The sequence below is a fragment of the Colwellia sp. MB3u-45 genome (genome assembly GCF_014077005.1).
Lineage (GTDB): Bacteria > Pseudomonadota > Gammaproteobacteria > Enterobacterales > Alteromonadaceae > Cognaticolwellia.
The window spans coordinates 519,043-700,690 of the sequence record NZ_JACGVC010000044.1 but is presented as its reverse complement, the minus strand read 5'-3'; the positions used below and the strand labels follow the sequence as shown (position 1 = coordinate 700,690).

Annotated in this window: 136 protein-coding genes and 9 tRNA genes (1 of these 145 cut by a window edge); 67 read left to right on the top strand and 78 right to left on the bottom strand. The window is 38.8% G+C overall.

All coding sequences use genetic code 11. The features are described from left to right. Window positions 1-101: 101 nt before the first annotated feature. On the bottom strand, window positions 102-308 hold the full coding sequence (locus tag H4J41_RS17815; RefSeq protein ID WP_182136340.1) for an Arm DNA-binding domain-containing protein: 207 nt from the start codon (window positions 306-308) through the stop codon (window positions 102-104). A 136-nt stretch (window positions 309-444) separates the two neighbouring features. Between H4J41_RS17815 and sbcB the strand changes: the two genes are divergently transcribed. The 3 genes from sbcB (at window position 445) to H4J41_RS08255 (ending at window position 4,058) form a co-directional block, all read left to right on the top strand. Beyond that, window positions 445-1,902, top strand: a complete 1,458-nt coding sequence (sbcB, locus tag H4J41_RS08265; protein ID WP_182136339.1) for an exodeoxyribonuclease I — start codon at window positions 445-447, stop codon at window positions 1,900-1,902. Between the two features lie 419 nt (window positions 1,903-2,321). Further along, window positions 2,322-3,182, top strand: a complete 861-nt coding sequence (locus H4J41_RS08260; protein WP_182136338.1) for an NAD(P)-dependent oxidoreductase — start codon at window positions 2,322-2,324, stop codon at window positions 3,180-3,182. 393 nt (window positions 3,183-3,575) lie between these two features. Next, window positions 3,576-4,058 (top strand): glutathione peroxidase, encoded by a 483-nt coding sequence (locus H4J41_RS08255; RefSeq protein WP_182136337.1) that lies wholly within the window; start codon window positions 3,576-3,578, stop codon window positions 4,056-4,058. A gap of 1,005 nt (window positions 4,059-5,063) precedes the next feature. Here H4J41_RS08255 and uvrB read toward each other — a convergent pair. Together uvrB and H4J41_RS08245 are read right to left on the bottom strand one after the other, a co-directional pair. Continuing rightward, the gene (uvrB, locus tag H4J41_RS08250; RefSeq protein WP_182136336.1) at window positions 5,064-7,064 is read right to left on the bottom strand and encodes an excinuclease ABC subunit UvrB; all 2,001 of its coding nucleotides are present in this window, start codon (window positions 7,062-7,064) and stop codon (window positions 5,064-5,066) included. Further along, complete coding sequence (locus tag H4J41_RS08245) at window positions 7,064-8,437, bottom strand: MATE family efflux transporter (protein WP_182136335.1); 1,374 nt, start codon at window positions 8,435-8,437, stop codon at window positions 7,064-7,066. The genes uvrB and H4J41_RS08245 overlap by 1 nt, the downstream gene beginning before the upstream one ends. 555 nt (window positions 8,438-8,992) lie before the next feature. On the opposite strand from H4J41_RS08245, the gene H4J41_RS08240 reads away from it, so the two are divergent. The 3 genes from H4J41_RS08240 to H4J41_RS08230 all read left to right on the top strand — a co-directional run bounded on the left by H4J41_RS08240 (window position 8,993) and on the right by H4J41_RS08230 (window position 9,356). Next, window positions 8,993-9,068, top strand: a tRNA-Asn gene (locus tag H4J41_RS08240). A 67-nt stretch (window positions 9,069-9,135) separates the two neighbouring features. Continuing rightward, window positions 9,136-9,211 (top strand) — tRNA-Asn (locus H4J41_RS08235). Between the two features lie 69 nt (window positions 9,212-9,280). After that, window positions 9,281-9,356: transfer RNA gene (locus H4J41_RS08230), tRNA-Asn, on the top strand. Between the two features lie 1,501 nt (window positions 9,357-10,857). Here the strand turns inward: H4J41_RS08230 and H4J41_RS08225 are convergent. From H4J41_RS08225 to H4J41_RS08205, 5 genes are all read right to left on the bottom strand, one after another. Further along, window positions 10,858-12,507: a M28 family metallopeptidase gene (locus H4J41_RS08225; RefSeq protein ID WP_259364579.1), complete on the bottom strand. Its 1,650-nt coding sequence runs from the start codon at window positions 12,505-12,507 to the stop codon at window positions 10,858-10,860. 353 nt (window positions 12,508-12,860) lie between these two features. Further along, on the bottom strand, window positions 12,861-13,763 hold the full coding sequence (locus tag H4J41_RS08220) for an FAD:protein FMN transferase (RefSeq protein ID WP_259364580.1): 903 nt from the start codon (window positions 13,761-13,763) through the stop codon (window positions 12,861-12,863). 77 nt (window positions 13,764-13,840) lie between these two features. After that, window positions 13,841-15,217 (bottom strand): DUF3570 domain-containing protein, encoded by a 1,377-nt coding sequence (locus tag H4J41_RS08215; RefSeq protein ID WP_182136334.1) that lies wholly within the window; start codon window positions 15,215-15,217, stop codon window positions 13,841-13,843. Continuing rightward, complete coding sequence (locus H4J41_RS08210) at window positions 15,208-15,477, bottom strand: DUF4266 domain-containing protein (RefSeq protein ID WP_182136333.1); 270 nt, start codon at window positions 15,475-15,477, stop codon at window positions 15,208-15,210. The genes H4J41_RS08215 and H4J41_RS08210 overlap by 10 nt, the downstream gene beginning before the upstream one ends. Window positions 15,478-15,488: 11 nt before the next feature. After that, window positions 15,489-15,977, bottom strand: coding sequence for a TlpA disulfide reductase family protein (locus H4J41_RS08205; RefSeq protein WP_182136332.1), 489 nt, complete (start codon window positions 15,975-15,977; stop codon window positions 15,489-15,491). A gap of 169 nt (window positions 15,978-16,146) precedes the next feature. On the opposite strand from H4J41_RS08205, the gene H4J41_RS08200 reads away from it, so the two are divergent. Continuing rightward, window positions 16,147-16,767 carry a LysE family translocator gene (locus H4J41_RS08200; protein ID WP_182136331.1) on the top strand — a complete coding sequence of 207 codons (621 nt, stop codon included), beginning with the start codon at window positions 16,147-16,149 and terminating at the stop codon, window positions 16,765-16,767. A gap of 397 nt (window positions 16,768-17,164) precedes the next feature. On the opposite strand, the gene H4J41_RS08195 is transcribed toward H4J41_RS08200, so the two are convergent. Next, complete coding sequence (locus H4J41_RS08195) at window positions 17,165-17,764, bottom strand: hypothetical protein (protein WP_182136330.1); 600 nt, start codon at window positions 17,762-17,764, stop codon at window positions 17,165-17,167. 703 nt (window positions 17,765-18,467) lie between these two features. On the opposite strand from H4J41_RS08195, the gene ccoN reads away from it, so the two are divergent. The 10 genes from ccoN to uspE all read left to right on the top strand — a co-directional run bounded on the left by ccoN (window position 18,468) and on the right by uspE (window position 27,627). Then, a complete protein-coding gene (ccoN, locus tag H4J41_RS08190; RefSeq protein WP_182136329.1) occupies window positions 18,468-19,889 on the top strand; it encodes a cytochrome-c oxidase, cbb3-type subunit I in 1,422 nt (473 codons plus the stop codon). Window positions 19,890-19,899: 10 nt separating this feature from the next. Beyond that, window positions 19,900-20,544: a cytochrome-c oxidase, cbb3-type subunit II gene (gene ccoO, locus H4J41_RS08185; RefSeq protein ID WP_182136328.1), complete on the top strand. Its 645-nt coding sequence runs from the start codon at window positions 19,900-19,902 to the stop codon at window positions 20,542-20,544. Beyond that, the gene (locus H4J41_RS08180) at window positions 20,541-20,747 is read left to right on the top strand and encodes a cbb3-type cytochrome c oxidase subunit 3 (RefSeq protein WP_220461033.1); all 207 of its coding nucleotides are present in this window, start codon (window positions 20,541-20,543) and stop codon (window positions 20,745-20,747) included. The genes ccoO and H4J41_RS08180 overlap by 4 nt, the downstream gene beginning before the upstream one ends. Next, window positions 20,740-21,723, top strand: coding sequence for a cytochrome-c oxidase, cbb3-type subunit III (ccoP, locus tag H4J41_RS08175; protein WP_182136327.1), 984 nt, complete (start codon window positions 20,740-20,742; stop codon window positions 21,721-21,723). Before H4J41_RS08180 ends, ccoP begins: the two co-directional genes overlap by 8 nt. A gap of 176 nt (window positions 21,724-21,899) precedes the next feature. Then, complete coding sequence (locus H4J41_RS08170) at window positions 21,900-22,400, top strand: FixH family protein (protein WP_182136326.1); 501 nt, start codon at window positions 21,900-21,902, stop codon at window positions 22,398-22,400. A 13-nt stretch (window positions 22,401-22,413) separates the two neighbouring features. Next, the gene (locus H4J41_RS08165) at window positions 22,414-24,813 is read left to right on the top strand and encodes a heavy metal translocating P-type ATPase (protein WP_182136325.1); all 2,400 of its coding nucleotides are present in this window, start codon (window positions 22,414-22,416) and stop codon (window positions 24,811-24,813) included. Further along, complete coding sequence (gene ccoS / locus H4J41_RS08160) at window positions 24,810-25,055, top strand: cbb3-type cytochrome oxidase assembly protein CcoS (protein ID WP_182136324.1); 246 nt, start codon at window positions 24,810-24,812, stop codon at window positions 25,053-25,055. The genes H4J41_RS08165 and ccoS overlap by 4 nt, the downstream gene beginning before the upstream one ends. A 3-nt stretch (window positions 25,056-25,058) precedes the next feature. Next, window positions 25,059-25,721 carry a sulfite exporter TauE/SafE family protein gene (locus tag H4J41_RS08155; protein WP_182136323.1) on the top strand — a complete coding sequence of 221 codons (663 nt, stop codon included), beginning with the start codon at window positions 25,059-25,061 and terminating at the stop codon, window positions 25,719-25,721. 80 nt (window positions 25,722-25,801) lie between these two features. Next, the gene (gene fnr / locus H4J41_RS08150) at window positions 25,802-26,521 is read left to right on the top strand and encodes a fumarate/nitrate reduction transcriptional regulator Fnr (RefSeq protein WP_182136322.1); all 720 of its coding nucleotides are present in this window, start codon (window positions 25,802-25,804) and stop codon (window positions 26,519-26,521) included. A gap of 173 nt (window positions 26,522-26,694) precedes the next feature. Continuing rightward, entirely contained in the window at window positions 26,695-27,627 is a 933-nt protein-coding gene (gene uspE / locus H4J41_RS08145; protein ID WP_182136321.1) for a universal stress protein UspE, read from the top strand. A gap of 349 nt (window positions 27,628-27,976) precedes the next feature. Here uspE and H4J41_RS08140 read toward each other — a convergent pair whose 3' ends face one another. The 4 genes from H4J41_RS08140 to H4J41_RS08125 all read right to left on the bottom strand — a co-directional run bounded on the left by H4J41_RS08140 (window position 27,977) and on the right by H4J41_RS08125 (window position 32,365). Continuing rightward, a complete protein-coding gene (locus H4J41_RS08140) occupies window positions 27,977-28,834 on the bottom strand; it encodes a glucosaminidase domain-containing protein (protein ID WP_259364581.1) in 858 nt (285 codons plus the stop codon). Between the two features lie 57 nt (window positions 28,835-28,891). Beyond that, on the bottom strand, window positions 28,892-29,680 hold the full coding sequence (locus H4J41_RS08135; RefSeq protein ID WP_182136320.1) for a hypothetical protein: 789 nt from the start codon (window positions 29,678-29,680) through the stop codon (window positions 28,892-28,894). Window positions 29,681-29,915: 235 nt separating this feature from the next. Continuing rightward, window positions 29,916-30,464, bottom strand: coding sequence for a DUF1415 domain-containing protein (locus H4J41_RS08130; protein WP_182136319.1), 549 nt, complete (start codon window positions 30,462-30,464; stop codon window positions 29,916-29,918). Between the two features lie 113 nt (window positions 30,465-30,577). Next, complete coding sequence (locus tag H4J41_RS08125) at window positions 30,578-32,365, bottom strand: ABC transporter ATP-binding protein/permease (RefSeq protein ID WP_182136318.1); 1,788 nt, start codon at window positions 32,363-32,365, stop codon at window positions 30,578-30,580. A 184-nt stretch (window positions 32,366-32,549) separates the two neighbouring features. Here H4J41_RS08125 and H4J41_RS08120 point away from each other — a divergent pair, with 184 nt between their 5' ends. Then, a complete protein-coding gene (locus tag H4J41_RS08120; protein ID WP_182136317.1) occupies window positions 32,550-33,068 on the top strand; it encodes a DUF2937 family protein in 519 nt (172 codons plus the stop codon). Between the two features lie 108 nt (window positions 33,069-33,176). On the opposite strand, the gene H4J41_RS08115 is transcribed toward H4J41_RS08120, so the two are convergent. The 10 genes from H4J41_RS08115 to thrS all read right to left on the bottom strand — a co-directional run bounded on the left by H4J41_RS08115 (window position 33,177) and on the right by thrS (window position 44,190). Then, on the bottom strand, window positions 33,177-33,470 hold the full coding sequence (locus tag H4J41_RS08115; RefSeq protein WP_182136316.1) for an integration host factor subunit alpha: 294 nt from the start codon (window positions 33,468-33,470) through the stop codon (window positions 33,177-33,179). Window positions 33,471-33,473: 3 nt separating this feature from the next. After that, window positions 33,474-35,885: a phenylalanine--tRNA ligase subunit beta gene (pheT, locus tag H4J41_RS08110; RefSeq protein ID WP_182136315.1), complete on the bottom strand. Its 2,412-nt coding sequence runs from the start codon at window positions 35,883-35,885 to the stop codon at window positions 33,474-33,476. Window positions 35,886-35,897: 12 nt separating this feature from the next. After that, window positions 35,898-36,878 carry a phenylalanine--tRNA ligase subunit alpha gene (gene pheS, locus H4J41_RS08105; protein ID WP_182136314.1) on the bottom strand — a complete coding sequence of 327 codons (981 nt, stop codon included), beginning with the start codon at window positions 36,876-36,878 and terminating at the stop codon, window positions 35,898-35,900. A 314-nt stretch (window positions 36,879-37,192) separates the two neighbouring features. Then, window positions 37,193-38,485 (bottom strand): ammonium transporter, encoded by a 1,293-nt coding sequence (locus H4J41_RS08100; RefSeq protein ID WP_182136313.1) that lies wholly within the window; start codon window positions 38,483-38,485, stop codon window positions 37,193-37,195. Window positions 38,486-38,563: 78 nt separating this feature from the next. After that, on the bottom strand, window positions 38,564-38,902 hold the full coding sequence (glnK, locus tag H4J41_RS08095) for a P-II family nitrogen regulator (RefSeq protein WP_182136312.1): 339 nt from the start codon (window positions 38,900-38,902) through the stop codon (window positions 38,564-38,566). Between the two features lie 506 nt (window positions 38,903-39,408). Beyond that, window positions 39,409-40,512 (bottom strand): phosphoribosylaminoimidazolesuccinocarboxamide synthase, encoded by a 1,104-nt coding sequence (locus H4J41_RS08090; RefSeq protein WP_182136311.1) that lies wholly within the window; start codon window positions 40,510-40,512, stop codon window positions 39,409-39,411. A gap of 377 nt (window positions 40,513-40,889) precedes the next feature. Then, window positions 40,890-41,246 carry a 50S ribosomal protein L20 gene (gene rplT / locus H4J41_RS08085; protein WP_182130971.1) on the bottom strand — a complete coding sequence of 119 codons (357 nt, stop codon included), beginning with the start codon at window positions 41,244-41,246 and terminating at the stop codon, window positions 40,890-40,892. A gap of 15 nt (window positions 41,247-41,261) precedes the next feature. After that, window positions 41,262-41,456, bottom strand: coding sequence for a 50S ribosomal protein L35 (rpmI, locus tag H4J41_RS08080; RefSeq protein ID WP_146878580.1), 195 nt, complete (start codon window positions 41,454-41,456; stop codon window positions 41,262-41,264). A gap of 179 nt (window positions 41,457-41,635) precedes the next feature. Further along, window positions 41,636-42,190 carry a translation initiation factor IF-3 gene (gene infC / locus H4J41_RS08075; protein ID WP_182136310.1) on the bottom strand — a complete coding sequence of 185 codons (555 nt, stop codon included), beginning with the start codon at window positions 42,188-42,190 and terminating at the stop codon, window positions 41,636-41,638. An 89-nt stretch (window positions 42,191-42,279) separates the two neighbouring features. Further along, on the bottom strand, window positions 42,280-44,190 hold the full coding sequence (gene thrS, locus H4J41_RS08070; RefSeq protein ID WP_182136309.1) for a threonine--tRNA ligase: 1,911 nt from the start codon (window positions 44,188-44,190) through the stop codon (window positions 42,280-42,282). A gap of 529 nt (window positions 44,191-44,719) precedes the next feature. On the opposite strand from thrS, the gene H4J41_RS08065 reads away from it, so the two are divergent. Both H4J41_RS08065 and H4J41_RS08060 read left to right on the top strand, forming a co-directional pair. Next, a complete protein-coding gene (locus H4J41_RS08065; protein ID WP_182136308.1) occupies window positions 44,720-46,651 on the top strand; it encodes a bifunctional diguanylate cyclase/phosphodiesterase in 1,932 nt (643 codons plus the stop codon). A 70-nt stretch (window positions 46,652-46,721) separates the two neighbouring features. Then, window positions 46,722-47,426 (top strand): START domain-containing protein, encoded by a 705-nt coding sequence (locus H4J41_RS08060; protein ID WP_182136307.1) that lies wholly within the window; start codon window positions 46,722-46,724, stop codon window positions 47,424-47,426. A 151-nt stretch (window positions 47,427-47,577) separates the two neighbouring features. Here H4J41_RS08060 and H4J41_RS08055 read toward each other — a convergent pair whose 3' ends face one another. Next, window positions 47,578-49,224, bottom strand: a complete 1,647-nt coding sequence (locus tag H4J41_RS08055; RefSeq protein ID WP_182136306.1) for an NAD(P)/FAD-dependent oxidoreductase — start codon at window positions 49,222-49,224, stop codon at window positions 47,578-47,580. A gap of 183 nt (window positions 49,225-49,407) precedes the next feature. Here H4J41_RS08055 and fdxA point away from each other — a divergent pair, with 183 nt between their 5' ends. Next, window positions 49,408-49,731: a ferredoxin FdxA gene (gene fdxA, locus H4J41_RS08050; protein WP_182136305.1), complete on the top strand. Its 324-nt coding sequence runs from the start codon at window positions 49,408-49,410 to the stop codon at window positions 49,729-49,731. A gap of 200 nt (window positions 49,732-49,931) precedes the next feature. Continuing rightward, on the top strand, window positions 49,932-50,138 hold the full coding sequence (locus tag H4J41_RS08045; RefSeq protein ID WP_182136304.1) for a CPXCG motif-containing cysteine-rich protein: 207 nt from the start codon (window positions 49,932-49,934) through the stop codon (window positions 50,136-50,138). Window positions 50,139-50,353: 215 nt separating this feature from the next. Here H4J41_RS08045 and H4J41_RS08040 read toward each other — a convergent pair whose 3' ends face one another. Next, window positions 50,354-50,977 (bottom strand): riboflavin synthase subunit alpha, encoded by a 624-nt coding sequence (locus H4J41_RS08040; RefSeq protein ID WP_182136303.1) that lies wholly within the window; start codon window positions 50,975-50,977, stop codon window positions 50,354-50,356. A 107-nt stretch (window positions 50,978-51,084) separates the two neighbouring features. Here H4J41_RS08040 and H4J41_RS08035 point away from each other — a divergent pair, with 107 nt between their 5' ends. The 5 genes from H4J41_RS08035 to H4J41_RS08015 all read left to right on the top strand — a co-directional run bounded on the left by H4J41_RS08035 (window position 51,085) and on the right by H4J41_RS08015 (window position 58,337). Beyond that, window positions 51,085-52,419, top strand: coding sequence for an MATE family efflux transporter (locus tag H4J41_RS08035; RefSeq protein WP_259364582.1), 1,335 nt, complete (start codon window positions 51,085-51,087; stop codon window positions 52,417-52,419). A 223-nt stretch (window positions 52,420-52,642) separates the two neighbouring features. Next, window positions 52,643-52,719: transfer RNA gene (locus H4J41_RS08030), tRNA-Val, on the top strand. 1,024 nt (window positions 52,720-53,743) lie between these two features. After that, a complete protein-coding gene (locus H4J41_RS08025; RefSeq protein WP_182136301.1) occupies window positions 53,744-55,618 on the top strand; it encodes an IgGFc-binding protein in 1,875 nt (624 codons plus the stop codon). A 49-nt stretch (window positions 55,619-55,667) separates the two neighbouring features. Next, the gene (locus H4J41_RS08020) at window positions 55,668-56,369 is read left to right on the top strand and encodes a PEP-CTERM sorting domain-containing protein (protein WP_182136300.1); all 702 of its coding nucleotides are present in this window, start codon (window positions 55,668-55,670) and stop codon (window positions 56,367-56,369) included. 729 nt (window positions 56,370-57,098) lie between these two features. Then, window positions 57,099-58,337: a leucine-rich repeat-containing protein kinase family protein gene (locus H4J41_RS08015; protein ID WP_182136299.1), complete on the top strand. Its 1,239-nt coding sequence runs from the start codon at window positions 57,099-57,101 to the stop codon at window positions 58,335-58,337. A 207-nt stretch (window positions 58,338-58,544) separates the two neighbouring features. Here the strand turns inward: H4J41_RS08015 and H4J41_RS08010 are convergent, their stop codons facing one another. After that, window positions 58,545-60,443, bottom strand: coding sequence for a methyl-accepting chemotaxis protein (locus H4J41_RS08010; protein WP_220461034.1), 1,899 nt, complete (start codon window positions 60,441-60,443; stop codon window positions 58,545-58,547). A 723-nt stretch (window positions 60,444-61,166) separates the two neighbouring features. Here H4J41_RS08010 and H4J41_RS08005 point away from each other — a divergent pair. Then, window positions 61,167-61,643, top strand: a complete 477-nt coding sequence (locus H4J41_RS08005) for a DUF2947 family protein (protein WP_182136298.1) — start codon at window positions 61,167-61,169, stop codon at window positions 61,641-61,643. 307 nt (window positions 61,644-61,950) lie between these two features. On the opposite strand, the gene H4J41_RS08000 is transcribed toward H4J41_RS08005, so the two are convergent. The 3 genes from H4J41_RS08000 to H4J41_RS07990 form a co-directional block, all read right to left on the bottom strand. Next, window positions 61,951-62,994: an AI-2E family transporter gene (locus H4J41_RS08000; RefSeq protein ID WP_182136297.1), complete on the bottom strand. Its 1,044-nt coding sequence runs from the start codon at window positions 62,992-62,994 to the stop codon at window positions 61,951-61,953. A gap of 111 nt (window positions 62,995-63,105) precedes the next feature. Further along, window positions 63,106-65,694, bottom strand: a complete 2,589-nt coding sequence (locus tag H4J41_RS07995; protein ID WP_259364583.1) for an ABC transporter permease — start codon at window positions 65,692-65,694, stop codon at window positions 63,106-63,108. Window positions 65,695-65,696: 2 nt separating this feature from the next. Then, the gene (locus tag H4J41_RS07990) at window positions 65,697-66,494 is read right to left on the bottom strand and encodes an ABC transporter ATP-binding protein (protein WP_182136296.1); all 798 of its coding nucleotides are present in this window, start codon (window positions 66,492-66,494) and stop codon (window positions 65,697-65,699) included. Here H4J41_RS07990 and H4J41_RS07985 point away from each other — a divergent pair. Together H4J41_RS07985 and H4J41_RS07980 are read left to right on the top strand one after the other, a co-directional pair. Continuing rightward, window positions 66,493-67,167, top strand: a complete 675-nt coding sequence (locus H4J41_RS07985) for an arylesterase (RefSeq protein ID WP_182136295.1) — start codon at window positions 66,493-66,495, stop codon at window positions 67,165-67,167. The genes H4J41_RS07990 and H4J41_RS07985 overlap by 2 nt on opposite strands. Window positions 67,168-67,173: 6 nt before the next feature. Then, on the top strand, window positions 67,174-68,754 hold the full coding sequence (locus H4J41_RS07980; protein ID WP_182136294.1) for a cation:proton antiporter family protein: 1,581 nt from the start codon (window positions 67,174-67,176) through the stop codon (window positions 68,752-68,754). A 729-nt stretch (window positions 68,755-69,483) separates the two neighbouring features. On the opposite strand, the gene H4J41_RS07975 is transcribed toward H4J41_RS07980, so the two are convergent. From H4J41_RS07975 to H4J41_RS07955, 5 genes are all read right to left on the bottom strand, one after another. After that, window positions 69,484-69,559, bottom strand: a tRNA-Glu gene (locus H4J41_RS07975). Window positions 69,560-69,651: 92 nt separating this feature from the next. After that, window positions 69,652-69,727, bottom strand: a tRNA-Glu gene (locus tag H4J41_RS07970). Between the two features lie 138 nt (window positions 69,728-69,865). Then, window positions 69,866-69,941: transfer RNA gene (locus H4J41_RS07965), tRNA-Glu, on the bottom strand. Between the two features lie 146 nt (window positions 69,942-70,087). Then, window positions 70,088-70,163 (bottom strand) — tRNA-Glu (locus H4J41_RS07960). Between the two features lie 130 nt (window positions 70,164-70,293). Further along, window positions 70,294-70,369 (bottom strand) — tRNA-Ala (locus H4J41_RS07955). A gap of 398 nt (window positions 70,370-70,767) precedes the next feature. On the opposite strand from H4J41_RS07955, the gene yvcK reads away from it, so the two are divergent. Beyond that, on the top strand, window positions 70,768-71,697 hold the full coding sequence (gene yvcK, locus H4J41_RS07950; protein ID WP_182136293.1) for a uridine diphosphate-N-acetylglucosamine-binding protein YvcK: 930 nt from the start codon (window positions 70,768-70,770) through the stop codon (window positions 71,695-71,697). 136 nt (window positions 71,698-71,833) lie between these two features. Here yvcK and dcd read toward each other — a convergent pair whose 3' ends face one another. Next, entirely contained in the window at window positions 71,834-72,427 is a 594-nt protein-coding gene (dcd, locus tag H4J41_RS07945; protein WP_182136292.1) for a dCTP deaminase, read from the bottom strand. 139 nt (window positions 72,428-72,566) lie between these two features. Continuing rightward, window positions 72,567-73,658 carry an iron-sulfur cluster carrier protein ApbC gene (gene apbC, locus H4J41_RS07940; protein WP_182136291.1) on the bottom strand — a complete coding sequence of 364 codons (1,092 nt, stop codon included), beginning with the start codon at window positions 73,656-73,658 and terminating at the stop codon, window positions 72,567-72,569. A 120-nt stretch (window positions 73,659-73,778) separates the two neighbouring features. On the opposite strand from apbC, the gene metG reads away from it, so the two are divergent. The 5 genes from metG (at window position 73,779) to H4J41_RS07915 (ending at window position 80,536) form a co-directional block, all read left to right on the top strand. After that, window positions 73,779-75,899, top strand: coding sequence for a methionine--tRNA ligase (metG, locus tag H4J41_RS07935; RefSeq protein WP_182136290.1), 2,121 nt, complete (start codon window positions 73,779-73,781; stop codon window positions 75,897-75,899). A 235-nt stretch (window positions 75,900-76,134) separates the two neighbouring features. Further along, window positions 76,135-78,258, top strand: a complete 2,124-nt coding sequence (locus H4J41_RS07930) for a cation:dicarboxylate symporter family transporter (RefSeq protein ID WP_182136289.1) — start codon at window positions 76,135-76,137, stop codon at window positions 78,256-78,258. Between the two features lie 58 nt (window positions 78,259-78,316). Next, complete coding sequence (gene rcsF, locus H4J41_RS07925) at window positions 78,317-78,745, top strand: Rcs stress response system protein RcsF (protein WP_182136288.1); 429 nt, start codon at window positions 78,317-78,319, stop codon at window positions 78,743-78,745. Continuing rightward, window positions 78,742-79,479 (top strand): tRNA (N6-threonylcarbamoyladenosine(37)-N6)-methyltransferase TrmO, encoded by a 738-nt coding sequence (gene tsaA, locus H4J41_RS07920; RefSeq protein WP_182136287.1) that lies wholly within the window; start codon window positions 78,742-78,744, stop codon window positions 79,477-79,479. Before rcsF ends, tsaA begins: the two co-directional genes overlap by 4 nt. Before the next feature lie 148 nt (window positions 79,480-79,627). Next, window positions 79,628-80,536 (top strand): DMT family transporter, encoded by a 909-nt coding sequence (locus tag H4J41_RS07915; protein ID WP_259364584.1) that lies wholly within the window; start codon window positions 79,628-79,630, stop codon window positions 80,534-80,536. Window positions 80,537-80,600: 64 nt separating this feature from the next. On the opposite strand, the gene H4J41_RS07910 is transcribed toward H4J41_RS07915, so the two are convergent. Then, window positions 80,601-81,905, bottom strand: a complete 1,305-nt coding sequence (locus tag H4J41_RS07910) for an amidohydrolase family protein (protein WP_182136286.1) — start codon at window positions 81,903-81,905, stop codon at window positions 80,601-80,603. Window positions 81,906-82,269: 364 nt separating this feature from the next. Continuing rightward, window positions 82,270-82,764, bottom strand: a complete 495-nt coding sequence (locus H4J41_RS07905; RefSeq protein ID WP_182136285.1) for a peptidylprolyl isomerase — start codon at window positions 82,762-82,764, stop codon at window positions 82,270-82,272. Between the two features lie 763 nt (window positions 82,765-83,527). Between H4J41_RS07905 and H4J41_RS07900 the strand changes: the two genes are divergently transcribed. Both H4J41_RS07900 and H4J41_RS07895 read left to right on the top strand, forming a co-directional pair. Next, window positions 83,528-84,490: a sensor domain-containing diguanylate cyclase gene (locus H4J41_RS07900; RefSeq protein ID WP_182136284.1), complete on the top strand. Its 963-nt coding sequence runs from the start codon at window positions 83,528-83,530 to the stop codon at window positions 84,488-84,490. A gap of 420 nt (window positions 84,491-84,910) precedes the next feature. Then, entirely contained in the window at window positions 84,911-85,675 is a 765-nt protein-coding gene (locus H4J41_RS07895) for an MBL fold metallo-hydrolase (RefSeq protein ID WP_182136283.1), read from the top strand. 13 nt (window positions 85,676-85,688) lie between these two features. On the opposite strand, the gene H4J41_RS07890 is transcribed toward H4J41_RS07895, so the two are convergent. The 5 genes from H4J41_RS07890 to sbcD all read right to left on the bottom strand — a co-directional run bounded on the left by H4J41_RS07890 (window position 85,689) and on the right by sbcD (window position 94,430). After that, the gene (locus tag H4J41_RS07890; RefSeq protein ID WP_182136282.1) at window positions 85,689-85,856 is read right to left on the bottom strand and encodes a hypothetical protein; all 168 of its coding nucleotides are present in this window, start codon (window positions 85,854-85,856) and stop codon (window positions 85,689-85,691) included. Between the two features lie 463 nt (window positions 85,857-86,319). Next, window positions 86,320-87,330, bottom strand: coding sequence for an alpha/beta hydrolase (locus H4J41_RS07885; RefSeq protein WP_259364585.1), 1,011 nt, complete (start codon window positions 87,328-87,330; stop codon window positions 86,320-86,322). A gap of 174 nt (window positions 87,331-87,504) precedes the next feature. Continuing rightward, window positions 87,505-88,971 carry an NAD(P)/FAD-dependent oxidoreductase gene (locus H4J41_RS07880; RefSeq protein ID WP_182136280.1) on the bottom strand — a complete coding sequence of 489 codons (1,467 nt, stop codon included), beginning with the start codon at window positions 88,969-88,971 and terminating at the stop codon, window positions 87,505-87,507. A gap of 87 nt (window positions 88,972-89,058) precedes the next feature. Next, window positions 89,059-93,030 (bottom strand): AAA family ATPase, encoded by a 3,972-nt coding sequence (locus H4J41_RS07875; protein WP_182136279.1) that lies wholly within the window; start codon window positions 93,028-93,030, stop codon window positions 89,059-89,061. Then, window positions 93,030-94,430, bottom strand: a complete 1,401-nt coding sequence (gene sbcD, locus H4J41_RS07870) for an exonuclease subunit SbcD (protein WP_182136278.1) — start codon at window positions 94,428-94,430, stop codon at window positions 93,030-93,032. The genes H4J41_RS07875 and sbcD overlap by 1 nt, the downstream gene beginning before the upstream one ends. Window positions 94,431-94,644: 214 nt before the next feature. Between sbcD and H4J41_RS07865 the strand changes: the two genes are divergently transcribed. Beyond that, window positions 94,645-95,013, top strand: a complete 369-nt coding sequence (locus H4J41_RS07865; RefSeq protein ID WP_182136277.1) for a VOC family protein — start codon at window positions 94,645-94,647, stop codon at window positions 95,011-95,013. A 52-nt stretch (window positions 95,014-95,065) separates the two neighbouring features. Here the strand turns inward: H4J41_RS07865 and H4J41_RS07860 are convergent, their stop codons facing one another. Beyond that, the gene (locus H4J41_RS07860; RefSeq protein ID WP_182136276.1) at window positions 95,066-96,664 is read right to left on the bottom strand and encodes an FGGY-family carbohydrate kinase; all 1,599 of its coding nucleotides are present in this window, start codon (window positions 96,662-96,664) and stop codon (window positions 95,066-95,068) included. A gap of 375 nt (window positions 96,665-97,039) precedes the next feature. Here H4J41_RS07860 and H4J41_RS07855 point away from each other — a divergent pair, with 375 nt between their 5' ends. Beyond that, complete coding sequence (locus H4J41_RS07855; RefSeq protein ID WP_259364586.1) at window positions 97,040-97,477, top strand: hypothetical protein; 438 nt, start codon at window positions 97,040-97,042, stop codon at window positions 97,475-97,477. Beyond that, window positions 97,474-97,668 (top strand): helix-turn-helix transcriptional regulator, encoded by a 195-nt coding sequence (locus H4J41_RS07850; RefSeq protein ID WP_182136275.1) that lies wholly within the window; start codon window positions 97,474-97,476, stop codon window positions 97,666-97,668. Before H4J41_RS07855 ends, H4J41_RS07850 begins: the two co-directional genes overlap by 4 nt. A 209-nt stretch (window positions 97,669-97,877) precedes the next feature. Here the strand turns inward: H4J41_RS07850 and H4J41_RS07845 are convergent, their stop codons facing one another. Further along, entirely contained in the window at window positions 97,878-98,441 is a 564-nt protein-coding gene (locus tag H4J41_RS07845) for a DUF2780 domain-containing protein (protein ID WP_182136274.1), read from the bottom strand. Window positions 98,442-98,729: 288 nt separating this feature from the next. Here H4J41_RS07845 and H4J41_RS07840 point away from each other — a divergent pair, with 288 nt between their 5' ends. After that, a complete protein-coding gene (locus tag H4J41_RS07840; protein WP_182136273.1) occupies window positions 98,730-99,275 on the top strand; it encodes a VF530 family DNA-binding protein in 546 nt (181 codons plus the stop codon). Window positions 99,276-99,402: 127 nt separating this feature from the next. On the opposite strand, the gene H4J41_RS07835 is transcribed toward H4J41_RS07840, so the two are convergent. Both H4J41_RS07835 and H4J41_RS07830 read right to left on the bottom strand, forming a co-directional pair. After that, the gene (locus tag H4J41_RS07835) at window positions 99,403-101,397 is read right to left on the bottom strand and encodes a methyl-accepting chemotaxis protein (protein WP_259364587.1); all 1,995 of its coding nucleotides are present in this window, start codon (window positions 101,395-101,397) and stop codon (window positions 99,403-99,405) included. Between the two features lie 621 nt (window positions 101,398-102,018). Then, the gene (locus H4J41_RS07830; protein ID WP_182136271.1) at window positions 102,019-103,539 is read right to left on the bottom strand and encodes an MFS transporter; all 1,521 of its coding nucleotides are present in this window, start codon (window positions 103,537-103,539) and stop codon (window positions 102,019-102,021) included. 626 nt (window positions 103,540-104,165) lie between these two features. On the opposite strand from H4J41_RS07830, the gene H4J41_RS07825 reads away from it, so the two are divergent. The 3 genes from H4J41_RS07825 (at window position 104,166) to H4J41_RS07815 (ending at window position 108,888) form a co-directional block, all read left to right on the top strand. Then, the gene (locus H4J41_RS07825) at window positions 104,166-105,446 is read left to right on the top strand and encodes a GGDEF domain-containing protein (protein ID WP_182136270.1); all 1,281 of its coding nucleotides are present in this window, start codon (window positions 104,166-104,168) and stop codon (window positions 105,444-105,446) included. 115 nt (window positions 105,447-105,561) lie between these two features. Continuing rightward, a complete protein-coding gene (locus H4J41_RS07820; RefSeq protein ID WP_182136350.1) occupies window positions 105,562-106,332 on the top strand; it encodes an ABC transporter substrate-binding protein in 771 nt (256 codons plus the stop codon). Window positions 106,333-106,608: 276 nt separating this feature from the next. After that, window positions 106,609-108,888, top strand: a complete 2,280-nt coding sequence (locus H4J41_RS07815) for an FdhF/YdeP family oxidoreductase (RefSeq protein WP_182136269.1) — start codon at window positions 106,609-106,611, stop codon at window positions 108,886-108,888. A 247-nt stretch (window positions 108,889-109,135) separates the two neighbouring features. On the opposite strand, the gene H4J41_RS07810 is transcribed toward H4J41_RS07815, so the two are convergent. From H4J41_RS07810 to H4J41_RS07800, 3 genes are all read right to left on the bottom strand, one after another. Next, a complete protein-coding gene (locus H4J41_RS07810; RefSeq protein WP_182136268.1) occupies window positions 109,136-109,963 on the bottom strand; it encodes an SDR family oxidoreductase in 828 nt (275 codons plus the stop codon). 62 nt (window positions 109,964-110,025) lie between these two features. Further along, window positions 110,026-110,508, bottom strand: a complete 483-nt coding sequence (locus H4J41_RS07805; RefSeq protein WP_182136267.1) for an RDD family protein — start codon at window positions 110,506-110,508, stop codon at window positions 110,026-110,028. 279 nt (window positions 110,509-110,787) lie between these two features. Beyond that, a complete protein-coding gene (locus H4J41_RS07800) occupies window positions 110,788-111,612 on the bottom strand; it encodes a hypothetical protein (RefSeq protein ID WP_182136266.1) in 825 nt (274 codons plus the stop codon). A gap of 402 nt (window positions 111,613-112,014) precedes the next feature. Here H4J41_RS07800 and H4J41_RS07795 point away from each other — a divergent pair, with 402 nt between their 5' ends. Continuing rightward, a complete protein-coding gene (locus tag H4J41_RS07795; RefSeq protein ID WP_182136265.1) occupies window positions 112,015-113,028 on the top strand; it encodes a hypothetical protein in 1,014 nt (337 codons plus the stop codon). Between the two features lie 119 nt (window positions 113,029-113,147). After that, a complete protein-coding gene (locus tag H4J41_RS07790) occupies window positions 113,148-113,810 on the top strand; it encodes a peptidylprolyl isomerase (RefSeq protein WP_182136264.1) in 663 nt (220 codons plus the stop codon). A gap of 208 nt (window positions 113,811-114,018) precedes the next feature. On the opposite strand, the gene H4J41_RS07785 is transcribed toward H4J41_RS07790, so the two are convergent. Then, window positions 114,019-114,276 carry a DUF2999 family protein gene (locus H4J41_RS07785; RefSeq protein ID WP_182136263.1) on the bottom strand — a complete coding sequence of 86 codons (258 nt, stop codon included), beginning with the start codon at window positions 114,274-114,276 and terminating at the stop codon, window positions 114,019-114,021. Between the two features lie 171 nt (window positions 114,277-114,447). Beyond that, a complete protein-coding gene (locus tag H4J41_RS07780) occupies window positions 114,448-115,647 on the bottom strand; it encodes a DEAD/DEAH box helicase (RefSeq protein WP_182136262.1) in 1,200 nt (399 codons plus the stop codon). 304 nt (window positions 115,648-115,951) lie between these two features. Between H4J41_RS07780 and H4J41_RS07775 the strand changes: the two genes are divergently transcribed. Then, window positions 115,952-116,284 carry a GIY-YIG nuclease family protein gene (locus tag H4J41_RS07775; RefSeq protein WP_182136261.1) on the top strand — a complete coding sequence of 111 codons (333 nt, stop codon included), beginning with the start codon at window positions 115,952-115,954 and terminating at the stop codon, window positions 116,282-116,284. Between the two features lie 196 nt (window positions 116,285-116,480). On the opposite strand, the gene H4J41_RS07770 is transcribed toward H4J41_RS07775, so the two are convergent. Together H4J41_RS07770 and H4J41_RS07765 are read right to left on the bottom strand one after the other, a co-directional pair. Next, window positions 116,481-116,633, bottom strand: a complete 153-nt coding sequence (locus H4J41_RS07770) for a hypothetical protein (protein WP_182136260.1) — start codon at window positions 116,631-116,633, stop codon at window positions 116,481-116,483. 193 nt (window positions 116,634-116,826) lie between these two features. Further along, window positions 116,827-117,726 (bottom strand): hydrogen peroxide-inducible genes activator, encoded by a 900-nt coding sequence (locus H4J41_RS07765; protein ID WP_182136259.1) that lies wholly within the window; start codon window positions 117,724-117,726, stop codon window positions 116,827-116,829. A 298-nt stretch (window positions 117,727-118,024) separates the two neighbouring features. Here H4J41_RS07765 and katG point away from each other — a divergent pair, with 298 nt between their 5' ends. Next, a complete protein-coding gene (katG, locus tag H4J41_RS07760; RefSeq protein WP_182136258.1) occupies window positions 118,025-120,247 on the top strand; it encodes a catalase/peroxidase HPI in 2,223 nt (740 codons plus the stop codon). Window positions 120,248-120,347: 100 nt separating this feature from the next. Here the strand turns inward: katG and H4J41_RS07755 are convergent, their stop codons facing one another. Next, entirely contained in the window at window positions 120,348-121,169 is an 822-nt protein-coding gene (locus tag H4J41_RS07755) for a zinc-dependent peptidase (protein WP_182136257.1), read from the bottom strand. Window positions 121,170-121,738: 569 nt separating this feature from the next. On the opposite strand from H4J41_RS07755, the gene H4J41_RS07750 reads away from it, so the two are divergent. From H4J41_RS07750 to H4J41_RS07740, 3 genes are all read left to right on the top strand, one after another. After that, window positions 121,739-123,019, top strand: coding sequence for a diguanylate cyclase (locus H4J41_RS07750; RefSeq protein WP_182136256.1), 1,281 nt, complete (start codon window positions 121,739-121,741; stop codon window positions 123,017-123,019). A gap of 817 nt (window positions 123,020-123,836) precedes the next feature. After that, window positions 123,837-124,610, top strand: a complete 774-nt coding sequence (locus H4J41_RS07745; protein ID WP_182136255.1) for an MHYT domain-containing protein — start codon at window positions 123,837-123,839, stop codon at window positions 124,608-124,610. After that, window positions 124,607-126,712, top strand: coding sequence for an EAL domain-containing protein (locus H4J41_RS07740; RefSeq protein ID WP_182136254.1), 2,106 nt, complete (start codon window positions 124,607-124,609; stop codon window positions 126,710-126,712). The genes H4J41_RS07745 and H4J41_RS07740 overlap by 4 nt, the downstream gene beginning before the upstream one ends. Window positions 126,713-127,033: 321 nt before the next feature. Here the strand turns inward: H4J41_RS07740 and H4J41_RS07735 are convergent, their stop codons facing one another. Next, window positions 127,034-129,220 (bottom strand): OsmC domain/YcaO domain-containing protein, encoded by a 2,187-nt coding sequence (locus H4J41_RS07735; RefSeq protein WP_182136253.1) that lies wholly within the window; start codon window positions 129,218-129,220, stop codon window positions 127,034-127,036. 434 nt (window positions 129,221-129,654) lie between these two features. Here H4J41_RS07735 and H4J41_RS07730 point away from each other — a divergent pair, with 434 nt between their 5' ends. Next, a complete protein-coding gene (locus H4J41_RS07730; RefSeq protein WP_182136252.1) occupies window positions 129,655-130,287 on the top strand; it encodes a TetR family transcriptional regulator C-terminal domain-containing protein in 633 nt (210 codons plus the stop codon). A gap of 43 nt (window positions 130,288-130,330) precedes the next feature. Continuing rightward, window positions 130,331-131,317, top strand: coding sequence for an MDR family oxidoreductase (locus H4J41_RS07725; RefSeq protein ID WP_182136251.1), 987 nt, complete (start codon window positions 130,331-130,333; stop codon window positions 131,315-131,317). 235 nt (window positions 131,318-131,552) lie between these two features. Here the strand turns inward: H4J41_RS07725 and H4J41_RS07720 are convergent, their stop codons facing one another. The 4 genes from H4J41_RS07720 to H4J41_RS07705 all read right to left on the bottom strand — a co-directional run bounded on the left by H4J41_RS07720 (window position 131,553) and on the right by H4J41_RS07705 (window position 137,496). After that, window positions 131,553-132,026, bottom strand: coding sequence for a hypothetical protein (locus H4J41_RS07720; RefSeq protein ID WP_182136250.1), 474 nt, complete (start codon window positions 132,024-132,026; stop codon window positions 131,553-131,555). A 45-nt stretch (window positions 132,027-132,071) separates the two neighbouring features. Beyond that, window positions 132,072-132,755: a 2OG-Fe(II) oxygenase gene (locus H4J41_RS07715; protein ID WP_182136249.1), complete on the bottom strand. Its 684-nt coding sequence runs from the start codon at window positions 132,753-132,755 to the stop codon at window positions 132,072-132,074. Between the two features lie 390 nt (window positions 132,756-133,145). After that, a complete protein-coding gene (locus H4J41_RS07710) occupies window positions 133,146-134,750 on the bottom strand; it encodes an ABC-F family ATPase (protein ID WP_182136248.1) in 1,605 nt (534 codons plus the stop codon). Window positions 134,751-135,396: 646 nt separating this feature from the next. Beyond that, window positions 135,397-137,496, bottom strand: coding sequence for a TonB-dependent siderophore receptor (locus tag H4J41_RS07705; protein ID WP_182138117.1), 2,100 nt, complete (start codon window positions 137,494-137,496; stop codon window positions 135,397-135,399). 227 nt (window positions 137,497-137,723) lie between these two features. On the opposite strand from H4J41_RS07705, the gene H4J41_RS07700 reads away from it, so the two are divergent. The 3 genes from H4J41_RS07700 (at window position 137,724) to H4J41_RS07690 (ending at window position 140,747) form a co-directional block, all read left to right on the top strand. Then, on the top strand, window positions 137,724-138,926 hold the full coding sequence (locus H4J41_RS07700) for a PepSY domain-containing protein (RefSeq protein ID WP_182138116.1): 1,203 nt from the start codon (window positions 137,724-137,726) through the stop codon (window positions 138,924-138,926). Beyond that, entirely contained in the window at window positions 138,926-139,396 is a 471-nt protein-coding gene (locus H4J41_RS07695) for a hypothetical protein (RefSeq protein WP_182138115.1), read from the top strand. The genes H4J41_RS07700 and H4J41_RS07695 overlap by 1 nt, the downstream gene beginning before the upstream one ends. 400 nt (window positions 139,397-139,796) lie before the next feature. After that, window positions 139,797-140,747, top strand: a complete 951-nt coding sequence (locus H4J41_RS07690) for a DnaJ C-terminal domain-containing protein (RefSeq protein ID WP_182138114.1) — start codon at window positions 139,797-139,799, stop codon at window positions 140,745-140,747. Window positions 140,748-141,231: 484 nt separating this feature from the next. Here the strand turns inward: H4J41_RS07690 and H4J41_RS07685 are convergent, their stop codons facing one another. From H4J41_RS07685 to H4J41_RS07665, 5 genes are all read right to left on the bottom strand, one after another. Beyond that, window positions 141,232-142,476, bottom strand: coding sequence for an EAL domain-containing protein (locus tag H4J41_RS07685; RefSeq protein ID WP_310649832.1), 1,245 nt, complete (start codon window positions 142,474-142,476; stop codon window positions 141,232-141,234). A gap of 756 nt (window positions 142,477-143,232) precedes the next feature. Further along, entirely contained in the window at window positions 143,233-143,703 is a 471-nt protein-coding gene (locus tag H4J41_RS07680; protein WP_182138113.1) for a polymer-forming cytoskeletal protein, read from the bottom strand. After that, entirely contained in the window at window positions 143,693-144,802 is a 1,110-nt protein-coding gene (locus tag H4J41_RS07675) for a M23 family metallopeptidase (protein WP_182138112.1), read from the bottom strand. Before H4J41_RS07675 ends, H4J41_RS07680 begins: the two co-directional genes overlap by 11 nt. 797 nt (window positions 144,803-145,599) lie before the next feature. Beyond that, complete coding sequence (locus H4J41_RS07670; RefSeq protein WP_182138111.1) at window positions 145,600-148,272, bottom strand: bifunctional diguanylate cyclase/phosphodiesterase; 2,673 nt, start codon at window positions 148,270-148,272, stop codon at window positions 145,600-145,602. Between the two features lie 464 nt (window positions 148,273-148,736). After that, entirely contained in the window at window positions 148,737-149,501 is a 765-nt protein-coding gene (locus H4J41_RS07665) for a Crp/Fnr family transcriptional regulator (protein ID WP_182138110.1), read from the bottom strand. 368 nt (window positions 149,502-149,869) lie between these two features. Here H4J41_RS07665 and dnaK point away from each other — a divergent pair, with 368 nt between their 5' ends. The 8 genes from dnaK to H4J41_RS07625 all read left to right on the top strand — a co-directional run bounded on the left by dnaK (window position 149,870) and on the right by H4J41_RS07625 (window position 161,907). Next, window positions 149,870-151,762 carry a molecular chaperone DnaK gene (gene dnaK, locus H4J41_RS07660; RefSeq protein ID WP_182138109.1) on the top strand — a complete coding sequence of 631 codons (1,893 nt, stop codon included), beginning with the start codon at window positions 149,870-149,872 and terminating at the stop codon, window positions 151,760-151,762. Window positions 151,763-152,237: 475 nt separating this feature from the next. After that, window positions 152,238-153,626, top strand: a complete 1,389-nt coding sequence (locus H4J41_RS07655) for an ATP-binding cassette domain-containing protein (protein WP_259364449.1) — start codon at window positions 152,238-152,240, stop codon at window positions 153,624-153,626. Between the two features lie 614 nt (window positions 153,627-154,240). Then, a complete protein-coding gene (gene betI / locus H4J41_RS07650) occupies window positions 154,241-154,846 on the top strand; it encodes a transcriptional regulator BetI (protein WP_182138108.1) in 606 nt (201 codons plus the stop codon). Beyond that, window positions 154,837-156,300 (top strand): betaine-aldehyde dehydrogenase, encoded by a 1,464-nt coding sequence (betB, locus tag H4J41_RS07645; protein WP_182138107.1) that lies wholly within the window; start codon window positions 154,837-154,839, stop codon window positions 156,298-156,300. Before betI ends, betB begins: the two co-directional genes overlap by 10 nt. A gap of 80 nt (window positions 156,301-156,380) precedes the next feature. Continuing rightward, window positions 156,381-158,066, top strand: a complete 1,686-nt coding sequence (gene betA, locus H4J41_RS07640; RefSeq protein ID WP_182138106.1) for a choline dehydrogenase — start codon at window positions 156,381-156,383, stop codon at window positions 158,064-158,066. 185 nt (window positions 158,067-158,251) lie between these two features. Then, a complete protein-coding gene (locus H4J41_RS07635; protein WP_182138105.1) occupies window positions 158,252-159,469 on the top strand; it encodes a BCCT family transporter in 1,218 nt (405 codons plus the stop codon). A 19-nt stretch (window positions 159,470-159,488) separates the two neighbouring features. Further along, entirely contained in the window at window positions 159,489-160,193 is a 705-nt protein-coding gene (locus H4J41_RS07630; RefSeq protein ID WP_182138125.1) for a TorF family putative porin, read from the top strand. Between the two features lie 388 nt (window positions 160,194-160,581). Then, on the top strand, window positions 160,582-161,907 hold the full coding sequence (locus tag H4J41_RS07625; RefSeq protein WP_182138104.1) for an aspartate aminotransferase family protein: 1,326 nt from the start codon (window positions 160,582-160,584) through the stop codon (window positions 161,905-161,907). An 89-nt stretch (window positions 161,908-161,996) separates the two neighbouring features. Here H4J41_RS07625 and H4J41_RS07620 read toward each other — a convergent pair whose 3' ends face one another. Together H4J41_RS07620 and H4J41_RS07615 are read right to left on the bottom strand one after the other, a co-directional pair. Further along, window positions 161,997-162,866: an MYG1 family protein gene (locus H4J41_RS07620; protein ID WP_182138103.1), complete on the bottom strand. Its 870-nt coding sequence runs from the start codon at window positions 162,864-162,866 to the stop codon at window positions 161,997-161,999. Window positions 162,867-163,101: 235 nt separating this feature from the next. After that, the gene (locus H4J41_RS07615; RefSeq protein WP_182138102.1) at window positions 163,102-163,884 is read right to left on the bottom strand and encodes a phytanoyl-CoA dioxygenase family protein; all 783 of its coding nucleotides are present in this window, start codon (window positions 163,882-163,884) and stop codon (window positions 163,102-163,104) included. A gap of 432 nt (window positions 163,885-164,316) precedes the next feature. On the opposite strand from H4J41_RS07615, the gene H4J41_RS07610 reads away from it, so the two are divergent. Beyond that, entirely contained in the window at window positions 164,317-165,600 is a 1,284-nt protein-coding gene (locus H4J41_RS07610; protein ID WP_182138101.1) for a lytic murein transglycosylase, read from the top strand. A 141-nt stretch (window positions 165,601-165,741) separates the two neighbouring features. On the opposite strand, the gene H4J41_RS07605 is transcribed toward H4J41_RS07610, so the two are convergent. The 11 genes from H4J41_RS07605 to H4J41_RS07535 all read right to left on the bottom strand — a co-directional run bounded on the left by H4J41_RS07605 (window position 165,742) and on the right by H4J41_RS07535 (window position 180,797). After that, entirely contained in the window at window positions 165,742-167,079 is a 1,338-nt protein-coding gene (locus H4J41_RS07605; protein WP_182138100.1) for an OprO/OprP family phosphate-selective porin, read from the bottom strand. Continuing rightward, complete coding sequence (locus H4J41_RS07600) at window positions 167,079-169,178, bottom strand: ATP-binding protein (protein WP_182138099.1); 2,100 nt, start codon at window positions 169,176-169,178, stop codon at window positions 167,079-167,081. Before H4J41_RS07600 ends, H4J41_RS07605 begins: the two co-directional genes overlap by 1 nt. 15 nt (window positions 169,179-169,193) lie before the next feature. Then, window positions 169,194-170,003: a phosphate/phosphite/phosphonate ABC transporter substrate-binding protein gene (locus H4J41_RS07595; protein ID WP_182138098.1), complete on the bottom strand. Its 810-nt coding sequence runs from the start codon at window positions 170,001-170,003 to the stop codon at window positions 169,194-169,196. 63 nt (window positions 170,004-170,066) lie between these two features. Beyond that, window positions 170,067-171,173, bottom strand: coding sequence for a sensor histidine kinase KdpD (locus H4J41_RS07590; RefSeq protein ID WP_182138097.1), 1,107 nt, complete (start codon window positions 171,171-171,173; stop codon window positions 170,067-170,069). A gap of 5 nt (window positions 171,174-171,178) precedes the next feature. Beyond that, a complete protein-coding gene (locus tag H4J41_RS07585; protein ID WP_182138096.1) occupies window positions 171,179-171,778 on the bottom strand; it encodes a response regulator in 600 nt (199 codons plus the stop codon). Between the two features lie 274 nt (window positions 171,779-172,052). Beyond that, complete coding sequence (locus H4J41_RS07580; protein ID WP_182138095.1) at window positions 172,053-172,946, bottom strand: HD-GYP domain-containing protein; 894 nt, start codon at window positions 172,944-172,946, stop codon at window positions 172,053-172,055. A 37-nt stretch (window positions 172,947-172,983) separates the two neighbouring features. Next, window positions 172,984-173,355, bottom strand: a complete 372-nt coding sequence (locus H4J41_RS07575) for a response regulator transcription factor (protein ID WP_182138094.1) — start codon at window positions 173,353-173,355, stop codon at window positions 172,984-172,986. Window positions 173,356-173,373: 18 nt separating this feature from the next. Continuing rightward, window positions 173,374-176,856: a PAS domain S-box protein gene (locus H4J41_RS17485; RefSeq protein ID WP_220460857.1), complete on the bottom strand. Its 3,483-nt coding sequence runs from the start codon at window positions 176,854-176,856 to the stop codon at window positions 173,374-173,376. A gap of 73 nt (window positions 176,857-176,929) precedes the next feature. Beyond that, window positions 176,930-177,559 carry a hypothetical protein gene (locus H4J41_RS07545; RefSeq protein ID WP_182138093.1) on the bottom strand — a complete coding sequence of 210 codons (630 nt, stop codon included), beginning with the start codon at window positions 177,557-177,559 and terminating at the stop codon, window positions 176,930-176,932. A 973-nt stretch (window positions 177,560-178,532) separates the two neighbouring features. Continuing rightward, entirely contained in the window at window positions 178,533-179,660 is a 1,128-nt protein-coding gene (locus H4J41_RS07540; protein ID WP_182138092.1) for an aminotransferase class V-fold PLP-dependent enzyme, read from the bottom strand. A gap of 600 nt (window positions 179,661-180,260) precedes the next feature. Beyond that, window positions 180,261-180,797 carry a hypothetical protein gene (locus H4J41_RS07535; RefSeq protein ID WP_182138091.1) on the bottom strand — a complete coding sequence of 179 codons (537 nt, stop codon included), beginning with the start codon at window positions 180,795-180,797 and terminating at the stop codon, window positions 180,261-180,263. Between the two features lie 382 nt (window positions 180,798-181,179). On the opposite strand from H4J41_RS07535, the gene H4J41_RS07530 reads away from it, so the two are divergent. Next, a protein-coding gene (locus H4J41_RS07530) for a TrmH family RNA methyltransferase (protein ID WP_182138090.1) crosses the window boundary here: on the top strand, window positions 181,180-181,648 show its 5' portion. It continues 71 nt past the right edge of the window; the window shows 469 of its 540 coding nt (coding positions 1-469); it begins with the start codon at window positions 181,180-181,182; its stop codon lies beyond the right edge, outside the window.

The following is a 181,648-nucleotide window of genomic DNA, read 5'->3' as shown; positions in this document are numbered from 1 at the left end:
CTTTATCCTTATTTTTATTTTTATTTTTATTTTTATTTTTTATGTTGCCATACAAGCTTAGGGTTTTTCCCATCAAATAATAATCCCTTTAATTCTGACACTCATTTTCTGGCATCACGCAAAGACACATTAGGGTAATGCCCTAATGTCAAACGGTCAGCTTTATTGTTATAACTAAATCTGAATTGCCAAGCAATTTTGCCTTTTGCAGACACTCTTATACTGATAGAGTCTCGATCAGTAACCTCGAAAGGTTTATCATGGCTCTTATTGTGATATTTCTTTAATATAGGATGTGATAGCTTCATCCACTATCTACACAAGGGTTAGTTTTCTGTAGGTAACCGTGCAGACAAAAACAATGAATAAGCATAAATAACTTAGCTCGCAATAAAACAAAAAAAGTTAATTTCAGGCCAATAAAAACGGGACAAAAACATACCAATGCCAACTAATCAAAACACCCATACACAGCCCACTATTCTTTGGCACGATTATGAGACTTGGGGGATATCACCAAAATTTGACAAACCCTCTCAGTTTGCCGGTATTCGCACAGATCTAGATTTAAATATTATTGGTGAGCCTGAAATGTTTTATTGCTCGCCACCCGCTGATTATCTGCCGCACCCTGAAGCTTGTTTAGTTACGGGTATTACCCCACAAAAGGCTTTGCGAGAAGGCTTAAGTGAGGCTGAATTTGCTGAGCGTATTCACGGACTATTTTCCCAAGCTAACACTTGTGTCGCGGGCTACAACAGTATTCGCTTTGATGACGAGGTAACTCGCTACTTATTCTATCGCAACTTTTACGACCCTTACGCGCGTGAGTGGCAAAATGGTAATAGCCGCTGGGACATTATAGATATGGTACGCGCTTGCTATGCCTTGCGCCCTGAAGGTATTGAATGGCCCACCGTTGAACGCGACGGCGAACAAGTGGTTAGTTTTCGTTTAGAGTTGCTAACAAAAGCGAATGGTATTGACCATGAAGCGGCGCATGATGCGATGAGTGACGTATATGCCACTATCGCTATGGCAAAGCTGATTAAAGAAAAGCAGCCAAAGTTATATGACTTTATCTTTAATTTGAAGAACAAAAAGCAAGTGGCTGAGCTAATTGATGTTTACCACATGACCCCCATTGTTCATACCTCAAGTAAAGTCTCTTCTTTACATGGTTGCACTAGCTGGTTTGCGCCGATTTGTTATCACCCTATTAATAAAAATGCCGTAATAGCGGTAGATTTAGCGCTTGACCCATCGCCGTTATTTGCACTGTCGAGTGCAGAAATAAAAGCACGTTTATATACCCGTTATGATGAATTAGCAGAAGATGAATTGCCGATCCCGGTTAAGTTGATTCACTTAAATAAGTGCCCTATTGTCGCGCCAGCAAAAACCTTGTTACCTGAAAATGCCGAACGCTTAAATATTCCTCGCGAGCTTTGTTTAGAGCATCTAAAAAGTCTTAAGCAACATACTGAACTTAGAGATAAATTAACCGATGTTTTTGCCAGTAATGACTTCGCTGATGAACCGGTAGAAGCTGAATTTGCCTTATATGGCGGAAAATTTTTCTCGCATGGCGACAAAGCGCAAATGGATATATTGCACCAACTAGCGCCAGAGCAATTGGGCACGCACCCTTTTCAGTTTCAAGATGAGCGATTAAACACCCTGTTGTTTAGTTATCGGGCGCGTAACTTCCCTTATACCCTAGACGACGGCGAGCAACAAAAGTGGCAGGCGCATTGTCAAGACCGTCTTCAGTATGGCACTAAAGGTTTGTTGAGCGCTGATGAGTATATGATGAAGTTGGAAAACTTGGCCTTTGAACATGAAAACAACACCGAAAAAATGCAGTTATTAAAAGCCTTGTTTGAATATATCAACAAATAATATTGCTTGAATTGATTATACCGGTTTTATTTATTATCTGGCCTAATTTATCTCTAGCAAAAACAGCCAAATTCAAGGCGTTTAGTTTAATAACGCCTTGTGCTGATGGTTAGCTAAATAGCGCTCTAGTGTTAGTGCTAGTGGCTTATTGAAACTAGGTACACCATCAGAAAATGAGTGAGTTTGGTATGACTTAATGAAAATAATTCAATGGTTATACCCGCGCTACTTTTTATCCTTTACTGGCATTCATGACTTAAATTGCAAATAACTCTTTAAATACAACAGCTTAATTTCGCTGACATTTAATCGGTTAAAGCCCAGTAAAATTTTGCTCCATACAACAACTATCGGCTAAAGCTAAGCACTTTATATCTGCTATAAACGTTAACAAATTTAATTTTAATAGGTTGAACAATATGAAAAAAGTTTCTTTTATTGGTTTAGGTGTTATGGGTTTTCCTATGGCGGGCCATTTGCAAAAAGCGGGTTATGAGGTAACCGTTTACAATCGCACGACAACAAAAGCTCAACACTGGGTAGAGCAATATGGCGGAGCCATGGCTAGCACACCAGCAAAAGCGGTGAAAGACAGCGATATTGTTTTTGTTTGTGTCGGTAATGATGATGACCTACGCCAAGTGGTTTTAGGGCCAGAGGGCGTATTTTCAGGCATGAAAACTCAGGCGATTCTTGTTGACCATACCACAGCGTCGGCCACGGTTGCTCGCGAACTCGCTGAACAAGCTACTAAGCTTAATCTAGGGTTTTTAGACGCGCCCGTATCAGGTGGTGAGGCTGGCGCTGTTAATGGCCAATTATCAATTATGGTGGGCGGCGAGCAAAACACATACGCCGCAGCTGAAAGTGCGATGCAATGCTATGCCAAATTTAGTAAATTACTTGGGCCTGTCGGTAGCGGCCAATTGGCAAAAATGATGAATCAAATTTGTATCGCGGGTGTGATACAAGGTTTAGCTGAAGCTTTGCATTTTGGTCAAAACGCAGGGCTAGATTGCGAGCAGGTTGTTGAAGTGATCAGTCAAGGCGCTGCTGGGTCTTGGCAAATGGATAACCGCCATAAAAGCATGTTAAAAGGCGAATATGATTTTGGTTTTGCGGTTGACTGGATGAGAAAAGATCTCGATATTGCCCTGACTGAGGCAAAAAATAATGGCTCTACCCTGCCATTAACCGCACTAGTAGATCAATTTTATGCCGACGTACAAAAAAGTGGTGGTAAACGCTGGGACACTTCAAGTTTATTGACCCGACTGTAATAACTGATCAAGCGATATTTTAACGCTAGGCGAAATTTCATAGGTATTTTTACCCGTGATTTTCGTCTTTTTTAACTGTTTTATAAGAATAATACTCCCCCGCCCCAAGGGGGTCGCTTAGGCGAGATTTGCTACAAAAATAAGGGGTTCTTTAGATAGTTAGGTTATCTTCCTTTTACACCGCAAGCGCTGCGGAATAAAACCCAACTAAGATTTAAATTTTATCAGCTATTTAATGCCCGCTTGAATAAACGCTAAATATCAGCCGCTTGCTAGCTATTATTATCCGCTAAATATACTTGCCTACTCGATGGAAGTGCTGACGCGTGAATCTTGTTAATTTCACGCATATACCTTATTCTGTTTTTACATTGATCCGACCAGTTGAGTATTATGACTAACGCTATTTACACCTTTGGTGCCAACAATTATAAAAATGAAGCCGTTGATTTTACTAAATATCAAGGTAAAACCCTGTTGATCGTTAACACGGCTAGTGCTTGTGGTTTTACGCCACAATATGCAGGTTTAGAAACACTATATCAAGAATACAAAGACAAAGGCTTTGAAGTACTGGCTTTTCCTTGTAACCAATTTGGCAAGCAGGAAAAAGCTGAGAACAGTGAAATTAAAAAGTTTTGTGATCTTAACTTTAAGATTTCATTCGACCTATTCAGTAAAATAGAGGTTAATGGCGATAACGCTCACCCGTTATATAAGCACCTAAAAAATGCAGCGCCAGGGCTCTTAGGCAGTAAAAGCATCAAATGGAACTTCACAAAATTCTTGGTTAATAATCAAGGTAAAGTGATAAAACGTTATAGCCCAACCACTAAGCCCGCCGATATTGCCAGTGATATCGCAGCAATACTTTAATCAGTTGTAGTCACCCAGAAAGACAGAGCCTAAGCCTGATAATCAAGCGTTAGGCAATTCTTTAATTTTTTAATTTTTTGTAGGTCGGACTTTAGTCTGACAACCGTTATGTAGGCAATTAATCTGGTGGGTTAACAAACACTGGCAGCTAGTATGATTTTTTCACTCGAAATTTATACCAAACACAGTTAAATTTTATTTAACCTGATGGACTAAAGTCCACCCTACATCGAACCTAAATCGAAGCTACGTTGGGCTTCCATTAAAGCTTCATAGATCCTGCGAATGATAATCTAGCGTTGGGCAATTTTTTGTAGGTCGGACTTTAGTCTGACAACTGTTAAACAGGCAATTAACCTGATGGGTTAACAAACACTGGCAGCTAGTATGATTTTTTCACTCAGAATTTATACCAGAAACAGTTAAATTTCATTTAACCTGATGGACTAAAGTCCAGCCTAAATCTAGCTTACATTGAAGCTACATAAGTTCTGCGGATGACAATCTAGCGTTGGGATGTTTTTTGTAGGTCGGACTTTAGTCTGACAACTGTTAAACAGGTAATTAACCTGATAGTTAACAAACACTGGCAGCTAGTATGATTTTTTCACTCAAAATTTATACCAGAAACAGTTAAATTTCATTTAACCTGATGGACTAAAGTCCACCCTACATTGAGCTTATATTTAAGATACATAGGCTCTGCGGATGACAATCTAGCGTTGGTAATTTTTTTGTAGGTCGGACTTTAGTCTGACAACCGTTAAGCTGGCAATTAACCTGATGGGTTAACAAACATCTGCAGCAGTTGTTTTTTCACTTAGAATTTAGTCCAACCTACATCGAAAACGCACCGAAACCACATCGAATATACATCTAGCTTACGTTGAAGCTAGATAGGCTCTGCGGATGATAATCTGGCGGGCTAAAACCCGCCATACACTTCAATCTCTACAATATTTATTGGCCACTAGAAATTAACTGGATAAATAAATTTTTAACGTGCTAAGTCGCCAACTGTAGATCGCGTAATTTGGCAATTTTATCTCGTACCGACGCGGCCAATTCAAACTCTAAGTTTTGGGCATGATTAAACATGGTTGTTTCTAATTCTTTTACTTTTGCATCAATTTGTTTGGTGGTGAAGGTTTCATATTCTGAAGCTGGCTCAGCGGCTTTTAATGCTGCTGCGGCGCGAGTCTTGCCACCATCGAGGTCCATTACATCAGAAATATTACGTCTAACGCCACGCGGGGTTATGTTGTTATCAAGATTATATTGGTGCTGTTTAACGCGACGTCGATCGGTTTCATCAATCGCTTTACGCATTGAGCCGGTAATGCGTCCAGCATATAGAATTGCTCGACCATTAATATTACGTGCCGCTCGTCCAATCGTTTGAATAAGTGAACGTTCTGAGCGCAAAAATCCTTCTTTATCGGCATCGAGAATCGCCACTAGAGAAACTTCTGGCATATCTAAACCTTCACGCAGTAAGTTAATACCTACGAGCACATCAAACTTTCCTAAACGAAAATCTCGGATAATTTCTACTCGTTCAACCGTATCAACATCAGAGTGTAAGTAACGCGCTTTAACTTGGTGTTCGTCTAAATAATCGGTGAGGTCTTCCGCCATGCGTTTGGTTAATGTCGTGGCTAAAACTCTTTCATCAATTTTTACCCGTTTGCGAATTTCAGATAGGAGATCATCAACTTGCGTGTCAACGGGGCGAACTTCTATGATGGGATCAAGCAGTCCGGTGGGCCTAACAACTTGTTCAGCAATTTCACCTGCTGACTTTTCAAGTTCATAGTGACTTGGCGTTGCAGAAACGTAAATAGTTTGCGGCGACAGGGCTTCAAATTCTTCAAACTTCATTGGGCGATTATCAAGCGCCGAAGGTAATCTAAAGCCATATTCTACTAGGTTTTCTTTGCGTGAACGGTCACCTTTGTACATAGCGCCAATTTGCGGCACGGTAACGTGTGACTCGTCAATGATCAACAAGCCATCGCTAGGCAAGTAATCAAATAATGTTGGCGGTGCCTCTCCTGGTCCTCGGCCCGATAAATAGCGCGAGTAGTTTTCTATGCCGGAGCAATAACCCAGCTCGGTCATCATCTCAATATCAAATTGAGTACGTTGCACTATGCGCTGCTCTTCAATAAGTTTATTGTTTTCTTTAAGTTGAGTCGCTCTGTCTTTTAATTCAATTTTTATTTTTTCAACCGCAGCCACTATTTTTTCACGTGGTGTCGCGTAATGGGTTTTAGGATAAATAGTGACGCGAGCAACGGTGCGATCAACAGCGCCGGTGAGTGGATCAAATATGCTAATGCGCTCAATTTCTTCATCAAATAATTCAATACGTAAGGCCATGCGGTCTGATTCAGCAGGGAAAACATCAATAACATCACCGCGCACACGATAAGTGGCGCGCTGAAATGCCATGTCATTTCGTGCATATTGCAATTCAGCTAAGCGCCTTAAAATGTCACGCTGATTAATAATGTCGCCGACGCTGATATGCAACATCATTTTCAAGTAGGACTCGGGATCGCCCAAACCATAAATTGCCGAGACAGAGGCGATAATAATGACGTCTTTTCGCTCTAACAGTGATTTGGTTGCCGATAAGCGCATTTGCTCAATATGTTCATTGATCGAGGCGTCTTTTTCGATAAAAGTATCAGTGGTTGGCACATAGGCTTCTGGTTGATAGTAGTCATAATAAGAAACAAAATATTCTACGGCGTTATCAGGGAAAAAATCTTTCATTTCACCGTATAATTGTGCCGCCAAGGTTTTATTTGGCGCTAGCATCATGGTGGGACGATTCAGCTTTTCGATAACATTGGCGATGGTATAGGTTTTACCTGAGCCGGTTACCCCTAATAATGTTTGATGTGCTAAACCTGATTCAATACCATCAAGCAATTTTGCAATGGCCGTAGGTTGATCGCCGCTGGGAGTATAATCTGAATGTATTTTTAACGCTTTCATTAAGTAATAACCTCTACCGTGACCCGATCTTTTTCACATTGTTTGTTAAACAAACCATAAGAAATAGCCGCCATCACTACATTTCCAAGTAAAGCTCCGATAAAAAAGCCTTCTATACCAAACCACAAACTACCCATATAAGCTAACGGCACATAACAAATAAATAAACGAATAACACTTAACACCAGCGCCACCATAGGCTTATGCAGTGCGTTAAATGATGAGTTGGTTAAAATAATAACGCCTTGAAAGCCATAACCTAAAGGTAAAATCCAAATGAAAAGTTTAATAATATCGGCAACCGCTTGCTCTTTAGAGAACACGTCGGCAATAAACGGCGCGGCTAACACGAGCACAACATAAACAAGCACCTGAAAGCCTAAAACAAATTTGATTGACGTTTTGTAACCGTCTTCAACACGCTTCATGTTGCCAGCACCCAAGTTTTGGCTGATAAAGGGCGGTAATGTCATCGACAGCGCTAACACCACTAAACAGGCAATAGATTCAATTCTTGACCCCACCCCAAAAGCAGCTACGGCTGATGCGCCATAGTTAGCTACAATCGCGGTTAACACGGCCGAGGCAGCTGGTGTTAACATATTTGCACCCGCGGCAGGTAAGCCAATATGTAAAATATCACGTGCCGAATAAATAAAGTCTTTAATGGCCATTAGATGGCGGTGAATTAAATCGCGTTTAATCGCTAAAATATATAAAACATAGCCTAAACCAAATAGCCAAGATATTAAGGTAGCAATGGCTGCACCTTCGATACCCATGGCGGGTACGGGACCAAAACCAAAAATAAAAATAGGATCTAATACGGCATTGATTAAGCCGGCGCTACCCATAATGATACTGGGTGTTTTGGTATCGCCATCAGCACGCAAAATAGCGTTACCTATCATAGGGCCAATTAAACAAATACAACCTAAAAACCAGAGATCCATATATTGATGAATTAAGGGGAGCAGTGCTTCGCTAGCCCCTAAAAGTAAAAAGGTTTCGTCAATAAGCAAATAACCGATCACGGCCAGCATACCAACAATGATTGCTGATAAATATAATGCGCTGGTTGCGAGGTTTTTTGCCGTCGCTTTGTCACCTTTACCCAGCGCTTTTGCAATAACGGCTGAGGTACCTATACCTAAACCTATAGTGAGACTGATCACGGTAAAGGTAATAGGAAAAGTAAAACTAATTGCGGCTAAAGGCTCTGTGCCCAATAGCCCGACAAAAAAGGTATCAACTAAGTTAAAGGTCATCAATAAAATCAGGCCATAGATCATCGGCACTGTCATTGTTTTTAACGTTGGACCTACGGGGTCTTTAAGTAGATTTATTTGGTGAATAGTTTTAGTCTTAATCATTAATTTTTAAACGTAAGTGATGAACCGAATACACCTGCCATTGTAAAAGATCGTGATCGGTCTCGCTACGTATATATTTTATTAGTGATAATAATGAGACAACTTAAAGAAAAAACAATATAGCTGAAATAAAATAGACTATGCAGCTCTGCGCCAAAAACACCATAAATGTATAAAACATCACTCTTGAACAAAAAACACACGAACATGAGCGAAAACACGACAATATCACACTAACTACTTGTTATTAATTAATATTTAAACTTAGTCACAAAAATCTCCATTTGACTACAAGCCGCATTCTACCGTTTGCCTTACGTAAACGTACACTTTAACCCACATAGTTATCCACAGATAAAGTGGATAACTCTATTTTTAGTTGTTATTTTTAGTGCTGAGCATTTATTCATCATAAAATGCAGGAATGTTATCAACAACGCCTGCAATTTGAGCAAACGAGCAATAAAATGATTTTTTTCGAACTTTTGTGTTGACAGTATGACATGCGGCCTTTAATATTCGGCCCCGTTAGCCAGTAGCGGCTTTCAAAACAATTCCTCAATAGCTCAGTTGGTAGAGCAACGGACTGTTAATCCGTTTGTCCTTGGTTCAAGTCCAAGTTGAGGAGCCAAATTAAGAAGTGGTGGTTTTTATTTTAATATAAAAACGGCTATATTAGAAAATAGTAGAAGAACAATTCCTCAATAGCTCAGTTGGTAGAGCAACGGACTGTTAATCCGTTTGTCCTTGGTTCAAGTCCAAGTTGAGGAGCCACATTAAGATGTAATGGCGAGTAGTGATATTGCTAGCGGTTATATTAGCAAGTATAGTATAAAGAACAATTCCTCAATAGCTCAGTTGGTAGAGCAACGGACTGTTAATCCGTTTGTCCTTGGTTCAAGTCCAAGTTGAGGAGCCACATTAAAGAACCTGCTTTTTTAAGCAGGTTTTTTTTCGTCTTGAATTTGATGAACGAATATCCCTCAAAAAATCACTTGGTAGAACAACAGCCCCGCTTTTGTAATTAATAAGCATTTGTCATTTCTTTGTAGGTCGGACTTTAGTCCGTCAACCGTTAAGCGTGCTCTTAACCTGATGGATTAATAGGAATTCATAGCAGGGTATTATTTTTCGCTCGGCATTCGTGCTCAAAACAGTTAAATTTCATTTAACTTGATGGACTAAAGTCCAACCTACATTAACCCCATGTAAAGTTTACCGGTGTTCATGTAGCGCTAGGCAAGTGTTTTATGATTTTTTTTTGTAGGTCGGACTTTAGTCCGACAACCGTTAAGCGAGTGATTAATGCTATAGGCCAAAAAACATCAGCAGCCGGTATTGTTTTTCTTAATTAGTCTTAATACCAAAAGCAGTTAAATTTCATTTAACCTGATGGACTGAAGTCCATCCTACATTAACCCCATGTAAAGTTTACGGCTGTTCATGTAGCACTGGGCAATTTTTTGTAATTTTTTTGTAGGTCGGACTTTAGTCCGACAACCGTTAAACGAGTGGTTAATGCTATAGGCCAAAAAACATCGGCAGCAGGTATTGTTTTTCTTAATTAGTCTTAATACCAAAAGCCGTTAAATTTCATTTAACTTGATGGACTAAAGTCCATCCTACATTAACCCCATGTAAAGTTTACCGGTGTTCATGTAGCACTGGGCAATTTTTTGTAATTTTTTTGTAGGTCGGACTTTAGTCCGTCAACCGTTAAGCGAGTGATTAATGCTGTAGGCCAAAAAACATCAGCAGCCGGTATTATTTTTCTTAATGAGTCTTAATACCAAAAGCAGTTAAATTTCATTTAACCTGATGGACTGAAGTCCATCCTACATTAACCCCATGTAAAGTTTACCGGTGTTCATGTAGCACTGGGCAATTTTTGGTAATTTTTTTGTAGGTCGGACTTTAGTCCGACAACCGTTAAGCGAGTGATTAATGCTATAGGCCAAAAAACATCAGCAGCCGTATTATTTTTCTTAATGAGTCTTAATACCAAAAGCAGTTAAATTTCATTTAACCTGATGGACTGAAGTCCATCCTACATAGAGAATACGGGTGACGATCTAGATTTAGGCCATTTTTTTGTAGGTCGGACTTTAGTCCGTCAACCGTTAAACGTGCAATTAACCTGATGAGTTAATTGCACTTATAGCAGGATATTATTTTTTCGCTCGGCATTCTTAACAAACACAGTTAAATTTCATTTAACTTGATGGACTAAAGTCCACCCTACATTAACCCAGATAAAGTTTACGCGTGTTTATCTGGCGCTTAGCGCTGCGTAATTTTTTTGTGATTGTTTTTTTGATTTATATTTAGAAGATTTATTTCAAGAGGGTTTATATAAATTAGCCTATAAAAAAGGGCTAGATTTTCATCTAGCCCTGTATGGATATTTTAAGCTTAATAACTTATTTCATCATGGCATCGCGAGCGACTTTAAACTCACTGCCTTCACGCCAATTTGGCCAGTCTTTTGTGTTGCTTAACATATAGCCTGTTTCAAAGAAGACTTGCAGCTCTGCAATCATGCCCTGCCAGCCCCAATTTTCATTGTATTCGTCACAGGTTTGGTGATAACACTTAGCGACTAAAGCAGACACTTGCTCACCAATGGCTTTTTGTTCGGCATTAAGCCAAGTAGAGCCACCACCAGCACTTAGTGCCGGTACGCCTTTCTTTGCCAAACTAAAGTGGTCTGAACGATAATAGTAGCCACGTTCAGGGGTTTGCTCAGGGGTTAGGATACGGCCTTGGCTTTTAGCCGCTTTTGCTAAATAATCTTCAAGTGCCGACTTACCAAAACCGACGACAGTTAAGTCAGTTTTCAAGCCTGAAATGTCTAAACTGTCCATGTTGATCAAACCTACGACTTTATTTAATGGCATGGTTGGGTGGTTGGCAAAATAACGTGAGCCTAAACGCCCTTGCTCTTCAGCTGTTGCCGCCATAAAGGTTACTGAGCGTTCAGGGGCTTTGTCTAACGCTTTATAGGCTTTAGCAATATGCATTAAACCTGCGGTACCTGTTGCATTGTCATGTGCTCCATTAAAGTAAAGGGTTTTACCGTCAATAACGGTAGAGCCTAGGTGATCCCAATGTCCCATATAGATCACATGTTCATCAGGGCTAGTGCGACCTGGAATTGTCGCGATAACATTATTAGACACTGAAGCTGTAATAGTATTGTTAACTTTGATGTTAGCCTTTAGTTTAAGTGGCACAGCTTGAAATTCATTCGACAATGCTTGGGCTTTTAAGCTATTAAAATCTAAACCAGCTTTGGCCATTAACTCGTGTGCTTTGTCTGTGCTGATCCACATTTCAACATCAACAACGGCTTCATTCACTTCTTTGGCTGGTAGATGGTATTGCGCGCCAGTCCAGCTGCTTTCGATCACATTCCAACCGTAACTAGCAGGCTTGGTTTCATGCACTATAATTGCGCCAGCAGCGCCTTGACGGGCCGCTTCTTCATATTTATAAGTCCAGCGCCCGTAATAGGTCATGGTATTGCCATCAAACAGTGCGGGGTCTTGTGAGGCATAACCTGGATCGTTAACTAAAACCACAACCGTCTTTCCTTTGACATCAATATTTTTATAATCATTCCATTGATACTCAGGTGCGTTGATGCCGTAACCAACGAAAACTAACTCAGAGTTTTCAAGGCTAATTTGTTCACGTGTTTGACGTGAGCTAGCCACATAGTTTTTAGGAAAATCAAAGGCTATATCAGCAATGGTTAGTGTGCCAACGGGCTCACTCACTATACTATTCATCGGTACAGCTTGAAGGTAACTGTCACCATTACCAGGCGTTAAACCTAGCTTTTTGAATCTCGAAATCAACATATCGGTGGTTAATATTTCACCTTCAGTTGAGGGCTCACGGCCTGCGAATTTATCTGAAGATAATGTTTTTACATCAGCTTTTATCGCGTTAATATCAAACGATTGATACGCTGCAATGAAATTATCCTGAGCACAAGCACTCATCGACAGTAATAAGGCGCCAGCACCTAGCAGTATTTGCTGACGTTTTTCACGAATATAACTCAACTTAATTCTCCTAAAGTTTATTCACCACAGTTTAAAAGTCATAAAATTAATGGTGAATTTAAATCACCTATCAGACTAACGGTATTCCTCACAAAACGCTAGAAATACCCAATCAATACAAAGCACTTGTTGCCTTAGTCATTAAAAATACAACTACAGACTTCAGTTACTCAGCGATTATTTTAGTTGTGGTTATTTACCAAGCCAAGGTTTTAATGTGCTGTGAATGCGGCTTAAACGCCGCTATTTTAAACACGGCTATAGGAAGGTTAACTTGATATGTTATTGGCTTGATAAAGACAGTGGCAAGGAGCAATAAATTTATGCATTATAGGTACTAACTAATAGGGACCTTAACGAATAGCCCAAAATTTAATTTCTTGCTCGGTCAAAAAATCTTCTGCCTGCGGCCCCTGCATTAAGGCTAATGTGGCTAATATTCCGGCTTGAATACATTGTGGTGCAACTACCGTAATAGAGCGTGGCGCTTGTACAACTGGCCAACCGGTTTTTGCATTTAAAATATGGCTATAACGAACGTTATCTTTGAATAAAAAGCGCTTTGCGTCACCGCTAGTGGCTAATGCGCCTTTTAACAGACTCACCACCATAGGCTTGCGTTCAATAAAACCTGGGTGCTCAATGCCTACTTGCCATGGCACATTGGTTTTACGTGGTTTATTAGCAGCTAAATCTCCGCCTAAATTAACCAGTAGCGGCAATTGAGTAAATTCGTTGGCAATGATCATCGCTCTGTCTACTGCGTATTCCTTACCAATTCCGCCAAAGTCGATTTCCATATTATCTGGCATTATGATTTGCTGTTCATCAAAAAATATTTTATGCCAACCCATGTTTTCTAAGCTTTTTTGTACATCGCTATCATGAGGAATATTGTCGCTACCATCAAATTGCCAAACTTGCCGTAATACCCCAGATGTTATGTCAAAAACACCATCGCTGAGTTGATAACAAGTATCAGCAAAGTTTAATAACAAATAGGTTTCTTGATCTATAGCTAGCGCCTGACCGCCACTATTGTTTATAGCGGAACAAACACTGGTGGCTTGATAACGTGAATATTTATCTTCAATGCGCCATACTTCATCAGCAATAAGCTTACCTAAGGTCAATGCTAGTTTGTGATCCTTGCTAGCCACTAGTACTTCACAAGGACTGGCCATGGCATCAAAACGCAAACAATGACCGTCATCAGTTGCTGTTATTTCAACTTGTCTAACCGGCTTTTTCTTCAAGTGTTCTCCAATTTTCACCACTATTTTATATTTTCAACGCGTCCCTGCGTATTTAAGCGAAATTAAGTGAAGCGAAATTAAAATGAATAGCTAACTTGGGCGATAATCGCGTCTACACTTTCATATAAGTCAACGTCTGCTAGCGCACCCGGTGCTTGAAAGCCTGGATTTTTAGGCTCTTGTCGATAATACTCTAACCTAAAAGACAAGTCATTACCGTCGCTAAGCTTCATACCGTACTTCACCCCTAAGGTGTATGCGCTCATTTCTCCAATCCGATAATCTGCACTCGCAAATTCTGGAATAGCATTCGATTGTGCTAAAAATGGTTGGTAAAAGTCAGCAGCACTTTGTTGATAAAATCTAAAGTGAGGCTCGATATAACTATTACGGGACAGTGGTATTCTCAACCTTGAATCAATAGTATGAGAGTCTATTGCCCAGTCATCCCACATATAACGATAAGAGATATCAATAACGTTTTGTTCAAAGTGATATTTAGTTTGTGCAAATATACTTTGCTTAACGCGACTGTCAGGACGGTTTTCATAAAGGTAGTCTTGCGCAATGCCTTCGCTATTGACCAAACTTAACATTTTAAAAGGGTCGTTTAAATAACCATCAACTTTTGAGTAAGAGTAATTAAACTGCGTGATCATGCGACGATTGATAACTTGTGTGAAACCAAACATGATATCTGCCGTAGTTTTGTCGTCACTGTCTGTTCTGCGCGTAGCATTAAAAGCCGCTTTACCCGCGCTATTTACTGTCTCATCTTCACCCTCTTCGTCGTTGCCATATTCGTCGTCATCATCGTCATAAGCCGATGGCATTGATGCGAAAGCCAATGGAATACCACCTTCTGGTTCAAATGTGTCTTGAAAGTAACTTAACCCTACTGAAAATGTTGAGTTTTTATTGTTAAAGTCATACGCAAGGTTGCCATTAACCCCTAGTGATAAATAATCATATTCTTTTGAAATATGAACACCGGCACTACCGGTATAGTTTTCTGCTAACGGCTGAGTCCATTGGGCATTTAGCTGTACACGAGTATCTTTAAATGTGTCGTCTAACGGGATTTTACCCGCTTGCGTTTGATAACTTCCCTTGCCTGAAGGTCGGGTAAATGTTTGCACATTCGGCTGTGCCGCTGCGCCAGTAGCCGAGGCACCTGTGAGTGAATCTATGGTTAACTTTAGGTTCAACACTTCTTCATTTTCAAAAGTTTTTTGAGCGCTTATAACCGCTTCGGCGGCTGAAACGCGATCGCTTTCACTGTAATATAAAAATGCACTCTCAAAATCCCAAGAAGATTCTTGCTGTGCTTTTGCCGGCGTAGTGGTGTCGTCTGCTGCATTGGCAATAACAGGTAATGTGCCTAATAACGCCGAGGTAGCAATAGTCAATGCTGCCTTAATGTTTATTGGCGCCTTTTTGTGAGTTAATTGCATCCGCAACCTCCGCCACCAAAACCTTTACCACCACTTGACGCTTCTTTGCTGAAATAGATATGATCATCAAGTGCAGAATCTATCGCTGAAGAGGTTAGCGCCATCTCTTCTTTCGCTAATAAATCACGTTCCCATGGCTGTACGCCTAATGATGAACAGCCACTTGCTAAAATGATTGCCGCTGACAATAACGAACACTTAATTATTTGCGAAGGTAAATCCGCATTAAAATAATTTTTTTTGACTTCAAATATTTTCATAAATCTACTCTCTATTTAACGGCTAATAACGCCATTAATTGCGTTTCATAAAGCTTTACTTTTTTAGTAAAAAACCCTGTGTGTGCCTGCTGCACGTTACCCTGTTTGTCAATTAATAAGCTACTTGGCATGCCTTGAATATTAAATTGTTGCGCGATGTCACCTTCTGGATCATAGATAACTAAGAAGTTTGCCGGGTTTTCTAGCAAAAATTCTGTTGCTAATGTTTTATCGGCATCAAGATTGACAGTAATGATGACAAAGCCTTGATCACGATATTCTTGCTGCATGTCGTTCATCCAAGGAAATGACTTACGACATGGCCCGCACCAAGAAGCCCAGAAATCAAGATAAACGACTTGTCCTCGGTGTTCGGCTAAGGTTTGCTGCAACTTAGTTTCGGGTATCGACATCGCTTGAGTATTTTTAACCAACAACAAGGAGAGTAATAACGCCAATACAGTAAAGGTGTTAATTAATTTTGGTAAAATTTTTGGCATAAACAGTAAAATTCATTAGTCTAGTTTTAGTGCCTTAACCTTATTTGATTTTTCTTAAGAAATCCTTAAGGTTTAATAAAAACATTGGATATAAATTTTCTCTAATGAGCCAAGTTACGTTATTATCGCTGACATATTTACTTATCCTTTTTTACTGGAAATTTTCACCTTGATTGATATCACCCTGCTCAGTTTATTTATCCCAACATTTTTTATTGTTAGCTTAACACCAGGTATGTGTATGACATTAGCCATGAGCTTAGGGATTACCATCGGGGTGAGAAAAACATTATGGATGATGTATGGGGAGTTATTAGGTGTTGCTACCGTAGCTGTTGCCTCTGTATTAGGTGTTGCCACGATAATGACTAAGTTCCCAGAACTATTTCAAGCGTTTAAAATAATTGGGGCATTATATTTATTATATGTTGGTATTAATATGTGCCGAGCTAAAGGCAAACTTTTGACCAATTCAAATCAACACCAACAAGTCATTAAAAAGCGCAGCTTATTTCAACAAGGATTTTTTACTGCCATAGCCAATCCAAAAGGTTGGGCATTTATGATTTCGCTATTACCCCCTTTTATTAGCCAAACCCTGCCATTGGCACCACAATTGAGCATTTTAGTGGCGGTAATATTAATATCAGAATTTGTTTGTATGACCCTATACGCCACTGGTGGAAAAACTATTGGTAAGCTATTAACCCAAAGAAACAATGTACAACTGCTTAATAGAATATCAGGCAGTTTAATGATATTAGTGGCTATTTGGCTAGCAATTAGCTGATATAATACCAATCTCACTAATTATCTGATCATTTTTACTGGTTAAAACAACCAACTACTGCGTTATTTATTTAATAATTAGAACAACTAGTTATTAAATAAATGCCTTATATTTGGCCATTTTCCCTGCGTATAAAGTAGACCACCTAATTAATGAAATTGGTATAAGTTAAACGAAGCTTTTGCACTTAACACTTTTGCACTTAACAATGGTACAAGGCTTATGATTCTGGTATGAATGCACTGGCAAATGTTTAAAGTGGATGACTAGCTAATGATGATTTTTAGTGCCATAGACTAATTTTATTACGTTATTGCCAGCGGTGATTTGTTCCTGTAACAAAATATTCGTACAACAAAATCAGCCACTGAATAAAGCTCAGATGATTGTAGAGCTTTTAGCTTCGATAACTCGCCACAGTTAACATTTTTGTATAAGTTTTTTCTTCAACTGTGGTGAAGGTTAACCATATGCGCCATGTCATTTCCTCGGCGGAACAACTGCCGACGAGTACCTCGGCTTGAAATACTTGTTTACTCGCTGTTTCACTCTCAATTGTACTCTCAAATTCACTCTCAAATTCACTCTCTATCTTTAACTGAGTTATATTGATTTGATCTGGTTTTACATTATCTAACTTTTTGTTATTCATTCTATTGTTTGGAAAATCCTCTTCAATAAACAAAGGTATTTTCCCCATATACATGTTAACACCTTCAAGATAACCACTAACGCTGGTTAGTGCTGGTGTACCTTGATAATTCAGCACCATATTAAATGCCTGCTCAGCAACTATTCTATCAACAGTAAATAGGACTTGAACTTGCCCTCCAGCTAAGTCGAATTGACATTGGCTTTGCTGAGCAATGCACTGTGCAGTGCGCAAGTTCTGAACATCCAATGTTGGGTTAACCTTATCTTGGGGACTACAAGCGGTTAATAGAATGGCTGACAATGTTAATAAAATGTCTTGCGCTAATTTTTTGGAAATATTCATGACATGCTATAAAAGAAAGATATTTGTCGCTCATGATACACAAACCTTGGTGATATTTATCACTTTTTTATTGGCTTTTATTTAATGCGTTATACCAGGTTTTCAACAAAAAGCGCAGAGTTAGCTTTTGCTATGATCTTACACAAGATTACCCTCGTAATGCTTAGTAATTAAAGTCAGGTCACGGCAAAATAACAACATGGACTGACCTGTTATTAAAGTACCTTGGTATTAAAGTGCCTTGGTGATTTTTTTAGTTTTAAACAGAAAATGTTCAGCGAGATACTCCCTAAATTTAACACAGTATCTAGTGTTAAATAGTTTAAAAAGCGTATCATGTAGTTAGCTCGATAATGTTTGCCAACGTATTTGCCAAATATTATTGAGTTGCCATCATTTATCTTTAATTTAATCGTGCAAATATTAACCATAGCTTGATTCACTTTTTCCGCTAAATTAGCCCATTTTAAATGGTCTTCTTTTTCTAATAAAAAAACGAGTAAAAAAATTAATCAGCACTTGCTTATTAACTTATTGAACAATATTGCAGCAACAGAATTTTTTTGTTGATTTAAATCAAGATTTACGGTTGATTTATGGCATAGGCGAAAGGTAAAATTACGTAGCTTCTCAGCATTTTTCATGAAAAAGTTTATTTTTTACAGAAAATTGCAAAATTTAACTTAGTAACGGAACAATAAAAATGACAACAACGCTTGAACATCCGGCATATAACTTCAATGTGGTGCGTCAATTCACCGTAATGACAGTTATTTGGGGGATCTTTGGTACTGCATTAGGTGTACTTATTGCCGCGCAATTAATTTGGCCGGCACTAAATTTTGAAACACCTTGGCTAACCTATTCTCGTCTTCGTCCACTGCATACCAATGTGGTAATTTTTGCTTTTGGCACCAGTGCACTCTTCGCTACTTCATATTATGTTGTTCAGCGCACCTGTAAATCAGTTTTGTTTGGTGGCAAATTAGTCGCCTTTACCTTTTGGGGCTGGCAAGCGGTTATCGTGCTTGCCATTATCACTTTACCTATGGGTTACACTTCAAGTAAGGAGTATGCCGAATTAGAATGGCCGATTGACATTTTAATTGCTGTGGTTTGGATTAGTTACGCCATTGTGTTTTTTGGCACCTTAGTCAAACGTAATACATCTCACATCTATGTTGCAAACTGGTTTTTTGGTGGTTTCATTCTCACTGTAGCCGTTTTACACATCGGAAATAGCATGGTTATTCCGGTGTCGATGTTTAAGTCCTACTCAATATATTCTGGCGCTATCGATGCCATGATGCAGTGGTGGTATGGACACAATGCCGTAGGCTTCTTACTGACGGCTGGTTTCTTGGGTATGATGTATTACTTCGTACCGAAACAAGCTGAACGTCCAGTTTATTCTTACCGTTTATCAATTGTTCATTTTTGGGCATTAATTTCATTGTACATTTGGGCCGGTCCTCATCACTTACATTACACTGCACTACCTGATTGGGCTCAGTCAGTAGGTATGGTGATGTCAATCGTATTATTCTTACCTTCTTGGGGTGGTATGATTAACGGTATTATGACGCTTTCTGGTGCGTGGCATAAACTTCGCTACGACCCAATTTTGCGCTTCTTAATTGTTTCATTATCCTTTTACGGTATGTCTACCTTTGAAGGCCCTATGATGGCGATTAAATCGGTGAATGCATTATCTCATTACACAGATTGGACTATAGGTCATGTACATTCAGGTGCTTTAGGCTGGGTTGCTATGGTGACAATTGGTGCTATGTATCACTTAATTCCTGTGTTATTTAATCAAGGTCGTATGTACAGCACTAGGTTGATTAACGTGCATTTCTGGTTACACACATCAGGTATCGTTTTGTACATAGTCGCTATGTGGATCTCGGGTGTCATGCAAGGGTTAATGTGGAGAGCTGTTAATACTGATGGAACATTAACTTACAGCTTTGTTGAAAGTTTAGTTGCCTCTAAACCCTTCTACTTTATGCGTTTTGTTGGTGGTGTATTGGTTGTTATTGGTTTCTTATTGATGGCTTATAACATGTACAAAACAGTCTATGCTAAAGACAATAGTCTTAAGCCACTTGAAATAAGCTAAGGAGCCGACAATGAAAAATAAACATGAAAAGTTTGAAAAAAATGTTGGTCTGTTTGCTATCTTTACTATTCTTGCAATCAGCATTGGTGGTTTAGTTGAAATTACACCTTTGTTCTTTCAAAAAGCCACCACCACACCGGTTGATAACCTAAGACCTTATACCGCTTTAGAGATGGAAGGTCGTGACATTTATATTCGCGAAGGTTGCAATGTTTGTCACAGCCAAATGATCCGCCCTTTTCGTGCTGAAACAGAGCGTTACGGTCACTACTCTGTTGCTGGTGAAGGTGTATGGGAACATCCATTTTTATGGGGTTCTAAACGAACAGGCCCTGATTTAGCCCGTGTTGGTGGTCGTTACAGCGACGATTGGCATCTTGCGCATTTACTTGACCCTCGTTCAGTTGTACCTGAGTCAAATATGCCTTCGTTTAAATGGTTAGCTGAGACTAAGCTTGACGGCGAATTAACGGAGAAGAAATTATCAACATTTAATTTCTTAACCCGTAATCGTAGCCATAAAGACGAGCAAGGTAATGCTATTCCGCTTTACTCTGAAACTGAGCTGGCTAATGCAAAAAATGCAGTTGCAGGTAAAACAGAGATGACAGCATTAATTGCATATTTACAATCTCTAGGTCATGCGCTGAAATGATAACTATAGACTACGGCACGCTTAGAGGGCTAGTTGCCCTATTAATATTGGCATTATTTATTGTCATTGTGGTTTGGTCGTATTCAAAAAAACGCAAATCAGCGTTTGATGAAGCGGCAAATTCAATTTTTGAAGAAGATACTGAAACTGAATTAAAGCACTCTGACAAAAATAACAAACAGGAGACTAATAACAATGTCTAGCTTCTGGAGTATTTGGATTACCGTTCTTACCTTGGGTACATTAGTGGGTTGTTATCTACTATTGAACTATTGCTTAAAGAACTTTGCAGGTGTTGAAGAAGGTGAGCCTACGGGTCATGTCTTTGACGGTATTGAAGAATTGAACAACCCATTACCGAAATGGTGGAGTACTTTCTTCTTATTAACCATTATCTGGGGTTTTGGCTATTTACTGCTTTATCCAGGTTTAGGTAACTTTCAAGGCCTATTAGGTTGGAAGAGTTCTAACCAAGGCATTTTAAATTTATCAGAATCTAAAGCAAGTATTGCTAATGCGAAAGCAGCGGGCATGTTAGTACAGTACGACCGAGAAGTTGCTGCTGCCGGTGAAAAATATGGCCCTATTTTTGATGCCTATGCAGAGCGTAAAATTATTGACTTAGCAACCGCTAATGATGATGAAGCAACCTCTGCACGTAAAGTCGGACAACGCTTGTATTTACAAAACTGTTCTCAGTGTCATGGTTCTGATGCACGTGGTGCTACTGGTTTTCCTAATCTAGCTGATAAAGATTGGTTATACGGTGGTTCACCTGAAATGATCAAAGCGACTCTTATCCATGGTCGTAAGGCAAATGGCATGATAGCTTGGAGTGCAGCATTAGGCGGCGAACAAGGTGTTAAAGAAGTTACCGCCTATGTCTTGAGTTTAAGTGGTCGTGAAGTTGACACCAAAGCAGCAGAAGCGGGTAAAGTTAAATTTGCCATGTGTGCAGCTTGTCACGGTAGCGAAGGCAAAGGTAGTGATGCAATGGGTATTGCATTGGGTGCGCCTAACTTAACAGATAATATTTGGTTATATGGTGGTTCGCCACGTGCCGTTGAAATGTCAATTGCTAATGGTCGTGCTGGCGTAATGCCGGCTTGGGATAAAATCCTAGGTGAACAAAAAATTCACGTCATCAGCGCTTATATTTATAGTTTATCGCACGAATAAAAATTAAAGTAATCATTAAATACAAAGCCTTGGAACTGTAATGTACTAAGGCTTTTTTATTTAAAAAAAGAGTAAAGTTCACTAGATTAGCGCTTTTTAATAGTTAACACTTTTTAATAGTTAGCACTTAAGAATAGTCGTATAATACTCATTCTCTCAGCAAAGAAGAAATTTTCATGAAAACATCTTGGTACCGAGAACCTTGGGCATGGTTTGTATTTATATTGCCTTTTACCGTGGTAGTTGCCGGCATTGCCACCTTCATTATTGCCAATACTAATCCTGACACTTTGGTCGTTGGAGATTATTATAAAAAAGGTAAAGCGATTAACCTTGAATTGGGTAAAATTAAACAAGCGCAAAAGCTTGGGATGAGCTTTGGTTTAAAACTGGTTGACGATCAGCTTATTATTCGCCCAACGGGTATTGAAAAAGAATTTCCCTTACTTAATGTCAATTTTTATCACCCAACCCTAGCGGATAGAGATTTTTCTTTAGTATTAACACCTGATGGCAACGGTAACTTTACCCATATTTTTGAAGCTGATAAAAATGTGGCTGGTAAATGGCAGGTAACCATCACTCCGTTTGAAAATCACTGGAAAATTCAAGCTGTGATCACCCTACCTCAATCCGATTTTATTGCGATAGCACCGGACACAGCCCAAGCAAATTAATGAGCCAAGCTTAATGAACCTAGACTGTTTTCATTGCGGTGAGCCCGTACCCAATGGCATTAATTTAACCACGAGTATTGAAAATATTAATCAACCTATGTGCTGCATAGGTTGCCAAGCGGTAGCACAAACGATTGTCGACAACAATTTAACTGACTATTACCGTTTTCGCAGTGCGCCAGCACAAAAAGGCGAAGTATTAATACCTGAACAACTGCAACGCAATAAAATTCTGGATGATGAAAGCTTACAAAACGAGTTTGCTTATTATCATGATGGTTTTAAAGAAACTATATTAACCATTGAAGGTATAAGTTGTTCAGCATGTGCTTGGTTAATAGAAATGCAAATCAGAAAACTCGCTGGCGTTAATAACATTAATGTTAACGCCACGACACAAAGAGCAACAGTCCAGTGGCAAGAAAACCAAGTAAAACTCAGTGAAATACTGAGTTTAATTGATAAAATTGGCTATCATGCTCTCCCCTTTAAAGCCAGTACAGCTGAAAAGGCCAATAAAAAACAAGCAAAAAACTTTATTAAACGCTTAGGTATTTCAGGCATTTTAATGATGCAAGTCATGATGATCGCATTTGGCTTATACTTTGGTGCTTTTGCCGATATGGCTGAGTACAACGTACAGTATTTGCGCTGGGCCAGTCTTTTCTTAACCCTACCCATTGTTAGCTATGGCGCTTTTCCGTTTTATAAAAGTGCTTTTTTTGCCTTGAAAGCGCGACAACTTTCAATGGATGTACCTGTTTCTATTGCGATTAGCCTGGCTTTTCTTGCTAGCGTTTGGGCTACATTTACCCAGCAAGGTGAAGTGTATTTCGAGTCTGTTTCCATGTTTACCTTTTTATTACTGATTGGTAAATTTCTAGAGTTTAGGGCCCGCAGCCGCGCTGCTGACATCTCGGCAAATTTATTAAAATTAATGCCGATGACCGCCACTAAAATTGAACAGGGTATTGAACGCTTTATCTCAGCAACACATTTAAAAGCCGATGATATTATTTTAATAAAGCCCGGTGAAACCATACCCGCAGATTGCGAAATAATAACCGGCACTAGCCAAATCAATGAAGCCATGCTCTCTGGTGAGCAACTACCGTTGCATAAAACAACGCTAGATAATCTTTATGCCGGTACCATAAATGGTGATGGTAATTTAACAGCAAAAGTTAGCCACAGTAACCAAGAATCATTTTTAAGCCAATTAATTCGCTTAAGTGAAAGTGCCCAAAGTCATAAACCTAAATTGGCGCAATTGTCCGATAAAATAGCCCAATATTTTGTTGCTCTTATCCTAGTTGTTGCCATTGCTACCGCAATATATTGGTCTCAACATCAACCAGCAGAAGCGTTTTGGATCACCTTATCTGTTTTAGTGGTAACTTGTCCCTGTGCTCTGTCATTAGCAACACCTACGGCATTAACTTGTGCAACCACTCGCCTTAACCGTGAAGGGATCATGATTAAATCAGCACATGTGCTAGAAACTATGCCTGAAATTGAGGTGATGGCTTTTGATAAAACCGGCACCTTAACGACGGGTGAATTTACCATTACAGAAGTCAAAACTTATGGCGCATTTGCAGATAAAAACACTCCAGATGGGCAACAACAAGTGTTGGCTATTGCGGCGGCGTTAGAGGCACACTCTGCTCACCCCCTAGCAAAAGCCTTTAGCCAGTTTCGTGATTTTAGCCAAACAGCAACTCAAGTGGTGGTTGCGCCAGGTGCTGGTATTTCTGGTGAGGTTAATAATCAGCATTACAGAATTGGTAAAAACTCATGGCTGCTCAGTAATAATGACAACAGTGCGCACAGTGCGCAGTGCGTATTAATGCAAGATGATAACTTAGTTGCTGAATTTTATTTACATGATGGTCTGCGTGAAGATGCCAAGGCATTAATTAATTTTTTACATCATGAAAACATTAAAACTGTCATGTTATCGGGTGATCATCAACAAGGCTGTGATAAATTACAAGCAAAGCTGCACCTTAATAGCGTACAAGCAGATTTGTCTGCACAAGACAAAGTCAACGCGATTAAACTACAGCAAGCCTCGCATGCTGTAGCTATGATAGGTGATGGCGTAAACGATACCCCAGTATTGGGCGCGGCGCATTTGTCCATTGCCATGGGCAGTGGCACTGATATTGCTAAAAGTGGTGCGGATGTGATATTACTGAACAATAAACTCAAAGGTGTGCAAACACTGCGACAGGTATCGTTAAATACTGCGCGAATTATAAAGCAAAATTACCTTTGGGCTTTTAGTTATAATGCCATTGTATTGCCATTAGCGGTTATGGGCTATATAGCGCCATATATGGCAGTCATTGGCATGTCGGCCAGTTCAATACTAGTGGTAAGTAATTCTTTAAGGTTATTAAAAAAATGAGTGTGATATACGTATTAATTCCCATTGCTATTTTACTTACCGCTATTGGTATTTATCTCTTTTTTTGGGCGGTAAAAACTGAGCAATTTGATGATTTAGAAAAGCAAGGCATGAGTATTTTATTTGAAGATGATCATGATAAAAAAAGCATTCATCAAAGCAATAATGCTACGCCAATAACACCACAGATAGACAAAACAAATACCTCACAAGAGCAAGCAGACGCACAGGTCAAAAAATAGTTTATGAGCCTTGATTTTTTCTCCGCATTTATCATCGGATTATTAGGCTCCGGCCATTGTATAGTGATGTGTGGTGGTATTAGCACCATGCTGACGACGGCGATTTCTGATACCTCTCGGCATAAAAAATACGCCATTATATTGGCCTATAACTTTGGTCGTATCGCCTCTTATAGTCTTATTGGCGCTCTTGTCGCATTCACCAGCTCAATGGCGACCAAAAATATCGGATTACCTGTTTCGTTGTTAAAAACTATTGCGGGTGTTTTTCTTATCTTATTAGGTTTGTATTTAGGCCAGTGGTTTATGTGGTTAAGCCGCGTCGAACATTTAGGTAAAAATATTTGGCGTTACATAGCACCACAGACTAAAAAATTTATTCCCATTAAAAACGTACAAAGTGCTTTCGCTTTAGGCGCACTATGGGGCTGGTTACCTTGTGGCTTGGTATATTCTACACTAACTTGGGCATTGGCTAGTGCCGATGCCCTTGATGGTGCCTTGATCATGTTTTTCTTTGGACTAGGCACCTTGCCTGCCTTACTTTCAGTATCACTAGGCACCATAAGTATTAAATCATTATTGAGTCATACACTATTTAGAAAGATAGCAGCCAGCTTAGTGATTTCATACGGCATCTATACTATACTTATTTTATATATATAAAGTGCCTGATATGGACATTATATATATAAAAAATCATGGAAAAATTCATGCGTACATCATGAAAAATTTTAAAGGATATTATGAGTTATAAATCATGCACTATTCATCAACATATTCACTGCCAAAACTGTAGTCTTAGTGAATTATGCTTACCCTTTTCTCTCAATGATAAAGAGTTAGAAACGTTAGATAATATTATCGACCGTAAGCTGCCGATCCATAAAGGTGAGCAAATATTTAACGACGGTCAACCCATGCATGCGCTTTACGCCATACGTTCGGGCACATTTAAAACCTACACCATTAGTAAACACGGTGAAGAACAAATTACTGGTTTTCATTTAGCGGGTGATTTGCTTGGCTTTGATGCTATTGCCAATGCTCAACATCCAAGTTTCGCTAAAGCGCTAGAAACCTCAATGGTTTGTGAGATCCCTTACAATACGCTCGATAATTTATCGAACAGCATGCCAAAATTAAAAAAACAAATTTTACGTATGATGAGTACTGAGATCCGTGAAGATCAAGAAATGCTAACATTACTTAATCGTAAAAATGCCGAGCAACGACTAGCAACATTTATCAGTACCTTAAGTATTCGTTACCATGCCCGTGGTTTATCTCCATCTGAGTTTCGTTTATCTATGACCCGCAGTGATATTGGTAACTATATTGGTTTAACGGTTGAAACCATCAGCCGTTTGCTTAACCGCTTTCATAAAAATGGTTTAATTGCCGTTGATGGTAAACTCATTACTATTTTAAGTTTCGACAAATTAAACGCATGCGCCGCACTTTAATGTCACGCTAACACCTGCTTTTCTACATTGCCTTATTAAGGTATTTCACGCTATGCTTAGCGTGAAATATTATTTATCACCGATAGCATAATAATTTGATTTAAGACAACTATTATTGCCTCAAAGTAGACTATTGTTATAACACTAGTAGACAATTGATAAAGGAATTAGCCATGGAAAAGTATCAAAAAATACTCGCGATTGTTGACCCAACAACAGAAGAGCAGAAAGCGGTAAATCGAGCGATAGAATTAGCGCGTAAAACAGGCGCTAGCATTACCGCATTTTTGACCATCTATGATTTTTCTTATGAAATGACCACCATGCTGTCAAGTGATGAGCGTGAAGCCATGCGCCAATCAGTTATTAATGATCGCACTCAATGGCTAGAGTCTTTACTCGCTGATCTTGATTTAAGCGGAATTTCTATCGATTGTCGGGTTATATGGCATAACCGTCCCTTTGAGCAAATTATTGCTCAAGTACTCGATAATGGTTATGACATTGTCATTAAAGGGACTCATCAACACGACAAATTCAAATCTGTCATATTTACGCCTACCGATTGGCATATTCTGCGCAAATGTCCTTGCCCTGTTTTACTCGTGAAAGAGCATTTGTGGCCTGATAACGGTAATATTCTTGCGGCGTTAAACATTGGTAGTGAAGAGGAAGAACATAAAGCACTTAATAACAAAATCACTGCAGAAGCTAAACAGCTGACCCAAGTCATGAAAGCTAATTTACACCTAGTTAACTCATTCCCGGGGACGCCAGTAAATATCGCCATAGAAATCCCAGAGTTTAATGCCAGTGATTATAATCGCTCGATGTTAAAACATCATCAAAAAGCGATGTTAGCACATGCAACTGCCTTTAATATTGCGCCAGAAAACACCCATATTAAAGAGGGTTTACCAGAAGATATCATTCAAAGCATAGCCGCTGAATTAGATGCAGAATTAGTCATTCTTGGTACTATTGGCCGTACCGGTTTATCGGCAGCGCTAATTGGTAACACCGCAGAGCATGTTATTGATAGGCTAAATTGTGATGTATTAGCATTAAAACCCGATGGTTACATTTCACCACTTGATGTAGATTAATATCAGCTAACATCACTAGCATAAAGTTGAATTGGGTCATTAAACGCCTAGTTCAACTTTTCTTGTTTAATAACTTAAACTAGATTATGCGCTGAAGTTTTAACAGCTTTTAGCCAAAAGTATATGACGATAATGTCCTTAAGGTAAATAATGTAAAACGGTTACCTGTGATAGCATAATAATAAGGCTATTATTAAGTTAGAGGTGATTACTTTTGCTGATAAAAAACTGAGGAAGTACTACTTTTTCAAAGCAATTCAAGCGAAAATTTTTTAACCGACATGATATTTGAATTTATTTATAAATCTATTTTTATACCTAAATTAGGAATAGCACATTTACATAGCGCTTATTTATTATATAGCGCGAAGTAATGTCGATTATGGCGGATCATATCAGTTAATTCCAACACATAATCTATGCCACGTTCAGAATAACGCATTAATCCTGTTGCAAGAATTTCTGGCGCTAGCGGTTGGTTTTGATCGCGTAATTGGCCTCTAATCGATCTAAATACCGTATAGGCACCGTTAGTATTAATATTATGCAAATAACGTGCGACACCTAAACTAATAGAGCTATAAGCGGCGACTTCATGCTTAGCGCCGGTATTACGGCTACCTGGCACCATGCCGCAACCTTCCCTATAACACCACACACCAAAAAAGTTTAAGCCTATTCGAGCAAAACGAGAGGTTCCCCAAGCAGATTCATTGGCCGCTTGCACTAAAACAAGGGCTAATGGAATAATGTCAATTTTAAGCTGTAATTCATATAATTGTCTTAACAGAGAAAACTTTTCACTGACTTTATATTTTTTGCTCAAACTGCTTACTAACGTGTGTTCTTCCGCACTAAAGGGCTGTTCTAAGCTTAATTGCGCAATTAAGCGCGCCACTTCAGCACGCAAGATCAGTATTTTTTTATTTTCAGCCTGTACTGCGGGTTTAATAAAAGCAAAAAAACGACGTTTCTTCTCTTTTACATCACGAATTTTAGCAAAGTCGGGTAAAGTGACCGTGTGTAACGGTTGCTCAACTATTTTAATGACCTTCTTAACCGCTTTCGTTTTCGGTATTACCGACACTGGCTCTTCAGTCGGCATACTTTCAGGCAAAGGTAAGAAGGTAAAAGGTGCGATTAAACCCATACTTAGCAAAACTAAAAAAATAAAACCTAAGAGATTTTGCTTATTAAATATCGTCAAGCTAATAGCTCCTCATACAATTATCTTTAGTCTCATTTACTAAAAACATACGGTAAATCAGGCCGAAAAGGTGTCATTTATGGTCTTGGTTTGATCAGCGGCTATTTCCATCTGTAAACCAAATATTTCTCGGTATAAAATTCCCTTTACGTTATAAAACAACGGCACTATGTAAGCTAAACAAAATAAGAAAAATGCGATAGCGATAAAGCTAAATTCAGATTCACCGGACATTACAACAGGTAAAGCGGATATCAGTACAGCCAAAGCCAGTATCAGATAAATAGCGAAAATTTTGAACCATTGAAAACGCGTAGCTTGAATGCTTATTGAAATGGCTTTTATAGGTGACATTTTTTTTTCTACCACCAAAGGCAATGCGAGTGACAAGGCTACCGCCAAAAATATGCCAGGCAAGTAAAATAATGTTAAACCTATGGTAACCAAAGTTGAGGTTAATAAGGCACTAACAGCAACCCAGCTGCCTCGCTTTAAAAAGCCAAAAACCAATTTTGGTCTGGTTTTTAAGCCAACTGAATGGAAAATACCCATCATTTCAACACCAACGATAAAAGGATAAACCACTAAAGTAACGATAATATTAAGTAAAGTCGCTGATCTTTGATCTTGAATGGCCACTTCAATGCCACCCAACTGGCTGCTCACTAACAATGAAACCAACATGCCAATCATCAAACAGGTAAACAGTCCCAAATTAATCGCCATGCGCGATTTTAAGGTTATTTGCCAGCCTTCTTTCAATATAGTCGCTACATCAAGGCTATATTCACCTTTTACAGCTTCTTCGACACTACCACCAACGTTTTCAACCGGAAGTTTTTCCACAAAAATATTACCTAATGAGTAAGCGTATCAGTGACGCTTGTCTTAATTGCTACCAGTATATCGTAATTCACCACTGCCTGTGAATAAGCAGAGAAAAGTTATTAACATTCAGCCTATCCAGTTTACCAAGGTTATAGGGTAAACCCGTTAACTTGACGGCATAAATACCAACTTACCGGCGATATTGATGCCTTGAAACTGACTTGCTGATAACAGTGTTTAACCTTATAAAAGGCTAAGCATTGTTTTTGATATTCATCAACAAGGTTTTAAAATAGTGAGCGCCTTTCTTCTTGGCTAAAGCGATATTATTATCTGGAATGCTCTCAGGGTTTTTATAGACACTAAGCACTTTTTCCATGCTGTGTTCACGAATTAAATGTAAGGTGGGATAGGGAGAACGATTGGTGAAATTGCCCGCATCGTCATAATCAGCGTCAGCAAAGCAATATTCAGGGTGAAAGGTAGCCACTTGGAATATGCCTTCAAAACTATGATCAACAATAATGTCATTGGCATAATCAACCAAGTCTAAAAAGCGATTAAAGTCTCTAAAACCTTGATTATAGATTAATAAACTCGTTTCTATTTCAGGATTGTCATGCAAGTAGTGACATTGCGATAAAAATTCAACTAGCGCTGACTTTAGCTGTTCTTTATCGCTAGTAAAATAATGAATAGTTTGATTAACAAACTCTTTTTTTGCGAATGGACAAAAATTGAGCCCAATAATTACTTGCTCTAGCCATTGTTTGGTTTGGTCAACTTCATCTCTTGTGCTCATAACAACTTACTCAATATTCTACTTATTTACATATGGGTGTTGGCTTACTGGTATTGGCTACTGGTATTGACTTACTAACCTGCTATTACTGGTGCTCAGCAACCGCTAGGTTATTAGCTGTTATCACTTTGTTGCAGTTGCCACATTTTGTGGTAATGGCCTTTTTTAACCAATAAACCTTGATGTGTACCCTGCTCAACAATCTCACCTTGTTGCATAACAATAATATTATCCGCGTCCACTATCGTGGATAGTCGATGGGCGATCACCAAACTAGTTCTATGTTCGGCAACTTCTTTAATGGCGCTGAGTATTGCTTGTTCTGATTGACTATCAAGTGAGGAAGTTGCTTCGTCAAACACCAAAATACGAGGGTTTTTCAAGATAGTACGGGCAATAGCAACACGTTGTTTTTCACCACCTGAGAGTTTTAAGCCGCGCTCTCCTACCATAGATTTTGCGCCATCGGGTAATCTGCTAACAAAGTCAGATAAATGCGCCAGCTTAAAAGCCTTATGAACCATTTCTTCATTAGCTTCAGGTGCACCATAATTAACATTGGCAAAAAGTGTATCGTTAAATAACACGGTATCTTGTGGCACAATACCAATATTTTTTCTCAGCGAGTGCTGAGTTACTTGACGTATATTTTGCCCATCAATGGTTATTTTGCCACTGTCACAATCGTAAAACCTAAACAGTAACTTAACTAAGGTAGATTTTCCTGAGCCACTTTCACCAACGACCGCCACTTTTTGTCCTGACTTGATAGTAAATGATATATTTTTGATGATGGGTCGCTTTATATCATAGGCAAACGATACATCTGTAAATTTAATTTCTGCATCAGATAGGGCCAAAGTGTCCGCATCGTCATTGTCTTCTACTTTCGGTTTCTTTAGCATCAGGTCAAACATATGCTCAATGTTGGCCAATGAGCCTCTAATTTCACGATAAACAAAGCCTAAAAAATTCAACGGGATAAAAAGTTGCATCATGAAAGCGTTGATCAGCACAAAATCACCTAAAGTCATTTTTCCATAAGTAACTTCGTATGCTGCTAATGCCAACATAGCGGTCATCGAAAAAGATATAATAAGGGCTTGGCCACCGTTTAAGGCAAATAAAGATAAGCGATTCTTCATTTTCGCCTGCTCCCAAGTCGCTAATTGGCTGTCATATGCTTTTGCTTCAAAATCTTCATTGGTAAAGTATTTTACCGTTTCATAATTAAGTAAACTGTCGATAGCACGGGTGTTACTTGATGAGTCTGCCTTGTTGGCTTCGCGTATAAAACGTGTGCGCCAATCTGTCGCATAAACAGAATACACCACATAGAACACAATAGAAGATAGGGTAATTAGCGCAAACCAAATGCCATAATTGAAGAACAAAATACCCACCACCATGATAATTTCAATTAAGGTCGGGATAATATTAAAAACCATAAAGCGCATTAAAAAATTAATACCTGAGGTACCACGGTCAATATCACGCGATAATCCACCGGTTTGGCGATTTAAATGAAAGTCTAAATCTAACTTATGTAGGTGCTGAAAAACTTTTAAGCCAATTCTGCGGATCGCCCGCTCAGTTACTCGGCCAAATAAAGTATCGCGAATTTCTGCAAATATAACCGTAGTTAGTCTGACCAATCCATAAGCACCCACTAGCGCAAAGGGGACTAAATAAACCCGATTTTCTTCTTGGTTATCTAAAATATCAACAATATCTTTAAGAATAAAAGGCAAATAAACACTGGCAACTTTTGTTAGCACTAAGCAGGCTAAGGCTAAAAAGATACGTGCTTTAAATTCAAATAAATAAGGTAGTAAAAGTTTAACAACACGCCAATTAAAGGTGGTGACTTCATGATCGGGTTGATGAGAGGATCTGCGCATAATCGCTAGTAATTTCCAATTGAATTTCAGCCAAAAGCAACTGTTTTGATGGTCAGTATATTAACATCGATTCTGTACGAATATCTGAAAAACCTGACGTTTGAATTAACATTTTATTGCCGATGAACTTTGTCAGTAGTTGTGCTAACGTGAGGCTATTCTACTAACAGGGTAACTAGCCATTATGTTTGCCTTAATTAACAATGTTATTGATCGTTGTTTTTTCACGCTTACTTTTATATTAGGCGTGCAACTGCCTGAGTTTATGCAGCAATATCAACAGCGACTCGCTGGCCAATTAGCTGAAGCTAGCGCGCAATTAAACCAATTTGAAAACATCGCTCAGCAACACTTTGATGGCAGTTTAATCACCATGATCACACGTTACAAAGACAATACTGAAGCGTCTATTATCAGCACAGGTGAGCTCATTGAGCGGTTGTCAGTTCGTGTTGAATATCTAGCAAGTCATTTAACGCAAATTACCCAAGCAGATTATCTCCAGAGCGTTTATCAGTTCATCTGGCATTTAGATCAAGAAATTGCTCGTGGTACTGCTGAGCATTTTTCCATGGCTATTCCACTTGAGTTAAATGCTATTGCTACCGGTGCAACGCTGGCGATTGGTGCATTATTATTGAAAGAATTAATGCTACTCACTATTAAACGTACTTTTAAAACCAAGAAAAATACGCTTATTTAAAGCCCTATTTAAAAGAATTGCTATTTTTTTCACAATAAAAAAGGTTGCCAAAGCAACCTTTTTTATACAACATTTTATACGATACTAATGCAAAGCTGACTTGCTAACTTATTCGCCGTTACCGTTTTCAACACGACTTTTAAGTTTTTGACCTGGGCGGAACGTCACCACTTTACGTGCTAAAATTGGAATATCTTCACCCGTTTTAGGGTTACGTCCAGGACGTTCACTTTTCACTCTAAGGTCAAAGTTCCCAAAACCAGACAATTTCACTTGTTCGCCTGCTTCTAGTGTTTCACGAACTTCTTCGAAAAACACTTCAACCATATCTTTTGCGTCGCGCTTACTCAGCCCAACTTTTTCAAATAAATGTTCTGCTACTTCTGCTTTTGTTAGCGCCATTATTCAATCCCTCAGAGATGCATTTAGTTCAATTTTCAAGGTGTCAACCACACGGTTAACCACGTCAGTGATATCCTTTTCTTCTAAGGTTTTATTATTGTCTTGCAATATCATTGCTATTGCTAAGCTCTTAAAACCAGAGTCAATACCATTACCTCGGTATACATCGAACAAGTTTAGATCAACTAAATAATTTCCGCCAACCTTTTCAATAAGTTGTAGTACTTTATTTGCACTAACTTGCTCTTCAATCACTACAGAAATATCGCGCCTATTGGCCGGAAAGCGAGATATGTCGCGCGATTGCGGTATATTCTGTGTACAAATTTCAGACAATAAAAGTTCAAAAACTAATGTCCGACCGTTAAGGCCTAATTTCCTTTCTAATTCAGGATGTAAGGCTCCAACATGTCCAACCAGCACACCATCTTTGTGAATAGCGGCAGTTTGTCCTGGGTGTAAAGCGTCTACTTCAGCCTTTGAAAACACAAATGCACTTTCGTTGCTTGTTAAGCCCAGTAACGCTTCAACGTCAGATTTAATATCGTAAAAATCTGTTGCTGCTTTTTCAATATCCCAATGTTCTTCGCTGCGTTGACCGCTCAGCACACCGGCGATCATATTCTCTTGGCGCACACCATTTTCAACACTTTCATCAGGAATAAAACGTAAACCTGTTTCAAATAAACGCACACGGTGTTGTTGACGATTTTGGTTATAGACAACTGATTGCAATAATCCTGTCCATAAACTCACCCGCATTTCTGACATTTCAGATGAAATAGGATGTGGTAAGGTCATGGTGGCCTGACTAGGATGAAGCTGCGCTTGTACCTTTGGATCAACAAAACTATAAGTAATCGCTTCTTGGTAACCACGGTTAACTAAAACATGACGTAATTTGCTTAAAGCTAACTTAGCTTCTTTTTGCTCGCGCATTGCTAAGGTGGCTTTTGGCGAAACATTAGGAATATTGTTGTAACCAAAAATGCGGGCTACTTCTTCAATTAGGTCAACTTCAATGCTGATATCAAAACGATATGCGGGTACAACAACCGTCCAAACTTTATCTTGCTCTGTACCCTTTTCTGCGACAGTAAAGCCTAGGCGCGTTAATATTTCGCTAACCTTGGTATCATCAATGTGATGACCAATACGACTATCAAGTTTTGTCCGACGAAGTATTACTGTTCGCTCGGCAGGAATATGTTCTTGTGATGCCGCTTCAACGATTGGACCTGCTTCACCACCAACAATATCAAGTAAAAGCTTGGTCGCACGTTCCATAGCATCGCGCTGTAGTTCAGGGTCAATACCACGTTCATAACGATGTGACGCGTCAGTATGTAAACCATATTGACGGGCTTTACCTAAAATAGCTAAAGGGGCAAAGAAGGCACTTTCTAGAAAAATGTCTGTTGATTCACTCGTAACACCTGAAGCTAAACCACCAAAAATACCCGCCATAGCGAGTGCTTTTTCTTGATCTGCAATGACGAGTGTTTGTGGTGATAGGCTAACTTCATTACCATCTAACAGGGTTAACTTCTCGCCGTCATTGGCGTAACGTACGTTTATACCACCCTCGATTGCTGATAAGTCAAAAGCATGCATCGGATGGCCTTGCTCTAGTAAGACGTAGTTAGTTACGTCAACCACAGGGTCAATTGCACGTGTGCCACAACGACGAAGTTTTTCCACCATCCATAAAGGCGTTTGGGCCTTAATGTTAATATTTTTAATGACTCGCCCTAAATAGCGCGGACAAGCTTTTTCAGCTGACAAGGTAATTGCAACGGTATCGTCAATGGTTGACTTAACGGCTGTAATGTTTGGCTCAGTAACGCTTAAGCTATTTAATACGCCTACTTCGCGTGCAAGACCTTTTAAGCCAAGACAATCACCACGGTTCGCGGTTAAGTCAACATCTATGGTTACATCATTAAGATCAAGGTATTCGCGCACGCACATACCGATCGGTGCATCACTTGCTAGCTCCATGATGCCGTCAGCACTGTCAGATAAACCTATTTCTGACTCACTACACAGCATACCGTTTGATGCTACGCCACGCAGTTTGGCTTTTTTAATTTTAAAGTTACCCGGTAAAACAGCACCAACGGTGGCAACAGCAACTTTTAAGCCTAAACGACAGTTTTTAGCACCACAAACAATATCAGCGAGCTCGCCATCATTGTAATCAGGTCCTAAATTAATTTTTGTTACTTGCAGTTTATCAGCATCAGGATGCGGGCCACATTCAACCACTTCACCAATCAACACGCCATTAAACTCACCGGCAACAGGCTCGACGGCGTCAACTTCAAGGCCAGCCATGGTAATTTGATGTGCTAATTCATCTGAAGATATAGCAGGATTTACCCACTCACGTAACCAAGATTCACTAAATTTCATTATATGGCTTTCCTACTTGAACTGTTTTAAGAAGCGAAGATCATTTTCAAAGAATGAACGTAAGTCATTTACGCCGTAACGTAACATGGTTAAACGTTCAACCCCCATACCAAAGGCAAAACCGGTATAAACTTCAGGATCAATGCCAACACTGCGCAGTACATTTGGATGCACCATGCCACAGCCTAATACTTCTAGCCATTTGCCATTTTTACCCATGATATCTACTTCTGCAGAAGGCTCAGTAAAGGGAAAATATGACGGGCGGAAGCGAATTTCTACTTCTTCTTCAAAAAAGTGATGTAAAAAGTCATGTAAAACACCTTTTAAATGCGTAAAACTGACATCTTTATCAACCATTAGCCCTTCTACTTGATGAAACATAGGTGTATGGGTTTGGTCATAATCATTACGATAAACTTTACCGGGTGAGATAATTCGCAATGGCGGTTGTTCTTTTTCCATGGTGCGAATTTGCACGCCAGAGGTTTGAGTACGCAAGACTAACTTAGGGTTAAAGTAGAAAGTATCGTGGTCTTGGCGAGCAGGATGATGCTCAGGGATATTTAAGGCATCAAAGTTATGAAAGTCGTCTTCAACCTCAGGTCCTTGCTTTACTGAAAAGCCTAAATCACCAAAAAAACTCTCAATACGTTCGATTGTGCGAGTAACTGGGTGTAAACCGCCTAACTCATCACCACGACCTGGCAAGGTTACGTCAATAGATTCCGCAGCAAGTTGTTGCTTAATAACTTGGGCACGTAGTAATTCACCACGTTCAGTTAACAACTTTTGGACTTGCTGTTTAGCGATGTTAATCACTTGACCCGCTTTGGGCTTCTCTTCTTTTGACAACTTACTTAGGCCTTTCATTTGTTCAGTGAACAAACCTTTCTTTCCTAAGAAGTTAACGCGAACTTGGTCAAGTTCTGCAGGGTCAGTCGCCGCAGCAATGGCTTGTTCTGCCTGCAATATAATATCGTCTAAATTCATGAGTTCCTCTAAAGCGTGTTTAAAGCGCCGATAGTTTTTTAGTATAAAAATATAGGGCATTAACATCGGCCTAATATTGGCCTTTAGCTAGACTTTTTCGATTAATAAAATGATGGATAATTTTACACAAAAAATCGTCGATAAAGTAGGGTAAATCTACGTTTTTCAAGAAAAAAAGTGCTATTTAACTTTTACTTTTATAAAAGTAACTGATTTTAACCATAATGGCGTTTGGAATTAAAGATAAACTCGGTGGGGATATTAGGAAAAGGCTTGTTACAGCCTTTTCCTATGAGAGATTAAATAATGAGTGCTTAAAGGTTATAACCCACTTCGTCATGTTCAGTTATATCTAACCCGGTGATTTCTTGCTCTTTCGACACACGTAATCCCTTGGTCATTAACGCCACTAGTTTAAATAATAGGTAAGAGACAATCGCGGTATAAATAATAGTCGCACCAATACCAATTAGCTGTACGGTTACCTGTCCTATCATGGTACTAATACCTTCAGCGTAACCAAAACCACTAAAGGCTCCTAGCTCAGTTGAGGCAAAAATACCCGCAAGTAACGTACCTAAAATACCGCCAATACCATGCACAGGAAACACATCTAAAGAGTCATCAATTTTCAGTTTATGTTTAATGTAAACCGTAGAATAAAAGCAAACAATACCCGCTGAAACACCAATAATTAATGCACCGCCTGGTCCAACAAAACCTGATGCGGGTGTAATCGTACCTAAGCCTGCAACCATACCGGTTACGGCGCCCAGTACACTGGCTTTACCAAACTTTTTCCACTCGATAGCCGCCCAAGTAAGCGCCCCAGCTGAAGCAGATAAATGCGTGACTAACATGGCCATTGCTGCATCACCATTCGCCGCTAGCGCACTACCACCATTAAAACCAAACCAACCAACCCACAACATACCGGCGCCTGTCACTGTCATTGTTAGGTTATGCGGCAACATCGGCGTTTTTGGAAAACCGTGACGAGGCCCTAACACTAACGCGGCCACAAGTGCGGCAACACCAGCAGTAATATGAACAACAATACCACCGGCAAAATCGTAAACGCCCATTTGTGCAAGCCAGCCACCACCCCAAACCCAATGAGTAACCGGTGCATAAACCACTAACAACCATAACCCTGAAAACAGCAATACCGCAGAAAACTTCATTCTTTCAGCGTAAGCACCAATAATTAGCGCTGGTGTGATCACTGCAAAGGTCATTTGAAACAGCATAAATAGGCTTTCAGGAATATCCCCGGCAAGGGTTTCTTTGGTCATGCCAACCATCAGCACTTTACTAAAGTCGCCAATCCATGCATTACCTTCGCCAAAGGCTAAACTGTAACCGACAATAAACCATAAAATGGATGAAACGCCAGCAATGGCAAAACATTGCATCAAAATTGACAGAATATTTTTTCGACGCACTAGGCCGCCATAAAACAAAGCTAGGCCCGGTAAGGTCATCAATAATACCAGTGCTGTGGCTGTTAATATCCACGCGGTATTGGCACCATTAAGGCTTGCTTCTTGAGCAAAACTTGGTAGAGAAAAAGTTAAAGCGAAAAGTGTGATAATTATTTTATTCATTTTTACATCCACTATTTAAATCTTTTTAGGCTTTATACTGAACAGCCAATTTTATTTTTATTGCTCGATAAAGCTTGATTAAATAGCGTCATCATCTACTTCACCGGTACGAATACGGGTGATGTTCTCAATATTGGTGACAAATATTTTGCCGTCTCCTATTTTTCCCGTTTGAGCAGAGCTAACAATAGTGTCAACAACCCGTTCAACAAAGTCATCCTTAACCGCAATTTCAAATTTTATTTTAGGGAGGAAATCGACTGAATATTCTGCGCCACGATAAAGTTCGGTATGGCCTTTTTGACGGCCAAAACCCTTCACTTCTGTAACGGTCATGCCGTCGATACCAATTTCACTTAACGCTTCACGGACATCATCCATTTTGAAGGGTTTAATAATTGCTGTTACTAATTTCATTCGCTCACCTTTAGTGCATTCACGGTCAATTTGAGTTTGAATCTTATTATTTCAACAATACTAAGCACCATTTGTACCCAAAATAAAAAACACTTTAAATACATAAGATTAGACTATATAAGCAAGGTAATTAAAATTAAAGCGCACCAGAACAGTGCAATAAAGAAAGATAAAGGAGCAATTTTGGTGCAAGCGCTTATCTTTGCATCAAAAACGAACAATTAAATATAGGTGGCGATTAAATGTGATTTAAAGACGAACGCTTTCACCTTGACATTGGCAAAGGCAAAGGCAAAGGCGAAAAATATAACTACTAATTATCGCTATTTTGCACATCAATGTGCAGATGCCATGAAGCTATGCTTTTAAAAAAAGTTAAGTGATTAGCCTAATACCGGAGCTATTACCAAGATGGCTAGGAACAGTAATGTGATCGCAGCATACCGCTCGTCCTGAGCATAAAAAAGCCCCGCTATTGCGAGGCTATGTAAAGCTAAAGCTAAACGTTAATCAATTAGTTGATATTCATTACGTAAAATATCGATAATTTCTTGTTTAGGATTGGTCGATAACACTATTTTTTTATTGGTTATTTTTTCAGCAATCGCGATATAGGTTGCTGAAACTGCCATTAATACCTCTGCGGGTAACTCATTGTCACGGGCAAGTGCTTCACGTTCAGTCATGCGGTCTTTGTTTAGAAGAATATCAGGGTCTGGGAAGTGCTTAAGTAATAATTGACGAAAGCCCTCTTTAGAGTTTTCCACAATTTTACCGGCGCGATACTGCTCGCCGTCCCAAATACGTGATGAATCAGGTGTGCCTACTTCATCCATATAAATAAGCTTGTCATGGCCGTTACGGTCTTTAACATAGCCAAACTCAAATTTGGTATCGACAAAGATTTGATCAAGTTTTGCTAATGCATCTGAAATAACATCAAAACCTTCGGTTAATAACTTTTCATACAGAGCGATATCACCTACTGACTTAAAGTTAAAGTCGGCGAAATTATCTTCAATATTTTGTCGAGTTACATTGACATCATCTACTGCAGGCACACCAGGTATGCCTTGTAAAACACCTTTAGTTGATGGTGTTTGTAGCAATTGCGGCAACTTACTGTCTTTTTCAAGGCCGTCGGTTAGTTCTATACCACAGAATTCACGCTCACCTTTAGCATACGAACGCCACATTGAACCGGTAATATATTGTCGACATATGGCTTCAATCATTACAGGTTTAGCTTTTTGCACAATCCAAACAAACGGGTGCGGTATGTCAAGAATGTGGCTATCAGCTAAGCCTTGTTCTTTAAATAACTTAAACCAATGATTAGAAATGGCATTTAATGCTGCGCCTTTACCAGGAACACCTTTCATACCACCTTCGCCGCGCCAAATACAATCAAAGGCTGAGATACGATCACTGATCACCATAATCGCTAATGGGGTATCTTGTGCCACATCATAATTTTTTTCTTGAATTAAGCGACGACTATCGATTTCAGTTAACCAATAAACAGAACGAACTTTACCGCTATGAACAGCAACATCAGTGCGAATAGGTAAATCATTATTTACCGCTAAAATTTGATCAGCAAGACTCATAATAAGACCTTTACTTCCTATAATTGAACATGAACTTTTAATTAAACAAACTGATACCAATTTCATTAATTAGGTGGCTACTTTATACGCAGGGAAAATGACCAAATATAAGGCATTTATTTTAATAACTAGTTGTTCTAATTATTAAATAAATAACACAGTAGTTGGTTGTTTTAACCAGTAAAAATGATCAGATAATTAGTGAGATTGATATTATACCCATTAGGCTAGTTTATTGCTCAGTTTGATATTGTAATCAACTTGCTTAATTAACGATTCAACTTTCTTAACTTTCTTGACTTTTTAGTCAATTTTTTAAAGATTAAAAAAAGAAAAGGACGCCTAGGGCGTCCTTTTCTCAAAGCTAATATCTCAAACTATGCTAAAGAAGCTTGCGCTTTTTCAACTAAGAATGTGAAAGCTGCTTTGTCGTATACTGCAATGTCAGCTAGGATCTTACGATCGATTTCAATAGAAGCCTTTTTAAGACCATTAATGAAACGGCTGTAAGATAAACCATTTTGACGAGCTGCTGCGTTAATACGAGCAATCCAAAGTTGACGGAATTGACGCTTACGTTGACGACGGTCACGGTATGCGTATTGACCAGCTTTAGTTACAGCTTGGTAAGCAACACGATAAACGCGACTACGAGCACCGTAGTAACCTTTAGCTTGCTTTAGAACCTTCTTGTGACGTGCACGCGCTTGTACACCACGTTTTACTCTTGCCATTTTCTATCTCTCCTATTAACCGTGACGTAAAAGTTTTTTAACTGACTTAATGTCAGCTGCCGAAATCATGCATTTCGCACGAAGATGACGTTTAACTTTAGTACGGCGTTTAGTCAAAATATGACGAAGACCGGCTTGTTTAAATTTATAGCCTGTGGCTGTCTGTTTAAAGCGCTTTGCAGCACCTTTATTGGTTTTCATTTTAGGCATGTTAATAACTCCGCATTGTTATGCCAAATATAAAGTAAACTAGGCGAGAACTCATCAGTGCTTAGCGGTTAAGCTAAGATGTCGAACTCTACTTGTAGGCCTTGTTTACCAGCTTAAAGATAATAGCGGTGAGCTCAATATTTCGAAAAACATTGAGCTACTTGCAAACCGGGTATTATCTATTTTTTAGGGGCTAGAACCATCACCATTTGACGCCCTTCCGCTCTACGAGGGAAAAACTCAACTACGGTCAATTCTTCTAAATCGTTTTTAACACGAGTTAAAATTTCAAGACCAAGCTCTTGGTGGGCCATTTCACGGCCACGGAAACGTAATGTTACCTTGACCTTGTCGCCGCCTTCTAAAAAGCGTTTCAGGTTGCGTAGCTTTACCTGATAATCGCCTTCATCTGTACCAGGTCGGAATTTAATTTCCTTAACCTGTATTTGTTTCTGGTTTTTACGTTGCTCTTTCTGCTCTTTAGCCTTCTCATAGATAAACTTACCGTAATCCATAACTCGACAAACAGGAGGTTTTGCTGTTGGGCTGATTTCTACAAGATCTACACCTGCGTCATCCGCTTGGTCCATAGCTTCATCGAATGAAACTATGCCACCTGGTTCGCCGTCATATTTAATTAAACGAACTTCATTGCCTAGAATACCTGTGATTAACTCATTTAAACGATGAGCCGGCTCTTTTTGCCCGCCACGTTGTCCACCTTTAATAGCCATGTTCCTCCAAAGAACGTTGTTACCAAGTAAGCGCTAGTATTAGCTTACTTGGATAAAATAATAATATACGTGTTCATTTTACAAAGTGTTTACCGACGAGTTTTCACTTCATCAGATAATTTAGCAATAAAGTCGTCAACCGACATTGTTCCTAAATCTTCACCACTTCGCGTTCGTACTGCAATTTCGCCAGTTTCCATTTCTTTATCACCGACGACTAACAAATACGGAACACGCTTTAAAGTATGCTCGCGGATTTTAAAGCCTATCTTCTCATTTCTCAAGTCTAGTTTTACTCTAAATCCACTTTCTTTTAGTTTTTTTACAACTTTTTCACAATATTCGTCTTGTTTACCCGTAATATTCATCACAGTTGCATGAATTGGAGATAACCACGTTGGAAATTTCCCCGTGAACTCTTCAATTAAAATTCCGATAAAACGTTCAAGTGAACCTAAAATAGCTCGGTGAATCATGACAGGAATATATCTTTCGTTGTCTTCACCAACATAAGTTGCGCCTAAACGCTCTGGTAAAGCAAAATCGAGTTGCACTGTACCACATTGCCAAGCACGACCTAAACAGTCCATTAAAGTAAATTCAATCTTAGGACCATAAAATGCTCCTTCACCCGGTAAATACTCAAATTTGATGTTGCTGTCGGTTAATGCTTGCGCAAGACCGGCTTCAGCTTTATCCCAAATTTCATCACTACCGATACGATTTTCTGGACGAGTAGACAATTTAACAACGACATCTTCAAAACCAAATGAACCATATACGTCGTAAACCATTTCAATACATTTTTTCACTTCAGCTTGAACTTGCGATTCCATACAAAAAATATGGGCGTCATCTTGCGTAAAGCCACGAACACGCATTAAGCCATGTAAAGAACCTGATGGCTCATTACGATGACAACAGCCAAACTCAGCAATACGTAAGGGTAAATCGCGGTAAGACTTTAAACCTTGATTGAATATCTGTACATGACCCGGACAATTCATTGGTTTTATCGCGTATTCACGCTTTTCAGATTCAGTGGTGAACATGCCATCAGCATATTTATCCCAATGACCTGATTTTTCCCAGAGGCTTCTGTCCATCATCATTGGCGCTTTAACTTCGTCGTAATCATATTCATGTAATTTTTCACGAATAAATTTTTCTAACTCAGTATAAATTGTCCAACCATCGTTATGCCAGAACACCATACCTGGCGCTTCTTCTTGCCAATGGAATAAATCTAATGTTTTACCAATTTTACGGTGATCGCGCTTTTCAGCTTCTGCTAAACGAACGATATAGGCTTTTAATTGTTTTTTGTCCGCCCATGCTGTGCCGTAAATACGTTGCAACATTTTGTTGTCTGAATTGCCACGCCAATAAGCGCCAGCTACTTTCATCAGCTTAAACTGATGGCAATGACGCATACTAGGTACGTGAGGGCCACGACACATATCAATGTATTCTTGATGGTAATATAAAGCAGGCGTATCTGTTTTCTCGATGTTTTCATCAAGAATTTGTAATTTGTAAGTTTCACCACGTTCAGTAAACGCATCGTAAGCGTCTTGCCACGTGCCTGTTTTCTTAACAACTTCATATCCCGTACGAGCAAGTTCTGTCATACGTTTTTCAATTTTGGCTAAGTCGTCTTCACTAATTGATTCTTCAAGGTCAATATCGTAATAAAAGCCATTCTCAATCGTTGGGCCAATCGCCATTTTCACATTTGGATATAGCTGCTTAATAGCATGGCCTAATAAATGCGCACACGAGTGACGAATGATCTCAAGACCTTCCGCATCTTTACTGGTGATAAGTTGTAACGCTGCATCTTCTTTAATTAATTCACAAGCATCGACTAACTCACCATTAATGCGACCAGCGATGGTGGCTTTTGCTAAACCAGGACCGATATCTAAGGCAACAGCCATAACAGAGACAGCTTGTTCAAAAGTGCGTTGACTACCATCGGGAAGCGTAATAACAGGCATGTATTTTCCTTTGTTCAGTGGTGGCACATACGAAGTGTCACTTGAATTAAATTATTTTGGCAATTAAATTAATTGGTTAATATTGTCTTTTTAGCCATTAACGTTTGAGTATTTCGCTACTTAAGTGTTAACAACTCGCAATAAAATTTCGCCGTAGGGTAACCGAAAATAAATTTTAAGTACAGCGTTGACGCTATCATTGGGCATAAAAAGTAAATTTATGTTACTCAGTTTTATTATTAATATGTTATTTATATTGTATGCATTAGTTACACTAGTTAGTATAACGTTTCCTATTAGGCCCCACGCTACCCATCCATAATATTATAGTTGAAAGCCCGTAACGGCTTGATAAAATAAACAAGTGTGGATATGATGGCGACCCAATTAAGTTACTCGTATGTATAAACATGTTGATTACATGTAAAAAAACAAAAGTAAAATGTAACCTAATGTTAATATTAGTCAGTAGTATTGTAGAAGCAATATGACTAATTGTAGCGGCTTCCTGATGACGGAATATTAAAGTATGAATAAATCTACCGCTAAATATTGGCAAACAACCACGCTCTTGACTATATTATTTTTCACTATTGTTTATATATTTTTTGTGTCAATTTTATCTCAAAAAGTAGCGTCTTTTCATCACAGCCAACCTGATATTGCTTATGAATTACCTCAACAACAATTAACTGATGTTGGTGGCTATTTACGTCACATTTTACTGATTGATAACTTAGCTAGAGATAATGAGCAGAAGCTGGTTATTAAAGTAGTAAAAAAGAATGATAACTGGTTAGTAACACCATTAAATTTCATTTTATTTAACATTGCATTAGCCGTGTTTTATCCTTCCCTAGCGCTACTTGTGATTGGTTTTATCGCTGGCTTTTTAATTTTGAATTATCAAAAAAGTAAATTAAAAGATATTTGTGCTATTACTGATGGCATAGCACATACCTTTGGTGAAAAGCATTCATACAAACCAGAATATTCTGTATTAGCTAATCTAAACTATGCGTTAGAAGATATAGCACGATATGCAAAGCAATATAAAACAGATACTGAGCAAGGTGCCTTTTGTGACGCATTAACAAAGTTAACTAATCGCCACACTTTCCTGCAACATATTGAAGAGCAGTTAACACAGAGTAAAGAAATAAAAAGTGGGCTATTATTTATTGACCTTGATGGCTTCAAACAAGTTAATGACTCGTTTGGCCATTCATTCGGTGATGAAGTACTGATCCAAGTTGCTGAGCGACTAAACTCACTTGTTCGCAGTAATAAACTAAATTTCAGCCAATCAATTAACTGTATCGAAAAAAACTTAGCTAGACTTGGTGGTGATGAGTTTACTATTTTTCTTTTTGATATAGAAAATTCAGAGTGTGCCATTAATATTGCAAAATTTGTCTTATCAGAACTAGAACGTGAATTCACTTTAGGTAATAAAACGATTAAAATTAGTGCTAGCATAGGTATTGCTATGTACCCTGAGAGTGCCAGCAAACCTAATACATTAGTACAATTAGCTGATGTGGCAATGTATCGTGCTAAAAAAGATGGACGTGGCGTTTATAGAATTTACTCTCCTGAAATGGGTAGCCAATTAAGGCGCTATCATTATTTATTGGAAGAGATGAGACAAGCCTTATCTAACCACAGCTTCTTTTTAACCTTCCAACCTATTATTCATGTTGAAGGTTGTGTCATCAGTTATTTTGAAGCACTTGTTCGATGGCAGCACCCAGTGGAAGGTGTTATTTCACCGACAGAGTTTATACCGATCGCAGAAGAGTCTAATCAAATATTGCCACTAGGTGATTGGATATTAAATGAAGCCTGTCGTCAGATGTTTGCTTGGTATAACGCCGGCATGAAAAAAACCAAAATTTCTGTTAATGTTTCTGTTATTCAACTTAAGCATCGTCCAATTTATCAGTGGGTTATGGATACACTGGTAAAAACCGGACTACCACCTTCGTCATTAATGCTTGAAATTACCGAGTCTTGCTTCCTTGATATATCAGATGAAATTATCACAGAATTAGAGCAACTTCGCCAAGAAGGTGTTTTTATTGCTATTGATGATTTTGGTACAGGTTTTAGCTCATTAGCAATATTGGCAACATTACCTGTCGATATTTTGAAAATTGATAAAATGTTTATTAATGAAGCCACTAGTAGTATTAAGTATAAGAAAATACTAAAATCAATCATCGACATGGCCTATCAACTTGATTTAAAAGTAGTCGCTGAAGGGATAGAGAATAGTATACAGCTAGAATTATTAAAGTCTTTAGGGGTTAAATACATCCAAGGATTTTTAATTAGTCATCCTGAAAATTCAACGATTGTTGGCAATAAAGTATTAAATCAAGGCATGAATCATCTTGCGCACAACGGTGCCGGTGTATGGCAACCCAATCAATCAAAAATAATTAAACCGATGAACTAGTGTTTTCTTAATTACGTTATTGCACAAACACAGTTTATACCAGCAATACGTTATGATAGGGAATAGTTAGTTGCCTCAAGCTTTTAATCTCAGCGTTATATTTTTCTCAGTTACTTATTTAAGGCGCTTAAGTTACTGTCTGCTAATTTCCCTGCTGCTGTTAAACAATAATGTTCAAGCAAATGATTTATCGTCATGGAACATTTGGAAGCAAAATAGTGAATTAAGTGTTTTTTATCGTGCTAGTCAATATCACGATGTCATTGAAATTAAGGCACAGGCTAAGGTTAATTCAAGTTTAGCGGGCTTTATCTATTTTATTGAAGATTTTAAGCAGGTTCCACATTGGCTAGACAATGTAGAGTCCGCTAAATGCATTAGCCAAAGTTCAAGAAACGAAAGTGTATTTATTACTCGATTTAAAGGCTTATGGCCAATTTCAGCACGTGAAATAGTGGCCAACTCTCGTTATTGGCAAAACGAGGATCTATCGATTGAGATTGCGGTTAAAGACGCTAGTAATGCCATAGAAAAAAACCAAGATGTGATACGTATGCACGTACTTAGCGCCCATTGGACAATAGTGCCAATGTCCGCTGACCGCATAGCAATAACTTACCAGTTTATGGTTGACCCTAAAGGTAATATTCCACTCTGGTTAACCAAACCCATGACACTTAATGGCATTTGGACCACACTACACAATATTCAAAGCCAATTACCTCAAAGTAAGTGGCAACAACAAGTTAACGATGATATTCAAGAAATGCAGTAATCGTAAAGCGCTTGTGAACTCAGTACAACTCAAACGCTAGCATGACCTATAAGCCGAGACTTTAGCCTTAACTAAATGCCTAACTAAGGCTTAACTAACTCATCAAGCTAGGTTATTCACTTTGATGAGTTAAGCAATCGCAGTTAACATTTTATTGATAATGCTTCAGCATCGAAAGCGCCATGGCTTCAGCGACTTTAATACCATCAATACCCGCAGACAAAATACCACCCGCATAACCTGCACCTTCACCCGCCGGATATAACCCTTTGGTATTTAAACTCTCATAGCTGTCTTTATCACGAGTGATACTAATCGGCGACGAAGTCCGTGTTTCAACAGCGGTTAATGTTGCATCAGCCATCGAGAAACCTTTAATTTTTCGTTCAAATGCCGGTAATGCTTCACGAATAGCCTCGATAGCGTAGTCCGGTAAAATTTCACTTAAATCGCAGAATTTAACACCAGGCTTATAAGATGGCGCTACCACACCATGCTCGCCACTTTTTCGTCCAGCAAGAAAATCACCCACTAGCTGTACAGGGGCATCATAGTTTTCGCCACCCAGTTTAAAGGCCGCTTCTTCTAAGCGACGCTGAAACTCAATACCCGCAAGTACGTTATCCTTGCTACCATTTTCGTCATAATCTTCTGGTGTAATACCGACGACAATAGCACTATTAGCATTACGTTCATGGCGTGAATATTGGCTCATGCCATTGGTGACTAAACGCCCTGGTTCTGACGCAGCGGCAACTACTGTGCCACCAGGGCACATACAAAAACTATAAACTGAACGGCCATTCTTACAATGATGAACAAGTTTGTAATCAGCCGCACCTAAAATAGGGTTGCCGGCATTTTCGCCAAAACGAGCATCGTCAATAACTGATTGTTCATGCTCAATTCTAAAGCCAACAGAAAAGGGTTTAGCTTTTATAAAGACACCTTTTTCATGCAACATAGTAAAAGTATCACGTGCGCTATGGCCAATAGCCAAAGCAATGTGTTTAGTGTTTATTACTTCGCCTGTCGATAAAGTTAAACCGGTCACTTGCCTATTGTCGTTGTCATCTTGCGTTTCGGCAAAATGAATATCGTCTACACGTTGTTCAAAACGTACTTCGCCGCCCAGACGGTGAATTTCCGCCCGCATTTGTTCTACCATGGTGACCAATTTAAAGGTACCTATATGTGGCTTACTCACGTATAGAATTTCACTTGGCGCGCCGGCATCAACAAACTCATGTAATACTTTGCGACTATAATGCTTTGGGTCTTTAACTTGGCTCCAGAGTTTGCCGTCAGAAAATGTACCCGCACCACCTTCACCAAATTGCACATTGGACTCAGTATTAAGAATTTTTTTCCGCCAAAAGCCAAAAGTGTCTTTAGTACGCTGGCGTACTTCTTTACCGCGCTCTAAAATAATGGGTTTAAAGCCCATCTGTGCTAAGAGTAAGCCCGCGAATAAACCACAAGGTCCCATACCAATAACCACTGGCCGCTCGGTTAAATTTTCGGGTGCTTGACCAACAAACTTATAACTTGTATCAGGGCTAACTTTAATGTTTTGATCATTGATATTCTCAGCGATAAGCTGTTCATTTTTTGTTGTTTCTACATCTAAGGTATACATCAAAATGATCTTACTCTTTTTACGTGCATCGTAACCACGTTTAAAGATTGAAAAACTGGTAAGCTGCTCAGCGGTGATTTTTAATGTTGCAAGAATAACTTGCTCTAATTCTTCCGGTTGATGATTTAGTGGTAATTTGACGTTAGTTAAACGCAACATATCGTGTATCCAAAGCGAGACTAGGGTAAAAATTGGCGCTATTTTACCTGATAGTACTAGCGATACCAAATACAAAGCTAAAACAATAATTGAATTTGTTTATAAGCTAGGTATGATCTGGCCTTTCATAGTAGTAATGCTAGTCGATTTGATAGCTCAATAAGATAAAATAAGCGGAATAAAATGGCGTTTGTAGTTACTGATAATTGTATTCAATGTAAATACACTGATTGTGTTGCAGTTTGTCCTGTTGATGCCTTTCATCAAGGACCCAATTTTTTAGTTATTAATCCTGACTCATGTATTGATTGCGACTTGTGCCCTGTTGAATGTCCTGTTGGCGCGATTTATCAAGAAAATGATGTGCCAGAAGATCAAAAAGACTTTATTGAATTAAACGCTGAACTGGCAAAAATATGGCCAGTGATCACCGAAATTATTCCTGCTCCTGTTGATGCAGAGCAATGGGATGGTGTACCCAATAAAATTAATCATCTAATCACTTAAGTTGATTAATTTCGCGCATAACATTGCCAACAGTTTTACCACGCGCTTTACCTTCACTAACTAAGGGCTTTACCCAAACAGTGTTTCGCCCTGCGGTGGCAAGTGTTTTGGGCGATATTTAGCCTGAATAACTCGCGCTTTAGCTAAAAATGTTCATACTAAAACGTACAATCCTTCAAGCTTCAAATCTAGGAGCCGTCATGCCCCATAAGATTAAAGAACAACGTATTGAATGCCCACATTGCGGCCATCCTATACATTTGGCCTTAGACACTAGTGCAGGTGATCAAGATTATTATGATGAATGCCCCGCTTGTTGCATGGAAATGCACTTGAATTTACATATTGACGAGTATCATCAAAAAATTCTATTAGGAGTGGGTAGTGATAATGAACAGTTTTTTTAAACCTTAGTTTTGTTAAACCTTAGTTTTTTAAGATAATAGTGAGTTAAACTCACTATTATCCTGTTAAATAAATACCTAACAAGCAAGTGATATTACTAGGTACTGACCCGCCAACCGTTAACTGCACTTTAGGTGCCTACTAGCAAGAGGTGCGTACTAGCCAGAGGTGAGTACTAACAAGTCACATGCGCATAGAACAAATGCTTGCGTTAAAACTAATTCCTACTTAGTTTCATACGTTCAATTGTTTCAACAATCGTCATAGTTTGTTGATCAAGTTCAATATTCACTTTATCGCCAATCACCGCATTCTGTAAATTGGTACGCGCTAAAGTTTCGGGTATCAGATAGACTGAAAATAACTCTCCTACTTCAGCGCCTAGCGTTAAACTAATACCATTAATACTGATAAAACCTTTGGAAAATATATACTTTTGATATTCAGGCGCTAAGGTAAAACTTAACGTGCAGTTGTCCTGACTATCGATACGATTAGCTAAAACAGCTTGCGTATGAACATGGCCACTGAGCATATGACCACCGATTTCATCGCCAATTTTTAACGAACGCTCAACATTAACTTGTGTACCCAGTTTAATATCAGCAAGGTTAGACACCCGTAACGTTTCATCAATAACATCAAAACTTATAAAGCTACTATCATCACTTAAATGGCCAAACTCAACAGCGGTCAAACAAACACCATTTATCGCCACACTCGCACCAATTTCAAGATTAGCTATCAGCGGGGTCTCTAACGCAACTTTTAATCTTATCGCATTATTTTTACGCATTATCGCAATTACTTCAGCTTGTGATTGCACTATACCGGTAAACATATATCATCCAACAAATATTCTACTTTTTGCTATCTTAGCAAGAATAACCTAATGATATAATCGCTTTGATGAACATAAATCGTTTTTTTTCCAATAGTAAAAATTTAATGAAATTGGCCTATCCCATTTTAATCGCCCAATTGATCCAAAATTTAATGGGTTTTGCCGATACTGTCATGGCGGGTCGTGTTAGTGCCACTGATATGGCCGCCGTTGCCGTAGCTAGCAGTGTCTGGTTGCCCTTAATTTTAGCCATATCAGGTCTTGTGATGGCACTGGCCAGTATTGTTTCGCAATTATCGGGGGCCAAACAGTTTGACCAAGTGGCAAAAGCCAGTTATCAAACCGCTTGGATAGCGGTTTTTTTCGCAATAATCATCATTATTCTGTACTACATTGCCACCCCGATGTTAATCGACTCTATTTCGATGGAGCCTAAACTTAAACATCTAATGTTTGACTATTTAGGTTACATTGTTTGGGGCGGCCCAGGCTATTGTCTGTATTTGGTTTTACGTAATTATTCAGAAGGTTTGTCTTTTACTCGCCCGACCATGATCATCAGCATATTAGGCTTGTTGATTAATATACCCGCCAACTATATTTTTATTTATGGTGAGTTTGGTATGCCTGCACTCGGTGGTGCGGGTTGTGGTATTGCCACAGCTATTGTTTACTGGGTGATGTTTCTTGGCATGCTTGGCTATGCTTATTTTTCAAAACATCTAAAACACGCGCCATTGTTTAGCAAATTCTATTGGCCACAATGGTCAGAAATTAAAATCATATTAGCTTTAGGCACACCTATAGCATTTTCATTACTTTTTGAAGTAAGCTTATTTGCCGCCGTAGCCATAATACTTATACCCTTTGGCGCTAATGTTGTTGCCAGCCACCAAATTGCCATTAACTTTTCTGGTTTGGTTTTTATGGTGCCATTAAGTTTAGCGATGGCAGTGACGATAAAAGTGGGTTTTGAAGTGGGCAATAAAAACTTTGAAAAAGCCAAGGAACTCTGCCGGTATTCGGTTATTTTAGGACTGGTTATTGCGGTAGTAACCGCAGCCATTACCTTATTGTTCAGCACACAAATTGCCACTATCTACACCACAGATACCGAAGTACTTGAACTTGCCGCTGGCTTAATGTTTTTAGCGGCTTTATTTCAGTTTTCTGATGCCATACAAGTTATTTCAGCGGGTGCACTTCGTGGCTATAAAGACACACAGTCGATTTTGTATATCACCTTCTTTTCCTACTGGGTTGTCGGTTTGTCTTTTGGTTCAATACTGGGCTTAACCGATTGGGTAGCACCAGCATCAGGTCCTTATGGATTTTGGATAGGCTTTATTTCTGGCTTAACAGTAGCAGCCGTTTTATTAGCTTGGCGCTTAAAAATAGTGCAAAAGCGCTTTGAGCAACACGCAGCCTTGGAAAGTTAATCGAGTGTTTTTAGCTTGGTACTCTAACGTCTTGCTTTTAGACTATTTAAAATAGCCTGTAACTTTTATTGAGCTATTTGTTGCTTAAATAAGCAGGCACAATGCCCAGTGCTGAATTAAACAGCAATCGCATCATATTTTAGATAAAATTGCTTGCACTTGCTAAAACAGATCGCTAACATAGCGCCTCGTTGAGTCACTCAACAATTTACTTAGAAGTAACGCTCGCTTAGCTCAGTTGGTTAGAGTACTTGCATGACATGCAAGGTGTCACTGGTTCGAGTCCAGTAGCGAGCACCAAATTATAGAAAAAGGGATAACAGAAATGTTATCCCTTTTTTGTTCCATAAACAAAATGTTATCTGATTGCTAGCGCGCTAACACTTATTGATTTTCTCTTCATAACTAAAGAAATTTCTATCTCAGAAACTACAACTTTTTAAAGTAATAATCTTCTCTCATGCACCGCAAAGCAGTCTTTTTTTCTAAAGCGAAATTATATAACCTAAAGATCACTTAGACGCTAATTTTTCTTTTAATTAAATTTTTCTATTGAGCAAATTAAATACCGCGACAGTCAATTTTTCAATCATATAGCAGAGATGAATTTTATATTTCTAGGGCGTAAAGGGGTACAAAGTGAGATAGCATTTTAGTGCTTAATTTAAACTCTTATTTGTTATTTTTTATAAGTAAGATTTAAAATTTTTTAGTGAGTAATTTTTCTTGGTGTTTCACCATCTTTATTTAACAAAACAAGCGAAAATTTTTCCTGATTTTTTTGACTAATTACCCACTAGCGACAATTTAATATACTTAGCTTCAATAACCTCATATTTTCTTAATATATTGCTAATTATACTTTGACTACTACCATTAACACTAAGGTATATGCTAGTTTCATGAATATTCCTGTTATTTAACCGTATCAATAGTGTCGAAAAAATTTACACAAATATGTTCTTTAACACTTTAAAAAATCTAACAATTTGATTACTAGATATTATTATTAGCGGCATAATTAATGCTTATTTTATGTACAGATTGATTTGTTAGACAACGTGTTATTTTGTTTAACAAATTCAACTGTATTATTAAGTTTGTAAAATCATACCCATTTCATTAATTAGGCGATCTATTTTATACTTAGGAAAAGTGGCCAACTATAGGTATTTATTTTAAAACTAGCTGCTCTAGTGAATCAAATAAATGCCGAAATAGTTGGTTATTATAACTCGGTGAATGATCACAGAGTGGGGGTTGTTGTTAGGTAGTAGGTAGTAGGTAGTAGGTAGTAAATTTAAATCATATAAAGGACTTACTTATGAATCATATTAAAACCTTTGGCCATACATTAATTATATCAGTTAAGACATTACTGCTGATTTTTTTAACAATATCGACCTTCAATGCTAATGCTCAATTAGACAATCAAGGTAAAGATTTTGTTATGGCTTTTTTGCCACAACTAGGATCACCACCAATAATTGAATTACACCTAACCGGTGATGTCGCTACTGATGTTACCGTAGTATATCCAATGAACACACCTACGTTTATTCAAACTGTTTCGATAATACCTGGCACTGTAACCATTTTATCTTTGCCAACACAAGCAGCGACAAGTTGGACGGTTAATGCGGTAACATCAAACTTGATAAGGGCAACTGCGGATGAGGAGTTTGTTGTTTATCAAGTAAATAGAGCCTCAGCAACGTCTGATGCCGGTTTGGCATTACCCGTTGACACCATGAATGTAGAGTATTTGGTTTCAGATTATAATGCGCTATTTTCTGGTCTGTTTACTGTTTATGCTGCCTTTGATAATACTGAAGTGACTATCACACCCACTAACAATATGTCTGGTCATCTGGCCGGAGTGCCATTTGTTATAAATCTAAATCGTGGTGAAGGCTATCATGGACAGTCTTTAACATCAGGTACTGCCGGCAGTTTAACCGGAACTAGAGTTGTTGCCGATAGACCAGTAGGGTTAATTAATGGTAATACCTGTACTAATATTCCACTTGGGACCGGTGCATGTGATCATGTATTTGAAATTGCACAGCCTTTGGTTAGTTGGGGCTTAACAGCATCTGCTGCTGGACTTCCTAATCGACTTGGAGGAACCATTTATCGCATCCTTGCTTCAGAAAATAATACCAGCATGACGATAAATGGTGTGCCCACTACTGTTATCAATGCAGGTGAGTTCTTTGAAACAGCAGCTATTACGGGGAATCAGTTTTTTGCTGCAGATAAGCCTATTTTTGTTACTCAATTTATGACAGGGCAAAATGCGCCAGGGGCAACCTCGGGTGATCCAGCAATGACCAATATTATACCATCAGAACAATATCAAAATAATTATACCTTCTCCACTGTTGGAGCTGCGCAATTTGCAGAGAATTTTTTAACTATTATTGCTGATAATACTGATGTTGGTTTTTTGACTTTAGATGGCGTGCCAGTTCCTGCTGGGGATTATTCACCTATACCAGGGGGGACATTATCAGCCGCGGTTTTGGCTTTAAGTCAAGGTACACATAACACTGCATCGGTAAACCCTCATGGTGTCACCGTCGAAGGATATAACAACTTTGACTCTTATATCTATCCTGGTGGTGCATTATTTCAGTTTATCAATCAAATAGGAGATGCATTCCTTCCTGTTTGCTCGCTTGATATCAACAACAATGCAGGAACGGGTTCAGTTACCGATAACAAACCAACAGAGGATGTCAATGGAAATGGTATTCTTGACCCCGGAGAAGATTCCAATGGCAATAATGTTATTGATAATGATACCGGTGTTTTCTTTGTTGAAATGATTAATGGTGTTAATGCCATCTCAAGCATTGATCCCTTTATCCCAGGTGATGGGCAAGTCAATTTCACCATAGATTTAATTGATCCAGGGCAGTCAGGTAGTGCAACAATTACTGGAACTGATGGCGCTGGCAATACCTGTAGCGTAAATTTTGAAGTCACTATAGGTGGACCTTTGATTTGTGATACTGATGCCGATGGAGATATTGACCGTTTAGATTTAAGGGCAATTAGTATTGCCCGTGGTCAAGTTGCCTTACCCAATGATCCAAGAGATGCAAACTTAGATGGCATGATAACGCCATCAGACACCAAGGTCTGTATTCCTCTTTGTACTTTGGCTCGATGTGCGATTAATTCTATTCCGTAATTCACAATAAATTTAAAAATAAATTATATTAAATTAAAGGAAGAAATTTATGAGAAAAATATTATTAATAGCTAGTTTGCTATTTTCAGTAAATGTTTGTGCTACACCTATCAGCACATTATTTAATGGTGGTTCTATTGTTGTAGGCGATAAGTTGTTTGACCAATGGGAATTAATACAAGACATTTCATCTAATCCATTTTTGGTCAACACTGATGACATAGATGTCACCAGTTTAGCTGATGGTGGACTAAATCCTGGTTCAGGACTACATTTTGAAATTTTAAATGATGCCTTTACTCTTGAAGGGAATGACTCTTATACTTTCTTAGATTTTATGTTTAGCTTTAGAGTCTCAGTACTTGACCCGATATTTAAGATCAAAGATAACTCGTTATATTTAACGGATTCAGCATTAATTAATCCTACCTCGCTGACAAGTATATTTATTGAAGAAAAAATTTATTCAGACCCTAATAGAGGTAATGAAATAGGTACAAAAAATGTAGAAAGAAGTGATATATTTGGTCAACAAAATGAGAAATTATTTGATTCAGCAAATTTTTCCCCAACTAATGAAATTTGGGTAACAAAAAACATTCTACTTGAAGCGATAGACTTTGGTGAGTTTGCCTCATTGCAAAGCTTTGAACAGCGCTTTTCGCAAGTGTCTGTTGTTCCTGAGCCCAGCACATTAATACTGTTTTCTCTTGCTTTAGTGTCGCTTACTTTAAGACGAAAAAGTAAATAATGAGTATACCACTGAGCCATTAAGGATTAAAAAGTTAAACATAAAAAGGATCTTAATCATATATTAAGGTCCTTTTTTATTAATTAATAACCTATCGCTATCTGTCAGCTTTTATAGTTGATGTAAGTTAATCTAAAGTGGTATCAGCAAAAAATTTAACTCATGATTTTTCTAAATCGCCTATGTCATGTTCGCTAGCGCGCAGTGAACTATCATCATTAAGCCCCCTTTCCTATAGCTATCTCAAAAACTGTAAGCTTAATATTATCTGACTTTTTAAACTGGGCTTTATCTTCTAGTCATTTTTAATAACAAATGACTCTACATCTATTTTTAAGCTTAGGTTTACAAATACGTCTAGTGCTTTAAATGCTAATCGCTGCGTTACAATCATCTGATTTTATTTGCTTTATAGCCGCTATGATACTTCCCATTGATATTGATAAAGAGAAGGGTTTCCTTTAAAATCATCCATTATATGTAATTCTAGGTTCACCTAGAATTAATGAAAACAGGGACTAGGTTGTGGTAAATACCTGTGTACAAGATACAAGGTGTCACTGGCTTAACTCTGGTAACAAAAAACATCTTAGGTTGATTACCCCTCGATAAACCTGAAAAGCCTTTAAATATGCTTCTCGGGTTTTTTTATATCTTAGCGATGTCATATCACTTTGTGGCATCCTAAATTTTCATTTACTAAAAATAACACTAACAATGGATTAATAAATGCATACGCTATCTCAGTTAAAATCTGGCAAACTCAGGGGTATTAAGCGTTTAAAGTTATCTGAAAACTTAAGCTCATTCCCATTAGAAATTCTGTCCTTAGCAGATAGCTTAGAAATTCTAGATTTATCTGACAATCAATTAACGTCGCTACCCAAGGCGTTAATTAAGCTAACAAAACTTCAAATAATTTTTGCTTCAAACAATCGCTTCCAAGTATTACCTGAAGTGCTTGGGCGCTGTGAAAACCTAGAAATGGTTGGCTTTAAATCAAATCAAATTGAACAGGTGCCTGCTAACTCCTTACCGGAGAATTTACGTTGGTTAATCTTGACCGACAACTGCCTTCAAACTTTGCCTGACGCTTTGGGCGAACGGCCAAAACTACAAAAATTGGCGTTAGCAGGCAATAGGTTAACCAAACTACCGTTAACACTAGCGCAGTCAAATAACCTTGAGTTAGTGCGTATATCAGCGAACAATTTAACTGAATGTCCCGAGCAATTGCTGAGATTACCTAAACTTGCATGGCTTGCCTTTGCCGGCAATCCTTTTAGCCTTGCTAACCTCAATATTGCCTCAGTTCCATCACTGCCCTCAACAAGTTTCACCTTACAAAAGGTACTGGGACAAGGGGCTTCAGGCGTTATTTCCAGTGCAACTTGGACTGATAGTCCATCAGCATTTCCAGATAATGTTGCGGTGAAAGTTTTTAAAGGCAAAGTAACCAGTGATGGCTACCCAGAAGACGAGTTACAGGCATGTTTAAAAGTCGGCGATCATCAAAACCTTGTCCGTTCTTTAGCACAAGTTAATGAGGAAGACTATTTAGCCTTAATCATGAACTTAATACCGGCTAATTTTAAAAATCTGGGTTTACCGCCAAGCTTTAAAAGCTGTACCCGTGATACTTTTCCAGCAGGCTTTACCTTAAGTGTTAGTCAAATTGATAAAATAGTGTTGCAAATGGAAGACGTGTTTGAACATTTACATGCAAATCGAGTATGTCATGGTGATTTATACGCGCATAATACCTTGTTTGATGAAAACGCTAATATTATTTTTGGCGACTTTGGCGCTGCGACTATGTACCACATGCTCACTGGCGAGCAGCAAGCATTAATCCAGCAAATTGAACGTCGTGCACTTTCTTGTTTGATTGAAGATTTATTAAGTATTTGTCATAAACAAGAGCAAAACAGCCCACAATTTAAAATTATCCAGCAGAAAGTTCATTAATACGGCTTTAAATGTAACAAACGATAAAGCTCAACAAGATGCAAGAATCAATATATTTAGGGCCCTGTAACAGAATCTGTTAAAGGGCCAACGATGCCCATAAGAAATGTTAAAACGGCCTTGAATCGATTTAAAATTGAATTCGAAGACCGTTTGAAAGATGTTATTTAAACCTGGCAGTTACACAAAATGTGTTACAGGGTCCAATTAAATTTTAAATCGACTTATTATACCGGTTAACTGTTGATTAATTTCATCAACACTATTGATCTCATTAACCACTTGCTTACCATTTTTATCTAACTCACCAACAATTTCGTTAATGGCTGTCATGTTTTTACTGACTTCATGTGTAACGCTACTTTGCTCTTCAGCAGCAGTGGCAACTTGGGTACTTAAATTATTAATCTCCGACACAGTATTTGTCATTTCATTCAAGCTTATTGACACTTCACTCGTACCCGTCGCTGCTATTTGACAACGGTCTTTCGTCACAATCATTGATTCAACAACCGTTTGATTACCTTGTAATAAGCTGGCAAGTGCACTTTCAATTTCGTCAGTACTTGCCTTTGTACGGCTCGCAAGATTACGTACTTCATCTGCAACCACGGCAAAACCACGACCTTGTTCACCAGCGCGAGCGGCTTCAATAGCGGCATTAAGTGCCAATAAGTTAGTTTGATCAGCAATGCCGCCAATAACACTCAAAATGGAATTAATTCCATCGGTTTTCTTACTCATCTCACTAACACTTTCTACCGAGTTATCAATGTCTAAAACCAACTCAGAAATAGTATCTTGAGCTTGGTTTACCGTTTTCATAGACTCACGACCAGCGTTGTTGGCGTTCTCAGTAAGTAAAGCAACATTAGCAATATCACTTGCCATAGCGCCTGCTGTGGCATTCATTTCTTCAATCGCCGTTACAACTTGCTCTGTTTCTTGAATATGGCCATTTAATATATTTGTATTATGCTTTGATTGGTCTTTCAACTTATAGAGGTTGCCATTTAAGGCGGTGGTTGCATCTTTTATTTCTATCATCATCGACTGTAAGCTCTCGATAAAACGGTTAACCCCATCAGAAATTTGACCTAAATCATCACTTGAGTTTACCTTGAGACGCTGTGTTAAATCGCCATTACCTTGAGAGAGTGCTGTGATTGTTTCTTTTAATACCAGTATAGGACGGTAAATAATTTGCAATACAATGAAAACCAACACAACACTTATTATTGTTGCAACAAGCGTACTGATAATAGCGCTTTTTTTCGCATCAAACAGACTGGCATATGCAGTTTCTTTATCTAGACTCAGCGTATAATACCAATTTTTATCAGCCACTTGAATTCGGTGCGAAAAAAGTAATTTATCCACCCCAGCTAATTGATAAGTTTGTCTGCTGCTTTTCTGGCTAACAGTGCTTAACGCCACCTCTTTAAACCAAGGGTAATTTGTGGCTAGCTTTTTGGTTTCTACCGCTTTATTCGTCGAGGCTAAAACGGTTGTATCATGATTCAAAATTAATGCTACAGCCCCGGGGATTTTCGAAGAGTCTTCAACCAACTCATTCAAAAAATCTAATTTCATATCAACAGAAATCATGCCATTTTTTATGCGATGAACGATGCTGACCCAATAGTCTATTGAATCAAAATAAGGTTCACTTGTTGCTGTACCTGAATTTTTTCGAGCTAGTTTGTAATAAGACTCAGTTCTAACATCACCTGCGAATATATTCTCAGGCCAAATTTCGCTAGCTTGATTCCAATAACCAACACCGCTTTCAAATCCAATAGCCGAACTATTAAGATTCATGGCAAAAGCTATGGTGTTGGTTAATTTAATAAAGTCTTCTTTGCTGCCTTCTTCTCGTTGATCATCATATAATTTTGCAATCCTAGCCAAACCTAATACTTTTTCATTCAATTTGCTTTCAATAAGCATAGATTGTTGTCTCACAAACTCACTGTTTTGTTTAATAATGATAGCGGTCAGTGCTTTTTCTTCTTTAACATAGGAAAAGTAACTTGTTAAAGATACAGACAAGCCAACTAATATTGTGATCGTAATAAGTAGCAGGTTTTTGAATCCAAGTTGCATAATGATGTTCTCTCTTTGTAAATATTTAAAGTTTTAAATTTCTATGGGTTAGCCTTACTAAATGCATACTGGTAAGGTGTTTTTAATCAGGACTTAGTCTCTGGTGAGGACTTTCGTTATATAAATACTTCGCTTTTAACCTCTTTATGTATTAGCTTTTAAAGCTTAATAATGGCTAGCATGCATTCACTTATGCCAATATCAGGAAAGTCCTGATAAGCTCCTGTAGCTACAGGATTCTTAAAACTATAAAAATTTCTACTTCTTTTAAGACTGATACTTTTTTATTTCAGTCAACGCTAAGTTTAATGCGATACGCCCTATCGATCTTTGTTAATTTTTTTGAACGACCATAAAAAAACAGGTGATTTAATAGAAAAAACTTATACTTAAGTATACGAAGAGTTCAGGTTTTTTTATTTTGAGTGGAATTTAAGAAGCCAAGCGCGGCATTTTGCAACAACGGGTACTTAAGGTCAAACTTATGCTGAAAAGAAACTTATATTGTTAAATAAACAGCCATGATAAATTTAGGCGTACTGGGGAGTGCAGCTAAAACGTTAATAGACAAATGGCCAATGTGAACTAATACAAAGCCAGCGAATTGCTCTAATCAGTAACTTTAACTGTATTTTTTCATTTTATAACCTGCAATTTTAAGCAAATTAATGAGATACTAGCGGTACTTGTTATACCAAAATTAAAGTTACAAATATAACCTTTATGAATTACACCTCAATTGACGAATTAAAAAACGCTTGGATCTTTAAGCATAAAAGCTTACCTATTAGCGATAGCGACAAAACAAAAATTAAACCTATGATCAGTACTCGTGCCAAAGTACTTTGGGATGGCGCTATCAGTAAACAAGTTGATCACCCAGACTTTTTTAAAAAAGGTGACTGGCCAGAAAATTCTGCATCTTGGCTTGATAACGGTAAATGGGAAAATATTTGGGATAGTGAAGCATGTTTATTACCCGAGATCATTTTAGCGCACCTAAAATGGGATAATAATACCGTGGTTTATTATTGTAGTTCGCGAGATAACGTTATTGAAACCACTTGGGCAGTATTTCAGCGTTGCTGGAAGAATTTTCTGTTTATGGATGACGGAGCAATCTTAATTGGTAAAAAGCGCAATGAAACGGTGCAATTTCTTTCAACCGGTTATTTTAAGGTTGGTCAAAAACCCAGTTAATTTAAACATGGGCACTTGGCCCCTTCAATGCTATAGCCACTTGCTAAAGCATTGCCGATAACTTGGGGCTGTGATTGTTATCTTGTTGATTTTTAATATTCGCCATCAATTGTGAGCTGTTTTGTATGGCTGTTATTAATTGACTAATAATGGACTAATAATTAGCTACAGAGCTATTTAAGAATCATATGGTAAGCTAAAACTCCTATAATTTTAGAACGTTATGAGCCAATAAGTTAGGATTTAACGTTAAGCTTTTAAAGTGCTATGGATTAGAAAAGGTAGCTTATCGCCACCTTTTGCTTGATTAAGTCTCTTCCAACTCTTCTTCACCCGATAATAACACCGCAAACCAACTACCTTCTGCAGAGTTTTCTAAGGCTATCTTAATGATCATGGTCAAAGGCACTGACAACAACATGCCCACTGTGCCTAGCAACCAGCCCCAAAATATTAATGAAATAAATACCACTAGGGTTGATAGCCCAAGGCCACGGCCCAAATAACGCGGTTCAACCACATTGCCCATTACTGTGTTTATGGTTAAATAGCCTAAGCCAATAAAACCTGCTGCCGCTGGCCCTAATTGCAGAACAGCTAACGACATTGCCGGTACGGCGGCGATAATGGAGCCAATATTGGGAATATAGTTCAATAAAAAGGCCAATACTCCCCACAGTAAGAAAAAGTCTAAACCAAACACCCACAGCATTGATGAAACACAAATGCCGGTGGCAATACTCACCAAGGTTTTAATGGCAATATAATTATTTACTGAGGATAAAAATCGGTCAATTTGCTTTAAGCGAGCTTGCGGATCGTCAAGCGCTAAATGTAATTTACGCGGTACAGATGACGCTTCAAACAACATAAAAATAACCGTAATTATGATTAAAAATAAATTAGCCATAACGCTGCCCAAACCACTGAGCATGTTAGCGGCTAAACCCATCGCTGCTGCGGGGTCAAAGTATTCAATCAGTAATTCTGACGATATTTTAATATTGTAGTCATCAAGTTGTTGGGTTAACCATACAAACTGTTCTTGAAGTTGCGCGCGATAAACCGGAATAAGTTGTGACAACTCATTTAACGAGTTACCCACAAGCCCCGCCAGTGAAAGCGCAATAGAAACAAAGATACCAATAACAAAGATAACCGCTATCGGTTTCGGAATTTTATAGCGCGCCGCCATCACCACTAATGGGTTACAAATAATGGCAATAAACGCTGATAATAAAAATGGTACTAATAATGTCGCCGCGGTTTTTATCCCCGCTAGCACAACAAATAATGCCGCGGTAACCAATAAAAATTTCACCGCGCCTTCGGACTTGCCTTGTAAAACCATTTTTTAAACCCAGTTGGTTATCTAATGTAGTATAAGCTCTTAAAACTATACGCGATTTCATAGCATACCCGCTAGTGTTAAAAGCGATATAGTTTTTATAAAGCGAGAAAGTTACATGGTTCGTCGGATTAAGGTAACGCTCGACAATTTAAGTAAACGCCAACAACTGAGCATACCAATTAAGCCGACAAAGAATGCGCCCGCGCCAATCCCCACTAACCAATACTGAAAGTGAAAACTGCCTGACATATTAAAGACTTGGCTTTGCAAAATATAAACGGCTATTTCCATACCAACACTTGCCATGAGTCCAGCAATAGCGCCTAGTGCTACGAACTCATATAACACGCTATTACGCAGTAAGCTGCCTTTAGCGCCCAAGGTTCTCAATATCGCTAGTTCACGCTCTCTTTCTTCCATGCTGGCTTGTACTTGCGCTATTAACACTAAGCTACCGGCAAGTACCACTAAAATTAAGATCAGCTGAATCGCCACCGTCACTTGCTCAATAATACCATTGAGCTGCGCCATAATGGCAGCAAAGTCCATTACCGTAATCGTGGGAAAGTTGGCCAAAAAGCGATAAACCAAGTCTCGGTTATCATCTGATATTGACCAAGCGGAAATTGATGTCGTCGGAAATTGCTCAAGTACACTTTGGTTAAAAACCATAATGAAGTTTAACTGCCGACTTTGCCAATTTACTTGACGAATGCTAGTCACAGGCACGGTAAACTCATCCGAGCCGAGTGTGAAGGTTAGCTCATCACCTAATTTAACCGCCAAACGTTCTGCTATGTTGCTTTCAATGGACACTTGAGGTGTTTCGTCGCCAACTGGCCACCACTGCCCAGCAATAATTTCATTTTCATCAGGTAACTCAGTACGCCAGGTTAAACCCAGTTCACGGCCCATACCTTGCCGAGTTTTTTGCTGCTTGGTTTTCTTAGCTTGTTGTTTTTCAGTGCCATCAATTTTTTCAGCGTTTTGCACTTGACTGTCATCATCTTTATCATCTTTATCGACGGTCTTTACACCGTTTATCGCTGATAAACGACCACGGTAAACATGATAGAAACCTTGATTGGCAATATTATTTTCTTCAACAAAGCTTTTTAAAGGCTGAATTTGATCTTGAGTGATATTGATCAGGTAATGATTGGGCGTATCATCAGGAAACTGTTGCTCCCATTCTGATAATATTGAGCTTTTCATTACTGTAATCAATAACAACAGCATTATAGCGATAGTAAAACTGACCAGTTGCACGCTGTTTTCACTAGCTCGGCGTTTTAAGTTCGCTAAGGCCAAATGCCAAGACTTTCCCGCTTTAGTACCGACACTGCGGCCTGCGCTCATTAAGCCACGGCCAAACAACAACAAGATAAAGGAGACAACCACACCGCCGAATAACAACGCAGCGCTCATCACTAAGTCTTGACTGAAAATAAACAGTAATAAAAATAACGCCAATAAAGGCGGTAACTGATGCCAGCCAAAGCGCGCGACTTTTTCTTGGCTAAAACCACGAATAACATTTAAGGGTGAGCTTTTTACTAAGGTCATAATCGGATGAATAGCAAAAGCAATGGCACATAATAAACCAGTAAATATCGCCGTTAAAAACGGCACAAAAGTCAGCGGTGCATCAGCTAATGATAAATAACTCGCAATGGCATTAGCACCCAGTAGCAGCAAACCATAACCCACCACTAATCCTGCTGCGATACTTAAACAACTCAATAAGGTCCAATGCAGACAATAAAGTTTTCTCACATGCGAAATTGACGCACCTAGGGCTTTAAATATTGACACGTTAGGCTGATGACGTTGACCATAACGACGACTGGCCACCGCCACCGCAACAGCCGCTAATACAATGCCTAACATACTTGCTAGCGAAAGAAACTTCTCTGCGGTGTCTAATATTCTTGATAAACGATTTTGTGCGGCTTTTGCATCATACCAACGTTGTGATTCATTGATTTGTGGTTTAATCCATTTTTCAAAGCTTTCAATAGCATCGGTTTCACCGGCAAATAAGTACTTATAGGTAATACGACTGCCTGGCTGAATAAGCTCGGTTTTGGGCATATCGGCAATATTTAAAATAACCGTTGGCCCGGCAATAAAGGCGCGGTATGAACGATCAGGAATATCAGTAACAATACCGGCAATAATGAGTGGCGCAACACCTATCTCAATCACCTCGCCAATCTTAACATTCAAGCGACTTAACACACTGGGCTCAACCCAAACTGTGCCTAGTTTAGGGGCATTAGCAACAACACTCGCGATTTGCGTCAGCGAGGTTTTAATTCTAAGTTCACCGCGCAAAGGGTAAGTATCAGATACCGCATCGAGTTCACTGAGTAACATATTGTCGCCCGCAAACGCCATCGACTCAGTTTCAATTTTCCGGGCATATTCTAGTGCTAATGTCTGACTTTTTTCTATAATGCTAGTGTCAACTTCTGACGACATACGCAGGACACGATCAGCGCCTATGGTATTGGTGCTATTGGCCACTATGGCATGCTTAATTTGGCCAGAAAATCCGGTCAATGAAAATACCGTCGCAACGGCAAGCGCAATAGCGATAAATATAATGGTCAGTTCACCACGGCGAAGCTCATGATGTAATAAGCGTAGTGATTGAGTAAACCACATGCTTGATGCTTTTTCTTTAACAATACTCATGGTTAACCTACTTGTGAAACTGAAGTTTTGCTTGCAAGATCATCATGCCTTGTGGTTTGAGTATCAGCCTGATTTTTAGCATGGTTTTCATCTGTGTTTGCTAAGGTGGCTTCAGTCAAAGGTTCAGTTAAAGCACCGCTGTCCATTTCAACTTGGCGCTGGCACCTTGCCGCTAATTTAGCATCGTGGGTCACCAACACTAAGGTGGTACCCTCTTTAACATTCAAATCGAATATTAAATCAATAATATGTTGACCCGTCTTGCTGTCTAGATTGCCCGTGGGTTCATCAGCGAATAAAATATCTGGCTTAGCAATAAATGCCCGCGCAATAGCTACCCGCTGTTGTTCACCGCCAGAGAGCTGAGAAGGGTAATGTTCCATTCTGTCAGCCAAACCTACTTGCGCCAGTAAAGCTTCACCACGCGCTTGCGCATCGGGCATATTGGCTAACTCGGCTGGCAACATCACATTTTCAAGCGCAGTTAAGCTGTTAATTAATAAAAATTGTTGAAAAATAAATCCCACATGCTGCGCACGAACTTGGCTGCGCTGCTCTTCATTAAACTGGTGTAAAGGCTGGTTTTTAAGATACACTTGTCCGGAACTTGGTAAATCTAAACCCGCTAAAATCGATAATAATGTCGTTTTACCTGAGCCAGACGAACCGACAATGGCAATTGATTCGCCCGCAGCAACAGTTAAATTAAGTGGTTGAAGCAAAACTAGCGTTTTATCTTCAACTTGCACTGATTTAGTTAGGTCTTTAACGCTTAGAATACTCTCGGAATTTACATGCATGAAAAATTATCCACTTTTTATATTATTTATTAGCTTATTTTTTATCTCTACAGCAAATACTGCTGCACAAAACAAACAGGTCAATACGCTTGATAACAGCATTAGTATCACACCAACCCGCAATATTTTACTATTAGGTGATAGTATCAGTGCAAGTTATGGGATGAAACCCACACAAGGCTGGGTGCACTTACTTAATCAAAAACTTACCGAACAAAAACAAGCTTACACAATAATAAATGCCAGTGTTAGTGGTGAAACGACGAGTGGTGGTTTATCTCGGCTAGCAGGCATTTTGGCGAATGAAAAAATTGACTTGTTGCTAATTGAATTAGGCGGAAATGATGGTTTACGTGGTTATTCACCTAAAATCATTAAAAATAATTTGTTACAAATGGTCAAGTTAGCGCAAGATAAAAACATAAAAGTTTCAATGATTAAGATAAAAATAACGCCAAATTATGGCCCAAGATACAATGAGATGTTTGAGCAAGTTTTTGAAGATGTCGCCAATGCTAGCAATATCACCTTACTGCCCTTTTTTATGGAAGTCGTTGCCACCGATAAAGCACTTATGCAAGCAGACGGTATTCACCCTAACGCGCAAGCACAGCCAATAATCGCTGACTATGTTGAACAACAACTTAATGAAATAATGATACTGGAGCCTTAATTTAACATGGAATTTATTTGGATCGGTTTTGCTTTTATTTGTGGTTTATTAACCAAATTAGTGGCTCTACCACCCTCAATCGGCTATTTAGCGGCCGGATTTATCTTACTCTTTTTAGGCTATGAAGCCGATGGCATGGTCAATGTATTAGCTGATATTGGCATCACCTTGATGCTATTTACCATTGGCCTGAAACTCAATATAAAAGACTTACTCAAGCCAGAAGTTTGGCTTGGCAGCTTAAGCCACAGTGTTTTATGGTTATTGATTGGACTCGTACTGTTAAAAACCATCGCCCTTATTACTCTTCCTTTTGTTAGTGGCTTAAGTCTCACGACATCAGCACTAATCGTATTTTCATTAAGCTTTAGTAGTACGGTATGCGTTGTTAAACTTATGCAAGAGCACGGTGAAATGCGCGCCCGCCATGGGAAACTGGCGATTGGCATATTGGTGATGCAAGACGTCATTGCGGTGATATTTCTTGTCGTCGCCACCGGTGAACTACCTAGCCCTTGGGCGGGCTTGTTACTGCTTTTAATACCATTAAAACCCTATATTAACAAAGTCATTAGTAAGGCAGGCCATGGCGAACTTATTCCATTAATGGGCTTTTTTATCGCTTTCGGTGCTTATGAGTTATTTGAATTAGTTCAAATCAAGGGCGACTTAGGTGCGCTTTTAGCGGGTATGTATTTAGCTTCTCATAGCAAAGCCAGTGAAATAAATAAGTCATTACTGAGTTTTAAAGATTTATTCTTGATTGGTTTTTTCTTATCTATTGGTTTTACTGCCCTACCCACATTAGAGATGCTTGCTATAGCGTCAGTATTAACCTTGTTACTACCCGTTAAGTTTTTGCTGTTTTTCTTTATTTTAGTCAAACTTAATCTTCGTGGTAGAACCGCATTTTTATCGGCGTTAGCGTTAAGTAATTATAGTGAATTTGGTCTTATTATTGCCGCACTTAGCACTGAAGCAGGCTGGCTATCTTCCGAGTGGCTAGTGATATTGTCATTAGCGGTAGCATTATCCTTTATTATTACTAATGTACTTTATAACTTTGCCCATGATTACTTTGCCAATAATAAAGAAAAATTTAAGCGCTTTGAAAGTAAAAAGCCTTTAGTCGAAGATGATTTTGTTCAGCCTTGCGAAGCACCCATTGCGATTATTGGCATGGGCCGTGTTGGTATCGGCGCTTATAGAGCCTTGAGTGCTCAGATAGACGATCAAGTTTGGGGCTTAGACACAGATAAAGACAAAGTAAAATGGTTAAATGAAAACGGTATTCACACCTATCTGGGTGATGCTGAAGATGCTGACTTTTGGGAAAAAATTGATCTGAGTAAGATTGAACTAACACTTTTAGCACTTCCTTCTGTGCAAGACATTAAAAATATAACCGCGCAAATAAGGCGCACTAATTATCAGGGTAAGATCGCCGCTATTGCACGCTATGATGATGAACTGATCACCCTTGAAAGCTTTGGTGTAGACAAAGTGTTTAACTTTTATAACGAGGCTGGTGTAGGTTTTGCTGAAGAAAGCTTGAGTTTAATTAACAAGCGGAATCGAACTCAATAGGCGAGCTATAAGTGAATTAACCCCTTAGGTCACATACCCAATAATTAACCTTGTTGATTAAAATTCAATAAGGTTAATTATTCAAAGAGTGTATTGCTCCTTACGTCCCCGTTCATAGCCACCTCGGTAACTCCTACTACATTTTACTCTATATGACTCAGATGCTTGTAAGAACATGGTTCCACGGCATTGGTAAAGCCTTTAACGTCGACGCAGGTACTTATGTTTAGTCGGCAACCATAAACATGTGCAATCAATCCCAATAACGTTTCTACTTCTCCTGCAGCCCTTCTTCTTTTTTCCCTGCCCTAAATTATTTTATTATTTTTTACAGGGAGGAGTGAATGAGAAAGGAACGAGTAGAGTCGTAAAAAATTTAAGCGCAACAGATCAGCTGATATTTTATTTCTCCTGCTGTTCTCCTTCTTTTCTCCCTGTGAATTATTTTATTATTTTTTAAGGGGAGGAATGAATGACAAAGGAATATGTAGAGGCTTAAAAATATTTAGATCTGCTGCATTCCTACCAAGTGGGTCAATGATTTGATTCAATGGCTATGAATTCAATGAGAATAAACACTGGAAATTTAACCTCATAATGTGAGCACCAGCCACTTTATATTGGATATTGGATAGTTGATAAATTTTAGGCATAAAAAAACCGACATAAGTCGGTTTTTTTACTTCACTTTTAAACACTGTTTATTTTGACTAAAAGTAAAATAATAAGTGGCATCCCTAAGGGGATTCGAACCCCTGTTACCGCCGTGAAAGGGCGGTGTCCTAGGCCTCTAGACGATAAGGACACTAAAAATTATGATAACCGTTCGATAACGATTTCATGTTTTGTAGTTGATTGTTAAATATTATAAATACATTTACCAATCTAAGTTAATGGTGGCATCCCTAAGGGGATTCGAACCCCTGTTACCGCCGTGAAAGGGCGGTGTCCTAGGCCTCTAGACGATAGGGACACATAAATACCAATAGAACACTTAAATATAATGTTACTGTATAAAGCTCTAGCCTAGTGAACTTATAGTAACGCTACATATTCTATAGTATGTGTCAAAAAAAACACTTACCAGTAAACTTGTCTAACTAAAAATGAGTGGCATCCCTAAGGGGATTCGAACCCCTGTTACCGCCGTGAAAGGGCGGTGTCCTAGGCCTCTAGACGATAAGGACACATTATAAACTCGAAACACTTAGTATAATAAAATCGTAAAAAGCTCTAGCCTAGTGAACTTATGATTTAGATTATATATTTCTTGTTTGTGTAGTAAAACACAACTCATTTTCTTTTTTACTTCCGTAGAAGTCTTCCGAAGAAGTGGCATCCCTAAGGGGATTCGAACCCCTGTTACCGCCGTGAAAGGGCGGTGTCCTAGGCCTCTAGACGATAAGGACACTAAAACGATAAAACAAAATATAAACTATTTTGCTTCTGTAGTCCGACAACCTCGCGGTATATCCAACTACTTTATCTTTTTAACTATTTTTCATTTACGTTATCAGCACAAATGAAAAATAATATTATTGGTGGAGCTATGCGGGATCGAACCGCAGACCTCTTCACTGCCAGCGAAGCGCTCTCCCAGCTGAGCTATAGCCCCACATCGAAATAAAATAAGTGGCCTAATACTTACCCTAATTCTTCTCTCAATAAGTAATCAAGTTACTCGTTGAAAGCGAGGCGCATTCTAAGCAGCGACCAAGATACTGTCAACCCTTATTTTAGATATTAGGCCATTTTTTTAAAAGATTTTATCTAACTGATTATTTATAATACAAGTTGGCTAAATTTTGTCTTATCAACTATTTAAAAGCCCGATATTTTATATAATTCACCGGTGTTGAAATAACAGCGTTGTTGTTACTGATAATTTCTGCTAAAAACAAGCTGTAAATAGGGGGTTATCTCGCTAAAAGCGTTATAAACTATAGCGAGTTGCTTTATTTATAGTAAATAAAGCGTTATTGTTCATCATCAATTAAAAAAAATAATAGTTATATGCAGCTAAAAGAACTCAATGTTGTTGCGATTGGCGGTGGCCACGGTTTAGGGCGTGTACTTTCTACCCTGTCCTTTTTAGGAAATCAACTCACCGGTATCGTTACCACCACAGATAATGGTGGCTCTACTGGCCGTTTAAGAAAACGCAGTAGCTCAATCGCTTGGGGCGACTTACGCAATTGTCTTACTCAGCTAGTTGATGAAAAATCGGTCGGCAGCCAATTGTTCGATTTTCGCTTCAACGGTAATGATGAACTCGGTGGCCATAACCTCGGTAACTTAATTCTTTATGGTCTAGGAGAAATACACTCACGCCCCCTTGATTCTATTAAACTTGTTCGACGGTTATTAAGAGTTAAAACCCCCGTATTGCCTATGTCTGAAACCCCAACAGATTTAATGGCCTTTTATTCAAAAGGCCGCTGTCGTATCGGTGAAGTATCCGTTGATAATATGTCAGAGATGCCAAAAAGTTTAATGTTAGCGCCGTTAGTTAAAACCTTGCCCAGTTGTGTAGAGGCCATATTAAATGCCGATTTGGTTATTTTAGGACCTGGCAGTTTTTTGACCAGTGTTATACCACCATTACTCGTGCGTGATATTAGTAATGCATTAAACCAAACCAATGCTCATCGCGTGTTCATTGATAATATCGTCGCTGAAAATAGCCCTGCTGCGGCGTTGTCATTAGATGAAAAATTAGCTTGGATTGAAGAAAACGTCGGTTGTCTGCCAATTGATAGTGCGATATGTCACGATGCTAGCATCACATCGACACGTATAGATGTTTATCATCATGAACTCAGTAGTGACACCGTTAGTCACTTTCATAGCCGTGATAAGTTAATTTCGGCATTAAACTTTTGTATTTCAAAAGCAAGTAACCGCGCTGAAACAATGCAGAAATCCCTAGTGAATGCGAGCTAACGATTATTTTTCTATAGTTCAGCCGTTAGCGTAAGTCGAAATAAAATTTTAAAACATTAAATGCGAATAATTAAAACTAAAAAGCCAACGATTATCTCGTTGGCTTTTTGTTAGCATTAATGTTTTAAAGTTTTTGCTAATTATGACTCTCATCTTGACTAATGCGGCTAGCAACAGCGCCAATTTGATCTTTATATTTTGCATCCTCACGTTTGTTATAAGGACGTTCGGCACTTGACGACATGGTTTCAAAGTTAAGCGCTGCAATTTTCATTTTTGGGCGCAATGCCAAAGGTAGTTTGCCGCTGTTATAAAACTCCAACACTATTTGACCTGACCAACCGGGATCAATTCGATGAGCGGTAACATGCACCATAAGGCCTAAACGTGCCAATGATGAACGACCATCTAACCAGCCAACGATATTGTCTGGTAAGGTTACTGACTCATAAGTAACCGCCAATGCTAACTCTCCCGGATGCAGAAAAAAAGCTTCGCCGTCTGGAATATAAATTTCCTCGCTCATCACCGCATTCATCGCTTTTTGCATTTCGTCTTTTGGGCCGCTTAAGTCGATATAAGGCGCCGTGTGATCTTGAAAGACGCGAAATTCATTGCCTAAGCGAATATCAACACTGACCCCAGAAATCATACTGCTATCTGGCGCTGGCGAAATCCCGATCTGTCCTTTGCGAAGGCTTTCTTCTATATCTTTGTCACTTAATCTCATGATTATTCTTCTTAAACTCAGTTGTTATACCCAATAAGTTAATCAATTCAGCGCGTAGCGAGAACAATTTTAATTGGTATTATGTCGACAAAAAGAACTTTGTATTCTTTTTGTATCTTAAAATGATCTTGCTTTTACTTTATTCAACGAGCACTTTCGCGGTTGTTGGGCTGCGCATATCGAGTTGATAGTATAATTGCGCAGCAACTTTGCGCGCTATACTACGATACAGCAGCGCTACTTCTCCAGTGCTATTTTCATTTATTGCACAACTACCGCTATCAGCGTCTTCTCGAATACGAATGTCGAGGGGTAGTTGCCCGAGTAATTGTGTTTTTGCCTCATTAGCGATGCGCTTGCCACCACCATCACCAAATAAGTGCGACTGATGACCACAGTTTTCACACTGGTGATAACTCATGTTTTCAATAATACCGAGTACAGGCAGCTTTACTTGCTCAAACATCGCCATACCTTTAATGGCATCAGCTAAGGCAATATCTTGCGGCGTAGTGATCACCACGGCGCCTGCTACTGGTACTTGCTGCGCTAAAGTTAATTGAATATCACCCGTGCCCGGAGGCATATCAACAATCAGATAATCCAAGTCAGGCCAGTCAGTTTCATTGAGTAATTGCGAAAAAGCTCGACTCGCCATTGGGCCTCGCCACACGGTAGCGTTGGCATCATCCACTAAAAAGCCGATTGACATAGCACTTAACCCATTTGCCTCAAGGGGCGTGATCAATTTACCGTCATTTGAACTCGGCTTTGCGCCCTTTAAACCCAACATGGTAGGCACCGAGGGACCGTAAATGTCTGCATCTAAAATACCGACGTTACATCCTTCGGCAATTAACCCATAAGCTAAATTAACCGCGGTGGTTGATTTACCCACACCGCCTTTGCCAGAAGCAACCGCAATGATATTTTTTATACCTTTAATGCTGTGTTCTCTAACCGGCTCAACATGATATTCAACATCAAAATTAACCGGTTGCTGCACTAGTTCTGTCAATTGTTCTGCAATATCATGTAGTTCACCGTCACATGGGAACGGCAGTGACATTTTGATCAGGATAGTTTTTTTAGCCATCACCATAGTGACAGCCTGAGCAATAATAAGGGGGCCTTGAGGGAAAATATCGGAGCGGTAGGCATCAAGAAAAACATTAATAGCCTTTTGGCTTTCAACACTGACTACATTTTTAGAAAAGAAATTTGATAACATAGTTAAAACGCACTTTTTATCTAGCCTTTATAACATAAAGGTGATAATTCTTAATGAAAAGTAACCACAAATTCTGTACCATTCCCTGCATAATTACCACCAATAATATGTAAACTTTATATGTCGTTATCAAAGTCATCTGTGCAATCTGCAGAGAAGCGTAAAATTTTAGTTACTTGTGCCCTCCCTTATGCCAATGGTTCTATTCATTTAGGCCATTTATTAGAACATATTCAAACTGATATTTGGGTTCGTTTCCAGCGTATGCGTGGTCATGAAACTTACTTTGTTTGTGCTGACGATGCTCACGGCACGCCCATCATGTTAAAATCACAAGAGCTTGGTATCACACCTGAAGAGTTAATCGCGGGTGTTCGTGAAGAACATATGGCGGATTTTGCAGATTTTCATATCAGCTATGATAATTATCACTCTACGCACACCGATGAAAACAAGGCCTTTGCTGAAGAAATTTATAACCGTTTACATGCTAATGGTCATATAAAAACGCGTGTTATTTCACAGCTATATGATCCAGAAAAAGGCATGTTCTTACCGGATCGTTTTGTTAAAGGCACTTGCCCTAAATGTAAAAGTGAAGACCAAAACGGTGACAGTTGTGATAACTGTGGTGAAACTTATTCACCTATGGAAGTGTTAAACCCACGTTCAGTAGTTTCTGGCGCAACACCGGTATTACGTGACTCAGAGCATTATTTCTTTGACCTGCCGGCTTTTGGCGACATGTTACAAGCATGGACTCGCAGTGGCGCACTACAAGAAGAAATGGCCAATAAGTTAGCTGAATGGTTTGAACAAGGCTTGAAACAGTGGGATATCAGTCGTGATGCGCCCTACTTTGGCTTTGAAATTCCCAACGCACCGGGTAAATATTTCTACGTCTGGTTAGACGCCCCCATTGGCTATATGGGCAGTTTTAAAAATCTTTGTGATAGAACCGGTATCGACTTTGATGCTTTTTGGCAATTGGACTCAGAAGCTGAGCTTTATCACTTTATCGGTAAAGACATTATTTATTTTCATAGTTTGTTCTGGCCAGCCATGCTTGAAGGCGCCGGCTATAGAAAACCAACCTCGGTTTATGCTCATGGTTTTGTTACCGTTAACGGTGCAAAAATGTCTAAATCAAAAGGTACCTTTATCAAAGGTCGCACTTATTTAGACCATTTAAACCCTGAATATCTACGTTATTACTACGCCGCAAAACTGACGCACCGTATTGATGATTTAGATTTAAACCTTGAAGATTTTGCCCAAAGAGTCAATTCAGATTTAGTTGGTAAAGTGGTTAATATCGCGTCACGTTGTGCCAGCTTTATTACTAAACGCTTTGACGGCATGCTGTCAGAAAATATTGATAACCCAGCCTTAGCTGACGAAGTCATGGCCGCAGGTGATAGTATTGCTTCACATTACGAGTCACGAGATTTTGCTCGTGGTATGCGTGAAATCATGGCACTGGCTGATAAAGTTAATGAATACATCGCTATTAAAGAACCATGGCAGTTAGTTAAAGACGAAACTAAACAACAAGAAGTGCAAGACATTTGTTCGCTTGGCATTAATATGTTCCGTATCTTGATGATTTACTTAAAGCCAGTACTACCCATTTTAGCTGACAGTACCGCCACATTCTTAAATGACGAACTTATTTGGGCAGGCCATAAAACGCTATTAACTAACCATAAAATCAATAAGTTCAAAGCGTTATTACAACGTGTTGATATGGATAAAGTTAATGCGATGACTGATGCGTCAAAAGACAATTTAGCCGTAACAACTGAAGCCGCTGAGCCGAAAAAAGATAAAAAAGCAGAAAAGAAAAAATCAGCGCCTGAGAAAACACTCACCGGTGAGCCATTAATAGATGATCCTATTTCGCCTGAAATTCAGTTTGATGATTTCGCGAAAATAGACTTACGTATTGTAAAAATCGTTAATGCTGAACACGTTGAAAAAGCCGATAAATTACTGCGTTTGACGTTATCTTTAGATAACCAAGAAGGTGGTGAAACACGCCAAGTGTTTGCCGGCATAAAATCTGCCTATCAACCTGAAGATTTAATTGGCAAGCTCACCGTGATGGTGGCTAATTTAGCGCCACGTAAAATGCGCTTTGGCATGTCAGAAGGCATGGTTTTAGCCGCGGGCCCGGGTGGTGAAGACTTGTGGATACTTAATCCAGATGATGGCGCACAAGCAGGCATGCGCGTTAAGTAGTCAGTAAACCACTACTTTAGGCGTTAATCGCCATTAAATTAACACCACTAATGAAGGCAAACCTTGAACATAGACAAGGGTTTGCCTTTTTAATATCTTGTATCGCATACCCGTTCCACCTCAATATGCAGTTTCAGCGCTTAGTTTGTAAGGGCAAATCTATAGCTTGACGTGGCGCCAGTAACTCCCTTTAACTCTGCAAATTAATCATGCAGCAACATAATTATCAGCCAATATGACAACAGTTAAGCTCAGTAAAATATCTTTATCTAGCCAAATTATATTTGCCATGGTGATAGGGCTCATCATAGGTAGCTTTGGCGTAACCTTATATGCCATGGTAAGCCATCTTGCTGATGCCTTTGTTATGCTATTGCAAATGACAGCGCTGCCTTATATTGCCTTGTCACTTATGGTTGGTATTGGCGGTTTGTCTGCTAGCAAAGCCAAGTCTGCGCTTAAAAGCAGCGTAATATTGGTCATATTGCTAATCGCACTGATGTTATGCTTTATTTTAATGGCGCCATTATCATTTCCTAATTGGCAAAGTGCTGAATTTTATAGCGCTAACACGATAAAAGTGAGTCAAGAACTTAATCTTGTTGAACTCTTTATTCCGTCTAATCCTTTTAATGCCTTCGCTAATGCGGTGATCCCTTCGGTGGTGTTTTTTAGTGTTTTTATTGGTGTTGGCTTAATGCCAATTAAAAATAAACGCCAAACCCTCGCCGTGCTAGGCAATTTAAAACAGTCGGTCAGTAATATTAGCAACCTAGTAATGCGTTTTGCCCCTGTTGGTGTTTTTTGTATTGGTTGGCGCGCAGCAGCAACGCTTGATGCTTCGCAACTCGATGGCTTAATGATCTATGTTGCTAGTGCCTTAGTGTTAGCACTTTTGCTGTGTTTTGTGGTGTTTCCTGCCCTGCTTGCCACTATTACCCCTTTTGGTTATCGTGCCATTTTAAAAGCGTCAAGAGAAGCGATGATCACGGCATTCGCCACCGGCAGTTTTTTTGTTGTTATACCGATCATTGTGGAAAAAACCAAACAGTTAATCGCCTCACAATATCCTGACATTGACAATGTGGATAAAGTCTCTGATGTCATCGTACCTATTAGTTATAGTTTACCGGTTGGCGGTAAACTATTGTCGCTGCTATTTGTTTTGTTTGCCGCATGGTTCTCTGGTGCCTACATCAGCTTTGAAGATTATGTGAAGTTAGTGGTGATGGGTATTCCGCAATTGTTTGGCACTAGTACTTTGGCCATGCAAAATCTTTTAGAGTTATTTAACGTTTCTCATTCAATGTTTGATTTTTTTATTGTTGCTGAAAACTTAGTTGTCGGTCGTTTATCGGCACTACTTTCAGTAATTTTTGCCAGCTGTTTACCTTTACTGGTTGCAACAAGTATGGCTAAGGCTTTTCGCATCAAGAAAAAAGCCTTAATTAGAAATTTAGCCATTATTCCCCTCTTATCTGTTTTTGCCTTCATCAGCTTAAAGTTTGCTTTTAGCTCAATTAGTTATCAGTACGAAGGCTATGCGAAATTTATAAAACGTGACTTTCTCATGGAAAGCGTTCACAGCATATATTTAGATGATGTCCAGGAAAGTAACGATATTATTCAGCCCTTTGCTGGGGTGCTTACTCGCATAAAACAACGTGGTTTTATCCGCGTGGGTTATTTTCGCGACGATTTGCCTTATTCATTTCATAACAATAACGGCAAGCTTGTTGGCTTTGATATTGAAATAATGAATCAGCTCGCCATTGATTTAAATGTTAGCCTTGAGTTTGTTAAGGTATTTCGCCATCAGGCAGAATCATTATTAAGCTCAGGTTATCTAGACATCACCACAGGTGTGCCGGTTATTCCAGATAACATGATGAGGTTTACTTTAACCATGCCTTACAGCGAGCAAAGTCTGGCTATTATCGTTAAAGATAAAAGGCGTGCGGAATTTACCCACTGGGATAATATTCTCCAGCGAGATGATCTCATTTTGGGTATTCCTGAAAACTTTTATTATGAAAAAGCCATTGCTAAAACATTCACGCATGGCAAAGCTTGGGAAATATCAACACCGCGGTTATTCTTTAAGCCCGAATTTTCCCATATTGATGCCATGCTTTTTGGTGCAGCAGCATCGTCTGCTTGGACCCTGCTCAAGCCAAGCTATACTGTGGTAGTACCTAAACCTGAGTTAGCGCCACTTTACATGGCCTTCCCGATTAATAAAAATGATCACAGCTTTGAACTATTTATGCGTAATTGGATCTCAATGAAACAGCAAAATAAAACCATTGATAAACTGTTCAATTATTGGATTAAAGGCGATATGAGTTTAGTGAAATAAGATGTTCAGCTTTGACATCAACATCAACTTCAACATAAATAAATACGGGTTTAAAAAAATGATTAAAAAACATAGAGCAGCACCAAGGTTACTGAAATACACCTCTAGCATCACCATACTGCTGGTATTATTGAGCGCAGGTTGTGCAAAAATAAATGACATATCAACAAACTTAGACCGAGAGAATTTCAAAAATTATTTTTCCCCGACCACAGTAAAAATAGTGACAAGTGAAAAAGAGTTTACCGGTCACTATAAGTTTCTCGGTTTGGTTGAAGGCGAGTCTTGCCAAGAAAAAGCTTATCATGCGGTGCCAAATGAAATTGATGCCCGCACAGAAGCACGACGCCAAGCCTATAAACTTGAGGCAAATGCCATCATTTTTAGCCAGTGTGTGATGATAGAAACAGATAAAGCCGCAAAATATTGCGTTGCTTCTACTGTTTGCTATGGCCGTGCTTATAAGGTTGAGCAAGATAAAAAATGACTGATAGCGTTAATTTAAATATTATTGGTACTATCGACTCACCCTATAAAGAAAAATTTGCCATCCCTCGACAGCCCGGTATTGTTACCGCGGCTCAAGGGCAGTTGCGCCTAACGGGTTCGGCTAATAATGCTGAATTAGTAAGAGGCTTAGAGCAATTTAGTCATATTTGGTTATTGTTTATTTTTCATGGCACACAAGCCCAAGGATGGAAACCGCTAGTGCGACCGCCACGTTTAGGCGGTAATAAGAAGCTTGGCGTATTAGCAACTCGCTCAACGTTTAGACCTAACCCTATAGGTATGTCTGTTGTTAAACTTGACCGAATAGAGCAACAGTCTTCACAGGTAATTTTACATATCAGTGAATTAGATTTACTTGATGGTACGCCAATCGTCGATATTAAACCTTATGTCCCTTATGCTGACATTATCGAAAATGCCCATGGTGGCTATGCTCAAGAACAACCCAGCAGTAATGTTGACGTGGTATTTTCCAACGCAGCACACCTTACCTTAACCGACAACATCGGCCACTACCCAAGACTGCAAAGTCTTATCGAACAAGTATTAAGCCAAGACCCTCGCCCTGCCTATAAAAAAAATAGCACAGACGACAGAATTTACGGTATGACCTTGTATGATTTTAATATTAATTGGCAGATGACAACCATAGCAACATTGAATGTTATCGCGATCGAAAAAATCATCAGTATGACAAAAAGCATTAAATAACCTCAATGCGATTAACTCGCTTAATTTACAATAGCTGTCCGATTATCGCGACTATTCATTAAGCAACTATTCATTAAACAACTATTCATTAAGCAACTATGCAAAACTCAATAAAACTCAGTTATAACTTTTTATCTAAGGATAGTCGTTGAAAACATTAAGTAGCCTACACCATAAAGCCAGCATTGAACTGCTGTTATTAGCCGCTATTTGGGGCGCATCATTTATGTTTATGCGGGTCGGTTCGCCAGAGTTTGGCCCAATAGTTTTTGCCACATTACGTGCGGGCATAGCGGCTATCTTCTTGATCATCTGCTTAGTTTTATTTAAAGAAACTAAAGCACTGAAAGGACGTTGGCGAGATATCTTTGTAGTTGGGGCGTTAAATACCGCAATACCCTTTACTCTATTTAGTTTTGCCACCTTAACGCTAACGGCGGGGACAGCATCAGTATTGAACGCAACAGCACCCATGTTTAGCGCTATAGTCGCCTACATATGGTTAAAAGATAAGTTAAGCCTAAGTGCCATTTTTGGCTTAGTTATTGGCTTTATTGGGGTGTATTTATTAGTGTCAGATAATTTACATTTCGACATTGAATTTACAGATAAATCAGTCGAAAATAATGCATTATTGCCAACGTTAGCGGCTATGTTAGCCCCACTTTGTTATGGCATTTCCGCTAATTATACTAAAAAAAATCTCAGCACAATAAAACCGTTGGCCTTAGCTGCTGGTAGCCAAATTGCCGCTACCGCAATGTTATTACCCTTGAGTTTATTTTTTATTCCTGAAACATTACCGAGTGCAAATGCCATTTGGTCAGTGCTTTTGATTGGTGTTATCTGTACCGGCGTCGCCTATATTTTATTCTTTCGACTTATCGCACAACTTGGCCCAGCAAAAGCGATATCAGTAACCTATTTAATTCCTGCCTTTGGCATTCTATGGGGAGCATTATTTTTAGGTGAAACCATCAGCTTAATGATGCTGTTGGGCGGCGGTATTATTTTGCTTGGTGTTGCATTAACTACTGGGGTTCTGCGAAGAAAATAAGGCAATAAAAAGGCTGTTTAACACAGCCTTTTTCATCACTACACCAATCTAAACGCTATTGAGATTACTTTTGTTTAACTACCTTACCTGCTTTCATCACAAAATCGACATCAAGCAGTTCATTAATATCGTTTAAAGGGCTAGCATCCATAGCAATAATATCGGCCACTTTACCCACATCTAATGTACCTACAGTTGCTGATTTGCCAATTAAGTCGGCGCCATTAATGGTCGCAGAAACTAAAATATCTTCTGGAGTCATACCCGCGGCAAACATTAATTGTGCTTCTCGAGCATTATAACCATGTTTTGAAACGCCGCTGTCTGTACCGTAAGCTATTTTCACACCCGCTTTATATGAACGTTTGAAGTTTTCAATCATGTCTCCACCGACACGAATAGCTTTAACGCGAATCGCTGGCGACATAAAGTCAGTGGTTTTCGCCATATTAACTACGGTATCTCCCGCCATCAATGTCGGTACTAAATAAGCACCACCTTTTTTAAAGAGTTTAATGCTTTCTTTGTCGGCATAACTACCGTGTTCAATACTGTCAACGCCAGCACGTAATGCCGCGTTAATACCAGCAGCGGCATGTGCATGACTCGCCACTTTACGCCCAAGCGAGTGCGCCGTATCAACCACTTCTTTTAATTCATCATCAGCCATTTGCTGACCCGTGCCGGTATCAGTATCGGATAAAACACCACCGGTAGAAGTAATCTTAATCACATCAGCACCAAACTTAATCGCATGACGAGTCGCTCGTCGACAATCATAAGGGCCATCACAAATAGTTTTTGCGGTATGTAGCGCCATCAAATCAGGCGCCATGCCGTCAACATCGCCGTGCCCACCAGTCACCGCGACACTGCTACCAGCAGCAATGATGGTTGGCCCTGTTATCCAACCACGCTTGACGCCATCGCGCAGGGCATAAATTTGTTCAGCACTGCTGCCTAAATCACGTACGGTGGTAAAGCCAGCCATTAAGGTTTTATGAGCAAAATAGGCACTTTTCATTAATATATCTGCATCAGATAAGTTAACTATATCACTGTCGTTATTAGGGCCAAGTTCACCTTGTAAATGCACATGCATATCCATCAGGCCAGCCATGACAAAACTCGATGATAAATCAATTAATTTTGCGTCTTTGGCAAAGCGACTTATATCAACAAAACCAGATCTAAGCTCAGTGACTTTACCATCACTTATCACTAAGGTTTGTTGCTTAAGCGGCGCCTTATTGGCAGTAACTAATAATTCGCCCGCATGAATAACGGTCGTTTGCGCCAATGCTGACTGAGACAAGGTGGTACTGACGAGTAACGCTAGGGTGGTTAATGATGATTTTACTGTAAACATATTCTGGACCTTATTGTTATTTGATGACCTGAAGGTATTATACAAATTGCACTCAATGGATAACTTACCTTAACAGTATGGCAAAAAAATATAATATGAATTCGATAAACGGAAAGTTTATTCAGTTCAATAACAGCTAAAGGGAAAGCTCGCTGCTCTTTGACATAGACGCATAGGGTTGTGTGAGATGTACTGATTCCGTGGAGCTATGAATGGCTAGGAACGGCCATGTGATCTCAGCATACCGCTCGTCCTGAGCATCGCTGCTCTTTCACATCCATGTGATCGCAGCATACCGCTCGTCCTGAGCATAAAAAAGCCGACTTAACGTCGGCTTTTTGAAGATATTTTGTTAATTACATCGCTAGTGCTGATGACCGCCAGCGCCATGGGCGTGACCATGCTCAACTTCTTCAGCCGTTGCTTCACGTACGTCAGTAACGTCTAAATCAAAGGTCAGTACTTTACCCGCTAGTGGCGGATTAATATCAACGGTAACCATAAATTTACCCGCTTTAACAACAGTCACTTGGCGTTGACCATCGTCAGTGTTAACTACTGCTGTCATGCCCGCTTTCCATTTGGCACTTGGCGAGGCTAAACCTTGCATATGTTTTACCGGCACACGCTGAATAGCGTCTTCTTTACGCTCACCATAAGCGTCTTCTGGCTGTAAGGTTACTGAAAATTTATCACCAGTTTCTTTGCCTGTTAAAGCGTTTTCTACGCCGACTAACATATTTTTGTAACCGTGTAGGTAAGCTAGTGGCTCATTAGCATATGAGTTTTCTATTTCTACACCCGTTTCATCTTTAAGTATGTAGTGAAACTGAACAACGCTTTTATCAGTAATTTTCATTTTATTTCCAAACAAGTATTTAACATTAAACTGCCATCATAAAATGGCAAAAAATTGTGCATGAGTTTTGCCAAAGAGTTTAACAAAATAGTCATACCAATTGAATGAATGAATTGAGCACTGAGCGAAAATTATTTCAATGGCTATATTTTCTGCATTGAAGTTAGATTACCACTCACATTTTATCATTAGGTTAAACCGATGGTAGAAGGGTAATTAAATGGGGATAAATTAATGCCATATTGGGTCTCTAGTGTCATGATAAATTAAAAAACCCTTCATTTTTTCGCTAAAAGTTTCAGGTTTACTGATAGTTAAAATAAAAACACCAGCACATACGACACATATTCAGCATCCTACCAAAGCGGTATTCGCACAATAAAATGATGCTAAAATTAAGCAGCAAGGTATCAAAAATGACAAGATAGTTTGAAGTGATCACGACAATAGTTGAGGCTGTGGTCCACAGAAAAAGGTTTTTTAGTTATTTTTGTTGGCAAGCGTTGTTGGTTAGATTTCTGCATTTAACAAAAAAATCTGATAATTGTAAACTGATAAATGCTTAAGCGGATCTATAGTCATCCAAAAATAAAGTATAAGGCTTGTTATCAGTTGGTATAGCTTATGTTAATAATAATATCATGTAACAGAATAAACACTCCAAAAATAATTTCAGACTTATAACTCGCTCTTTTTTTTAAAGAAACTGTGTTGATTTACTGATATGATTCAATAAGTGAGTATATAAATTAACTGGATCTCTATGATTAAGCCTGAATTCCCTAAAAATGAAGCAGAGCGACTACATGCGCTGAGAACGTTAAGAATCCTTGATACTTCACACGAAGAGCGATTTGATCGTGTGACTCGTATGGCTAAGCGCATGTTTGGCGTATCCATATCACTGGTCAGTATAGTTGATGAAGACCGTCAGTGGTTTAAGTCTAGCCAAGGACTTGACGCTTCAGAAACCCCTCGTGATATCTCATTTTGTGGACATGCTATTAATCAAGATGGATTATTTATCGTTCCAGATGCTGCTAAAGATGAACGGTTTTTTGACAACCCTCTTGTTACTGAAGCGCCACAAATTCGTTTCTATGCCGGTTGTCCTTTAAAGCTTAGGCAAGGCATTAATATCGGTACTTTGTGTATTATTGATACTAAACCTAAAAACCTTGACGAAGAAGATCAGCAGTTACTTCAAGATCTTGGCGCTATGATTGAGCAAGAAATTAAATCTATTCAACTCGCCACGTTAGATGAATTAACCATGATTTCTAACCGACGGGGATTTTTGACTATGGTCGACCATAGTTTAAAAGTATGTCGACGTAATCAAATACCCATGTCATTTATATTCTTTGATTTAAATAAATTTAAGAGTATTAATGATGAATACGGTCACCATGAAGGCGATTTTGTATTAGTCACCTTTGCACAGATAATGCTGAGTTCATTCCGTGACTGTGATTTGATCGGACGCTTAGGTGGGGATGAGTTTATTGCTATGCTGAGTGACTCTGACAAAGCCAAGGCTGATCTAGCGTTAGAGCGATTTGCTATCGCTATTGATGAAGCCAACGAGACCTTAAACAAACCCTACAAAATTCAGTACAGTGCAGGTGTAAGAGATTTTCAGCATGACACAGATAGATCGATAGAAGAAATGATCCAAGATGCCGATGCAGCCATGTATGAGCACAAAAAAAGTAAAGTTAGATAGCTCTAAAGCTATAATACAGTCAGAAAATTCAAAAAAAAATGAATAGAACGTCATTTTCATACCTAAGTTAGCCCTTCAAGGGCTAACTTTAAACACCAAAAAATACATTACTTTTGACATGAGTGATTATGACTCAGCTTACCAACTCAGAGCTTTTTGCATAGCACAGCTATGGTGTCTACTCTCTCTATACTCCAATAAAAATCAGAATTTCATATCGACTGTTTAGCTATTTTTTGTGCTTAGGTGAGTATAATATTGCCTAATATAAAAGATTAGGCTCCAGCCATTAAGATGACTAAACGATTCAATACCAGTAATGCAGTAAATAAAGCAACGACTCACCATCTGGTCTAACCTGTTGATACTTCATCAATAACAAGGTAGTTTAATAACAACTAAGTCACCATAGTCACTTTTATGCTCAAATTACACTGCTTAGATGGTTATATTCAAAATATTTATCTCGCCGAGTACCCAGATAAGCTGCTATTGCTTGATGGTTGCTGCCGAGCTGATGTTGATATTTTAGAAGACTTTATCATTAACGAACTTAAACGTTCGATGTCGGATATTGCCTTAATTGTCGTGACGCATATGCACCCAGATCACGCAGGAGCGGCAAAGCTATTACGTAAAAAGTATGGTTGTAAAATAGCGGCAGCTAATGTGCCAGGGCAATGGTATTCAGGCGTTGACGGTAAGTTAATGCACTTAACCGATATGTTATTAACTTTGTGGGTTGCGGGTCGCCAGAAAAAAGCTAAAAAGTTTATCTATTATTCAAGCTCACTGACACCGGATTATTATCTTATTGATCAGGTAGTTTTACCTGGGTTTGAAGACTGGCAAGTGCACTTTACCCAAGGTCATACTGACCGAGATATATCTTTGCATCATCAAATAAGTGATCAAATTTATGTTGCTGATTTAATGGTTAAAGTCAGGGGAAAATTTATTCCACCCTACCCAGTTTTTTACCCTAATCGCTATCATAAATCTCTGATAAAAATTAAAGCCTTGAAAGTTGAATCTGTACTTTTAGCGCATGGCGCAAAAGTTCAATTAACTGAACAGCAATGGCAACAGTTGATAGCGCTAGCGCCAACTCAACCTGTTACGCATTGGCGTTCAGTAAAAACAAAACTCAAACGGGTGTTACTAGGTAAGGATAACTCTGGTTAGTAGGTTTGACTTTCTAGCTTTGGTAAATCCAAGCTAAAAATGATTTTGACTCGTTTACGTTGGTAAATGAAATCAGTTTTGTACCGTTTTTATCGGTCACTGCCACATTATTTTTGTTAACAGAAATTGATCTAACGGGTGAGGCGATCGAATAGATCGTACCTTGGTATGTATAAGACATAATAAACTCTTTTAAAGTGCGTTTAAACGCATGAACAAAAGCTATATTATTGTATCGTGGAACTTTTTTATTTGAAAAAACAACTACTTTTTGCGATAAAAAACTCGAAAAATCAGACAATAATTTAAGCTTAATAAATTAAGTGATGACTAACTGTGAAAGGGAAAGGCAAAACGCGATTTTATAAACAATCGGTTAAATAGACTAGATGTGAATAATTAACGTCTAGAATATATCTTTAACAATTAGTAAAGTAAAGCTTTATTTTAACTTTTTATTATTACTTTTATGATTACTATTTATCGTGCCCTAGTTTACCTCGCACAACTGGGAAAGACCTTAAGAGGATCGCTTAAGGTAATAACTTAAGCGGCTACTTGAACAGATAACACCCAGACACTAGATAGCCCTTCATAACAAAAGTCGCTTAGCGCTCAATAACTCTAGCCCACTAAACCGACAGTTAGTCATTAAATTTGTTTAATGCCATCGCCAAGTTATGCGTGGCTTTCATGGCGCGAGTACTTAACTTAGTGACGGAAATAAAACCATGCATGCAGTCATCATAATGTTCGTGATAGGTTTTTATACCTGCAGCGTTTAGTCGTTCTGCATAAGCAATACCGTCATCCCTGAGCGGATCATATCCTAGGGTTAATATATAACTTGCTGGTGACTCGCTAATATTTTTTGTTTGCAGTGGGCTAACTAATGCCAAAGTCACTTCATCTGGGGTATTAACATAATGACTGATAAAATAATCCATCAAATCGCGGGTTAACATTAAATCTTTATTAAATTTTTGGTAAGAGCCAGTCAAACCTTGCATATCTACTATCGGGTATATTAAAAACTGAAATGTTGGTTTTACTTTAACCTGTACTGGTAGCTGTGTTTGCAGCGAATGCAATCCGATTATGCAGGCAAGATATCCGCCTGCGCTATCGCCGCCAACACCTATGTATTTGGGATTAATATTAAGTGCTTCAGTATGGTCATTAATATAATTCCACGCATCAATGGCATCACAAATAGGGGTGGGGAATTTATATTCTGGCGATAATCGGTAATTTACAGAAATAATATTCATCTTGCCGTACTTGGCTAAATACCGGCAAAATCGATCATGGCTATTAATGCTACCAATAACGCAGCCACCACCATGAAAATATACTAAGGTTTTTTTAGGCTTTTTGCTTGTTGGATAATAGCGACGAATTTTTATGCTGGTGTTGCCGCTATTATGGGTACTAACCGGGATATTTAAATCAACAACTTGATACATTGCAATTTTTTTAAGACCAAGTAACCGATCTAACAATGAAAATACAGCTCTGAATATTTTTGGCGCTAGCTTATGCAGGGCCGGCATGAATGACAGCAGTTTAGCCGCCATTAATTGCTTTTTTTCTAACTGCTTGCTCTGTAGTTGTGGGCTTTTCGATGGTATAAATTGCGGGTTATTATCGTGCATAGTAAAGCGCCTTTTTATCATGGGTTAGCCAAGTTAACCACAAACTTTATTGGCTTAACACTTTATTATTGAACCATTTATCTAGCCAGATAAAAACTTAACTCGCTAGCGCAATAAACTGCTCTGTTAATATAATCGCTATTTTTAGTCATGGAAAGGCCGGTAGTTTATTGATTAAAACGATCTGGTATCAATATGCTCCATCTGCGGCTCTTGCATTTCATCAACCCATCGCTGCCAAGTATATGGCCATAAAATGGGGTCGCCATCGGCATCTAAATACCAACTTTGGCAACCACCTACCCAACTTGTGCCTTTTAATCCCTCTTTTACATAAGCATTAAAATCGTCAATGGCCTCTTGCTTAGCTTCAAACTCGTCAAATTCATTTTTACGCCATTTATTGATCATTTTAATCACGTAATCGCTTTGAACTTCACTCATGGCAATAACAGAAAAGTTACCTATGGGTGTGTTTGGCCCTAGCATTAAAAAAAAGTTAGGATAATTGGCTAACATCATTGAACGGTATGCTTTTATTTTATGCTGCCAGGCGGTGTCGATATGTAAGTTGTTACGCCCAATTAGATTCATTGGTCGCATAAAATTAAAGGCATTAAAGCCAGTCGAAAACACCAAAACGTCTACATCATGGTGTTTACCGTCTTTAGTGATAATGCCTGTTGCAGTAATTCGCTCAATGCCATCAGTCACTAATTCAGCATTAGGCTGTTGAATAGCTTTATAAAATGTTGTGTTGATAATAACGCGCTTGCAGCCTACTTGATAATTAGGTCGTAATTTATCTCGTAAGGCTTTATCTTTTATACTTAAGGTTAAGTTAGCATGACATAAAAAATTCAGTAAATGTTTTTGTATAAAGTGCCCGGTTACCGCTTTGGTAAAAATATGCTCTAAGAAGAATTTCCCTGCATTACGATGCATTTTTGTAATCACGGGATAGCGAGTCATGATTTTTCGCATGGTAATTGAAAACTTAAAATCCGGCAAATGCATTAACCATTGCGGTGTGCGCTGAAAAATAGAAACTTTAGCGCCGGTTTTAATCAGCTCTGGGATCGCTTGCGCCGCGGTTGAGCCAGTACCGATAACGCCAACACGAGTTGCCTCAGATATATTGACCTGGTGATCCCACTGAGCGGTATGAAACTTAGCACCTTTGAAGTCGTCTATGCCGGGAATGTCTGGAAATTTAGGGTGATGCAGTATACCGGTCGCACAAACAATAAAATCAGCAATATAGCTCTTATCTTTACTGCTTTTAATCGTCCATTTACCTGCATTATATTTTGCGTCGGTAACTTCTTCGTTAAAGCGTATGTCGCGTTTCACATCATACTTGTCAGCCACGTGCTCAAAATATTGCTTTATTTCTGGTCCACGGGCAAAAAATCGGCTCCAATTTGGATTGGCTTCAAATGAATAGGTGTACATATGAGCCGGTACATCGCAAGCGGCACCCGGATAGGTATTTTCGCGCCATGTGCCGCCCACAGCGTCTTTTTTCTCCAAAACAATAATGTCAGTAATACCGGCTTGGCGCAGCTTAATGGTCATTAAGATGCCGGTCATACCTGCGCCAACGATGACAACCGACGGATTTCGTTTTACTTGGCTCATGGGGCATCTCAGTAATTGTTATGCTTATGGTTATTGTTATTTCTGCTTGATAGATAGTACTACTTTGGCTTTAATAACAATACCGTTTTAACCACCAAGATAGCGATAACAATCCGCTAATTCACTCACACCCAGGCCGCTTTGTTTCTTCACTTCTATTTGCACGTCAATGCGTTTTTTTAAGGCATCAACATGGCTTATAACGCCGATCATTTTGCCACTGGCGTTTAATGAATCAAGCGCAGACAATGCTATTTCTAAGGTGTCGTTATCCAAGGTGCCAAAACCTTCATCAAGAAATAACGAATCAATGCTCGTTTTTGCGCTCACCAAATCTGATAAAGCCAGTGCTAACGCTAAACTGACTAAAAAGCTTTCGCCGCCCGATAAAGTTTTAGTGTCACGCACACTATCGGCTTGCCAAGTATCAAGCACTTCTAATGCTAAGTTGTCTGATTGTTGGCGTTGTAATTGGTAGCGACCATGCAAGCGATTAAGCTGCTGATTGGCTAGATAAACCAAATGAGAAAGTGTTAAGCCTTGGGCGAAACGTCTAAATTTAGCACCATCAGCCGCGCCAATTAAACCGTTCAGGTGAGCAAGGTCGTCAAGTTCATTTTGTTGCTTAAGCATTTCATCAAGTAATGTTTGCTGTTCATAACGCTGTTGTTGGTCTTGGCTGATTTGTTGGCTTAATTGTCCTTGGCGTATTTGTAATTGCTTTAAGGTGTTAGAGCAAATAATGGCCTTATTATCAAACTCAGCAACCGCTAAGTCATCGTCTATTGCTACGTTTGCACTGAAGATTAAATCTTTGAGCAGTAGCTCATTATTGCAGGCTGAATTTTCACCCATTTCAATAACCGAAACCAGCTGCTTAGTTTGCGCTTGCAAGTGTTTTTTATCTTCGCCAAGTTGTGATAATTGTTGTTGCACTTGTTGTAGTTGTGCCTTGGCTTGTTGACTTTGTTGCTCAATAGTTAACGCTAGTGCTTTTAAAGTGTTGCGTTGTTCTTGGGTTAACAATGCCGCTTTAAAGTCGTCTTCGGTGTCAAAATCACTAGCCACTAATTGCCTTTGCCAAGTTTGCGTGGCTGCTTGCTGTTGTGGCATTAAACGCTTGATCGCTTCAACATTGCCGTTTAGCTTACCCGCAATATTTTGTTGGCGATTTTTCTGCTCATTAACCCCATTTTGCCACTTAACAAGTAGCTGTTCTTGCGCTTGTTGCTGTTGTTTTAATTGCTGGCGTATTTGTTGAACATCTTGAGCGGCAAATAAGCTTTCGCGCTGCACTTTAGCGTCATTATGCTGTTTTTCTAGCAAACTTAAATCCGCTGTTATGCTTTGCTCAGACACACTCAGTTGTTCAATTTTACTGTGCATTACCGCTAGTTGTTGTTGTACTTGTTGCAGTTGTTCATGGTCTGTCGCCACGGCAGACAAGGCGGTTTGATAAGCATGACTTTGTTGCTCAAGTTCATTTATCCAAGCTTGTTGTAATGACACAAGATCAACAAAATTGTCAGCCGTAATAATATTGTTGGATACGTTAACATCGACGATACCCGTATCACGCTCAGTGTCTGTATTTGCTTGATTAAAAACAGCAAAGCATGCTGGCATAACTAACTGACACCTTTGCATAAACACCGTTAACTTTTGCCACTCTTGCGTTATTTGCGTAAGTTTATCGATAAGATTTTGCTTATTTTGCACGATTTGTTGTTGCAGTTGATTTAACTGCACCGTTTTATTTTGGCTCAAGTTCACTAAGTTAACTAACTGCTTTTCTAGCCTCGAAACTAATTCAGCTTGCTGTTGCTGCCCTTGTTTTAATTGCTGCAATTGGTTATTAACATTATTTAACTGCTCAAAATTTTGTCGCCGTGCTTGTATGTCTGCTGTTATTTGCTCAAATGCTGATAATTCAACAGCCATGTTTAATAACTCACGCTGCGCTAACCACTGCTGAGTTAAATACTGCTGTTCTTGTTGTTTTATTGCTTTATTTTCAGTGACTAAGTTAAACCTTTCTTTTAAGCGATCTTGCTCTGAAGATAAGTTTTTACCTTGCAGTTCAAGTTGTTCTAAGTCAATAGTGAGTTGTTTTAAGCGCTGCTGATGTTCACTTTCCACTGAATCATCACTTAGCGCTTGATAATCAGCAATGGCCGGGTGTTGCTCTGAGCCACATAAGGGACATGCTTCATCGGCATGCAAGTTTGCTCTATGGGCACTAAGCGACATAATAGTTTTTTGTTGATCTACGATTAACTGCACATCAATCAAGGCGGTTTTTTGCTGTTTATAATGTTCACGCAAAGGCGTTAACTGCTCAGCTAAGCGGCTTAATTGCTGATTATCTGTATTAAGTGTTTTATCAATATCATGTAACTCAGCGCTTAGAGTCTGGTAGCGTTGAGCATTAAGTAGCGCTTGTGCTTGCTCATTAATAGTGGCTTGCATGCTATGCAAATGCTGACTGAGTGCTTGCTCATTTTGACACTGAACTTGCTGTAATAGCTGGGTTATATCCTGCTCTTTCGTACTAAGGGTTGCTTGCTGTTGTTTACATTCAGCTTCAAGTTCAACTAATTGCTCTTGCTCTTTAGTCAGTTCATTAGTCAATAAGTTAGCTTGTGTTTGCCAGTTTTTATCTTGAGTGATCAGCTCAAAACTAAACTGTTTCTCATTAACCATTTGAGCCAATATATTGCGCCATAACGGCAAGTGCTCAGGCAATGTCGCCAAATGCCCTTGTTGCTCAATAATGCCTTGCGCGTGGCTGATTTTATCTCGCTGCAATTGCTGTTGTGCTGTTAACTGTGTGCTTTGCTCTGTTGCTTGCGTTAGCGCTTCGTTGGCGGCACTTGCTCGTGCACTTTGTTGAATTTTTTGCTCGCTCAGTTGACTAATTTTGCTATCCAGCGGTAGCACTTGTTCAACAATTAATTGCTCAGTTTTATCTTGCTCAGCAAGCAGTTTTTCATGGCATAACAAAAAATCTGTTAGTGATTGCTCAGCATCTTCAACATGGCTTTTACTGTCTTTAACATCAAGCTCAAGCAAGCTAGCTTGTTCATTAAGCTCAACAAGCTGTTGATTAACATAATTGTGTTGTTGGTAATCAGCACGTAAATTTTCAGCCGGTCCTGACAAAGCTAACGCTTGTAACTCTGGAGCATGGTGGAGATTTTTTTGCTCTGCTGATGCTTGTTGTTGCTCAGCAAGTAATTTTTGTTTATTGGCTTGCTGAACATTTATTAACCAACTGCGAATTTGCTGCCAATGAGCTATTTGTGCTTCAAAAGGTTGCTGCTGCAAAGTTACCTTGTTCAGCTCAGCGTTAATTTGCTGTTGTTGCTCGGCGCTTAATAATTGCATACCAGTGCTTTTAGCCTGCAATAACTTTAACTCGTTACTGGCCTCTTTATGTTGTTCAAATACCGCTTTTGAAATATCACCATAAATTTCACTGCCCGTTAGCTCTTCTAATAAATCAGCGCGCTCATTGGCGGGGGCATTTAAAAAGGCAGCAAACTCCCCTTGCGACAGCATCATAGACTTTCTAAAACGAGAAAAATCCAAACCGGTTAATCGCGCTATTTCTGTTCGAATATCAGAGACTTTAGTGGCAATAACTTCGGCTTCACCCGCGGCTATATCACTGTCACCTTCGCCATTAAGTTCACCTGTAGTGATTAACTTTGCCAACTCGGCCGTCGGTTTTTGTAGATTACCTTCGACACTGTTTTTGGCTCGGCGTTGACTCCAAAAGGCTCTATAGGCTTGCCCTTTAACTTCAAATTCAACCTCAGCTAAACAACTCGCGGTATGGCGGGTCATTAACTGGTTTTGCTTATCTGAAATCGTAAGTCGCGGTGTTTGATGATATAACGCCAAACACATGGCATCGAGTATGGTGGTTTTTCCTGCGCCGGTGGGGCCAATAATGGCAAAAAGCGCACTAGTGTCAAAGGGTGACTGAGTAAAGTCAATTTTCCAATGACCTTTTAAAGAATTGATATTTTCAAAGCGTAGCGATAATATTTTCATTATTTTTGCTCCGTTTTGCTGGTCGAACTACTATTTGCTTCGCTGTGCTCTGAAAGTGATTGCTTGCTTGAGTTAGCCCGTTGTGTTTGTTCTGCAATAGTAAGGTATAAACTATTTAAGCGCGTTTTACGTTGTTGCTGCTCGTCACTGTCCCAAGGTTCTAGCGCCATGCGCGCGTCAAATACTTCTTGAACACTTAATTCACTTAAGGTGACTTTCTTCTCATGGCTAGGCATTTGTTGACGGGACTTTTTACTGCGTCTGACTAATAACACTTCAACGGGCAATGCTTTGACTATTTGCTCAATGCGCACGCTTAAATCTTGTAAGTATTCTGCACTTTCAATTTCTATATCGAGCCAGATTTTTTCTTGGGTTGGTCTTTCATCATGGGTGATTTTTGCTTCTACACTTGATGATTCTGTACTTAATGATTCTGCAATGTTTGAGTCTTCATTTTTCAATGTAATGCTTTTCGACTCAACAACACTAGCAATGTCTTCAGCCAGTGTTTCTAAATGGGTTTTTACCATAGCTAAAGGTTGAAAGCATGGCAGGTTACATAGCTCCGTACTGCTAAGTTCGCCATTGTTAAATTCTGCAATAACAATACTTTTTTGGGTATTAGCTTCATCAAAACTTAATGCGATGGGTGAGCCGCTATAACGAATATGCTCACTCTTGGTTACTTTTTGTGGTCGATGGATATGGCCTAAAGCTATGTAGTCAGCCGCCGGAAATTCACTGGCGGGAAAGGCTTCTAAGGTGCCAATATAAATATCACGCACAGACTCACTGGTTGATGCGCCAATAGTGGTTAAATGCCCGGTGGCAATAATAGGTAAGCGATTACCATCAGCTTGATTAAGCTGCGACAAGCCCTGCGCTTGTTCAAATAAGACTTGATAATGTTCAGTAATAGCTTGCTGCAGTGAACGTTGTTTTTCATTGGCCGATTGCCCAGCGTAGCTTTTAACAATATCGCGCGGCCGAATAAATGGAATAGCGCAAATCACCGCTTGCTGCTCAGTTTTAAGGCTGTTAAGCACAAATACTTGCTCGGCCATATTATTGCTGACGGCAGAAATAACTCGTGTTGACAGTTGCTGCAATATTTTTTGCGACTCGGTGAGCATGGCAACTGAGTCATGATTGCCAGCAAGTACGACTAATTGACACTGTGTTTGATGCAACTTAGCAATAAAATCAAAATACATTTCACGGGCATAACTTGGTGGTGTACCGGTATCAAAAATATCACCAGCGACAATAATGGCGTCAATCTGCTGGCTTTTTGATTGTTCAATTAACCAATTTAAGAATTGCTGATGTTCAGGTGCACGACTTTTGCCATAAAAATGTTGGCCTAAGTGCCAGTCAGATGTGTGAATAATTCGCATAATGTAGTGCACGCCAAAGTCATAAAAACCAAAGCAATTATTCTACCGACTCTCTACCAAGCTTGCTACTAGCCAGTAAAAAAACCTTTAAAAAGTACCATAATAAAATGAACACTTTCTCGATGTGGCTAATTAAATTACTCAACTATACTTATACCAAGCTCAAGGTCGTCCTTGTTCGATATGAACACCATAAATAACAAAGGAAAAGGTCATGGAGAATCAGATTGTTTGGGTTGATATTCCGGTTATAGATTTATCCCGCGCTATTGAATTTTATAGTGCGCTACTTAGCGGTGAAGTAAAAAAAGAAGCCTTTGAACATTTCACCATAGGTATATTGCCGCATGCTCAAACCAATGTTTCAGGCTGCTTAGTGCCATCAGCGCCTGAACAAATATTTACCTCTGGGCCACTAATTTATTTTAATGTTAATGGCCGACTTGACGACGCGATTAAGCAATCAGAAATGCATGGTGGCCGACTGGTTGAAGAAAAAATATCCATTGGCGGACATAGTTTTCGCGCTATTATTCATGACTCAGAAGGTAATCGTATTGCGCTGCATAGCAATACACCATAAGTTTCTGCAAGATAAACCCTATAAATTCAGGCCTTATAGGGTTTATCTTTTCTTACTCAGGATAACCGGTTATTTTTTTAATATTTTGATATATAGGTTTTAATTGCCGATACATTTTTAGATAAACCTGCTGATATAATTTATTATACAACACCACATTGGCTTGGTTGGGGAGAAAGCTTTGCTCGAGCCGCGTCATCGCACTAGTCGCTTGTTGGTAGTTTTCAAAATACCCCAGACCTACGGCAACATTAATGGCGGCGCCTAAACCTGAGGTTTCAAAAGTATGCGGCCGGTGCGCAGGTAAATTAAAAATATCAGCGGTAAGTTGTAATGCGGCATCTGACTGCGAGCCTCCGCCTGAAACCACTAACTTGGTTATTTTACATTGTTGACGTTTTTCTAAGTTTTCTTGCCCCTCTCTGAGTGCGTAAGCTAAGCCTTCTAAAATTGAGCGATAAATATGGGCGCGAGTATGCACGTCACCAAAGCCAATAATAGCGCCTTTAGCTTCAAGGTTTTTTAGCCCTGGTGACCAATAAGGTTGCAACATTAATCCCATCGACCCTGGCGGTACTTGCGCGACTAATTGATCAAATAAACTTTCCGCGCTGACCCCTAAAGTTTGCGCTTTATCTATTTCATTTTGACCAAATTCTTGCTTAAACCAATTCACCATCCAAAAGCCACGATAGATCATCACTTCGCTATTAAAGTTATCGGGAAGAGCTGAAGGATAAGGCGGGATAAAAGCTTGAGGTTCAACATAGTTAGTGTTGTTGGTATTAATGGTTGCCGTCGTACCATAGCTCAAACTCGCGGTGTCTGGGTTAATACAACCCGACCCTAATACTTCACAGGCTTTATCAGACGCTGAGGCAATTAATAGGGTGCCTACTTTTAAACCGGTATGAGCGGCGGCATCAGGGGTGATCTCACCCAGCACCTCACCCGGCTTGACTAAACTCGGTAACATTGAGCGTTTCACGGGTAATGCATGCCATTTCCAGTCCCACGAGTGTGCCCAGTTTTGTTTTTTATAATTAAAGGGCAAATAACCTACAATACTGCCAACCGAGTCTTTAAATTGACCGGTTAATTTGTAGCTTAAAAAACCTGACAATAATAAAAATTTATCGGTATTTTGCCACACTTCAGGCTGATGTTGCTCAAGCCAATTGGCTTGTGATTTACGACGAAAATAATCAACCACTTTACTCTGACCTATCAGGATAAATCCGACGCGCCAATACCAAGGCATAAGCTTATTTTTTTGGCATAAGCGTTGATCAAGCCAAAGCATAGCCGGTCGTAAGGCTTGGCCATTTTTGTCCAAGTTAATCACGGTGCCACGCTGTGTGGTAACAGTAACGGCGGTCACTCTCTTGCGATAGCCGTTTTCAATCACCTCGCTTTGCTGCCAAAGTTGCTGACAACACTGCCCTAACATTTGCCAAAAATAATCAGCCTCTTGCTCAGCCCAACCAGGATTTTTAGAAAAATAGGCTTGCAGTTCAATACGGCTTTTAGCGACTAGATTGCCCTGTAGATCAAATAACAAGGCACGAACACTTTGCGTGCCATTGTCGATACTTAAAATTAAATCACTTGTCGGGTTTTTTGTGCTTTTTGTTGCGCTACTTTCAGTCATACGTCATTTATACCAATATAATTTAAAGCTTCAGCAAATTATAAGAATTTTGCCCTAGGGTTAAATATCGACTACTTTTTATTGTTATTTTAATAACATCACGATGAATAAGGCAAACACAGCAGGTTAACCTGCGGGAATAGTGCACCTAGATTTTGCTAGGTCTGTATTTGTTGCTAAATATTATTGCTAAATATTGCCACTAAGCCCATTTTTGCCAACGCCGTCAATCAAAAACATAAACCTCTGACTCATAAAAGTCAAACTTACAAGACTAAAAGTAAACTAAACTTGACATAAAGGGCATCACCACCTACCTTTAAAATGTAAAGTAAACTTAACTTTTAGTAAAGCAGTGGCGACATAGGAGTCAGCATGATGACAGACAAAAATAATGAAATAATCAGTAAAGAAAAATCTTGGCAGCAGAAAAACAAAAGCAGTACGGCAAAACTTGGCTTTTGGAGCACGGCTTGGGTATTAAGCATGGCACTGACTAATTTTGGTCCACGATTCATATGGGACTTAAACATCAGCTTAACGGTGATAGCCGTTTTGCTAAATTTAGCCTTAGGTTTAAAAATGGTATTGGCTAATATCGCGCATATAAAAGCTTTAGATGAAATGCAGCAACGTATTCAACTCAATGCGATGGGCATTACCTTAGGGCTTAGTTTAGTGGTTGGCTTAACCTATTCAAATTTGGATGTATTAGAGCTGATAACTTTCCACGCTGACATTGCTCATTTGGTGATTTTTATGGGACTGACCCACATAATTGCCATTTTTATTGGCAATAGAAAATACCAATGAAAAATAAACTGAAAGTACTGCGCGCCGAAAGAGACTGGACACAAGCACAACTTGCAGAGGCATTAGAGGTGTCTCGCCAAACAGTTAATGCCATAGAAAAAGGTAAGTTTGATCCCAGTTTACCACTGGCTTTTAAAGCCGCCAGGTTATTTAAACTGAGCATTGAAGAAATTTTTCAAGATGAAGGCTAGTGCCACTATGAAATTGAATATTACATATTGCAGTGGCCCCAAAATAGCTGCGCAACTGCAATATGCAATTTCACAGTAGCGCTAGGACATAAGATCAAGTCGCAAGACGCAAATAATTATTATTTTCAGCTCAAGCAGAAATTTATTGGCTGAATAAACCGCTTACGCATCATGAAAAAAAAGTCTTTGGCTACCTCAATAAATGTCAATTAGCCTAACAATTTACCTAAACCGTCAGTGAGTATTTTTTTTGCTTGTTGCCCTTGTTCTGTGTCCAAGTAGCTTTGTGCAGTAGCAATAAAATTACTGATCATTTCAGGCTTTAACCCTAAAGCTTCAAATTGTTTTTTAACATTATTAATCGATTTTAACGAATCACTGTATTGTGATGCTTGCTCAAGTAACCCACCTAAGCCATCGCTAGTACCTGAGTTAAGTTTGCTAATATCAGGCATTTGACTAACCAGCCCTTCAACACCCGGTATTGAGTTAGCCAATTGGCTAAATTGCTCAGTTGAGACATTGTCTTTAACATAATTAAAAATAGCGCCCATACCACCAGCGGCTTGGTCTGCATCAACATTTAATGAGCTAGTTAACATAGCAACCAATCCATCAGTGCCTTGCTTAGCGGGAGTCTTTGACGCTACACTTTGCTCAGGTGTATCACCTAATCCAACAAGATTTTTTAAGCTTTCAAACCAGCTTGTTTCTTGCGCGATAGCCGAGCTACTTAACGTTGAAATAGTTAAAAGTACGATTAGTTTTTTCATGTCAGATATCCATTTGATGAAGAAGTTAATAAGGTGTTAAAATAATTATACAACATAAAGCAGAACTGCATGTACCGCTTTATCGTTACAATGCCATAACAGCTAAAATAATAACTGATAGCAATAACATTTGGCTGCAAAGCCACCATCAAGTTTAAGATGTAAGTACTTAACTTTTGCAGGGAACTAAAAGCTGTGCCTAAATCATTTTTAATTCCGACTGAAACAAGCATCTTGAGTTGATTTGGGTATATAATGGCGTTAAGTAGGATAAAAATAAGTCAAAATATGAGTCAAGAAAACGAACAATTACACAATCCTTTACATGGATTAAAATTAGACACGCTACTAAACGAATTAGTCAGCCACTATGGCTTTGATATTTTGGCTGAGTACACGCGAATTAATTGCTTCAAAAGTAATCCAAGTATAGCTTCAAGCTTAAAGTTTTTGCGTAAAACTGAGTGGGCAAGAGAGAAGCTTGAACGTTTTTATCTCTATGATTATAAAAACTTACCAGAAGCCGGTGAAGATGAATTCGAAACGCCACCGCGCCAACGGGTTATTCCGTTACATATCAAAGCTAAAAAACCAAAAGTATTGGTTCGGGGTGAAGCGATTATACCGCTAAGCAAAGATAGTTTTAAAGAGACTCATCGTAGTAAACCTGAAGATAAAAAAGCTTATAAACCTGAGCATAAGCGCGAAAGCAGTCGCCCTAGTGTTAGTGATAAATCAAGTCATAACCGTGGCGAAAGTAGTTCAAGTAGTAGTTCAAATAAAAGTTCAAATGAGAACAAACCATTTGACCCTTATTCTGATGCACCTAGATAGTCATGATATTTTTATCGCTTAAAAAAAGCCCTAAATAACTTACGCTATTTAGGGCTTTTTTATCTTGTTTTTTATCTTGCCTAACTTAAAATCCAAGCCTTAAAACCTAGGCCTTAAAATCTAAGCCTTAAAGCTTAAATCGTGCTACTGAATCAGTTAACGAACCTGCCAATTTATTTACATCATCGCTTCGATTCGATAAATCTTGTGACTCTGCCGCATTATGTGTTGCTGCTTCGGCCGCTGCAGTCATAGTTACTTCAATATCTTGACTAAAACCAAGTTGTTCATTCGACGCAATGCTAATGCTTTTACTCATTTCATCAATGGTATGCAGTGCGGTGTCAATTTGTTTGATGCCATGGCTTAACTCTTGGCTTTTCGAAGCACATTCAGTGGCCTGACTTTGCCCTTGAAAAATAGCGATTTCCGCTGTTTTTGTTTCTTTTTGCAGGGCATTAATCATTTGCTGAATCTCAGCTGTTGATGCCTGTGTACGAGACGCTAATGATCTGACCTCATCTGCTACAACCGCAAAACCTCGACCGTGCTCACCTGCCCTTGCTGCTTCAATTGCTGCATTTAATGCCAGTAAATTGGTTTGGTCAGCAATACTACCTATGGTATCTAAAATGCCTCCAATGCTATCGCTGTGCTTACTTAAACGTGCCATGACGGCAACTGAGTCACTTAAACTGGTTGACAACAAATCAATACGCTTGCTGTTATCGTCAGCAATATTGTGTACTTCAACACTGTGTTTTGAAGCTTCTGAAACGTTGTTGGCGGTCAAATTTGCTTGGTCAGTAACATTTGATGAACTTATAAACATTTTTTCAGCAATTTGTTTGGCCTCATTCACTCGGGTAATTTGTGCTGATGTAGATTCGGCGATGCGGTGACTTTGCTCACTGGTCACTTTTGCTGATTTGTCTAATGAATAAGCATTCTGACTAATATTTTTCAACAATGAGGTTAAATCGTCACTAAGCTTATTGATATTGTTGAATAAATCACCAAACTCATCTTGGTTCTTAATGGTTAATCTTTGCGTTAAATCTCCCTTTGCAATCAAGGCTAATGATTTATTGGCCGTAGTTAAAGGGCCTAACATCGCACGAGTAGTCACCACGGCAATAAAAGTCGCTAAAACAACAAAGATAAGCGCCATATATATTGCTAGGTTTTCCCCTGTGGCAACTTTTGCTTTTGTTGTTAGCTGCAATTCATCAAAGCGTGCTTCAGCAAGCGATAACAATAAGGTTAATTGCTGGTAGGTCGCGTTAAAGCTTTCTACTGACAGGTTATAGCTGTTATTTGCATTAATGTTATCTTCAAGCGCCTGTTTTTTATCTTGATATAATGTACCTGGTTCAACCAATAGGTTATTTATAATAGCAAATTCAATGGCAAAATCTTCAAGTAAAGACTGATCATCAATACCGTCAAATAGTTGTAGCATAAAGTTGTAGTTATTAGAGACGTTGGCCGTTAAAAAACTTACGTCCTCTTTATGTTGAGCCAAAATATCGAGCTCAGAAATTTGCTGTAAACCTGACATAGTGCCTTTTAGCGTAAACAACATATCGTCTATGCGCGCACCAGTGCCAATAATTTCTACTAGTAGTTGAGCATTGTCGGGGAGTTCAAGTAATTCAAGATCAAGCATTTTATTACTGGCTTGATGACGACTTTCAAGAAATAATTGCAAGTTAATCACAAAATCTTCATTAGCTGAGGCAACATTTTTTTTCGCTAAATAAAATGTTTCGCTTTGGTTTACATAGTCTTGATAATGAACCTCGGCCTGTTTCAAAGCTTGCAGCATTTTAGGTTGGTCTGTGACTTTACTGCGTAAAACCTTAACAGCGGATTGAAACTCTTGATTTAAATTCGCGTATGCTTGCTCACTTTTAAGCAAGCTAACGCTATCTTGTTGGGTGAAACCTGAAGCACCTACTTTTATCATATTAAGTAATTTGATTTGTAAGGCACTACTTTGCTTTTGTACCGGAACAGCTAATAACTCAACATTACTGTTGGCCTTGCTGATTTGTGTTAATGAATTATAAAAAAAAAGGCTTCCTGCAACTAATAAAATTCCTATTGTGCTAAACCCCATTATTATTTTTTGTTTTATTGTTAATGGTAGGTTGTACATATATACCTCTAGCGTTAGTGATTTTTTTATACTCGGGTAATCAAGGGGTAACCACTTAGATTGATAGTCGATTATAAATCGCTAAAACTAAATGCAAATGGTGGTCAAACCAGTTAAGACTAAAACATTATGATTGATTATGCATCTAAAATTTATTTTTTAGCAATTTTTATCTTAATAATTAAAGACTAAGTTAAAGCATACACTAATCTAGCGCTTTAAAAAGCTGAACTCCACTATCTGGCATTAAACCTAATTCAGTCAACATACTTTCAACTGAGTGATGGTTATGCGGCAAACCTTGACAATGTTCACTCATAAATCAAGCTCGACTTTTCAACCTTAAAGCTATTAGAACTGAGTAAAATTCGCGCTATGCTTGCGCCTTGATATATAAACTAGCCCGTGTGGGCACTACAAATTGCGGTTATAACAATTATGGTTATAACCGCTGTTGTTATAACCATAATAAAAATTACAGCTTTGCTACAAACTTTTGCTTATTTATATTAATGATATGGCCAGTGTATATTATTTTCATCTGTGCTCTTTTAGCTAGCCATTGACTATCTTGACATGATTTCACGACTCAGTAGAGGGTGTTAATTTCGCAATTTCACTACCAAGCTCAGGCTTAACCGTCACTAAAGCTAAAGTTAACTCGGCTATATGCTCAGGTAAAATATCACTCATCGCTTGAAACAGATTTAACACATTTATATTAGGTAGTATTGCCAATGCTTCGGCCACTTCTATACCGCGCTCAGCATTAACTTTTGCCACGGCTAAAGACAATGCCACCGCAAGCGCTGGATCGGTTTCTGCCACCATCAGTGTTGTTTCTACTTCAGCACAAGGCCGGTATTGCGATTCGTGATACTCGGTACGAGGATCCAGTTCAACAGCAGAAGATATTACCGACCCTTGCATGACAAACTGCTCTTGTTCTTCTATCGGTAACGCCTGGCGCACCGTCATTCGAAAGACCACAAAACATGCTAACAATAACTGAATAAAAGCTAAGAAATAAAATAATGCATCGCCACCAAATTTATCCATCACAAGTGACGCAGAATAAGGCCCTAAAACCCCACCTAAGGCAAAAGCTAAAATCATTGACGACATGGCGGCCACCATCTCACTTTGGCGTAACTTATCCAGTGCTTCGGTAATACTTAATGGATAAGTACAAGCAATAATGCCACAGGTAATCGCCGTCGCTAAAAATACCGCCCATGTGATCCCTAACGGCGCTAGTATAGTCACCGCAATCCCCGCACTGGCAGAGATGAGTAACAGCACCAACAAGACGGTACGCCGATCGAAACGATCGGATAAAAAACCGACGGGGAACTGTAAAATAAAGGCGCCAAATATAGCTGCCCCCATATAAAGCGATAGCTGAAAACCGGTAATATCAAAGGCTTTTGCAAACACAGGTAATAAACTAAATACAGCGGAATAGAGTATGCCGGAGATAAAACAACTGACCACGCCAAGTGGCGAGCGTTTATATAACAAGCGCAGAGACATTGAACTAAATTCTTCAACCACTGGCCCGAAATGGCGGCTAAGTACAACAGGAATAATCGCTATACACATTAATATGCCGGCAATAACAAAAAGCATATTGTCTTGAGGGTTGGCCACATTGATAAAAAACTGCCCGCCAAAAAGCCCCGCCAGTACAACAGCATTGTAGATGGCTAATATTTGACCCCGAGTTTCTTTACTTGAACTATCACTAAGCCAGCTCTCCATTGCCGTGAACGCGCAAGCGATACAAAACCCCATTACTATCCGCATGGCGCCCCAAAGCATAGCTTCTGAGTAGAGACTACAAATTAATATACTCACCGCGCCTAATGACACGCAGCCAGCAAACATTCGAATATGCCCTGCTCTTTTGATTAAACTTGTGCTGTAAAGCGCGCCTATTAACAAACCGACATAATATAACGATAAAACAATACCGATTGATTCAGTGCTCAACCCGTCTAAATTCATTCTTACCGGCAATAAAACATTAATTAGGCCAATGCCTAACAATAAGATAAAACAACTTAAAAATAGAGAAAAAAGTGATATAAACGTTTGGCGCACAAATATATTCCTTGATATTACGTTTAAAAATAAAAGTAATTATTGCCGATTTTATGTGAAAAAAACTGACCATATGCCAGCTTATTCATTGAGTTGAGCTTATCAAAAACTAGCATATTTATTGCAGAACCTCAGTATAAGCAACAACGTCAGGCAGTCTTTATTTTCCTGCTAAGCCAAGCGTAATTGTAACAGTTCTATTAAGAAATCGTGCAGCAAAATATTTCACTTTTTTTAAAAATCAGCCAATGTAAATAACAACAATATATAGTATTTTTGCAGCAACTCAGTGGATAATTAAATGCAGGTTTAAATTTAGGCTTAAATGCAGGATTAAAATGATTCGTGCTTGAAAATGATCTAAACGACAGCTATCAGTTGCTAGCAGGCCGATTATCTAATGATAATTAAGCTTTTATATTCTCACTCATCATAAAAATGAACATCATAATGTACGAGCATAGTGATAGTCTTGAGTACAAAGTAGAGTAGCTAATTAATAAAACTTGGTATTATAGCGGCTTCTTCTGTCTGTTAACTGGCTGAAAAGCTGAGTCTATTCCATTAAACCCAGAAGTAATTTAGAATAAGCCTTAATTTGAAGTAAGCAAGGAAAAGTCACTTTAATGTTTGCAAATTTTCTTCGTCCAAACAATCTATCCCAAAAAATGATGCGGGTTATTTTTTCCATCTATTTGGCCGTAACCTGTCTGATCACCAGCATGGAATTTTTAACTGAATATGTTAAAACACAGGATTCTATAGTAAGTGAATTAAAACAGCTGGAAGAATCAGTGCTCCGCCCAATCTCTACTAGCTTATGGCAATACAACCAAAATCAGCTAGAGGCACTCGTTGCCGGACTGCTCAAAATACCGATTATTGAAGGTGTCGACATTTTAGACAAGTATGACCAGCCGATGATTTCTCAAAGGTCCTACACCAGGGACCTAACACCCTTATCAATTTTCGACATCAAATCAGACTTAAATTGGCAACTGAATGAGCAAAAAATATTCCTTGGATCACTTACCCTTCATTCGTCATCAGAAGTTGTTTTAGATCGAGTTCTGTTCGGATTTTCCTTGATTATAATCACAGAAATCATCAAGTTATCTATTTTATTTTGGTTATTTATTTGGGCCTTTGATCGTTATTTGGCCAGCCCTTTGAAAGAGTTGATGTCGCAAGTGAATGAGGTGCAATTGAGCGAAACCCTCACTAAACGGATTAATCTTTCTCACATTGAAAACAACGAGCTCATTCAGCTTCAAGTACATATGAATAACATGCTCTCTGCTATGGCACGGGATCGGGAAATATTGCTAGAAGACGAACAAGCTAAGCGAAATAGTTTAGAGCGGGCTGTTGCTAAGCGTACCCAAGCATTGCAAGCCTTGAATGAAAAGCTCGAAGTACTGGCGACAAGAGATTCTTTAACCGACACATTAAATCGAGGCAGTTTCTTTGATACTGCACAGCATTTACTGGTGCTTTGCCAGCGCAAAAAATCACCCACATCTTTTATTTTAATGGATCTAGATCACTTTAAAAGAATCAACGATACCTATGGACATGTTATTGGTGACAAAGTGCTTATCCACTTTACCCAGACCATTCAAACTTTTTTGAGAAAGTCTGACTTGATTGGCAGAGTTGGCGGAGAAGAATTTGCAATATACCTCGCTGATATTGATATTGATGACGCCTTTAAACTTGCTGATAAAATAAGAGAGACCATTGCCAATTCAAGCTTAAAAATTGATGGTAAGCGCATCATCTACACGGTCAGTCTTGGTGTTGTCTCGTCTGAGCCAACAGAGCATTTAATTGTTGATCTATTTAAACGCGCTGATGTGAAACTTTATGGCGCCAAAGGGAAAGGACGTAATTATGTCGAAAGGTAATCTCTCAAACAATAATCTCTCAAATGGTGATATATCAAATACTAATATTTTAAAAAATAGCGTATCGAAATATAAAGCGTTAAAGGGTAAAAAGGTGTCTTGCCTATTATTTATAATGCTCTTTTTTACCGGAGCTAGTATAAGCAATTTAAGTCATGCTAAAACATTAAAGGTTTGCTACGACCAATGGGCTCCAATGACGATATTCCCATCAGAAGCGTCTAATGAGCGTGGTGTTGTTATCGATATGTTAGCGCAAATATACAGCTCAAAAAATTATAAAATAGAATATTATGAAGTGCCATTAGCAAGAGGTTTAGATATGGTGGCAGAGGGTCTTTGTGATATGTTGCCAGAATATTTATTTTCAAAGCAAGCAGAAAAAAATTTCGTCTATGCCAACCAAGCAACATTTTCATACCTAACCGCCTTTGTCGTCAGGCGAGATGATCCGTGGCGCTATAATGGTATTGAGTCAATTAAAGGCAAACGCATCGCAACAGGGCCAGGTTGGGATTACAGCTCAATGAGTGTCTCATATCAAAATTATATCGACGAGCCAAAGAACTCGAACTTAATTGAAGTGGTTGCGGGTAATAATGATGTAGTTAAACGAATATTTCTCATGATGAGCGAAAACAGAGTCGACTTATATGCCGATAACGAACTTGTTCTTCAGCATATGTTAAATAAGCTAAACTTACATGATAAGCTTAAAATTGTGCGCCCCGGCTTAGAGAAAAAATTACTTGAAATACCCATTTTCTCAAAAAAAATGCCGACTAAAAGAAGACAGGAACTGATAAAAATTTGGAATGAGGGGCGTTTGTCAATAAAAGGCGATAAAGAAGCCATGTTGTTCAAAAAGTATAAGGTAACATTATAAACGCTCGAGACAGCAGCAGCTAAGATATTACAGCTAATAAAATAACAGGTATAATATTTTTTTACTAAAAAACTGGCCATTTCTATTTATCGCTGGCCTTATTAGCTAGGCCTTAACAGTATGAACTTATTGCTAAAGCCACTCGTACATCATTAGATGCATGAGTAACACTCACACAAGCCAACAGTTAGTGGTCCATTCAACATAGAAAACGAGGCTAACCCCGTTTTATTTTTATCATGGTCAGTTGAAACCTTCCCTTAAGAGGTAATTTACATGTCAAAACCTACAAAAACATCGCCTGCATACTCACCACCGGCTGGTGGCTGGGGAGCACTTAAAAGCTCGGCTAAACATTTGATCCAAAGTGAAAACGCCGCCAAAAACGTAAAGGCCTTATTACGGGCTAATCAACCCGGTGGCTTTGACTGTCCAGGCTGTGCGTGGGGAGATTCTGACACCGCAGGTAAAGTAGATTTTTGTGAAAATGGTGTAAAAGCTATTGCATGGGAGGCGACCAGTAAAAGAGTGAGTCCTGAGTTTTTTAAACAACATTCAATCACCGAGCTACAACAATGGGATGATCATTCCCTAGAAAAAAGTGGTCGCTTAACTCAACCGATGTTTTTTGATGGTAAAAGTGATCACTACCAAGCTATAAGTTGGGATGATGCCTTTAAAGTTATCGCTGACCAATTACAGCAGTTGCCCTCACCAGATGAGGCACTGTTATATACATCGGGCCGAGCCAGCAATGAAGCGGCTTATATGTATCAGTTATTTGGTCGAGTATTAGGGACTAATAACTTTCCTGACTGTTCCAATATGTGTCATGAAGCTTCTGGCATCGCCATGACTAGCAGCATAGGCACTAGCAAAGGCACAGTAACAATGGCAGATTTTGATCAAGCTGATGCTATCTTCGTTTTTGGCCAAAACCCCGGTACTAATCACCCACGCATGCTAGGCACTTTAAGAAAAGCAAGTAAGCGAGGCGCGACCATTGTTAGCATTAATAACTTGCAAGAACGTGGCTTACAGCAATTTTTAGATCCACAAAGCCCAAAAGAAATGATCCTTTTCACCGGCACTAATATTAGTCAATATTACTTCACGCCGCGATTAAGTGGCGATATGGCCATTTTACGTGGTGTTGCTAAATCATTACTCGAACGCTTTAAACAAGACGAAACCGTACTAGATAGCGATTTTATTGCTGAACATTGTCATAATTTTGCCACATATCAACGCAGTGTTGAAGCAACGTCATGGGAAAAAATAGTCAGCCAATCTGGACTGAGTCGACAAGACATTGAGCAAATTACTGATATTTATGCCAGTAAGAAAAAGGTTATTTTTACTTGGGCCATGGGCATCACCCAACATAAACACTCGGTAAAAACCATTCAAGAGCTTATTAATGTGCTCTTGCTTAGAGGCAATATAGGTAAGCCCGGCGCTGGCGCTTGCCCTGTGCGCGGTCATTCTAATGTACAAGGCAATCGCACGGTTGGCATTAACGAGCAGCCACCAATGGAATTTCTTGACGCTTTAGATAAGCATTATGCTTTTAAAACCCCACGCGAACATGGGCTAAATACGGTTGATTCGTTACATACTATGCTGGCGGGTAAAGCAAAAGTGTTTATTGCTTTAGGCGGTAACTTTGCCGCCGCAACACCAGATACCACAAGAACTTATCAGGCATTAAGACAATGTGATTTAACGGTTCAAATTAGCACTAAGCTCAATCGCAGCCATGTTATTACCGGTAAACAGGCGTTAATTCTTCCCTGTTTAGGCCGCACTGAAATTGACCGCCAAAAAAGTGGCGAACAATGTATTACCGTAGAAGACTCCATGAGCATGGTACATAGCTCAACGGGGCAAAATGAACCTGCCTCCGAACATTTACGTTCAGAAACCGCCATCGTAGCTTCAATGGCAATGGCTGCAGTGGGCGATAGCGTCGTTGACTGGACAAGTTTAATGAACGACTACGGCTTAATTAGAGCAGACATTAGTAAAGTTTTACCAGGCTTTCATGATTATAATCAGCGTATTAAAGTAGGTAGAGGCTTTCATTTAGAGAATGAAGCCGCGCAGCGCCAATGGAAAACAAGTGCAGAAAAAGCCACTTTTTCCGATACCCAACTACCTGAAAAATTAGCTCATGAAGTTGCCGAAGCCTTTACTGACAAACCTATTTTAACCTTACAAACACTGCGTTCACACGACCAGTACAATACCTCCATTTATGGTATGGACGATCGTTATCGCGGCATATATGGTGAACGCCGGGTGATTTTCGTTAATGCAGACGATATGGTGAAACAGCAATTAAAAAATGGTGACAAAGTAAAAATAACCACAGTATCAAATGACAATATAGTACGTACAGTCACTGACTTTAAAGTCGTTCAATATATTATTCCAGCCGGCTGTGTGGCGGCATATTATCCAGAAACTAATCCACTAGTGCCGTTAGAAAGCACCGCGGATCATTGTGGCACACCTACTTCTAAATCAATCGCCGTTTCTATTGAGAAAATTTAGCGTTTAAAATGTCTTTGCGAGCGTGTGCTAATAGCCACACCTCGCCTATTTTTTCTTTAGCTTCAAATAATAAAGGCATATCCACATATCTACCTATTCAAGCGCTAATTCAACTCAGGATATAACTGAGCTATCTTTGAATAGTAGCCCTGTTTTTTATGGCTATTATTCAGGATATAAAAATTAAAACTTTAAAATCTAAATCTAAATCTAAATCTAAAATATAAATCTAGCACAAGCTAACCAATCACCCTTTTGCGAGTAAATAATCTAACCAACGTGCTGGCAATAGGCGCTTTAACAAAGCAAAAATTTTCGTTGGCATTGTGATTCTATAACGCAATTTAGGTCGTTTACTTTCTAAGGCATGAATCAAAGCCTGAGTAACATCTAATGGCTCTAAGGTGAAAGGCGCATTTGATTTTTCACTACTTAAGCGCGCAATTTGCTGTTGATATTGCACTTTGTGATCGCTGGCCTCGATATCGATATGGGCTTGAATAGCCGCCAACGCATTGGCTCTAAACTCTGTATTAATAGGTCCTGGCTCTAGTAAAATCACCGCAATATTAGCACTTTTTAATTCTAATCTTAAGGTGTCTGTTAAGCCTTCAATAGCATACTTTGAGGCATTGTAAGCCCCCCGATAAGCCATAGAAACAAAACCTAATACTGAACTACATTGAATAATACGCCCATGGCCTTGGCGCTTCATCACTGGAATTATTTGCTTGGTAAGTTCATGCCAGCCAAAAACATTGGTTTCAAATTGTGCTCTTAATGCTGCGGTAGGCAGGTCTTCCAATGCGCCTGGCTGACCATAGGCGCCGTTATTAAATAAATAATCCAAGCGTCCACCGGTTATTTCAAGTACTTGGGCAAGGGTTTGGCTAATACTTTCAGGCTCGGTGAGATCTAACTGATAAGCGCTTAGGCCTTTTGCTTGCAGTTCGGTAACGTCTTGCGCTTTTCGCGCGGTAGCAAATACCTGATAACCGCGCGCTGAAAGTGTTAGCGCTGCGTGTAAGCCAATGCCGCTTGAGCAACCCGTAATTAAAATAGACTTAGTTGACATAAAAGAACCTAATATATGAAGTGAGATAGCAGCAGCTTACTTGATTACGCTAGCCTTTAAAATTACTGATGACAACGAATAACAATCGTACCCGCAATTTTGTCATGCCAACCCTGTTTCTTGTCATCCCAAGCAATCCAGAAAAAGCCCAAACCTAATGGGATCAAGGAAACGTAGTAAGCAAAATATCGGATGACAGACTGTTTAACTGTCGGTTTATCACCCGTTTTTTCATCGACAATTTTTGCTTGTAGCAAAATTTTACCCGGCGTAGCTGACTTATAAATCCAGAATAAAATAGTCGCAATAATTGGAAAGGCATAAGTAATCATAACATCCGAAAAACCTTGAACCGACTTAGCTGAATCGAAATACTGACCACCATAAATTAGAAACAAAAAAGGGTAAGTGAACATGATGAGTATGATTGAGTCAATAACGCTTGCGCCAAACCTTAGCCAAAAACCGACATACTGAAGCCTTGGGTCAGTGTCTGTTATTTCGCTGTCGGTTATTTCGCTCTCGCTCACTTTATGCTTGATCATTTTATTTCCCATAGTATTTAAAGTCTCATACCTGTGTGCAATTAGCACCGTTTGCATTTTAAGTGGCGTTAGCTCGTCAAGTTGTCGCTAAATGCCGTTCTAGCTATGATAGTTATACTTTGACGCCTCTTCTGACACTATCTAACTGTCTAGCTATGCAGCTGAATACTTGGTGTTTTTTTATTCACTGACTAAGTATTATGGCTTGCCAATATACTTGTAAAAAAGGCGAAAGTGACACTTTCGCCTTTAAGCTACAAACCATGATATAAAAGTGATTTATTCGATAAATTCTGCAGCAATATCTTCAAACGCGATAGTAGACCAATAATTTAACGCTTGGCCTATACCTTCATACATGACAGTTAACTCTTTTTGACCTAAGGGTTGTTGATAAAATTGCGTATATTGTGCGATTTCTTGCTCGGTTAATGACTGATAAATAAAATAAGAAACCATGATCATTTGCTGCTCTAACCCTGGCCTCATCATAGCTTCCATTTGTGTTAGTTGTGTTTGAATTTGCATTTCATTAATACCTTGGCCTGGGTTTGCGACCATCAAACCTTCAATAGTACCTTTGGCCACTGCCGTAACAATGTTTAGCGAATGCTCGACTAAGTTGGTCGTTTCAACAAAATTTCTCACTACGTTAATGCGTTCTGTCGTTGTCTGCGTTGTTTGCAATATCGCCATATAATTCATCAAATCTTGGTTAAAACTTGGCGTCGAAGCTTTTGCTTCAGCCATTTTGATTCTTCGTGCTAAGTCGCTATTAAGCCAAGTCAGTAACTTTTGCATTTCGCCTGCAGAAAAGTTGTCTTTTATATGCTCAAAAACCACTTGTTTAACATCCTCTAATCGCCAAGCATTTAATAACAAATTCATGACCTTTTGCGCTTGTTCAGGATCTTTAGCGGTCATTTGCATTTGTTGGTTCATCGCACTCATTTGCGCAGGAATACCATTAAGCGCAACATTAATGCCCGAAAGCGCCATATATTGGGTAACGTCAGCGTCACTGCTGGCTTTAGCCGAACTAAACGGGCTAAATATTGTGCTCAGTAAAAATAAAACAGTATAAAATGAAGTGAATTTTTTCATCATCAATCCTTTAGCTAAATAGTAAAATTAATAGTATGACTTAATAGTATTACTTAATAGTTAGTCGCTGGTTTTTAGCGCTATAAGTCATACTACAGGGTAATATAAATTTACAAAAATAATTTATTTTTATCACGATGATGTTCGCACAGGCTATAGTGTAACTTGGTTTTATTACTGGAAATTAATCCTATAAATGCCAAGCTACAGGCGATAAATATAACGCCATGATCCAAGCAAATAAGCAGGCTTATTTTAATTTTCATAGCTAGATCATAACTCGCATTAACTAAAATTAGCTGTTGGACAATAACCAGAAATATCAGCTCAAAATGCGCTAGTAAATTACACTAGCAATGAGATAGCCATTAAATAGCTCGAGCTCAGAGGATAATTAATAACATGGGGAATCAAATCACAGCTAAGCCTTGCCACTTATTTTTAAACCTTGCTTTTGCAGCCATAGTTCTTAGTGGCTGTTTTATTAATAACGCTAGCGCTATGGTTTTAACGCCGCCAGCAGCTATAAAGCCAAACACTCATAACAGGGTAACATTACCTAAGATAAAATTTGCCAACAATATTCCAGAGCATAAAAAACCGCTACTTACCGATTGGGTTATTCATGCCAACCAGGCTTTGAGGTTAGTTTATGGTGCATTACCGGTTGAGAATTTTCTGACGGTTATTGAAGCCAGCAACCAAGGTACTAGTGCCGTGCCTTGGGGAGAAGTAAATCGCTCGTCACCACCCACCGTTACTCTAGTGGTTAACCTCAATACTAGTCTCGACGCTTTAAAAGCTGATTGGACCATTTATCACGAATTTAGTCATTTACTGATCCCTTATGATGCCGCTGACGCTAGATGGTTTTCTGAAGGATTAGCCAGTTATTATCAAAATATTACCCAAGCCAGAATGGGCATGTTTGATGAACAAACTCTGTGGCAAAAACTTTATGAAGGCTTTGAACGCGGTAATAAACAGCAAAACTATGCGCACCAAAAATTAGCTTATGTCAGTGATCACATCAGTCAAAACCATAACTATATGCGCATTTACTGGAGTGGTGCGCTTTATTGGCTTAAAGCTGATATTGCCTTAAGAGCATTATCAAAAAACGCGGCTAAACCTTATTCATTAGATTTAGCCTTAAAAGCACTCCAAGCTTGCTGCTTTAACCAATACCTAAGCGCGACAGACATAACACAAAAACTAGATGAATTAAGCCAAAGTGAAATTTTCAGCCGGTTATTAACTGATTTTTCAGACAGTTACGCTATTCCTGATTATTTAACACTATTAAGTTCATTAGGCGTCGAAGTCATTAATGGTGATATCAAATTAAATAACCGTGCTAAATTAAGTTTGCAACGAAAAGCTATTTTTACTGGCATGGCGTTATTGCCTAAATAAGTGATTAAAATCATAAAATTACAATTGCTCAACCGTGAATAATTAACTAATCTATCGTCTGATATTACAAATTGCCTGATATAAACTCATATTAGCCAATATATAAAGGAAGCAGTTACATGCTAAAAATTCATTTTTCATTGCTAAAAACAAGCTTAATCTCATTATTATTAATAGCATTGTCTGGTTGTTTTAACTCAGATCCCGCCGTAAAATCGGTTAATGCTTATCTTGAAAAGCAAGAAATAGATAAAACTCAAGGTGATTGGAAAACCACACTAGAAAAACCTGAAATGGTAAGGTTTGACCCAGAAGCACAATATTTTTGGGAGTTAGACACTACTGAAGGAAAATTGGTGGTTAAGTTATTCCCAGAGACCACACCAATGCATGCAACAAGTACAATTTACTTAACAAAACTTGGCTTTTACGATGATTTGGTTTTTCATCGTGTGATCAATAACTTTATGGCGCAAGGTGGCGACCCATTAGGTAATGGTAGCGGCAACCCAGGTTATAAATATGCGGGGGAATTTAGCGGCACATTAAGTCACGATAAGCCGGGGTTACTGAGCATGGCAAACTCTGGACCAAATACTGATGGCAGTCAGTTTTTTATTACCTTTGCCGCCACACCTTGGTTAGATGGTAAACATACCATTTTTGGTGAGGTGGTTGAGGGCTTAGAGACAACACTGCCTGCCATTGAAAGCTTAGGTAGTCGCTCTGGTCGAACAGAAAAAACAGTGAAAATTATTAAAGCAACAATTCGGGTCGAATAAATTGTTTATACAAACCAGGCGTAACTGATAGCGAAAATTTATAGGGATAATTTATAGGGAAATAGCACAAAGCTTACTGATCATTTATCGCTATAATTTGCCACTATTACTTAACGCGATAACTTAACGCTACAGTTTACAAAAGGCTGAAATCATTATCAGTCTTTTGTTAGCAAGATTAATCATATGACTAATCTTGCTGCTATAACTAGTTTTCTTTAGTTAAAGTCGCTTTGGCTGCTTCAACTTTCGAAAAATCTAACCCTAGCTCATTTACCGCTTCTTCAATCAGTCCAGGATTTTGCATTAGCATCATCATCAAGGCTTGTAACTTTTCTTGTGGAATACCCAATTGTTGTACTGTCGCCATGGCCATTATTGGGTTTTCTGTTAGCGCTTGAAATACCGCTTTAATTTGCTCGTCGCTTACATCATGTTCTTTTAAAATTGCAATAATTGGGTTCATTAAGTTTCCTATTTTCTGACTTGTTTATGATTACTTATTTATGGTTTTTTTCACTAAGTTCAACTGCGAGCAGTGGCGTTATTATATCATCGCTGCATTTAATGTAAAAAGTCATTATTGGCCATTGAAATTAGTGCTAACTTTTGATTAAACGCTTTACTTAACTCTGATTCAGCTGCGCTTATTTTTTGGAACGTAATTTAAAATAGACACGGGCACTACTTTTTTAACGGGAAATTCATCAAACTCTCTGCGTTCAATAACATGTCCTAAGTCACTTTCAATGGCGCAAAGGTTTCTAAAGTTATCTTTAGCAACAAAAGATACCGCTTCGCCATTTTTACCCGCACGACCTGTACGGCCAATACGGTGAGTATAATCGTCTACTTTATCAGGTAAGTCGTAATTAACCACTCGAGCCAATTCGCCAATATCGATACCGCGCGCGGCAATAGCGGTGGCAACTAAAAACTCTATTTTACCGGCTTTAAAGTCATTGAGAATTTGTTCTCGTATGGCTTGAGTTCGACCACTGTGAATAGACTCAGCTTTAATACCACGCTTTTCTAATTGGCTAACCAGTTTTGCTGCGCCGTGCTTGGTTTCAATAAAAATTAGTGCTTGCTGCCATTGCTGCTGTTTAATTAAATAGCTTAATAAGGCTGACTTATTGGTTTTATCTACCGTGACCAGCCATTGAGATATTTTAGGTTTTGAGGCACTATTTTTAGCGATCGAAATTTCACTGGCATGATAAAGTGTTCTTTTTGCTAGTGCTCTAACATCGTCAGAAATAGTGGCTGAGAATAATAAATTTTGACGTTGTTCTGGCAAACGCTCAATAATTTTATTAATGTCATCAATAAAACCCATATCCAACATTCTATCGGCTTCATCAAGCACAAAAGCTTCAAGTTGATCAAAATACACCGCCCGCTGATGCGCCATATCAAGTAATCGGCCGGGGGTAGCTACCAAAATATCAATGCCCCAAATCAAACGTTGTTTCTGCGGCTCTATTTCTGTGCCACCATACATCGCCATAGAGCTTATATTTAAATATTTACCATATTGAGCAATATTGGCTTCAACCTGCACGGCTAGCTCACGCGTTGGCGTTACTATTAACACCCGAATGCGTTTGCCACGAAGATTACGCGCTTCATCTTTATCAGCAGCACTGAGTTTTTCTAGTAAAGGTAAAACAAAACTAGCGGTTTTACCGGTACCTGTTTGCGCTGCGGCAATAACATCTTTACCCGATAAAATAACCGGTATGGCCTGCTTTTGAATATCAGTGGGTTGACGATAATTTAAATCAGCTATCGCATTGACTATCGGGTTTGACAACCCAAGTTGGGAAAATGGCATTAAAAATCTCTTTAGCTTTATAGCTAGCATGAAGGCTAACAACAAGCCCACTCAAAATTGGCCGCGATTATAACATTCACTTTCATTTAATGTCATTTTTTACGCGCTAAGCTATATAGCCATTTTACTTAAAAATGCAATTTCAGCACTAAATTTGCACAAGCAAATGGCGATGAATATTGTTTGTAGGAAAATTATGGCTATAATTACTTATTTATTGCCAGATACTGTGGCTTGTAACTGTGGTTTGTAATAGGCTTTATTAAAACAGTGATATGGATTGTTAACTTAGGTTATTGATGTAATGGAAATTACCGAACAACACACGAGCAGCGATGCAGTTGCTTACGGCAATGTTTATGTGATGACACATTCATTTTTTAGTGATGTCGTCAGAATTGGCTGTACTCCTACAGATCCCATTGAGTACGCCATAACATTATCGGCAAAAACCCTCGGCGACTATACGGTGGTCTTTTCACTACAATGTAAAAACCCATGTAAAGTCAAAAAACAGATTCGACAATACTTAAATGCAAAGGCCTACGTTAACGACTTTTATCAAGTACCTGCTGACGTTGCAGCCGGTATTTTAAAACGTGTAGCCTTAAGAATCCCAGTGTTTAGTACTGATTAAACCCTCAACATACCGCAATAATTAACCCTAATTCCATCCTCACGAAGAGCGTTTAAAACCCCTTACCCGCTAAGCTAACACTATTAACACTATTAACACTATTAACATTAGCTTAGCTTAGCTTAATTTAGCTGAGCATTGAATCCAGATCATTAATGCTCTAGAGAATAGCCACTATAAATACAGATCTGCATTTTTATTGCTCAGTGTTCATCGCTTGGCATTGCTGATCACCATAATAATTATTAGTGTAGTTACATTCAATTTGCTGCTGCTGATTTAGCTCAACGTTATCCTGATGAGCTGAATTCAATAAAGCTTGAATATTTTTAATTATATTTTTCATCATTTATTTCCTTTTAATTAGTTAGTTACCCGCTCTACTTCAAGATGCAAATGTAAGCTGGAAGTAAAGCGTTATGTTTCCATTATTACCGGCTTATACAATCCAGTAAATTTGATAAAATCAATAAAGTAATTCTAAAAAACAGATAAACAGCGAAGCTAACTGGCTTGGGTAGCACTTGAAGATTAAAGCCTCATTAGCACTTTGCAGTTAACTCTTGATTAAATATATCCCTTAACATGGTTAGCTCGTTAGTTCTGACATAGTTAGGACGAATAATCAGTGCAATGGTGCGATGTGGGCCAGGTTCATTTAAATGTATGGCTCTAATTTCTGACTCGTTGTAAATCAACTGATCTAGCGCCATTTGTGGTACTAAAGTTGTGCCTAACTTACCCGCTACCATTTGAATTAAGGTATGCAAACTCGCTGAATCAAAGTCAGACTGTTGTTTGTCACCTTTCATACTGCAAGCCGCTAATGCGTGATCTTTTAAACAGTGACCATCTTTTAATAGCATAAGTTTGTCAATTTCTAATTCTGCACTGGTAATTTCTTTTAGCTGACTCGGGCATTCATCTTTATGGCTGACCCAATAAAAGTCTTCTTGCCAAAAATCAAAGCTCATTAAACCATCTATAGGAAATGGCAGCGCTAGCACAGCAGCGTCAATATCACCTCGCCTGACCATATCGACCAATACTTGTGATTGCTCTTCAATTATTTTCAATTTAAAGTTCGGATATTGTCGCCTAACCTCTGGCAATACTTTGGGCAGCAGGTAAGGTCCAATCGTTGGAATAACACCTAGGGTCATCGGTTGTATTAATGGCTGGTTATTCGATTGGGAAATTTGTAAAAGTTCATCGACTTCTAGCTTAACCGTTCTGGCTTTATTTAAAATGAGTTGGCCATAACTGGTAATTAACACTTGCTTATTGTTTCGCTCAAAAATGGTGGTACCTAATTGTTTTTCAAGTTCAATAATGGCGGTACTTAACGCTGATTGTGAAACATTGCAAGCATCTGCTGCCTTTTTAAAATGTAAGGTTTTTTCAACGGCAAGTGCATAATGTAATTGTTTTAATGAGATCATAGTTTTCCATGCTAGTTGCCTGTCAGAGCGCTAGGGTAAAGTTAATAGTTATTATTGAACATAAAGCCTAGTTTAATCAGTTTTTTATCACCTTGTTAAACTTAATTTTTATCTTAACGAACAATAATAACAATAAATAATTAAAAATCAATAAGTTAAAGTAGTTAAACATCACATTCAAAAAACAGAACACTATCTTCCAATCAATCAATTATCAAAAGCAACTATTCAGTTCTATACTCAAAAACATTGATTTACACAAAAAAATCAACAGTCAGAAAATACAGAGGAACTAAAAATGCTTAAAAAAACATTATCATTAGCTGCTGCTATTTCAGTGGCACTTACAACAATAACCTTATCCACTTCAGCCCTAAGTGCTGAAGCGGCTAAAACCAACCAATTTTGGTGGCCTGAGCAGCTAAATTTAAGCCCACTACGTCAGCACGGTGCTGAATCGAATCCTTATGGCGAGGAATTTAATTATGCTAAAGAATTTGCCACTGTAGATATAAACAAATTAAAACAAGATATTGAAACAACATTAACTGACTCAAAAACTTGGTGGCCTGCAGATTGGGGGCATTATGGTCCATTGATGATCAGAATGGCATGGCACAGCGCCGGCGTTTATCGTGTACATGATGGTCGAGGCGGAGCTTCAGGTGGACAACAACGTTTTGACCCCTTAAATAGTTGGCCTGATAATGTCAACTTAGATAAAGCTCGACGCTTATTATGGCCAGTAAAACAAAAATATGGCCGTAAAGTTTCATGGGCTGATTTAATGGTGCTTTCTGGCAATGTGGCATTAGAATCAATGGGCTTTAAAACCTTTGGTTTTGCCGGTGGCAGAAGTGACGATTGGGAGCCTGATTTAGTTTACTGGGGTCCAGAAACCATCATGCTTGATGACAAGCGACGCGACAGTAAAGGTAAATTAAAAGGCCCACTTGCCGCAGTAGAAATGGGCTTGATTTATGTTAATCCTGTTGGGCCACATGGCAACCCAGACCCGCTATTAGCAGCCAACGATATTAGAATGTCGTTTGGTCGTATGGCGATGAATGATGAAGAAATAGTCGCGCTAAGTGCTGGTGGTCATACCCTAGGTAAAGCTCACGGCGCGAAAAAACCTGATAAGTGTGTTGGTGCAGAACCTGCAGCCGCTGCTATCGAAGAGCAAGGTTTAGGCTGGAAAAATAAATGTGGTACAGGTGTTGGCGCTGATGCAACAGGCAGCGGTTTAGAAGGTGCTTGGACAGTTACACCAACAAAATGGTCTTCTAACTACTTAGATAACTTAATGAATTTTACTTGGGTAAAAACTACCAGCCCAGCGGGTGCCATTCAGTGGACCCCTAGCGATCCAGCCGCCGCTAATTTAGTGCCTGATGCACACATTGCTAATAAACGTAATGCACCCATTATGTTCACCACTGATTTAGCACTGAAAAAAGATCCAGAATTTCTTAAAATTGTTGAGCGCTTTAGAGCTAATCCAAAAGATTTCGATAAAGCATTTGCCAGAGCTTGGTTTAAACTAACCCATCGTGATATGGGACCACGTGCTAGATATGTTGGCTCAGAAATACCGAGTGAAATATTATCATGGCAAGACCCGATCCCTGCAGTTGAACATCCTTTAGTGTCAGCCGCTGAGATCAGCGAATTAAAACAACAACTACTTGATTCGGGCCTAACCACCTCAACATTAGTAAGAACAGCATGGGCGTCAGCGGCCAGTCATCGTGTTACTGATATGCGTGGCGGTGCTAACGGAGCACGAATTCAACTTGAGCCACAGAAGAATTGGCCAGTAAACAACCCGGCTGAATTAAGTAAAGTGTTAGCTAAACTTAAATCAATTCAAAGTGACTTTAATCAGCGTTCGCCAAGCAGCAAAGTCTCGTTGGCTGACTTAATTGTTTTAGGTGGTGCAGCGGCGATTGAACAAGCAGCAAAAGCAGCAGGACATACTATTGTAGTGCCTTTTAATGCCGGTCGTGCTGATACTACTCAAGCCCAAACTGATGTGAAGTCATTTAATTATTTAAAACCCAATGCTGACGGATTCCGTAATTATTACGATGAAGAAAGTTATATGTCGCCAACCGCCATGCTGGTCGACAAAGCAAATTTACTGAGCTTAAATGTACCCGAAATGACCGTATTAGTCGGTGGTATGCGCGTACTTAATGCCAATTTTGATGGCTCAGATTTAGGTGTACTAACCAAAACACCTGGCTTATTAACGAATGACTTCTTTGTCAATTTACTTGATATGTCAACCACATGGCGCAAAGACAACAATCAAGCTGGGGTATATCAAGGTTATGATCGCCTATCAGATGAACTAAAATGGCAAGCAACGCCTGTTGATTTAATCTTTGGCTCTAGCTCTGAATTACGCGCTATTGCAGAAGTTTATGCGTCTGACGATGCTGAGAATAAGTTTGTTACTGACTTTGTCAATGCTTGGGTTAAGGTCATGCAGCTTGATCGCTTCGACCTAAAGTAGGTTTAAAATAAACTTAACATCAGACTAATGTAAACTAGTCAGAATATTCTAGCGAGTATTACCCAAGGGTAATGCTCGCTTTTTTCTTTAACCTTCCGTATTACCAGTACAGCGGATCAACTTTATAATACTGAGTGAGTTGTCGATAAAGTTTAGGGTGTTGTTGGCTAAATTGCTTAGACTGCTCAAAAAAAACTTCACTGGCAACTGCGAAAAATTCTGCAGGATTGGTTGCACCATAATAATCAAACAGTGATGGTGCACCTGTATTTGCTTGTTTTTTTAAAATTTCAAACTGTAATGAAAAAATTTCTGACCAACTCTGATAACTTTGTCCTGCCGCTAATATAGGGGCACCATTGGCTCTGCCATTTTCTTGATCAAGTTGGTGAGCAAACTCATGGATGACAACATTATGGCCATCATCAGGGATTTTTGCGCCTACTAAGGTATCTTGCCACGACAATACCACTTTACCAAAATCCCAAGACTCGCCAGCCAAGACCATTTTTTGGGTAAACTGTACACCGTCACCATTTCGCGTTTGCTGCTGTTTCACAAAAGCACTTGGGTAGACTAATATCGACTTTAACTTAGGATAATAATTAGTTTTTCGATTGAGTAATAACAAGCATGCTTGTGCTGCTATAGTAATTTTTATTTCATCGGTAATCACTACCCCGTTACAACCGACAAATTCTTTTTCTGCCAAAAACACCTGAATATGTTGTTTTAATTGCAACTGCAAATCTGCTGGCATTTGTCTAAAGTACGGCATTCTTTGCTGAATTATTTTTCGCCATTGTTTCTTAAAGGGTTTAGCTTTTATCAATCGACGTTTATATGCCAACCAATAAGGCTTGCCAGCCAAATAAGCCATCAATAATAAAGCAATGAACACAGGTAAAAAGTAAGAGTACATAATAAATCATACGAAATAAGCTTTATTATTAAGTGCGGACAAGTTATACAAATATCAAATTATTTTTTTCATAATAAAAATAAATTAATTAATTAATTTAAAGAAAATTTGAACTTACCTGTAAACAACCACTCTTACCCTATGAGAGACTTACTTCCCTGAGTGTTTTATGTTTTTATAATGCGTTTACTTTTTTAGGTAAACGCTTTTTTTTGTCTGAAATTTAGTAAAAACTAATGACTATGACTATCAACCTATGACGACCTCCTGCGACTAATGGGTGTACTTCACATTACACATTATTAATCATAAGTTTATATTAATTTTTTCGTTTCAATATATGATTAATCTCTCTACCAAAAAAATATTTTGATACGAGATCTGATACTAGATAATTTCATTGTAGGCCCACTCAATTCGACAATAAATTATCCCTATGCCGATTAAGTCCCTGAGTATAATCGAACGATGGATATCCACTGGTTAGTTGTGATCGTATTTAAATTAAACTACCATAGCTATCTGATAAATATTAAATTTTACTTTTACTTTTACCTTATGGAGACAGCTTGAATAAAGAAAATAATACAATATCCACGTTTGATAACATCAAGAATGAAGTATTAGACAGTATAGATTCCTTTATTTATGCCAAAGATCTGTCAGGAAAATACACTTATGCAAACCAAGCCCTTTTAGACTTATTTGAAAAAAAATTGGCTGATGTTATTGGCTTTGATGATAGTCATTTTTACGATTTAGTCATTTCTAAACAATTAAAAATAAATGATGACTTAGTGATGAACAAAGCTATTAGAGTAGAAAGTGAAGAAAAAAACTTCATTAAAGCTAAAAATGAAACTCGTATTTATAAAGTAGTCAAAAAGCCACTTTATAGAAGTGACGGTAGTGTCGATGGAATGAGTGGGATCTCTACTGACATCACCGCGGAAAAAAAGTTACAAGAACAAATCAGTAACCAAAGTTATTTACTTGCTACCATGTTAAATAATATCGATGCTCATATTTATGTAAAAGATTGCGAACGTACTTTTTTATACGTAAATAGTCGTGTTGCTGAATTATTTGGTGATAAGGCAGAGAATATCATGGGTAAAAAAGATACTGAGATTTTACCCAAAGAAATTGCTGAACACTTTTACCAGTCAGACAAGCAGGTTTTTGAAACAAATAAAAAACAAGTAATAGAAGAAACTACTCATCACGAAGATGGTGATACCTTTCATTACATCAGCACTAAAATCCCCTTTAATCAGCCAGATAGGCTACCTGCGTTAATTGGCTTCTCCAGTGACGTAACCGAGTTATATAAACTAAAAGAAGAGTTTAAAAACCTGGCTAATACTGACCCATTAACTAATTTATATAATCGTCGTTACCTTACAGAGCAAGCGGAGCAAGAATATCACCGCGCAAAACGCTACTCATTATCTCTAACAGTCATGACCATTGATATTGACCACTTTAAAAGTATAAATGATAAATTTGGTCATCCAGCTGGGGATAAAGTATTAATCGCGGTCGCCCAGCAACTTAAAACTAATCTAAGAAAAATCGATATTTTAGCCCGTATTGGTGGTGAGGAGTTCTCTATTCTTTTACCTGAAACATCTGCAACAGCGGGCATGAAACTAGCAGAACGTATAAGAACAGAGCAAAGTAATTTGAAAATTGTTGGTGACTGGCCAGGCGAGATAAAGCTTTCCGTCAGTATTGGTGTTTCAAGCTTTCTATCTGACGATGAGTCATTTGACACTATGTTTTCTCGCGCTGACAAAGCCTTATATCAAGCAAAAAACTATAGTCGAAATAAGGTGATGTACTTATAAAAATGCCAGTACTTTCATTCTTCGGTATAGGGCTGCCCGCAGGGGAATTTTTCGTTGCGAGTATGTCATGAAGAAAATTAATTTTTCCGTTATTTAACCACTGCCGTATTGTGAAAAAAATAACCTAAAATCATATAATACTTAGCTATATAATAACGCAATGACTTATATAAGATAACTTTCAAAGCTAATATCAAGTTTCATTAATAGTATGAGTTGTTTCATATTAATGTAACCAGCCTTGTCCCATCGAATACAACGCCCTGGGCATTAAATTAATTTAAGCTAATATTGAATCATTTTTTTGATCAAGTCGCGCAACGGTTTCATCAATAAAAATTACCATATGAGTGTGATTACTGATAATTATATAGCTGCAAATATCCATCGAAAAAATTTAACTTAAAGCGAGTTATTTGCCTTCAACCCACTCACACCTCTGTATCAAGATTATTAGTTAACTTCATAACAAGATGATAACCATGGGGCCTTAGTTACAGCTTTACTAAATGAGTATTTCAAAGTTATTGCTTCAAATGATGAAAATAAAAAGTGCGAGTCAAAGGATAATTTGAGCATCCTAAATACGGCAACCAATGCATCGCCTAGCTGTAAATTTATAAGGATATTTCAGTATGTAAGTTGGCTACAAATAGTTCGTTTTCACATCATAAATAATGCCAGCATAAGCAATACAAGTAAGAGTACCAAATTGACTCTCGCTTATGCTATATTGAAAAAAATAATAAAAAACTCCCTAAGTGCTTGAGGTTTAATAAAAATGAATCATGATTATAGCGATATAATGGTTAAATCATTGAGCACCACATATGATCTTAAATTAGTCCTTTTATCCATCTTAATTGCTACAGTGGCATCATTCAGTGCTTTTAGTATGGTTGAACGATATCGTTCCGCTAGTTCAAAAAATAAAAAAATAGCATGGAATGTATGTGGTGCTTTGGCTATGGGCATTGGTATTTGGGCGATGCATTTTATTGGTATGTTAGCGTTAAAATTTCCGATACCCGTTACCTATGATATCCCAATAACTATTTTATCTATTGTCCCGGTCATTTTTGCTTTTAGTGCGGTCATGTGGCTAATGACACTAGAAACCTTTAGCCATTATCGGTTATTAATCGGTGGTTTGTTATTAGGTTCAGGTATCGGCCTCATGCATTATATAGGCATGGCCGCTATGAGATTAAACGCAGTAATGGTTCATGATAATACTGTAGTTTATTTTTCCACCTTAATTGCGGTAATCTTGGCAATAGTGGCACTAAAAATACAGTATGCGGCTATTAATCAAAACCAATCTGAATTTATAAATAAAAAACAGCTATTTAGTGCAATAGTTATGGGCTTTGCCTCCTCTGGTATGCATTACACTGCGATGACAGCCGTGCAATTTATGCCATTAACTACAAATAAAGTCATTGATGGCGTCTCTCCAATTACATTAGCCTTAATTGTTACTGTGGTGGTATTGGTACTCTTGCTCCTCGCTATTCTCATTCCACATTTACTTAGATACAAACAGATAATTAATACAGTGAACGAAGATGCCATTCTCTCCATGCCATGATGGATACATCACTAGATGCGATAATTCAGATGAATGGCACTGGAGATATTATTGGCTGGAGTTCTCGAGCACAACATATCTTTGGTTGGACGAGTAATGATGCTTTAGGCCAAGAACTAGCAAAATTGATCCTCCCGGTACAATTTCGTGATTCTCATAGACAAGCCTTAAAGCGTTTTCTTGTTACTGGTGAAGGCGCTAGTTTAGGTAACATTATTGAGATCGAAGCCTTACATCAAGACGGGCATAATATTCCCATAGAACTGACTAGTTCTGTTATTACATTGACAGATGGCGTTGAATTTAATTCGATTATTAGAGACATCAGCCAGCGAAAGAAAGCCGAGGCCAAACTCATCCTTGCTAATAAAGAACTTGCCTTTCAAAACCAAGAGAAAGATAAACGAGCCGCTGAACTAGCCCTTGCCGCTATTGTATTTTCTCACACCCGTGAAGGTATCATCATCACTAATGCGAGCGCTGACATAATCAAAGTCAACGACACCTTCACCGAAGTCACCGGTTACTCGCGCCAAGAGGCGGTTGGTCAAAATATACACTTCTTCCAATCAGACAAAGAATCACCTGAGTTCTATACTTTGATGTGGCAGGCGGTTAACACTAAAGGCTATTGGATTGGTACCATCTGGAATCGTCGTAAAAATGGTGAAATGTACCCAGAAAACCTGACCCTAAGTGCTGTAACCAATACGGCTAGCGAAATCAGCCATTATGTTGCACTCTATTCTGACATTACTCAGTTGAACAAAAGCCATCAAAGTCAACTAGAGCGGATGGCTCATTTTGACAACTTAACCAATTTACCCAATCGCACATTACTCGCTGACCGCCTAAACCAAGCCATATTAAAAAGCTCTCAGTATGATAAGTTACTCGCTGTCACCTTTCTTAATCTAGACGGCTTTAAAGCCATCAATGATATCCATGGTCATCATGTTGGTGATGACCTATTAATTGCTATCTCACTTCGCATGAAAAAAGCGATACGTGAGGGAGATACGCTTTCTCGTATTGGTGGCGATGAATTTGTCTTGGTACTAACTGATTTAGCCAAATCAGACGATTGTAATCAGGTGTTAGAGCGATTATTGTTGGCTGCATCAGATCCAGTGACAATCGGCGATCTGGTATTAAATGTATCCGCTAGCATAGGTGTTACTTTTTATCCTAAAGATGGTGCTGATTCAGGCATACTCATGCGTAATGCTGACCAAGCCATGTATGTGGCAAAACAATCAGGTAAAAATTGTTATCACTTATTTGATAGCGCAGACTATGATGTGGTTAACCGTCAACAAGAAAGCCTTGCTAATATCAGGGCGGCACTTACTAAACGTGAGTTTGTCTTGTACTATCAACCGAAAGTGAATATGTCTACGGGTGCCATGGTGGGCGTAGAAGCGCTAATTCGCTGGCAACACCCTGTACGCGGTTTAGTGCCTCCATTAGACTTTTTACCTATTATAGAAAATCACACGATTAGTCTCGATATAGGCGAATGGGTTATCGATACGGCGCTGAGCCAAATAAGCCAATGGCAAAGTATCGGAGTTAAATTCCCTATTAGTGTCAACATCAGTGCTCATCAGCTCCAGCAAACTAATTTTGTCGAACGCTTGGCCACATTATTAGCCGCTCATCCTGATGTATCACCCCATCTATTGGAATTAGAAGTATTAGAAACCAGTGCGCTAAATGATATCAACTATATTATAGCGACCATGAATGCTTGCATTAGCCTTGGTGTGAAATTTTCGCTAGATGATTTTGGTACTGGGTATTCCTCGCTAACTTACCTTAGGCGCCTTCCCGCCAGCGTCATTAAAATAGACCAAACTTTTATACGAGACATGCTTACTGACGCGGATGACTTAGCCATTGTTTTAGCTGTTGTCAGTTTAGCGAAAGCCTTTCGAATTGAAGTAATAGCTGAAGGGGTAGAAACTGTTGAGCATGGCACTGCGTTATTAGAGCTAGGCTGTGAATTAGCACAAGGTTATGGCATTGCAAGGCCTATGCCTGCCAGTGAGGTGCTAACATGGCTAGACACTTGGAAGCCCAATAGCGCTTGGCTGTCCTAAATAATATAATTTAACAATTACTTTTACAGCTAGTAATTATCCGTTCGCCTATAAAGAGATTACTGCTTATTAGTATTACCCTCCTCTTTTATAAAAGCGAATTTCCTATCATTTTGTTAAAACACAGAGTTGAAATTACTGACATTTTATAACGCCGTCGCTTTTCAATTTAACCATTAAAAATGAGCAGGTAATTAATTAACTTGGTATAACGAGTCGCTAATAAAAAAGCCAATACCTATTGTTAGGTATTGGCTTTTAAATTTTATAAAGTAAAGCAAAACAGTTCACTAAAAAACTAGCAGATATTGGCTAGGATTATTAGCTTGCTGCTTGATTTTTTCGTGCTTGATGCAATTTTTTATAGCTGTCGATTAATCTCAAATGCTTGTCTAACCCATCCAAGTTCATACCGGTTTTAGTCAGTCCAAAAAACTTCACTTCGCCCATCGCTGAATCGATGACATTATTCATGGTATTTTCACCAAACATTCTATTGAGGTTGCCAATAAAATTTTCAAGTTCCATGTCTTCGTCTAAGGTAATTTCAAGTACAGCCTGCATCGCTTGATAAAACAAGCCACGTTCAACCGTATTATCATTAAACTGTAAAAACGCTTCAACCAACTCCTGCGCGTCTTCCAATGCGCCTAAAGCCAAATAAATCAGTATCTTAAGTTCTAAAATTGTTAACTGACCCCAAACCGTATTTTCATCAAATTCAATACCGATTAAGGTTCTAATATCGATATAATTATCTAGCTGGCTATCTTCTAAACGTGTGACTAAACTTTCTAGTGCGTCGTCATCTAGGCGATGAATATTAAGAATATCTTCGCGGTAACTCAGGGCTTTATTGGTATTATCCCAAACTAAGTCTTCTACTGGATAAATTTCTGAATAATCAGGTACTAAAATACGACATGCCGTAGCGCCGAGTTGGTCGAATACCGCAACATAAGCTTCTTTACCTAAGTCTTGTAAAATAGAAAACAAACGAGTGTTTTCTTCCTCACTGGTGCCAGAAAAATCCCATTCACAAAATTCATAGTCATGTTTATCACTAAAGAAACGCCACGAAATTACACCAGTTGAATCAATAAAGTGTTCGACAAAGTTTTCTGGCTCAGATACCGCAAGACTATTAAAAGTTGGCCTTGGCACATCATTTAAACCTTCAAAACTACGACCTTGCAATAACTCAGTTAAGCTGCGCTCTAACGCTACTTCAAAACTTGGATGCGCACCAAAAGAAGCAAATACACCACCGGTTTTTGGGTTCATTAAAGTCACACACATTACAGGAAATTGGCCACCTAACGAGGCGTCTTTAATCACCACTGGAAAGCCTTGAGCTTCAAGTGCTTCGATGCCAGCAAGAATACTTGGATACTGTTCAAGCACGCTTTTAGGCACATCAGGTAAAACAATTTCTTGTTCTATTATTTGTCTTTTTACTGCCCGTTCAAAAATTTCAGACAAACACTGTACTTGCGCTTCTGCCAAGTTATTACCCGCGCTCATACCATTACTTAAGAATAAGTTCTCAATCAAATTTGATGGGAAATATACCGTTTCACCGTCCGATTGACGTACATAAGGAATCGCACAAATACCACGTTCAAGGTTGCCTGAATTGGTATCAATGAGATTTGAGCCGCGTAGTTCGTCGTCAGGATTATAAATATCAAGACAGTAATCATCTAAAATACCGCTAGGTAAATCATCACTTTCATTTAATTTAAACCACTTTTCACTGGGATAATGTACAAAGTCACTATTGGCAATGTCTTGACCCAAATACTGATCGTTATAAAAGAAGTTACAATTAAGGCGCTCAATAAACTCACCCAAGGCTGAACAAAGTGCACTTTCTTTCGTTGCGCCTTTACCATTGGTAAAACACATCGGCGAGGCCGCGTCACGAATATGCAATGACCAAACATTGGGCACAATATTACGCCATGAGGCAATTTCTATCTTCATGCCAAGACCGGCCAATATCGCGGTCATGTTGGTTATAGTTTCTTCAAGGGGTAAGTCTTTACCTAAAATAAAGGTACTAGCTTGTTCTGCCGAATGCCCCATTAACATGGCCTGCGCGTCGTCTTCAAGGCTGTCAACGAGTTCCACAACAAATTCTGGCCCCGTTTGTACTACTTTTTTAACCGTACAACGATCAATTGAACGAATAATGCCTAAGCGATGCTTTTCAGAAATACTTTCAGGGAGTTCGACCTGAATTTTGAATATTTGCTTATAACGATCTTCAGGGTCAACAATATTATTTTGTGACAGACGAATATTTTCGGTTGGAATATCGCGAGAGTTACAATACACCCTAACAAAATAAGCCGCACACATAGCGGAAGAAGCTAAGAAGTAATCAAATGGTCCTGGCGCAGCGCCATCACCTTTATAACGAATAGGTTGATCCGCGACGACGCTAAAGTCATCAAACTTAGCTTCTACTTTTAGGTTTTCGAGAAAGTTAACTTTAATTTCCATTGAATGGGGTCCCACAATTGATTGCTGTCATAGCCAAGATTTCAGCTTGAAATGTTGCCAAAGAGTATATTGTTCTTAATGAAGTGAATTATCGTTTTTTTTGCCCAAATAGTCTTGGGTTAATTGCATAAAGTGACAAATTAGCTACTTTAACCGCCGAATAACGCCACTGAAACAGTAAGCAAGCCGAGCTAGCATTACTGCCAAGTTAATAACTTGCCCATCATGACACAGCCCTGATCATAAGTAAGGTATTTAGCCACTAGACTTTGCAAATCGGCGACTATTGCTTTCGCCAACAAAACCCATTAAAAAGTTTCTTATGAACATTTTAGCGTCGACATAGAAAAATAGCGTAACTCACTATTGCCATGAAAACTTCACTTTCTAAATTAACCTTGCATTTAATTAGACGATCGGTCTAATATACTACTATGAACAAAAACAACACAACACCTAAACGTGGTAGGCCAGCTAAATCAGGTCGAGATAGCAGCCAAACCAAACAAGCGCTAGTGCAAAGTGGCGTTGAATATTTTACTGAATTTGGCTTTGCCTCTTCTGGCATAGATCAAATTTTAAAGAAAGTGTCGGTACCCAAAGGTTCTTTTTATCATTACTTTGCAAGTAAGGAAGCTTTTGGTATAGCGGTTATTGAAGAATATAGTCACTATTTTGCTAAAAAATTAGATTTACACCTGCTCAATGAAACCAATAAACCGCTAATGCGTATTGTAAATTTTGCTAATGACGCTAAAGAAGGCATGACAAGATATAATTTTAAACGCGGTTGTTTAATTGGCAATCTCGAACAAGAAGTTGGTCTGTTACCAGAAAGTCACCGGCTGCAACTATTAGATACTTTTGAAGTTTGGCAACAAAAAATGACCTGTTGTCTACAATTAGCACAACAAGAAAATACCATTCCAGCGTCACTTGATTGCACAGCTTTAGCGAGTTTTTTTTGGATGGGATGGGAAGGCTCTATCGCTAAAAGTAAATTAACAAAAAACTTAACGCCCATCGATACTTTTATCGATGTATTTTTGCAATTAATTGCAAAGTAATTTTTAACTATTTAGAGACCAGTGGTCTATTTTGGAGCAGGCAATGTTTAACAGTTTAGTGATCAATAAAGATGATAGCCAAGGCTACCACGCCGACATTAAAGCACTTAGTGAAGCAGACCTAACTGATGGCGATGTGCTCATTAAGGTGCTTTACAGCACAATTAATTACAAAGATGCCTTAGCTATTTCAGGCAAAGCCCCAGTAATAAGACGTTTCCCTATGATACCCGGTATAGATTTAGTGGGTGTTGTTGAGCAATGTGATAATGACAAATTTAACGTGGGCGATCACGTGCTACTTAATGGCTATGGCGTCGGTGAAAAGTACTTGGGCGGTTTATCGCAAAAAGCCCGTATTAATAGTGAGTTTCTCATTCCATTACCTAAAGGCATAACGCCATATAATGCCATGGCAATAGGTACAGCAGGTTACACGGCAATGCTATGTGTCATCGCGTTAGAAAAACAAGGTATTACCCCAAAAAGTGGCAATATTTTAGTGACTGGCGCAACTGGTGGCGTTGGCAGTTTTGCCATTCGCATTTTAGCAGAGCTTGGCTATACAGTAACCGCATCAACAGGAAGTGATAAACAAGCGGCGTATTTAAAAGAGTTAGGTGCGGATGAAATTATTGACCGTACAGAGTTATCTGCCCCAGGTAAGCCACTAATGAAAGAGCGTTGGGCTGCAGCTATTGATTCTGTTGGTAGTACAACACTGGCCAATGTTTGTGCCAGCATCAACTACGGTGGTTGTGTCGCCGCCTGTGGTTTAGCACAAGGTATGGATTTTCCATCAACGGTAGCACCTTTTATCTTAAGAGGCGTATCTTTACTCGGTATCGACAGTGTTATGCGCCCAGAGCAAGACAGATTAGACGCCTGGCATCGACTTGAGCAAACGCAGTTGGCTGATAAAATATCACAAATATCAACCACAGTTGGCTTACATGACGCTATTGCTGTGGCCAACAAGTTACTTGATGGTGAAGTTACCGGTCGGGTGGTTGTTGATGTAAACGCTTAAATGACTAAGCGCTAGAGATGGATCATCATCTCTAGCGCATTTCATTCAAAAATGTTTAATCATTTTTTTGAAAAATTGTCACTAATCACTAATCACCAAGCAGTATTAATTATTAGCCTGATGTTTAGTCACTTTACTTAGACCGACTTGAGTTTAGTTTAACTTAGGTTTAGACCAACTTAGGCTTAGTTTAACTTGAGCTTAACGTCCGTTGACTCAGCTAAACGACACTAGACTACATATTAATAGTTCTAATAAGAAAGTAGCTTGGCCAAATTTCTCGTACTTGCCGCTCCCAGTTTGGATCCACTTTGCCGTTAGGTAATTCTAGTAGCCAAAATTTTGCCCACCTTTGAACATTCTTACCTGATTTACTGAGTTTTAGTGGCGAAAATCGGCGCTTATATTGCTTGCCTTGATATTCAAAAACCGCATTGCTTCTGGCTCTTTTATGCAAAAGATCTAACTCGGCAGTAATAAGTTCGACCTCTGATACCGGTAATAGTTGCTGGTTTTTCAAGCAAGTCAATATCTCAGCTTTTTTTATGCTCACCTGCATATAAACATCGATATGTGGTGTGTACACCATGCCAGTTAAACCATAAATAGAAGCTAGTTCTCTATCGGCTAATGCCTTCAAAGGCAATAACTCTTGGTTAATGTCACTTAGTTCACTGATTATATGTAGCTTTTTCTTCAATTTTGGCAATTATAATTCCCCGTAACCTTATATTACATGACTTTATTTTTTACATTATCTTGGCGGATCAATATTATTAGCGATACTGGTATTTAATCTAAACCATCCTGCAATAGCATAACGATCGCGTAAAGCAGGTAACACTTCATGAGGAAACTCTTCACTTAAAAACACCACAATAGTGCCAGCATTGGGTATTACCGTTATTTTATTACCAGCAATAATACCCGAGTCAAGGTCTTGCTCAGGGTAAATGATCAATTCGCCGCCATCTTCAAGCGACCAATCTTGATTAAGATATACCACAACAGATAGCACTCGATTACCTTCGCCTTTAAAAGCATCTTTGTGCTGCTTGTAAAAGTCGCCTTTACCGTAATGGGAAAAATGACTTTCAAAAGAAAATAAGCCTAAAAATAAATGCTTGTTTAAATAATTTTGCAGTGACCCTGCCCATTTAATCCAAGCACCACTAGCTTCGGTATTACCCGTTATCCAACAAATTTCATCTGTGCGAATAGCATCATTAATAACATGATCTTTAGCTCGGCCAATACCCGCGCGTTTAAAATTTTCATCCGCTAATTCGTTGATCTGTTGCAATAGCAAGCTGGTTAAATTTTTAGGTAAAGCATCAAGGCTGATACTGTAACCTTTATCAACAAGATTATTCGCAATTGATTCAAACAATGACAAGTCATCATCGAGCAGACTTGATTGAACTAAGCTCAACGACATTCTGCCGTAGGAGGGCAAGCTAACATTATGCTGTTATCTAATAAAATGAAATATGCCTCATAATAACACTATGCGTTCGCATTAGCGTAGGCTTTCATGGTAACAGGACAATTAAACAAATGAGATAGGCAATAACGTTAAGTTGCTAGATAACTTGTTGAGGTGGTTTTTAAGAACTTGTTAAGGTACTTTAGAAAAAGTAACCGGCACTTGCTGAGCTGATGTAAATTTAACGAGTAGCAATAATAACGCTGACCGCGCGCTAAGAAAAATTTATTGATTAATTGACCGGTATTTAAACTAAGCAGCAAGGTACATTCGCGGTACCTTGCTCTATTCAACTAGCGGTTAATACAAGTATTTTAACTTACACTCGCTAATTTTTTATCACTAAGCGATTTTTTTCACTTGAACTTGGCTATCAAGATATTCATCTAATGAGCCTTGAAAATCAACTAACTTTTTATCTTTAATATCAATAATACGAGTCGCTAAGCTTGAAACAAACTCACGGTCATGGCTGACAAAAATCAAGGTACCTTCAAAGTCTTTCAAAGCATTGTTTAGGGCATCAATCGCTTCAATATCCATGTGGTTCGTCGGCTCATCCATGATCAATACATTGATATCAGCCATCATTAACATACCAAATAACAAGCGGTTCTTTTCACCACCTGAACAGTTACGGGCTTTTTTATTGGCATCGTCGTCAGTAAATAGCATACGACCTAGCATGCCACGAACACTTAAATCGTTGTGACAAGGTCTACGCCATTGTGACATCCATTCCATTAGCGTTAGGTCATTATCAAAAAATGAACCACTGTCTTGCGGGCAATAACCCACTGATGCATTTTCAGACCACTTAACTACACCTTCAACGTGCTCTAACTCGTTCATTAGACAGCGTAATAAAGTAGTTTTACCTGCGCCGTTTTCACCAATAATAGCTAACTTAGCGCCGGCTTCTAATAATAAGTCACCTTTTTCAAATAATAAGTCACCATCAAAACCGTGACTTAAGTTTTCAAGCTCTAAGGCTTGACGGTGCATTTTTTTACCTGGAGCAAAAGCAATCTTAGGCGTAATACGACTTGATGATTTAACATCATCGAGTTTAATTTTGTCCATTTTCTTAGCACGAGAACTGGCTTGTTTCGCTTTTGAAGCATTAGCACCAAAACGGTTAACAAAGTCTTGTAGTTCAGCGATTTCAGCTACTTTCTTATCATTACCCGCTAATAACTGTTCACGTAATAAGCCAGATTGTGCCAAATAAAACTCGTAGTTACCTGGATAAACACGTAGTTCGCCATAGTCAATATCAGCCATATGCGTACAAACAGAGTTAAGAAAATGTCTATCATGCGAAATAATAATCATGGTGCATTTACGCTTGTTCAACTCACCTTCTAACCAACTGATAGTATGAATATCCAAGTTGTTGGTCGGCTCATCAAGTAATAAAATGTCTGGGTTAGCAAATAAAGCTTGTGCAAGTAGCACACGTAATTTCCAACCTGGCGCAACTTGCTGCATTGAACCGTAATGAAAAGACTCATCAATACCGGCTTCTAATAAGATTTCACCAGCGCGACTTTCTGCCGTGTAGCCATCCATTTCTGCAAATTGGCTTTCTAAGTCACCAACACGCATACCATCGTCTTCGCTCATCTCAGTTTGTGCGTAAATAGCATCTCTTTCTTGCTTAACTTTCCATAACGGCATATCACCCATGATCACAGTATCGATAACATTGTGCTTTTCAAAAGCAAACTGATCTTGGCCCAAGGTACTGACTTTATTACCTGTACTTACCGATACGTTACCTGAGCTTGGCACTAAGTCGCCACTAAGTATCTTCATAAATGTAGACTTGCCACAGCCATTTGCGCCGATCAAACCGTAGCGGTGACCGTTGCCAAATTTAGCCGAAATGTTTTCAAATAACGGCTCTGCGCCAAATTGCATTGTAATGTTCGATGTAGTGATCAAAAGATATTCCTATTTTCCGTTAACTAAACTCATTAACTAGTAAGTGCTAACAGATGGTTTTAAAGTGATAGTTAATACTGTAATTTTGGATAACCAAGCTAGATGTATCAATAGACAAATGCTTAGCCACCATAATAAAGCCGCGCATTATACAGGATTAATGCTCAGACCCCCATCGAAATCTCACTTTTAAGTGATTATTTTATAAACAATGCGTGATCCTTTAGTTTTATAGCGATTGGCTTAGTGTGATCATTAGTGTGATCTTAGTATGGTAAAAGTTAACAACATAAAACATCTGCCAGATAAGTAGCTTAAAACCTGCCTTTGACTGTTATAAATTTACGCTGATAAATAACGACAAAGTCACTTAAGCAATAGTTTGTCATTTTCACTTCAACCAACAGAATATTTATTACACCGCACAAAATTAAAGTTAAGGTTGAAGTTGAAGTTAAGGTTGAAGTTGAAGTTAAGGCTAAAGTTGAAGTTAAGGCTAAAGTTGAAGTTAAAAAATTGGTTGATGGTTTAGGCATACTAATCAAAGCGTAGGTTTAAGCTTATACAATAACGATTAATTGCTAGGTAAGTACTGAAAAGCTATTAAGCCTTTAAAAAGGCTTAATAGCTATAAGTTAAATCACGGTTAGAAAAGGTAAGTTACGCCTAGGGTGGCATTAACAGGTGCGCCGTAATAACCTACGTTAAGCAAGCTGTTGATATATTTTTCATCGGTAATATTATTGATATTGGCCTGAACAGTAAGTTGCTCTGATGCCTCCCAACGAGCAAATGTATTAAGCAATAAATAGGCATCTTGCTCAACAGCATAAGTAGTATTGAGAGTCTCAGATTGCCACTTACCGCCAACGCCAAAGGTGAACTCAGACATTTGTGGCAAGGTATAATCAATCGAGAAGTTAATGGTCTGTCGAGGGGCCCATTCGTTAGCATCTTCGCCGGAAAAATCTTCCAAGCTTAATGCAGTATAAGCTAGTAAAACATTAAGCTGTTCCGTAATCTGGCCAACAATTTCTACTTCAAAACCTTTTGATTTTACATTCGTGCCTTTATAATAAAATTGTGCTGTTTCAGGGTTTGTGCCGGCATAAGTGGCTAAGTCTTCTTGTTCTGCGCTAAATATGGCAAAAGTGGCAAGTAGGTTATGATCAAACCATTGTGTTTTTAAACCCGCTTCGTAATTCACCCCTTTAGTAGGATCTATAAACTCGCCTTGTAAATCATATTGTTCTTGTGGTTGATAAATGTCTGAGTAGCTGACGTAAGCATTAACATCATCGCTAATGGCGTAAGTTATACCTGCATAAGGGCTGATTTCACTTTCACTATTATCGATATCATTACCACTATTTATCCCTTCACGGATATATTTAATCGAATTAAACCCTGCAATGACAAATAAACTTTCAGAAATATTAAATTTGGTTGAACCAAAAAAACGCGTCAATGTTACATCAATGTCAGAATATTTTGCTTTATCACGCCATACTGGCTCTGGTATGGCATCTTGTGCATAAGGAAAACTCGGCGTTGGTCCCGCCGCTGAGGTAGTGGCATAATCATACTCATAGTTCATTTGATTGCTTTTGGCTCTACTTAGCCCAAAAGTTACTTCATGATCTCGATTAAATAAGCTATATTTTCCTATCGTTGTTAAGTCGATAATATCTGAAGAAAACTCACTTTCGAATTTTCCCGGCCAACCAACTAAACCTAGCTTTGTTTCTTTATCAATGCTGCCGTAAACATAAAAAAGTTTACTTTTATCTTCAAATTTTTGAGTGTTGTAAGTAAGGTTTAGCTCCCAGTCATTATCAAAAATGTAGGCATATTCAACAAAGCCTGATGTGCTAATAGTATCCCACATCCCCCACTCCTGAGTGGTGGTAGCACTTTCACCCCATTCTGCTTGGCTACCATCAGTATAATTAAAAACTAAACCACCCCACATATTGCTATCTGTATTAGCATCTTGATGTGAGAAGCCCGCGGTAATAGTCGAGTTATCGGTAAGTTGTCCGTCAACCACCCCGTAAATATAACTGCGATCATTACTTAATGCGTCAAGATGTGAATCACTCTCTTCAACAGCCACCACTACGCGTCCAGCCCAGCTGCCACTTTCTGTTAATAATGCTGAATAATCTGCATTGAGGCGTTGCTTGTTAAATGAACCTAACGATAAACCCACTTCACCTTCATTTTCATTAGTTGGACGTTTACGAACATAATTTATCGTACCAGAAGAATTACCTACCCCTGTTAGTAAACCGTTTGCCCCACGAATAACTTCAACTTTTTCATAGCCATATGCTTCCATTGCACCTGTAACAATGCCCCAGTTATTGGGTAAACCCACGCCATCTATTTGGGTGCTTTTAATTTCGAAACCACGAGAAGTATAATTTGAACGATTAGTTTCCCACTCTTCAACACCGATACCTGGCGCTAGCTTAAGTGCATCATTAAGGTTATTTGCAGCATAATTTTTGATTTGTTCAGCGCTAACAATACTGATCGATTGTGGCGTTTCGTTTATCTCCATAGTCAAACCTGTTGCGCCTTGACTAACACGGTCTTGGCGAACACCTACAATCATTATTCTTTCTATTTGCTCGGTCTTAATCGCTTCGTTCGCTGCAAGTGGTACTGCTTGTTGTGCATGTGCTTGAAAACCCATCGCCAAAATCAACGGAGAAAGTACAAAAGAACCTTTAAGTTTCATGTTTACCCTTATGTGTTTATGTATTTTAATGTGTTTATGTATTTTATGAAAAAATATTTTATGAAAAAAAACTGAATTTATTGTACATTTAAACAAATTTAAATACAAATGAAAATCATTACCATTTGATTAAGTGAATGATAATAGTTTTTATTAATATCTTGATCTCTGTATAACTTGGCATTACTATAATGCCCACTTATGTACCGGATTAATTTGGAAAAAACATGGCAAAAATTAGTAACCGTTTTTGGTTTCAGCTTCACGGATGGTTTTCATTGCCTATATGGATAATATTTTGCTTTGTCTGCCTAACTGGAACAATTTCGGTCATTAGTCATGAATTAACTTGGCTCACTAACCCTTCATCTCGAGCGAGTAACCCGCAAAACCTTGCCCATAAAACAGCACCTGAATTAGTGTCAATTGTTCAAAAAGCCTACCCAAGTGCAAAAGTAAGTTCGGTACTAAGCTTTGAATCGTATCTAATAAATGCGGTCACTTTTACCGACAGTGACAAACCTTATGCCATAGCCTATGTCAACCAGTACACTGGTGAGATACAGGAGGTAAATCAAGGGTTTACTTTCGTAAACTTTATGCGTTCTTTACATGGTTGGTTATTATTTCCATGGCATCATAATTATAGTATTGGCTACTACCTAGTCTGTGCTATGGCAATCGTTATGTTGGGGGCATTAATAACCGGCTTGGTGGTTTATAAAAATTTTTGGCGAGCATTTACACAACCCAAAATTCGTATCAAACAAGGTAAAAAAACACTGTTAGCCGATTTACATCGTTTAGCGGGAGTTTGGTCTATTTGGTTTTTGATCTTAATGAGTGTCACCGGCTTATGGTATTTAGTTCAAGCTATTATGTGGCATAACGACATTTCTATTGAACCACATACGCCCATAGTCGCCATAGAACAGATACCGCTAGATAGTACCAAAACACCAATAGCACCGTTTAACCTAGCCGATGCATTAGTCGTTGCTAAGCAAAAATTTCCTGATTTTAAAAGCACCTATGTTATGTTGCCAGAGCATAATCGTGACACCTACAAACTTTATGGCGCAGGCGACTTTATTTTTTATGATCAATTGTCTTATGGTGTAGTGGTTAATCCTTGGACGGGTAAACTGGCAAGTGAAAGGTCACCAGAAAAAATGACCACATTGCAAACCCTATCTCATATCACTAATCCGCTTCATTACGGCACGATTGGCGGCATTTGGACCAAAATTATTTGGTTCATTTTTGGCCTGCTATTAACTGGTATGTCTATAACTGGATTTTTAATGTGGGGCAGCCGTACAGTAAAAGCGGCCCGCAGCAAGCAGGTGATCACAAGCAATAATATATCAAACCAACCAAGTGATAACGAAAAACAAAAAACAACATTCATCCAACAGGACATACAATAATGGCACAAGTAAATAATTCACTGTGGCAACGTCATAAATATAAAATAAGTGCGTTAGTATTAATTCTACCGGTATATTTTTTCTATCAGTCGCTATCTCCTGAGTTCCCTAACCCTTGGGTTGCACAAAAAATGGCCACGTTTGAAATCATACCCACACCCTATGATCTCGAACCACCTTATCTTCACGATGGCCATTACACTAAAGATTTTATGCTGACTTTTAGCCAAGGTAATATTGCAGACATACGTCAAGCTTATTTAAATATAGGTAAAGAGTCTTTGCCACTCACCATGCTACAAGCAGGTGATGAAGGCATATTGCATGGCAGTCAACATGGGCTAGAAGTACATGCTATTGCTCCTGCTATGATTAAACCCGCGCATAAATTGTGGTTAACAATACAAAGCTGGCATGGCAAGCAGATGGTGATGAGCTGGGACTTACCTAAAGAGATCCTACCTAAATAAAGACAACAAACTTAACGGTTATGTGATGTTAGCTTTCTTACCCTATTAGGCTATTGCTTTATTCATTGATTTTTTAGTTGGTTGAAATATCATAAGAACTTATAACGTGAGATAAGTTCTTAGCAAAAAATCAGCTCTAATAATCATGACTAAAAGTTCTCGCTTAAAAGCAGTACGAAACAATGCAGCGTACTGCTTATATATTTGCTAGCAGTGTCATATTACTGACATTCGTACATTTCATTTGTTATTATAATAACGCCACAAAATTGGCTTAGCTAAAATTAATCCTAGGTTATTTTAACTTTGGATTGATACTCAGCGACTTTATCTACTAAAATTATTTACCAAAGCTAACTTACAAAATTATCTGCAAATGCCATATATGCAGGAGGTCAGTGTGAATTATAAAGATTATTATAAAATTATGGGCGTTGATAAAACCGCGTCCCAAGACGAAATTAAAACATCATATCGCAAATTAGCGCGCAAGTTTCATCCTGATGTCAGTAAAGAAAAAAATGCTGAGACTCGTTTTAAAGACATCAATGAAGCTTATGAAGTATTACGCGATAAAGAAAAACGTGCCGCGTATAATGAACTGGGCAGTAATTGGAAGGCTGGCCAATCAGGCTTTACACCACCACCTAGTTGGCAAGATCAATATCATCAAGGCCGTGGTAATACTGGCGAACAAGGTGATTTTAGCGACTTTTTCGAATCATTATTTGGTGGCGGCTTTGGTGGGGGGCAACATGGCTCGCGTGGTCGTCAATCTATGCAAGGGCAAGATAGCAATGCAAAAATATTGATTGATTTGCAAGATGCTTACACTGGCGCAACCCGCAACTTCACACTACAAGATCAAGTTGTTGATCAACATGGAAGGATGCAAAATAAAGATCGGACCTTAAAAGTTAGCATTCCAAAAGGCATTAAACCGGGTCAAAAAATTCGTTTGCAAAAGCAAGGTCAAGCAGGTGCTGGCGGTGCAAGAAATGGTGATTTGTATCTTGAAATAGGCTTTAACCCAAACCCTTTATATGTGGTTGAAGGCGCTGATATAACCACTGAACTTACTATTAGCCCATGGCAGGCCGCTTTAGGTGAAAAAGTGAAAGTGCCTACACCGAGTGGACCTATTGATTTAACCTTACCTAAACTGATCAGTAGCGGCAGCAAAATGCGTTTAAAAGGCCGCGGCTTACCGAGTAAAATTGCTGGAGACTTTTTTGTGAAGCTAAAAATTGTGTTTCCAAAAAGCTTGTCAGCAGAAGAAGAAACGCTTTATCAATCTTTAAAAGCACTAGCGAATGACAATGAGAATGTTAAACAAAAAGTGGATGCATAACTAGCCGACTGACCAAGCTGATTAAATATCGCCTCACTTTTAAGGACTAAAATGAAAAAGTACAACACTTAATGAGTCAGATTGGTCAACTAAACTCAATTATCCTATTGACTTAAAAATGGACTGTTCAGATGTTACCTGCATGGATGCAGGTCCATTACGGTGAATACACTTTCATTCAACTTATAATTTTGTTACGTACAGCGAAAATAAATTAGAGCAAATGTTGATTGTTCCAGACTAGATGTAAGTAGCGATATTAATCTTAGCGAGTCACTCGATGGGTAATGGTGTCGACGTTCCTAGCCATCCATGGTTGCACGTCCATTTACATCGATGTAGTCCGTAAAACAACACAGCAGCATATTATTGAGCAATAGTTGGTTATTTAAACCAGTGGCAATGATCATAAGGTTGACAAATTTTTATAGCTATCTATTAAGAAATATTCTGTCTCAAGTATATGGTTAGTATGTTTGCCATACTAAAAAACTTTGACATAAGATACGGCGTCTTTAATTGGCATTGGCCGGCCAAGTAAATATCCTTGTACGCTATCAACACCTAATTCTCTGAGTGAGTTCAACTCTTCAAGCGTTTCTACACCCTCGGCGATAATGCTGCAATTTATCGCTTTCGAGAATGCACATAATGCTTTTGCTAGCAAATATTTTTTATGGCTAAAGTTAATGTTTTGGGTCAGTGTAATGTCTAGTTTAATAATGTCAGCTTCAAGCTCCAGAACATGCTGGAAACTAGAGTAGCCAGAACCGACATCATCAATAGCAATGCGTAATCCCTGCTTACGAAGTGGCTCCAATGCCTTGCGAAAATCAGGGTAGTTTTCAATCGGTGCATGTTCGGTAATCTCTAGAATAATACGTTCCAAATTTACCCCCTGTAAGGCACGGGCTACCGCTCCATTTAACACATATGCCGGCGAGGAATTTATAGCAATATATGTATCTAGATTAAATTCATCAATGCCTTTAATTGCACTTTTAATCGCCAAGATTTCAAGCTCTTCACCTAAATTAACTTGGGATGCGTCTGCAAACCAAATATCAGGTGATTCATAAGGAATCGTGTTAAATCTAGAAAGCGATTCGTAACCTATGATTTTGTTACTGTGAAAATTAAAAATAGGCTGGTAGTGAATATTAATTTTATTTTGCTCTAGCACCGAGGTAATCTTTGCTTTCATTTTGTTATAACTGAACTCTGTTTTAACATTTTTCTCAATTAATTCACTGGCAATATCGGCAATAGCGTTTAAAAAAGACAAGTCCTGTTGATTTAGTGTCTCATCTGGTGTCTGTTTATAACAACAAAAGGTACCGTAAATTTCACCCGTAGATAATTTTATTGGCACGCCTATGTATGAGCCTATTGATAACTTGTCGGTAATTGCGAGCTTGCTGGTTATATCATTTTCTTTAGTGTTGTGGATAATATTTGGCAGTACATTATCGACTATTTTTGCACAGTAGCTTTCTTCTATCGGATCTGAGTCACCGACATTGATTGGCAACATCTCATTTTTACTATCAACAATTTTGAATACGCGATCTTTGTTGATAAACTTTGAAATAAAGGCCACTTCCATGTCTAGATGTTTGCGCACAATTGACAATATTTTATTGAGCATATTATTGACGCTATCAGAGTTATTTATATCTTTTATCGATATTAGGCCTTGTATCGCTCCATCGATAGAGTTATTTATCACGACATTTACTCTCAGTATTAAGATGGCTGGACCCAAGTGTAATAATGGGAGTAGTAAAAATGGTTCTTCGCAACATATTTAATCCTTTAATGTAATAAATTTTTAACATATTACACTAACATTCATCAGACTACTATAGACATGACAGCATAAAAAACTAATACCTTTACCCGTAAAAAACTTGAGTATTATAAGTTATTTCAAATAGTTAACTAAAATCAACATCGTTATATTTAATAAATAATTTAAGAGATATATTTAAAAATAGTAACTATGAAAAAACAAAAGTGAGCATTAAATATTAATTTGTATGAGAATGTGTCTGAATATATGTATGAGAATGTGTCTGAAAATTTGTGCGCATGTGAACAGGCTTGTAATAAACCCTTCGATAAGTAATATAGTTTAAATCTGTAAAGATTAGTTAAGTAGGTTGTTATCAATAGTGTTGGCTTTACCCCGTACTGTAATTATTGATTTATTACTTGTCTGGGCAGACCCTTGAGCCATGCGAAGATTTCATTGTCTTATTATTTAAAAATAAGCTACTGACTAAACCACACTGATGTTGTTATGCTGTGGCGCTGATATAAAGCTTAACTTTATTAATCTGCGCTAAAATAATCAACATCAGAATAACAGGGTATTTTTTATGTTATTAAATTAATTCAATCTGTTATTAACAAGTATTCGAACCTGAGGCAATACTTTTCAACAAATACGCTCGTCGACTTATGACTGAGATTGAGGAGAACTTTATTTTTCTTGTACCATTTTTTCTGCACTGGGTTTATCTGTACTAAGTTTTTCACTCGGTTTTGCGCTTTTTTTGGCCGTGGCTAGCTCAGTTACATTTTCGCTTATATGATTGATGTTACCTTCGATGACAGCGCCAGCCTCTATACTGATAACTTCATGTTGAATATTACCGCGCACTTCTGCCGTTTTCTCTAGTATCACCTTTTGCGCCTTGATAGATCCGGTAACACTACCCTTAATAATGGCTTCTTCAGCAAAAATAGCGCCTTCAACTAGGCCATGAATACCAACCGTTAAATGCCTAACATGTATCTCGCCCTCGATTCTACCGTCAAGTTGGATCACTCCTTCGCTAGATACGTTACCGACAATATTAACGTCAGGGCTAATAATCGAGGGGGTTTTATTACTACTTTTACTGAGTTTATTTTCTACTGCTACGTCTTTACCTTTGTTTTTAGAGAACATTTTTCAAAGCCTTAATGAGTGAAAGAGGGTTGATCTGTTTGTTATTAAAAAGAACTTCATAATGCAAATGGGTGCTGGTACTGCGCCCACTACTGCCCATTAAACCTATAACATCATCCTTGCTGACTTTTTGCCCTTTCTTTACTTTTATTTTATGTAGATGACCAAAGCGTGTCATAAAACCATTGTGGTGATCAATTTCGATAAAACGGCCATAACTACCGTTTCTTCCTGCCCGACGCACAGTGCCATCAGCCGAGGCAAATATTTCAGTTTTTATCCAACCTGCCATATCAATGCCTTTATGCATTGCAGGGTGTTTAAGCATCGGGTCTTTGCGAATACCAAAAAGACTGGAAATATAATAATCTTTTGCCGGAAAAATTACCGGTATATTACTCAGTGCCGCTTCTAGCTCGGTTAAACTAAGTAATTTCTCTATCAAGTTTTTATTGTCAATATCAAGTTCTTCGGCTAGCACTTGGTTGAGTGGACCGCCCTGCCCCAAAGCAGGAGCTGACCATTGCTTAAGCACAGATTCACTAGATACGCCCGCCAGTGTCATTGCTTGCTCAAGTACTTGCTTGCGTTTGTTTATTTGTTGTTCTAATTGGTGATAACTAAATTGCTGCTTTTGCTTCAGTTGGGCAAGATCAGTCTGGCTTTGCTGCATAACCGACCATATGGGATCATCAGTTTTACTTGTTGTTTCTGCGCTAAGGTCAATATCAGCAGGAGTTGCATCACTAGTTTGCCCAATAGTTTCATGCTTGGGATCCGCTATGGCTGCAGGTAGTGAGTCCAATACATTTTGCAGTAACTCTTGTTGCTCTTGTACTTGTAATAACTGCTGCTGCAACTGGCTTTGTTTGTCTTGATATTTCAACACTAACTGGTCCAGAGATGCTTGTGACTGGTACAATTGATTTTGGCTTTGTGACACTTGATCGTTCAGTGAAAAATATTTTAAGCTACTAAACGACAGCCAAGTAAAGGTTAAAGCCATCAATATAACAAGGCTAAGCTGCACTTTAGACGAGGCTTTAATGTATTTTATTTCACCATTTTGACGAACAATTAACTGTCGCTTTGGAAACAAGTATTGATAGATTCGATTTGTAGTTTTTATAATTTTTCTCAGTGCTTGTTATATTTTTTGCTAACTGAAATAGTAAAACTCAAAAAAAGTGAGAAAATCACTAAGATATTGATAAAAGTAGCAAAAAAAACTTTACCACATTACTAACACAACAGTTGTCAAAAAATTATTTATCCTCAGCTGCGCCTAAACGCTATAATAATTCCTTTTAATTATTGGCATGTCGAAAAATGATATATCGCGAGGCGTTTTCGAAGCGTCTAGTCCCTGCTTACCTGTAAACTATTAACTATCTTTGTTAACTCTACTAACCAATATGATCGCTAGGTCAAACATTTGTTCAGTTATACATGTTTAGTTATACATTTAACCACACACTTAGTTACATGTATAACTATAAAAGTTACATGATTAAACCGCTTTTTCTCTTCAGTATCAAGATTTTTTCACCTTAGGGCTATCACCCTGCAATATTCTTTTGCACTTAAGGCTTAATCCTAACGACTTAGTTAATCAAAAATATTCACTGCTTGCAGTGTATCAGTAAATTAAAACTGTTTCTTACAAATAAAAAAGTGCTTTATAAACCGAAGAGATACACTCACAAATAATAAAAATTATTCTGTATAACAAATAGTTAAATCATGTTTGAGTGTGAAATATTGAACGATAATTTTAGTTCATAATTCAACAGAACTACCTACAACAAGTCATAGTGCTTGTCTTCATCAACAGTAAAATAAGAAATTAGCATCAGTGGTTAAAGAGGACCGTGATAATAACAAGTAAATGGCTATTTATATCTTCCAATTCGCATCAGGGTTCCAACTTGCATCGGGCTTCCAATTAGCTACCCATTCTGGAACATCACGGGTTAGCATAGGTTTGGCAATACTATTACCTTGTGCTAATTCACAGCCCAATTGTAATAGCGCCATGCCTTGTTCAATCGTTTCGACACCTTTTGCAATCACGCTGCGTTTGAATGGTTTAGCTAAGGCTATCACGGCTTCAACAATGGCGAAGTCATCGGCATCGTGCAACATGTTTCGCACAAAGCTCGGGTCTATATTAATGACCTTGGCTGGTAATCGTTTAAGGTAAGTGAGGGACGAATAGCCGGTGCCAAAATCATCTAAGGCAAATTTTACGCCCAAGGCCATACAGGCTTGCATGATTGTTGATACATGATGAACATCATCTAAAGCATTTTTTTCCAGTATCTCTAACTCTAAATAGCCTGGTTCAACATCGGGGTGGGCTGCTAACAGTGCCTTTAACCTCTGGATAAAGTCAGGTTGGCGTAATTGTGCTGCTACAATGTTTACGCTTGTGCTGATAGGGAGATTAAGCCCTGTTTTTTGCCACTGGCTAATTTGTGTTAGTGCGGTATCAATAACCCATTCACCAAACTCAATACTCAGGGCGTTATTTTCCATGGTAGGCAAAAATTCATCGGGTTTTAATAGCCCTCTGGTCGGATGTTGCCAGCGCATAAGCGCCTCAACCCCTATTACCGCGCCTGTTTTCATATTTACCTTAGGCTGATAGTAGAGCAAAAATTGATGATTCTTTAATGCACTTTGAATCGCCTCTAGGCTTTCTTTTTGCACTTTCACCGCCTCATCTTGAGCCATATCGAGTACGTGATAACAATTTTTACCTAATTCTTTAGCCACGTACATAGCTTGATCAGCACAGCGCATGAGCTGGTCGGCATCGACACCATCTTTAGGGTAAAAGCTGACGCCAATACTAGCTGATATATTTAAGACTAACTTACCAATTAAAACCGGCTCAGACGTTACTAATAACAAACGATCTAATACCGGTTTACAATCTTCATCTCTGGCTAGATCCGCTAATACGGCGACAAATTCATCACCGCCAATACGCGCTAAGGTATCACATTCTCGCAACACCTCTTTCATACGAAGTGAGAGTGCGGTCAATAGTTGATCACCTACATCATGTCCATGAGTATCGTTAACGGCTTTAAAACCGTCTAAATCTAGAAATGCGACAGCGAGTGACAGCTGATGACGGTCGCACTGCAACATAGCTTGAGATAATCGGTCGGCAAGTAGCTTTCGGTTGGGTAGGTGCGTAAGTACATCGTAATGGGCAATATGCTCTAATTGACTCTGGTATTCTTTCATCGAGGTGATATCTGTAAATAAGGTAACATAGTTACTTATGTGGCCAGCAATATCTTTGACCGAACTAATGTTGAGCATTTCGGGATAAACTTCACCATTTTTACGACAGCTCCATATATCACCAGACCAAAAGCCATCATTCAATACGGTTTGCCATATATCGGCGTAGAACTCTGGTGATTGTCGTCCGGATTTAAAAATACGTAAGTTCTGTCCAATGGCTTCTTCACGGCTATAACCCGTTATCGTCGTGAAAGTAGCATTGACATCAATGATAGTGCCTGTTGAATCTGTGATGGAGATACCTTCGCGGGCATGGCTGAATACACTGGCGGTAATAGCTAACTCATCGGCTAGCTTGTCTTTCTCTTTATTAGCAAGAGTTAACTCATCCGCGCGCTTATCTTTCTCTTTATTGGCAAGCATTAACTCATTTGCTCGCTTGTCTTTTTCCTTATTTTGAAAAGCAAGTTCTTGGTTGGCAAGCACTAACTCATTGGCTCGCTTATCTTTCTCTTGATTAGCAATAGCTAACTCATCGGCTCGCTTATCTTTCTCTTGATTAGCAATAGCTAACTCATTGGCGCGCTTATCTTTCTCTTGGTTTTGGAAGGCAAGTTCTTTATTGGCAAGGATTAACTCATCGGCGCGCTTATCTTTCTCTTGATTAGCAATAGCTAACTCATCGGCGCGTTTATCTTTCTCTTGATTAGCAATAGCTAACTCATCCGCGCGACTATCTTTCTCTTGGTTTTGGAAGGCAAGTTCTTTATTGGCAAGGATTAACTCATTGGCGCGCTTATCTTTTTCTTGATTAGCAATAGCTAACTCATCGGCGCGCTTATCTTTCTCTTGGTTTTGGAAGGCAAGTTCTTTATTGGCAAGAACTAACTCATCGGCACGCTTATCTTTCTCTTGATTGGCAAGAACTAACTCATCGGCGCGCTTATCTTTCTCTTTATTGGCAAGAACTAACTCATCGGCGCGCTTATCTTTCTCTTGATTGGCAAGAATTAACTCATTTGCTCGTTTATCTTTCTCTTTATTGGCAAGGACTAACTCATCGGCGCGATTATCTTTCTCTTGATTGGCAAATATTAACTCATTTGCTCGTTTATCTTTCTCTTGGTTGGCAGAAATTAACTCATCGGCGCGCTTATCTTTCTCTTGGTTGGCAAGGACTAACTCATCCGCGCGCTTATCTTTCTCTTTGTTGGCAAGGACTAACGCATCCGCGCGCTTATCTTTTTCTTTATTGGCAAGAATTAACTCATCCGCTCGCTTATCTTTATTTTTTATCCAACCAAACATTTTTTAACTCCTTATTATCAAAAAAACATGTGCTACAGCTTGTGTAACCATTGAAGTAAATATTGATTTTAGGATCGCGGCCTGCAGTTTTTTATGAGAAACTTGAAGGTTTTGTGCAGAATTCCATCATTCTGAGTCTAGCCTAATGCCACTTTTTTTCTATGCGTCTACTTTAGGTTAATTGAGAATAAACCAATATCTCCTTGCATGTCTATTCAAAATAACCATTATTATCCATCTAGTTATTCTTTTAGTTATCTATCTAGTTATCTATCTAGTTATCCATCTAGTTATTTTTTTAGTGTTATCAAGAACGTTCACCTTAATAAAGATCACCCGCTTCAATGTACTAAAAATTAGCCTAGACTTAGCATAGGAAAAAGTCATAACAATAACCAATAAAAAACCTCCCGTTCCATATCAAAGTGATAATGGCTTGGTTAAGTCATTAGCTGTTATCGCGATTAGCGTTTAATAGAAGGCGCATTCGTTAAATCTTGGCTGTATTTAGCCGCTTTTTCTAATGCTTCTAAATCTTTAACAATCAGTTGATTACGTTTTTTATCAATGGTGCCCGCTTTTTTCCAGTGCTGTAATTGTTTATTGATTACTTGCCTGACTGAGCCTGTCATTCGCGCCAAGGTTTCATCGTTTAAGCCATTTACTAAATGATGCTGATGTTCTTCTGTTTTAGCGCCGGTATAAAATTTAATTTTATTAATGTGCTCTAAAATAATACGGCTTAAACGCGTAGTAACATCGTGTAAAACTAGGCTACTAGTTTGCTGCTCTTTTTCACGCATTTTTTTCGCTAAATAAGGCATAAACTGTTGGTTAAATTCAGGATAAGTCCACAGCCAATGTCGCATTGTTGCCAGTTTTACTGACAGTAATTTTACTGTGGTTAAGGGTGAAACAATAACGTCATGCGGTTGGTCATCTAATAACACCATTAAATCAAAGCAATCACCGGCATACAGCATATCTAACGTAGCTTCTCGGCCGGTTTCAGGGTTACTTTGTTTAATTTCTAAACTGCCATCAATCACCACAAAAAAGCGCTGGGTTAATAAGTCGGAATTAAAGTAATCACCTTTGCGCCATTCATCAAGCTGAAATTCTTGTTGAAAGTCTTCAATTAACTTTATCGGTAAGTCGGCAAAAATATTAGCTTGCCTGACGAGTACCGGACTGGCTTTTTGCGGTAAATGAGTGACATTTTTATACATAAATAAATAGCTTTAGTGGTTGCAATAGCAAGTGTTTTTATTCTAACGAGTTATCGCTATATAGCAAAAGCTAATATTGCTTGGCAAACATTTTATTTTCGCTATTTATCGGGTTAATTTGCTGATTTTTATCTTTAAAAAAAGTAAAAGAATAAAAAAAATACAAAATCATCGCTACTGTCATATTTGTGACAGAAGCATTTTATGAGCTTGCGTAATATAGCGCCACTAACCAAGCACCTTGCGTTAACCCCTTAGAGTTATGGGTTTATTCAAGGTTGTTTATACGGTCAAACTGCTTATTGGTCATAGCCATAAAGCATCAGACCTTTTTTATTAAGTGCTTTTAAAAAGAATAGGTGATTATTATGTCTAAGACTATCGGTATTGATTTAGGTACAACAAACTCATGTGTCGCGGTTATGGAAGGCGGCGTGGCAAAAATTATTGAAAATGCAGAAGGTAGCCGCACCACACCATCCATTGTGGCTTATGCCAACAATGAAACATTAGCCGGCCAACCCGCAAAAAGACAAGCGGTGACAAACTCAAGCAATACATTATTTGCAATTAAGCGCTTAATTGGTCGTAAGTTTGATGATAAAGAGGTGCAAAAAGATATTAAATTAGCGCCTTATAAAATTATAAAAGCAAGTAACGGTGACGCTTGGGTTGAAGTAAATGGTAAAGCCTTATCGCCACAGGAAGTGTCAGCACAAATTTTACGTAAATTGAAAAAAGATGCTGAAGCTTATTTAGGTGAAACAGTCACCGATGCGGTTATTACTGTACCGGCCTACTTTAATGATTCACAACGCCAAGCAACTAAAGACGCAGGTAAAATTGCAGGGCTTAATGTTAAGCGTATTATTAACGAACCTACCGCTGCCGCATTAGCTTACGGTGTAGACAAAAATAGTAAAGCTGACCAAAAAGTGGCGGTTTACGATTTAGGTGGAGGTACTTTTGATGTCTCTATTATTGAAATATCTAATGTTGACGGTGAAAAACAATTTGAAGTATTAGCCACTAATGGCGATACCTTTCTAGGCGGCGAAGATTTTGATTTACGCTTAATCAATTACCTTGCTGATGAGTTTAAAAAAGAAAGCGGTATTGATATTAAACAAGACCCTTTAGCGTTACAGCGTATTAAAGAAGCGGCGGAAAAAGCAAAAATAGAATTGTCGTCAGCCTTACAAACTGACATAAATTTACCTTATGTTACCGCGGATGCTAGCGGCCCTAAACACTTAAAAATACAAGTGACTCGGGCTAAACTAGAGTCATTAGTTGATGACTTAGTAAAAAGCACTATTGCGCCATGTGCACAAGCATTGAAGGATGCGGGTTTAAGCAAAGCAGATATTAGCCAAGTAATTTTGGTTGGTGGTCAGTCACGCATGCCAAAAGTACAAGCAGCAGTTAAAGACTTTTTTGGTAAAGAGCCACGTAAAGATGTTAATCCAGATGAAGCCGTTGCCATGGGTGCTGCCATACAAGCGGGTGTGTTGTCAGGCACAGTGGGCGATGTGTTGTTACTTGATGTAACGCCATTGTCACTGGGTATTGAAACCTTAGGCGGGGTAATGACCAAGCTTATTGAGAAAAATACCACCATACCGACACGGGCTTCTGAAACCTTTTCAACGGCAGAAGATAATCAAGCCGCCGTAACGGTACATGTGTTACAGGGCCAACGTGAAATGGCGACAGACAACAAATCGTTAGGTCAATTTAACTTAACTGATATTAAGCCTGGCCCACGCGGTTCAGTGCAAGTTGAAGTTACCTTTGATATTGATGCGGACGGTATTTTAAATGTCACCGCAAAAGACAAAGCAACCGGTAAGGAGCAAAGCATTAAAATTACCGCTTCAAGTGGCTTAACAGAAGACGAAGTTAATCGCATGGTAAACGATGCACTGAGTCACGCCACTGAAGATAAGCAAAAGCGTGAGTTAGTTGAGCAACGTAACCAAGCGGATCAATTAATTCATACGGTGCAAACATCAATGACAAGTTTGAGTGATGATCAGCAAACTGAGCTTAAAACGTTAATTGAGCAACTAAAAATGGCGGTTAATGGTGATGACAAAGCCGCGATTGAAATGCGACAAAAGACCTTGCAAGAGGCCTACAGTAAAATAATGCAAGCGGAAAAGGCCCAAGAAGCACAACATCAAGGTGAAGCAGCCAACGATGAAGCTAAAAGCGACGATGTTATTGATGCTGACTTTGAAGATGTTAGCAACGGTTAATCGCTAAAGTCTCATTCATTATTAGCTAGAGGTTAATTCACTGACTAGCTAAAGTCTAAAAACAAACCCCTGATATTTATTATTAGGGGTTTTTTATTACCTATTATATTACCTATTATATTGCCGATTCTATTACCGATACTTTTGCCGATAAAACAGATGACTAAGCTGATTAATTTTCTGAGCATTACACCTGCTAAAACAAGCAACTACTGGCTTGTGTATGTACATATTTTACCTGTATATAAAGCAGAGCCTTTTATTAATAAAACCGCTATAAGTCAGTTTCATGCCATGATGATGATTTTTTTCTTTTTGTCTCTCGATGAGAATTCACACGGCATCAAGGTCTGTGTCGAGTGAAGTTACGTGAAGGGAATTAACCTCTGAAATAAAACAATATCGATTATTAGGCTTGCAAAGCGCAAAGTGGTAGAAAATAATAGCGCATAGTGTTTTAAAAAAGTTGGTTATCTTGAATAAATTTGATATTAAAAGTTACTGTCATACAAAATTAATGATCGAGAGTTGGCCTATTGGACAATCTAAAACTTGGTGTGTAATGGGCACTAATGACTCAGGTAAACAACAGCTTGCTCAATTATTATCGGGGGAATTAACACCACATTCTGTCGAGGTAATCTTGTTACCTGCGCCAAATGAAATCGCTATTATTTCTTTTGAGCAACAACAAAAGATTTATGAACACGAGTTAAAAATCGATACCAGCGACTTTAAAGATCAGCAAGATATTGGCACACTTGTACAAGATTTTTTACCTCAAGATAAACTAAACCATCCATTGATCAAGCGAGTAGGCTTAGCGCATTTATTAACCTCAGGTTACCGACAATTAAGCTCAGGTGAAGCGCGGAAGCTGCTGTTACTTTCAGCCCTGTTAGATGAAAAAAAGCTGATTATTTGTGAAGACCCTTTTGACAGTTTAGATCAAGAAAGTAGCGAAACCTTATCGATATTGTTTAAAAGCATTATCCAAAATAGTGATATAACCGTCATTCTTTTATTAGGAAATCGTAGCGACATTCCCAAATGGTGTGAGCAATTAGCAATAATTAAACAGGGTGACTTTAGTGTTATTGGCGCTCAACATTGCGCTGATACACAAGCTAAGCTCGATGATTTTTTTAAAAATGATGATGAGACAATAACCCTGCCCGAACAGTTTTATAGCACGGCGTTATATCCGCATGATTATTTAATCAAATTAGTTAATGGCACAGTGCGCTATCAAAATAAAACCGTTTTTCAGGGGCTAAATTTAACCGTTAAACCACAACAACATACCTTAATTACCGGTCCAAATGGTAGCGGTAAATCAACGTTATTACACTTAATAACCGGCGATTGTACACAATGCTATAGTAATGATTTAACCCTATTTGGCCATCAACGAGGTAGTGGAGAAAGCATTTGGCAACTCAAAAAAGACATGGGTATAGTCACGCCTGAATTACATCGTCAATATCGAGTCAACTCAAATCTGCTTACAGTGGTACTGTCAGGGTTTTTTGATTCTATCGGCTTGTATCAACAAACTGAAAAATTTCAAACAACATACGCTCAGCAATGGTTAAAAAAGGTTGGCTTAAATAATAAAGAAAAAATATTATTTAATGATTTAAGTTTTGGTGAACAAAGATTAGCCCTTATTGTTAGAGCGCTGATTAAGGCGCCCTTGTTATTGATCCTTGATGAAATAACACAAGGTTTAGATGAGTTTAATCGCCATCGTATATTGAAAATCATTAAAATGATCATGAAAGAGAGTAACTCCACCCTACTCTTTGTCACGCATAGAAAAGACGAATTGCTCGACACCTTTACACAACACATTAAACTCTAAATGCCTGGGCTTTATGACTTTTATAAGGCCCAAAAAGCAACGTGTATATAGGATAGCGTGACGACTTTTACTTTTACTTTTGGCTGTTAACTTCTTGAGACACAAAAATACTCATCACTTTATTCAACACTACTTTTCTCCCGCTAGCATCAAAGGCGCAGGAAAATTTACCCCGGCCAGTTCTAGTAATACCAATTTGATTAAGTATGCTACTTTTTTGTCTGAAAAAAGGGCTAAATACGAGAAATAAAATGTAGTCTGTAGTTATGCACCTTATAAATTATATAAGGTCGTTTTTTTTCATTTTACCCCTTAAAAATGAGCCGGTAATTAATTAACTTGCTATTACATAGTCCAAACCCCCTTAAGTAAAAGTAACAACATCTAGGTCAATTCATTAAAAAATTATCATTAGACCCCTAAGCTTTAAGGGTACTTATGCCATATATTTTATAGCGACCATTACTCACCTATAGCGCAGTAAAAACAACAGAAACCACACGTTTCGGTACCTGCCGCTATTTTTATTATTGCAAGCAAGTTTGATAACTTCATCAAAAACCGTTAGTATAGATATTAATTGAACGTTCAATCAATAAAAAACAAAGAAGCTTATGCCTAAAGTTGGAATGAAACCATTGCGTAAACAACAACTCATTAATGCCACGATAGAATCGATTGGCGAGTATGGTTTACAAAATACAACCATCATTACTATTAGTCGTATTGCCGGCCTATCTTCGGGCATTATTAGTCATTATTTTGGTGGCAAACAGGGCCTGATTGAAGCCACTATAATGCACCTTTTAGAACAGTTAAGGTTAGCCTTGCTTGAGCGCATTCCTAGGCAACAACTTGAAGCAACCGAGCGACTTAAAATGGTTGTAGAGGCCAACTTCACCTCATTTCAACGCTCTACTTCCACCATAAAAACGTGGCTGAGCTTTTGGACCGAGTCAATGCATGAGCCAAAGCTGAAAAGATTACAACATATCAATAGTAAGCGCTTATATAGCAATCTGCTGTTTTCATATCGTCAATTACTAGCAGACGATGTAGCAAAAATAGCGGCGATGAAAACCGCTGCAATGATTGATGGCTTGTGGCTGCGCTGTGCATTAAGCCCGAGGCCTGATGCAGAATTTATCCAAGCTGAACAATTATGTAAAAACTTTATAAACGAACAAATTAACCAATATGGAGATATTACTTGTCAGTAATACGTTATAAAAATTATGTCGATGGTACTTATATAGATAATGCCAGTGGTGAAACATTTGATGTGATTAACCCTGCAACGGGCAAAGTTATTTATCAAGTTGAAGTTGCCGACGAACAGGTTAAAGAAAAAGCGATAGCCAGTGCGAAACTTGGTTTTGCGACTTGGTCTGCCATGAGTGCTACGCAACGTAGCCGAATTTTACTGAAAGCCGTAGCCTTGTTACACGAGCGTAATGACGAATTAGCCAAAATTGAAGTACTTGATACTGGCAAGCCATGGCAAGAAGCATCAGAAGTTGATGTATTGTCCGGCGCTGACTCTATCGAATTTTTTGCGGGGCTAGCGCCTGGCATAGAAGGAACCCAACAAGCTGTTGATGGTGACTTTTACTATACACGCCGTGAACCATTAGGTATTTGCGCCGGTATTGGTGCTTGGAACTACCCATTACAAATTGCTTGCTGGAAAGCAGCGCCTGCATTAGCTTGCGGTAATGTGATGATTTTTAAACCTTCTGAAGAAACCCCATTGGGCGCATTAAAGCTGGCAGAAATATTTACCGAAGCAGGATTACCCAACGGCGTATTTAACGTGGTTCAAGGCGCTGGAGAAGTAGGCGCTTGGTTAACCCATCATCCAGAGATTGCTAAAGTTTCTTTTACTGGTGAAGTCGGTACAGGTAAAAAAGTGATGGCCGCTGCAGCGAGTACGCTAAAAGATGTCACTATGGAGTTAGGGGGTAAATCACCTCTGATCATTTTTGATGATGCTGACATCGACAATGCTGTTTCTGCTGCTATGTTAGGTAATTTTTATACCCAAGGCGAAGTGTGCACAAACGGCACGCGCGTATTCGTACAAGAATCACTGTATCCAGTTTTTATAGCAAAGCTACTCGAACGTACTAAAAAGAATATTGTGGTTGGCGACCCAATGGACCCTGAGACTAACTTTGGTGCCCTAATTTCAGCTAAACATATGAAATTAGTACAAGAGTACATTGATATTGGTATTAAAGAAGGAGCAACACTTGTGCATGGTGGCACATCACTTAAGCCAGATAATGCACCTGATGGCTACTTTGTTGCTCCAACTATTTTTGGTGATTGTACCGACGAGATGACTATTTGCCGTGAAGAAATTTTTGGCCCTGTTATGAGCGTATTAACCTTTACCGATGAAGACGAAGTGATCCGCCGAGCCAATGCCACAGAATTTGGCTTAGCCGCGGGCGTATTTACCCAAGATATTACGCGTGCACATCGCGTTGTTCATCAAATAGAAGCCGGTATTTGTTGGGTAAACAGCTTTGGCGCCTCACCTGCGCAGATGCCTGTTGGTGGTTACAAAAGTTCAGGTGTTGGTCGAGAAAATGGCCTTTCTACGCTGAATTATTTCACCCAAATTAAAGCGGTGTATATCGGATTACAGCCACTCGATAGTCCTTTTTAACGCACAGAACAACGCAAATATTGTTCGATAGTTAAATCGTAAAAAGGTCTTCATGCAGTAAATTATTAAAAAGGTTTAAAATGAAAAGCGAAAAATTTGATTACATTATTGTAGGTGCAGGTTCTGCTGGCTGTGTCTTAGCAAATCGTCTCAGTGAAGACAGTGATAACAATGTATTGCTCATTGAGACCGGCGGCAGCGATAAAAGTATTTTTATTCAAATGCCCACCGCATTGTCTATTCCGATGAATTCAAAAAAATACGCTTGGCAATTTGAAAGCCAGCCAGAGCCGTTTCTTGATGATCGACGTATGCATTGCCCTAGAGGTAAAGTTTTAGGCGGTTCGTCTTCAATCAACGGCATGGTTTACGTCCGTGGACACGCCAAAGATTTTGATGAATGGCAACAACATGGCGCACAAGAGTGGGATTACGCTCATTGTTTACCTTATTTTAAAAAGTCAGAAGACTGGGCATTTAGTGCCAATGAATATCGTGCTAAAGATGGCCCACTGGGCGTAAACAACGGCAATGAAATGAAAAACCCGCTCTACAGAGCTTTTATTGATGCGGGAGTAGAAGCCGGATATTTTGAAACTCAAGATTATAATGCCGGTCAACAAGAGGGTTTTGGCCCGATGCACATGACGGTTAAAAACGGCGTGCGTGCATCAACGGCAAACGCTTATTTACGACCAGCAATGGTGCGTAACAACTTAACGGTTATTACCCATGCACTAGTACATAAAGTGCTACTTGAGGGTAAAAAAGCTGTTGGTGTTAGGTACGAGCACAAAGGTAAAGTGGTTGATATCTCAGCGCATAAAGAAGTTATTTTATCGGCTGGCTCTATTGGCTCACCGCACATTTTACAACTGTCGGGTATCGGCCCTAAAGCCGCGCTTGAAGCTGCTAATATTGAAGTAAAACACGATTTACCGGGTGTTGGCGAAAACTTGCAAGATCACCTAGAGTTTTATTTTCAATTTAAGTGCAAACAGCCGATTACCCTTAATGGCAAGTTAGATTGGTGGAGTAAACTACTGATCGGTACGCGCTGGATATTAAGTAAAAAAGGCTTAGGTTCAACCAACCATTTTGAGTCTTGTGGTTTTATTCGCTCTAAAGCCAGTGTTGAATGGCCCGACTTACAATATCATTTTTTACCAGCAGCCATGCGTTATGACGGTAAAGAAGCTTTTGCAGGTCACGGATTTCAAGTGCATGTTGGCCATAATAAGCCTAAAAGTCGTGGACAAATCAAGGCGATATCAAACGATCCTAAGGTACACCCAGAAATTCGTTTTAATTACCTTGAACACGAAGCAGACCGTGAAGGATTTCGTGCCTGTGTTCGCCTAACCCGTGAAATTATCAACCAGCAAGCGCTTGATAACTATCGCGGCGAAGAAATTCAGCCTGGCCTTCATGTGCAAACAGATGAAGAAATTGACAGTTTTGTACGCCAGTCGGTTGAAAGTGCCTACCACCCTTCTTGCTCATGCAAAATGGGTACAGATGCAATGGCTGTGGTTGACCCACAAACGCGCGTACATGGGATTGAAGGACTGAGAGTGGTTGATTCGTCAATATTCCCAACAATTCCTAATGGTAACCTTAATTCACCCACCATTATGGTTGCTGAACGTGCCGCCGATATGATTCGCTCTCGAGCACTGTTAGCGCCATCTAACGCCGCAGTTACCATAGCGGGTAACTGGCAAGAGCAACAACGTTCAACTGTAGCAAAACGCACCACCAACTAAAGTGTAATCATCAGTGTTCTAAGCAAAATTAATTATCATCGCCATGTTATATACCTAGGTGTATAACATGGCAAAAATAATTAATTTTTCAAACCTAAAAGTTTGATATTGAACACTATAACTATAAGAAAAAAATAGGAGTTAATTATCTTAATATTGATTAAAAACATCATAAGGACACTATCATGACCACATGGTTATCAGCCGGAATGTTATTTACCTTTTCCGCAATCGCATTTATATTATATCGATGGGGCAATATTCGCTGTGTTGGTGTAACGCCCGTTAAAACTTTCACCTTTATTGCCATTTTATTTACCTCAGGACTCGATGTGGGACTTATTATGTTCCCATTAACTGAGTTTGCGGGCTACGCCGATTTAGCCACCAGTCCTGAATATGGTTTCACCAATCCTTTAGCTATTGAGTTTGGTTTTTGGGCCTTTCTTATTTGGAGCTTTTACTTTCTTACCTGTTTTTACTTTTGTGTTATTGAGCCGCGCGTAAAATTTTTTGAAATTCCGCTGGTTAAATTCATTAATAACGTTGTGATTATCGGCACCTGTGCCTTTACTGCTTATTTATTACTGTCTAACTTACCTTGGTATATGCCAGAACTTGGTGATGGTGAGTCTGTGGTTGGCATTTTTTACTTAATTGTATTACTGGTGATCGCCTTTGCGGTGTATTCAAGTACCAACATACGTTATGTGCGCATTTTGAGCCTGTCTACCACTTGGCTTTTTATCGCGTTGATTGCAGTAATGTGGGGTGGCGCATTTTTTGGTGAAAACTCAAGCATTGGCGAATTTGCCAATACCTTTGCCATGTTGGGCGGCTACTTTGGAAGCATCCACGAATTTGTGCTGCCAATGAATGCTTATCATGAGTTCTACCTCTACTGGTGGTTTGCATGGAGTATTATGATTGGCCAATTTACCGCCCGTTTTGTCAGTGGTTTACGCACTTATCAAGTACTACTGGCGATGTTGATCTTTCCGTCTATTCCGATCGCAATATGGTTTAGCGTCTTGTATTACTACAGCATGAACGGCATAGAAACTACTGGTTTCTATAATCTTGCCATGGCATTTGTCGGTATTACTTTTGTCATTAACTCTCTCGATTCATTGATTCGCTTATACACAGACAATTTGAAGATAGGCGTAGCGCGTATAGGTAGAGTTAAATACTTCTTTGGTAATATTATTGCCTTGAGTTTACTGACCTTGCTATTCAAATTAGATTTCTTGCAAATCCAATGGGTTGGCGCTGTAGTTATCGGACTATTCTTCACTTGCTTTGGTTATATTCTGTTAAGAAAATTTAACGAAGTAGCGGCAATAGATAGTTCACCAGAAGAAAATAAAATCGACTTTACCAAACTAGAACAAGTAACCTAATTAAATGAGTATACAAATAATGAATAAAAGTATTATTGCCTTAGCAACAAGTTTTTTACTAGCCACTTCTTCAGCGGCATTAGCTGATGTATCAACAACCGTTAATTTAACCTCTGACTATACCTTTAACGGTGTTAGCCAAACAGGCAATGATCCTGCGTTACAAGCAAGTTTAGATTACGCAGGCGCTGACGGTTTTTATACTGGCGCTTGGGCATCAAACGTAGATTTTGGCAGCGCTGACGACACTAATGCTGAATTAGATGTTTACGTAGGAAATTACTTTCAACTTGACGAAAAAACAGGCCTTGATGCGGGTATTGCTTACTATACCTACCACGGTGATTCTGCTTCAGATACTTATAATTATCCAGAGGCTTATGCCAAGTTTAACTACACTTCATCAGTAGGTAATACCGAATTAAACTTTTGGTACAGCTGGGACTATTTTGGTCTTGATGCTGGGCATTATATCACTATGATTGCTCATACCTTTGAAGTAGCACCAGGTCATAATGTTAGAGCCAGTTTCGATCGTTCAACATCAAGCGATGTTAATGAATGGTCATGGAATGGTAATGACGCGTACAATCATGCTCGTGTTGAATATATGACTAGTTATGAAGGCTTTGATTTTAACCTAGCACTTGAAGATACCAATATGGATATGGATAGTGCAGATTCACGCATTGTTTTATCTGTATCTCGTACTTTCGGTTTATAGTAGCGAAGTTTACAAAACTGAGCTTGATCACCTTAGGTTGATCATTTTAGCGAACAAGGATTAATTTTATAATAGCTGTTCGCTAATTAAAAAGCCCTTACCTGTAATAGGTAAGGGCTTTTTTTATGCACTTATTTTGCTGTTCATACTAAAGCGCCGCTTTGGTTAACGACTAATTGGTTAACGGCTTAAAGTGCAGTAATAAATTTAGCTGAAATTTTCACTGAACACTTGAGCTGCAAACTTTGGCTAAGAAAAAGTAACCTTCAGCCTTATGTCTCGAAAAAATGTAACTAGCGCTTCCTGACTTGGCACTATCCCTGTATTATCTCGAGCATTAAATTTATAGTCCAAATATTGAAATAAATCAGTTTGATTGGAACCTCTTATGACCAAAAAAAACAAACCCAATAGTACCAAAATGCTCAAAAGAGCCCACACCAATATGCCGTTAGGTGTTGCCGATAGCTACCGTTATTGGGGAGAAGAAAATACCGTATTTTTGAGTAGCATGAAAGGCTGCACAGTAACCGATTGCGACGAGCAAACCTTTGTTGATTTTCGTTTAGCCTACGGCCCTATTATTTTAGGCTATCGTGATGAACGTGTTGATAACGCTGTTATTAGTGCCATTACTGATGTGGGTACTATTTCTGGCTTTTCTACCGGGCTTGACTCTGACGTGGTTGAGTTAGTGAAATCACTTTGTCCTAACATCGACAAAATGCGTTTTGCCAATTCAGGTACTGAAGCGGTTATTGGTGCTGTGCGCACTGCTAGGGGTTATACCCAGCGCAATAAGATTGTTGTGGTTGAAGGCGGTTTTCATGGCCTACATGATGAAGTGATGTGGAAATCTGACGTGGATAACTGGGATGCAGACGATATAAACTCGCCTGAAATCATTCCTTTTGGCGCCGGCATTCCACAAAGCACCCGCGAACATCAAGTGAGTGTGCCGCTCAACGATTTTAATGCCCTTGACGCTGTATTTGCCGAACATGGTGATGACATAGCCGCTATTTTAATTGAACCTATTATGGGCAATTGTGGCTCTATTGCATCAACGCAAGGGTACATGCAAAAACTACGTGACATTTGTGATGCCAACGGCGCTTTACTGATTATGGACGAAGTAAAAACGGGTTTTCGTGTCGCTAAAGGTGGTGTTCAAGCTTTATATAACATCCACGCTGATATTACCACTTACGCTAAAGCCATGGGCAATGGCTATCCTGTCGCTGCTTTTGGTGGTAAAGCCGAAGTAATGGGCGCTATTTCTTTTGACAAAAATGGCGTAACTCATGGCGGAACTTATACCGCTAACATGGTGGCATTAAGTGCGGCAAAAGCAACATTAACGATACTCAAAGAAACTGATGCGCTTGAAACTATCGACCATGTAGGGCAAAAAATTCAAACCTTACTTTCTCGTGTTTTTAGCAAGTTTGATATTGAACATTGTTTTGCTGGCCCAAATGCTATGTTTGGTGTGCACTTTGGCGCTAAAGTACCGCAAAACTATCGTGACTGGAAAAAAACTAACAGCGACTTATATACCCAATTCGCGCTTAATTTAATCGACAATGGTGTGATGTTAGAGCCTGATTCACGCGAACCTTGGTTTATTTGTGAAGCTCACCAAACAATAGACTTTGCTTGGTTAGAACAAGTAGCAGAGCAATCTATGCAAGCCGCTATTAACGCGCAGTAAATCGTTGTTTAACTGTATTTAAGCTAATTTATTTACCTTAAATACAGTTAATTTAACCTCTTAAGACTTTATCTTAACAAGTGCTAGGCTTATTCTGCTAGTGCTATAGCGGCCATTTTCATCACACTTTCAAACGATTGTGCACCGGCAATAAATAAACCATTATGACAAAACATAGCGTCATCAATACCGCTGACTTCTTGTAGTGCTTGATCCGCTAAACCGGCCCAGGCTTTAGGCAATGGTTTGCGATCTTCAAATGAGCCTAGTTCAACCGGTACCGTTTGAATTCTAAAGGGTCCAGATCCCGACGGATAAATCACATACAAGGCTTCTTTAGATAGCGTGTGAACAGTTGTTTTCCAAGGCGTGTATTTTTCTAATACGATAACCCTTGGGTCTGCTGCGTTCTCAACAGCTTTCGCCACAATTGATTTAGCATTAATGCCACCGCTTGCAGAAGCAATAAAACGGGCTAAAACTCGCGAGGCAAACTCTACCGCTTCATCAAAACAAAGATCAAAATGACTGTCTTCTTGCCACGTTGGGTTAAACATTGAAATAGTTTGGCTCAGGCTAATACCGGTTGAAACCCCTTGAACATGACCACAATCAATAGCGTCGATGGTTGATACCAAACCTGTATCAAGCGACTTAGCAACATCTGCATCACCGTGGCATATTTCTAGACCATACTTTTGCCAAATTAAACCAAATGAAGAATAAGGAATACCATTTTCACGCTCACCTGCGCCGCCACGTTGATGATGATCAAAGCGGCCTGCATCTGGATTATATTCACCACCTACATCAATCACAATATCAGCCTTGGCGATAACGGCTAAATCTCGTGTACGTATAAGAGTAAAAGCAGGAAGAATGCTTTTAAGTGCAGCGATACTGAAAACATCATCCGCATGAAAATTACCGTTATGAGTTACTATTGTTTTATCATTCATTGTTTGTTTCATGCCGTTTTAGAAAAAATAGGAAGTTGCTGAGCGTTAACGCTTACTTTTTTGCCAGTCGCTAAAAAGTAAGGGCCGAATTCTATCTGAATACCACTGATAACAACAGCTAACTTTCACGCCATTAGTAGTGCATAACAGCGAGTAAATCAAAAGTCATGCGTCAAGCTCTAACCTTAAGTGCCTACTGAACTCGCACTGCACAGCTAAGGGTATTTTTAAAATATTAGCTGTTCGACTTTAAGTTAAGGGTATTAATAAATAACCTGGGATCGTCAATTTTATCTAACATTAAGCTATCAGGCAAACAATCGTCATCAACATAATCTGCAAAATCGCCGGCTGAATCAAACACTAAAATATCTAACGCTAATCGGTCTAATCCGTATAAACCACGGTGGATCATATCAGCTGAAAAAACTAACAAATCACCCGCCGCTAGCTTAATTTTTTCACCACTAGCTAGGTCGTCACTACTAAGGCTGCCTTTTTCTTCTTGGCGGACATTAAATTCTTCATCATTATCCCAGCGCTTATGAGTACCCGGCACGAGTTCCATGCCAAGTTCATCAAATAATGGCACACGAAGATGTAATACTTGTGTCTGCTTTATAGCAAGCTTTTGCCCTGCAACATCATGATCATATTGACAGTCTCGATGCCAAAAATCTTTTTGTTTGAGGTTAACTGGATTAAAAAATAATTGCGTATTCATAAAGGCAGGATTATTCGCGACAATCGCCTCGACAACATCCATGATTTTTTTTGAACTGATAAAATTAAACAGCTGCACCCTATCATCAAAGGCTAAATACTCACTGCCCGTAATTAACGAAGAGTTGAAAGCCTCCTCCTGATAAAATTTTGCATTGTCTTGTTGCCATAACTGATGAAACTTTAATACCACAGCTCTAAGCTCTGCAATTTCAGCCACCGTGAAATAATTTCTAATAACAAAATAACCTTGCTGGTCATAATTGCGCTGCAATTGATTCCTATTTTCTACCATGAACTGACATTGCCTTTAGATTAGGATTAGAACTGTATTCCCAGCTTGATATACCACAAGGCTACAGTCAGGCTATAGTCCGGCTATATCAGATAATTTGTGGCTAGCATTACCAGCCTTATACAGGGAGAAATTACTCAGGGTGAAATTATACCAATTCTATTAAATTAATGCCCTATTCTGTCAATAATATAAAGCACCCTTTTCAACTCACTTACCTTGCCCATTTAACCTTTATTTTATTGTTTGAGGTCAGAGTGCTGCAACTAACAAAGAGGCATCAAGCGGCATTTATTTTAGCCTAGTTATTTGGGCTCACTGGGGTGCTTTAGTGAATTTCTTTACTTTTATTTTTATTTTTTCAATCTAACGATGGTATTATATTTTTCAGTTTCGTTTTCAACTTTACTTTGAGCTAAGGAAGCTTCATTCATGAACTCATCAAACCCTTTTGTTAAACAAAGTGTTAATTTTTTTAGTTATCAAAAATTAATCATCATCTGTCTATTTTTTCCTATGCTGGCCAATGCGACGATTGCTGATGAAAACTTTCTCCAATGTAAAGTTAATTTAGCGCAACGCGCTGAAACCGCAGGATTTTCTACTTATATAACTGAAACGGTTATTGATAATATCACCCCCATCAAGCGCGTTATTGCGTTAGATAAAAAACAACCTGAGTTTACGCAAACCTTTGAGCAATATATTAAGGCAAGAGTTAGTGCTTACCATCTTCGTGTCGGTAAAGAAAAGTTAAAAAATAACAAAGCGTTATTTGATAAGTTAGAAAAAGAATACGGTATTCCCCGCCAATATTTAGTGTCTTTTTGGGGCTTAGAAACTGTTTTTGGCAAGCACAAAGGTAAAATGTCGGTATTAAATGCCTTGGCAACCTTAGCTTGTGATCAACGCCGTAGTGAGTTTTTCACCCTAGAACTATTAAACTTATTCACCTTAATAGAGCGTAAGCAGGTCTCTGTTGAGCAGCTAAAAGGCTCTTGGGCCGGTGCTATGGGTCATATGCAGTTTATGCCGACCGCATTGTTAAAATATGCGGTTGATGCTGACAACGATGGAAAAGTAGATGTTTGGCAAAGTGAGGTTGACGCTTTAACCACAGCGGCTAATTACTTAAATAAAATAGGTTGGCAGTCAAAAGAGCGTTGGGGCAGAGAAGTTAGATTACCGAAAAACTTTGCCTTTGACAAAGTCGCTTTTGATCAATATTACCCGCTGAATTATTTTCAGCAGTTAGGTGTTCAACAAACCAACCAGCAAGCCTTACCCACTTATGATATTCAGGCTGAGCTTTATCTACCCTCAGGCCATAAAGGGCCAGCATTTTTACTCTACCCTAATTTCAATGTCATTATGACCTGGAATCTTTCAAAAAGTTATGCCTTATCCGTTGGCATATTAGCTAATAAATTAGTTGGCGCTAAAGGCATCGAACTTTTTAACAAAGCGCAAACGCAGATCAAACCCTTTAGTGTTGTCCAAATGAAAAACCTCCAAAGCCAACTCAATAGCTTGGGATTTAAAACAGGTAAACCCGATGGTATTTGGGGGCCTAAAAGTAGAGATGCCATTCGCTCATTTCAACTACAACATCAACTGATTGCTGATGGATATCCAAATCAGGCGCTTTTTTCAACCATCGAGTTAGTGATCAGTAAAACTGAGCTGGTAACGCCAAGTATTAATCAAGAGAGTTAATTCGTGTCATAAACACACAGCAGAAAAATAAGGCTTGCGATTGCCTTTATATATCGCAAGCTCTTACCAAATGAGCTTGCCAACTTAGTTGTTGGCTAAACGCAAGCAATAACCAAACTTATATTAAGCAGGGAAATTCGATTAAAATGCCCATTGGCTTCTCAGCTGAATTATATCAGGATGAACAGATTCAAGAGGACCACCATTTACCTGTAAAACATTAATATAGTTAGCTGAAAACCTGATGGTCGAAGTGGCAAACCAATTAACACCTAAAGTTAAACTGTTGGCTTCACCACCCATAATATTTTGGTCATTTAAATTAATAGTACTGTAACGCAAGCCAAGTTCCCAAGCACCTATACCACCATTACCCACACTAGAGTTAGGTGTTATCTTGCCAAACTTACCTTGTCTATATTGACGTGATTCACCGGTTAATAGATAGCCGGTTTGAATATACCAACTATTAAAAGCCAAACTGGGAGCACTATAGCGGCTAACCGATGCAGCAACATATTCTGATTGAACAGAGAGTGGCCCTGATACCATCGCAACTTCCAAGCCATATTTTGAATGAAAATCTACCTTGGCTATATTGCCAGTATCGACGATATTAATACCCGACACGTTACTTTCAGGCTGTTGCTTAAAACGCAATATAGCCACCTCGCCTGCATCACGATAATTTGCTGATACTGCCAAATGTAGCAAGGAACCTTTACTATTAATCGGTGCATAGGTAACTCGGCTACCCAATCCCCAGCCTTCGTCCTTTTCTTTGCCTACTGTTTGTACGGCTTCTCCAAATAATCCAGCGGATGCTGTCCAATTTTTTCTATTGGTAAATACCATAGCTCCTATATGACGCCCAGTGTTAAGACCGTTGGTTAGTGAGCGCTCCATAAATAAGTTATAGTTTGCATTCATTTGAAATTGTAGACTGAAGGGGTCTTTCATATTACCGACTCTGACTGACATTGCATCTAGGCCTTGATATTCAACAAATGCATCAGCAATACCTTTAATTTCACCCGTCGCAAAGTCATATTCAAACTTATAAGCCCAGTCATGATACATCTTTCCTTGCAATGACATACGAGCCCGCCTGATTTTAGTACCATCACCCATGGTGTTATTGTCATTTTTATAAGCGGCGGCATCGGCCATAACACGTGCACCAATTTTTGTTGTAAAAGCACCATCAGGTGTTTTAACGCTTACAGCCCCCTTTACTGACACCTCAACATCAGACGATTTTTTCGCTTGTACTCCTTGTTTGTCTAAGCTTACAACTTGTTGGTTACTTTTTACCTTACGCTCTCCTAACTCAGCTTGTAAGCGAGCGTACTGAGCATCACTGATAGTGCCATTTTGATGCAGCATATCTATCAGTGTTTCAATTTCTGAACTGGCCTGAGCCGCTGTCCCAGTTAACAGGAGCAACATACTGATAAGTATTAATATATTTAGTTTCATCATAAGACCTTATCTAGCTTAACGTGATTCATGATTATATTAGGCAGCCAAAGCGTTACAATTGTGCCTTGTCCAATGATACTTGTTATTTCAAATCGTCCATTGTGCATATTTATAAGGTCTTTAACTAAGCTTATGCCCAAACCTGTGCCCGGTATATTTCCAGAGGTATCAGCTCTGTAGAACCGCTCACCTATATGGGATAATTGCTCTGCTGTCATTCCTATACCGTTATCTTCAATTATCACCCCAAATTCTGATGTTTTTTCTGTTACTTTCATTGTGGTGTAAACTTTCACAACTGAGCTGTTTGGAGAATATCGGTATGAATTATTCAATATGTTAGAGATAATCTGACGTATTTTAGATGAGTCAAATTCAATAAGAGGCCAGTATTTTGGTTGCTGTAAGTCGATAGTATGAAAGTTATCACTGCCAGAAAATTCGTCACAGAGTTCAGTTAGCGTTATTTTTAAGGTGTCTTGAACCATATCAAGCATACCCAGCGTTTTATTTTCTATACTGGCAACATCGATTAAGTCATCCACTATCTGTTTGAGACGCTTTGATTGTTTATTGATACTTCCGGCCATTTCTTTGGTTTTTTCTGGGCCATAATCGCAAAGGGTTAACAGTTCACTAAAACCCATGACACTGGCTAAAGGAGTGCGAAGTTCATGTGCCGCTGACGTTAAAAACTCACTTTTCATTTTATCTACAATGCTTTCATGCGTAATATCAACAAAAAATAATATATCTGAAGAGTCGACATCAGTTTTATCTATTTTTTGTCGAGAGACACGTAATATTTTTTCTACCGGTAATTTTAAATACAAAATATTTTCAGTGTATAACTCGTCTAATAGTTTCATATCTTTATGCTGTTCATGGTCCATTGACTTAGCTATTACCCCTTTAAAACATTCCCAGTCATGATCATTTAAACAGTCTGTTACTAACGAAAACATGGCGTAGAACGCTGGATTCACATATGAAATAGACAGATCTTTAGCAAGAATTAAAAAACCATTGGGACTTAAGTTAAATACCGCTTCTAATTCAACTTTGAGCTGATTTATAGTCGTTAGATCCCGTATTACACCCACAATATAGTGTTGATTATTGAACTCCATGCCACTTGAATGAATTTCTAGGGGAATTTTTTTCCCCTTAAAGGTAACGCCATTAATACGCTGTACATGCCTAACTGTCGATGATTCTATGTCACATAAATGCAGTTCAGGAATAAAATCGAACATACTCTGGCCAATAATATCTTGTTCTTGAACACCAAAAAGAACATAAGTCGCTCTATTCATAGAATGAACTACACCGTCTAAACTGATCATAAAAATAGCATCTGTCGCGGTATTCATGATGGCATCCATGCGAGCGTTATCAGATTTCAACGTCTGAGTGACTGCTGAAATTTTAGTCGACATCAAATTAAAAGCCCGCGATGCATCTGTTAGCTCATCATTACCTGCAAGAGGAATTTGTAAACCCGTTTCACCTTGAGACATCTTGACCGCCGCCTCCTGCAATAATATAAGGCGTTTGGTGAGTGTTATACCAAGCAGTAATGAAAATAGCCCTACAAACATTAGTTCTATTAGCGCTATGGTGGTTAAGCTATGTGTTGCGGCTTTAATGATGGCCTTCTGCTCTGCTAAAGAAAGTCCAACTTCCACACGGCCAAATCGATAACCTTCAACAAATATCTCTGAAAAGGTATCAAAACTTTGGTCTATTTCACTTTCAGCGATAGAGTTATCGGCCTTAAATTTACGATCTAAAAAAGCTTGCTCACCTCGCTCTGCTAATACTCCATCTAAACCTCGTATCTTAATATAAAGAATATTCGAGGTTATCATTGCTGACTCTACAATTGACTCAAGTGTGGCAATATCTTCAGAAACAACGGCATCTACTGATGCTGTCGCTAATAACGTAGAAATGTTGTGTGCACGTTCTTTGATGTCAAATTCAATAGTTTCATATAAAATTGATCGACTTTCTAACACCAATATCAATAGAAAAAAAGTTTCGATAAGTGCGATACCAATAATGGTTTTTATTTTGAATGATAATTTAAACATGGGTATGAGTTTCTTTTATTGTTTTATTATCTTGATGTTAAGTGCCCTAACATCATCCCAATCACTATCAGTACTTTTCACAATACCGGTATTAAAACCTAACTTGCTAAGAATTTTTTTGCCTTCTTCTTGCTCATTTAACGACACTAAAGCGTTTTGAATCTTGACTGCAGCTTCAGGACTTATTGTTGAGCTTACCGCGAAGGCATGTGGCGTATAGCCTTCTGAGCGCCATATTATCTTTAACTTATTTGACAGCGCTTTAGGCAAAGTAGATAAGGTGCGAACAATACCGCCCCCAGCCACAAATAAACCTTTAGCAACACCGGCATAGACAGAGTCATGAGAAGACACATACCTTGGCGTGAAAGCTATATTACGCAGCGTTAAGTTGGCTTGTGGTAGCACAGTTGCGGCGAATGCAGCAGGAGCAGGAAAGGCAATTTCTGCCTTCTCTAACATAGCTAGATTTGATATTTCACTGTTACTCGCTACAACAATAATGCCTTGAATACGCTTATCTTTTTGTCTTGCAATCGCTCGCAAACCTATAGATTTGCTGAATAGCGTATAGTGATATGGATTTAAGTAAACAATGTCATACCTGCCCGCCGCTACGCGCTTTTCAAATTCTGGAATAGTAGGTGCGGTGGCAAAACGAATATTTTCACCTGTTTTTTTGGACAAAAACATTGCCAATGGCACCCATACTTTAGCCAAACTCGACGCAGATTGTTGCGGTACTACGCCTAAGCTTAATACTTTTTCCGCTTGGGCCATAGGGGTAGCAAAAACGATTGTTAATAATATTATGATCTGTTTCATATCAAAAACCCTTTATTTTTAAAGGATGAGCATCTTTTAGGATAGTGGCATAACGCTTGAAATTTATGACTTGTCTCTGTTCATCAGTAAAGCCATATCGCGGGCATATAGTTGTGATTGGCGTATATCCAAATCATTAGTCGACGATTTTTCACCACCGGTCGGCAATTCAATATGAAATTGTACGGCATTTTTTAGATTGACATTTTTTATATTGCCGCCATGATTTTTAATAATGGTTTTAGCTAAACTTAACCCAATACCTAGGCCTTGATTGCTAGACCCCTCTTTATCACCGCCACCAATGAAGGGTTCAAATAATGTATTTTTTACTTTTGGTGAAATTCCTCGTCCAAAATCACGAATAGTTATATGGGCAAAATGACTACTTTGCTTAAGCTGCAAATGAATTTCACTGCCCTTATGGCTATGTTCAATACTGTTTTGCACACATTCTGTAATCGCACGTTTTAGCCAGCCAAAACTACCGTATAAATTGCCAATAATCTCGCCTTTTTGCTTGAGTCTAATAACAATACCTTTACTGGCGCTCATTTCGCTAAGTGAGTTAATGGCGCTACGAGTCACTTCAACTAGGCTTATACGTTCTTTGTTACGCATGGGGTCATCACCATAAGTTTCGGACAACTCAAGCAGTTTTTCCATTTTGCTTGTGACTTCTTTAGCACTGTTAATGGTTAGTTCAATCAGAGCATCAAGATTTTTTTCCTTGATTTCGTCTGTGTTAAGTCGCTCAGAAAGAAAAAATGCTCCCTCTGTAAAGGCTTGCATAGGGGTACGTAATTCATGATTAATCAGTTTAAACATATTATCTTGTAGTCCCTGATACTTTACTCTTTCAAGCTCCTTTCTAATATATAGACAAAACATATTTTCTTCATGAAAGATAAGCGTATGGTTGTTGTTTTCAACCTGCTCAATGCCATTTAACTTTATGTCTTTTAACTTTATGTCTTTTACTTGCTCTAGTTCACTCGTGTGCATTTCAGCTACGGCTTCCATAACACGGTTATCGGCTATTTTATTGCCAACCACAACGCCTTCAAAACCTAATTTTTTTAAATTACTAAAAAATACCTTACCTGTTATATCAAACATCACAATGCCATCGCTAAGTTGGGATAAAAGTTTAACAAATAATTTATTCATAGTGATTAACTACTTAACAGTGTTTTACATTGCTGATTAATGATTTTTTCAATTTCATCAAATGGAATGGGTTTAGTGAAAATAGGTATCCCTGCCGGTAAGCCACCTTTTTGAGTAATCTCTGCTTTTGATAATCCTGATACCGCCATAACCACCATGTCGTTAAATTCTTCCATTTTGGCCAGGCTTTTTAACATATGAATACCATTTACATTTGGCATTTGAATATCGGTAATAACAATATCAGGCTTCCATGCACCTATGTGTATTAAGCCCTGAAAACCATCGCTAGCCGTTTGTAAAATAATAGGTAAATTCCAACCTTCAATAGTCATTTTATACAACATAATTAAATCAGGCTCATCTTCTATCACTAAAACACGTACTAACTTGTGCTCGACAGCAGGGTTAGTCTCTTGCTTAAGTTCAGCCTTAAGCGCTTCAATATCCTCTAGATTAAAGCGCCTGTGTCCACCTACTGTCTTCCAAGCCTTTAATATCCCTGAGTCTGACCAAAGCTGAATCGTTCGTGTTGTTACCTCTAACAAACTAGCTGCTTGTTTTGAGGTACAGTGTTTCACTTTTAAATCAGTGACTTGATGCATTCAATCTTGCTCCTTTCTGTTTGTTCTGAATTTTCCGCATTTTCCGCATACACCAAATGTATACTAAGCACTGACAACAATCAACTCTGTAGAGTAATCTATGGTTAAAACAGCCGAAGACTGTGCTGCTAAGACTTAGCTGCTATCAGGTATTTTTGTGTTATCTATCGCTGAGATAAAACTGTTAATTTATAACAGTTTCGTTGGTGAGGAGACCTACTTTATAGGCAAAAAAACAGCCAAGTATAAAAACGCTTACAGCCGCAAACAAAGCTTAATTTTCCTTATTAATTCTATCGCGTTCATTAATAATGTCATTACTGACAGAGAAAAAAGCTTGAACAACCTTGGGATCAAAATGCGTGCCGCTGTTTTCTTTCACCATAGTAAGTGCTTTTTCATCAGAGAATGCCGGGCGATAGCATCTATCCATGGTTAGGGCATCAAAAAAGTCTGCCAAAGCAACAATGCGGGCACTTAAAGGAATTTGCTCACCCTGTAAATTTGAGGGGTATCCGCTACCGTCAAATTTCTCATGATGTGCTAATGCGACTTCTTCCGCCATTTGTAAAACAGGAACGTCTGAACCACTTAAAATATTAGCGCCATACTCGGGGTGCTTACGCATTAAGACCCATTCTGCTTCAGTTAATTTACCCGGTTTTTTCAAAACATCATCAGGTATACCTATTTTTCCTATATCGTGCATAGGGCTAGCTTGCTCAAGTAGATTACAGTATTTTTCGTCTTGACCATAAGCACGCGCAATTATGGAAGAAAAACGGCTCATTCTAAGGATGTGCGCGCCGGTATCGTCATCTTTAAATTCTGCCGCTGTCGCTAAACGTCTTATAGTATCAAGATGAGATGATTCAAGCGCTTGATATGATTTTTCTTTTTGCGCCATCAAAATCATAAAATCATGATTAAATCGCTCTAATTGTTTATAGGCAGCATTTTTTTCATTTTCATTCAATGCCGCTATATCGCGCTCAGCAAGTAGTTTTTGAATGTCTTGTGCATAACAAAAAAGCTGAGCTTGTAAGTCTTCTTTTTCTGTCTCCATAACTTTAACGACGTCCCAGACAAGATTTATGTCTGTTGGCGTTGCAGCAAGTTTTTTAACAAGCGAATCCATTTCATTACCAATAAAATGATGAACTGACATTTGATTATTCTCTATTCTCTAGTAGATATATTTATAGTTAAGTTAATGCACTATTAACTTTTTGTATTAATTCCAATGGACTAAAGGGTTTAACAAGGTAGCTGTCTGCCCCAACACGTTCTCCTTCTTCTAGGTCAGACTTTTGCCCTCGCGCTGTTAACAACATCACATATGGAATTTTTACACTACTGTCTTGTTTTAGTTGTTCACAGACCTGATAACCATCAACTTCACCAGGCATCATTACGTCTAGAATAACTAAGTCGGGTTGGATCACTTTGGCTAATGCCAATGCACGTTGGCCATCTTCTGCTTCATGTAATTCATAATCACCAAAATCAAGTGTCATTCGGACTAATTTTCTTAATTCACCTTGATCGTCAACAATTAAAATTCTTTTTTGACTCATCGTTCATTCCTCAAGCTATTAATTTTTAACCATGGGTAACCACACAGTTACCACCATTCCTTTTTCGTTATCACTAGCAAATTCAACCTCTCCGGTATGAATCGAGACAATTTCTTTAACCAATGACACACCTAAACCAGTACCTGGTGTTGCACCCGAGTCGTCTGCTCGATAAAACCGCTCTCCAATACGAGAAAGTTGTTTAGGTGTCATGCCTATACCGTTATCGATAATGCTAACACCAAACTGCCTAATGCCATTTTTTTCTCTTTCGCTGGTTTTTAATCGTACTTTTTCATTTTCAGGAGAATATTTAAAGCTGTTACTTAACAAGTTATTAAATACCTGACGCATTTTATCAATATCACAAGAAATTACCGGCCAACGTCCTGTTGACTTGACCTCCACTTTACGGCCCTTAAAGGCACCTTCTGCTTCCAGACATGACTGCTCTACAAGTTCTTTAAGCGAATGATTATCCATATAAAAATCTTTTCCCGCTCTTGCCTCTATACGTGATAAATCAAGTAGTTCATCTAATAACTTTTTTAGATTTAATGACTGGCGGTGAATAGTTTCAAAAATTTCATGTGACATTTTTTTATCATAATCACGATTCATTAATAATTCAGAAAACCCATAGATACTGGCCAGTGGTGTGCGTAGTTCATGAGCCGCTGTTGATAAAAAATCACTTTTCATCTTATCAACTTCTGTTTCATGGGTTACGTCCCTGAAATAAAGGACTTGGCCTTCTTTTTCACCCGTCAAGCCATGCATTGTTCTTTGCTTACAGTTAATAATGCGTACGGTCGGACGTGATAGATAAATGGTATGTTCACAATCTTCGTTGCCAATAATATTGGTATATTCCATTAGTTCTGAATTATATAAACTTGCCATTGCGTCACTAAAAATTTTAGCACTTTTACCAATAAACTTATCTTCTGTAAACCCGGTCATGTTTAATAAGGCGGGGTTAATATAAACAATATTATTGTTGGCATTTTCTAAAACAAAGCCATCTGGACTTAACGTTAATATGGTATCTAATTCACGCGTACGCTCTTTTACTTTTTTTTCCATTTCAGCACGATAACTATCAAGCTCGGTAATATCTTGCCCTACCCCAACGACACCTACAGCTTCGCCATTCGCATTACGTCGGGTAGTGGCATTGAGTAGCACCAAGACTGGATTGTTCTCTTTTGTATAAAGTGGCAACTCGAAATTAGAGGTTTCCACGCCTTTTAAGGCTTTTTGTAATACTTGGTTTACTGACTCACGATAATCTTTTGTGATCAATTCTTTTACCAGGTTTTTACCTAGTACTTCATCGGCTTGGTAGCCAGTAATAGCCGCTGACTTTTGATTCCATTGGTTGACATTACCTTGAGCATCAACACCAAAAATAGGGGCATTGGCAGTATCCATAAATATGGTTAATTCCTGAGCTACACGTTCCCTTTCAGAACGATAACCGTCTAGCTTTATTTGAAAAGCGAGTTCTTTGTTAGCCAGAATTAACTCGTGTTCCCACTTATCTTTCTCTTCGTGAACAAGGACTAATTCATTAGCTCGCTTTTCTTTTTCTTCGTTAGCAAGAATTAACTCCTCGGCCCGTTTATCTTTCTCTTCATTGGCAATAACTAACTCATCTGCACGCTTATCTTCTTCTTCGTTTTGAAAGGCTAGTTCTTGATTAGCGAGGACTAATTCATTGGCGCGTTTTTCTTTCTCTTGGTTGGCAACAATTAACTCTGCAGCCCGTTTGTCTTTCTCTTCATTTTGAAAGGCTAATTCTGTGTTGGCAAGAATGAGCTCTTCGGCTCGCTTGTCTTTCTCTTCATTTTGAAAGGCTAGCTCTGCGTTGGCGAGAATTAATTCATCGGCGCGTTGTTCTTTTTCTTCTTTAGCAAGAATCAGCTCTTCAGCCCGCTTGTCTTTCTCTTCATTTTGAAAGGCCAGCTCTGCGTTGGCGAGAATTAATTCATCCGCGCGTTGTTCTTTTTCTTCTTTAGCAAGAATCAGCTCTTCAGCCCGCTTGTCTTTCTCTTCGTTTTGAAAGGCTAGCTCTGCGTTGGCGAGAATTAATTCATCGGCGCGTTGTTCTTTTTCTTCTTTGGCAAGAATGAGTTCTTCGGCCCGCTTGTCTTTCTCTTCATTTTGAAAGGCTAATTCTGCGTTGGCGATAATTAATTCATCGGCGCGTTGTTCTTTTTCTTCTTTGGCAAGAATAAGCTCTTCGGCCCGCTTGTCTTTCTCTTCATTTTGAAAGGCTAATTCTTTGTTGGCGAGGACTAATTCATCAGCACGTTGTTCTTTTTCTTCTTTAGCGAGAATCAGCTCTTCAGCCCGCTTGTCTTTCTCTTCATTTTGAAAGGCTAGCTCTGCGTTGGCGAGAATTAATTCATCGGCGCGTTGTTCTTTTTCTTCTTTGGCAAGAATAAGCTCTTCGGCCCGCTTGTCTTTCTCTTCATTTTGAAAGGCTAGCTCTTTGTTGGCGAGGACTAATTCATCAGCACGTTGTTCTTTTTCTTCTTTAGCGAGAATCAGCTCTTCAGCCCGCTTGTCTTTCTCTTCATTTTGAAAGGCTAGCTCTTTGTTGGCGAGGACTAATTCATCAGCACGTTTTTCTTTTTCTTCTTTAGCAAGAATCAGCTCCTCGGCCCGCTTGTCTTTCTCTTTATTTTGAAAAGCTAGCTCTGCGTTGGCGAGGATTAATTCATCTGAACGTTTTTCTTTTTCTTGATTTTGAAAGGCCAGTTCTGTGTTGGCAAGCACTAATTCATTCGCTCGTTTTTCTTTCTCTTGGTTGGCAAGCGTTAATTCATCGGCCCGCTTATCTTTCTCTTGATTGGCTAGAAGCAGCTCTTCAGCCCGCTTGTCTTTCTCTTGATTGGCTAGAAGCAGCTCTTCAGCCCGCTTGTCTTTCTCTTGATTGGCAAAAATCAGCTCTTCAGCTCGTTTATCTTTCTCTTGGTTAGCAAAAATTAACTCTTCAGCACGCTTGTCTTTCTCTTGGTTAGCTAAAATTAATTCTTCAGCCCACCTGTCTTTCTCTTCATTTTGAAAGGCCAGCTCTGTGTTAGCCAGCGTTAATTCCTCTGCGCGCTTTTCTTTCTCTTGGTTGGCAAAAATTAATTCTTCGGCCCGCTTGTCTTTTTCTTGGTTAGCTAAAATTAACTCTTCAGCGCGCTTATCTTTCTCTTGATTGGCAAGAATTAATTCTTCGGCCCGCTTGTCTTTTTCTTGGTTAGCTAAAATTAACTCTTCGGCCCATCTGTCTTTCTCTTCATTTTGAAAGGCCAGTTCTGTGTTGGCAAGCGTTAACTCTTCTGCGCGTTTTTCTTTCTCTTGGTTGGCAAGAATTAACTCTTCGGCCCGTTTATCTTTCTCTTCATTTTGAAAGGCTAGTTCTTTGTTAGCGAGGACTAATTCATTGGCTTTTTTTTCTTTCGCTTCGTGTCGATTATGTTTTTGATCATTATCTTTAAACATAAATAGTCCTAGTTATTTTTAGTAAACAATCAATTAAATGAGAAGGTAAATTTAAACTCTAAATACAACAGTGCTATTTTTTAAAAAGTCCCCGTAAAAAGTCAAGTTCTTCATTAACTAAAATTAATTCATTGGCGCGCTTATCTTTCTCTTGATTAGCTAACACTAATTCATTGGCTCGCTTATCTTTTTCTTGATTAGCTAACACTAATTCATCGGCACGCATATCTTTTTCTTGATTAGCTAACACTAATTCATCGGCGCGCTTATCTTTTTCTTGATTAGCTAACACTAATTCATCGGCGCGCTTATCTTTTTCTTGATTAGCTAACACTAATTCATCGGCGCGCTTATCTTTCTCTTGATTAGCTAGCACTAATTCATTGGCGCGCTTATCTTTTTCTTGATTAGCTCGTACTAATTCATTGGCGCGCTTATCTTTTTCTTGATTAGCTCGTACTAATTCATCGGCGCGCTTATCTTTTTCTTGATTAGCTCGCACTAATTCATTGGCGCGCTTATCTTTTTCTTGATTAGCTCGTACTAATTCATCTACAAGCTTATCTTTTTCTTGATTAGCTAACACTAATTCATCAATACGCTTATCTTTCTCTTTATTTTGCAAGGCCAGTACTTTGTTAGCGAGGACTAATTCACTGGCTTTTTTTTCATTCACTTTGTTTTGATTATGCTGTTTATCCATATTTCCCAAGGTAAATGGTCCTCATCATCTTTATATTTTAGTAAAAAATCGCCTGAATTCAAGAGGAAATACCCATGATTAAATTCAGCCTAAAAACTTCAATATCGTCTCAATTAAAGCGACGGTGATCACTGATGTATACCAATTTTTCAATAAATCTGATCCTGACCACGATGGTGTCGTGCATGTTGTAAACGACTAACCTGGATTAATTGGCAGTATTTTAGTTTCAACTCCGTCATTTAAGGAGATTAATAGTGGCTCTGGATTTTACGATTGTTCCGACTTTTATGGTTATTCCGATTTTTCCGTATGTTCTGAATTTTCCGTATAAGTCAAAATTACGCTAAATAAATACAGCAGTCAACTCTATACATTAACAGTAAGCACAATCAATCAAGATTTAACAGCTGATTAACGAAGAAACCTCAGCTAAGAAACATTAAAAAATAAAGCTAGGCATAAGTTCACAGATGGCTCAAAAAAATTGTGCGGTTATTACTCAATAAAAAGCCTAACTAAACGGCGTTTGGGAAATAAATCGTGGATAAATTAGGCATGTCATATAATAGTGAGATTTATTATTTTACCGAAAGAATCACTCAAATATTGACGATTGAGCGTAGTGGTCTTACCTGATATCACTAAACTCAAATCGTTAAGCTGAACATTTTTTGCAATAACTTACGTTTCGTCATCACTTACAGCTCAAGGTTTAAGAACAAGCCTAGATGATCAATGGGCATAATGCAGCTTGCTAAAGGTTGCGCAAAGGTTTGAACTGATATTTAAACGCTATACTGGTTTGCTTGTGGCTAATATTCACTATGAATATCTAAGTAAATCAAATTGAGTTAAGTTGATTTTTCTGACTAATTTCGCTCAAGGTTAATACCAAAATGCTGGACGGCTTGCCATCAATACCATGGATAAATACATGACAAGCGCCCGAAGTTCATACGACAAAATACGTCTACAAGAGACGTATCAACGCTTGTTCTAGTTGCGCAACAGTTCGGTCAATATTATGCAGTTTTTCTAAACCAAACAAGCCAATACGGAAAGTTTTAAAATCAGCACGCTCACCTACTTGTAATGGCACGCCAGCGGCAATCTGTAAACCAACAGCGGCAAATTTCTTACCGTTTTGAAATTCATCATCACTGGTAAAGCTTACAATAACACCCGGTGCGGTAAAGCCTTCAGCGGCAACACTGTTAATGCCATGTTGAGTCAGCAATGCGCGAACACGTTGACCTAAATCAAGTTGTTCTTGGCATACTTTGGCAAAACCATAGCTTTTGGTTTCTTGCATAATATCTCTAAAACGCGTCAAGCTATCCGTTGGCATAGTCGCGTGATAGGCATGACCTCCATTTTCATAAGTTTCCATGATTTGTAACCATTTTTTCAGATCACAAGCAAAACTATCACTGGTGGTTGACTCTATCTGTTGGCGCGCCAGTTCGCTGAGCATCACTAAACCACAGCAGGGTGAGGCACTCCAGCCTTTTTGTGGCGCACTAATCAAGACGTCAACACCGGTTGCTTGCATGTCTACCCAGATAGTGCCTGACGCAATACAATCAAGCACCATAATACCACCTACTTGGTGCACGGCTTTTGCCATCGCTTGAATATAGTCATCAGGTAACATGATACCGGCAGAGGTTTCTACATGCGGTGCAAACACGACATCAGGTGATTCAGCTAAAATAGTGGCCACTACCTCGGCTATAGGTGGCGGAGCAAATGGCGCTTGGGCGTCATCACGGATTTGTTGCGCTTTTAATACGGTTTCACTGCTAGGGATATCGCCCATTTCAAAAATTTGGCTCCAGCGATAACTGAACCAACCATTACGAACGACCAAGACTTTTTTGTTACGCGCAAATTGACGAGCAACGGCTTCCATACCAAAAGTGCCACTACCGGGAACGACAATAGCGCTATGGGCGTGGTAAACGGATTTTAAATCGGCAGAAATATCTTGCATGACCTGCTGGAATGAACCAGACATATGGTTCAAGGAGCGATCGGTGTAAACAACGGAATATTCTAATAATCCATCAGGGTCAATATTGGGTAACAATCCAGGCATATCAGGCTCTCTTAGTAATTATTTATAGCATGATATTGCCGTATATTGCGCTAGCTATCAATGCATTTTACAGAAAGTTGGTGTTAGAGAAACAACGAGGAAATAACTAGACACCCTGCTAAGTTTTATAGCGACAGCATAACTACAAAGCTTTAAGTGGATAAGAATCTTTAACTATTAGGATGGAATAAAAGCCGTGGCTATAAATAAAGGCCCGTCAATGAAAATGTTAACTTAAGATAGCAATTAGCCGCTAATTTGAAAGTTAATTTAAAAGCTAAAGTATAATCACCTTGTCTGCGTTTACTGATGAGTCTGTTGGATGCTTTTATTAATAAGGTTCTAAATGTTAAATGTATTTCAGGACGGGACAGCTAATGATTAAAAGCCTATCAAAAACTCTGCCCCCATTGATACTGACCAGATTGATACTGCCACTAATAATAGTAACCTCGATAGCAAAGCTCAACATTTGGCAAAAAAATTAAATAACCTAAGTCAGTCAAATTAATGGCTGAACATAGAGCTAGCAAGGGCTGCTTAGTCATTATGCACTTCAAATGCTGAGCATTCCCCTTTGTATAATCAAGCTTTTAAAGCCTACTGAGTGATGGTTACAGAGCCACCTACTACCTCAAAATTATTTTGACCAAATTTAGCTAGAGATGGGCAGTTGTTTATTACTCCCTTTAACACAATAAAACCACCGGGTTCAACACCCGCATAAATGCCTGTGCCCGCGACAATATGTAATGTTTCTTCAACCTCAAAAGGTATGTTACCGGCGCCGTTTTCACAAGTTGGATCACCCGTATAAACCATAGTAATCGTGTCATTTGCTGTATATAAGACACCTGTGCGCTCTTTGTTAACAAAAGTATGATTTATGGTAAAGTCAGCATTCAAAAGTCCTTTACTAATACCTTTTAAAACAAATTTATCACGGCCAAAATCTGATCCTCTAATGGGTTTTAACACCACTCGAAACTTACCTAACTGCTCGAACTGAGAGACAGAAAATGTTTCTGCAAAACCACGTTTGACATCGTATGTCACTGTATCATTGGTTTTTTCCTCTGCTAAGGCAGAAAAACTAGACATAGATAATAGCGCCACACTGACTAATAATTTTTTCATAATAATAATATCCATTTGTTATTTATGTTGGAGCCCTTTTGGGGAGTAGGGGTCTAAAAGTTGGAAATAATAATTAACGAATAAAATCCTTTTAGTTTGACTGGTGAATAAATCCTAGTAGAGGCGTGGGAATTTTTCAATTAACAATGAATGTCTGATTAATTTTCTTTTACTCGTGGAGGTAAATTGGCTTAATGGCTTATCAACATTAATTTGATCTTCGCTAGATAAAGTCGCACAATCCTCGGCTCAACTATAAGCTCAGCTATATGCTCAGAAACAGGGGCCGTAGGGGGGAAAAAGCATCAGCACTTAATCATAGTAAGTCGTCGTAGTAAGTCGTCGTAGTAAGTCGTCGTAGTAAGTAATCAGAGTAAAAATAATGCATTCAAACATACAACTTAGCAAAGAAGACCTTAGAATAAGCAAGCCAACTCGAGATGAATACTTAACCAAGCCAAAAATTCCTTTGATCGTGGTATTAGACAATGTCACTAATAGCTACAACATCGGCGCTTTTATTCGCTTGGCTGATGCTTTTGCTATCGACAAGGTGATTGTTTGTGGCGCGCTCACTATTTCAGATAAAAAGATGAAAAAAGCCTCTAGAAATGAAGCTAAATGGGTTTGTGTTGAATATAGTGATAATACCACCTCAAGTTTACAAACGTTATTGGATGAGGGTTATTCAGTTTACAGTGTTGAGCTATGCCATGAGTCAGTTGATTATACTGATGTGACTTACCCTGCTAAGTGCGTATTAGTTTTAGGTAATGAACGTAAAGGCGTGAGTGAAGCGGCATTAAAACTCAGCCATCAACAAATACACATTCCCATGTTTGGTATGGGTA

Coding starts and splice junctions, on each gene's coding strand:
- H4J41_RS17815 (WP_182136340.1), bottom strand. CDS start 308: ATGAAGCTATCACATCCTATATTAAAGAAATATCACAATAAGAGCCAT.
- sbcB (WP_182136339.1), top strand. CDS start 445: ATGCCAACTAATCAAAACACCCATACACAGCCCACTATTCTTTGGCAC.
- H4J41_RS08260 (WP_182136338.1), top strand. CDS start 2,322: ATGAAAAAAGTTTCTTTTATTGGTTTAGGTGTTATGGGTTTTCCTATG.
- H4J41_RS08255 (WP_182136337.1), top strand. CDS start 3,576: ATGACTAACGCTATTTACACCTTTGGTGCCAACAATTATAAAAATGAA.
- uvrB (WP_182136336.1), bottom strand. CDS start 7,064: ATGAAAGCGTTAAAAATACATTCAGATTATACTCCCAGCGGCGATCAA.
- H4J41_RS08245 (WP_182136335.1), bottom strand. CDS start 8,437: ATGATTAAGACTAAAACTATTCACCAAATAAATCTACTTAAAGACCCC.
- H4J41_RS08215 (WP_182136334.1), bottom strand. CDS start 15,217: ATGCAATTAACTCACAAAAAGGCGCCAATAAACATTAAGGCAGCATTG.
- H4J41_RS08210 (WP_182136333.1), bottom strand. CDS start 15,477: ATGAAAATATTTGAAGTCAAAAAAAATTATTTTAATGCGGATTTACCT.
- H4J41_RS08205 (WP_182136332.1), bottom strand. CDS start 15,977: ATGCCAAAAATTTTACCAAAATTAATTAACACCTTTACTGTATTGGCG.
- H4J41_RS08195 (WP_182136330.1), bottom strand. CDS start 17,764: ATGAATATTTCCAAAAAATTAGCGCAAGACATTTTATTAACATTGTCA.
- ccoN (WP_182136329.1), top strand. CDS start 18,468: ATGACAACAACGCTTGAACATCCGGCATATAACTTCAATGTGGTGCGT.
- ccoO (WP_182136328.1), top strand. CDS start 19,900: ATGAAAAATAAACATGAAAAGTTTGAAAAAAATGTTGGTCTGTTTGCT.
- H4J41_RS08180 (WP_220461033.1), top strand. CDS start 20,541: ATGATAACTATAGACTACGGCACGCTTAGAGGGCTAGTTGCCCTATTA.
- ccoP (WP_182136327.1), top strand. CDS start 20,740: ATGTCTAGCTTCTGGAGTATTTGGATTACCGTTCTTACCTTGGGTACA.
- H4J41_RS08170 (WP_182136326.1), top strand. CDS start 21,900: ATGAAAACATCTTGGTACCGAGAACCTTGGGCATGGTTTGTATTTATA.
- H4J41_RS08165 (WP_182136325.1), top strand. CDS start 22,414: ATGAACCTAGACTGTTTTCATTGCGGTGAGCCCGTACCCAATGGCATT.
- ccoS (WP_182136324.1), top strand. CDS start 24,810: ATGAGTGTGATATACGTATTAATTCCCATTGCTATTTTACTTACCGCT.
- H4J41_RS08155 (WP_182136323.1), top strand. CDS start 25,059: ATGAGCCTTGATTTTTTCTCCGCATTTATCATCGGATTATTAGGCTCC.
- fnr (WP_182136322.1), top strand. CDS start 25,802: ATGAGTTATAAATCATGCACTATTCATCAACATATTCACTGCCAAAAC.
- uspE (WP_182136321.1), top strand. CDS start 26,695: ATGGAAAAGTATCAAAAAATACTCGCGATTGTTGACCCAACAACAGAA.
- H4J41_RS08130 (WP_182136319.1), bottom strand. CDS start 30,464: ATGAGCACAAGAGATGAAGTTGACCAAACCAAACAATGGCTAGAGCAA.
- H4J41_RS08125 (WP_182136318.1), bottom strand. CDS start 32,365: ATGCGCAGATCCTCTCATCAACCCGATCATGAAGTCACCACCTTTAAT.
- H4J41_RS08120 (WP_182136317.1), top strand. CDS start 32,550: ATGTTTGCCTTAATTAACAATGTTATTGATCGTTGTTTTTTCACGCTT.
- H4J41_RS08115 (WP_182136316.1), bottom strand. CDS start 33,470: ATGGCGCTAACAAAAGCAGAAGTAGCAGAACATTTATTTGAAAAAGTT.
- pheT (WP_182136315.1), bottom strand. CDS start 35,885: ATGAAATTTAGTGAATCTTGGTTACGTGAGTGGGTAAATCCTGCTATA.
- pheS (WP_182136314.1), bottom strand. CDS start 36,878: ATGAATTTAGACGATATTATATTGCAGGCAGAACAAGCCATTGCTGCG.
- H4J41_RS08100 (WP_182136313.1), bottom strand. CDS start 38,485: ATGAATAAAATAATTATCACACTTTTCGCTTTAACTTTTTCTCTACCA.
- glnK (WP_182136312.1), bottom strand. CDS start 38,902: ATGAAATTAGTAACAGCAATTATTAAACCCTTCAAAATGGATGATGTC.
- H4J41_RS08090 (WP_182136311.1), bottom strand. CDS start 40,512: ATGAGTCTTGCTGATCAAATTTTAGCGGTAAATAATGATTTACCTATT.
- rplT (WP_182130971.1), bottom strand. CDS start 41,246: ATGGCAAGAGTAAAACGTGGTGTACAAGCGCGTGCACGTCACAAGAAG.
- rpmI (WP_146878580.1), bottom strand. CDS start 41,456: ATGCCTAAAATGAAAACCAATAAAGGTGCTGCAAAGCGCTTTAAACAG.
- infC (WP_182136310.1), bottom strand. CDS start 42,190: ATGGCTATTAAAGGTGGACAACGTGGCGGGCAAAAAGAGCCGGCTCAT.
- thrS (WP_182136309.1), bottom strand. CDS start 44,190: ATGCCTGTTATTACGCTTCCCGATGGTAGTCAACGCACTTTTGAACAA.
- H4J41_RS08065 (WP_182136308.1), top strand. CDS start 44,720: ATGAATAAATCTACCGCTAAATATTGGCAAACAACCACGCTCTTGACT.
- H4J41_RS08055 (WP_182136306.1), bottom strand. CDS start 49,224: ATGTTGCGTTTAACTAACGTCAAATTACCACTAAATCATCAACCGGAA.
- fdxA (WP_182136305.1), top strand. CDS start 49,408: ATGGCGTTTGTAGTTACTGATAATTGTATTCAATGTAAATACACTGAT.
- H4J41_RS08045 (WP_182136304.1), top strand. CDS start 49,932: ATGCCCCATAAGATTAAAGAACAACGTATTGAATGCCCACATTGCGGC.
- H4J41_RS08040 (WP_182136303.1), bottom strand. CDS start 50,977: ATGTTTACCGGTATAGTGCAATCACAAGCTGAAGTAATTGCGATAATG.
- H4J41_RS08035 (WP_259364582.1), top strand. CDS start 51,085: ATGAAATTGGCCTATCCCATTTTAATCGCCCAATTGATCCAAAATTTA.
- H4J41_RS08025 (WP_182136301.1), top strand. CDS start 53,744: ATGAATCATATTAAAACCTTTGGCCATACATTAATTATATCAGTTAAG.
- H4J41_RS08020 (WP_182136300.1), top strand. CDS start 55,668: ATGAGAAAAATATTATTAATAGCTAGTTTGCTATTTTCAGTAAATGTT.
- H4J41_RS08015 (WP_182136299.1), top strand. CDS start 57,099: ATGCATACGCTATCTCAGTTAAAATCTGGCAAACTCAGGGGTATTAAG.
- H4J41_RS08010 (WP_220461034.1), bottom strand. CDS start 60,443: ATGCAACTTGGATTCAAAAACCTGCTACTTATTACGATCACAATATTA.
- H4J41_RS08005 (WP_182136298.1), top strand. CDS start 61,167: ATGAATTACACCTCAATTGACGAATTAAAAAACGCTTGGATCTTTAAG.
- H4J41_RS08000 (WP_182136297.1), bottom strand. CDS start 62,994: ATGGTTTTACAAGGCAAGTCCGAAGGCGCGGTGAAATTTTTATTGGTT.
- H4J41_RS07995 (WP_259364583.1), bottom strand. CDS start 65,694: ATGAGTATTGTTAAAGAAAAAGCATCAAGCATGTGGTTTACTCAATCA.
- H4J41_RS07985 (WP_182136295.1), top strand. CDS start 66,493: ATGAAAAATTATCCACTTTTTATATTATTTATTAGCTTATTTTTTATC.
- H4J41_RS07990 (WP_182136296.1), bottom strand. CDS start 66,494: ATGCATGTAAATTCCGAGAGTATTCTAAGCGTTAAAGACCTAACTAAA.
- H4J41_RS07980 (WP_182136294.1), top strand. CDS start 67,174: ATGGAATTTATTTGGATCGGTTTTGCTTTTATTTGTGGTTTATTAACC.
- yvcK (WP_182136293.1), top strand. CDS start 70,768: ATGCAGCTAAAAGAACTCAATGTTGTTGCGATTGGCGGTGGCCACGGT.
- dcd (WP_182136292.1), bottom strand. CDS start 72,427: ATGAGATTAAGTGACAAAGATATAGAAGAAAGCCTTCGCAAAGGACAG.
- apbC (WP_182136291.1), bottom strand. CDS start 73,658: ATGTTATCAAATTTCTTTTCTAAAAATGTAGTCAGTGTTGAAAGCCAA.
- metG (WP_182136290.1), top strand. CDS start 73,779: ATGTCGTTATCAAAGTCATCTGTGCAATCTGCAGAGAAGCGTAAAATT.
- H4J41_RS07930 (WP_182136289.1), top strand. CDS start 76,135: ATGACAACAGTTAAGCTCAGTAAAATATCTTTATCTAGCCAAATTATA.
- rcsF (WP_182136288.1), top strand. CDS start 78,317: ATGATTAAAAAACATAGAGCAGCACCAAGGTTACTGAAATACACCTCT.
- tsaA (WP_182136287.1), top strand. CDS start 78,742: ATGACTGATAGCGTTAATTTAAATATTATTGGTACTATCGACTCACCC.
- H4J41_RS07910 (WP_182136286.1), bottom strand. CDS start 81,905: ATGTTTACAGTAAAATCATCATTAACCACCCTAGCGTTACTCGTCAGT.
- H4J41_RS07905 (WP_182136285.1), bottom strand. CDS start 82,764: ATGAAAATTACTGATAAAAGCGTTGTTCAGTTTCACTACATACTTAAA.
- H4J41_RS07900 (WP_182136284.1), top strand. CDS start 83,528: ATGATTAAGCCTGAATTCCCTAAAAATGAAGCAGAGCGACTACATGCG.
- H4J41_RS07895 (WP_182136283.1), top strand. CDS start 84,911: ATGCTCAAATTACACTGCTTAGATGGTTATATTCAAAATATTTATCTC.
- H4J41_RS07890 (WP_182136282.1), bottom strand. CDS start 85,856: ATGTCTTATACATACCAAGGTACGATCTATTCGATCGCCTCACCCGTT.
- H4J41_RS07885 (WP_259364585.1), bottom strand. CDS start 87,330: ATGCACGATAATAACCCGCAATTTATACCATCGAAAAGCCCACAACTA.
- H4J41_RS07880 (WP_182136280.1), bottom strand. CDS start 88,971: ATGAGCCAAGTAAAACGAAATCCGTCGGTTGTCATCGTTGGCGCAGGT.
- H4J41_RS07875 (WP_182136279.1), bottom strand. CDS start 93,030: ATGAAAATATTATCGCTACGCTTTGAAAATATCAATTCTTTAAAAGGT.
- sbcD (WP_182136278.1), bottom strand. CDS start 94,430: ATGCGAATTATTCACACATCTGACTGGCACTTAGGCCAACATTTTTAT.
- H4J41_RS07865 (WP_182136277.1), top strand. CDS start 94,645: ATGGAGAATCAGATTGTTTGGGTTGATATTCCGGTTATAGATTTATCC.
- H4J41_RS07860 (WP_182136276.1), bottom strand. CDS start 96,664: ATGACTGAAAGTAGCGCAACAAAAAGCACAAAAAACCCGACAAGTGAT.
- H4J41_RS07855 (WP_259364586.1), top strand. CDS start 97,040: ATGATGACAGACAAAAATAATGAAATAATCAGTAAAGAAAAATCTTGG.
- H4J41_RS07850 (WP_182136275.1), top strand. CDS start 97,474: ATGAAAAATAAACTGAAAGTACTGCGCGCCGAAAGAGACTGGACACAA.
- H4J41_RS07845 (WP_182136274.1), bottom strand. CDS start 98,441: ATGAAAAAACTAATCGTACTTTTAACTATTTCAACGTTAAGTAGCTCG.
- H4J41_RS07840 (WP_182136273.1), top strand. CDS start 98,730: ATGAGTCAAGAAAACGAACAATTACACAATCCTTTACATGGATTAAAA.
- H4J41_RS07835 (WP_259364587.1), bottom strand. CDS start 101,397: ATGGGGTTTAGCACAATAGGAATTTTATTAGTTGCAGGAAGCCTTTTT.
- H4J41_RS07825 (WP_182136270.1), top strand. CDS start 104,166: ATGTTTGCAAATTTTCTTCGTCCAAACAATCTATCCCAAAAAATGATG.
- H4J41_RS07820 (WP_182136350.1), top strand. CDS start 105,562: ATGCTCTTTTTTACCGGAGCTAGTATAAGCAATTTAAGTCATGCTAAA.
- H4J41_RS07815 (WP_182136269.1), top strand. CDS start 106,609: ATGTCAAAACCTACAAAAACATCGCCTGCATACTCACCACCGGCTGGT.
- H4J41_RS07810 (WP_182136268.1), bottom strand. CDS start 109,963: ATGTCAACTAAGTCTATTTTAATTACGGGTTGCTCAAGCGGCATTGGC.
- H4J41_RS07805 (WP_182136267.1), bottom strand. CDS start 110,508: ATGATCAAGCATAAAGTGAGCGAGAGCGAAATAACCGACAGCGAAATA.
- H4J41_RS07800 (WP_182136266.1), bottom strand. CDS start 111,612: ATGAAAAAATTCACTTCATTTTATACTGTTTTATTTTTACTGAGCACA.
- H4J41_RS07795 (WP_182136265.1), top strand. CDS start 112,015: ATGGGGAATCAAATCACAGCTAAGCCTTGCCACTTATTTTTAAACCTT.
- H4J41_RS07790 (WP_182136264.1), top strand. CDS start 113,148: ATGCTAAAAATTCATTTTTCATTGCTAAAAACAAGCTTAATCTCATTA.
- H4J41_RS07785 (WP_182136263.1), bottom strand. CDS start 114,276: ATGAACCCAATTATTGCAATTTTAAAAGAACATGATGTAAGCGACGAG.
- H4J41_RS07780 (WP_182136262.1), bottom strand. CDS start 115,647: ATGCCATTTTCCCAACTTGGGTTGTCAAACCCGATAGTCAATGCGATA.
- H4J41_RS07775 (WP_182136261.1), top strand. CDS start 115,952: ATGGAAATTACCGAACAACACACGAGCAGCGATGCAGTTGCTTACGGC.
- H4J41_RS07770 (WP_182136260.1), bottom strand. CDS start 116,633: ATGATGAAAAATATAATTAAAAATATTCAAGCTTTATTGAATTCAGCT.
- H4J41_RS07765 (WP_182136259.1), bottom strand. CDS start 117,726: ATGATCTCATTAAAACAATTACATTATGCACTTGCCGTTGAAAAAACC.
- katG (WP_182136258.1), top strand. CDS start 118,025: ATGCTTAAAAAAACATTATCATTAGCTGCTGCTATTTCAGTGGCACTT.
- H4J41_RS07755 (WP_182136257.1), bottom strand. CDS start 121,169: ATGTACTCTTACTTTTTACCTGTGTTCATTGCTTTATTATTGATGGCT.
- H4J41_RS07740 (WP_182136254.1), top strand. CDS start 124,607: ATGATGGATACATCACTAGATGCGATAATTCAGATGAATGGCACTGGA.
- H4J41_RS07735 (WP_182136253.1), bottom strand. CDS start 129,220: ATGGAAATTAAAGTTAACTTTCTCGAAAACCTAAAAGTAGAAGCTAAG.
- H4J41_RS07730 (WP_182136252.1), top strand. CDS start 129,655: ATGAACAAAAACAACACAACACCTAAACGTGGTAGGCCAGCTAAATCA.
- H4J41_RS07725 (WP_182136251.1), top strand. CDS start 130,331: ATGTTTAACAGTTTAGTGATCAATAAAGATGATAGCCAAGGCTACCAC.
- H4J41_RS07715 (WP_182136249.1), bottom strand. CDS start 132,755: ATGTCGTTGAGCTTAGTTCAATCAAGTCTGCTCGATGATGACTTGTCA.
- H4J41_RS07705 (WP_182138117.1), bottom strand. CDS start 137,496: ATGAAACTTAAAGGTTCTTTTGTACTTTCTCCGTTGATTTTGGCGATG.
- H4J41_RS07700 (WP_182138116.1), top strand. CDS start 137,724: ATGGCAAAAATTAGTAACCGTTTTTGGTTTCAGCTTCACGGATGGTTT.
- H4J41_RS07695 (WP_182138115.1), top strand. CDS start 138,926: ATGGCACAAGTAAATAATTCACTGTGGCAACGTCATAAATATAAAATA.
- H4J41_RS07680 (WP_182138113.1), bottom strand. CDS start 143,703: ATGTTCTCTAAAAACAAAGGTAAAGACGTAGCAGTAGAAAATAAACTC.
- H4J41_RS07670 (WP_182138111.1), bottom strand. CDS start 148,272: ATGTTTGGTTGGATAAAAAATAAAGATAAGCGAGCGGATGAGTTAATT.
- H4J41_RS07665 (WP_182138110.1), bottom strand. CDS start 149,501: ATGTATAAAAATGTCACTCATTTACCGCAAAAAGCCAGTCCGGTACTC.
- dnaK (WP_182138109.1), top strand. CDS start 149,870: ATGTCTAAGACTATCGGTATTGATTTAGGTACAACAAACTCATGTGTC.
- betI (WP_182138108.1), top strand. CDS start 154,241: ATGCCTAAAGTTGGAATGAAACCATTGCGTAAACAACAACTCATTAAT.
- betA (WP_182138106.1), top strand. CDS start 156,381: ATGAAAAGCGAAAAATTTGATTACATTATTGTAGGTGCAGGTTCTGCT.
- H4J41_RS07635 (WP_182138105.1), top strand. CDS start 158,252: ATGACCACATGGTTATCAGCCGGAATGTTATTTACCTTTTCCGCAATC.
- H4J41_RS07630 (WP_182138125.1), top strand. CDS start 159,489: ATGAATAAAAGTATTATTGCCTTAGCAACAAGTTTTTTACTAGCCACT.
- H4J41_RS07625 (WP_182138104.1), top strand. CDS start 160,582: ATGACCAAAAAAAACAAACCCAATAGTACCAAAATGCTCAAAAGAGCC.
- H4J41_RS07620 (WP_182138103.1), bottom strand. CDS start 162,866: ATGAATGATAAAACAATAGTAACTCATAACGGTAATTTTCATGCGGAT.
- H4J41_RS07615 (WP_182138102.1), bottom strand. CDS start 163,884: ATGGTAGAAAATAGGAATCAATTGCAGCGCAATTATGACCAGCAAGGT.
- H4J41_RS07610 (WP_182138101.1), top strand. CDS start 164,317: ATGAACTCATCAAACCCTTTTGTTAAACAAAGTGTTAATTTTTTTAGT.
- H4J41_RS07605 (WP_182138100.1), bottom strand. CDS start 167,079: ATGAAACTAAATATATTAATACTTATCAGTATGTTGCTCCTGTTAACT.
- H4J41_RS07600 (WP_182138099.1), bottom strand. CDS start 169,178: ATGTTTAAATTATCATTCAAAATAAAAACCATTATTGGTATCGCACTT.
- H4J41_RS07595 (WP_182138098.1), bottom strand. CDS start 170,003: ATGAAACAGATCATAATATTATTAACAATCGTTTTTGCTACCCCTATG.
- H4J41_RS07590 (WP_182138097.1), bottom strand. CDS start 171,173: ATGAATAAATTATTTGTTAAACTTTTATCCCAACTTAGCGATGGCATT.
- H4J41_RS07585 (WP_182138096.1), bottom strand. CDS start 171,778: ATGCATCAAGTCACTGATTTAAAAGTGAAACACTGTACCTCAAAACAA.
- H4J41_RS07580 (WP_182138095.1), bottom strand. CDS start 172,946: ATGTCAGTTCATCATTTTATTGGTAATGAAATGGATTCGCTTGTTAAA.
- H4J41_RS07575 (WP_182138094.1), bottom strand. CDS start 173,355: ATGAGTCAAAAAAGAATTTTAATTGTTGACGATCAAGGTGAATTAAGA.
- H4J41_RS17485 (WP_220460857.1), bottom strand. CDS start 176,856: ATGTTTAAAGATAATGATCAAAAACATAATCGACACGAAGCGAAAGAA.
- H4J41_RS07545 (WP_182138093.1), bottom strand. CDS start 177,559: ATGGATAAACAGCATAATCAAAACAAAGTGAATGAAAAAAAAGCCAGT.
- H4J41_RS07540 (WP_182138092.1), bottom strand. CDS start 179,660: ATGCCTGGATTGTTACCCAATATTGACCCTGATGGATTATTAGAATAT.
- H4J41_RS07535 (WP_182138091.1), bottom strand. CDS start 180,797: ATGAAAAAATTATTAGTCAGTGTGGCGCTATTATCTATGTCTAGTTTT.